General features: G+C 50.1%; 225 protein-coding genes, 18 tRNA genes, 1 rRNA gene, 1 other RNA gene and 3 pseudogenes. 180 read left to right on the top strand and 68 right to left on the bottom strand.

Annotation, left to right across the window (positions count from 1 at the left end; translation table 11 throughout):
* Both ACY430_RS03290 and efp read left to right on the top strand, forming a co-directional pair.
* Window positions 1–1,047: DNA mismatch repair MutL family protein (locus ACY430_RS03290; RefSeq protein WP_462137461.1), on the top strand; the 1,047-nt coding region annotated here is incomplete at its 5' end.
* A gap of 23 nt (window positions 1,048–1,070) precedes the next feature.
* Window positions 1,071–1,637, top strand: coding sequence for an elongation factor P (gene efp, locus ACY430_RS03285; protein ID WP_462137460.1), 567 nt, complete (start codon window positions 1,071–1,073; stop codon window positions 1,635–1,637).
* Between the two features lie 6 nt (window positions 1,638–1,643).
* Here efp and ACY430_RS03280 read toward each other — a convergent pair whose 3' ends face one another.
* Together ACY430_RS03280 and mqnC are read right to left on the bottom strand one after the other, a co-directional pair.
* A complete protein-coding gene (locus ACY430_RS03280; protein WP_462137459.1) occupies window positions 1,644–2,375 on the bottom strand; it encodes a pseudouridine synthase in 732 nt (243 codons plus the stop codon).
* Window positions 2,375–3,451: a cyclic dehypoxanthinyl futalosine synthase gene (mqnC, locus tag ACY430_RS03275; RefSeq protein ID WP_462137458.1), complete on the bottom strand. Its 1,077-nt coding sequence runs from the start codon at window positions 3,449–3,451 to the stop codon at window positions 2,375–2,377. The genes ACY430_RS03280 and mqnC overlap by 1 nt, the downstream gene beginning before the upstream one ends.
* Window positions 3,452–3,573: 122 nt before the next feature.
* On the opposite strand from mqnC, the gene ACY430_RS03270 reads away from it, so the two are divergent.
* The 3 genes from ACY430_RS03270 to hisC are packed head-to-tail and all read left to right on the top strand — an operon-like array spanning window position 3,574 to window position 6,260.
* Window positions 3,574–3,855 carry an HPr family phosphocarrier protein gene (locus ACY430_RS03270; RefSeq protein ID WP_462137457.1) on the top strand — a complete coding sequence of 94 codons (282 nt, stop codon included), beginning with the start codon at window positions 3,574–3,576 and terminating at the stop codon, window positions 3,853–3,855.
* Window positions 3,856–3,857: 2 nt separating this feature from the next.
* Entirely contained in the window at window positions 3,858–5,165 is a 1,308-nt protein-coding gene (hisD, locus tag ACY430_RS03265; protein ID WP_462137456.1) for a histidinol dehydrogenase, read from the top strand.
* A 12-nt stretch (window positions 5,166–5,177) separates the two neighbouring features.
* Window positions 5,178–6,260 carry a histidinol-phosphate transaminase gene (gene hisC, locus ACY430_RS03260; RefSeq protein ID WP_462137455.1) on the top strand — a complete coding sequence of 361 codons (1,083 nt, stop codon included), beginning with the start codon at window positions 5,178–5,180 and terminating at the stop codon, window positions 6,258–6,260.
* Here hisC and ACY430_RS03255 read toward each other — a convergent pair.
* Window positions 6,244–6,987 (bottom strand): prolipoprotein diacylglyceryl transferase, encoded by a 744-nt coding sequence (locus tag ACY430_RS03255; RefSeq protein ID WP_462137454.1) that lies wholly within the window; start codon window positions 6,985–6,987, stop codon window positions 6,244–6,246. The genes hisC and ACY430_RS03255 overlap by 17 nt on opposite strands.
* A 244-nt stretch (window positions 6,988–7,231) precedes the next feature.
* On the opposite strand from ACY430_RS03255, the gene ACY430_RS03250 reads away from it, so the two are divergent.
* Both ACY430_RS03250 and thpR read left to right on the top strand, forming a co-directional pair.
* On the top strand, window positions 7,232–7,840 hold the full coding sequence (locus ACY430_RS03250; RefSeq protein ID WP_462137453.1) for an HNH endonuclease: 609 nt from the start codon (window positions 7,232–7,234) through the stop codon (window positions 7,838–7,840).
* Complete coding sequence (thpR, locus tag ACY430_RS03245; RefSeq protein ID WP_462137452.1) at window positions 7,821–8,378, top strand: RNA 2',3'-cyclic phosphodiesterase; 558 nt, start codon at window positions 7,821–7,823, stop codon at window positions 8,376–8,378. The genes ACY430_RS03250 and thpR overlap by 20 nt, the downstream gene beginning before the upstream one ends.
* Before the next feature lie 5 nt (window positions 8,379–8,383).
* Here the strand turns inward: thpR and ACY430_RS03240 are convergent, their stop codons facing one another.
* From ACY430_RS03240 to ACY430_RS03225, 4 genes are all read right to left on the bottom strand, one after another.
* A complete protein-coding gene (locus ACY430_RS03240) occupies window positions 8,384–9,343 on the bottom strand; it encodes a restriction endonuclease (RefSeq protein ID WP_462137451.1) in 960 nt (319 codons plus the stop codon).
* Window positions 9,344–9,473: 130 nt separating this feature from the next.
* The gene (locus tag ACY430_RS03235; RefSeq protein WP_462137450.1) at window positions 9,474–9,857 is read right to left on the bottom strand and encodes a hypothetical protein; all 384 of its coding nucleotides are present in this window, start codon (window positions 9,855–9,857) and stop codon (window positions 9,474–9,476) included.
* Window positions 9,858–9,944: 87 nt separating this feature from the next.
* Window positions 9,945–11,351 (bottom strand): AAA family ATPase, encoded by a 1,407-nt coding sequence (locus ACY430_RS03230; RefSeq protein ID WP_462137449.1) that lies wholly within the window; start codon window positions 11,349–11,351, stop codon window positions 9,945–9,947.
* Complete coding sequence (locus ACY430_RS03225) at window positions 11,351–11,494, bottom strand: hypothetical protein (protein ID WP_462137448.1); 144 nt, start codon at window positions 11,492–11,494, stop codon at window positions 11,351–11,353. Before ACY430_RS03225 ends, ACY430_RS03230 begins: the two co-directional genes overlap by 1 nt.
* Window positions 11,495–11,557: 63 nt before the next feature.
* Between ACY430_RS03225 and rplU the strand changes: the two genes are divergently transcribed.
* The 3 genes from rplU to alaS all read left to right on the top strand — a co-directional run bounded on the left by rplU (window position 11,558) and on the right by alaS (window position 14,845).
* Window positions 11,558–11,872, top strand: coding sequence for a 50S ribosomal protein L21 (gene rplU, locus ACY430_RS03220; protein WP_462137447.1), 315 nt, complete (start codon window positions 11,558–11,560; stop codon window positions 11,870–11,872).
* Window positions 11,873–11,885: 13 nt separating this feature from the next.
* Window positions 11,886–12,140 (top strand): 50S ribosomal protein L27, encoded by a 255-nt coding sequence (gene rpmA / locus ACY430_RS03215; RefSeq protein WP_462137446.1) that lies wholly within the window; start codon window positions 11,886–11,888, stop codon window positions 12,138–12,140.
* Between the two features lie 77 nt (window positions 12,141–12,217).
* A complete protein-coding gene (gene alaS / locus ACY430_RS03210; protein ID WP_462137445.1) occupies window positions 12,218–14,845 on the top strand; it encodes an alanine--tRNA ligase in 2,628 nt (875 codons plus the stop codon).
* Window positions 14,846–14,858: 13 nt separating this feature from the next.
* Here alaS and ACY430_RS03205 read toward each other — a convergent pair whose 3' ends face one another.
* On the bottom strand, window positions 14,859–15,788 hold the full coding sequence (locus ACY430_RS03205) for a sigma-70 family RNA polymerase sigma factor (protein WP_462137444.1): 930 nt from the start codon (window positions 15,786–15,788) through the stop codon (window positions 14,859–14,861).
* Between the two features lie 30 nt (window positions 15,789–15,818).
* Between ACY430_RS03205 and ACY430_RS03200 the strand changes: the two genes are divergently transcribed.
* From ACY430_RS03200 to ACY430_RS03185, 4 genes are all read left to right on the top strand, one after another.
* Window positions 15,819–15,894 (top strand) — tRNA-Asn (locus ACY430_RS03200).
* Between the two features lie 50 nt (window positions 15,895–15,944).
* On the top strand, window positions 15,945–16,259 hold the full coding sequence (locus ACY430_RS03195) for an Rdx family protein (RefSeq protein WP_462137443.1): 315 nt from the start codon (window positions 15,945–15,947) through the stop codon (window positions 16,257–16,259).
* A gap of 9 nt (window positions 16,260–16,268) precedes the next feature.
* Entirely contained in the window at window positions 16,269–16,970 is a 702-nt protein-coding gene (locus ACY430_RS03190; protein ID WP_462137442.1) for a type 1 glutamine amidotransferase, read from the top strand.
* Between the two features lie 45 nt (window positions 16,971–17,015).
* Complete coding sequence (locus tag ACY430_RS03185; RefSeq protein WP_462137441.1) at window positions 17,016–17,480, top strand: adenylyltransferase/cytidyltransferase family protein; 465 nt, start codon at window positions 17,016–17,018, stop codon at window positions 17,478–17,480.
* A gap of 16 nt (window positions 17,481–17,496) precedes the next feature.
* On the opposite strand, the gene ACY430_RS03180 is transcribed toward ACY430_RS03185, so the two are convergent.
* Window positions 17,497–18,078: a type B 50S ribosomal protein L31 gene (locus ACY430_RS03180; protein WP_462137440.1), complete on the bottom strand. Its 582-nt coding sequence runs from the start codon at window positions 18,076–18,078 to the stop codon at window positions 17,497–17,499.
* 80 nt (window positions 18,079–18,158) lie between these two features.
* On the opposite strand from ACY430_RS03180, the gene ACY430_RS03175 reads away from it, so the two are divergent.
* The 3 genes from ACY430_RS03175 (at window position 18,159) to ACY430_RS03165 (ending at window position 20,672) form a co-directional block, all read left to right on the top strand.
* The gene (locus tag ACY430_RS03175) at window positions 18,159–19,106 is read left to right on the top strand and encodes a histone deacetylase family protein (RefSeq protein ID WP_462137439.1); all 948 of its coding nucleotides are present in this window, start codon (window positions 18,159–18,161) and stop codon (window positions 19,104–19,106) included.
* A gap of 86 nt (window positions 19,107–19,192) precedes the next feature.
* Complete coding sequence (locus tag ACY430_RS03170) at window positions 19,193–20,173, top strand: quinone oxidoreductase family protein (RefSeq protein ID WP_462137438.1); 981 nt, start codon at window positions 19,193–19,195, stop codon at window positions 20,171–20,173.
* Window positions 20,174–20,186: 13 nt separating this feature from the next.
* Entirely contained in the window at window positions 20,187–20,672 is a 486-nt protein-coding gene (locus ACY430_RS03165) for a DUF3565 domain-containing protein (RefSeq protein WP_462137437.1), read from the top strand.
* Here ACY430_RS03165 and hemB read toward each other — a convergent pair.
* Entirely contained in the window at window positions 20,630–21,652 is a 1,023-nt protein-coding gene (hemB, locus tag ACY430_RS03160; RefSeq protein ID WP_462137436.1) for a porphobilinogen synthase, read from the bottom strand. The genes ACY430_RS03165 and hemB overlap by 43 nt on opposite strands.
* 78 nt (window positions 21,653–21,730) lie before the next feature.
* Here hemB and ACY430_RS03155 point away from each other — a divergent pair, with 78 nt between their 5' ends.
* The 8 genes from ACY430_RS03155 to scpB are packed head-to-tail and all read left to right on the top strand — an operon-like array spanning window position 21,731 to window position 28,773.
* A complete protein-coding gene (locus ACY430_RS03155; protein WP_462137435.1) occupies window positions 21,731–22,585 on the top strand; it encodes a hypothetical protein in 855 nt (284 codons plus the stop codon).
* Complete coding sequence (locus ACY430_RS03150; protein WP_462137434.1) at window positions 22,582–23,247, top strand: glutathione S-transferase family protein; 666 nt, start codon at window positions 22,582–22,584, stop codon at window positions 23,245–23,247. The genes ACY430_RS03155 and ACY430_RS03150 overlap by 4 nt, the downstream gene beginning before the upstream one ends.
* A gap of 60 nt (window positions 23,248–23,307) precedes the next feature.
* Window positions 23,308–24,474 (top strand): methionine adenosyltransferase, encoded by a 1,167-nt coding sequence (gene metK, locus ACY430_RS03145; protein WP_462137433.1) that lies wholly within the window; start codon window positions 23,308–23,310, stop codon window positions 24,472–24,474.
* A 31-nt stretch (window positions 24,475–24,505) separates the two neighbouring features.
* Window positions 24,506–25,759 carry an adenosylhomocysteinase gene (locus ACY430_RS03140; protein WP_462137432.1) on the top strand — a complete coding sequence of 418 codons (1,254 nt, stop codon included), beginning with the start codon at window positions 24,506–24,508 and terminating at the stop codon, window positions 25,757–25,759.
* Window positions 25,741–26,682, top strand: coding sequence for a site-specific tyrosine recombinase/integron integrase (gene xerA / locus ACY430_RS03135; RefSeq protein ID WP_462137431.1), 942 nt, complete (start codon window positions 25,741–25,743; stop codon window positions 26,680–26,682). The genes ACY430_RS03140 and xerA overlap by 19 nt, the downstream gene beginning before the upstream one ends.
* On the top strand, window positions 26,682–27,329 hold the full coding sequence (locus ACY430_RS03130) for a site-2 protease family protein (protein ID WP_462137430.1): 648 nt from the start codon (window positions 26,682–26,684) through the stop codon (window positions 27,327–27,329). Before xerA ends, ACY430_RS03130 begins: the two co-directional genes overlap by 1 nt.
* Window positions 27,330–27,338: 9 nt before the next feature.
* On the top strand, window positions 27,339–28,148 hold the full coding sequence (locus ACY430_RS03125) for a segregation and condensation protein A (protein WP_462137429.1): 810 nt from the start codon (window positions 27,339–27,341) through the stop codon (window positions 28,146–28,148).
* Complete coding sequence (scpB, locus tag ACY430_RS03120) at window positions 28,117–28,773, top strand: SMC-Scp complex subunit ScpB (protein WP_462137428.1); 657 nt, start codon at window positions 28,117–28,119, stop codon at window positions 28,771–28,773. Before ACY430_RS03125 ends, scpB begins: the two co-directional genes overlap by 32 nt.
* Here the strand turns inward: scpB and ybeY are convergent.
* Window positions 28,741–29,184: an rRNA maturation RNase YbeY gene (gene ybeY / locus ACY430_RS03115; protein WP_462137427.1), complete on the bottom strand. Its 444-nt coding sequence runs from the start codon at window positions 29,182–29,184 to the stop codon at window positions 28,741–28,743. The genes scpB and ybeY overlap by 33 nt on opposite strands.
* A gap of 29 nt (window positions 29,185–29,213) precedes the next feature.
* Between ybeY and der the strand changes: the two genes are divergently transcribed.
* Window positions 29,214–30,581, top strand: coding sequence for a ribosome biogenesis GTPase Der (der, locus tag ACY430_RS03110; RefSeq protein ID WP_462137426.1), 1,368 nt, complete (start codon window positions 29,214–29,216; stop codon window positions 30,579–30,581).
* Between the two features lie 2 nt (window positions 30,582–30,583).
* Here the strand turns inward: der and ACY430_RS03105 are convergent, their stop codons facing one another.
* The gene (locus ACY430_RS03105; RefSeq protein ID WP_462137425.1) at window positions 30,584–31,828 is read right to left on the bottom strand and encodes a glycosyltransferase family 4 protein; all 1,245 of its coding nucleotides are present in this window, start codon (window positions 31,826–31,828) and stop codon (window positions 30,584–30,586) included.
* Between the two features lie 157 nt (window positions 31,829–31,985).
* On the opposite strand from ACY430_RS03105, the gene ACY430_RS03100 reads away from it, so the two are divergent.
* Genes ACY430_RS03100 through ACY430_RS03090 form a run of 3 tightly spaced genes read left to right on the top strand, consistent with a single transcriptional unit; the run spans window position 31,986 to window position 33,742 of the window.
* Window positions 31,986–32,942 carry a branched-chain amino acid transaminase gene (locus ACY430_RS03100; protein ID WP_462137424.1) on the top strand — a complete coding sequence of 319 codons (957 nt, stop codon included), beginning with the start codon at window positions 31,986–31,988 and terminating at the stop codon, window positions 32,940–32,942.
* A gap of 29 nt (window positions 32,943–32,971) precedes the next feature.
* The gene (locus tag ACY430_RS03095; protein WP_462137423.1) at window positions 32,972–33,169 is read left to right on the top strand and encodes a CDGSH iron-sulfur domain-containing protein; all 198 of its coding nucleotides are present in this window, start codon (window positions 32,972–32,974) and stop codon (window positions 33,167–33,169) included.
* Between the two features lie 15 nt (window positions 33,170–33,184).
* The gene (locus tag ACY430_RS03090; protein WP_462137422.1) at window positions 33,185–33,742 is read left to right on the top strand and encodes a thioredoxin family protein; all 558 of its coding nucleotides are present in this window, start codon (window positions 33,185–33,187) and stop codon (window positions 33,740–33,742) included.
* Between the two features lie 9 nt (window positions 33,743–33,751).
* On the opposite strand, the gene ACY430_RS03085 is transcribed toward ACY430_RS03090, so the two are convergent.
* A complete protein-coding gene (locus ACY430_RS03085; RefSeq protein ID WP_462137421.1) occupies window positions 33,752–35,392 on the bottom strand; it encodes a glutamine--tRNA ligase/YqeY domain fusion protein in 1,641 nt (546 codons plus the stop codon).
* Window positions 35,393–35,398: 6 nt separating this feature from the next.
* On the opposite strand from ACY430_RS03085, the gene rpe reads away from it, so the two are divergent.
* The 3 genes from rpe to ACY430_RS03070 are packed head-to-tail and all read left to right on the top strand — an operon-like array spanning window position 35,399 to window position 37,473.
* A complete protein-coding gene (gene rpe, locus ACY430_RS03080; protein ID WP_462137420.1) occupies window positions 35,399–36,127 on the top strand; it encodes a ribulose-phosphate 3-epimerase in 729 nt (242 codons plus the stop codon).
* A complete protein-coding gene (locus tag ACY430_RS03075; protein ID WP_462137419.1) occupies window positions 36,120–36,749 on the top strand; it encodes a hypothetical protein in 630 nt (209 codons plus the stop codon). The genes rpe and ACY430_RS03075 overlap by 8 nt, the downstream gene beginning before the upstream one ends.
* Window position 36,750: 1 nt before the next feature.
* Entirely contained in the window at window positions 36,751–37,473 is a 723-nt protein-coding gene (locus tag ACY430_RS03070) for an ATP-binding protein (RefSeq protein WP_462137418.1), read from the top strand.
* 7 nt (window positions 37,474–37,480) lie between these two features.
* On the opposite strand, the gene ACY430_RS03065 is transcribed toward ACY430_RS03070, so the two are convergent.
* From ACY430_RS03065 to ACY430_RS03025, 9 genes are all read right to left on the bottom strand, one after another.
* Window positions 37,481–38,716, bottom strand: a complete 1,236-nt coding sequence (locus ACY430_RS03065) for a bifunctional folylpolyglutamate synthase/dihydrofolate synthase (protein WP_462137417.1) — start codon at window positions 38,714–38,716, stop codon at window positions 37,481–37,483.
* A gap of 2 nt (window positions 38,717–38,718) precedes the next feature.
* The gene (gene acpS, locus ACY430_RS03060) at window positions 38,719–39,096 is read right to left on the bottom strand and encodes a holo-ACP synthase (RefSeq protein WP_462137416.1); all 378 of its coding nucleotides are present in this window, start codon (window positions 39,094–39,096) and stop codon (window positions 38,719–38,721) included.
* Window positions 39,097–39,101: 5 nt separating this feature from the next.
* Window positions 39,102–39,815, bottom strand: coding sequence for a pyridoxine 5'-phosphate synthase (locus ACY430_RS03055; protein ID WP_462137415.1), 714 nt, complete (start codon window positions 39,813–39,815; stop codon window positions 39,102–39,104).
* Entirely contained in the window at window positions 39,812–41,158 is a 1,347-nt protein-coding gene (gene glmM, locus ACY430_RS03050; protein WP_462137414.1) for a phosphoglucosamine mutase, read from the bottom strand. The genes ACY430_RS03055 and glmM overlap by 4 nt, the downstream gene beginning before the upstream one ends.
* Before the next feature lies 1 nt (window position 41,159).
* Window positions 41,160–42,155 (bottom strand): CdaR family protein, encoded by a 996-nt coding sequence (locus ACY430_RS03045; protein WP_462137413.1) that lies wholly within the window; start codon window positions 42,153–42,155, stop codon window positions 41,160–41,162.
* Window positions 42,156–42,253: 98 nt separating this feature from the next.
* Window positions 42,254–43,045 (bottom strand): diadenylate cyclase CdaA, encoded by a 792-nt coding sequence (gene cdaA, locus ACY430_RS03040; RefSeq protein WP_462137412.1) that lies wholly within the window; start codon window positions 43,043–43,045, stop codon window positions 42,254–42,256.
* Entirely contained in the window at window positions 43,042–43,923 is an 882-nt protein-coding gene (folP, locus tag ACY430_RS03035; RefSeq protein ID WP_462137411.1) for a dihydropteroate synthase, read from the bottom strand. Before folP ends, cdaA begins: the two co-directional genes overlap by 4 nt.
* A complete protein-coding gene (gene ftsH, locus ACY430_RS03030; RefSeq protein WP_462137410.1) occupies window positions 43,923–45,860 on the bottom strand; it encodes an ATP-dependent zinc metalloprotease FtsH in 1,938 nt (645 codons plus the stop codon). The genes folP and ftsH overlap by 1 nt, the downstream gene beginning before the upstream one ends.
* Before the next feature lie 52 nt (window positions 45,861–45,912).
* Entirely contained in the window at window positions 45,913–46,794 is an 882-nt protein-coding gene (locus ACY430_RS03025) for a PLP-dependent cysteine synthase family protein (protein ID WP_462137409.1), read from the bottom strand.
* A 49-nt stretch (window positions 46,795–46,843) separates the two neighbouring features.
* Here ACY430_RS03025 and ACY430_RS03020 point away from each other — a divergent pair, with 49 nt between their 5' ends.
* From ACY430_RS03020 to ACY430_RS02995, 6 genes are all read left to right on the top strand, one after another.
* Window positions 46,844–47,734, top strand: a complete 891-nt coding sequence (locus ACY430_RS03020) for an MBL fold metallo-hydrolase (protein ID WP_462137408.1) — start codon at window positions 46,844–46,846, stop codon at window positions 47,732–47,734.
* A gap of 24 nt (window positions 47,735–47,758) precedes the next feature.
* Window positions 47,759–47,832: transfer RNA gene (locus tag ACY430_RS03015), tRNA-Pro, on the top strand.
* Window positions 47,833–47,859: 27 nt separating this feature from the next.
* Window positions 47,860–47,934: transfer RNA gene (locus tag ACY430_RS03010), tRNA-Arg, on the top strand.
* 10 nt (window positions 47,935–47,944) lie between these two features.
* Window positions 47,945–48,019: transfer RNA gene (locus tag ACY430_RS03005), tRNA-His, on the top strand.
* Between the two features lie 23 nt (window positions 48,020–48,042).
* The gene (gene ychF, locus ACY430_RS03000) at window positions 48,043–49,128 is read left to right on the top strand and encodes a redox-regulated ATPase YchF (RefSeq protein WP_462137407.1); all 1,086 of its coding nucleotides are present in this window, start codon (window positions 48,043–48,045) and stop codon (window positions 49,126–49,128) included.
* A gap of 10 nt (window positions 49,129–49,138) precedes the next feature.
* Window positions 49,139–50,227, top strand: a complete 1,089-nt coding sequence (locus ACY430_RS02995) for a quinone-dependent dihydroorotate dehydrogenase (protein WP_462137406.1) — start codon at window positions 49,139–49,141, stop codon at window positions 50,225–50,227.
* On the opposite strand, the gene argJ is transcribed toward ACY430_RS02995, so the two are convergent.
* From argJ to mgtE, 3 genes are read right to left on the bottom strand one after another with little or no spacing between them, the layout of a single operon-like run.
* A complete protein-coding gene (gene argJ / locus ACY430_RS02990; RefSeq protein WP_462137405.1) occupies window positions 50,224–51,429 on the bottom strand; it encodes a bifunctional glutamate N-acetyltransferase/amino-acid acetyltransferase ArgJ in 1,206 nt (401 codons plus the stop codon). The genes ACY430_RS02995 and argJ overlap by 4 nt on opposite strands.
* Window positions 51,426–52,136, bottom strand: coding sequence for a DNA repair protein RecO (gene recO, locus ACY430_RS02985; RefSeq protein WP_462137404.1), 711 nt, complete (start codon window positions 52,134–52,136; stop codon window positions 51,426–51,428). Before recO ends, argJ begins: the two co-directional genes overlap by 4 nt.
* Window positions 52,133–53,509: a magnesium transporter gene (gene mgtE / locus ACY430_RS02980; protein ID WP_462137403.1), complete on the bottom strand. Its 1,377-nt coding sequence runs from the start codon at window positions 53,507–53,509 to the stop codon at window positions 52,133–52,135. The genes recO and mgtE overlap by 4 nt, the downstream gene beginning before the upstream one ends.
* Window positions 53,510–53,571: 62 nt before the next feature.
* Here mgtE and ACY430_RS02975 point away from each other — a divergent pair, with 62 nt between their 5' ends.
* Window positions 53,572–53,919 (top strand): hypothetical protein, encoded by a 348-nt coding sequence (locus ACY430_RS02975; protein ID WP_462137402.1) that lies wholly within the window; start codon window positions 53,572–53,574, stop codon window positions 53,917–53,919.
* On the opposite strand, the gene ACY430_RS02970 is transcribed toward ACY430_RS02975, so the two are convergent.
* From ACY430_RS02970 to uvrA, 6 genes are read right to left on the bottom strand one after another with little or no spacing between them, the layout of a single operon-like run.
* A complete protein-coding gene (locus ACY430_RS02970; RefSeq protein WP_462137401.1) occupies window positions 53,920–55,005 on the bottom strand; it encodes an alpha-hydroxy acid oxidase in 1,086 nt (361 codons plus the stop codon).
* An 18-nt stretch (window positions 55,006–55,023) separates the two neighbouring features.
* Window positions 55,024–56,130: an aminofutalosine synthase MqnE gene (gene mqnE, locus ACY430_RS02965; protein ID WP_462137400.1), complete on the bottom strand. Its 1,107-nt coding sequence runs from the start codon at window positions 56,128–56,130 to the stop codon at window positions 55,024–55,026.
* Window positions 56,106–57,875 carry a menaquinone biosynthesis decarboxylase gene (locus tag ACY430_RS02960; RefSeq protein ID WP_462137399.1) on the bottom strand — a complete coding sequence of 590 codons (1,770 nt, stop codon included), beginning with the start codon at window positions 57,873–57,875 and terminating at the stop codon, window positions 56,106–56,108. The genes mqnE and ACY430_RS02960 overlap by 25 nt, the downstream gene beginning before the upstream one ends.
* Window positions 57,872–58,423, bottom strand: a complete 552-nt coding sequence (locus ACY430_RS02955; protein ID WP_462137398.1) for a UbiX family flavin prenyltransferase — start codon at window positions 58,421–58,423, stop codon at window positions 57,872–57,874. The genes ACY430_RS02960 and ACY430_RS02955 overlap by 4 nt, the downstream gene beginning before the upstream one ends.
* Window positions 58,424–58,435: 12 nt before the next feature.
* Entirely contained in the window at window positions 58,436–59,272 is an 837-nt protein-coding gene (locus ACY430_RS02950) for a 4-hydroxybenzoate octaprenyltransferase (protein WP_462137397.1), read from the bottom strand.
* Window positions 59,269–62,055, bottom strand: coding sequence for an excinuclease ABC subunit UvrA (gene uvrA / locus ACY430_RS02945; RefSeq protein ID WP_462137396.1), 2,787 nt, complete (start codon window positions 62,053–62,055; stop codon window positions 59,269–59,271). The genes ACY430_RS02950 and uvrA overlap by 4 nt, the downstream gene beginning before the upstream one ends.
* A gap of 83 nt (window positions 62,056–62,138) precedes the next feature.
* Between uvrA and ACY430_RS02940 the strand changes: the two genes are divergently transcribed.
* Window positions 62,139–62,405 carry a helix-turn-helix domain-containing protein gene (locus tag ACY430_RS02940; RefSeq protein ID WP_462137395.1) on the top strand — a complete coding sequence of 89 codons (267 nt, stop codon included), beginning with the start codon at window positions 62,139–62,141 and terminating at the stop codon, window positions 62,403–62,405.
* A 3-nt stretch (window positions 62,406–62,408) separates the two neighbouring features.
* Window positions 62,409–63,497 (top strand): hypothetical protein, encoded by a 1,089-nt coding sequence (locus ACY430_RS02935; RefSeq protein WP_462137394.1) that lies wholly within the window; start codon window positions 62,409–62,411, stop codon window positions 63,495–63,497.
* A gap of 5 nt (window positions 63,498–63,502) precedes the next feature.
* On the opposite strand, the gene ACY430_RS02930 is transcribed toward ACY430_RS02935, so the two are convergent.
* Complete coding sequence (locus ACY430_RS02930) at window positions 63,503–64,360, bottom strand: DNA-methyltransferase (RefSeq protein ID WP_462137393.1); 858 nt, start codon at window positions 64,358–64,360, stop codon at window positions 63,503–63,505.
* A gap of 110 nt (window positions 64,361–64,470) precedes the next feature.
* On the opposite strand from ACY430_RS02930, the gene ACY430_RS02925 reads away from it, so the two are divergent.
* The 4 genes from ACY430_RS02925 to pdxA are packed head-to-tail and all read left to right on the top strand — an operon-like array spanning window position 64,471 to window position 67,909.
* The gene (locus ACY430_RS02925; RefSeq protein ID WP_462137392.1) at window positions 64,471–65,718 is read left to right on the top strand and encodes a serine hydroxymethyltransferase; all 1,248 of its coding nucleotides are present in this window, start codon (window positions 64,471–64,473) and stop codon (window positions 65,716–65,718) included.
* The gene (gene nrdR, locus ACY430_RS02920) at window positions 65,715–66,191 is read left to right on the top strand and encodes a transcriptional regulator NrdR (RefSeq protein ID WP_462137391.1); all 477 of its coding nucleotides are present in this window, start codon (window positions 65,715–65,717) and stop codon (window positions 66,189–66,191) included. The genes ACY430_RS02925 and nrdR overlap by 4 nt, the downstream gene beginning before the upstream one ends.
* Window positions 66,184–66,957 (top strand): TatD family hydrolase, encoded by a 774-nt coding sequence (locus ACY430_RS02915; RefSeq protein ID WP_462137390.1) that lies wholly within the window; start codon window positions 66,184–66,186, stop codon window positions 66,955–66,957. The genes nrdR and ACY430_RS02915 overlap by 8 nt, the downstream gene beginning before the upstream one ends.
* Window positions 66,958–66,961: 4 nt before the next feature.
* Window positions 66,962–67,909, top strand: coding sequence for a 4-hydroxythreonine-4-phosphate dehydrogenase PdxA (gene pdxA / locus ACY430_RS02910; RefSeq protein ID WP_462137389.1), 948 nt, complete (start codon window positions 66,962–66,964; stop codon window positions 67,907–67,909).
* Here pdxA and ACY430_RS02905 read toward each other — a convergent pair.
* Window positions 67,902–68,609 (bottom strand): glycosyltransferase, encoded by a 708-nt coding sequence (locus ACY430_RS02905; RefSeq protein WP_462137388.1) that lies wholly within the window; start codon window positions 68,607–68,609, stop codon window positions 67,902–67,904. The two genes, pdxA and ACY430_RS02905, sit on opposite strands and share 8 nt — an antisense overlap.
* An 89-nt stretch (window positions 68,610–68,698) precedes the next feature.
* Between ACY430_RS02905 and ACY430_RS02900 the strand changes: the two genes are divergently transcribed.
* Genes ACY430_RS02900 through nuoD form a run of 4 tightly spaced genes read left to right on the top strand, consistent with a single transcriptional unit; the run spans window position 68,699 to window position 71,247 of the window.
* Window positions 68,699–69,055 carry an NADH-quinone oxidoreductase subunit A gene (locus tag ACY430_RS02900; RefSeq protein WP_462137387.1) on the top strand — a complete coding sequence of 119 codons (357 nt, stop codon included), beginning with the start codon at window positions 68,699–68,701 and terminating at the stop codon, window positions 69,053–69,055.
* Complete coding sequence (locus ACY430_RS02895; RefSeq protein ID WP_462137470.1) at window positions 69,052–69,531, top strand: NADH-quinone oxidoreductase subunit B; 480 nt, start codon at window positions 69,052–69,054, stop codon at window positions 69,529–69,531. The genes ACY430_RS02900 and ACY430_RS02895 overlap by 4 nt, the downstream gene beginning before the upstream one ends.
* On the top strand, window positions 69,528–70,037 hold the full coding sequence (locus ACY430_RS02890; RefSeq protein ID WP_462137386.1) for an NADH-quinone oxidoreductase subunit C: 510 nt from the start codon (window positions 69,528–69,530) through the stop codon (window positions 70,035–70,037). The genes ACY430_RS02895 and ACY430_RS02890 overlap by 4 nt, the downstream gene beginning before the upstream one ends.
* Window positions 70,038–70,086: 49 nt before the next feature.
* Window positions 70,087–71,247, top strand: coding sequence for an NADH dehydrogenase (quinone) subunit D (gene nuoD, locus ACY430_RS02885; protein ID WP_462137469.1), 1,161 nt, complete (start codon window positions 70,087–70,089; stop codon window positions 71,245–71,247).
* A gap of 60 nt (window positions 71,248–71,307) precedes the next feature.
* Here nuoD and ACY430_RS02880 read toward each other — a convergent pair whose 3' ends face one another.
* From ACY430_RS02880 to ACY430_RS02870, 3 genes are read right to left on the bottom strand one after another with little or no spacing between them, the layout of a single operon-like run.
* On the bottom strand, window positions 71,308–73,563 hold the full coding sequence (locus tag ACY430_RS02880; protein WP_462137385.1) for an FtsK/SpoIIIE family DNA translocase: 2,256 nt from the start codon (window positions 73,561–73,563) through the stop codon (window positions 71,308–71,310).
* The gene (locus ACY430_RS02875; RefSeq protein WP_462137384.1) at window positions 73,560–75,041 is read right to left on the bottom strand and encodes an NADH-quinone oxidoreductase subunit N; all 1,482 of its coding nucleotides are present in this window, start codon (window positions 75,039–75,041) and stop codon (window positions 73,560–73,562) included. The genes ACY430_RS02880 and ACY430_RS02875 overlap by 4 nt, the downstream gene beginning before the upstream one ends.
* A gap of 47 nt (window positions 75,042–75,088) precedes the next feature.
* Complete coding sequence (locus ACY430_RS02870; protein ID WP_462137383.1) at window positions 75,089–75,628, bottom strand: TlpA family protein disulfide reductase; 540 nt, start codon at window positions 75,626–75,628, stop codon at window positions 75,089–75,091.
* Between the two features lie 53 nt (window positions 75,629–75,681).
* Between ACY430_RS02870 and ACY430_RS02865 the strand changes: the two genes are divergently transcribed.
* Window positions 75,682–77,868, top strand: a complete 2,187-nt coding sequence (locus ACY430_RS02865) for a bifunctional alpha,alpha-trehalose-phosphate synthase (UDP-forming)/trehalose-phosphatase (protein ID WP_462137382.1) — start codon at window positions 75,682–75,684, stop codon at window positions 77,866–77,868.
* Window positions 77,865–78,350, top strand: coding sequence for a SixA phosphatase family protein (locus ACY430_RS02860; protein ID WP_462137381.1), 486 nt, complete (start codon window positions 77,865–77,867; stop codon window positions 78,348–78,350). Before ACY430_RS02865 ends, ACY430_RS02860 begins: the two co-directional genes overlap by 4 nt.
* Before the next feature lie 2 nt (window positions 78,351–78,352).
* On the opposite strand, the gene ACY430_RS02855 is transcribed toward ACY430_RS02860, so the two are convergent.
* From ACY430_RS02855 to ACY430_RS02820, 8 genes and pseudogenes are all read right to left on the bottom strand, one after another.
* Window positions 78,353–79,612, bottom strand: coding sequence for a DNA methyltransferase (locus ACY430_RS02855; protein ID WP_462137380.1), 1,260 nt, complete (start codon window positions 79,610–79,612; stop codon window positions 78,353–78,355).
* A gap of 176 nt (window positions 79,613–79,788) precedes the next feature.
* The gene (locus ACY430_RS02850) at window positions 79,789–80,436 is read right to left on the bottom strand and encodes an HAD family hydrolase (protein ID WP_462137379.1); all 648 of its coding nucleotides are present in this window, start codon (window positions 80,434–80,436) and stop codon (window positions 79,789–79,791) included.
* A 20-nt stretch (window positions 80,437–80,456) separates the two neighbouring features.
* A pseudogene (locus ACY430_RS02845) lies at window positions 80,457–81,722 on the bottom strand (malic enzyme-like NAD(P)-binding protein); the annotation flags it as partial.
* 23 nt (window positions 81,723–81,745) lie between these two features.
* Window positions 81,746–82,063, bottom strand: a complete 318-nt coding sequence (locus tag ACY430_RS02840) for an FmdB family zinc ribbon protein (protein ID WP_462137378.1) — start codon at window positions 82,061–82,063, stop codon at window positions 81,746–81,748.
* Between the two features lie 82 nt (window positions 82,064–82,145).
* Window positions 82,146–82,892, bottom strand: a complete 747-nt coding sequence (locus tag ACY430_RS02835; RefSeq protein ID WP_462137377.1) for a cytochrome c biogenesis CcdA family protein — start codon at window positions 82,890–82,892, stop codon at window positions 82,146–82,148.
* A complete protein-coding gene (locus tag ACY430_RS02830) occupies window positions 82,889–83,506 on the bottom strand; it encodes a TIGR04282 family arsenosugar biosynthesis glycosyltransferase (RefSeq protein ID WP_462137376.1) in 618 nt (205 codons plus the stop codon). Before ACY430_RS02830 ends, ACY430_RS02835 begins: the two co-directional genes overlap by 4 nt.
* A complete protein-coding gene (arsS, locus tag ACY430_RS02825; protein ID WP_462137375.1) occupies window positions 83,507–84,502 on the bottom strand; it encodes an arsenosugar biosynthesis radical SAM (seleno)protein ArsS in 996 nt (331 codons plus the stop codon). It lies immediately after the preceding gene.
* Window positions 84,503–84,517: 15 nt separating this feature from the next.
* On the bottom strand, window positions 84,518–84,853 hold the full coding sequence (locus ACY430_RS02820) for an arsenosugar biosynthesis-associated peroxidase-like protein (protein WP_462137374.1): 336 nt from the start codon (window positions 84,851–84,853) through the stop codon (window positions 84,518–84,520).
* A 53-nt stretch (window positions 84,854–84,906) separates the two neighbouring features.
* Here ACY430_RS02820 and ACY430_RS02815 point away from each other — a divergent pair, with 53 nt between their 5' ends.
* From ACY430_RS02815 to pdxH, 52 genes are all read left to right on the top strand, one after another.
* Entirely contained in the window at window positions 84,907–85,584 is a 678-nt protein-coding gene (locus tag ACY430_RS02815) for an HAD family hydrolase (RefSeq protein ID WP_462137373.1), read from the top strand.
* Between the two features lie 33 nt (window positions 85,585–85,617).
* On the top strand, window positions 85,618–86,217 hold the full coding sequence (gene gmk, locus ACY430_RS02810; RefSeq protein WP_462137372.1) for a guanylate kinase: 600 nt from the start codon (window positions 85,618–85,620) through the stop codon (window positions 86,215–86,217).
* Between the two features lie 29 nt (window positions 86,218–86,246).
* Window positions 86,247–88,403 (top strand): RelA/SpoT family protein, encoded by a 2,157-nt coding sequence (locus ACY430_RS02805; protein WP_462137371.1) that lies wholly within the window; start codon window positions 86,247–86,249, stop codon window positions 88,401–88,403.
* Window positions 88,404–88,450: 47 nt separating this feature from the next.
* Window positions 88,451–89,164, top strand: a complete 714-nt coding sequence (lepB, locus tag ACY430_RS02800) for a signal peptidase I (protein ID WP_462137370.1) — start codon at window positions 88,451–88,453, stop codon at window positions 89,162–89,164.
* On the top strand, window positions 89,161–89,736 hold the full coding sequence (gene pyrR, locus ACY430_RS02795) for a bifunctional pyr operon transcriptional regulator/uracil phosphoribosyltransferase PyrR (RefSeq protein ID WP_462137369.1): 576 nt from the start codon (window positions 89,161–89,163) through the stop codon (window positions 89,734–89,736). The genes lepB and pyrR overlap by 4 nt, the downstream gene beginning before the upstream one ends.
* 3 nt (window positions 89,737–89,739) lie before the next feature.
* Window positions 89,740–90,681, top strand: a complete 942-nt coding sequence (locus ACY430_RS02790; protein ID WP_462137368.1) for an aspartate carbamoyltransferase catalytic subunit — start codon at window positions 89,740–89,742, stop codon at window positions 90,679–90,681.
* Window positions 90,678–91,955: a dihydroorotase gene (locus ACY430_RS02785; RefSeq protein ID WP_462137367.1), complete on the top strand. Its 1,278-nt coding sequence runs from the start codon at window positions 90,678–90,680 to the stop codon at window positions 91,953–91,955. The genes ACY430_RS02790 and ACY430_RS02785 overlap by 4 nt, the downstream gene beginning before the upstream one ends.
* Before the next feature lie 4 nt (window positions 91,956–91,959).
* Window positions 91,960–93,153 (top strand): MFS transporter, encoded by a 1,194-nt coding sequence (locus tag ACY430_RS02780; RefSeq protein WP_462137366.1) that lies wholly within the window; start codon window positions 91,960–91,962, stop codon window positions 93,151–93,153.
* A gap of 40 nt (window positions 93,154–93,193) precedes the next feature.
* A complete protein-coding gene (gene lysS, locus ACY430_RS02775) occupies window positions 93,194–94,681 on the top strand; it encodes a lysine--tRNA ligase (protein WP_462137365.1) in 1,488 nt (495 codons plus the stop codon).
* Between the two features lie 2 nt (window positions 94,682–94,683).
* Window positions 94,684–95,913, top strand: coding sequence for an ABC transporter permease (locus ACY430_RS02770; protein ID WP_462137364.1), 1,230 nt, complete (start codon window positions 94,684–94,686; stop codon window positions 95,911–95,913).
* Window positions 95,913–96,587 (top strand): ABC transporter ATP-binding protein, encoded by a 675-nt coding sequence (locus ACY430_RS02765; RefSeq protein ID WP_462137468.1) that lies wholly within the window; start codon window positions 95,913–95,915, stop codon window positions 96,585–96,587. Before ACY430_RS02770 ends, ACY430_RS02765 begins: the two co-directional genes overlap by 1 nt.
* The gene (bamA, locus tag ACY430_RS02760) at window positions 96,580–98,877 is read left to right on the top strand and encodes an outer membrane protein assembly factor BamA (protein ID WP_462137363.1); all 2,298 of its coding nucleotides are present in this window, start codon (window positions 96,580–96,582) and stop codon (window positions 98,875–98,877) included. Before ACY430_RS02765 ends, bamA begins: the two co-directional genes overlap by 8 nt.
* A gap of 28 nt (window positions 98,878–98,905) precedes the next feature.
* Window positions 98,906–99,463 carry an OmpH/Skp family outer membrane protein gene (locus ACY430_RS02755; protein ID WP_462137362.1) on the top strand — a complete coding sequence of 186 codons (558 nt, stop codon included), beginning with the start codon at window positions 98,906–98,908 and terminating at the stop codon, window positions 99,461–99,463.
* A 3-nt stretch (window positions 99,464–99,466) separates the two neighbouring features.
* A complete protein-coding gene (gene fabZ / locus ACY430_RS02750) occupies window positions 99,467–99,910 on the top strand; it encodes a 3-hydroxyacyl-ACP dehydratase FabZ (protein ID WP_462137361.1) in 444 nt (147 codons plus the stop codon).
* A gap of 63 nt (window positions 99,911–99,973) precedes the next feature.
* Window positions 99,974–100,046: transfer RNA gene (locus ACY430_RS02745), tRNA-Thr, on the top strand.
* 53 nt (window positions 100,047–100,099) lie between these two features.
* Window positions 100,100–100,182 (top strand) — tRNA-Tyr (locus tag ACY430_RS02740).
* A 16-nt stretch (window positions 100,183–100,198) separates the two neighbouring features.
* Window positions 100,199–100,272: transfer RNA gene (locus ACY430_RS02735), tRNA-Gly, on the top strand.
* 13 nt (window positions 100,273–100,285) lie between these two features.
* Window positions 100,286–100,358, top strand: a tRNA-Thr gene (locus ACY430_RS02730).
* 56 nt (window positions 100,359–100,414) lie between these two features.
* Window positions 100,415–101,590, top strand: coding sequence for an elongation factor Tu (tuf, locus tag ACY430_RS02725; RefSeq protein WP_462137360.1), 1,176 nt, complete (start codon window positions 100,415–100,417; stop codon window positions 101,588–101,590).
* Between the two features lie 2 nt (window positions 101,591–101,592).
* On the top strand, window positions 101,593–101,910 hold the full coding sequence (rpsJ, locus tag ACY430_RS02720) for a 30S ribosomal protein S10 (RefSeq protein ID WP_462137359.1): 318 nt from the start codon (window positions 101,593–101,595) through the stop codon (window positions 101,908–101,910).
* A 17-nt stretch (window positions 101,911–101,927) separates the two neighbouring features.
* A complete protein-coding gene (gene rplC, locus ACY430_RS02715) occupies window positions 101,928–102,566 on the top strand; it encodes a 50S ribosomal protein L3 (RefSeq protein ID WP_462137467.1) in 639 nt (212 codons plus the stop codon).
* On the top strand, window positions 102,553–103,182 hold the full coding sequence (gene rplD / locus ACY430_RS02710) for a 50S ribosomal protein L4 (protein WP_462137358.1): 630 nt from the start codon (window positions 102,553–102,555) through the stop codon (window positions 103,180–103,182). The genes rplC and rplD overlap by 14 nt, the downstream gene beginning before the upstream one ends.
* The gene (gene rplW / locus ACY430_RS02705; RefSeq protein WP_462137357.1) at window positions 103,179–103,466 is read left to right on the top strand and encodes a 50S ribosomal protein L23; all 288 of its coding nucleotides are present in this window, start codon (window positions 103,179–103,181) and stop codon (window positions 103,464–103,466) included. The genes rplD and rplW overlap by 4 nt, the downstream gene beginning before the upstream one ends.
* Window positions 103,466–104,308, top strand: coding sequence for a 50S ribosomal protein L2 (gene rplB, locus ACY430_RS02700; RefSeq protein ID WP_462137356.1), 843 nt, complete (start codon window positions 103,466–103,468; stop codon window positions 104,306–104,308). Before rplW ends, rplB begins: the two co-directional genes overlap by 1 nt.
* A gap of 4 nt (window positions 104,309–104,312) precedes the next feature.
* Entirely contained in the window at window positions 104,313–104,600 is a 288-nt protein-coding gene (gene rpsS / locus ACY430_RS02695) for a 30S ribosomal protein S19 (RefSeq protein WP_462137355.1), read from the top strand.
* 15 nt (window positions 104,601–104,615) lie between these two features.
* A complete protein-coding gene (gene rplV / locus ACY430_RS02690) occupies window positions 104,616–104,954 on the top strand; it encodes a 50S ribosomal protein L22 (RefSeq protein ID WP_462137354.1) in 339 nt (112 codons plus the stop codon).
* Window position 104,955: 1 nt separating this feature from the next.
* Window positions 104,956–105,630 carry a 30S ribosomal protein S3 gene (gene rpsC / locus ACY430_RS02685; protein WP_462137353.1) on the top strand — a complete coding sequence of 225 codons (675 nt, stop codon included), beginning with the start codon at window positions 104,956–104,958 and terminating at the stop codon, window positions 105,628–105,630.
* Window positions 105,617–106,036 carry a 50S ribosomal protein L16 gene (gene rplP, locus ACY430_RS02680; protein ID WP_462137352.1) on the top strand — a complete coding sequence of 140 codons (420 nt, stop codon included), beginning with the start codon at window positions 105,617–105,619 and terminating at the stop codon, window positions 106,034–106,036. The genes rpsC and rplP overlap by 14 nt, the downstream gene beginning before the upstream one ends.
* Window positions 106,036–106,266 carry a 50S ribosomal protein L29 gene (rpmC, locus tag ACY430_RS02675; protein WP_462137351.1) on the top strand — a complete coding sequence of 77 codons (231 nt, stop codon included), beginning with the start codon at window positions 106,036–106,038 and terminating at the stop codon, window positions 106,264–106,266. Before rplP ends, rpmC begins: the two co-directional genes overlap by 1 nt.
* Window positions 106,259–106,558: a 30S ribosomal protein S17 gene (rpsQ, locus tag ACY430_RS02670; RefSeq protein WP_462137350.1), complete on the top strand. Its 300-nt coding sequence runs from the start codon at window positions 106,259–106,261 to the stop codon at window positions 106,556–106,558. Before rpmC ends, rpsQ begins: the two co-directional genes overlap by 8 nt.
* Window positions 106,555–106,923, top strand: a complete 369-nt coding sequence (rplN, locus tag ACY430_RS02665) for a 50S ribosomal protein L14 (protein ID WP_462137349.1) — start codon at window positions 106,555–106,557, stop codon at window positions 106,921–106,923. Before rpsQ ends, rplN begins: the two co-directional genes overlap by 4 nt.
* 2 nt (window positions 106,924–106,925) lie before the next feature.
* On the top strand, window positions 106,926–107,249 hold the full coding sequence (gene rplX / locus ACY430_RS02660) for a 50S ribosomal protein L24 (RefSeq protein ID WP_462137348.1): 324 nt from the start codon (window positions 106,926–106,928) through the stop codon (window positions 107,247–107,249).
* Window positions 107,250–107,269: 20 nt separating this feature from the next.
* A complete protein-coding gene (gene rplE / locus ACY430_RS02655) occupies window positions 107,270–107,818 on the top strand; it encodes a 50S ribosomal protein L5 (protein WP_462137466.1) in 549 nt (182 codons plus the stop codon).
* Window positions 107,818–108,003 (top strand): type Z 30S ribosomal protein S14, encoded by a 186-nt coding sequence (locus ACY430_RS02650; RefSeq protein WP_462137347.1) that lies wholly within the window; start codon window positions 107,818–107,820, stop codon window positions 108,001–108,003. Before rplE ends, ACY430_RS02650 begins: the two co-directional genes overlap by 1 nt.
* 17 nt (window positions 108,004–108,020) lie before the next feature.
* Window positions 108,021–108,413: a 30S ribosomal protein S8 gene (gene rpsH, locus ACY430_RS02645; protein WP_462137346.1), complete on the top strand. Its 393-nt coding sequence runs from the start codon at window positions 108,021–108,023 to the stop codon at window positions 108,411–108,413.
* 7 nt (window positions 108,414–108,420) lie between these two features.
* On the top strand, window positions 108,421–108,966 hold the full coding sequence (rplF, locus tag ACY430_RS02640; RefSeq protein ID WP_462137345.1) for a 50S ribosomal protein L6: 546 nt from the start codon (window positions 108,421–108,423) through the stop codon (window positions 108,964–108,966).
* Entirely contained in the window at window positions 108,963–109,328 is a 366-nt protein-coding gene (gene rplR / locus ACY430_RS02635) for a 50S ribosomal protein L18 (protein ID WP_462137344.1), read from the top strand. Before rplF ends, rplR begins: the two co-directional genes overlap by 4 nt.
* On the top strand, window positions 109,318–109,863 hold the full coding sequence (gene rpsE / locus ACY430_RS02630) for a 30S ribosomal protein S5 (protein ID WP_462137343.1): 546 nt from the start codon (window positions 109,318–109,320) through the stop codon (window positions 109,861–109,863). Before rplR ends, rpsE begins: the two co-directional genes overlap by 11 nt.
* A 14-nt stretch (window positions 109,864–109,877) precedes the next feature.
* The gene (gene rplO, locus ACY430_RS02625) at window positions 109,878–110,309 is read left to right on the top strand and encodes a 50S ribosomal protein L15 (protein WP_462137342.1); all 432 of its coding nucleotides are present in this window, start codon (window positions 109,878–109,880) and stop codon (window positions 110,307–110,309) included.
* Window positions 110,306–111,628, top strand: a complete 1,323-nt coding sequence (gene secY / locus ACY430_RS02620; protein ID WP_462137341.1) for a preprotein translocase subunit SecY — start codon at window positions 110,306–110,308, stop codon at window positions 111,626–111,628. Before rplO ends, secY begins: the two co-directional genes overlap by 4 nt.
* A 13-nt stretch (window positions 111,629–111,641) precedes the next feature.
* A complete protein-coding gene (locus tag ACY430_RS02615) occupies window positions 111,642–112,208 on the top strand; it encodes an adenylate kinase (RefSeq protein WP_462137340.1) in 567 nt (188 codons plus the stop codon).
* A gap of 3 nt (window positions 112,209–112,211) precedes the next feature.
* Complete coding sequence (gene map / locus ACY430_RS02610; protein WP_462137339.1) at window positions 112,212–112,973, top strand: type I methionyl aminopeptidase; 762 nt, start codon at window positions 112,212–112,214, stop codon at window positions 112,971–112,973.
* Window positions 112,974–112,997: 24 nt separating this feature from the next.
* Window positions 112,998–113,240, top strand: coding sequence for a translation initiation factor IF-1 (gene infA / locus ACY430_RS02605; RefSeq protein WP_462137338.1), 243 nt, complete (start codon window positions 112,998–113,000; stop codon window positions 113,238–113,240).
* Entirely contained in the window at window positions 113,237–113,350 is a 114-nt protein-coding gene (gene rpmJ / locus ACY430_RS02600; RefSeq protein ID WP_462137337.1) for a 50S ribosomal protein L36, read from the top strand. The genes infA and rpmJ overlap by 4 nt, the downstream gene beginning before the upstream one ends.
* 4 nt (window positions 113,351–113,354) lie before the next feature.
* Window positions 113,355–113,738: a 30S ribosomal protein S13 gene (gene rpsM / locus ACY430_RS02595; RefSeq protein ID WP_462137336.1), complete on the top strand. Its 384-nt coding sequence runs from the start codon at window positions 113,355–113,357 to the stop codon at window positions 113,736–113,738.
* Window positions 113,739–113,751: 13 nt separating this feature from the next.
* A complete protein-coding gene (gene rpsK, locus ACY430_RS02590; protein WP_462137465.1) occupies window positions 113,752–114,138 on the top strand; it encodes a 30S ribosomal protein S11 in 387 nt (128 codons plus the stop codon).
* Window positions 114,139–114,152: 14 nt separating this feature from the next.
* Window positions 114,153–114,785 (top strand): 30S ribosomal protein S4, encoded by a 633-nt coding sequence (gene rpsD, locus ACY430_RS02585; RefSeq protein ID WP_462137335.1) that lies wholly within the window; start codon window positions 114,153–114,155, stop codon window positions 114,783–114,785.
* A gap of 48 nt (window positions 114,786–114,833) precedes the next feature.
* A complete protein-coding gene (locus ACY430_RS02580) occupies window positions 114,834–115,859 on the top strand; it encodes a DNA-directed RNA polymerase subunit alpha (protein WP_462137334.1) in 1,026 nt (341 codons plus the stop codon).
* Window positions 115,860–115,890: 31 nt separating this feature from the next.
* Entirely contained in the window at window positions 115,891–116,568 is a 678-nt protein-coding gene (rplQ, locus tag ACY430_RS02575) for a 50S ribosomal protein L17 (RefSeq protein WP_462137333.1), read from the top strand.
* 11 nt (window positions 116,569–116,579) lie between these two features.
* Entirely contained in the window at window positions 116,580–117,605 is a 1,026-nt protein-coding gene (locus ACY430_RS02570; RefSeq protein WP_462137332.1) for an LLM class flavin-dependent oxidoreductase, read from the top strand.
* 63 nt (window positions 117,606–117,668) lie between these two features.
* Window positions 117,669–118,577 carry a TIGR01777 family oxidoreductase gene (locus ACY430_RS02565; RefSeq protein ID WP_462137331.1) on the top strand — a complete coding sequence of 303 codons (909 nt, stop codon included), beginning with the start codon at window positions 117,669–117,671 and terminating at the stop codon, window positions 118,575–118,577.
* Entirely contained in the window at window positions 118,574–119,206 is a 633-nt protein-coding gene (gene pdxH, locus ACY430_RS02560; protein WP_462137330.1) for a pyridoxamine 5'-phosphate oxidase, read from the top strand. The genes ACY430_RS02565 and pdxH overlap by 4 nt, the downstream gene beginning before the upstream one ends.
* A gap of 7 nt (window positions 119,207–119,213) precedes the next feature.
* Here pdxH and metF read toward each other — a convergent pair whose 3' ends face one another.
* Both metF and ACY430_RS02550 read right to left on the bottom strand, forming a co-directional pair.
* A complete protein-coding gene (gene metF, locus ACY430_RS02555) occupies window positions 119,214–120,098 on the bottom strand; it encodes a methylenetetrahydrofolate reductase [NAD(P)H] (protein ID WP_462137329.1) in 885 nt (294 codons plus the stop codon).
* Window positions 120,099–120,115: 17 nt separating this feature from the next.
* The gene (locus tag ACY430_RS02550; RefSeq protein ID WP_462137328.1) at window positions 120,116–121,273 is read right to left on the bottom strand and encodes an MFS transporter; all 1,158 of its coding nucleotides are present in this window, start codon (window positions 121,271–121,273) and stop codon (window positions 120,116–120,118) included.
* Between the two features lie 84 nt (window positions 121,274–121,357).
* Between ACY430_RS02550 and alr the strand changes: the two genes are divergently transcribed.
* The 12 genes from alr to ACY430_RS02490 all read left to right on the top strand — a co-directional run bounded on the left by alr (window position 121,358) and on the right by ACY430_RS02490 (window position 134,257).
* Window positions 121,358–122,476, top strand: coding sequence for an alanine racemase (gene alr / locus ACY430_RS02545; protein ID WP_462137327.1), 1,119 nt, complete (start codon window positions 121,358–121,360; stop codon window positions 122,474–122,476).
* Complete coding sequence (locus tag ACY430_RS02540; protein WP_462137326.1) at window positions 122,473–123,873, top strand: hypothetical protein; 1,401 nt, start codon at window positions 122,473–122,475, stop codon at window positions 123,871–123,873. Before alr ends, ACY430_RS02540 begins: the two co-directional genes overlap by 4 nt.
* Window positions 123,870–124,643 carry an MlaE family ABC transporter permease gene (locus ACY430_RS02535; RefSeq protein WP_462137325.1) on the top strand — a complete coding sequence of 258 codons (774 nt, stop codon included), beginning with the start codon at window positions 123,870–123,872 and terminating at the stop codon, window positions 124,641–124,643. Before ACY430_RS02540 ends, ACY430_RS02535 begins: the two co-directional genes overlap by 4 nt.
* Window positions 124,644–124,662: 19 nt before the next feature.
* Window positions 124,663–125,448 (top strand): ABC transporter ATP-binding protein, encoded by a 786-nt coding sequence (locus tag ACY430_RS02530; RefSeq protein ID WP_462137324.1) that lies wholly within the window; start codon window positions 124,663–124,665, stop codon window positions 125,446–125,448.
* The gene (locus ACY430_RS02525) at window positions 125,445–126,098 is read left to right on the top strand and encodes an MlaD family protein (protein ID WP_462137323.1); all 654 of its coding nucleotides are present in this window, start codon (window positions 125,445–125,447) and stop codon (window positions 126,096–126,098) included. Before ACY430_RS02530 ends, ACY430_RS02525 begins: the two co-directional genes overlap by 4 nt.
* 89 nt (window positions 126,099–126,187) lie before the next feature.
* Window positions 126,188–126,643, top strand: coding sequence for an SsrA-binding protein SmpB (gene smpB / locus ACY430_RS02520; RefSeq protein WP_462137322.1), 456 nt, complete (start codon window positions 126,188–126,190; stop codon window positions 126,641–126,643).
* Complete coding sequence (locus ACY430_RS02515; protein WP_462137321.1) at window positions 126,640–127,323, top strand: tetratricopeptide repeat protein; 684 nt, start codon at window positions 126,640–126,642, stop codon at window positions 127,321–127,323. Before smpB ends, ACY430_RS02515 begins: the two co-directional genes overlap by 4 nt.
* 101 nt (window positions 127,324–127,424) lie before the next feature.
* Window positions 127,425–129,572, top strand: coding sequence for a tetratricopeptide repeat protein (locus ACY430_RS02510; RefSeq protein WP_462137320.1), 2,148 nt, complete (start codon window positions 127,425–127,427; stop codon window positions 129,570–129,572).
* A gap of 70 nt (window positions 129,573–129,642) precedes the next feature.
* Window positions 129,643–129,995, top strand: a transfer-messenger RNA (tmRNA) gene (gene ssrA / locus ACY430_RS02505).
* A 20-nt stretch (window positions 129,996–130,015) separates the two neighbouring features.
* The gene (gene rdgB / locus ACY430_RS02500) at window positions 130,016–130,630 is read left to right on the top strand and encodes an RdgB/HAM1 family non-canonical purine NTP pyrophosphatase (protein ID WP_462137319.1); all 615 of its coding nucleotides are present in this window, start codon (window positions 130,016–130,018) and stop codon (window positions 130,628–130,630) included.
* Window positions 130,627–132,267 carry a CTP synthase gene (locus ACY430_RS02495; protein WP_462137318.1) on the top strand — a complete coding sequence of 547 codons (1,641 nt, stop codon included), beginning with the start codon at window positions 130,627–130,629 and terminating at the stop codon, window positions 132,265–132,267. Before rdgB ends, ACY430_RS02495 begins: the two co-directional genes overlap by 4 nt.
* Window position 132,268: 1 nt before the next feature.
* Window positions 132,269–134,257, top strand: coding sequence for a ribonuclease catalytic domain-containing protein (locus tag ACY430_RS02490; RefSeq protein WP_462137317.1), 1,989 nt, complete (start codon window positions 132,269–132,271; stop codon window positions 134,255–134,257).
* Window positions 134,258–134,273: 16 nt separating this feature from the next.
* Here the strand turns inward: ACY430_RS02490 and ACY430_RS02485 are convergent, their stop codons facing one another.
* Window positions 134,274–135,659, bottom strand: coding sequence for an FAD-dependent oxidoreductase (locus ACY430_RS02485; RefSeq protein ID WP_462137316.1), 1,386 nt, complete (start codon window positions 135,657–135,659; stop codon window positions 134,274–134,276).
* A gap of 51 nt (window positions 135,660–135,710) precedes the next feature.
* Between ACY430_RS02485 and ptsP the strand changes: the two genes are divergently transcribed.
* The 21 genes from ptsP to ACY430_RS02380 all read left to right on the top strand — a co-directional run bounded on the left by ptsP (window position 135,711) and on the right by ACY430_RS02380 (window position 156,001).
* The gene (gene ptsP / locus ACY430_RS02480) at window positions 135,711–138,014 is read left to right on the top strand and encodes a phosphoenolpyruvate--protein phosphotransferase (RefSeq protein ID WP_462137315.1); all 2,304 of its coding nucleotides are present in this window, start codon (window positions 135,711–135,713) and stop codon (window positions 138,012–138,014) included.
* 122 nt (window positions 138,015–138,136) lie between these two features.
* Window positions 138,137–139,429, top strand: coding sequence for a citrate synthase (locus tag ACY430_RS02475; RefSeq protein WP_462137314.1), 1,293 nt, complete (start codon window positions 138,137–138,139; stop codon window positions 139,427–139,429).
* Between the two features lie 99 nt (window positions 139,430–139,528).
* Window positions 139,529–140,155 (top strand): phosphoribosylanthranilate isomerase, encoded by a 627-nt coding sequence (locus tag ACY430_RS02470; RefSeq protein ID WP_462137313.1) that lies wholly within the window; start codon window positions 139,529–139,531, stop codon window positions 140,153–140,155.
* Entirely contained in the window at window positions 140,148–141,323 is a 1,176-nt protein-coding gene (gene trpB, locus ACY430_RS02465) for a tryptophan synthase subunit beta (protein ID WP_462137312.1), read from the top strand. The genes ACY430_RS02470 and trpB overlap by 8 nt, the downstream gene beginning before the upstream one ends.
* Window positions 141,324–141,329: 6 nt before the next feature.
* Window positions 141,330–141,830 carry a GtrA family protein gene (locus ACY430_RS02460; protein WP_462137311.1) on the top strand — a complete coding sequence of 167 codons (501 nt, stop codon included), beginning with the start codon at window positions 141,330–141,332 and terminating at the stop codon, window positions 141,828–141,830.
* 128 nt (window positions 141,831–141,958) lie between these two features.
* Window positions 141,959–142,774 (top strand): tryptophan synthase subunit alpha, encoded by an 816-nt coding sequence (trpA, locus tag ACY430_RS02455; protein WP_462137464.1) that lies wholly within the window; start codon window positions 141,959–141,961, stop codon window positions 142,772–142,774.
* Window positions 142,771–143,814, top strand: coding sequence for a DHH family phosphoesterase (locus ACY430_RS02450; RefSeq protein ID WP_462137310.1), 1,044 nt, complete (start codon window positions 142,771–142,773; stop codon window positions 143,812–143,814). Before trpA ends, ACY430_RS02450 begins: the two co-directional genes overlap by 4 nt.
* 5 nt (window positions 143,815–143,819) lie before the next feature.
* Complete coding sequence (locus tag ACY430_RS02445; RefSeq protein WP_462137309.1) at window positions 143,820–144,515, top strand: endonuclease III domain-containing protein; 696 nt, start codon at window positions 143,820–143,822, stop codon at window positions 144,513–144,515.
* A gap of 67 nt (window positions 144,516–144,582) precedes the next feature.
* The gene (locus ACY430_RS02440; RefSeq protein WP_462137308.1) at window positions 144,583–145,080 is read left to right on the top strand and encodes an NADH-quinone oxidoreductase subunit J; all 498 of its coding nucleotides are present in this window, start codon (window positions 144,583–144,585) and stop codon (window positions 145,078–145,080) included.
* Entirely contained in the window at window positions 145,077–145,376 is a 300-nt protein-coding gene (gene nuoK / locus ACY430_RS02435) for an NADH-quinone oxidoreductase subunit NuoK (RefSeq protein ID WP_462137307.1), read from the top strand. The genes ACY430_RS02440 and nuoK overlap by 4 nt, the downstream gene beginning before the upstream one ends.
* The gene (gene nuoL, locus ACY430_RS02430; protein WP_462137306.1) at window positions 145,373–147,304 is read left to right on the top strand and encodes an NADH-quinone oxidoreductase subunit L; all 1,932 of its coding nucleotides are present in this window, start codon (window positions 145,373–145,375) and stop codon (window positions 147,302–147,304) included. Before nuoK ends, nuoL begins: the two co-directional genes overlap by 4 nt.
* A gap of 166 nt (window positions 147,305–147,470) precedes the next feature.
* The gene (gene ilvB / locus ACY430_RS02425) at window positions 147,471–149,186 is read left to right on the top strand and encodes a biosynthetic-type acetolactate synthase large subunit (protein WP_462137305.1); all 1,716 of its coding nucleotides are present in this window, start codon (window positions 147,471–147,473) and stop codon (window positions 149,184–149,186) included.
* A gap of 33 nt (window positions 149,187–149,219) precedes the next feature.
* Window positions 149,220–149,741: an acetolactate synthase small subunit gene (gene ilvN, locus ACY430_RS02420; RefSeq protein WP_462137304.1), complete on the top strand. Its 522-nt coding sequence runs from the start codon at window positions 149,220–149,222 to the stop codon at window positions 149,739–149,741.
* Window positions 149,741–150,757, top strand: coding sequence for a ketol-acid reductoisomerase (gene ilvC / locus ACY430_RS02415; RefSeq protein WP_462137303.1), 1,017 nt, complete (start codon window positions 149,741–149,743; stop codon window positions 150,755–150,757). The genes ilvN and ilvC overlap by 1 nt, the downstream gene beginning before the upstream one ends.
* A 36-nt stretch (window positions 150,758–150,793) precedes the next feature.
* Window positions 150,794–151,459: a phosphatidylserine decarboxylase family protein gene (locus ACY430_RS02410; protein ID WP_462137302.1), complete on the top strand. Its 666-nt coding sequence runs from the start codon at window positions 150,794–150,796 to the stop codon at window positions 151,457–151,459.
* Window positions 151,456–152,301 carry a CDP-alcohol phosphatidyltransferase family protein gene (locus ACY430_RS02405; protein WP_462137301.1) on the top strand — a complete coding sequence of 282 codons (846 nt, stop codon included), beginning with the start codon at window positions 151,456–151,458 and terminating at the stop codon, window positions 152,299–152,301. Before ACY430_RS02410 ends, ACY430_RS02405 begins: the two co-directional genes overlap by 4 nt.
* A 59-nt stretch (window positions 152,302–152,360) precedes the next feature.
* On the top strand, window positions 152,361–153,422 hold the full coding sequence (locus ACY430_RS02400) for a M16 family metallopeptidase (RefSeq protein ID WP_462137300.1): 1,062 nt from the start codon (window positions 152,361–152,363) through the stop codon (window positions 153,420–153,422).
* Window positions 153,419–154,963 (top strand): M16 family metallopeptidase, encoded by a 1,545-nt coding sequence (locus tag ACY430_RS02395; protein ID WP_462137299.1) that lies wholly within the window; start codon window positions 153,419–153,421, stop codon window positions 154,961–154,963. Before ACY430_RS02400 ends, ACY430_RS02395 begins: the two co-directional genes overlap by 4 nt.
* Before the next feature lie 37 nt (window positions 154,964–155,000).
* Window positions 155,001–155,076, top strand: a tRNA-Lys gene (locus tag ACY430_RS02390).
* A 3-nt stretch (window positions 155,077–155,079) separates the two neighbouring features.
* Window positions 155,080–155,163 (top strand) — tRNA-Leu (locus ACY430_RS02385).
* Window positions 155,164–155,188: 25 nt separating this feature from the next.
* A complete protein-coding gene (locus tag ACY430_RS02380) occupies window positions 155,189–156,001 on the top strand; it encodes a hypothetical protein (RefSeq protein WP_462137298.1) in 813 nt (270 codons plus the stop codon).
* A 15-nt stretch (window positions 156,002–156,016) separates the two neighbouring features.
* Here ACY430_RS02380 and ACY430_RS02375 read toward each other — a convergent pair.
* Window positions 156,017–156,124: pseudogene (locus tag ACY430_RS02375) on the bottom strand (type II toxin-antitoxin system HicB family antitoxin); the annotation flags it as partial.
* A gap of 83 nt (window positions 156,125–156,207) precedes the next feature.
* Between ACY430_RS02375 and tig the strand changes: the two are divergent.
* From tig to ACY430_RS02320, 11 genes are all read left to right on the top strand, one after another.
* Window positions 156,208–157,515, top strand: a complete 1,308-nt coding sequence (tig, locus tag ACY430_RS02370; RefSeq protein WP_462137297.1) for a trigger factor — start codon at window positions 156,208–156,210, stop codon at window positions 157,513–157,515.
* A 52-nt stretch (window positions 157,516–157,567) separates the two neighbouring features.
* On the top strand, window positions 157,568–158,185 hold the full coding sequence (gene clpP, locus ACY430_RS02365) for an ATP-dependent Clp endopeptidase proteolytic subunit ClpP (protein WP_462137296.1): 618 nt from the start codon (window positions 157,568–157,570) through the stop codon (window positions 158,183–158,185).
* Window positions 158,182–159,495: an ATP-dependent Clp protease ATP-binding subunit ClpX gene (gene clpX / locus ACY430_RS02360; RefSeq protein WP_462137295.1), complete on the top strand. Its 1,314-nt coding sequence runs from the start codon at window positions 158,182–158,184 to the stop codon at window positions 159,493–159,495. Before clpP ends, clpX begins: the two co-directional genes overlap by 4 nt.
* Before the next feature lie 62 nt (window positions 159,496–159,557).
* Window positions 159,558–159,632, top strand: a tRNA-Val gene (locus tag ACY430_RS02355).
* A 28-nt stretch (window positions 159,633–159,660) separates the two neighbouring features.
* Window positions 159,661–159,739, top strand: a tRNA-Asp gene (locus ACY430_RS02350).
* 5 nt (window positions 159,740–159,744) lie between these two features.
* A complete protein-coding gene (locus ACY430_RS02345) occupies window positions 159,745–161,013 on the top strand; it encodes a DUF4301 family protein (protein ID WP_462137294.1) in 1,269 nt (422 codons plus the stop codon).
* A complete protein-coding gene (locus tag ACY430_RS02340; protein ID WP_462137293.1) occupies window positions 161,000–162,388 on the top strand; it encodes a mannose-1-phosphate guanylyltransferase in 1,389 nt (462 codons plus the stop codon). The genes ACY430_RS02345 and ACY430_RS02340 overlap by 14 nt, the downstream gene beginning before the upstream one ends.
* A 25-nt stretch (window positions 162,389–162,413) precedes the next feature.
* Window positions 162,414–162,504, top strand: a tRNA-Ser gene (locus tag ACY430_RS02335).
* 11 nt (window positions 162,505–162,515) lie between these two features.
* Complete coding sequence (locus tag ACY430_RS02330; RefSeq protein ID WP_462137292.1) at window positions 162,516–163,370, top strand: 3'-5' exonuclease; 855 nt, start codon at window positions 162,516–162,518, stop codon at window positions 163,368–163,370.
* Window positions 163,371–163,372: 2 nt separating this feature from the next.
* Window positions 163,373–164,290 (top strand): 3'-5' exonuclease, encoded by a 918-nt coding sequence (locus tag ACY430_RS02325; RefSeq protein ID WP_462137291.1) that lies wholly within the window; start codon window positions 163,373–163,375, stop codon window positions 164,288–164,290.
* A gap of 61 nt (window positions 164,291–164,351) precedes the next feature.
* A complete protein-coding gene (locus ACY430_RS02320; RefSeq protein ID WP_462137290.1) occupies window positions 164,352–166,220 on the top strand; it encodes a 3'-5' exonuclease in 1,869 nt (622 codons plus the stop codon).
* A gap of 36 nt (window positions 166,221–166,256) precedes the next feature.
* Here the strand turns inward: ACY430_RS02320 and cimA are convergent, their stop codons facing one another.
* Entirely contained in the window at window positions 166,257–167,837 is a 1,581-nt protein-coding gene (cimA, locus tag ACY430_RS02315) for a citramalate synthase (RefSeq protein ID WP_462137289.1), read from the bottom strand.
* On the bottom strand, window positions 167,821–169,077 hold the full coding sequence (locus ACY430_RS02310) for an aspartate kinase (protein WP_462137288.1): 1,257 nt from the start codon (window positions 169,075–169,077) through the stop codon (window positions 167,821–167,823). Before ACY430_RS02310 ends, cimA begins: the two co-directional genes overlap by 17 nt.
* A 164-nt stretch (window positions 169,078–169,241) precedes the next feature.
* Here ACY430_RS02310 and ACY430_RS02305 point away from each other — a divergent pair, with 164 nt between their 5' ends.
* Window positions 169,242–170,000: a hypothetical protein gene (locus ACY430_RS02305; RefSeq protein WP_462137287.1), complete on the top strand. Its 759-nt coding sequence runs from the start codon at window positions 169,242–169,244 to the stop codon at window positions 169,998–170,000.
* A 23-nt stretch (window positions 170,001–170,023) separates the two neighbouring features.
* Window positions 170,024–170,482 (top strand): hypothetical protein, encoded by a 459-nt coding sequence (locus ACY430_RS02300; protein ID WP_462137286.1) that lies wholly within the window; start codon window positions 170,024–170,026, stop codon window positions 170,480–170,482.
* 4 nt (window positions 170,483–170,486) lie between these two features.
* Here ACY430_RS02300 and tsaE read toward each other — a convergent pair whose 3' ends face one another.
* Both tsaE and ACY430_RS02290 read right to left on the bottom strand, forming a co-directional pair.
* On the bottom strand, window positions 170,487–170,927 hold the full coding sequence (tsaE, locus tag ACY430_RS02295) for a tRNA (adenosine(37)-N6)-threonylcarbamoyltransferase complex ATPase subunit type 1 TsaE (protein ID WP_462137285.1): 441 nt from the start codon (window positions 170,925–170,927) through the stop codon (window positions 170,487–170,489).
* 13 nt (window positions 170,928–170,940) lie between these two features.
* On the bottom strand, window positions 170,941–172,500 hold the full coding sequence (locus tag ACY430_RS02290; protein WP_462137284.1) for an NAD(P)H-hydrate dehydratase: 1,560 nt from the start codon (window positions 172,498–172,500) through the stop codon (window positions 170,941–170,943).
* An 83-nt stretch (window positions 172,501–172,583) separates the two neighbouring features.
* On the opposite strand from ACY430_RS02290, the gene ACY430_RS02285 reads away from it, so the two are divergent.
* On the top strand, window positions 172,584–173,552 hold the full coding sequence (locus ACY430_RS02285) for a radical SAM protein (RefSeq protein WP_462137283.1): 969 nt from the start codon (window positions 172,584–172,586) through the stop codon (window positions 173,550–173,552).
* 57 nt (window positions 173,553–173,609) lie between these two features.
* Here the strand turns inward: ACY430_RS02285 and cysS are convergent, their stop codons facing one another.
* On the bottom strand, window positions 173,610–175,037 hold the full coding sequence (cysS, locus tag ACY430_RS02280; RefSeq protein ID WP_462137282.1) for a cysteine--tRNA ligase: 1,428 nt from the start codon (window positions 175,035–175,037) through the stop codon (window positions 173,610–173,612).
* 94 nt (window positions 175,038–175,131) lie between these two features.
* Window positions 175,132–175,926, bottom strand: a complete 795-nt coding sequence (locus ACY430_RS02275) for an enoyl-ACP reductase FabI (protein ID WP_462137281.1) — start codon at window positions 175,924–175,926, stop codon at window positions 175,132–175,134.
* Window positions 175,927–176,096: 170 nt separating this feature from the next.
* On the opposite strand from ACY430_RS02275, the gene ACY430_RS02270 reads away from it, so the two are divergent.
* The 8 genes from ACY430_RS02270 to ACY430_RS02235 all read left to right on the top strand — a co-directional run bounded on the left by ACY430_RS02270 (window position 176,097) and on the right by ACY430_RS02235 (window position 182,891).
* The gene (locus ACY430_RS02270; protein ID WP_462137280.1) at window positions 176,097–176,717 is read left to right on the top strand and encodes a hypothetical protein; all 621 of its coding nucleotides are present in this window, start codon (window positions 176,097–176,099) and stop codon (window positions 176,715–176,717) included.
* A 194-nt stretch (window positions 176,718–176,911) separates the two neighbouring features.
* Window positions 176,912–178,470 (top strand): 16S ribosomal RNA (locus ACY430_RS02265).
* A gap of 192 nt (window positions 178,471–178,662) precedes the next feature.
* The gene (locus ACY430_RS02260; RefSeq protein ID WP_462137279.1) at window positions 178,663–181,533 is read left to right on the top strand and encodes a hypothetical protein; all 2,871 of its coding nucleotides are present in this window, start codon (window positions 178,663–178,665) and stop codon (window positions 181,531–181,533) included.
* Complete coding sequence (locus tag ACY430_RS02255; RefSeq protein WP_462137278.1) at window positions 181,530–182,048, top strand: 3'-5' exonuclease; 519 nt, start codon at window positions 181,530–181,532, stop codon at window positions 182,046–182,048. Before ACY430_RS02260 ends, ACY430_RS02255 begins: the two co-directional genes overlap by 4 nt.
* Window positions 182,049–182,115: 67 nt before the next feature.
* Window positions 182,116–182,463, top strand: a complete 348-nt coding sequence (locus ACY430_RS02250; RefSeq protein WP_462137277.1) for a hypothetical protein — start codon at window positions 182,116–182,118, stop codon at window positions 182,461–182,463.
* Window positions 182,464–182,523: 60 nt separating this feature from the next.
* Window positions 182,524–182,598, top strand: a tRNA-Ile gene (locus ACY430_RS02245).
* A gap of 26 nt (window positions 182,599–182,624) precedes the next feature.
* Window positions 182,625–182,697: transfer RNA gene (locus tag ACY430_RS02240), tRNA-Ala, on the top strand.
* A gap of 118 nt (window positions 182,698–182,815) precedes the next feature.
* A tRNA-Ala gene (locus ACY430_RS02235) sits at window positions 182,816–182,891 on the top strand.
* Between the two features lie 73 nt (window positions 182,892–182,964).
* Here the strand turns inward: ACY430_RS02235 and ACY430_RS02230 are convergent.
* From ACY430_RS02230 to rsmD, 4 genes and pseudogenes are all read right to left on the bottom strand, one after another.
* A pseudogene (locus tag ACY430_RS02230) lies at window positions 182,965–183,921 on the bottom strand (ABC transporter substrate-binding protein); the annotation flags it as partial.
* Between the two features lie 2 nt (window positions 183,922–183,923).
* Complete coding sequence (locus ACY430_RS02225) at window positions 183,924–185,120, bottom strand: pyridoxal phosphate-dependent aminotransferase (protein WP_462137276.1); 1,197 nt, start codon at window positions 185,118–185,120, stop codon at window positions 183,924–183,926.
* Between the two features lie 27 nt (window positions 185,121–185,147).
* Window positions 185,148–185,633, bottom strand: a complete 486-nt coding sequence (coaD, locus tag ACY430_RS02220) for a pantetheine-phosphate adenylyltransferase (protein ID WP_462137275.1) — start codon at window positions 185,631–185,633, stop codon at window positions 185,148–185,150.
* Window positions 185,634–185,646: 13 nt separating this feature from the next.
* The gene (gene rsmD / locus ACY430_RS02215) at window positions 185,647–186,198 is read right to left on the bottom strand and encodes a 16S rRNA (guanine(966)-N(2))-methyltransferase RsmD (RefSeq protein WP_462137274.1); all 552 of its coding nucleotides are present in this window, start codon (window positions 186,196–186,198) and stop codon (window positions 185,647–185,649) included.
* Between the two features lie 112 nt (window positions 186,199–186,310).
* Between rsmD and gyrA the strand changes: the two genes are divergently transcribed.
* The 5 genes from gyrA to ACY430_RS02190 all read left to right on the top strand — a co-directional run bounded on the left by gyrA (window position 186,311) and on the right by ACY430_RS02190 (window position 191,651).
* Window positions 186,311–188,890: a DNA gyrase subunit A gene (gene gyrA / locus ACY430_RS02210; RefSeq protein ID WP_462137273.1), complete on the top strand. Its 2,580-nt coding sequence runs from the start codon at window positions 186,311–186,313 to the stop codon at window positions 188,888–188,890.
* 4 nt (window positions 188,891–188,894) lie between these two features.
* Window positions 188,895–189,389 (top strand): PaaI family thioesterase, encoded by a 495-nt coding sequence (locus tag ACY430_RS02205; protein ID WP_462137272.1) that lies wholly within the window; start codon window positions 188,895–188,897, stop codon window positions 189,387–189,389.
* A 96-nt stretch (window positions 189,390–189,485) separates the two neighbouring features.
* A complete protein-coding gene (locus ACY430_RS02200) occupies window positions 189,486–190,322 on the top strand; it encodes a DNA-methyltransferase (RefSeq protein ID WP_462137271.1) in 837 nt (278 codons plus the stop codon).
* A complete protein-coding gene (locus ACY430_RS02195) occupies window positions 190,303–191,055 on the top strand; it encodes a hypothetical protein (RefSeq protein ID WP_462137270.1) in 753 nt (250 codons plus the stop codon). The genes ACY430_RS02200 and ACY430_RS02195 overlap by 20 nt, the downstream gene beginning before the upstream one ends.
* A complete protein-coding gene (locus ACY430_RS02190; RefSeq protein WP_462137269.1) occupies window positions 191,052–191,651 on the top strand; it encodes a glutathione S-transferase family protein in 600 nt (199 codons plus the stop codon). Before ACY430_RS02195 ends, ACY430_RS02190 begins: the two co-directional genes overlap by 4 nt.
* 1 nt (window position 191,652) lies before the next feature.
* Here the strand turns inward: ACY430_RS02190 and ACY430_RS02185 are convergent.
* Both ACY430_RS02185 and ACY430_RS02180 read right to left on the bottom strand, forming a co-directional pair.
* A tRNA-Gly gene (locus ACY430_RS02185) sits at window positions 191,653–191,729 on the bottom strand.
* A 55-nt stretch (window positions 191,730–191,784) separates the two neighbouring features.
* A tRNA-Gly gene (locus tag ACY430_RS02180) sits at window positions 191,785–191,858 on the bottom strand.
* Between the two features lie 93 nt (window positions 191,859–191,951).
* On the opposite strand from ACY430_RS02180, the gene proB reads away from it, so the two are divergent.
* Window positions 191,952–193,085, top strand: a complete 1,134-nt coding sequence (gene proB / locus ACY430_RS02175; RefSeq protein WP_462137268.1) for a glutamate 5-kinase — start codon at window positions 191,952–191,954, stop codon at window positions 193,083–193,085.
* A 3-nt stretch (window positions 193,086–193,088) separates the two neighbouring features.
* Here the strand turns inward: proB and ACY430_RS02170 are convergent, their stop codons facing one another.
* A complete protein-coding gene (locus ACY430_RS02170; RefSeq protein ID WP_462137267.1) occupies window positions 193,089–194,219 on the bottom strand; it encodes a vWA domain-containing protein in 1,131 nt (376 codons plus the stop codon).
* A 170-nt stretch (window positions 194,220–194,389) separates the two neighbouring features.
* Window positions 194,390–195,340, bottom strand: coding sequence for an AAA family ATPase (locus ACY430_RS02165; RefSeq protein WP_462137266.1), 951 nt, complete (start codon window positions 195,338–195,340; stop codon window positions 194,390–194,392).
* Between the two features lie 149 nt (window positions 195,341–195,489).
* On the opposite strand from ACY430_RS02165, the gene ACY430_RS02160 reads away from it, so the two are divergent.
* From ACY430_RS02160 to guaA, 3 genes are read left to right on the top strand one after another with little or no spacing between them, the layout of a single operon-like run.
* Window positions 195,490–195,969, top strand: a complete 480-nt coding sequence (locus ACY430_RS02160) for a hypothetical protein (RefSeq protein WP_462137265.1) — start codon at window positions 195,490–195,492, stop codon at window positions 195,967–195,969.
* A gap of 30 nt (window positions 195,970–195,999) precedes the next feature.
* Window positions 196,000–197,475, top strand: coding sequence for an IMP dehydrogenase (guaB, locus tag ACY430_RS02155; RefSeq protein ID WP_462137264.1), 1,476 nt, complete (start codon window positions 196,000–196,002; stop codon window positions 197,473–197,475).
* A 2-nt stretch (window positions 197,476–197,477) separates the two neighbouring features.
* On the top strand, window positions 197,478–199,013 hold the full coding sequence (gene guaA, locus ACY430_RS02150) for a glutamine-hydrolyzing GMP synthase (RefSeq protein WP_462137263.1): 1,536 nt from the start codon (window positions 197,478–197,480) through the stop codon (window positions 199,011–199,013).
* A 238-nt stretch (window positions 199,014–199,251) separates the two neighbouring features.
* Here the strand turns inward: guaA and ACY430_RS02145 are convergent, their stop codons facing one another.
* From ACY430_RS02145 to ACY430_RS02135, 3 genes are read right to left on the bottom strand one after another with little or no spacing between them, the layout of a single operon-like run.
* Window positions 199,252–199,725, bottom strand: coding sequence for a hypothetical protein (locus ACY430_RS02145; RefSeq protein ID WP_462137262.1), 474 nt, complete (start codon window positions 199,723–199,725; stop codon window positions 199,252–199,254).
* Window positions 199,725–200,336, bottom strand: a complete 612-nt coding sequence (locus tag ACY430_RS02140; RefSeq protein ID WP_462137261.1) for a hypothetical protein — start codon at window positions 200,334–200,336, stop codon at window positions 199,725–199,727. Before ACY430_RS02140 ends, ACY430_RS02145 begins: the two co-directional genes overlap by 1 nt.
* Window positions 200,333–201,505 carry a S8 family serine peptidase gene (locus tag ACY430_RS02135; RefSeq protein WP_462137260.1) on the bottom strand — a complete coding sequence of 391 codons (1,173 nt, stop codon included), beginning with the start codon at window positions 201,503–201,505 and terminating at the stop codon, window positions 200,333–200,335. Before ACY430_RS02135 ends, ACY430_RS02140 begins: the two co-directional genes overlap by 4 nt.
* 112 nt (window positions 201,506–201,617) lie before the next feature.
* Between ACY430_RS02135 and ACY430_RS02130 the strand changes: the two genes are divergently transcribed.
* Window positions 201,618–201,872, top strand: a complete 255-nt coding sequence (locus ACY430_RS02130) for a hypothetical protein (RefSeq protein WP_462137259.1) — start codon at window positions 201,618–201,620, stop codon at window positions 201,870–201,872.
* A 24-nt stretch (window positions 201,873–201,896) separates the two neighbouring features.
* Here ACY430_RS02130 and ACY430_RS02125 read toward each other — a convergent pair whose 3' ends face one another.
* A complete protein-coding gene (locus ACY430_RS02125) occupies window positions 201,897–202,106 on the bottom strand; it encodes a hypothetical protein (protein ID WP_462137258.1) in 210 nt (69 codons plus the stop codon).
* Window positions 202,103–202,285: a hypothetical protein gene (locus tag ACY430_RS02120; protein ID WP_462137257.1), complete on the bottom strand. Its 183-nt coding sequence runs from the start codon at window positions 202,283–202,285 to the stop codon at window positions 202,103–202,105. Before ACY430_RS02120 ends, ACY430_RS02125 begins: the two co-directional genes overlap by 4 nt.
* An 83-nt stretch (window positions 202,286–202,368) precedes the next feature.
* On the opposite strand from ACY430_RS02120, the gene ACY430_RS02115 reads away from it, so the two are divergent.
* The 4 genes from ACY430_RS02115 to ggt are packed head-to-tail and all read left to right on the top strand — an operon-like array spanning window position 202,369 to window position 205,497.
* Window positions 202,369–203,157: a type III pantothenate kinase gene (locus tag ACY430_RS02115; protein WP_462137256.1), complete on the top strand. Its 789-nt coding sequence runs from the start codon at window positions 202,369–202,371 to the stop codon at window positions 203,155–203,157.
* Window positions 203,144–203,539 (top strand): hypothetical protein, encoded by a 396-nt coding sequence (locus tag ACY430_RS02110; RefSeq protein WP_462137255.1) that lies wholly within the window; start codon window positions 203,144–203,146, stop codon window positions 203,537–203,539. Before ACY430_RS02115 ends, ACY430_RS02110 begins: the two co-directional genes overlap by 14 nt.
* Entirely contained in the window at window positions 203,532–203,816 is a 285-nt protein-coding gene (locus tag ACY430_RS02105) for a Dabb family protein (protein WP_462137254.1), read from the top strand. The genes ACY430_RS02110 and ACY430_RS02105 overlap by 8 nt, the downstream gene beginning before the upstream one ends.
* Window positions 203,806–205,497 carry a gamma-glutamyltransferase gene (ggt, locus tag ACY430_RS02100; RefSeq protein WP_462137253.1) on the top strand — a complete coding sequence of 564 codons (1,692 nt, stop codon included), beginning with the start codon at window positions 203,806–203,808 and terminating at the stop codon, window positions 205,495–205,497. Before ACY430_RS02105 ends, ggt begins: the two co-directional genes overlap by 11 nt.
* Here the strand turns inward: ggt and tsaD are convergent.
* A complete protein-coding gene (gene tsaD / locus ACY430_RS02095) occupies window positions 205,494–206,525 on the bottom strand; it encodes a tRNA (adenosine(37)-N6)-threonylcarbamoyltransferase complex transferase subunit TsaD (protein WP_462137252.1) in 1,032 nt (343 codons plus the stop codon). The two genes, ggt and tsaD, sit on opposite strands and share 4 nt — an antisense overlap.
* Before the next feature lie 95 nt (window positions 206,526–206,620).
* Here tsaD and thiC point away from each other — a divergent pair, with 95 nt between their 5' ends.
* The 8 genes from thiC to ACY430_RS02055 all read left to right on the top strand — a co-directional run.
* Window positions 206,621–208,384 carry a phosphomethylpyrimidine synthase ThiC gene (thiC, locus tag ACY430_RS02090; RefSeq protein ID WP_462137251.1) on the top strand — a complete coding sequence of 588 codons (1,764 nt, stop codon included), beginning with the start codon at window positions 206,621–206,623 and terminating at the stop codon, window positions 208,382–208,384.
* A 14-nt stretch (window positions 208,385–208,398) separates the two neighbouring features.
* Window positions 208,399–209,460, top strand: coding sequence for a methyltransferase domain-containing protein (locus tag ACY430_RS02085; protein ID WP_462137250.1), 1,062 nt, complete (start codon window positions 208,399–208,401; stop codon window positions 209,458–209,460).
* Window positions 209,461–209,757: 297 nt separating this feature from the next.
* Window positions 209,758–212,955, top strand: a complete 3,198-nt coding sequence (gene carB / locus ACY430_RS02080; protein WP_462137249.1) for a carbamoyl-phosphate synthase large subunit — start codon at window positions 209,758–209,760, stop codon at window positions 212,953–212,955.
* A 90-nt stretch (window positions 212,956–213,045) separates the two neighbouring features.
* The gene (gene greA, locus ACY430_RS02075; RefSeq protein ID WP_462137248.1) at window positions 213,046–213,519 is read left to right on the top strand and encodes a transcription elongation factor GreA; all 474 of its coding nucleotides are present in this window, start codon (window positions 213,046–213,048) and stop codon (window positions 213,517–213,519) included.
* The gene (msrB, locus tag ACY430_RS02070) at window positions 213,516–214,043 is read left to right on the top strand and encodes a peptide-methionine (R)-S-oxide reductase MsrB (protein ID WP_462137247.1); all 528 of its coding nucleotides are present in this window, start codon (window positions 213,516–213,518) and stop codon (window positions 214,041–214,043) included. Before greA ends, msrB begins: the two co-directional genes overlap by 4 nt.
* Window positions 214,043–214,534 (top strand): signal peptidase II, encoded by a 492-nt coding sequence (gene lspA, locus ACY430_RS02065; RefSeq protein ID WP_462137463.1) that lies wholly within the window; start codon window positions 214,043–214,045, stop codon window positions 214,532–214,534. Before msrB ends, lspA begins: the two co-directional genes overlap by 1 nt.
* The gene (locus tag ACY430_RS02060; protein WP_462137246.1) at window positions 214,515–215,120 is read left to right on the top strand and encodes a riboflavin synthase; all 606 of its coding nucleotides are present in this window, start codon (window positions 214,515–214,517) and stop codon (window positions 215,118–215,120) included. The genes lspA and ACY430_RS02060 overlap by 20 nt, the downstream gene beginning before the upstream one ends.
* The coding region (locus ACY430_RS02055) for a shikimate kinase (protein ID WP_462137462.1) at window positions 215,104–215,403 on the top strand (300 nt) is incomplete at its 3' end. The genes ACY430_RS02060 and ACY430_RS02055, both read left to right, overlap by 17 nt.

Genomic DNA, 215,403 nt, shown 5'->3' with positions numbered 1-215,403 from the left:
CGCCTTTACTGCTATGTCAACGGCAGGTATCTGCGCGACAGGTTCATAAACAGGGTTGTTATGGAATGTTTCGGGCGCGTGTTTGAGGCGAGGCGCTATCCTCAAGGAGCTTTGTTCATTGAGATGTCGCCCGAAGATATTGATGTGAATGTTCACCCGACAAAACATGAGGTTCGTTTTTTATCTCCGGGAGCGGTTGCGGCGGCAATTCGCTCCGCCGTGCAGAGCTTGCTTTCATCGGCTCCGTGGATGACCGGGCAAAACGGCGGTGCGCCGGCCGGCGCGAATTTCTTTCAGGAAAAACCGGACGACTACGGCAAGCAGACCTCCGGAGCGGACGCGGCGGCGAGCCGTTCGCGGGGTTTTAATTTTCCGCCTTCGCAGTCCCCGCCGCGAGCAGACGATTTGCCGGCAACCGCAAGGAGTTTCCCCACCGCCGGAGAAGGAGAGAGATTTTTCTCTTCTCTCAAGGTTCTGGGACAGGCGGGAGACCTTTACATAGTTTGCGAGAGCGAAAAAGGGCTTGTTTTGATTGACCAGCACGCGGCGCATGAGCGTGTCAATTTTGAACGGTTCAAAAACAGTTATAAAACTGACGGAGCCCTGCTTGCGCAGAAACTTCTAATTCCTGAGATTGTTGAAATACGCCCCGAAGAGGCGGCTTTATTTGGCAGGTTTGGGGGGCAGATGAAAAAACTCGGGCTCAACGCCGAACTCTTCGGCTCGGGCGCGGTGAGGATTGAATCGGTTCCCGCAATTATCTCCGGAGCGAATACAAAAAGGCTGTTTGTTGATGTTTTAAGCGGGCTGAACGAAACGGGGCTTACCGAACTTCCGGACGAAATTGACAGAAAAACCGAAGACGTGCTCGCGACAATGGCGTGCCACAGGTCCATACGCGCCGGATATGTAATGGAGAACTCGGAGATAAAGTCGCTTCTTTCAGCGATGGACAAATGCGAGACTCCGCATTTCTGTCCTCACGGACGTCCGGTTGCGGTGGATATGGCGTATGGCTCACTTGAGAAGATGTTCAAGAGGAAGTAGTCTCTCGCCGGACGGAGGATTAAATGGTTGTAGAAACAAGCGGTTTTCACAGAGGGCTGAAGATAGAATTGGACGGCGAGGTGTGGGAGATAATTGAGTATCAGCAACAGAAAATGGCTCAGAGAAGCCCCGTTGTAACCGTGAAAGCGCGCAACATTGTTACCGGAGCGGTGCAGGAAAAGAAGTTCCGTTCGGGCGACAAGTTTGAAACCCCCGACATCAAAAAGAGAGTTATGCAGTTTCTGTATTCGGACGGAAACGCCTATCATTTTATGGATACCGAAACTTACGACCAGCAGGAGTTTTCCACCGGTCAAGTGGGCGGCGCGGCGGATTTTTTGAGTGAGCGCCAGGAGGTTCAAGTCAATTTTATCAACGGCAGTCCTTACGGAATTGAGTTTCTCAAACCCGTTGTTGAGTTGAAAGTGACCGAAGCCGACCCGGGCATCAAAGGCGACACGGCAACAAGCGCGACCAAGCCTGCGACCCTTGAAACCGGAGCGAAGGTTCAGGTTCCGCTATTTGTCAATCCCGGAGATATGATAAAGGTTGACACCAGAGACGGCAGTTACATTGAAAGGGTGAGATGACGCGCGCTAATCCGCGGTTTCACGCAGTTTGCGGATCTGTTTTTCGCTCAGGAAAATGCTTGCGCCCGCAGGCAGATTTTTCGGCAACCGCACGGTTCCAAAGCGAATTCTCATCAACCGGCTGACCGAACAGCCGCAGGATTCCCACATCCGCCTTACAAAACGGTTTCTTCCCTCTTTGACCACAATCTTGAACCATTTGTTGCTTTTTTCCTTTGAGGGGACCGGCAAAACCTTTTCAAAACGCCCTTTTTTGCCGTCAAGCAAAACGCCGGAGAGAAGTTTTTCAACCATTGCCCGCCCGGTGTTGCCGCGCACGCGCGCCATGTATTCCCGCTCAATTCCGCTTGAAGGGTGCGAGAGTTTATGGGCGAGCGAGCCGTCTGAACAGAAAAGCAGCAGTCCCGTGGTGTTGACGTCCAGCCGTCCGACTGAAACCCATCGGGATTTTTCAAGCGGCGGCAAATCCTCAAAAACGGTGGGGCGGTTTTGCGGGTCTTTCGCGCTCACAATTTTGCCAATCGGTTTGTTATAGGCGATTATGCGCACGGGCAAGCCGCCCGCATCGCAGTCAATCCTTTCCCCCTCAACTGTGATTTTGTCTTGCGGCTCAGCTTTGTCGCCCAGTTTGCAGACCTTGCCGTTGACCGTGACCGAGCCGGATTTTATCAACTCCTCCACGTGTCGCCGCGAGCCGAATCCGGCGGAAGCGAGTAGTTTTTGCAGTCTTTCCGCCATTAGAACCTGCGTATGATTTCGTAAAGAGTGTTTCTCTGAGCGGGCTCAAATCCGGCGCTTTTTATCATGCTGACAATTTCCTCCGCGCTCGCTTTGGTCTTGTTCTCCGCGCACCGCAGAACATTTTCCTCATAAAGAGTGCCTCCGAGGTCGTCCGCGCCGAATTCCATTGACGCAGAGCCGATTTTGAACCCTTGTGTGAACCATGACCCCTGAATGAACCTGAAATTGTCCAGAAAAATCCGGCACACCGCGAGCACCCGGAGGTATTGCCCGCCGCCTGCTTCGTACGGAACCTTGCGCTCAAGAAAAGTATTTGTCGGCTTGAAAATCCACGGAATAAAAGCGAGAAATCCGCCCGTTTCGTCTTGCAAAGACCTGATTCTTTCAAGATGCTCAACGATGTCTTCATTCTCCTCAACGTGTCCGAACATCATGGTTGCGGTGGTTTTAAACCCGATTTCGTGCGACTCGCGAACAATTTCTATCCACCGGTCTGCGTCTATTTTGAGCGGGCTGATTTTTTTTCTGACCCTGCCGGAAAGAATTTCCGCCCCGCCGCCGGGCATTGTGCGCAGTCCCGCGTCCCAGAGTTTTTGCAGAACTTCCCGCGAATTCAACCCTTCGTATTTCGCGATTGCCGCCACTTCAGGCGCCGAAAAGGCGTGAAGATGGAGTTCGGGAACTTCTTCGCGCGCGCGCCTCACAATTTCAATGTAGTAGTCCAGACTGATTTCGGGGTTGTGTCCGCCTTGAAGCAGAACAGTTGTCGCCCCGTTGTGATATGAGGTTTTCATCATTTCAAGCAGTTTGTCCGTCTCAAGCGTGTAGGCGTCAGTCGCGCCGGGGGGTCTCCAGAACGCGCAGAACAGGCACTCGGTGTCGCACACATTTGTGTAGTTTGGGTTTGTGTCGCGCACAAAAGTTACGGTTTTTCCGGGGTTGTTTTTCTGCCTGCAAAAAGACGCAAGCCCGCCCAGTTGCGGAAGGGTTGCTTTTTCAAGCAGGGCAAGCGCATCCGTGCGGTCAATCCTTTCGCCGCTCATCACTTTGTCGCATATTTCCCGCGCAATCATGGCAGACAGTCTAACTTGCGCCGCCGCCGCGTTCCAGAGCCCGACCGTGTTTTTGCCTCTGCTTTATGCGGATTGTGTTATGATTTCTTGTCCGCGCCGCGCGCGCGTGAGGAAGCCGATTTTTGAGCCGCGTAAGAAAAACTTTAAAGATAGTCAACACGCTGGGTCTGCACGCCAGAGCCGCGGCGGGTTTTGTAAAACTTTCAAACCGTTTTTCGTCGGACGTGAAAATAATTAAAAACGGCTACGAAGTGAACGGTAAAAGCATCCTCGGAATCCTTTCCCTGGCCGCCGCCAGAGGCACGGACATTGACATTGAAGTGTCCGGAAATGACGCACGGGACGCGGCGGAGGAAATCGCCAGATTTGTTGAAAACGGATTCGGAGAGGGGGCGCACACATAAAATTGCAGATAACGAACGTAAACTCTTCCAACATAAAAAAACAGACTGACGCGGCGCGCAGGAATGCATACGGATTTGATTCCAAAACGGTTGCAAAGGTTTCGGCGATTGTTGAACGTGTGCGCAAGGGCGGCGATTCCGCTCTTTTTTCTCTCACAAAAAAGTTTGACGGCGCAACTGTTTCGGCTAAAACGGTTGAAGTTTCGCGCTCTGAAGCGGCAGCCGCTGTGAAAAAGGTAAGCAAGCCGGTCGTCAGGGATTTGAAACTCGCCCGCTCCCGCATTGAGCGTTACCAGAAACAGAAGTTGCCGCGCCCGGGCGCGATGAAAGACGCGCACGGAAACCGGCTGGGCTGGATTGTGCGCCCGCTTGAAAGGGTCGGCATCTACATTCCCGGAGGCAAAGCCGCTTATCCCTCAACCGTTTTGATGACGGCGGTTCCGGCGAAGGTCGCCCGTGTCGGTGAAATCGTGATGGCAACGCCATGCCCCGGAGGCGAACTCAACCCCGAAGTAATCGCCGCGGCTCAAATTGCGGGCGTTGACCGGATTTTCAAAATCGGCGGCGCGCAGGCAATCACCGCGCTCGCGTTCGGAACGCGCTCGGTTCCGCGCGTGGACAAAATCGCCGGTCCCGGAAACATCTATGTGACAATCGCCAAAAAACTGGTTTACGGCGAAGTTGACATAGACATGATGGCGGGCCCGAGTGAGGTTTTTATAATCGCAGACGGCTCATGCCCGCCCGAATGGGTCGCATCCGATTTGCTCGCTCAGTCCGAGCACGATGAAATGGCGGTTCCCGTTCTCGCCGCCACCTCGCGCGCATACGCCGTAAAGGTTAAAAATGCGCTTCTTGAAATGGCGCAGGGGATTGAAAGAAAAAAAATCGCGCTTGCCTCAATCCGAAACAACGGAAAAATCTTTGCGGTCTCAACGTTGCGGCAGGCGGTCGCGCTCGCCAATGCGATGGGACCTGAGCATCTGCAACTTTGCGTGAAAAATCCGCGCGCGTTACTGCCGTTGATACGGCACGCCGGGGCAATTTTTCTCGGAAGTCTTTCCACCGAAGCGTTTGGAGATTACATCTGCGGCTCAAGCCATGTCCTGCCGACCGGAGGCGCGAGGTTTTCGTCCCCGCTGTCCGCGGCGGATTTTGTCAAAACCCCGAGCGTTGCTGAAATGTCCGCGCGCGGGTTTGAAAAACTTTCCGGTGCGGTCGTCAATCTTGCGCGCGCCGAAGGGCTCACCGCTCACGCTCTTTCCGTAACGACACGAACCTCAACGACCCGGAAAGGGACTAAAAAGTAAAAGGGGGCTCCGGTGGCGGATATTGAAAAGCTTCTGCGCAGGGTTTCCCCTTCGGTTCGCGCTTTATCCGCTTACGACTCCCGCCGTCCGCAGTGCAAAATCAAACTTGACGGCAACGAAAGTCCGTTTTCTCTTCCCGGCGAATTGCGCTCGGAAATTGCGCGCATCGCGGAAAATATTCCCCTCAACCGCTATCCCGACCCGAACTGCGAGTGGCTCAGGAAAGCCGTGTCCGGGCGGACGGGAACCGATGCGCGCGGCATAGTGTTTGGCAACGGCTCGGACGAATTGATACAAATCCTCATAGCGGCTTTTTGCGGCGAATCGGAAACCGTGCTTGTTCCCGCGCCCACTTTTTCAATGTATGCGCTCACGGCGGAAGCGCTTGGCAAAAAGGTTGTGAAGGAAAATCTCGCGCCGGATTTTGACATTAATCCCGAAGTGATGCTGGCTGCGGCGGGCGCTCATAATCCCGATATTGTTTTTCTCGCCTCGCCCAACAGCCCCACGGGCAATTTGCTGTCGCCCGAAAAGGTTGAAGCCGTTATTGCGGGAGCGCCGGGAATTGTGGTCGTGGACGAAGCGTATTTCAGTTTTTGCGGCAAAACGCACATTGCGCTTATGAAAAAGTATGAAAATCTCGCCGTTATGCGGACTTTTTCAAAAATCGGTTTCGCCGCGCTCCGTCTGGGGGCGCTCTTTATGAGCCCCGAACTCGCCGCGCAAGCGGAGAAAGCGCGCCTTCCGTATAATGTCAATTCGTTTACGCAAGCCGCCGCGCGCGTCTTTTTTGAAAATACGGGCGTTTTTGAGGAAAACTTGAACATCATCAAGTCCGAGCGCGAAAAGATGTTGAAGTCGCTCACTTCCGTTGGCGGAATAAAAGTATTTCCAAGCGATGCGAATTTTTTCCTGATTAAATTTCCGGACGCTCAAACTGCGGGCGAAGTCCACCGCGCGCTCATTGAAAAAGAAATTCTTACACGCGATTTTTCGGATCCGGATTTGGCGGACTGCCTCAGGGTTACAATCGGTCTTCCGGAAGAAAATCGCGAGTTTGAAGAGTGTTTGCGCGAAATTATTTCCGCGCTTTAATCAGTTTTGCCGTTCCGAAAGCGATAAGCACAAGCGCGATGATTTGCGCAACCGACAGTCCCGGCACGGGGCTCGGAGTGGTTGTCCGTATAAACTCAACCGCGAACCGTTCCAAACCCGCAAGCGTGAGGTAAAGCGCAAACACAGAGCCGTCCGCCGTGATTTTTAGCCGCAGTTTCCACAATGCGGCGAACACCGCCGTCATTGCGATTGTTTCATAGATTTGAGTGGGGTGAACCGTGAAATCAACCGGCGGCGAGCCGTTGGGGAACGACATCGCCCACGGCAATGCGGACGCGGTTCCATAATCGTCTCCAACCAGCAGACAGCCGATTCGCCCAATCGCGTAAGCGAGCGCAAGACCGGGCGCGGCGGCGTCAAGGATTTTCCAAACGCTGATTTTGTTCGCGCGCGCGACTGCAATTCCCGCCGCGAGACCACCGAAGAAACCGCCGTAAAAGGTAAATCCATCCCGCGTAAGAATAAGCGCGGAGAAGTTCGCGGTAATCTCGGAAGGGGAGAAGTTTTGCGCTATGAAAAACAGTTTAGCTCCGCCGAGCGAACACACGACAATCCACAAAAACATGTCCTGCGCGACACTTCGGGCGATGTTTTTGCGCTTCAATTCGCGTTCTGTGAGCAGATGAGCGATGAGAAACGCGAGCGCGACCATAATGCCAAACGAGCCCACCGACACACCGCCGACAGTGAACAGTTCGGGATACATCAGCCGTTATCCGAGGGGGTGTTTTCGCCGACGGCTTTTTCCGCCGCCGAGTTGCTTTTCGCTACCAGAAACAGGAGTACAAAAAAACAGACGCAACCTGCGATGCTAAGATAGAAAATCTGGAAAAGCGTCATTTGCCCGTAAACCTATACCCTTCTCCGCCGGTTTCAACAGCCCTTTGGCGCCGGTTTTTGTGCCGCAGAGGTTTTGCAACAGTCCGCGCCTGAATGTAAACTCTTTGCCTATGTTGAGTTCACCGGTTCTTGTGCTGAACAAAAACTATCTGCCCGTTTCAGTTACAAGTTTGAGGCGGGCATTCATAATGCTTTACTGCGGCGAGGCGAAAGCCGTATCCGAAACCTATGAGACTTTTGATTTTGAGAGTTGGGCGCAAGTTTCCGCCGCCTCGGAAAACGGTTTGGACGGTGAATACATCAGAACCGTTACGAAAATCATCAAAGCGCCCAGAGTTATAATTCTTCTCCGCTACGGCGGATTTCACAGAAAACGCCACAAATTCAACCGCCTGAACATATTCCGCAGAGACGGCGGAAAATGCCAATACTGCGGGCGCGAGTTTCCGAAAAGGGAGTTGACGATAGACCACGTGATTCCGCGTTCACACGGCGGCACAAGCAGGTGGAACAACGTTGTGTGCTCATGCGGCACGTGCAACCGCAAGAAAGGCGGCAGAACACCCGCGCAGGCAAGAATGAAACTGCTGACAACGCCCGCCGAACCGCAGTGGGGACCTTTTACCGACATTTACGCGCGCGCCGTGCGCTACAAGGAATGGGAGCCGTTTGTGAGCTTCGTTGACGCATCGTATTGGAATGTTGAACTTGAGGGCTGACGGCAATACCGTCCGGCTTTTTATCTCCCTTGCCGCTCCCGAAAAAATCCGAAAGACCGTAAAATCGCGCACTTCGGCGATTCGCTCACTGCGCGGCGTCAAGTGGGAGTCTGAGGAAAAGTTTCACATCACATTGCGGTTTCTGGGCGAGACGCGCGTGGATACAATTCCCGAAATCCGTTCCGCGCTTAAAGGTTGTTGCGGGAGTTTTTCCCCGATTGTAATAAAAACAGACGGCGTTTCCGCCATCACGCGCCGCCGCTATCCCGAAACGCTCGCGGTTATGGCGCAAAGTGATGACACACTTTACGATTTGAAAGACGCAATTGATTCCGAACTTGAAACGCTCGGTTTTGAACCGGAAAAACGGGATTTTCTGCCGCACATTACAATAGGATGGGTAAAGAAAAAGATGAAACTGCCGGAACTCCCGCAGTTTGAGTTGGATTTTGTGGCGGAGCGGGTTTGTCTTATGGAAAGTGAATTACGCAGGGAAGGGGCGAGGCATATGGAGTTGGAAGGGTTTAGGTTGGGGTAACCACTTTATTCGTCTTCATCAGGACGAATAAAATAGACCGGAACCAGAGGTAAAAGGTTTTTTCCTTTGCTAGACAGTTTGTCATAGTTTTTTTCTAATATTGTTAACAAATTATTTAGATCTAGAAGGGTGATATGAGGAGATTTCTTTTTTGCGCTATCGACAGCATCTCGAGTAAATCCACTACTACATACAAGCATGCCTGCTGATATAGTCTGGTCAATACTTCCCCGTATTTCGGCAACATGTTTCGAAGTGGCTTTCTGTTGAGATATAGCATAGTGTTTGACTTGTACACAAAGGCGTGGTTGTTGAATACCCAGTTCGTCTGTAGTAGCAATAATATCTATTCCTCCATCGGGACCTTTCTTCGCTACTTCTTGTATTGTCCATCCGGTTGATTCGATAATTGAGGCAACCAAATCTTGAAATTCATAGGGGTTGAGACTGTTTAATTTCTCCTTTATTGAGTTGAGGGCAATTCCTTGTGCATCTTCCAATGTGGTAGCAATGTTTGTTGAATCGTGTGCGATTTCTTGCTCATTTCCGTTTTTTTGTAAGGTGTTTTCATCTATTGAGGTTGACGGGTTATCTTTTGCCCATTTTTTATATGCTTTTTTCGCATCGCTAAATACATCATCAGGGCTGGGGTCATTTTTGAGCGCTTGGATTCCTTCATCTGTAATCCACCATTGTCCACGTTTTCGAGAGACATAGTTCGATTTTGAGAGATTTATGAAGTAGAACTGCAGGTTGTTTTCCCACCTTACATAACCAGAGTTGTTCTTTGTATAGTCAATCTCGTGAAGCCTGTTGTCTTTTTTTAATCTTTCTTCAACCAAGTTCAGAGCCTTTTGTTTGGGCAAAGGATTGTTTTTGTTTGCATCATTCTCTTTCAACACATGCATAAGGGCGTGCATTGAATATTTCACGGGGCAGTACTTGCTTTTTGTGTTTTTAGACATTCGCTAATCCGATGGGTCGGAGACAACCAAACAGTTTACTATATCCACAATAAAGATTGCTTTCTATGATTGAAGGTGTGGAGTAGGGGGAGTTGATTATTAGGGATGAGGGTTGTTCGGGCATTCAAACTCAAGGTGCTTTTTTTATTTTTTTCCAACTCAATAAATTATTACATCTGACGTGCGTAATTCTTTTTTTGCCTTGGTTACCACAATCTATTTGAATTTTCCTGAGTTTTTTTCTTTCCTGGCCTCTAAGACTTTTAGAAACAAGCACTGGGTAACATATAAATTGCTTTAGATGTTCTTTGAAGGATTGTATTCCACCTTCTAACTGTTCCTTTATTTTTATAAAATTCAGGTTAGTACGCTTAAACTCTACAGGCAAGAAGAATGTGTTTTCTCCTTCGTCAACAATAATTATATAATCACACCTTCTCCCCAGCTGATTTGGCTCTAGGGCCGAGTCAACATCAATGATGCTTCTTTCGCCGGGAAAACCGTCTAACTTCATTTCACACGTCCCCACTTTGCACTGTGAACACAAATCTTGAGAAAACTTTGCCCCAATTGATTTGGAATAAAGATAAGATGTCATTTTTCATTCAGTAGTTTTGTCAAGAATCTCTGCAGTTTCGTTATATAAATCTGAAGAAACTTTATCATGATCTTCTGGAGACAGTCCGTTTTCTTGGTCAAAAGCCAGCCTTTTAACAATAGTTCCTTTTTCATTGTTCTTGTCAAAACCATAAGCGGCAATTTCTTTTTCAAACAACGCCGGTTTTGTGCGTTTGTCCTCATTAATTTTTTCCAATCGAACATGATTGGAGATTTGTTCAAGAAAATAATCACTATGAGTTGTTACCATTACCCTTACACCGCTTCTTATTAATTGAACAATAGTTTCTGCAATTTGTCTCTGGGCTTCCGGATGAAGATGAGCTTCCGGTTCCTCAATTATTAATAAATTTCCCTTGTCTATTCTGTGTCTAATAAAGAGGACAATCGGGGCAAGTTCGGAAACCATTGATGAGGAACGTAGCAAAGGCACTTCAAGTCCATTTTGTTTGTAGAAGAACTGTGGATATTGATTTGCTCCAGGTTTTTTTGTCTTGATGGAACCGTGCAGTATTTTTTCCTCCATTTCCTCTGCTACTTTCGCTACCTGCTTATCAAGCAGATCGCTTGTGTCCATAAAGATGATTTCCTGTAAAAAATCAGAGACTATGCCACTAAGGGCAGGAACGGAGACCGGTTCCACTCCTGCCAAAGTAGCACGTCTTACCAACGCTCCCACTATTGCTTGATGGCTTTGCATAATTCCTGTTCTTGCAGCAGGCAAATAACAAGGTTCTATTTCATTAGAGTGGTCGTCAATCAATTCATGAATACTATAGATAAAATGTCTCGCTATTATTTCATTGGGAATTTGCTCATCTGTAATTTTAGAAAAACGCCTGTCTAAAATTAGATTTTCTTGTTGGGCAACTTGCCCACTAATTTCTATGTTGGAGTTTTTGCTTAAAGCCCCCACCTTAAAGGTCTTTTTCGCATCTTGGTAGCACAAACTAAAATCTTTGCTGATTAATGGGTCTTTTCCGGTAGATGTCCCAACACAACGAGAAATCTCGTCATGGAAAGATTGGGCAAGTTGTTGTGACGCTTCTGTTTTTATCCATTCTTGCAAATTTTCAGGCAGACCCAAAAAAGTTAATTCTCTCATGTCTTCCTCTGATAAAGTCTTAAGAAATGTAGCCAACTGATTTACGGGTTCGTTGTTGACAATGTCAAAGAGGTTTATTTTTCTTCTGACTATTCTATTAGAGAAAAATGGGACTACATTTCCGAGATGTGAGGATTGAAGCAAGGCGTAAATAAGAATAGCGAGGTATGACTTTCCTGTGTTGCTAGGACCAACAAAAATCGTCAACGGGCAAAGTTCAATATTCTTTGCTTCCGCAATGGGACCATAGTTCTCAACTGAAATCGTTATATTTTCTCTAGCCATTATTTTACCTCTACCACTTTCAAACTCTCAATTCCTCTATCGTTTACAATTTTAACCGCAATTCTGCTGTTTTTGCCAAGTTCAAACGGCAGGGGAGTGTTCTTCCAAACCTCTATCGTATCCTTTCCTGTTTCAGTTTCCAAACCTCCGTTTGACACTTCCCCCTCCCTTATGTCATAATTCCCCCTTCGCACGGAGCAATCACAATGCAGGCGGTAATAAGAACAGGGAACAGGCAATACCTCGTTAAGTCGGGCGATGTTGTGGAGATTGAGAAAATCGCGGGAAGCCCCGGCGATTTGATCGGTTTTGACGATGTTTTGATGGTGTCTGACGGTGAGGGCGAGGCGAAAGTCGGCGCGCCGATTGTTGAGGGTGCGGAAGTGAAGGGCGAGATTGTCGGTCAGGTAAAAGGGAAGAAAATCATCGTTTTTAAATTCAAAAGACGCAAAAAATACAGACGCAAAGCCGGGCATCGGCAGAAATACACCTCGGTTCGCATAACCGATATTAAAATGTAGGCGGTAGCAGAGTATGTCCACAAAAAAAGGCGGCGGAAGTTCAAAAAACGGAAGAGATTCGGCGGGCAGGCGGCTCGGCGTTAAGAAATTCGGCGGAGAGGTCGTTAAAGCCGGAAACATTCTTATCAGGCAAAGGGGAACTTTGTTCCATGCGGGCGACAATGTCGGCACAGGGCGCGACTGGACGCTTTTTGCGCTCGCAGACGGAGTTGTGAAGTTCCGCAAAGGCAAAAGGAAAACCATTTCGGTTGTTCCCTCCGCTCAGTAATTCCCGTTTTCCCTGCTGACCGAACCCGTCCCGTCTGTTAGACTACCCCTCATCCGCATTCAAGCGGGACAACCTCTATGACCGGAAACGAAATCAGGGAAACTTTCCTTTCATACTTTGAAGACGAAGGGCACAAGCGCGCGCGCAGTTCGCCGCTTATTCCCGCTCAAGATCCCACGCTTCTTTTCACAAACGCCGGAATGGTGCAGTTCAAAAACGTTTTTCTCGGTCTTGAAAAACACCCCTCCCCGCGGGCGGTTTCATCGCAAAAATGCATGCGCGCGGGCGGCAAGCACAACGATTTGGACAACGTTGGATACACGGCGCGCCACCACACATTTTTTGAAATGCTCGGCAATTTTTCCTTCGGCGACTACTTCAAACCCGATGCGGTGCGCTTCGCGTGGGACTTGATGACGGAAGTTTTCAAACTCCCCAAAGACAAACTCTGGGTTACCGTTTACAAGGACGATGACGAAGCGGCGGATATCTGGAGCAGGGAGGCGGGGCTGAACGGGTCGCGAATACTGCGCATGGGAGAGGAAAGCAACTTCTGGTCAATGGGAGATGTGGGGCCGTGCGGGCCGTGCTCGGAAATTCTCATAGACCAGGGTGCGCAAGCCGGATGCGGAAAGAAAACCTGCGCTCCGGGCTGCGATTGCGACCGCTATCTTGAACTGTGGAACCTTGTTTTTATGCAGTATGAAAAAGACGAAAGCGGCAAAATGGCTCCGCTTCCGCGCCCCAGCATAGACACCGGAATGGGGCTTGAGCGCATGGCGGCAGTCATACAGGGCGCGCCGAGTAATTACGAAACCGACCTGCTTCTGCCCGTGATTTCAAGCGTTGAAGAGTTGTCAAAAATAAAATACGAAAACGGCGAAGGCACATCCGACAGCGGAATGAGGGTTGTCGCCGACCATGCGCGCGCGGCGTGTTTTCTTATTTGTGACGGCGTGTTTCCGTCAAATGAGGGAAGGGGCTATGTGCTCAGAAGGATTATCAGAAGAGCGGTGCGGCACGGCAAAAATCTCGGAATGAACGAGGCGTTTCTGTTCAAAACCCTTGGCGCGGTTTCAGAGGCGATGAGCGATGCGTATCCCGAACTTTCCGAAAAAGCCGACCACACGGCGCAAGTTGTGCGGAGCGAGGAGGAGAGGTTTTTTGAAACTGTTGACAGAGGGCTTGAAATCCTTGAGAGCGAAGTAAAGAAACTCAAAAAAGGCGGCAAACTTTCGGGCGAGTCGGCTTTCAGACTTTATGACACATACGGATTTCCGCTTGATTTAACGCAGGATGTTTTGCGCGAGCGCGGAATAGGCGTTGACGAAAAAGGTTTTGAAAAGGAAATGGGCAAACAGAAAGAGCAGTCGCGCAAGTCATGGAAAGGCGATGCGGATAAAAATTCATCCGCCGTGGCGGACTGTTCCGCGCTTGCGTCTGAAGGATTTTCCACCGATTTTACGGGCTACGGAGCGACAGAGGGCGAAGGAAAGATTGTTTTCATCAGCGAGCCCGATGAAAGGGGTGAAGTGGAAATCGTTACGGATTCAACGCCTTTTTACGCCGGTTCCGGCGGACAGACCGGGGACACCGGCACAATGGCCGGAAGCAGTTTTTCAGCAAAGGTTGTTGACACCACAAAACCTGTGGGCGGCGTTGTATGCCACCGCGCCGTGATTGAAAACGGCGGTGCGACCGCGGGCGACCGCGTAACCCTTTTGGTTGACAAAGACCTGCGGCTCGGCGCCTGCGCCCACCACACCGCCACGCACATTTTGCACTCGGTTTTGCGCGCCACGCTCGGCACGCATGTTTCCCAAGCCGGCTCTCTTGTGGTTCCCGACCGGCTGCGCTTTGATTTTACGCACCATTCGCGCATAAGCGCGGACGAACTTGACGAGATTGAATCCGCTGTCAACCGGCGCATAGGGTGCGCCGATGAAGTTGTTACGCAAACCGACATTCCGTATGACGAAGCGCTTAAAAGCGGGGCGATGGCGATTTTTGAGGAGAAATACGGCGACAAGGTCAGGGTGGTTTCAATCGGCGATTACAGCGTTGAACTTTGTGGCGGAACGCACCTTGAAAACTCCGCCGCGGCGGGAATGTTCAAAATTATTTCACAGTCCGCTTCAAGTGCGGGAGTGCGGAGAATAGAAGCGGTTTGCGCGCGCGCCGCGCTCAAAAGAGCCGTTGAAAACGAAAAAACAATCGCGCGGACGGCGAAGATTCTGGGGTCGGGCGCGGAGGAAATTGCCGAAAGGGTTGAGAAACTTCTCAAAAATAACGAGGATCTTCAAAAGCAGGTTGGAGAGGCAAGAAAGAGCGCTTTTTCGGGCGGCATGGACGAAGCGCTTTCCGTTGCGGAAGACATTAACGGCGTGCGTTTCGTATCTCTTGAAGTTCCGGACGCGGGCGCGCCTGAGTTAAGGGAAATATGGGATAAAATCCGCGCAAAAATTAAAAGCGGAGCCGCCGCTCTTTGCGGAGAGCGGGACGGAAAGGCGTTTGTTCTTGTCGGCGTTACGAAAGACCTCGCGGGCAAAATTCACGCGGGCAACATAGTGAAGGAAATCGCGCCTCTAATTGGCGGAAAAGGCGGCGGCAAGCCCGAACTCGCGCAAGCGGGCGGGGATTGCCCCGAAGGCGCGGGCAAAGCGATTGAAAAGTGCGCGGAAATTATCAAATCTCAAAGCGGCTGAGAAGGTGCGCCGCCTAATCTTCAAAGTTTTCAATTCCATGTTTTTCAAAAATTTTTCTGATTTTTTTCAACGCGGTTTTTTCTATCTGCCGCACTCTTTCGCGTGAAATGTTGAACTTGCTTCCGATTGTATCAAGCGTTTTGGGGTTTTCGCTGAGCAATCGGTTTTTGATTATGTATCTCTCTTTTTCTCCGAGTTTGCACAGCGCTTCGCTCATGCGGACCTGAATAATGTGTTTCATCTGCGCGCGGTCAAATTCCTCATCCGGGCTTTCCGAACTGTCTTTTAGAAAATCCAGGCGCGGGGTGTCGGAATCGTCCTGAACGGGCAAGTGAAGAGAGAAATCACGCGAGCCCATGACAGTTTTCATTTCCGCGACGCTTTTTTCAGACACTCCAAATTCGGACGCGAGTTCGGTATTTGTCGCCTCGTCCCCCGCGCCCGACATTTTCCCGCTTGCCGAGCGGATCTTGTAAAAAAGTTTTCTCTGTTCTCTGCCCGTGCCGATTCTGACAAGGCTCCAGGTGTCCATTATGTGTTTCTGGATATACGCTTTTATCCACCAGACAGCGTAGGAGATGAGGCGGTAGCCCTTTGTGGGGTCAAACCGTTTTACCGCCTGCATAAGTCCCAGGTTGCCCTCCTGAATTATGTCCATTACGTTGACCCCGTAGTTCTTGTATTCTCCCGACACTTTTACGACAAATTTCAGGTTTGAAGCAACGAGTTTGCGCGCGGCTTCTATGTCGCCCGTTTCGTGATAACGGGCTGCGAGTTTGCGCTCTTCCTCTCCCGTCAGAACGGGGTGGGATGCTATTTCCGCTATGTAGCGTTGAAGGGGGGAAGCGGGGGCAAGGGTTGATGCGGGGCGGCGCGCGGGCGTTTTATCGCCTTTTTTCCGCTTTTTCGGGACGCTTTGGGGTGTTTCTTGACTGTTTTTCATTGGCGGTATAATTTAACACATCTTTCCAGTTCCGGTGTAGCTCAGTTGGCAGAGCGGGTGACTGTTAATCACTAGGTCGGGGGTTCAAATCCCTCCGCCGGAGCCAATAAATCCGCCCGCATTTCCGTTAGAGTCTTTTCCCTTCCGCAACGAAAAATGACAGACTTCCGCGATGCGGTTAATTTAATTTCCGTGCGGGGGAAGATAAAAATAGAGTATTGCGTCCAATGCGGCTGGCTTTTGCGCGCGGGCTGGATGGCTCAGGAGTTGCTTTCCACCTTTGGCGACAAGATAGAAGAACTTGCGCTCGTGCCTTCTTCGGGCGGGGTTTTCAGGGTTTTTGTCGGAGACAGCATTATATGGTCAAGGGAGAACAACGGCGGATTTCCGTCCGCCGCCGAACTTAAACGGCTCATCAGAGACCGGGTTGCGCCGGATATGCCGCTCGGACATGTTGACGAAAAAAACTGAGAGATTTTGATGAAAGCGCTTGTTTTTCAGCATGTGGGGTATGAAGCCCCCGGTCGGCTCGGAGAGTTGATGCGGGAGAACGGTTTTGACATTCAGTCCGTGAACTTCGGCGCGGGAGAAGGTGTCCCTGAAAAAACAAACGACTTTGCCGCCCTTATCGTTATGGGCGGACCGATGAATGTTTATGAGAGCGGTAAATATCCGTATCTTGAATCCGAAACGCAGTTTGTGGGCGATTTCATAAAAAGCGGCAGAGCCGTGATGGGAATATGCCTTGGCGCGCAGTTAATGGCGGTTGCTCTTGGCGCGCGCGTCTATGCGGGAGACAAAAAAGAGATAGGGTGGTATGACATCACAGTCACGGACGAAGCGGCGGGCGATCCCGTGTTTAGCGCGTTTTCGCGCACCGAAAAGGTTTTTCAGTGGCACGGAGACACTTTTGATATACCCGGGGGCGCGGCGCGCCTCGCGTTTTCGGACTGTTTCCCAAATCAGGCATTCAGGTACGGTGAAAAAGCCTACGCATTGCAATTCCATATTGAGACGAACGGGTCAATGGTGCGCGACTGGCTCGGCAAAGAGGGAAACAAACACGAACTTGATCTGGGCGGTTTTAACGCGGAGAAAATTGAGCGCGGCATCGGCGTTTACGGGGGCGATATGGGCAAACTCGCGGATTCTGTTTTCAGCGCTTTTTTGAAACTTGTCTGAATATCCGTAGAATTGGGGCTTCTTAAAAACGCAAAGGAGAAAAAAATGTCCGATTGGAAATTTACAAATCACGGCCATCCGGAAATTGAGCCCGCAAAGACAAAGCGCGCGATTTTTATCGGAAGGTATCAGCCCTACCACCAGGGGCATATAAGTCTTGTGTGCCAGAAACTGGACAAGGGCGTTCCGTGCCTGATTATGGTCAGAGACATTCCGCCCGACCCCAAAAATCCGTTCACAACGGAGCAGACGATTAACATGATACGCAAATATCATGAGAGCAAAGGTGATGACGTTGAAGTGATAAAGATCTCCGATATTGAGTCCGTCAACTGGGGCAGGGGAGTCGGTTATGAGATGAACGAGTTTTTCCCGCCCGAAAATATCGGTTGGATATCCGCCACAAAAATCAGGGATTCAATCAAGAGCGACGAAAGTGAATGGCGCAAAATGGTTGACGAGTCAATTCAGGAAGACGTCGTTAAATATCTGAAAGATTCCAATCTGTGAGGCGGTCGCCTCGCTGTCAAGCGGGCTGTTCAGGTTCCGGAGTTTTTTTCGTCTCGGCGGTCTCATCGGGTTTAGCGGATTTACTCTCCGGCTTTTTAGACTTCTTAGGCTCCGCTTTTTTCTTCTTTTTTGGTTTGGACTGTTTGGGTTCGGGCTTTTCCGACTGCTCTGCGGGTTCGGCCGCTTGCTCATCGGCAGGTTTAGTCTGCTCAGTTTCAGGCTGTTCCGGCTTTGATTCTTCCGCGCGCGGGGTTTTCGCTTTTTTCTTCTTCTTCGGTTCCGCTTCCGCTTTCTTTTCCGGTTTCGGCTCAGGCTCTACGGGCTCGGAAGTCTTTTCCGGTTCCGGCGGCTCCTGAGCTGCGCCATACTTTTTGCGGAATTTTTCCACGCGGCTTTCCTTGGCAAACTGCTGTTCTCTGCCGGTGAAGAAAGGGTGCGAACCGCTTGATATTTCAACCGTAACAAGCGTGTATTCGTTGCCGTCTTCCCACTTGATTGTTTCGTTCGAGGTTCTTGTTGAGCGCGTGAGTATCGCGAAATCGGACGAAGGGTCTTTGAAGACGACCGGATGATATTCGGGGTGAATGTCTTTTTTCATTTTGTTTCTCACAACTCTGTCGGGAGCGGGGTAATATAACAAAGAGAGGCTTTTTGTAAAGGCGGAGGTTTAATCAGACAATGGGAAAAACTGCAGTTTTTATAGACGCCGATGTTTGCAAGGAGCACGAAAATGGTCCAATGCATCCCGAGTGCCCCGACAGAATAACCGCCATAGAATCTCTTTTGAGCGCCGAGAGCGTATCCCCTTTTGTTGAGCGCATGGCGGTAAAAGACGCAACCCCGGAACAACTGACACGCGTTCACAGCGAAGACTATGTGAGAGCCATTCAGCAGACCGATGGCAAACCTTTATCTCAACTTGACCAGGACACGGGAGTGGGAGGAGGTTCGTGGCGCGCCGCCATTCGTTCGGCGGGGGCCGCTGTTTGCGCCTGCGACGAGGCGCTCAACGGCGGAAACAGTTTTTCATTCTGCCGCCCGCCCGGGCACCATGCCGAGCGGGACCGGGCGATGGGGTTTTGTCTTTTCAACAATGTTGCGGTCGCGGCGGAGTTTGCCCTGGCAGAGCGTTCCGCCGGGCGCGTTATGATAATTGACTGGGATGTTCATCACGGCAACGGAACGCAGAACAGTTTTTACGAAAGGGGCGATGTTTTCTATTTTTCCATTCACCAGCATCCGGCTTTTCCCGGCACCGGAAGCGCGGAGGAAACGGGAAGCGGCGGCGGGGCCGGAACCACTTTGAACATCCCGCTTGCCGCCGGGCAGACCGATGACACTTACATCAATATATTTCAAAACCGGCTTGCTGAAGCCGCGCATTCATACAAGCCCGACATTATTCTTGTGTCAGCGGGCTTTGACGCCCATAAAGCAGACCCGCTTGCGGGAATGAGCCTTTCAAGCGAATGTTTCGGAGTTCTTGCGGCGGAAATTCAGACGCTTGCCGGAGAGATATGCGGCGGGGCGGCGGCGTTTTTTCTTGAAGGCGGCTACGATTTGTGGAGTTTACAGACATCGGTTGCCGAAGTATTATGGGCGCTCGGAGGCGGAAAAAAGGGCTGACCATTTACGGTCTTTCGCGTTTAGAGGACTTGTGGCCTGGGTGTGTTTCCGTATCTTATGGAAAAATTTAAAAAAAGGAGAATCAAATGAAAGCGGGAATCTATCACGAATTCGGGGAAGCGGATGTAATTAAATACGAGGACGTTGAAACGCCTTCGCCCGGCGGGGATGAGGTTTTGATAAAGGTTAAATCGTGCGCGATGAACTCTCTGGACACGCGCCTGAGGTCGGGCAAATCGCCGCGCCCCGTTGACCTTCCGCATGTCGGTGGAATAGACATATCGGGAGTTGTTGAGGATGCCGGAAGCGGCGCTTCGGTCAGTGCGGGAGACAGGGTTGTAGTCAATCCGGCGGTCAAAACGGAAAAGGGTTTGAGCGTTATAGGGGCGAACAGGCACGGGGGGTTCGCCGAGTATGTGAAAGTTCCCGCGGCAAATGTATGCAGAATCCCCGACGGGCTTTCCCACGATGATGCGGCGGCTCTGCCCATCTGCTACGTTACGGCGCTTTACGGGCTCGTTAACAGAGGTGGGCTCAAAAAGGGCGAAACGGTTGTCGTTCACGCGGCGGGCAGCGGAACCGGAACGGCGACAATCCAGATAGCCAAAAATTTAGGCGCAAAAGTTATTGCGACTGCCGGAAGCGATGAAAAACTTGAAAAAGCGCGCTCCATCGGCGCGGACGAAGTTGTAAATTACAAAAAAGAAGACTTTTCCAAGGTCATCAAGGGCGGCGTGGACATGATTTTCGATTCCGTCGGCGCGTCATACTGGGAAAAGAATATGAAGATTCTCAAACCCGGCGGGCGGCTTCTTCTTATCGGTGTTGTCGGCGGCGGCGTTGTGGAGCAGGTCGCCATCGGGCCCGTTATTATGAGGGATATTTCCATTATCGGCGTAACGGTTTTCAACTCTCCGCAGAGCATTCTTGAGGAAACTGTCAAAATGGCGGCGGATGGAACTTTCAAGCCCGTCATAGACAAAGCCGTTCCGCTTGCCGAACTCCCCGAAGCGCATAGGGCGCTTGAGAGCGCGAGCCAGTTCGGCAAAGTCGTGGTCAATCCCTGAACCGGAAGCCATAATGGAACGACCCGTTACCGCATTCAATCTTGATGACAAAGGAGACTGGGTCGCCTCTCTCAGTTGCGGTCACTCTCTGCATGTGCGTCACAATCCACCGTTTCAAAATCGGCGCTGGGTGGAAACACAAAAAGGGCGTGAGGAAAAAATCGGCGCGATGCTGGACTGTGTTCGCTGTGACAGGTTTGAAATTCCCAAAGATTTTGTTCCGTATTTCAAGTCTCCCGTTTTTACGCATGACACCGTTCCCGACGGGCTGAAAAAGGGGCATTCAACAAAAGCCGGCGTCTGGGCGAAAATTGTAGTCAAAACCGGCAGGCTCAAATATCACATACCGGTGGCGGGTGCGGAGGTGGAACTGTCGGAAAAATCTCCGGGCGTTGTCGCGCCGGAAGTTATCCACCATGTGGAGCTGCTTGGAACCGTGAGTTTCTTTGTGGAATTTTACCGGTTTGATAAAAAGTCCGCCGCTTCGGGGGCAAAGTAGGTCGCTATCATATCGGCTCCCGCGCGTTTGATTGAAAGCAGGCTTTCCATAATCGCGTCCCGCTCGTCAAGCCAGCCCTTTGCGGCGGCGGATTTTATCATAAGGTATTCACCGCTCACCTGATACGCGGCAACCGGAAGGTCTGTTGATTCCCTGAACGCGCTCACAACATCAAGATAGTGGCTTGCGGGTTTTACCATCACAATGTCAGCGCCCTCGGCTTCGTCAAGAGCGAGTTCCCGAAGCGCCTCCCGCACATTGGCGGGGTCCATCTGATAGGTTTTTTTGTCGCCCGATTTTGGCGCGGAATCAAGCGCCCCGCGAAACGGACCGTAAAAACATGAGGCGTATTTCGCTGTGTATGAAAGTATGGATGTGTTCGCGTGCCCGCTTTCGTCAAGCGTTTCCCTTATGGCTCCGACCCGCCCGTCCATCATATCGCTTGGCGCCACTATGTCCGCTCCGGCATCGGCATGAACAAGCGCCTGACGGCAGAGAATTTCAACCGTTGTGTCGTTCAGGATTTCCCCCGAAGCGGACACAACCCCGTCATGTCCGTCGCTTGAATACGGGTCAAGCGCGACATCGGTTATCACAATCGCTTCGGGAAAATGTTTTTTTAGTTTGCGCGCGGTTTGCGGAACAAGCCCGTGCGGGTTTTCCGCCTCTTTTGCGGTTGCGGATTTCAAATTACTTTCAATTGAGGGGAACAGCATAAAAGACACGATTCCGTTTTTGAGGCAGTTTTCCGCCTCCTTTAGAATGCCGTCTTCCCCAAGTCGTTTTCTCCCCGGCATGGAGTCTATGTTTTCGTCATCTTTTCCGTCCCGTATGAAAACCGGATAGACCAGATCGCTTGCGGACAGGACGGACTCTCTCACGGCCGAGCGTATGGCTTTGCTCTTTCTGTTTCTGCGCGGACGCGCAACAATATCAAGCGAAATGGTGTCTTTAGCCGTTGTTTGCCGATTTTTGCCCATAGGGCGAAACCTACACGGGTTAACCCTTTTTTCAAATTATCTTTCACCCTTCGCATCTTCTTGTTAAACTAACCCTTAATGAAGATTTTGAACCTGTTTCTCTTTTTGTCCACTGCCGCGCTTGTGTTCGGCGCCAGTGTGTGTTCGGCGCAGGTGAACATTGTCAAGGTTGAGAGGTCTCAGCCTTTTCCTGATGCCCGCGTGAGGGTTGCCTCGCCGCTAAACGGCGAATCCATTCTCTCTCTTTCCCCCGAAGTCAGACTGGAAGTCTCCGGTTTTGAACCCGGTATTCAGACCAAAACTCAAAAAAAATCCTTGGATCAAAGAAACCCCCTGGTTCAAAGAGAATCCCTGATAGCAAACTCTTTGAAAGGGCAGCATGTTCACTTGATTGTTGACAACAAGGCATACAGGGCAATTTACGACGTCTCAAAGCCGATTGTTCTGAACAATGTGAGCGTGGGAGCCCATACTCTTGTTGTGTTTCCTTCGCGCTCCTATCATGAAAGCATCAAATCAGAGGATGCGGCGCATGTTGTGAATTTTAATGTTGTCGGCTCTTTGACGGGCCCGCCGCTTGACCTTTCCGCTCCCGCGCTGATTTACAGCCGCCCGAAAGGGGTTTACAAAGATGGGAACGCTGAAAGAGTAATGGTTGATTTTTACCTGCAAAACACAACGCTTGGCGCGGACGGATACAGGGTGAAACTGTTTATATTTGAGGGCGAGTACGTTTCACGCTCTTCGCTTGTGGCTTTGGAGGTTTTTGACACCTGGCAGCCGGCTTTTGTGACCGGGCTCAAAAGCGGGGAATACACCTTTCTGCTTGAACTTATTGATTCCGGCGGCAACAAGGTTCCCGGAATATTCGGTTCCGTGCAAAGACTGATAAAAGTGGTTCGCCGGACTCCCGTCGCCGGGAATCCTGAATGATACATCTCTACACAGCTCCGACTCCAAACGGAAGAAAAATCTCAATCATGCTTGAAGAGACGGGCATGGAATACACCGTTCACACTTTGCGTCTTGATAAGAATGAGCAGAAAACGCCCGAATTTCTCGCCATAAACCCCAACGGGCGGATACCTGCGATTGTTGATGAAGACGCGGGCGGCTTTGAGGTTTTTGAGTCCGGCGCCATTCTTTTCTATCTCGCCGAAAAAAGCGGAAAATTCCTGCCCGGCGACCCGGAGCGCAAATCCGTGGTGATGCAGTGGGTTATGTTTCAAATTGCGGGCGTGGGCCCCATGCAGGGACAGGTGAATGTTTTTCGCAACTACGCGCCCGAAAAAATCCCCTACGCGATTAACAGATACACAAAGGAAACAAAACGCCTTTACACGGTGGTGGATTCGCGGCTTTCCCGCGCCGCCTACCTCGCGGGCGATGAATACACAATTGCGGACATATCTCTGTGGCCCTGGGTGAAGGAAGCGGGCGCCTCCGATATTGACATTTCGGGCTTTCCGCATTTGCGCGACTGGTTTGAGCGGGTTGCCGGGCGTCCGGCGGTTCAGAGGGGAAACGCCATTCCACCGTCTTTGAATGAGAGCAGGAAGGATAGAAACGAAAGGATTTCAAAGATTCTTGTTTGAAATTCAGGGCGGGGCGGTTATCTTTTCCACCTTCTTTAGAGATTTGCCTTTTAATTGATTATGTCCAACAGCGGAAGTTTTATTTTTACATCGGAGTCCGTAACCGAAGGGCATCCGGACAAAATTGCGGACCAGGTTTCAGACGCCATTTTGGATTCAATGCTTGAAGGGGATCCTTCAAGCCGCGTAGCCTGCGAAACGCTTGTTACAACGGGACTTGTTGTTGTGTCGGGCGAGATAACGACTTCCAGTTCGGTCAACATTCCCGCGACTGTCAGAAAGACCGTGGAGAGCATAGGCTACACGGACAGTTCAATGGGTTTTGATGCCGCCACCTGCTCGGTTATTGTGGCAACCGACGTGCAGTCCGAGGACATCGCCGCAGGCGTTGATTCAGGTCCCGACAAGGAGCAGGGAGCCGGAGACCAGGGGCTTATGTTCGGCTACGCCAATGACGACACGCCGCAGCTGCTGCCTTTTCCGATAATGTGCGCTCACCAGCTTTCAAAAAGGCTTACGGACGCGCGAAAAGAAGGCGTTCTGCCTTTTCTGCGCCCCGACGGGAAGTCGCAGGTTACGGTCAGATATGAAAACAAAAAACCCGTTGAGATTGACACCGTTGTGGTTTCTTCACAGCACTCCGCCGACACGGACAGCAAGACCATCTACGAGGGCATCGTGGAAGAGGTGGTTAAGCAGGTGATAGACGACTCTCTTTTTACGAAAAACACAAAGGTACTTATAAACCCGACCGGCAGGTTCGTCATCGGCGGTCCGATGGGAGACGTGGGGCTTACGGGCAGGAAAATCATCATAGATACCTACGGCGGATGGGCGCGGCACGGCGGCGGCGCTTTTTCCGGCAAAGACCCTTCAAAGGTTGACCGTAGCGCCGCTTACATGGCGCGTTACATCGCAAAAAACATTGTGGCGAGCGGAATCGCGAAGGAATGCGAGGTTCAACTCGCTTATGCAATAGGGGTTGCCGAGCCGGTGTCAGTGATGGTCAACACTTTCGGAACATCGCTTGAGCCGGAAGACAAAATAGTTTCCGCCATCAGGGAGAATTTTGATTTGAGACCCGCCGGAATTATAGAAACTCTAAAACTTCTCAGACCCATATATTTGCCGACCGCCGCTTACGGGCATTTTGGGCGCGAAGATTGCGGAGATATTTTTACCTGGGAAAAAACCGACAAGGCTGAAGGGTTGAAAAAAGCGCTCTGAAAATAGCGCCTGGAAATACAAAGGAGAAAAAATGAAAAGCGATATTAAAGACATAAAACTTGCGACTCAGGGAAAACTCAGAGCGGAATGGGCCGCCCAGCAGATGCCTGTTCTTGCGTCAATAGAGAAGGATTTTTTGCGCACAAAGCCGCTCAAAGGCATACGGGTTGCGGCTTGTCTTCATGTTACAACAGAAACCGGAAACCTTATGACGACCCTCAAAGCGGGCGGAGCGCAAGTAACTCTCTGTGCGTCAAACCCTTTGAGCACTCAGGACGATGTTGCGGCGTATCTGGTGAAAAAAGGCATCCCGACTTTTGCCGTAAAAGGCGAAAGCACCGCGACTTTTCACAAGCACGTCAAAGCCGTTTTGGCTATGAAGCCGCACGTTACAATGGATGACGGCGCGGACATTACGGCGGAAATTCACAAAAATAAAAGCAGTAATTACGGCAACATAATCGGTGGAACCGAGGAGACGACTACGGGCGTCATAAGGCTTAAAAGCCTCGCCGCACAGAACAAACTGAAATATCCGATTTTCGCCGTGAATGACGCGAAAACCAAACACTTTTTTGACAACCGTTACGGAACGGGACAAAGCACTCTGGACGGAATAATCCGCGCGACAAACCGGCTTATATCGGGAACCAATTTTGTGGTTGCGGGCTACGGCTGGTGCGGGAAAGGACTTACGATGAGGGCGAGGGGAATGGGCGCGAACATAATCGTTACCGAGATTGACCCCGTGAAGGCGCTTGAAGCCAAAATGGACGGATTCAACGTTATGCCGATGAGTGAAGCCGCGCCGAGGGGAGACTTTTTCTGTACTGTTACGGGAAACCTCAACGTCATCAGAAAAGAGCATTTCGTGAAGATGAAAACCGGCGCAATTGTCTGTAACTCCGGACATTTTGACGCGGAGATAGACCTTAAAAAACTCGCTTCAATCACAAAATCCAAACGCGTGATAAGGGAGTATATTGAGGAATACACCATTAAAAACGGGCGAAAAATCAACATTCTCGGTCAGGGGCGGCTCGTCAATCTGGCGGCGGCGGAGGGGCATCCCTCAAGTGTGATGGACATGAGTTTCGCCAATCAGGCTCTTTGCTGTGAGTATCTTGTGAAAAACGGTCGCAATCTCAAGCCCGATGTTTACGGTGTCCCCGAAAAACTGGACTCTCAAATCGCATCCATAAAATTGAAAGCGCTCGGAATAAATATAGACAAACTAACCTCGGAACAGAGAAAATACCTTAACTCATGGGAAGTGGGAACCTAAAACTTGTTGAAAACTCCCCGTTTGAATTAAGGGAGGTGTTTGAAGGGCATCTGATTGTTGTTCAGGGGCTTTCCGTAAACACAGCCAAAGCGTATTGTTCGGACATTGAAAAGTTTGTTTCGTTTGTGAAAACAAACTCCCCCAAAGCCGATTTATCAGATATCGGCCGCGGAGCCGTGAACGATTTTCTCGCTTCCCTCAGAGACAGGGGTTTGAGTGCACGTTCAGTTAACCGTTACCTTTCGTCCATCAGAAAGTTTTACAAGTTTCTGCAAAGCGAAAAAATTGTCGGCGCAGACCCGACCGAAAATGTGCTGGCGCGCAGAACGGACAAAAATCTGCCGAAAGTGCTTTCTGAGGAAAACGTGGGAAAAATCCTTGACGCTCCGGAGCGCGAAGCCGGTGGAAAGCCCGAAACTTTGAGAAATTCAGCCATTCTTGAACTGTTCTACGCGACTGGAATGCGCGTTTCCGAACTGTCATTACTTGAACTTAACTGGCTTCATGGAGACGGCGCACAGGCATACCTTATGGTTCGCGGCAAGGGAGACAAGGAACGTCTCATACCGATTGGCAGAAAGGCGCTTGAAAAGATTGATCTGTATATGGGCGGCGCGAGGGATTCTTTGCTCAAAGGCAGGCGGTCCCCGTATCTGTTCGTTTCGCGCAGGGGAACGTGTTTATCCAGACAGCAGTTGTGGAAAATGATAAAGTTTTACGCCGTAGTTGCGGGGATAAAGCAGAACATCAGTCCGCACACAATGAGGCACTCATTTGCCACGCACTTGCTCAGCAGGGGAGCTGACCTCAGAACAATACAGATGCTTCTCGGACACTCTGACATATCGGTTACTCAAATTTACACTTCGGTTGAAAGCGGCGAGGTAAAAAGGCTCCATGAGAAATTCCATCCGAGGGCTTAATGTTTTCCCTTGATCCTTTTCAGATTGCGGTAACGGCGGTTGTCATACTTTTTGTGCTGACCGTGCATGAGTTCAGCCACGCGCTTGTGGCTGACGCTCTTGGAGACAAAACCGCGCGGAGAATGGGGCGTCTTACGCTCAATCCGCTCGCTCATCTTGACCTTCTGGGCACTGTGCTGATGTTCATAGCCGGATTCGGGTGGGCAAAGCCCGTGCCGGTTGATTTGCGAAATCTTAAAAATCCCAAAACGGAGATGATATACATTGCCGCCGCAGGTCCGTTGTCAAACATACTGACGGCGGTTGTCGTCGGAGCGGCTTTCCAATTTCTCGCGGGCGGAGGCGCGGAAGGGGTTCTACCATCAAACATCCTGGGTTTTATAGCCAATTTCCTGCTTTTGATTATTGTTTACAGTGTTGCGCTTGCGGTTTTCAACCTCATCCCCATTCCCCCGCTTGACGGCTCAAGGATTCTCTACGGCGTTCTTCCGCACGCGGCGGCGAATTTTTACGCGCGTTTTGAAAAATTCGGCATGCTTTTGCTATTCGGGATTTTTATTTTCGCCGGAGAGAGCGTAATGCGCGTGCTGTGGACTCCGGTGAAGCAGTTGGTCATTCTTTTTACAGGAGAAAGCGGGATTTTCTAAAAGCGTCCAATGACTGAGCAAAAAACAGTTTCAGGTTCCGAACCCCGGCACGACAGTTTCTACACGGTTGACATTGAACAGTTTGAGGGTCCTTTGGATCTTCTGCTTTCTCTCGTCAAGAAAAACGAAATTAACATCTATGACATTCCAATCGCGGAAGTCTCCGAGCAATACAACAAACAGTTGGAAATTATGCGCCGCGGCGATTTTGATTCAGTCGCGCAGTATCTTCCGCTTCTCGCGGAACTGGGGCTTTTAAAGTCCAGAATGCTTTTGCCCAAAACCGAAGAAGATGAGCAGGAAGACGGAATCGACCCGCGCCTGGAGCTCGCGCGGCGGCTGGTTGTGTATGAGCGGTTCAGAGATGCGGCGGCGAGAATGGGTGAGATGAGTTTGCTCGGCAGAGATGTGTTCGCAAAGGGGCTCGGATATTCTGAAGAGTTCGGCGAGCCCGAAATTGAAACCGAAGTTGCGGCGAGCGGTGTGTGGCCCCTCATAGTTGCGCTTTGCGAAATGAGAGCCAGAATCAACGAAGGAGACGCCGAAGAGATATATTTCACCATAGACCCCGTGTCGGTTGAGCAGAGAATCTCCGAGATACACGAGAAGATACGGGAGAAGGGTGTCATTGAGGATTTCAACATGCTTTTTGACGAAAAGCCGTCAAGAAGCCATATCGCCATTTCTTTTATTGCCGTTCTTGAACTTGCGAGAAAAGAGGTTGTTGAACTGTTTCAGAAAAAACCGTTTTCCGCGATAAAACTTTTATACTCGGAGGGAGAAAAAGATGGAAAAGAGTCGGATAAAGAAAATAATTGAATCGGTGATTTTCGCGTCCGAATCGCCCGTAAGCCCGGCATCGCTTAAAAGCGGCTTGCCGGAACTTTCACCTGAGGATATTGCCGCCGCGTTCAATGAGGTCGCAGATGAGTGGAACGGCATGGACAGGGGCTTTGAGTTGGTGAAGGTCGCGGGCGGTTATCAGTTCCGCACGAAAAAAGAGTTCGCGGAAGATATCACGGACTTTAACAGGAAGATCAAAAAACTGCGCTTGAGCAAAGCGGCGCTTGAAGTGCTTGCCATCTCCGCGTATCAGCAACCGCTCACAAAAGCCGACATTGAGGAAATACGCGGCGTGGACTCCTCGGCGGTGGTCAACCTCCTGATGGAAAGGGGAATGCTTGAAATATGCGGAAGAAAAGATGTTCCCGGCAGGCCGTTTCTCTATCAAACCACCGAAGAGTTTCTTCAAACCTTCGGCATGGAAAAACTTTCAGACCTTCCCACGCTCAAAGAGATTGAGGAGATTGAAAAAGACCTCGGCGCGGAGCCGACTTTGCTCAGACCCGAACCGGAAACTCCCGAATCTCACCCCGAAGGTGATGCCACTTCCGCCCCACAGCCGGACAACTCACAGCCCGGCGACGGCGCGGAGAACTCTTGACTCTTCGGCGCGCATTTTTTCGCGCTCTTTTTTCTTTTTATGCGTGTGCCCGGCAAGATGGGCGATGCCATGAATGACGAGCCGTTTGATTTCCTCCTCAAACGTTATACCGTAGAGGCCGGCGCGTCTGCGGGCTGTTTGAATCGAAATTGCGACATCGCCCGCGAGCTCTTTGGTGTTTTGCTCAAACGAGAGAACATCCGTTGTTTTTAAGATTTTTCTGTAGATTCTGTTGAGTTCTCTCATCTCGGCGTCATCAACAACGGCGATGCTGACCTCGCCTCCCAGCGAAAACAGGGCTGCGGTTTTGCGGGCGCAAAGGGCTATCAGTTTTAAGTGTTTTTTTTTCGCGAACCCGCTCCGGTCGGTAACGGAGACGGAAACATTTCCCGCGTCGTGCTCTTTGGACATAACCGAATAATATATAATTCCCAACCGCCATGCCCGTCCGCAACAAAAACCGCTCAGTCCCTCTCGTGGCAATCGTGGGGAGACCCAACGTTGGTAAATCAACCCTGTTCAACAGAATCACCGGAACCGACAAAGCCATTGTGGAATCCGAGCCCGGGGTTACGAGAGACAGAATTTACTCCGATATGAGTTGGAACGGCAGAGATTTCTCCGTCGTGGACATGGCTGGGCTTGAGCCGCTCGGGAGCGACGCCGCTCCGCCGGGCGCGAAGGAGCAAGCGGAAATTGCCATTGAGGAAGCGGATTTGATAGTGATGCTCCTCAACGGAATGGAAAATCCCGTTCCCGAAGACACCGAAATTATGCGGATGCTCAGAAAAAGCGGAAAAGAGGTTTTCTGCTTTGTGAACAAGATTGACCACGAAAAGCATGAGAAGTCTGTTGATGATTTTCACTTTCTCGGAGAGGTGAAAATGAGGGGAATTTCCGCCCTTCACGGGCGCAACACATACGAACTTCTTGATGACATTGTCGCCGCGCTTCCACCGGGAAAAGCGGAAAAGAACGGCGATGCGGACCCACCCATACGGATTGCCGTTTTAGGAAAGCCCAATGTCGGCAAGTCCACGCTTGTGAACACAATCCTCAAAAAAGAGAGGATGATAACCAGCCCTGTTCCCGGAACTACGCGTGATTCCGTTGATGTTCCATTTGAATACGGAGGGGGGGAATATGTCATTACCGACACGGCGGGCGTGCGGAGAAGGGCGAGAATAGAAGGTTCGGTTGAGCGGCTCGGAACGCTCAAAGCGATAAGAAGCATAGCGGCGTGCGATGTGGCGGTGCTTATGATAGACGCGTCCGAGGGTCCGTCCCGTCAGGACATTCGCCTCGCGGGCCTCATAGAAGACAGGGGTAAATCCGCCGTAATAGCGCTCAATAAATGGGATCTCGCGCCCGAGGCCGTGCGGGAGATTAAAGACATCGGCAAAAAAACCGTGCAACGTCTCGGCGGTGCGCTCTATTTTTCCAGAACGGTCAAAATCTCCGCCATTGAGGGTAAAAAAATCAACCGGCTTTTTGACTGTGTGACCAAAGCGCACAAATGGCACGGGGAAAAAGTTTCCACCAGAAAATTGAATGACTTTCTCAAGAGAGCCGTAAAAGTGGGTCCTTCCATTTTTCGCGGGCGCGAGTTCAAGGCGTATTACATGAGCCAGGTTCGCGTTGAGCCGCCGGGTTTTGTTATTTTTACAAACGCCACATCTGCGGCGGTGCCGGCTAATTATTCAAAATATATTGAGCACGGAATACGGAAAGAGTTTGGTTTTGAGGGGACGCCGATTCGGCTGTTTTTCCGCAAAAGGGAAAATAAGGGCGCCGCCAAACGAGGCTGATTTTAATTCTCAACAAGCACGGATTGAACCTCCGCCGTTTTGTCTTTTGCCGAATATAAACTCGCCGCACGCCGCCGTCCCGCCTGTCCCATTGATTTTCTCAAATCTTTATTGTCAATAAGTTTGCGGACGCTTTCGGTCATGTGCGAAGTGTCTCCCGGAGGGCTTAAAATCCCCGTAACGCCGTCCTCAACCGACTCCTCTATACCTCCCACTCTAAAACCCGTAACCGGTATTGCGAAAGACATTGCCTCTATGACCGAACGCGGAAAAGGGTCGGGATAGTTGGATGGCATTAGGAAAATGTCAAAATCGATAAGACAGCCGGACACATCTTTTCTAAACCCCGTGAAAATAAAACTGTCCGCAATTCCCATGTGCTTAACGCGCGCTTTTATTTCAGACAGATGATTTTTCGCGAAAAAACCGGGCGTGTCACCGACAATCACGAACTTGACCCTGTTTCTCAAATCCCCGTTTTTCAAAAGAGCAGCCGCCACTTCAATCATATGCCCGTATCCTTTGCGCGGAACCACTCTTCCCGCGTTGCCGATTACGATTGAGTCTTCGTGGATGGAAAACTCCTTTCTCAAAACCCCACTTGAGGTTTGGCGTTCAAGATCTTCCGGATCAATGCCGTTGTATATCACGCGCACTTTGGGGTTGCCGCCGAATTGCAGGGCGGTTGCCTGCGAAACGCAGATTATTTTTTTCACCGCACTCAAAGAGGCGAGGCGGGTTATCACAAATTTGAGAAAACGGGTTTGCTGTATGTTTCTCACATGCCAGACCACGGGGCGCCGGTGAATTAAGCCGATAAAAGCGCCGGTGATTTTCGCTATTGTGCCGTTGCAGTGGATTAAATCTATGCGCCGCTCGCGCAACAATCCGCCGCAAGTGAAAGTAAGCGCGGCTATCTTTCCAATATTCACGGCCGCATAGGCGGTTTTTAGAAAAACTGTGAGAACGGGGGTAAAAAAGCCCGCCACACCCGGCTTCACGGAAAACCTTTCGGAAACGGGGCGGAAAAGCCCGTCGGGAAAACGGGAATCAACAATCACATCGCGGTATATGCCTTCTTCTTTAAGCCGTTCGGAAAAGATGTCATCGCGCGGGATGAGAACAAAAGGGCGGATGATTTTTCTGTCAATGTGTTTGAGGATGTAGAAAAGACTTCGCCCGGGTCCGCCGTCTCGAACGGAATGATTGATAAACAAAACTTTTTTTTCGCCGTTTTCGGAATTCATTTGAGGGCTCTTTGGAACGACTTAATTTAACACAAAGGGCGGCAAAGGGTGCATGCGCCCGTGCTTCTTGAATATCAACGCTTTACAATATAGGATTTGCCCTACACAGATTGATTGTTCGCCTTGAAACCCGATAAAAGCGGACGGATTTTTTCTAATGCCAACTTCATCAAAGAAAAGCGGGAGCGCTAAAACCGGCACGCCGAAACTTATATGGTTCAACGGCTCGTTTGTTCCGTGGAATGACGCCAATATTCACATTCTGACCCACACTCTTCACTATGGAATGGGGGTTTTTGAAGGTATCAGGGCTTACAGAAGCGTCAAAGACGGGCACACCGCCGTTTTGAAACTTAGCGCCCATATTGACAGGTTTTTTATGTCCGCCCACATCGCCGGAATGAAGATTCCGCACACAAAAAAAACGATAAGACGCGCGATTTTCGGACTGCTTGAAAAAAACCGCCTTAAAGAGGCGTATATCCGCCCAATCTCTTTTATCGGTTCGGGCGCGATGGGTATTCTGCCTGCGAAAAATCCGGTCGGCACGGCAATCGCCGCGTGGAATTGGGGTGCGTATCTCGGAAGCGACGGACTAAACAACGGCATCAGAACAAAAATTTCCTCTTACACGCGCATGCATGTCAATTCGTTTATGACGAAGGCGAAAATCTGCGGTAACTATGTCAATTCGGTTCTCGCCAAGCAGGAGGCGGTGTCCGCCGGTTTTGACGAAGCCATTCTTCTGGACGCTGAGGGGTTTGTCGCTGAAGGCAGCGGCGAGAACATTTTTATTGTCCGCAACGGCGTGATAAAAACGCCTCCGCTGTCTTCCGTGCTTGAAGGGATAACGCGCGAATGTGTAATACGCCTCGCGACTGATGAGGGAATTGAACTGCGCGAGCAAAGGTTCACAAGAGACGAACTTTACAGCGCGGACGAGATTTTTCTGACCGGCACCGCGGCGGAGATAACTCCTGTGCGCGAAGTGGACAACAGAAAAATCAAGACCGGAAAACCGGGTGCGATTACGAAAAAACTTCAAAACGCGTTTTTTGAAATCACGCGGGCGGAAAACGGAAAATATGGCGAGTGGCTTGAAACTAATCCGTAAGCGCGGCGTGTGTGCCGGAATTTAACGAAATGTCGAAACCCTCAATTCAAATTCTCAAAGACGGTCCCATTATCGTATCGGGCGATTTTGAGGTTCTGGACTCAAACGGCAACAAGATTGAGTGCGGAGACAAGTCCGCCCTGTGCAGATGCGGCGAGTCTTCAAGCAAGCCGTTTTGTGACGGAACCCACAAGAAAAACGGTTTTAGAGATGAGCAAAACGGCTGACCGCGAGGAGTAAAAATGGTTTTAACCCCATCAAACATGATGCCGCTCGGAATGAAAGCGCCGGATTTCAACCTTCCTGACGTTGTGAGTGGAGAAAATAAAATCCTCGCCGATTTCAAGTCCAATGTTGCGGTTGTTATTATGTTCATTTGCAACCACTGTCCGTATGTAAAGCACATTCAGCCCGGACTTGTCCGTCTCGCGGACGATTACATCGCCAAAGGCGTGTCCTTCGTTGCGATAAACTCAAACGATGTGGAAAACTATCCCGATGATTCCCCCGACAAGATGCTGGAAGACGCGAAACATTTGGGTTATCCGTTTCCCTATCTTTTCGACGAAAACCAGGAGATTGCCAAAGCATATGACGCCGCATGCACTCCCGATTTTTTTGTTTTTGACGGGGATTTTTCCTGCGTGTATCGCGGGCAGATGGACGATTCCCGTCCTGAAAACGGCAAGCCCGTAACCGGAGCGGATTTAAGAGCCGCGCTTGACTCCGTAATTGCCGGAGAGAAACCTTCGGAAAGTCAGATTCCGAGCATGGGTTGCAACATCAAATGGAAGAAGTGAACTGCGCCGTCAAAATTTTACGCCTCTGATTCCGACCGTTTCGTTAAAAATCTTTTTTTCTTCGTTTGCACAATCCTCATCAACCGCGAAATACCCCTTTCTTTCAAATTGAAAAACATCCCCCGTTTTCGCGTCTTCCAATGACGGTTCAATCAAAATGCCGTCCAGAACCCGAAGCGAATCCGGATTGACCGGATCGTCCACGCCCGGGGTTTCTCCGGTAAAAAGTTTGTTGTAAAGCCGCGCTTCAGCTTTTTTACAATGCTTCGCGCTGACCCAGTGTATTGTCGCCTTGACCTTTCTGCCGTCCGGCGCCTGCCCTCCCTTTGTTTCAGGGTCGTATTCGCAACGCAACTCCGTGACTTCGCCATTTGAGTTTTTTACGATTTCAACGCAGGTGACAAAATACGCATATCTCAACCGGACCTCCGTGCCCGGAGAGAGGCGGTGAAACTTTTTGGGCGGATTTTCCATAAAATCTTCGCGCTCAATATACAGTTCGCGCGAAAATGGCACCCGCCTTTTCCCTGCGTCGGGGTCTTCGGGATTATTTACGGCGGGCAGAAATTCCTCCTCATCTTGCGGAAAGTTCGTTATCACAAGTTTGAGAGGCTCAAGAACCGCCATGCGCCTTGGCGCGGTTTTGTTCAGAGTTTCCCGAACCGTGTGCTCAAGCAAATCCGCTTTAATGACGCTTTTCTGTTTCGTAACTCCAATTCTGTCGCAAAAAATCCTTATGGCTTCGGGTGAGTATCCGCGCCGCCTCATTCCCGATATTGTCGGCATTCGCGGGTCGTCCCATCCGCTCACAACACCTTTCTCAACAATCTCGGACAGTTTTCTTTTGCTCATAATTGTATGGCTCAGTTCAAGCCGCGCGAACTCAATTTGGCGCGGACTGCCGCCCGTCTGAGCGGCAAGGCGTTCAACAAACCAGTCGTAAAGCGGGCGGTGGTCTTCAAACTCCAACGTGCAAAGAGAGTGCGTTATTCCCTCAATCGCGTCCGAAAGCGGATGTGCGAAATCGTATGTTGGATATATGCTCCATTTTTCTCCGGTTCTGTGGTGAGGGGTTTTAATTATGCGGTAAATTACAGGGTCGCGCATATTGATGTTGCCTGAAGTCATGTCAATTTTCGCCCGCAGAACTTTTTCGCCCTCGGAAAACTTTCCCTCTTTCATTTTCTTGAAAAGCGTCAGGTTTTCGTCCGCCGTTCTATCTCTGAAAGGGCTGTTTTTGCCCGGTTCGGTCAACGTGCCGCGATATTGGCGTATCTCTTCCGCGCTCAGGTCGTCAATATAGGCGGAGCCGTTTTCTATTAAATTAACGGCAAATTCATACAGCTTTTCAAAGTAGTCCGAAGCGAAAAAGAGGCGGTCTTTCCAGTCAAAACCGAGCCATTTAATGTCGTTCTTAATCGCTTCAATAAACTCTTTGCTCTCTTTTTGCGGGTTCGTGTCGTCAAATCTCAGGTTGCAGGTTCCCGAATTTTCCTCCGCAACTGAAAAGTTGAGGCATATTGATTTCGCGTGTCCAATATGTAGAACCCCGTTGGGTTCGGGAGGAAAGCGTGTTGCGATTTTTTTCCCACCGTGAGAGTCGTGCGCGACGACTTCCCTTATGAAGTCTTTTTTGCCGGAGTCCGTCATTGAATTTTGGATTATAACACTCTGCTTTTGCAGTTCACACCTCAAATTTTCAACTATGGTATAATCCCCAAAGTGATAGTTGCCCCCTCAATATTAGCAGCGGATTTCACAAAACTCGGCGAACAGGTTCTTGCAGTCGCCGAAGCCGGAGCGGACTGGATTCACGTTGACGTTATGGACGGCTGTTTTGTTCCAAACATAAGCATAGGTGTTCCTGTTGTGCGGTCTCTTTCAACGATTTCGTGTCCGCCGATGGATGTTCATTTAATGATTAACAACCCTGAAAAAATTGTTGAGTCTTTCGCGAGCGCGGGAGGAGACAAAATCAACAACATAACGGTCCAGATTGAAGCCACAAAAGACATCTCTTCGGCAGTTGAAAAAATACGTGCTCTTGGCGTCAAGGCCGGGGTTGCCATCAATCCGTCCACCCCTGTTTCCGTGCTTGAACCGGTCTTGTCACATGCTGATATTGTGCTCGTGATGTCCGTTGAACCGGGGTTTTCGGGGCAGAGTTTTCTTGAGCCCTCACTGCAAAAAATAGAGGACTTGCGCGAAATGCTTGGCGCTCCGGGTGAGGGCGTCCCGATTCTGGAGGTTGACGGAGGTATAGATATTGAAAAAGCCAGAGCGGTTTTCAAGTCCGGCGCGGATGCCGTTGTGAGCGGTTCAGGCATTTTCGGGCGTCCGGACATCGTTGAAGCGGTCAGGGAGATGAAAGTGATAGATGTCTGACGCTGCCTCATATATCAGGGAAATAACCGCTTATTTCTGCTCGTTGACCGGTAAAGCGGGCATAATTTCATCGGAAGACAAGCACACCCTTATGGAGTTGCGAAGCGAGGGGGTTTCCAAAGAAGATGTTTTTCTGGGGATAAAAGAAGCACTTAGAACCACCGCGCGCGAGCCGAAAAGACTTACAATCACACAATGCGTGCGCTTCATTCGTTCACGTGGCGGAGCGGAGGAACTGAGCCAGCCCGCACTGACTCAAACCCATTCCACCATAGTGCAAGTCTCCCGGAAAATCGCCGCCGCTATTGAGCAAACGGATAGTGAAAACGTCAAAGCATGCCTTCAAAACGCGCAGAAAAAACTCTCAGTCTCCGCCTCTCGTCAGGAAGGGGTTGCGGAGTTTCTTGAAATCCTACGCGAGCAGGTTTGTGCCGAACTTATAACGGGTTTTGATTCTGCGCTGGCGGAAAGCATAAAAAACCGCGCCAGCGAAACCATCGCTTCATCAGGCAGAAATTTCATAAATGAAAACGAAAAAAATAAAGCCCTCTCGGCTTTCATAAACGATTTGGTAATAAAAGAGACGGGGATGGAAAAACTGTTTTTTTTAGAGGATATGTGAAGTGGCTGATTGCAAAAAATGCGGTGGACTGGGGTGCCGGGTAACCAGGGGCAAACAGTTTGCCCGCGCCGAAGTGTGCGAGTGCAAAAGGGATTGTAAAGAATGCGGCGGCGGCGGACTGGTTGTTGAAAACAAAGAAGGTTACAGATACGCCTCTCCCTGTCCGGTTTGTGCCCCTGCGCTGAACAACGTGAAAAAATACAACAACGCGAAAATTCCCGTTGCGATGATTTCCGCCAGCTTGAAATCAGGCGGTGGAAGCGGCTCAATTGCGAACGCGGTTGGCTACATGCAAAAATTCATCAGTAAGTATCCGCACGAAAAAGGTTTTGTTCTTTCCGGCTCCGCCGGACGCGGAAAAACCAGTTTTGCCACCGCGGTGCTTGCAGACTTAACTTTGAAAAACGGAATAGAGGGGCTGTTTTTTGATTTTAATGACCTGATACTTCAACTGAAAGGCAGGGAAGAAGGGGTTTCTGAAATTGCCGTGCTTGCTCCGTGTTTTGAAACAGAGGTTCTTGTTCTTGACAGTGTTGGCATGGACTCACGCCCGTTAACGGAATGGGAAAAAACCGTTCTTGAAAACATAATTTCCAAGAGATACAGGGCAAATAAAAAGATAATTTTGACGACCAAACACGGCAAAAGCGACCTGGAAACGGAAATAGGGAGTCAGGCATTTTCCAAAATCAATACGATGTGCGAATTTGCCGGGCTTGATTGAGCCATTCTCATAAAATTAACTCCCTTACCTCGCCCGCGAAAAAAAGCGAGCCTGTAACACATAGGGGAAGGGAGGTTTTTTCGGCTTTTTCAAGCGCTTTTTCAGGACTGTCCGCCGTCTCAACTTCAATTCCTTCCGATACAAATTTCAAAAGTTTTTCCGCGTCCACGCTTCTGCCGCTTTGTGAGCGCGTTAAAATCAGGCGTGAACAGACCGTCTCTATTTCCCTTAAAAATTCCGCGTGATTTTTGTCATCAGACATTGCCACGATAAAAACGAACCGCTCGTGCGGATGATTTTTCGCGATGGCTTCGGCAAGTCGCCGCGCTGATTCGGTGTTGTGCGCTCCGTCTATAATAAAGGGCGGATTTTCTCTGACATACTCCATTCTCGCACCCACCCGGACTTTTTCAATCGCCTCCTTTGCCTTTTTAAGCGGAATATCAAACCCCTGAGACGCGATTATTTCCGCACAGGCAAGGGCAATTGCGGCGTTGGAGATTTGAAAAGGTCCCTTCATCGCGGGGGTTATATTTTCAATTTTCCAAATTCTTCCCGAATATGAAAAACCGCCGTTGTTTTCCGCGCATTCAAAATCTTCTCCGTTTTTCAAAACCGGAGACTTTTTTTCGGCGCATGTTTTTTCTATCACGGCAAGAGCCCCGCCGCGGGCTCCTGTAATCAGGGGGACACCATGTTTTGCTATTCCCGCTTTTTCCCCGGCTATTTTTTCCTCGGTATTTCCAAGGTATTGCGCGTGATCCATCGAAATGTTTGTAATCGCGCAAACGAGCGGGCTCGCGATATTTACGGCGTCCCATCTTCCGCCCATGCCGGTCTCCAGCACCGCAAAATCAACCCCTTGTTCCTTGAAAAATATAAACGCGGCTACGGTAAGGACTTCAAAATAGCTTGCGCGGACATTCTCGTTTTCACAAATACTGTGAACCCTTTCAATCAGTTCGCTCAATTTGCCGTCTTCCATGTCGTTCCCGTTTGTTTTTATCCTCTCTCCGACCCGCACGAGGTGAGGAGATGTGTAAAGTCCGGTTGAAAAACCTGCCCGGAAAAGAATTTCCGCGAGCATTGAAGAAGTGGAAGTTTTGCCGTTTGTTCCCGCAACGACGGCGGTTTTTATTTCAAGGTGCGGGTCTCCGAGGGTGCGAAGAATTTTAGTAACCCTTTCAAGTCCCGGCTTTACCGAATGCTGGTTAAGCGAGCGAAGATATTCCAGTCCGTTCATTTTCAAGACTCAAGGATAACAACTGCAACACTGTGGGATTTTTCATGCGATATGGAAAGGTGTATGTGTTTTGCGCCCATTTTGCGCGCGAAATCACCCGCTTTGCCGGAAAGTTTTACAAGTGGTTTGCCACGCCGGTCTCTGACAATTTCAATGTCGGAAAACGCTATGCCGTATCTGAAGCCCGTTCCCAACGATTTGACAAGCGCCTCTTTCGCCGCGAAGGAAGCGCCAATTATCCGCTCGTCGCCGTTAAATTTATTGAACCGTTTTCTTTCCGTTTCGGAAAAAAGCCGCTTCAGAAACTTGTCTTTGTGTAGCGAAATTACACGCGCGATTCTGGCGTTTTCAACAATGTCTGTTCCAATTCCGATTATCATCGTTTTTAAGTGGTGTTAATTTTTTTAATCATACTGCTCACGGCTTTCTCAATTCCGTCAAAAACAGCTCGCGAGATTATTGCGTATCCTATGTTTAATTCCTCAACACCCGCAATTTTCGCGATTAAACTCACATTTTCATAATCAAGCCCGTGTCCCGCGGAAACCCTTAAATCCAACTCCCGTGCCAGAAAAACGGCTTTCTCTATCGCCCGGAGTTCGTTTTCTTTTTGAATTCCGTCCGCGCACGCCCATCCACCCGTGTGAATTTCCACCATGTTCGCGCCAATATCCGCCGCCGCTTTTATCTGATCAAAATCCGGCTCAATGAACAAACTTACCATTATTTTTTCTTTGGACAGCTCGGAGATAACTCCCTTAATCCGCGACTGGTTTCCCAAAACGTCAAGCCCTCCCTCGGTTGTCAATTCTTCGCGCTTTTCGGGAACAATCGTTGCCATGTCTGGAAGCACGGAGAGGGCGATTTTTACCATTTCATCGGTCGCCGCCATTTCCATGTTCAGTTTTGTTCTTACTGACTTTCTGAGTTCGTAAATGTCGGCATCCTGAATGTGCCTCCTGTCTTCGCGCAAATGTGCGACAATTCCGGCGGCACCGGCTTTTTCAGCCGCGAGCGCGGCCTTGACGGGGCTTGGTTCACTCTCTCCTCTCGCCTGTCTCAATGTGGCGACATGGTCTATGTTGACGTTCAGACTCATCCGATTCTCCGCTCAATAATTCCGGCAAGTTCACTCGCGGCTTGCTCAATTGCATCAGAATTTTCCCCCTCAATGAGAATTCTGGCAAGTGGCTCCGTTCCCGAATAGCGTGTAAGAATTCTGCCGCTTTTACCGAGTTGTTTTTCAAGTTTTGCCACGGTTTGAGGTAGTTCGGGCATTGTGTCAAAAGGCTCTCTGCGCGAAATTTTCACATTTTTCAAAATTTGCGGAAAAAGTTCAAATTTGGGCAGGAGCCGCGAAAGTGGTTTGTTATTTTTCTTTACGATGTCCGCCGCGAGCAGGGCGGCGAGCAGTCCGTCTCCATTTGTGCTGTGGTCTGAAAAAATCAGATGCCCGGATTGTTCGCCGCCGAAATTCACCCCGGAACTTCGCATCATATCCGCCACATTTCTGTCCCCAACATTGGTTCTGAGAAGTTTTATTCCAATTTCTTCAAGGAAAATCTCAAGCCCTTTGTTGCTCATAACGGTTGCGACAATTTGCGGCTTTTTAAGCATTCCATTTTTAAACATTTCCCGCGCGAAAAGGGCGAGAATGATGTCGCCGTCCACTTCGTTGCCGTTCTCATCGCAGAAAGCGACTCTGTCTCCGTCTCCGTCAAGAGCTGCTCCAAAAAGCGCTCCGCTTTGCCTTATCTCATGGCCGAGAAGTGCGGTTTCAAGGCTTCCGCAGCCCTTGTTTATGTTTTTGCCGTCCGGTTCCCTGCCGATTACCGATAATTTCGCACCGGTTTTTTCAAAAACTTCAGGGGCTATTTCAGACATCGCGCCGTTCGCGCAGTCAAGCGCAATTTTAATTTCAAAAAAATCGCGCACGCCTTTCGCAGAGCTTTCAAGGGAGCGTGAATACGCTTCACGCCATTTTGGTTCTTCGTTTGAATTTACGGGCTTTTCCGGTTCGGGTGGCGGCTCGCTCAACTTTTCAAAGCGCTCTTCAATCTCTCTTTCAATCTCGTCCGGGATTTTGAAACCTTCGGCGTTGAAGATTTTGAAGCCGTTATATTCCGGCGGATTATGTGAGGCGGAGATCATAATTCCTGCGTCCGCACGGTTTTGAAAAATCAGGGAAACAACCGCCGGAGTTGGGCAGACTCCCGCGCAAACGGTTGTGGCTCCGCCGCTTATGAGCCCTTTGCAAAGGGCTTCCTGAAGTTTGTCGCCGTTTTTTCTTGTGTCGCGTCCGATAACGACTTGCGGTGCGTCCACCTGCTTCGCAAGGGTTTGCGCTATTACAAAGCCAATTTTACGGGAGCCGATTTTGTCTATCGGAAAATTGCCGGAATGTCCCCTTATTCCGTCAGTGCCAAACAGTTTCAGCGGCACTCTATCTTTTCGACTCCAAAGTGAGTTTGACGGTTTTTGGCACTATTTCCACCACACTTATTTTGTCTTTATGCGGATAATCGTAAATTAATTTCGCTTTTATTGACGAGCCAATGGAAAGTTTTTCCATGGACTTCTCATTGATGTAGATTTTTATATCGTCTCCGTAAAGTTTGTTTATCAGAGAATGGGGTCCTTGAAACTTTATGTCCGCAGTCTCCGGTTTTATTGAGATTTTTCTGTCTTCGGGAATTTTGCGCGTTTTCACTTCCAGCCCTTTGAATGTTTTTTCGATGAAAGTCTCAACTATTTTGACGCTTATTTTTACAGTTTGAATTTCCGGAAATTCAATGCGGGAGTCAGGGAATATAAGCTCCGCATCCACCGAGAAAGCCGATGTTTCCTTTTCAATGGAGACCGGAACGGTTTTCACCTCTTTTATGCCGCGGATGACTTTGCCGGGACCTTTGATTCTGACCGTAGAGGGCCTGATTTCCGCTTCGCCCTCAATTTGATAGCCAAGCGACGGGTCGCCAATTTCCGCTTTTACCGACACGAACTTTTCGACAATTGTGTCTATGTCAAGATTGATTTCGCGCGGACTTATGCTGACAATTTGCACATTTCGCGGAAGATTTACCGATTCGGGGCTGATACGGTGCGTGTAAATCCCTCTGGTTTTACCGCTCAAATCCACATTTATTGAGGTATTGGTTTTTAAGACCGATGAAACCTGACTGCGTGTCCCCTTGATTCTGAGTTTTACATTGCCCGGCAGATACGGTTTGTTACTGAGAATAAAACTTGAAGGAAGGTTGAGGTAATTAATCGGTATTTCAACATTTTTTTCCAAATCCGATTCGTAGTTTGCTGTGAACCACATGGCGCCCGCGAGAAAAAACGCAAGCACGAGCCGCCCGAAACTGATGGTCGTAAACCTTTCCCGCAAGCCCCTGATTGTGCCACCTATCCATCTGCCGAGACCCGCCAGTGTCATTTTATTTTTGAAGCCCCCGGCCGCTTTCTTTGTTTGCTGTGAGGCGGGCGCGAAAATTTCTTTGTTTTTATTTTGCGGAGATGTCATAGTTTTTCTCTTCAGTTTTCCGCCCCTTGAAGCAGAGTTCCAAGCACCTTTCTGAGCGTGTTTGTCTCTATTGCGGGGGTAATCTTGCCCTGAGTGACAAGCGAAATTTCTCCTCTTTCCTCAGACACAACAACAACCGTTGCGTCTGTTTCATTTGACAGTCCGAATGCGGCGCGGTGGCGTGTTCCCAGGTGATTGGGAATATCCGGATTTGTGTCTATCGGGAAAAAGCAACCCGCCGAAGTTATTTTGTTTGTCTGAACCAGCACTCCCCCGTCGTGCAGGGGTGAACCGGGGTTGAATATGCTTATCAGAATTTCCGCAGACACCTCCGTATTGACCACGATTCCGCTCTCTGCGTAATCCAGAAGGCTGTTGCTTCTCTCTATTGCTATTATCGCACCTATCTTGCGGTTTGCCAGATAATTTACCGCCTTGACAATCTCGTCAACTGTTTTTTCTTTGTAGTCGGAATGTTTGAAAAATTGCTGAAAGGGCGAGCCACGCCCGATGCTCGTGAGCGCTTTTCTTATGTCGCTCTGGAACAGAATGACAATAATTATGATTATCGCGCTCAGGAACTCTCCGAGAAACCAGTTAATCGTGAACAGCCCGATTTTCTCCGACAAAAGATAGAAGACGAAAAGAAAAAACAGACCGGCCATCATTTGTATCGCGCGTTTGCCTTTAAGCAGGGAAATCAGTTTGTAAATGACAAAAGTTACAACAAGCAAATCGAAGGCGTCCTTGAAACCAAAGCCGCCCGAAAAGTCCAGCGAGAGAATTTCAATGATTTCGCTCATGCCGCACCGCTCTTTATAGCGTCCGACATTTTAGCCACACGTGCCATTTCTTTCACATCGTGAACGCGCACGATTGAAGCACCTTTTATAACCGCTATCGCCACGGTTGCGGCGGTTCCCTCAAGCCTTTCCTCCGGTGGAAGCCCGCCGAGCGCTCTGCCTATGAACGATTTGCGTGAAGTTCCGACCAGCACGGGCGCGGCAATTTCTGAAAACTCTTCAAGTCGGTTCAGGATTTCAAGGTTCTGCTCTCCGGTTTTTCCGAAACCGATTCCCGGGTCAACGATTATAGATTCCGCGCTCACTCCCGCTTCGGTCGCCCTGCAAACCGATTTGTTGAGCGCTTCCTTGACCTCTGTTACAACGCATTCATAGTCTGCACATCTCTGCATTTCGCATGGGCGCGCGGGCGTGTGCGACAGGACAATCGCCGCACCCGCTTCGGAGACCTTGCTCGCGATGGAGTCTTCAAAGGTCAATCCGCTTATGTCATTTATCATTGCCGCGCCGTTTTCAAGAGCCCGTTCGGCGACCGAGGTTTTGGTTGTGTCCACGGAAAAAATCATGTCGGGAAACTCTTTCGCACACCTTTCAAGAACAGGCATCAGGCGGTTTGTTTCTTCCTCTTCTGAAACCGGAAGCGAGCCCGGGCGTGTGGATTCCGCCCCCATGTCCACGATGTCCGCGCCTTCGGAGAGCATTTGCTCAATTCTGAAAAGAGACTCGTCAACCGTTCCGCAACATCTGCTTTTTTTGTAAAAAGAATCGGGAGTCAGGTTCAAAGCGCCCATTACGAGCGTCTTTGTTATGTCAAAGGTTTTGTTTTTTATTCTCAAAGGGCGCATTTGCTGCGTGTTTTTTTTCGCGCCGTTTTTCATTATGTGGGACTGGGGGTCATTTTGGGATTTGGTTCCGCGCGCGTTTCGTTTTTGAAGTGTTTCGCGAAAAGATCCGACGCGCCCATTATTTCGTCAATTTCAGACCCGTTTATGCTTTCCTTTTTGAGAAGCCGTTTGGCGACTGATTTGAGAATGCCGATGTTGTCAAGCAGGGTTTGTTTGCTTTTTTCGTAGTTGTTTTCCACAATCGCTTTAATTTCCCTGTCTATTTCTTCGGCGGTGCTCTGGCTGTGGTCAACAGTTCTGGCGAACTCTTTGCCGAGGAAAATCTGCTCTTCCGTTTTGGAGAGCGATATGGGGCCTATTTTTTCGCTCATGCCCCAATTACAGACCATTTTTCTGGCGATTTCCGTCACTCTTTCCAAATCATTGCTGGCTCCGCTTGTGCGCTCGCCAAAAATAATCTCCTCCGCCGCGCGCCCGCCGAGCAGAACCATAATCAACGCGTTCAGATAAGAGCGCGACTGCGTGTATTTGTCCTCTTCGGGAATTTGCTGAGTGAGCCCCAGAGCCATTCCACGCGGAATAATTGTTACCTTGTGCACGGGGTCTGTGCCCGGAGTGAGTTTCGCGACAACGGCGTGCCCGGCTTCGTGGTAGGCGGTTATTTCGCGCTCTTTTTCACTTATAACCAGACTTTTCCTCTCCGTTCCCATCATCACCTTGTCTTTGGCAAATTCAAAGTCTTCCATTGAGATCATTTTGTTTTCCGTCCGCGCCGCATGAAGAGCGGCTTCGTTAACGAGATTTTCCAGATCCGCGCCTGAAAAACCCGGTGTTGAGCGGGCGATTACGGCGAGGTCAACATTTTGATGAAGCGGGGTTTCCTCCGAATGAACCTTCAAAATGGCTTCGCGCCCTCTGAGGTCAGGCTTTGGAACGACTATCTGTCTGTCAAACCGTCCGGGGCGCAAGAGGGCGGGGTCAAGAACATCCGGGCGGTTTGTCGCCGCGATAACTATTGTTCCCTCGTTGTTTTCAAAACCATCCATCTCCACAAGAAGTTGATTGAGTGTTTGCTCCCTTTCGTCGTGTCCTCCCCCGAGCCCGGCTCCCCTGTGTCTGCCGACTGCGTCAAGCTCGTCAACGAAAACTATGCAGGGCGAATTCTTCTTCGCCTGAGTGAAAAGGTCTCTGACCCTTGACGCTCCCACGCCGACAAACATCTCCACAAAGTCGCTTCCGCTTATAAGAAAGAAAGGTACGTCCGCTTCCCCCGCGATGGCGCGGGCGAGAAGCGTTTTTCCGGTTCCGGGGGGACCCACAAGCAGAACCCCTTTGGGAATCCTGCCTCCGATGGAAGTGAATTTCATCGGATTTTTCAAAAATTCCACGATTTCGCCGACTTCTTCCTTGGCTTCTTCAATTCCCGCCACATCCTTGAAAGTAACTTTGTTGTTGTCCTTATTTAGCATTTTTGCCTTGTTCTTTCCGAAAGACATTGCCCGCGAACCGCCCGCCTGAGCCTGACGCAGGAACAAAACCATAAGCAGTATCAGGAACAAAAACGGTCCCCAACTGATGAGAAGTTTTCCGAAAGTTCTGCCGGAATCTTTTTCGTAACTGAAAGTCGCGCCACTGTTTATTAGCTCTTTAAGCAAGTGATCTTCGCTCACGGGCCCGAATGTTTTGAACTGAACCGGAGAGCGCGCCTCATTGCTTTTGCGCGCGGCGGCAACGTCAGCGGGTGCGGTTTTGGACGGAAAAAACCCTTCGGTGAATGAGCCCTCAACGAGGCTGTTTTCAAGAGTAACTTTGACCTCGTCGACTTTTTTGTCTTCAAGGTGTGAAAGGAATTGGCTGTATGATATTTCCAGCGGTTTGCTGACTGCCGGGCTCTTGAACTGATAAAATGCCACCAGACCGACAAAAATCACCAACCAGAGAAATATGTTCCTGAATATACTGCTTTTCATTGAATTTCTGCTCCGTGAAAATATCACACGCGGCGGTGTGTTTCAATCCGTTCTATTTTACCGGAAGATAGCGGTCTCCTGAGTCGCAGATAATCGTAACCGCGCGTTTCCCCGCGCCAAGTTCCAGAGCCACTTTCATTGCCGCCGTGTAGTTTGCTCCCGATGACATTCCGGCGAACAGCCCATTGTTTCGCGCGAGTTCGGCAACTCCGCTCCGCGCTTCATCTTCCGTAACGGTGATTACGCGGTCATAGGAGTTAGTGTCCAGAACATCCGGCACAAAACCGACCCCTATGCCGGGGATTGAGTGCTTTCCGGCCTTGCCGCCGGACAAAACTGCCGATAAAGCGGGCTCAACGGCGACAATTTCCGTGTCCGGGAAATTTTTTTTAATCTCTGTTCCCACACCCGTAATTGTTCCCCCGGTGCCGACTCCCATGATAAAGGCGTCTATTTCGGGCGCGTCAGTTTTTTTCATCTGCGTGATGATTTCCCGCGCGGTTTCCCGCCGGTGGGTTTCCGGATTGAGTGGATTTGAGAACTGGTCCGTGAAAAAGTGTGTGTCCGGGTTTTCTTCCGCGAACGCCCGCGCTCTTTTTACGGCTCCGTTCATTAACTCATTCGCGGGGGTCTCAAAGATCCGCGCTCCGTAAACTCTGGCAGGGGATTTTCTTTCGGGTGCGACACTTTCAGGCATGAAAAGAACCGTTTCATACCCTTTTGACGCGCACAGAAGAGAAAGCGAAACGCCCGTGTTCCCGCTTGTTGCCTCAACAACAGTTTTGCCCGCGCAGAGAATTCCGCGTTTTTCCGCATCCGCGATTATCGCCGAACAGATTCTTTCCTTGGAATTGCCCGCGCCGATAAGGTTTTCAAGTTTCGCCCATATTTCCGCGCAACCTTCGGGGGTTTTAAGTTTAAGAAGCGGGGTCATTAGTTTCTCTGTCTTGTGAACAAACTGTTTCGGTAGTAAATTTTAATTTATGAAAGCAAAGATAATAGACCACAATTTTATTTCTCCAAATGTTATAGCATCATATCTGCTTGACAGTTCAGACGGTGCGATTTTGATAGAGAGCGGTCCCTCAACCACTTTTACCAGCGTTGAAAAGGGGCTCGCGGAGCACGGAGTTCGCCTCAAAGACATACGGCATGTCTTTGTTACACACATTCATCTTGACCATAGTGGAGGGGCGTGGAGGTATGCTCAAAACGGTGCAAAGGTGTATGTGCATCCGAAAGGCGCCGGGCATTTAACCGCGCCTGAGCGCCTTGTGGCGTCCGCGGCGCGGGTTTTTGGAGACAAGATGGAAACGCTTTGGGGCGATGTGCAACCCATTGCGGAGGACAAGGTTATGATTGTTGAAGACGGCAAGACGCTTTCGATAGGTGATTTAAAAATAAGGGTTTTTGACACGCCCGGACACGCCGGGCACCACCACTGCTATCTGGCGGACGGAACACTTTTCGCCGGAGATGCGGCGGGAGTGAGGATAAAATCCGGCGCCGTAATTCCGCCCACGCCGCCACCTGAAATCAACATAGAGTTGTGGCAGGGAACGGTGAAAAAAATCCGCGAAATCTCGCCGGATTCTCTGTGTCCAACCCACTTCGGCGAGCATACCGATGTTTCAGCCCATCTTGATAATCTGTCTGAAACGCTTGAGGAGTTTTCATCATGGGTCGGCGCGAGGGTTGAAAAGGGGGATGACGAGAGTGAAATCGCGCGCGATTTTCAAAAAAAGATTGAAGACCGTGTTACATCTGTCCGGGACGAGCCGGCATTGCTTGATGCGTATAGAAATACCGACACGGTCGGAATGAACACCGGCGGACTTGTGCGGTATTGGAAGAAGTTCCGAATGGCGGAGTGAGTGATGTATAATAAACCCGCACTTCGGGGCGTGGCGCAGTTTGGTAGCGCACGGCGTTTGGGACGCCGGGGTCGGAGGTTCGAGTCCTCTCGCCCCGAACGCTACAGAGTAGTTTGTGCGTAATTGCGCCCGTAGCTCAGCCCGGATAGAGCAACGGACTTCTAATCCGTAGGTCAGAGGTTCAAATCCTCTCGGGCGCGAAAAATTATGGTGGGTGTAGCTCAGTCTGGTTAGAGCGCCGAGTTGTGGCCTCGGAGGTCGCCGGTTCAAATCCGGTCATTCACCCCGCTTTTTACAGGGGGCAATTTATGGGACTCAAATGTGGCATTGTCGGGCTTCCAAATGTCGGCAAGTCAACGCTTTTCAATTCACTTACAAGCGCCGAAGCCGAAGCGGCGAATTTCCCTTTTTGCACAATAGAGCCAAACGTGGGCGTAGCAATCGTTCCCGATGAGCGTCTGGAAAAAATAGAGTCGCTTGTGAAACCGGAAAAAACAGTCCCCGCTTTTATTGAGTTTGTTGACATCGCCGGGCTGGTCAAGGGCGCGTCCGAGGGCAAGGGCAGAGGGAACGCTTTTCTCTCGCACATACGCGAAGTGGATTTGATTGTTCACGTTGTGAGGTGCTTTGAAGATGGTGATGTAACCCATGTTGACGGCGGCGTTGACCCCGCGCGTGATATCGCGACAATTGAAAACGAACTTGTTTTGAAAGATCTTGAAACACTTGAAAAAAGGGAGGAAAAACTCATTTCACAGGCGAAAAGCGGCGACAAAGAGGTCAAAAAACATCTGGAAATCGTTACGAAGTTGCGCGAGTTTGTTGAGGAAGGCAATTCGGTTCGCGCCAATCCCGATTTTGTGGAAATTGACAAAGAACTGCAATCTTTTCTTCTTACCGCGAAGCCGCTTCTCTATGTCTGCAACGTTGATGACGTCGCGGTGGATTCTGAGTTTTCCAAATCCGTTGAGCGCCGCGCGGGCGAAACTTCAAGCCCCGTTGTGAATGTGTGCGCGAAAATTGAAGAGGAAATATCAAAACTGGCGCCCGATGAAAGGGCGGAATTTTTCAACGAAATGGGCATTGAGAGAACGGGGCTTGAAAAACTTGTGCGCGCGGCTTATGGCGGGCTTGGGCTGATAACGTATTTCACCGCCGGTCCGAAAGAGGCAAGGGCGTGGACAATAAAATGCGGCACGAAAGCGCCTCAGGCGGCGGGCGCCATACACACGGATTTTGAGAAAGGTTTTATCAGGGCTGAAACCATTAAATACGAGGATTTCATTGAAGCGGGTTCCGAGGCGGCGGCGAAGGAAGCCGGAAAAATGAGGTCTGAGGGAAAAGACTACGAAGTTTGCGACGGCGATATTATGCTTTTCCGTTTCAACGTGTAGCCGGGTTTTGATGTCAATTTATAAAAATTTTGTGAACCCGATTCTTGACCGGTTTGATTCCGAAACCCTTCACTCTGCGGTGATTGAAAGCCTGCATCTCGCCGCAAAAACCCCGTTGACTCTCTCGCTCGCGGAATTTGCCACTAACGGCGGCAGAAGATTCTCGGATAAGCGTCTTGAAACCGAAATTGACGGCTTGCGTCTTGAAAATCCTTTGATTGTCGGCGCAGGGTGGGACAAAAAAGGCAGAGCCGTGGCCGGATTGCGGGCGATGGGGTTTTCGTGCGCGGAAATCGGTTCGGTAACTCTGCATCCGCAACCCGGCAACCCAAAGCCCCGCCTTTTTTCACTGGCTCCGGGCGTGTTTCTGAACCGTCTCGGTTTTAACAGCCCCGGCGCGGACGGAGTCGCTCGAAACCTGAGCAATGTGTCTCCGCTTCCGATGCCGATAGGAATAAGCATCGGTCTGAACAAAGACTCTTCCGGGGATAACGCTCCCGCTGAATACGCCGAAGTCGCACGGAAACTTCTTCCGTTCGCTTCTTATTTCGCGGTTAATGTCAGCTCGCCCAACACTCCGGGGTTGAGAGGTTTGCAACAAAAAGACGCTCTGCGGGAAATACTGAAAAGCGTTGTTGTTGCGAGGGGGGAAAAGAAAATTCCCGTTTACGCGAAAATATCCCCTGAAACTTCGTTTGCTGAAATAGATGATGTGATAGAGGTGGTTCTGTCTTCCGGCGCGGCGGGAATTATCGCGACAAACACGACCGATTCGCCGCAGATTAAAGCCAAATACGGCTTGCGGTGGGAGAATGAAAACGGCGGAATAAGCGGGGACGATGCGGATTACAGAAAACTGTCAACCGAGAGAATCGCGTATATCCGCTCGCAGACGCAAGGAAAAATCACCATAATCGGCTCGGGCGGAATAAAAGACACCGAAACCGCGCTTGAAAAACTCAAAGCCGGCGCAAATGCGCTACAAGTGTTCACCGCGATAAGAGGTGAGGGCGCGTGGGTCGCGGGAAACATAAACAGAGGGCTCGTAAAATTTATGGAAAGGGAAGGGCTTTCGTCTCTTTCTGAAATCGCACGCTAACTTCTGTATTTCGAATTCAGGCGCACATAATCAAGCGATAAATCAGACGCGAGAACAAACGCTTTCGCTTTGCCTTCGGAGAGGCGGATTTTAATTGTAAATTCGCTTTTTTTCATTAACTTTGCGGCTTTCTTTTCGGCGCCGGGCATCTCCGTTCCACGGCTAACCACTTTCAGTTTGTCAATCCAAATGTCCAATTTCGCCGGATTGAATTTTGCTCCGGAAGCCCCGACTGCGGAAGCTGCCCTGCCGAAATTCGGGTCTTCTCCGAACAGCGCGCACTTTACGAGAAGCGAACCGCCGACAGCGCGCGCCGCTTTTTCGGCGTCCGCCCCGTTCTTCGCGCCTTCAACTTCAATTTTTGCCACTTTGGTTGCGCCTTCGCCATCCCGAACGATCATTTTGGCGATGTCAAAACAGACCTCCGATACGGCTTTGGCAAATCGCCGTCCATCAGGGCTCACGGCGGAAAGGGTTTTGTTTTCCGCCACCCCGCTTGAAAGCAGAAACACCGAATCGTTCGTTGACATTTCGCCGTCCACAATTATGCGGTTGAAAGAAGTTCCCGCCGCTTCGCGCAAGGTTTTCGCGGCAAACGGTTTTGAAATCTTGACGTCCGTCAAAATAAAACACAACATGGTCGCCATATTGGGATTTATCATTCCCGCGCCCTTTCCAATCGCGCAAACGGTTGCGGTTTTCCCGCCGATTTTTATTTTTCGTGAGGCGATTTTTATAAATTTATCGGTCGTCATTATCGCGCCCGCCGCTTTTTTCGCCCCATCGGGCGACAGTGTGGAAACAAGGCGCGGAAGCGCTTTTGTGATTTTCTCCGCCGGAAATTTTCCGCCAATCAGCCCCGTTGACGACGGAATTACGAGGGAATGGGGGATTTTTAAGTTTCGCGCGAGAGCAAGCGTTGTTGTTTTAGCGGCTTTTTCCCCTTCGCCACCGGTCATCGCGTTGGCGTGCCCGCTGTTTATCAAAAGCGCCTGACAGACGCCTTTTTTAATTCTGTCCATTCCCAGAAGCACGGGAGCGGCTTTGAGCCTGTTTGTTGTGAAAATTGCCGCCGCTGTGGCGGGTTTTTCAGCGTAAATCAGGGCGAGGTCGTCTTTGCGGTTTTTAATTCCGCATGACATGGAACCGAACAAAAATCCGGACACGGAATAGTTCGTTCCGTTTTTCATTTTCTTACTCATTCACCCAGCATATTCTCCAGAACTTTCGCGGATTTCAATACCGCGCCCGTTTGATACTGAAAGAAAGCGTTGAGGCAGTTGATGTCCTGAAGAGCCGCGCCGCCCTTTGCCACCCCCGCGCGGCTGATTTTCCTGACAGGTTTTTCTTCCGATTCACAGGCGCAGGTTTCGCACAGAAAAACACCGGTCGGGAAAACTAAATGCCCGCTCTCAAAGGTTTCGCCTCCGCACTCTCCACAGCGAGAAAGGTCAACCGAGTATCCCAGACTTTCAAGCACGGCGGTCTGAAATCCGAACATTGCGCCAACCCCGATTCCCGTGCTCATGGCGGAAAGGGCTTTTACGGCTTCGTTGAAAACGGTTTCGTTCGGGGTTTGTTCTTCGGGAAAAGCGGCGTCTATAAAATCAATAAGGCAGTTCGCTTTGAGAAAAACACTCATGTTTTCCGCCACGCGCCCGAAACTTTCCAGAACGACTGAGTCTTGAAGAATTCTTCGGCCCGAACGGGTCGTACTTATTTCAATTTTCAGAACGGCGAACAATTCCAACCCGCCGCCGAAACGTTTTCTGCTTGAAGCGGCGCCTTTGGCGACCGCCTTTATTTTGCCGAAATCCCTTGTGAACAGTGTTGCCAGAACATCGGACTCTCCAATTGGAATTTTTTTAATGAGAAGAGCCTTGCAGGTTTTTATCTCGAGCCCTTTCAAAATAGCAGTATTGTTCCCACAAACAGATAGAAAATAGAGCCGAGAATGTCATTAAACATCATAAGAAACGGACCTGATGAAGCGGCGGGGTCTATGTTGAATTTTTTAAGCGCCATCGGAAGCACGACGCCGATAGAGGAGGTCGCCAGTGTCGCGGAAATCATTGCTATGAACACCGCATAGCCGACCATCACGTTGTTCGGCTGCCCGGCGTTTATAAACTCCACCGCGAACGCCCCCATTATTCCGCAAAGCAGACCGAGAATTAACCCCACTTTCATTTCCGCGAAAAGTATGGACATGACTTGTCCGCCGCGGATAGTTCCCATGCCGAGAGACCTGATAACCACGGTGTTTGTTTGAACCCCGACGTTTCCGCCCGCCGCCATAATTGCGGGCATAAAAGCGGCGAGTATGGCGAACTGCTCAAGCGTAACCTGAAAGTTATGCAGAACCACAAACGCTATGAGAAGCTCTCCCAGAAGCGTGAGAACTATCCACGGTATTCTCACTTTGATCTTTTCAAAAGTGGGAGTGTGTATGGGATGCAGATGATCCCCTCCCACTCCCGCCGCTTTCAAAAGGTCTTCTTCGGACTCTTCGGCGATGACGTCCATTATGTCATCACCGGTGATTCTGCCGAGAAGTTTCCCCTCTTCATCCACAACCGGCGCGGACATCAGGTCGTATTTTCTAAACATAAGCGCGACTTCCTCCTGGTCCGTCATCGGGGAAAGAGTCGTCTCAGGCGAGACCGATTCCATAATGCTCCACAGCGGAGTGGTTTTATTGGAAATCACAAGTTTTCCAAGCGAAACCGTGCCTACGAGTTTGTTGTTTTTATCAACGACATAAATCCTGTGGTATTCCTCAATCTGATTTGATTGAGACAGCTCCCTTATTTTTTCAATGGTTTCTCCCGCAGGCGACTCCGGCGACCCCTCCAGGACTTCGGTTTGCATAATGCCGCCCGCAGAGTCATCGGGATATTTGAGTAGCGGCTCAACTTCCATGCGCTCTTCGGGATCTATTTTCGCAAGAACATCTTCGGCTTTTTCTTCGGGCAGTTCGTGAATCAGGTCGGCGGCATCATCAGAATCCATCTCTTCGGCAATGTCTGCTATCTGTTCTTCGTCAAAGATGGAAAGCAGTTCCTCACGCAAACTTTCGTGCAGTTCGGGAAGCACTTCGGACGTCCTATGACTGCCCAGAGATGAAAGCACAAACGCCTGCGCGTCCCGATCCATCTGGTCAATGATTTCAGCTATTTTTGAGGGGTGAACCCCCGCCAGTACGTTTGAAATTTCGGCGCGGGAGCCTTGTTCAATGTGTTTTTCAATCTGTTCGGCGAGCTGTTGCAGGGTTTCTTCCATTTCCGGCTAATTGTATAGTTCAGTTATATTAAATCCAAGCCAAACACGGGAGGTGGCATGAAATGCTCAGAGACAGAAGGATTGACTTCGGCGACCCGCCGCAAAAGGAGTGGGATATTCTCAAAGAGAAAGTTGGAGACGGCATCGAGTATATGTTGCCGGACTCCCAGAGATGGTTTCTCGCAAGAGTTGAAGGAGACGGCATAAGAATCAGCGCCGCCGAAAGAAACGTTCGTCCGCTTTCGGATCCGTCCGAGCCGCTTATTGATTTAAAGGAGTTCAGCGTCGTTGCCGGTGCTTACAACGGAACCCTTTTCGGGGGGATAAGCAACCTGCAACCCAAACTTAACGCGCAGAAACAAAGCCCTAATATGCGCTACATCTTTATGCTGATTTACAATTTGTTGTGATTAGAAAAGAATTTCTTTTCCTTTCTTTTTAATCTCGTCAACTGAGCAAAAACCGCAGAGCATCATCGCTTTGTCAAACTCCGTACGGAGGATTTCAAGAATTTGGCGGACGCCTTCCCCGCCGTCCGCGGCCAGGCCCCACAGAACAGGCCTTCCGACTAAAACCGCATCCGCTCCGAGCGCGAGCGCTTTGAAAACATCGGTTCCCCGCCGCACTCCGCCGTCCACAAGCAGGGTTCCCTTTCCGTCCATCGCTTCGGCAATGTCGGGCAGAGCGTCTATTGTTGCCGGGCTCGTGTCCAACTGCCTGCCTCCGTGATTGGAGACCACAACGCCCGCCGCGCCGTTTTCAAGCGCGAGTTTCGCGTCTTCGGGATGGACGACTCCCTTAACCAGAACGGGCAGTTTTGTTATGCCGCCGAGCCACGCTATGTCTTTCCACGAAAGGGAAGGGTCTATTGAGGATGCGAAATAGTTTCCAAGCCCCGAGCCGGTTTCCCCGCTCATTTTTTCTATATGCGCGGCGCTCATGTTTTTTATGGTAAGTCCTTCGGGCAGTTGAAAGTCGTTGCGCACATCGCGTTCGCGTGTTCCCAGAATCGGCGCGTCAACCGTAACTACAATGGCTTTGTAGTCCGCCGCCTCGGCTCTTCGCACAAGTTCCTCGGTTGCGGCGCGGTCTCTGTAAACATAGAGCTGGAAGAAAAGCGGCGCGGCCGTCTCTTTTTTCACGTCCTCAAGCGTGGTGTTTGAAAGCGTGCTCAAAATCATCAGCGTTTCCGCTTTGTCCGTTGCTCTCGCAGTCGCGCATTCCGCTTCTGGAGAAGCAAGCCCGTGAAAAGCGGTCGGCGCAACCAAAATCGGCATTGACGCCTTGCTCCCCAGAATATCAACGGACATATCCCGCTCCGAAACATCCACCATAACCCTGTAACGCAGTTTTATGCGGTTATACGCCTCCCGGTTGTCCGCGAGCGTGATTTCATCATGAGCCCCCGAAGCGTAATAGTCATAAAACATTTGCGGAAGTTTTTCTTTCGCTTTGCGGTGGAAGTCATTGATATTAATGAGTTTTTCAGATGTCATTTTTCAAGCCATTCACATTCAGTTATACACTCTCAACTCATTGTAGAGCGCGTCTCTTTCCACCGGAACATATCCGGCATTTTTAATCATATTAACCATAAAATTTCTGCTGTGTCCCAGTTCGGACGGCGCTCCGGCGTCGTGAATGATTTTTTCGCGCATAATCGTTCCATCCGCATCGCTCGCGCCGTAATGAAGCGCGACTTGCGCGGCTTTTTCGCCGAGCGTTATCCAATAAGCTTTGATGTGCGGAATGTTGTCCAGAAACAGACGTGCGGCGGCGTGAATTTTCATATCGTATGAAGCGGGGAAGGGCCGTATGTTGTCCAACCTCGTGTTTTCGGGCTGAAACAGAACCGGAATAAATGCGAAAAATCCCGGCGCTTCGTCCTCAATATTTCTGAGTCGCTCAAAATGGTCTATGACGTGAAACGGCTTTTCCAGATGGCCGTAAAGAATTGTGGCATTTGTTGGAATGTTCATACCGTGAGCGAGTTTGTGAATTTCTTCCCATCTGGTCGCCACGGTTTTTGGCGCGCAGATTTTTTTTCTGATTTCGGGATGCAGAATTTCCGCGCCGCCCCCCGTGAGCGCGTTCACTCCGGCATCTGTCAAATCCTCAAGCACGCGTTCAAGCGACTTGCCGCTTATTTCAGAAAACCAGTCAATTTCAACCGCTGTGAACGCTTTAATATGGCACCCGGGTTGCGCCTCCTTAATCGCCCGCACAATATCGAGATAGTGGTCAAACTCCCAATCGGGGTGAAGCCCGCCGACTATGTGGACTTCCCTCAAATCCTCGTGCAACATACCGACAATCTGCGGTATGGACATCTCATAAGAGTCCGCCGCTTTTTTTGTTTTTCCAAAAGCGCAGAACTTGCACGAAATGGCGCAGATGTTTGAAGGATTGATGTGCCGGTTGACGACAAAATAGACCTTGTTGCCGCTTCTTCTGCGTTTTATAAAATCCGCCATTATTCCGACCGTGTGCATGTCATCGGTTTCAAGCAGGCGGATGCCGTCATCAAACGAAATACGCTCTCCGGCTTCCACTTTTTTGAAAATGGGAAGCAGGGATTTGTCAACGCACAGCTTTTCTATAAGTTCCGGTAACTGTTCCACTTTTCAGACACTTTCGTTTTGATTTCAGGCGTCATTTCAGTAACCTCAGGATACCACTCCTTTTTTGTGGCGTCTATTCCCATGCGGCCCTCGCGTTTCATATCGGACCCGAAGCGGTTCATCTCTTCAAACTCCACATCAAGGCGCGGGTCAAAGCGCGTAAAAATTCCCCATATAAGTTCGGTGTCATCGTGTATGTCAATATCCGTGCTCACAAGAACCGCGATTCTGATTTTTTCAAAACCCGGAGTTTCAAAAATGCGCCTTATCAGCCCTTTGGGATTGCCTTTCACTTGAGCCACAAAAAATCCGCCCGCGAGTAAGCGCCAGTTTGTTATTTCCGGATGTTTTTCGCGCGGGTCGGGAACGGAAGAGCAGTATTCAAGGGGCGGTTTGCCGGGTTTTTTAACCGCGTTTATTCCCATTTTGCTTCCAACATTGAAACTTCCGCTTGTGAAGTCAAGCGTGTCAAGCGGCGCGGTGGGAATAAGCAGAAAATCATCGCAAGGGTCAAAGTTCTTTCCGACTTCTTCAAGTATCGCGGAAAAATCGCGCAGGTTGACATCTCCCGAAACCGTTATCATGCATTTTGTCAGTACGAGTTGCCCCGTGCCCCACAGCGCGAGCATGGATTTAACGGCGTTTTTTGGATATCTCTCGTCCACCTTGACAAAAAGAAGGTTGTGAAATCCCGCTTCGGGACACGCCCACATATCCTTTATTTCGGGATGGATAATTCTTATGAGCGGCGAGAACATTTCGCCCGCCGCGATTCCCAGATACATATCCTCTTGCGGCGGTTTGCCGACAACCGTGGCGGGAAAAACCGCGCCGTCCGCGAAAGTCATTCGGGATGCCTGAAAAACCGGAAAATCCGCCTGCATTGAATAGTGGCCGAAATGATCGCCGAACGGTCCTTCGGTGCGTCTGATATTTTTCGGGACGATTCCCTCAATTATCATTTCCGCTTCGGAGGGAATTTTTATTGACACGCTTTTGCCTTTCGTCATCGCCACCGCTCTGCGCCGCAGATAGCCCGAAAACGCGACTTCATCAATACCTTCGGGCAACGGGGCGATGGCGCTGAATATCAAAGCCGGGTCGCCGCCGAGCACAATTGCCGCTTCAAGGCCGCGCCCGAGTTTTTCCGCCTCGTCATAGTGCGCCGCGCCTCCTTTGTGCGCGTGCCAGTGCATTCCGGTGGTTTTCGAATCGTATATTTGAAGACGGTAAAGCCCCATGTTTCTCCTGCCTGAAACCGGGCTGTGAGTTATCACAAGCCCGAGGGTGATGAACCTTCCGCCGTCTTGGGGCCAGCATTTTATCGCCGGAAGTTTTTCAAGGTCGGGTGCGATTTCATTTTTTTGAACACGTGCGCCGCCCCACGAATTTGTTGTTCTCATTGACAGCGCGCGCGTCATTTTCGGTAGTGCGGAGAAAATTCCCCGCGCGGAAGGCGGGTTTATTTTTTCAAAAATTTCCACAATCTCCTCGCCGACATCACGCGGATTGCCGCCCAGAGCGGTTTCAATTCTTTCCCTGGAAGCAAAAAGGTTGATGGCGAGCGGAAACGGCGAGCCGTTCACATTTTCAAACAAAAGCGCGGGGCCGCCCTTTTTCATTTCGCGCGCGGCGATTTCAGTGATTTCAAGCTCGGGGTCAACTGCGGTTTTGATTCGCCTCAAATCCCCTTTTTTTTCAAGATGCGATATGTATTCGCGCAAGTTGCGGAAGGTGCTGCTCACTCAAGATCTCCATTGCGCCAGCCGTTCGGGTACTCGCCGGAAACAACGGAGAGAAGTTTTTCCACAAAGCCGCCCACCAGTTCCCCGGCGGTTTTTGCGCCTGAATAGTGCGGCGGGCTTATGGGCATTATGATTGCTCCGTATCCCGACAACCGGGCGGCGTTTTCAAGGGCAACGGTGCTGAGCGGAGTTTCTCTGAGGGCTATTATGAGTTTTCTTTTTTCTTTAAGCGCCACCTGAGCGGTTCTTGTTATAAGAGTGTCCGATATGCCGTTTGCTATTTTCGCGAGAGTGGAAACCGAACACGGCACGATTACCATTGAGTCAAAGTGATTGCTTCCCGAAGAAAAAGGGGATGCGAGGTCGGAATCGCTGAAGGTTTTTTTTACCCATTGCCCGAGTTCTTCAACCTTGACGTTAAGTTCCTCGTTCAAAACCGCTTTGCCCCATTTACTCGCGATCAGGTATTTGTCGCCTTCGCATTTGCGCAGAAAATCAACGGCGTAAACCGCGCCCGAAGCGCCTGTTATTCCCACTATTGTTCTCAAAATCCGCTAACCTCACGCAAAGTATATCCCGCAAACAGTAAAAACTAAAACAATTGCGCCCGCGCCTGCGTTGAGTTTGAAAAACGCAATATCCGTGTCTGACGCTTTTATGCGTTGAAGGGCAAAAACGGCGCAAAGCGCTCCAAGCGCCGCGAGTGAAAACGGGTTCATTCCGAATTCGCGCACTTGCAGGGCGATTAAGGGGAAAACTGAAAGAACATGAAGTGCGGTTGAAACCGACAGCGCTTTTTCCCTTCCGAGCGACAAAACGATTGAGCGCAGTCCGTTTTGTTTGTCAAAATCCTCGTCCGCCATTGAATAAATAATGTCAAAACCCGTAACCCAGAAAAGGGTGAAAACACCGAGCATTAAGGGGACAAAAATGTCGTCAAAAGAGCAGTGAACCGCCACCCATCCGCCTGCCGGAGCCAGCGCGAGCGCGGCGCCGACTCCGAAATGGCACAGGGGCGTTACCCGTTTCAAATAAGGGTAGGCAACGAACATGGCTACGGGTATGGGCGAAAGAAAAAAAACAAGCGGGCATATCATGTAAGCGGACGCGAAATAGACCGCGAGCCCGCCGCCGGCAACCGCATATGCTTCGGTTTTACTTATTCTTCCGGCCGGAATCGCCCTGTTTTTTGTCCGCGGATTTTTTGCATCAATTTGAGCGTCAACGATTCTGTTAATTGCCATTGCGGCGGTTCTTGCCCCCGCAGCCGCGCATAGGATAAGCAAAACCGTTTGTGTGTCCGGAATGGAGCGAGCGGCAAAAAGCGCGCCCGCGAGCACCATCGGCAGGGAAAAAAGCGTGTGCTCAAATTTTACAAACGAAAAATATTTTTTCATTTCAGTTTTTCAAGAAGGGGCTTCAAAAATTTGCCGGTTTCGGATTTTTTATTTTTCGCCACCTGTTCGGGAGTTCCCTCAGCCACTATTTCCCCGCCGTTTTCCCCGCCTTCGGGACCGAGGTCTATTATGTGTGAGGCGGTTTTTATTATTTCCGGATTGTGTTCAATCACCACGACTGAATTTCCGGCGGAAATCAGTTTTTCAAGCACGGAGAGCAGCTTTCTCACATCTTCCATATGCAGCCCTATGGACGGCTCGTCAAGAATGTAAAGAATGTTTTCCCCGTCTTTTCTTGAAAGTTCGCGGACTATTTTTATTCTTTGCGCCTCTCCGCCTGAAAGAGTTGTCGCGGGCTGTCCGAGACGCAAATAACCCAGTCCCACATCAAGCAGTCCGTTAAGTTTTTTCACAATCGGGGGCGAATCCGAAAAGAATTGCGCCGCTTCGCTCACGGTCATATTCAAAACGTCATCTATATTTTTACCCCGGAATTTTGTTTCCAGAACCGCTGTTTTAAATCTTTTCCCCTCGCATTCGGGGCATATAACCGAAACATCGGCGAGAAAAAGCATCTCTATCTTCTGAACCCCTTCGCCTTCGCACGCCTCGCATCTGCCGCCCGGGATATTGAAGGAAAAATCTGATTGCGTAAGACCGTTTTCCTTCGCACCCGCGCTTGAAGACATCAGTTTGCGTATTGCGTCATATGCTTTTATGTATGTAACGGGGTTTGAACGGGAATTTTTTCCAACGGGCGACTGGTCAAGCATTACAACATCACGGACGGTTTCGGAGCCGATGATTTTTTCGCATTTGCCGGCGGCAAAGTTTTCTCCGTAGAGCGCGTTTGCCAGATTGTTGTGAAGAACGTCTTTTATAAGAGAACTTTTGCCTGACCCCGAAACTCCGGTTACGCAGACCAGTGTTCCCAGGGGTATGGAAACGTCTATATTTTTCAGGTTGTTTTCAGCGGCGCCGATGACGGTTATTTTTCCCGTGCGTTTTTTTTCGTTTCTCAGTGGAACGCTGATGGATTTTTCGCCTGAAAGATAAAGCCCCGTGTATGAGTGCCGCGCGCGCGAAATAAGTTTTCCCGCCGCGCCCTGATAGACAATCTCTCCCCCGTTTTCCCCCGTTTCTCTGCCAAGTTCAATTATGTAATCGGACTCTTTTATTATGTCCGGGTCGTGCTCAACGACTATGAGCGTGTTTCCCTTTTCTTTTATCCGTTTAATTATTGAAACCATATTGCGCGTGTCGCGCGGGTGCAGCCCAACGGACGGCTCATCAAGAATATAAAGAGTTTCAGTGAGCCCCGAACTAATCTGGCATGCGAGTGTGGCTCTCTGGGATTCCCCTCCGGAAAGTGTGCGAGTGAGGCGCGAAAGGGTTAGATATTCCAGCCCCACATCGTTCAAAAAACGGCAGCGATCTTGAATTTCTTTCAGTGCATCCGCCGCGAGTTTTATTTCATTTTTTGACAGAATTTTTGAAAGCGATTTTTCCGAGAAAAACTCAACAAGTTTCCCTATCGGCATCTCGCACAACTCGCTTATTCCGCGTCCGCCGATTTTTACCGCCGCCGCGAAGGGGCGGATTCTGTTTCCGCCGCATTCGCCGCAAACCCTTGCCGAGCGGTAGCGTGAAAGAAAAACACGGTTCTGCACCTTGTAGATTTTTTGTGCGATTTTTTTAAAAAATCCCCCGATTCCGCCGCGCGCGACTCCGACCGAGCCGTTTCCGTGAAAAATTAAATCCTTTTCCTCCGGTTTAAGTTTTGAAAAAGGAGAGTCGGGGTCAATTCCATTTTTTTCCGCGAGTTCAACAAGTTTTCTGCGCGCGAATCCAAAAGAAGGCCGGGCGAACGGCTCAACCGCGCCGCCCTTCAAACTTTTTGAATCGTCCGGAATTACAAGCGAGCGGTCAATTTCCAGCGTGTTTCCAAAACCGTTGCAATTTCCGCACGCGCCCTGAGGGCTGTTGAATGAAAAGATCGCCGGATACGGCTTTGAAAAAACCTGCCCGCACTTCGCGCACGAAAGCTCCCGCGTGAAAGAAAGAGGGGGTTTGTCTCCGGTGCGGATACAAACGGTTTCGCTTTCCCTGAAAGCGGTTTCCAGAGACTCAATCATTCGCGCCTGCGATTTTTTTGTGATTTTTATTCTGTCAACAACAACACCGCAACCGGGTGGAAGTTCGGTGTTTTCATCAATTTTGAAAACGCCTTCTTTTTCCGTGAACAGCCTCAAAAATCCCTTTTTAAGAAGCCTCTGCGCGGTTTCGCCTGCGGAAGGCGCGAAAAATATCAGCGCGCTCTCACCGCCGCCGGAATTTTCGCGGGACGGCAAAACCGCCTCCGCTATTGATTCGGGCGAATGTTTATTCGCTTCTTCGCCACAGTCAGGGCAGAACACTTTCCCCACACTCGCGAACAGCAGGCGCAGGTAGTCGTAAATTTCCGTTGTTGTGCCGAGCGTGGAGCGGTTGTTTTGAACCCGGTTTCTGTTCTCTATGGATATTGACGGCGGAAGGTTTTCAATCGCGTCAACATCCGGGCGGGCGGCGCGGTCAAGAAACTGCCGCGTGTAAGTTGAAAGGCATTGGATGTATTTCCTCATACTTTCGGAATGAATTGTGTTCACTGCGAGTGATGATTTGCCCGAACCGCTGAGTCCGGTCACAACGGTAAAACTGCCCGCAGGAATCTCAACATTGATGTTTTTGAGGTTGTTTTCCCGCGCGCCTTTCACAAGCAAAGGCGGTTTTGTGGTTTTTGCCACCCGTTTAACACTCCTTTGAATTTGTTAACTATAGGTTTTAATTGCGTTTCTTTCAAAGAGTCGATTGGTGATACGCAGGATTTATGCCAATTTGGAATATGCCACAAGGGAATAATACACTTTGCTTTGTGAAGTCAATTTACTCACGAGAACATCGTTATGCAGTTGAACAGTTGAAGAAAATTCGGCGGCAAAAGGGCTATACGCAAGGTCAAGTAGCGAAACTTCTCGGTACAACTCAGTCCTACATATCAAAGCTGGAGTCAGGTCAATTTCGTATAGATGTTGTTCTTTTGAAGTCATTTTCTCGAATCTACAAAAAAGATGTTTCTTTTTTTATTAAAAGGTAAGAAATGAACGATACTTCGAAATACAGCAAAGATGAAAAAGGTCCCACAAGTCTTTTTGAAGAGAATGTTCTTGAAGACTTCATGGACTATGCAGAGATAATCAAAACACATCAATGGATTGTTTCTGATAATCACGATTGCATTATCAGCCCAGACTGTGACGGTTTCTTGTGCGGTTTGTTGCTAACCACCCTGCTCAATTGGAGAATTGTCGGGGTCTATGATGGCAAGGCGTTGGCTATTAAGGATGGGATTGATTACCACGATTGCATTTTTATGGATTGCGAAGTTAACCGAGCAGGAGTCAAAAGTATTGGAAACCATCTTTTGGAATACAATCGTAGAATTCAACTCAGCAATCACAATTTTGGATGCTGTATTAACCCCAATCTTTTGAGGGGATTTGATGGAAAAGAATCATTTCAAAGAAAATATCCTTTTGGAACTATCCACTTGTTACTTTCTCTGTTGCAAGGTGGTGGAAAATTAGCGTCTGGGGACATTTGCCCACAAGCAATTGCACCACTTTTGTTTGCTGATGGAGTTTGCAATAACCTTTTTGGATATCCTGAAAACTGTTTGGACTGGATACATTATCTAGGCGCAAGCAACAAATCCCATATTCTCAATATTCTTCTGTGCAATAGTAACTTCACTTTCTATACAGCAATGAATGAATTGGAAAATTTTTTCAAGGTTCGTGACCAATACAATGCTTGTGGTTTTTTTGACGGAAACTTATTTGTTGAAGGGGGGCGAAACAAAAGGAGTGGTCACCAACTCAAAATAACGAATACTAAAGGTCAAATTATCAACATTGTTAATAGAAATGGTCTTTATGAAATACATATAAATGAAGCTGAAAGGATTAAAGGTTTCATCAATGAGCTTTCTTCTTTGACTGGGTGGAGTTATCAATCAAGTAAATGGAATTGCTGGGATGAGTTGCAAGTTACAGCGTTTAGCAAGGATATGCTTTCAAACAACGGAACGAGGTTGAACAATAAAACCTACGAGGATCTTTTTCTCAAAAATCCTTTCTCCCTTGCTATGACAGCAGGAGACAGAATTGAATATTCAATAGAAGTGTAAAGTTACTATCCCGCCATTTGAAGAGGTTTCTGGGTTTCTCTAATTCTTTGCTCTGCCAAGTTGCAATATTCTTTTTCAATATCAATGATAATAAAGTCTCTGCCCAACTGTTTGGCTGCAACAGCGGTAGAACCGCACCCTCCAAAGGGGTCGAGTACAATCCCATTTGGTGGACAGAAACACTGAATGAAATCATATGGAATTTGGTCGGGAAAGACCGCAGGGTGCTTCCTTTTAAGCGGGTTCTTATCTCCCGCCATCAAGTAGTTCCATATAGACCCCCTACATTTCGTTTTGTTTATTAATCTTGTTACGGTTTTTTGAGTGATTCCGTTTGTTTTCCTGCTCCCACTTCCAGTCATAACTTTTCCTCCATGTTTTGAAGGAATTTTCAGGGGGTTTTTATTGAAGTATTGAGGTTTCCTACCCTTAAGAAAGATTGGCATATACTCGTGGTCAATTCTGAATCTGTTCTTCCACCAAGCACCTTCCGAGCCGTGTTTTCTGTATATGACTGTCTCAAACAATTTTAGACCGATGTTGTCAACCCAATCAACTATAGTTCTAAATGATGTTAATGTTTTCCCAAAATCTTTGGTTTGGTCTTGAATAACCACAACAGCAATGCCACCATCCTTCAGTATGCGATTGATTTCCAGCCCTGTAGCATGAAGGTCAAACCTGCAGTTATGCTTATAGTCTCTTAATTGATCGTACGGTGGCGAAGTAACTATCAAATCAATTGAGTTGTCAGGAAGTTTTTGCAACTCTTGAACGGCATCTCCACACAAAACCTGATTAGTAGGTAGAAGACTCACGAACTTTCTCCCAAAAGTAAGATGAACATCTTGTTTGTCTTTCATTATAACCCATAGCACAAAGATAACTCAAACTACAAAACAAATGACTCGCATTTGCGAAAAGCGCGCAATTTTGTTAGCGTTGTAAAAAATTCATTTGGAGACACGGAACTTTGTCAATTCTTGAAAAAACAGACCCCGAAACCGCGGATGCCATCAGGCGCGAGTTAAAGCGCCAGGAAATCAAAATTGAGCTTATCGCATCTGAAAACTATGTCAGCCTCGCCGTGCTTGAAGCGCTCGGCAGTGTCCTGACAAACAAATATGCCGAGGGGCTTCCGGGCAAGAGATATTACGGCGGATGCGAGTTTGTTGACATCGCCGAAGACCTTGCGCGCGACAGAGTGAAAAAGATTTTCGGCGCGGACTGCGCCAACGTTCAGCCGCATTCAGGCGCACAGGCAAACATGGCGGTTTTCTTTTCGTGCATGAGCCCCGGAGACACATTTCTCGGAATGGATTTGGCGCACGGCGGCCATCTTACGCACGGCAGTAAAGTCAATTTTTCAGGGCGGTATTACAACGCGGTTTCCTATGGCGTGAGCCCCGGGACTTTTCTCATAGACTATGACGAGATCAGAGACCTCGCCCTTAAACACAACCCGAAACTGATTGTTGCCGGTTTCAGCGCGTATCCTCGGCAGCTTGATTTTAAGAAATTCCGCGAGATAGCGGACGAGGCGGGCTCGATGCTTATGGCGGACATCGCCCATCCCGCAGGGCTTGTGGCGGCGGGCATATATCCCGACCCCGTTCCGCATTGCGATTTTGTTACCACCACCACCCACAAAACCCTCAGAGGACCCAGAGGCGGTGTGATTATGATGAAAAGCGAGCATGAAAAAATTTTGAACGGCAGGGTTTTTCCCGGAGTGCAGGGCGGGCCGCTTATGCATGTTATTGCCGCCAAGGCGGTGGCTTTCGCCGAGGCTTTGAAACCTGATTTCAAGGAGTATCAGAAGCAGACACTCGCGAACTCGCGCGCGATGGCGGAGGGTCTTCAGGCGCGCGGTTTCAATCTGCTTTCGGGCGGAACGGACAACCATCTTATTCTCGTTGACCTTACGAACAAAAACATCACCGGCAAGGACGCCGAAGACTCTCTTGAGAAGGCGGGGCTTACGGTCAACAAAAACGCGATTCCGTTTGACGAACGGCCGCCTGCGGTTACAAGCGGCATTAGAATCGGCTCTCCGGCGGTTACGACACGCGGAATGAAAGAGGCGGAGATGGAAACAATCGCCGACTTGATTGACAGAGCTTTGCAAAACTCCGGGGATGACAAAAAACTTGCGGGCATAGCGGCGGAGTCGGCGGAGTTGTGCGGTAAATTTCCCATTTACGAGGGGATGAAGATTTGAAGTGCGTTTTCTGCATGGAAGACAACACAAGCGTTGTGGATTCGCGCAGTAATGAAGAAACGGCGGCCATACGGCGCAGAAGAGAGTGCGGGTCGTGCGGCAAAAGATTTACCACTTACGAGCGTCCGGAAGTGCGGATTTCAGTTGTCAAAAAAGGCGGGCGCAAAGAGGTTTTCCGCAGGGGAAAGATTTTTGACGGCGTAAAAAAGGCGTGCGTGAATCGCGGCATCACATCTGAAGAAATAGAAAACTTTGTGCTGAAAATAGAGGGGGAACTCGCGAGCAAGGGCGAGCGCGAAATTCTCGCTCATGACATTGGCGAGCAGATTATGAAAAACCTGCGCTCTCTGGACAAGGTTGCGTATTTGCGTTTCGCCTCGGTTTATAAATCTTTTGACGACGTGAACCAGTTTCTTGACGAGGTCAAAGAGCTTGCCGGCGGCACGGGCAAAAAAACCGGCGGAGATGGCTGATTTGCTGATAGACACGCATGCTCATTTGGAAATGCTGGGAGCGGGCGCGGCGCAGGCCGTTGAGCGCGCGGAAGCTGCGGGTGTGGGCAAAATTGTTTCCGTTTCAACAAAATACGAGACTGCGTTGCGAACGGTTGAAATCGCGCAACAGTTTGATTCAGTTTACGCGGGCGTGGGAATTCATCCCCATTCGGCTTCAACTTTTCAGGCGGACACGATAAAGACTTTCTCCGAAATGGCTTCAAGCGAAAAGGTTGTCGCCATAGGGGAAACGGGGCTTGATTATCACTATATGAAGTCGCCGCGTGAAATTCAGATTGAATCATTTGAAGCGCATGTTGAGATGGCGGGGCAGTTAAAATTGCCGTTTGTTGTTCACGTGCGGGATTCCGAAGACGATGTTGCCGGGATTTTGAAAAATGCGGACTGTGGAGATAAACCGGGTGTTATACACTGCTTTTCGGGAACCTACGAAACCGCGAGAAGGTTTCTTGATATGGATTTTTTTATCTCTTTTTCGGGGATTTTGACTTTCAAAAACGCCCCCGAAGTGCGCGAAGCGGCAAAAAGAATCCCGTCCGACAGGATTCTTATTGAGACCGATTCGCCTTATCTCGCACCCGTTCCGATGAGAGGAAAGGACAACGAACCCGCTTTTGTGCGGCACGTGTTTGAGACACTCGCGGAAGTCAGGGAGACTCCGCACGAAGAGATGCGGGAATTGCTTTTTCGCAACACTCTGGAACTTTTTCCGCGCCTGAACTAATCCCATGTCCGGCAAACCTAAAATAGCGGTAACTCTTGGAGACCCGTGCGGAATTGGTCCCGAAATTGTCGCAAAGGTTGTTTCCTCTGAAGAGACAAGGCGGATATGCGAGCCGATTATTTTTGGCGGCGAAGATATTTTTTCAAAGGCGTGCGAACTTGTTTCCGCAAGTAAAAATGGAATTGAAGTTGTGGACTGTGAAGGTCCCAGTTTTGACGATTTGCGCCCCGGTGAAATTGATCCCAGGGCGGGGTTGCAGTCGCTCTCGGCGATAGAGAAAGCGGTTGAATACGCGAATTCCGGGCATGTGGACGCAGTGGTTACGGCTCCAATTAACAAAAAAGCCATTCAGCTTGCCGGTTCCCCGTATCCGGGGCACACGGAGATGCTCAAAGATCTGACGGGCTCGGAAAATGCGGTAATGATGTTTGAAAGCGGGGATTTCAGGGTTGCGCTTGTTACGGTTCATTGCGCGCTTAAAGACGTGCCCTCACTCGTGACGGAAGACTCCGTTTTTAACACTATAAGCGTCTGCGCCGCCGAACTTGAAGACAGGTTCGGCATAGAATCCCCGAAGTTTGTGGTTTGCGGACTCAACCCTCACGCCGGGGAAAACGGCGAGTTCGGCTCGGAAGAAATTGAGCATATTGCGCCTGCGGTGCTAAGGGCATCAGCCGCAGGGGTGGACATTTCCGGGCCGCTTCCGGCGGATTCGGTTTTTTACGGAGCGGTTGAGGGCAAGTGGGACGTTGTCATCGCGATGTATCACGACCAGGGGCTTGCCCCGTTCAAGATGCTGTCTTTTTACAGGGGCGTGAATATAACGCTCGGGCTTCCGATTGTCAGAACTTCTCCCGACCACGGAACTGCATTTGACATAGCGTGGAGGGGAGTGGCGGACCCGCGCAGTATGCAGGAAGCGGTCAAAACCGCCGTTGGCCTCGTTAAATAATTCCCAATCGCAGTTTCAGAATGGTTTTTGCGAGCGAATAGCCGTAGATAATTCTGCGCGTGGAGGAGCCGTGAAGGCGTTTTGAAAATGACATCGGAATTTCCGAGAATGTGAAATCTGGGTGGTTTCTGTGGAGTTTGCACATAATTTCCTGATGAATGTCAAAGTGTTCACAGGTCAGGGAAAGGGATTTGATTTGAGCGCTTTTATAGAGTTTGAAGCTTGTTGACCAGTCTTTGCAGTCAATTTTCAGTATCGCCGAACACGCAATGTTGAGCCCGCGCGACATAATACGGTTGATTGTGGAGTCGTCCGAATGTCCGCCTTCCGTGTAGCGCGAGGCGATTACCATGTCGTTGGTTTCGCGCAAATCAAGCATGGCGGGAATTACTTCGGGTGGGTGGGAAAGGTCTCCGTCCATCAGTATTCCGTATTGAGAGTTCAGGTTGTTTATTCCGGTGCGCACGGCTCTGCCGTATCCGTCCACTCCGCCCCCGGTCGGCACGTAAACGGCGTTTTCAAACTCACGGCATAAATCCGGAGTTCCGTCCGTTGGGACGACCGTGTCCACAATAAGTATTTTGTGTGTGATTCCGTATTCTTCCAGAATTTTAGTAAGGTGCGGGAGAAGGATTTTAAGGTTCTCTTCCTCGCGCATACAGGTTATAAAAACGTTGAGTTCTGTTTGGGGGGAAGCCATTAGTTTTCGCGTCGCGCGCCTGCAAAACATTATACCGTTTCACTTTGCTTCTTGACAATCTTTGCGCGTAACTTAACATTTTCGCCGCAATGGAACACGGCTATGCTTCGATAGTTATCGCCTGGGCGCTGATAATAGGGCTCTCAGCCGCATTGCTTTTTTTCTCCGTCTTTCTCGGCAAGAAAAAGCCGGGGAAGGAAAAATCCTCGCCGTATGAATCCGGAATAACCCCGGTTGGCGAAGCTAGCGCAAAGTTCCCCGTACAGTACTATGTTATAGGCGCGCTTTTTATTCTTTTTGACATAGAAGCGGTTTTTCTTATTGCGTGGGCGGTTGTTGCGCGTGATCTCGGAGTTGTCGCGGCAATTGAGGCGGCAGTGTTTCTGCTTGTTATAGTTGCGGGATATTTTTATGTTTTGTTTAAAGGGGCTCTAAATTGGCGATGAACAGCGGCGGACTCCTGGGTGGAGACGGATTTATTTCAACAAAAGTCTCCGCTCTGGTGGATTGGTCAAGAAAAAACAGCTTGTGGCCCATGCCTTTGGGCACGGCTTGTTGCGCGATTGAAATGATGGGCGCTTTTGCCTCGCGCTATGACGTTTCGCGCTTCGGCGCGGAAGTTGCCAGATTTTCTCCGCGTCAGGCGGACCTTATGATAGTTTCGGGAACAATCACCTACAAAATGGCTTCGGTTTGCAGAAAAATATATGATCAAATGCCGGAGCCGAAATGGGTGATAGCGATGGGCTCATGCACTTGCGGCGGAGGCCCTTTTGACAGTTATGCGGTTGTCCAGGGGATAGATGAGTTTCTTCCGGTTGATGTTTACGTGGGCGGATGCCCGCCCCGCCCCGAAGCCCTGATAGACGCGATTATCAAGATACAGGAAAAAATTGAAAATGAAGGCGCGCCCCTTAAATGAGCATCGCCGATTCGGTTGAAAAAGCGCTTTCAGATATTTCCCTGTCGTCGGGCGAAATGAGGGGAGGGGAGCCGTTTTTTCTCGTCCGTTCCGATTCAATAAAAGAGGCGTGTCTAAAACTCAAAAACGAGTTGGACTTTGTCTATCTGTCCGATATAACCGCCGTGGACTGGCTCGGAGAAAGGGCGGGAGCGCGCTTTGAGGTGATTTACAACACCGTCCGATTTGACTCCGAATACAATGAGGAAGCGCGGATTTTCCTCAAAGCCGCCCTTGATGACCCGCCCGTCATCGCGTCCGTAACGCCTGTATGGAAAGCGGCGGACTGGCTTGAAAGAGAGATTTTTGACATGTTCGGAATAAGGTTCGGGGGGCATCCCAACCTGCGAAGGATTCTTCTCCCTGAAGATTTTGAGGGGTTTCCTTTGCGTAAGGATTTTGATGTGAGAAACAGAGAGCCGGCGAAACGGTCTTTTGAAAAAGCGCTTAAGGAAGGCAATTTCTGAAATGGAACGTGTTCAATTTGTTTCGGATGACCATCCGGACGGCAAAGAGATGATTTTGAACATGGGGCCCCAGCACCCCGCCACGCACGGGGTTCTGCGTATTGTTCTGAGCCTTGACGGCGAAGTCATCAAAAAAGCGACTCCTCACATCGGGTATTTGCACAGGGGGATAGAAAAACTTTGCGAAAACATTACCTATCAGCAGTGCATTCCCTATACCGACAGAATGGACTACATTGCGGCAATTTGCAGCAATATAGGGTTTGTTCTCGCGGTGGAAAAACTACTCGGTATTGAGGACGAGATCCCCGAAAGGGCGAAAACTGCCGAGGTCATTATGTTTGAACTTGGCAGAATAGAGTCTCACATGATAGGCATCGGCACGGGCGCGCTGGATTTGGGCGCGTTTACTGTTTTTATGTATTGCTTCAAAGAGCGGGAGAGGATTTACGACATTCTTGAAATGGTTTGCGGCGCGAGACTGACAACTTCGTATCCGAGGGTCGGCGGGCTTCCGAAGGATTTGCCGGACGGTTTTGAAAAAGCCGTGAACAATTTCACCGCCGAATTTCCGAAAACCCTGGACGATGTTGACAAACTCCTGACGAAAAACGCCATTTGGCTGAAGAGAACAAAGGGCATCGGTTTCATAAGCGCCGAAGACGCGATTGACCTGGGGCTTTCGGGACCGACTTTGAGAGGCAGCGGAGTCGCGTTTGATTTACGCAAATCAAAACCGTATCTCGGCTATGAAAACTACGATTTTGACATTCCAATCGGTGAAGACGGGGATTCGTATTCCCGTTATCTGTGCAGAATGGAGGAGTGCCGCCAGAGCGTAAGAATTATCCAACAGGCGATAGACAACCTGCCGGACGGCCGTTACATAGCCGATTTGCCGGAAATTGTTCTTCCCGAAAAAGAGGATGTTTACACAAAAATGGAATCGCTAATCCGCCATTTTGTTCTCGTGTATGACGGCTTTTCCCCGCCGGAAGGCGAGGCGTATCATGCGGTTGAAAATCCCAAAGGAGAGCTTGGATACCACCTTGTGAGCGACGGCACGAAACAGCCGTACCGCATGCGCGTTCGTCCCCCTTCATTTGTGAATCTCCAGGCGCTGGGACCGATGCTTGAAGGCGCGATGCTTGGCGATGTGGTTTCCGCGCTCGGAAGTATTGATATTGTGCTCGGAGAGGTGGACAGGTGAAAAAAAACCGAAGTTTAGAGAAAACCGGAACAGAACGGGGCGTGGCGATTGCCGGGGTTTTTACTGTTCCTCACTTGGCAGATTGACATCTCTCGCTTTTCCCGCTCCCTGATGCTCGCCGACAATCCCCTCTCTTTCCATCTGTTCAACAATTGTTGCGGCGCGGTTGTAGCCGATTTTCAGGCGGCGCTGAAGCATTGAGATTGAAACCTGCCCTTCCGCTCTGACCACTTCAAGCGCCTGTTCATACATATCGTCCCGCTCTCCGTCTCCGCCGCCGTTTTCCGATTGTTCGGGTTTGTTGATGACTTCGGCGATTTTTTCATCAAACACGGGACCGCCTTGCGATTTCAGAAACTTAACGATTTTTTCCCTTTCGTCGTCTGTTATAAGCGCACCCTGAATTCTTTCAAGCGAAACGGCTCCGGGTTTGAGGAAAAGCATGTCTCCTTTGCCGAGCAAACTTTCCGCTCCGGGCGCGTCAAGCACTATGTTTGAGTTGATTCTTGAGGAGACGAGGAAGGATATTCTCGCCGGTATGTTCGCTTTTAAAAGCCCCGAAACCACATCGGCGGACGGGCGCTGAGTTGCGACCACAAGGTGAATACCCGCCGCGCGCGCCTTTTGGGCAATCCTGATTATTGCCCCCTGCGTGTCGTTCGTGCCGGACATTACCAAATCGCCGAGTTCGTCTATCACAATGACAATGTAGGGCAAAATTTTCGCCGAGTCCGCGCCTTCTTCGCCCTCTATTTTCGCATTGTAGGAATCTATGCTTCTCACGCCTTTCCCGGACAGAAGCGAGTATCTGTTTTCCATCTCTCCAACCGCCCATTTGAGCGCGGCGGACGCTTTTCGCGGCTCGGTTACAATCGGGTGAAGCAGGTGCGGTATGCCTTCGTATATGGAAAATTCAAGCATTTTAGGGTCTATCATAAGAAGACGCAGGCGGTCGGGGCCGGCTTTGTAGAACATGCTTGCGAGCAGGGAGTTCATAAGCACGCTTTTTCCCGAACCGGTTGTTCCCGCTATCATCAAGTGCGGCGCGGTGGCAAGGTCAGTGTAATAGGGCGTGCCCGATATGTCTTTTCCAACCGCAATTGTCAGCGGGCCGCTTTTGGCAAACTTCTGATTTTCAATCAACTCCCTGAGGCAGACCGTTTCCCTCACCTGATTCGGAACCTCAATGCCGACCACATCCCTGCCCGGAATAGGCGATATAATTCTCACTTTTAGAGCGCTCAAACTCATGGCCAAATCGTTGCTGAGAGATGCGATTTTACCGACCCTGACATTGGGCGCGGGTTTGTATTCAAACATGGTGATTACCGGTCCCGGCTTGATTTCCGTCACCTTGCCCTCAATGCCGAACCCTTGAAGTTTTTCCTCAATCAGGCGCGCGTTTGCATACGCGGCTTCCTGGTCAATGTTGGCTTGAACACCTGCGGGTTTGTCAAGAAGATCAATCGGAGGCAGATTGAAACTCCTTTGCGGTTTTTGCTCTTCCGCGCTTTTGTCAGGCACGATTTTCAACGGCGGTTTTTCCGGTTCCTTTTCCGTTACAACAATTTTCGGCGGAGTTTCATCCTTCTTTTCCCCGCACGGCGGCGATTCAGGCGGAGCGGGAGAGGGCCCGGTCTTTACGGGCGGTTTTTCGCGCGCGGAAGGTTTTGCTTTCTCCCCGCGTTTTTTCACGGTTTTAACGATGAAGGAAAACAGGGCTTTTGACGCGGCGCGCGCGCTCATAAACAGCGGAACGCAGAACTTCAAAACCGCAACCGCTCCGGCGCCGAGCAGTTTTACCACTTTGAAAAACGCGGTCGCGACCGCGACCAGATTTGTTTCCAAAAGAAAAATCAGGCATCCCGCCATAACCGTAACCGCGACTATGTATGAGCCAAAAGAGCCGATGCTGTCATCGGTGAAATTCAGAATCAGCGCACCCAGATTTCCTCCCGCGCCGACAATGGTCAGGTGGTTCAAAAAGACTCCTTCAAGAGCAAGCGCGGCAAACAGAGCGGACGAAACAAGCAGTCCGGCAAAAGCGCCCGTTCGCTGCGCACCGTTCGCAAGGTCCATTTTGGACAGCATGAAACGCGCACTGAAATAGAAGAAACCCGCCGGAATAAGATATGAACTGATTCCGAAAACGGTTCCGAGAATTTTTGATATGAACTTTCCAATCCATCCGACCGCTCCACCGCCGAGTGGAGACAGCGAGCCGCCCATCACGAGGCTCACGGCGATAATCGCGCCGAAGAGAAAAAGCGCGATTGCCGCCACCTGATTTCCAAATCCGCCGTTATTTTTTGTCATTTTCCAATCAGCGCCTGTGCCGCGGAATCAATAAAACCAGCGTTCGGATAGATAGGGAAAACTCCCAGCAGCACCACCGCCGCGCAGAGAACCGCAATGGCAAAAACCGATTCAGGTTCAAGCCTCCATTCTCCCGTCTGCTGTTTGGATATGGGTCTCATAAAAGCAAATACCAGCACTTTCAAATAGTAATAAGCGGAAACAACGCTGTTTACCAGCGCGATTATAACAAGCCAGTGAAGTCCCTCGAGCGCGGCGGGGGCAAAAACCTTGTATTTGGCGAAAAATCCGATTGTGGGCGGTATTCCCGCGAGGGAAAACATAAAGACCGCGAGCGCAACCGCGAGCGCGGGGTTTGTTTTCCAAAGCCCCGAAATATCGCTGAAAGTCTGCCGTTCATCGCCGTCTCTGCCGAGCAGTGAAATAATGCCAAACGCGCCCAGCGTCATTATTGCGTAGGCGTACATATAGTAGAAAATGCCCGATAATCCGTCCACATTTTCGCCTGAAACCCAGGCGGCGATTCCGACAAGCGCGTAGCCCGCGTGCGCGATGCTTGAATAGGCAAGCATTCTTTTTATGTTTTTCTGCGCGATTGCCGCCACATTACCGACAACCATTGTTAGAACCGCGACAACGGTGATTATTCCCTCAAATCCCCATGCCCCGGAGTTTCCTATTTCAACGGCGAAGCGGGAAAAAACGGCAAACGCCGCAACCTTCACGCCCACGGACATAAAAGTGGTCGCCGGCATCGGCGCGCCGTGATACACATCGGGAACCCACTGATGAAACGGCGCGGCTCCGATTTTGAAAATAAATCCCGCAAGAACAAGCGCGGCTCCGGTTATGAGCATCGGGTTTGAAGGCGCGTTTGAAAATGCGGCTCCGATTTCCGCGAGGGAAAGTGTTCCCGTCGCTCCGTAGAGAAGCGCTATGCCGAGCAGCAAAACCGCCGAGGCAAACCCTCCGGTTATGAGGTATTTGAATCCCGCTTCGGCGGATGAAACAATGTTTCGCGAAAACCCCGAAAGTGCGTAAACGCAAATTGACATCGTCTCAAACGCAACGAAAAACGCCACAAACTCAACTGATTCAACCATAAACATCATTCCCGCCGTGCAGAAAACCACGAGCGCCAGAAACTCGCGCAATTTTTCGTGGTCGCGTATATACGGTTTGGCGAAAAAGGTTGCCGCTATGGCGTTGAATAGAAGGACACCGTTGAAATAGCCCGCGAACGGGTCAAGCGTGAGTGAGCCGGAAAATACGCTCGCGGTGGAGTCAAATCTTTCAAGGTTGAAGTAGAAAGCAACAACGCATGCCAACCGGACAAGGTTTCCGGGTATTGAGTGGAGGTGTTTTCCGGCAGTCTTTTTGAGTATGGGACCCGAAACAATCAGCACAAGCCCGACAAAACAAAGGATAAGTTCGGGAATTGTCAGCGATGCGCTCTGAAGCAGTTGATTGAAAGTCATTTTAAGGGAAGGGGACGGGAGGATTTTTTACGGAAAAACTTGCCATGTCAATTTTGCTTCATCGTAACGGACGCGAGGATTTTTGATATTTCCGTGTAAGTGGCCGGTCCCGTGATTTTATCCCATATTTTTCCGTCCGGGCTGATAAAGAAAGTTTCCGGCACGCCCGCCACTCCATAGTCAATATGTACGGTTTTTTCAGGATCGTAGGCGTTTTGATAGGCGATGTTGTGCTTCGCCGCGAACTCTATCGCGTCTTCAAAGTCATCCATCACGTTAATTCCTATGAAAACAACCCCGCCGCCGTATTTTTTTTCGGCTCTGTTCAAGTCCGCCGCTTCGTCCGCGCACGGAAGACACCACGAAGCCCAGAAATTGAGCACCATGGGCTTGCCGGCAAAATCGCTCAATTCAAGCGTCTTTCCGTTAAATGTTGTGAGTGAAAAAGCGGGTGCGGCACGCCCGACAAGCGGCGATTCAGGCCAGTTTCCGCGCTCCTGCGAAAAGCGCTTGTTGAAAGACCATACAATCAAAACAGCAACAATCGCGATAACAGCCGCAGCGAGCATTCTCTTTATTATTCTCATGGCGGTTGCGAAGGTGTATTATACTCAAAAACAACTTCTCCCGTTTCCGTTTGATGACCGCAAAGATAATAACAGTTTCAAACCGTCTTCCGGTTTCCGTCAGTCCGGCGGAGAGGGGAGGATTTTCACTTAAACGCAATGTCGGCGGTGTTGCCACGGGGCTTGGCGGCGCGGGTTCCGGAAAACAAGGGGTTTGGGTCGGCTGGCCCGGCGATTCATCATTTTTGAACACAAAAGACAAGCGCGGGTTGGAGCGCTCTCTCGCGGAAAAAAATCTGTCGCCGATTTTTTTGACTAACGGCGAAACGGACGGCTACTACAACGGCTTCTGCAATTCCACAATCTGGCCCCTTTTTCACTATTTTCCGCAGTTCGCCGAATACGGCGGGCGCGACTACGAAACCTACCGCAAAGTAAATGAAAAATTTGCCCGCGCAGTCGTTTCAGTCGCGGGCGCGCGCGACACAATCTGGGTTCACGACTACCATTTGATGCTTCTTCCGCTTCTGCTCAGGAAGCGCCTTCCGGATGCGGAAATAGGTTTTTTTCTGCACACGCCTTTTCCGGCATCCGATGTTTTCCGCCTTATTCCGGGCTGTTCCGAGATTCTTGACGGCTTGCTTGGCGCAGATTTAATCGGTTTTCACACTTTTGACTATGTGCGCAATTTTACCGAAACCGTGAGAAGGGTGAAAAGGATTGACAACTCCCTCGGTGTTTTTTCGGTCGGCGACCGTCTTGTAAAAGCGGACATGTTTCCAATGGGTGTGGATGTGCGCAGGTTTTCCGCCGCGTGCCGCACTGCAGCGGTCAAAAACAACGTAAAGAGAAAAAAGAATCTTTTCCCCGGCAACTGCCGCATAATTCTTTCAATAGACCGGCTGGACTACACAAAAGGCATAGAGAAACGGCTTGAAGCGTACGATCTTTTTTTGAAGAAAAACCCTTCGTGGCGGGGCAGGGCGGTGCTTTTACTGATTGCCGTTCCTTCGCGCACCGAAGTGGAACTCTACGAAAAACTGCGCTCGAAAATTGAGCGTATGGTCAGCGAAATAAACGGCAAATGGGGAACTCTCAAATGGGAGCCGGTGAAATATCTTTACCGTTCATTCAATTTTCAGGGAATGGTTTCGCTCTATTCTCTTGCCGATGTTCTTTTCATAACGCCCGCGCGGGATGGAATGAACCTTATCGCGAAAGAGTATGTTGCATCGCGTCCGGACGGGCGCGGAGCGCTTATCTTGAGCGAAATGGCCGGAACTTCGCGTGAACTCGGCGAGGCATTTATCGTCAATCCAAACAACCTTTCAACGGTGTCGGACGCTTTGCTGTCCGCGCTTGAAATGCCCGCCGCGGAGCGCAAACGCAACATGGACGCGATGAGGAAGCGGCTCACGCGCTATGACCTCGCGCGCTGGAAAACCGATTTTCTTGACCGCCTGCGGGAGCAAAAGCGGCGGCAGTCCGCGATGTCATCAAGGATTCTTTCAAAAAACGCGTCTAACGAGATTGTCAAAAAATTTCGCACGAGCCGCAAGTGCATAGTTCTTACCGATTATGACGGCACACTTGTTCCGTTTACGGAAAACCCCGAAGACGCCAAACCGGATGCGGAAATCAAGAAACATCTGCGGGCAATCGCTTCAAACCCGCTTGCCAAGCTTGTGATTGTGAGCGGCAGAGATAGAAAAACCCTTTCAAAATGGCTTGGAAACTGCGCGGATGCGATTGTTGCCGAGCATGGCGCGTGGATAAAAGACGGTGGTAAATGGGAGCGCGGGGTGTTTGTTAAAACCGAGTGGAAAAAAGAGGTTTCGCTGATTCTTGAAATTTTCACGGACAGAACTCCCGGCTCATTCGTGGAGGAGAAAGACTACTCTCTGGCGTGGCATTACAGAAAGGCCGACCCTTCTCTCGCGGCGGTCAGAACGGGTGAGCTCAACGAGGCGCTTGCGAACGCCGTACAAAATCTTGATGTTCAAGTTATGCAAGGCAACAAAGTTATAGAGGTCAGGCATTTCGCCATAAACAAAGGCGCGTCAATCCGCCGCTGGTTCGCGGGTAAGTGGGACTGCATTGTTGCGATGGGAGACGATGTGACAGATGAAGATATGTTTTCAGAACTTCCGGCGGATGCGTATTCAATTAAAATCGGCTCCGGTCCGAGCAAGGCAAAGTTTTATGCTCCGTCTGTTGAGCACGCGAGGAAATTAATTGAAAAACTTGCGCGAATTAAATGAAAACGCTTTTTCTAATCAGGCACGCAAAGTCAGACCGCAGACAGAAAGTCGCGGATTTTGAGCGTCCGCTCAATGAGCGCGGACTGTCAGACGCTTCGAAAATGGGTGAGCGTTTGAAAGGGAAAGATGCGCATTTTGACGCCGTTTATTCAAGCCCGGCGAGAAGGGCGTTTGACACGGCGAAACTTGTAACGCAGTCCGCCGGCTTTCAGTCCGAAAAGATTATTACGGACGAAAGGTTTTACACTTTTAATTCCGCCTATCTTTTGAAAGCGATTGAATCGGTGATAGACGAGAGGTTTCAGGCGGTTGCGGTTTTCTGCCACAATTTCGCGATAACCGATTTGGCAAACATTCTGACCGGCGAGGCGATTGATAATGTTCCCGCCTGCGGAATTGCCCATATTGAAACGGACGCGGATTTGTGGGCGAACATCGCAAACGGCAATGGAAAGTTGATTGATTTTTATTTTCCGGAGTAGGGTTAGGGGTGTTTTGCGTATTCCGCATTTATTTCTTTGAGACGCGCTTTTGCCTGTGCCATTGTGCGATTTCCGCCTTTAACGCTGTTGCAGTGTCCGCATAGAAGTTGTTTGTTGTAGTCCTTGTTCGCTCCACCCTGAATTGTCGGAGTTATGTGGTCAATGGTTAGATTGACATACGGGAAATGCGTTACGCACAAATTACAAACTCCTCTTTGCTTTCCGTAAAGAATTGTTTTTATGTCCTTGCTGTCGGTCGCTTCGTTTGAATGCCGGGGAATATCCGTACGATGTATGAAATTGCTAAACAGGCCCTCTCTTTTCATTCTGATATTGATTAGTTCAACTGCTTTCTCGGACAAATCTATGCCTATCCATTTGCGGGCAATTCGCATTGCGGCAATCGGGGTTGTTGCACAACCGCAAAACGGGTCAAGTACGATGTCTCCTTCATTACTTGACGCGAGGATTATCCGTTCCAAAAGAGCGAGTGGTTTTTGTGTCGGGTAGCCAGTGCGTTCTTTTGCTTGGGAATTAAGAATCGGTATGTCCCATACTGAACCTATTTTGACTTGATTTTTTGTGCTATCTACAATTTTGTATCCTTCTATTCGCAAACTATCAGATGTAGCATTAAATTTTTCCCAGTTATAAACCAGAACTTTTTTTCTGTCATGTCTTACATCGTAAGGTTTGTCTCTACGCCTTTCTATGTACTGTTCATTGAAACAATTTTTCTTTGTGCTTGAGGAGTAAAACAAAATTACATCGTGCATTTTGGCAAACTGTCTTTTTGAAACACGAGAAAATCGATGGTAAGACCATATGATTTCATTGCGAAAATTCTGTTCTCCAAAGATTGCGTCCATAACAAGTTTTAAGCTATGGCTCATTGTAGTGTCGCAGTGTAGATAAATACTCCCCGTAAGTTTCAGTATCCGATGCATTTCAAGCAAGCGGATAGCCATAACGGTCAAATACGCTTTGTCTCTGTCTCCGTTAACGGCTCCAATTCCTTCTATCAGATTTGATAACGCCTGATTTTGCTTTGCGATTTCCCCGATTTCTTCCTCTTTGATGTCGTCAAGAGTCCACCAGTCTTTGAAAGCGGCTCCGGCGGCTTCACTTCCAATAGGGGCTTTGAAATCTTTGTTTTTGTTAAACGGCGGGTCTAAATAAATCAGGTCAACGGACTCATCGTCCATTCCCCGCATAATCGGCAGGTTATCGCCGGTGAACAGTGTGTAAGGTTCAACGCCCATTTGACACACAGCCCGATTGTCTGAACAAGGTGCCGGGCCTTGTTCACCTTCTTCACCAGAGGTTTGAAAGTTCTGTTTATTTCCCGCGAGGGTCTTGTATTCACAGAGACCCGACTTTGCGGGTTTCTAATGAAAAAGGTGAACAGCGGAGAGTGTATTGAGGCGTGGGGGTTATGTCAACGCGCGAGAATCACCGCTTCGGTTTCGCCTATGTTTTCGCAAATCGCATCGCAAATTTCAAACTCTTTGGCGTTGAGGCGTTTGTCGGGAATGGCGATACAGAACATTCCGGCGGAGACGGCGGACTGTGCGCCTTTCGGGGAGTCTTCAACCGCCGCGCATTCGGACGGACCAACGCCCATTTCCGCCGCCGCGAGCAGATAGATGTCCGGCGCGGGCTTGCCGTTTTTTATGCAGTCTCCCGACACAACGGCGTCAAAAAGTCCGCGAATTGAAAACTTTTCAAGCACAAAGGAAATTGCTTTCATCGGAGAACTTGATGCGAGCGCGGTTTTAATTCCCCGCTCTCTCAAACCGTTAATAAGCGGTTTCACGCCGTCAAACATCGTCAGTTTCTGTGAATAAATCTCAAGCAAAAGATTTATTCGCTTTTCCATCAACTCTTCGGGCGAGCAGTCCAGACCGAACTCGGCGATAATCAGTTTTGATGAGTCAACCTGACTCAAACCCACAACGTTGTCTCTGAAATCGGGGTCGTATTCCGCGCCCATTGATTTGAGAAGTTTGGTTTCCGTTTCTTCCCAAAGGGGTTCGCTGTCTATCAGCACCCCGTCCATGTCAAAGATGACGGCGCGAAAACTCAAAGTTGGTCTTGGACTTTATCTTCAAGCGACTGCTTGTATTTTTTGACGTCTATTTTAATCCGTGCCACGCCGGTTTTGATTGCGGCTTCGGCAACTGCGGCGGATTCCCACGGCAACACGCGGGGGTCAAAGGGCTTTGGCACAATGTAATCGGGTGAAAACTCAATCGGGTCTCCGCCGTATGCCTTGATAACGCTTTTCGGAACCGGCTCTTTTGCGAGAGCGGCGAGAGCTTCCACGGCGGCAATTTTCATTTCTTCATTTATTGACTTCGCCCTCACATCAAGCGCGCCGCGGAAAATGAACGGAAATCCCAGAACGTTATTGACCTGATTGGGGTAGTCCGATCTCCCCGTTGCCATAATCACATCGTCTTTTCTCGCGCTTGTGGCGTCTTCGTAGGAAATTTCGGGGTCGGGGTTTGCCATCGCGAAAATTATGGGGTTGCTGTCCATGCTTCTAACCATGTCCTGACTGACCGCGCCTCCGTTTGAAAGACCCACAAAGCACTGCGCTCCCTTCATCGCGTCTTCAACGGTTCTGTGTTTGGTGTCTGCGGCGAACATCTCTTTTTGCGGATTCATTCCCTCGCCGCGCCCTTTGTATATGACGCCCCGGCTGTCGCACATTATAATGTTTCCCCTTTTCGCGCCCAGAGAGATGAACAGTTCCGCACACGCAATTGCGGACGCTCCCGCGCCGTTGAAAACCATCGTCAAATCTTCAAGTTTTTTGCCTGAAAGTTCACACGCATTCAAAAGACCCGCGCCCGAAATAATCGCCGTTCCGTGCTGGTCATCGTGAAAAACCGGAATGTTCATCCGCTTTTTGAGTTCGGTTTCAATTTTGAAACACTCCGGCGCCTTGATGTCTTCAAGATTGATTCCACCGAAGGTCGGCTCAAGACTTTCCACAATATCAATGAATTGGTCGGCGTCGGAGCAGTTGATGTTAATGTCGTAGGCGTCAATGTCTGCGAATCTTTTGAAAAGAACGCCTTTGCCTTCCATAACCGGCTTGCCCGCGAGCGCGCCGATATTTCCGAGCCCCAGAACGGCGGTTCCGTTTGAAATTACGCCGACGAGATTCCCTTTGTTTGTATATTCGTAAGCGGTGTCAGGGTCTTTTTCGATTTCTCTGCACGGCTCCGCCACACCGGGCGAGTAGGCAAGAGACAAATCCCACTGAGTCGCGCACGGCTTTGACGGAACAACTTCAAGTTTCCCTTTTCTTCCCCGTTTGTGGTATTCAAGCGCGGATTTTTTTAAATCTTTTTCTTTTGCCATTTTAATCTCTTAAATAAAAGTTTTCAGCCACAACCGCAAGCGCCCGAAGAGCAACCGCATCCGCCGCCCGAAGCCGTTTCGTTTCCGCCTTCAGAACCGGTTGCTTCAGAACCGGTTGCTTCAGAGCCGGTTGCTTCAGAGCCGACTGTTTCAGAGCGGGTGGGGTCGGTGGGAGATGCCGGGGAAGTTCCAAAACCTTTGAATCCGAAACCGAATGAGGAAAGAAGGCGTTTGACCTTTTTTGTTCCACATCTTTCGCACTTTACGACATCGTTATTGTCGAGATGGAGAAACTCAAAAGTGTCGCCGCATTTTGAGCATTCGTATTCATAACAAGGCATAAAACCAACCTCCCGGGTGCGGAGAACCTTTCCAATATTATGGCAAGACAAGGCCTTAGTCAAATAAGCACAGGTGCGCGGTTCAAATTTTTGTCCAGAAGTCAATACCCAGAAAATCAAACAGTTTCCGCCCGTACACATTCACATAGAACAAAAAGTCAGCCGCAATAAGAAAACCCATACCGACCATGAGCGTACCCACGACATATTTGTAAACGGGATAGTATTTTTTCCCAATGGATGACACGGCGCGCCACCGTGAAAAAATCAACCCGGCGGCAACAAACGGCATTCCAAGTCCGCCTGAATAGGCAAGCAGAAGCGCGAACCCCCGCACGGGATCCTGATACGAAGCCGCATAGGACAAAATCGCCGCAAGCATGGGCCCTATGCACGGCACCCACCCAAACGCAAAAGCGCAACCGAGCAGAAATACGTAAACGGGTCCGCCTCTTTGAGTTTGGAAGCGCAGGGTTTTTTCACTCCGGAGCGCCGGAATTTTTACAATGTCCATTGTAATCAGTCCCAGAACCATAATCAGCGCGCCTGACACGGTCGCGAGAATCGCTCTGTTTTCGGACAGGAACGAGCCAAGAAATGACGCCGATGTTCCCATAAGCGAAAAAACGAACGCGAAACCGGCGACAAAAAGAACGGTCGGGACAAGCAGCGAAAATTTTCCGGACGGCATTTCAGTTTTGCCGTTTCTCATGGTCAGCGCGGACAGATATCCGGGAACAAGTGGGAAAATGCACGGAGACAGAAATGACGCGACTCCCGACAAAAACGCGAGCGCAAAAGCGGGTTCAAGCGGAGATGCTCCGGTCATTCAGCCGTCCGCCCGTTCAATTTTTCCATAACTTGCGGATTGAGGTCGTCCGCGCAATCTATGTCGCGCAAGGTTTTCAGAACGCTCACATTGAGGCGCAGTTTTCGCGCTTTTTCAAGTGTTTGAGCCATAACCCTGTCCGTGCTCCAATCTATGCCGCTGAAAAGTTCGGCGCGGTTTGTTTTGAGCCCTATGAGGTAGTAGCCGCCGTCTTCGCAGGGCCCGATGACCGCGTCCGCGGTGTCCAGCCGCTCAAATGAGTCCGTGATTGTTTCCGCCGTTATGTCAACACAATCGGTTCCAATGACGACCACTTTGAGGTTTCCCGCCGACACGCGGTCATCAATCGCGTTTGATATTTTTTCGCCAAGCGTTTCTCCCTTTTGTGCGACAAAATCCGTTGCCCGCCCGCTGAGCCAACGGACGATTTCATTTTTCATTTCCGGCGGGTCGTAAAACACGCAAAACGAATGTTTTTCTCCGATGTTTTTCATAACCGTTTCCGCCATAGACGCATAAATTTCCGCGGCGCGCCCGTTTCCGATGTCTTTTGCCATTCGGGTTTTTACTTTTCCCGGCGTGGGGTGTTTAAGAAAGACCGCAACGGTGTTCATTCAAGCGGTTTCCCCTCCACAACTGCTTCCCGTTCCGGCGGTGCACCCGAAGCAGTGGCTTCCGAAGATTATGCCGCGACCCGCTATCTCTTTCAGCGATGAGTTGAAAACGGTCGCCTTATCTCCGTTTTCGCGCGTAACAGACATACTCAGCATCTGGTTGAAGTCACAGTCGTAAAGAGCTCCTTCGTGGTCAACGCTTATCATGTTTCTGCACATAACCCCTTCAGCGGCGGCGGGGTTGAATGCGGAGATGAGTTTGTCCATATAGTCCGCGTATTTCTTTTCCCTGATTAAATACTGGCGAAACCTGTTAATCGGCATATTCGTTATGCAGTAGAGGTTATTGAACTCTATGCCGTGTTTCGCCCGCAGTTTTTCTTTGAAGGTTTTTTCCAGATCGTTCTGGTCAGCCGGAAGGTAGTCGCCGGGCGGATTGTAGGCAAAATCAAGAATAAGCCCGCTCTTGTCTTTTCCGTATCCCCGCTTATTGAGCATCAGTGCGGCTTTAACGCTTTTTTCAAACACGCCTTTGCCTCTCTGCTTGTCCGTAAAATACTCTTCGTAGTGCGGAAGGGACGATGCCACATCCACCCCGTGCCGCGCAAAAAAATCGGGCAGATACTCTTTGCTCTCGCCCGTAACCGGATTTCCGTCAATCGTAACCGTTAGGTTGTGGCGCACAATCACGCGTTTTTTCATTTCCGCCGCGCGCTCAACAATATAGTCAAAATGCGGATTAAGTTCGGGCGCTCCGCCCGTGATGTCAAGCGTTTCCACCGTGTCTTCGGCGAGAATTTCAAGACAGCGATTGGCGGTTTTTAAATCCATCTGCTCGGTTCGCTTCGGCGAAGCGTCAACATGGCAGTGAACGCACGTCTGATTGCACAGTTTTGTTATGTTGATTTGCAGGGTTTTCAGCGAAAGCGGGGAGAGGTCAATATCCCTTTCTCTGATGAAATCACCGAAGTTTTTTTCTACCGTGTTTTTGCGCATTTCCGGGGTTTTTCTTCAAAGAGCGCCGTTTTTCTTCATCGTGCTTCGCATCTGAACGGCGTGAATTAAATCAATTCCCGCATCCATTGAAGCCGCCACATGAACCGCTTCGGTCATTTCTTCGGGACCCGCGCCGGTTTCAATGCACCTGTTCGTGTAGGCGTCTATGCAGTATGGGCACTGTTTTGAGTGTGCCACGGCGAGCGCGATGAGCGCTTTTTCGCGTTTGGTCAGAGAGCCGTCTTCTTGCGTGGCGGCGTTGTAATAGTCAAAAAATTTATCCATCAAATCTTTCGCAAAACCTCCGACTTCGGCGAATTTTTTTAAGTCTTCGGGTTTGTAATAACTCATAGAAAACCTCTCGGTTGAAATATCCTTTATAGTATCACAGCAAGAGGCGCGCAATGGCAAGGGCTGTGATATTTGATTTTGACGGCGTTATCGCCGACACCGAAAAAGTCCATCTGGATGCTTTCAGAAAACTCCTCGCGCCCGAAGGGATTGAGATTCCGGAAGACGATTATTTTGAAAAGTATCTCGCCCTTGATGACAAAAACTTTTTCGCGACACTGCTTCGGGAAAATGGCAAAAACGCAAGTGCGGAGAAGGTGTCGGATTTTGTGAAAAAAAAATCGCTCATCGCCTCTACAATGCTTGAAAAATGCGCTTTTTTTGAAGGCGCTCTTGACCTTGTAAAATCGCTCACGGCGGCGGAATTTCCTCTCGCCATAGCGTCCGGCGCTTTGAGAGAGGAGATTGAGGCGGTTCTCGTTCGCGGCGGTGTTACCGACTGTTTTTCTTTTATCGCGAGCGCGGAGGATTGTGAAAAATGCAAGCCCGACCCCGAAATTTTCATTCGCGCTCTTGGAGGTTTGAACGCATCGGGCGTGCTTTCCCCGGCCGCCGCCGCGCGGGAGTGTGTTGCCATAGAGGATTCTCCGCACGGAGTCACGGCGGCAAAAGCGGCGGGAATGAAATGCGTGGCGGTTACCAATTCGCACCGCGCCGAAGCGCTTTTGAGTGCGGATTTTATCGTGCGCTCTCTGCGTGAAATTGACGCGGACAAAATCGCCTCTTTTTAAGTTTTACGCCGTTTAAGATATAATTCCCGCGCGATGATATTTGTAATTTCAGGACCGTCTGCAAGCGGCAAAACGACTCTGGTAAAACATGTGAGAGACGTTATGCCGGAGATTGATTTTTCAATTTCCTGCACAACGCGTCCGCGCCGCCCCGAAGACGCGGGCGATGCGCGGGACTACGATTTTGTTGACAACAACACATTTGACCAGCGCATAAACGACGGCTATTTCGCCGAATGGGAAGAGGTTCACGGCAACCGTTACGGAACGCCGTGGAACCAAATCAAAAAAGCGTCCGACACGGCGGGCGGGGAAACGGATGTGGTTCTTGATGTGGATGTCAAAGGTGCGCGCAATATCAAGGAAAGATTTTCCGAAGCGGTTCTGTTTTTTGTTGTTCCGCCGAGCATTGAAGTGCTCAGAGAGCGCCTTGAAAAAAGAAATACCGAAACCGACACAAGCATAAACAAACGGCTTGTTTCCCTCAAAGATGAGCTTTCGCTCATCCATCAATACGACTATGTGATTGTGAACAGCAAACTTGGCGAGGCGCGGAAAGAAATTGAAACCGCAATAGAGATATTCAGAACACGAAAAGACAGAATAGACCGCATCAAAGCCGCCTATTTGTAGTAGGGAATGTGTTTTAAAGGGAGCGCGGTATGATAAGACTTAATGACATTCTTGACGAAGCCGGCGCGTCCGGTTCGCTTTCTGAATCGGACATCGGCCTTATAAAAAAGGCGTATGTGTATTCCGCGAAAGTTCACGCGGGGCAAAAAAGGGTTTCGGGCGAACCGTATTTGAGCCATCCGCTTGAGGTTTCCCTCATTCTCGCAAAGCTGGGGCTTGACGCAAACACAATCGCGACAGGGCTTCTGCATGACACCGTTGAAGACACGCTCGCGACCCCTAAAGACATAAACCGTATGTTCGGCGATAAAATCTCCGGCCTCGTGGACGGCGCAACAAAGGTTAGCAAACTTTCCTATTCAAGTGATCAGGAGAGGCAGGTGGAGAATTTCAGAAAACTCATTCTCGCGACCGCAAAAGATGTGCGCGTGGTTTTAATAAAACTCGCCGACCGACTTCACAACATGAGGACGCTTGAGTTTCTTCCTCCCGAAAGACGAAGAAAAATCGCCAAAGAAACACTTGAGATATACGCTCCGCTCGCCCGGCGGCTTGGAATAGGGTGGCTCGCTTCGGAGATTGAAGACCTTTCATTCAAGTTTCTCAATCCGCGTGAATACGCCAAGATTGAGCAAAAACTCAAAAAAGGCGGCAAACGCCGCGCGCGCAAAATCAAGGAAACAACCGTAAAACTTGAAAAACGCCTGCACGAAGAGGGAATGAAATGCGAAGTGTCGGGCAGGGTGAAAAACTTTTACAGCATTTACGGCAAAATGAAGTGGCAGAATATGGAGTTGGACGAGCTTCATGACATCATCGCCTTCAGAGTTGTAACGGAATCCAAAAGCGACTGCTATGTTGTTCTCGGTGAGATTCACAGCTTGTGGAATCCCGTTCCCGGAAGAATGAAGGACTACATCGCGCTTCCGAAAAGCAACGGCTATCAGTCAATTCACACAACGGTGATTTCGTCAGACGGAGACCAGATGGAGATTCAGATACGAACGCGGCTCATGCACGAATTCGCGGAAAAGGGAATCGCCGCTCACTGGATTTACAAGAAAAATGAAGTCGCCGGAGCGGCGACTGAAATCCCGCGTCAGTTTTCAAGAATCGGCGACCTTGCCGAAGACAGCAACGACGCGCGTCCGGCGGAATTTCTGAATTCGCTCAAAGCCGAACTTGAGTCGAGCGTGATTTACGTTTACACGCCCAAAGCCGAACTCATTGAGCTTCCGGTCGGCTCAACCCCGATAGATTTTGCCTACCGCATCCATACAAACATCGGAAACAAGTGCGACAAGGCGGTTATTAACAGGAAATCAGTTCCTTTGGACACGCCTCTCAAAACCGGAGATGTTGTTGAAATAAAGGTTTCAACAAAGGTGAGTCCGTCCGAAGAGTGGCTTTCCATTGTGATTACGCCACAGGCTAAAAACAGAATACGAAAGCATCTGTCTGCGGTGCGCAGGGATAAGTCTCTGGATATTGGCAGGGCGATATGCGAAAGGCGTCTCGCGGCGGCGGGCAAAAATTTGAACTCAATGATAAAGCTGGGCGAGATTTTAAAACCGCTTAAAAAACTTGGCTTTTCAAACCCCGATGATTTTTTCCGAATGGTCGGTTTCGGGCGCGTTTCGGCTACTGATTTGCAGAAACTTATTGACCCCGGCTCGGAAATCGCGCCGGAAAAAATGGGGCGCATAGAGAGGATTCTTGACAAAGTTGCCGATCCCGAAAGCAGAAAGATGATTCTGGTCGGTAAAGAAAAAGTGATGACGCGTTTTTCAATCTGCTGCCTTCCTGTTCCCGGCGAGCCAATTATCGGACATATAACGCGCGGCAGCGGTGTGGTTGTTCATTCGTCCGTCTGCGGCATGTGCGAAGACGGCACCGGCGAGACGGATGTGGAGGTGGAGTGGCGCAAAGATTTCAGAGGAAAGGCGACCACGGGGATTTCCGTAACCTGCCGGGACAAAGATGAAGTCCTTTCCTCCGTTGACAAAACCATAGACGATTTGGGCGTCAAAACAGTGATGAAGCAGACGGGAAGATTCAAAGAGGGCAAAAAATACAGTTTTCTTCTGAAGGTGAAAAACATAAAGCATCTTGAGGAAATTGTTGATTCCCTTTCAATGCTTGAAGGGGTTGTTTCCGTGGAAAGGTGCGGCAGGTCATTTGAATAGTTTTCGCACCGCGTCTATAATATGAGCCAATTTTCAAGCGGTTATATATGTTCGGCTTTTTCGGCAACGGCTCCGGGACTCCCAAGTCAGTTTTAAGACAGAACCTTGAATCAATTTTTCTTGCCATTCTTCTCGCGCTTTGCGTTAGGGCGTTTATCGTTCAGCCTTTCAAAATCCCGTCATCTTCAATGGAGCCCACTCTTCTGGTCGGCGACTACATCATAGTGAAAAAGTTCGCTTACGGAACGCGGATTCCGTTTACGGACAATGCCATTTTCAAAGGCGGCGAAATCAAAAGAGGCGACATTGTGGTTTTCAAAAAACCGCAGGGTCCCGGTAAAACAAAAAAGACTTATTTCATCAAAAGGGTTGTCGCCATGGGCAACGATGTTGTCCGCATACAGGGCAGAAACATTTACGTTAACCGGTCGGGGATTCCGCAGTCATATGTGGGGCCGTATGACGCCGTACCGATGGAAAAATATATTCAGAAGTTCGGAGACAAGGACGTTACCGTTATCTACGAAAAAGGGCGCTATTCCACACACAAGGGCGACATCATTTATCCGTTCACCGTGCCCGCCGGGCATGTTTTTCTTATGGGAGACAATCGCGACAACAGCCGCGACAGCCGTTTCTGGGGAGCGATTGCCGAAAAAGATGTTGTTGGCAAAGCGGTAATAATTCACTGGTCGTGGAGATTTGAAAACTCACTCATTCCCGAAATCAGATGGGAGAGGATTTTTTCGGGGATTGAATGATGATACGGCACGGCGGCAAAATTCTGGAAACTGTTATGGACTCACAAGCGCTTAACGGTGCCGTGGAGGAAACCGCGCGGCGAATTGCGAAAGACTCCGCGCGCGGCGGGTTTTGCGTTGTCGGTATAAAGACTATGGGCGAGGTGGTCGCGCGGCAAATGGCGCGGTTTTTATCCGCACTAACCGGCAAACCCGCGCCTCTGGGCGTTCTTGATATAACTCTTTACCGCGATGACATTGGGAGGGGCAATCTGCCTCAGGCGTGCGCCAACGAGATGCCTTTCAGCGTTGACGCGATGGATGTGGTTATTGTTGATGACGTAATTTCCACCGGCAGAACCGCGCGCGCGGCGATAGAGTCCGTAATGGATTACGGAAGACCCTCGCGCATACGGCTCGCGGTTATCGCGGACAGAGGGAACAGGGAGTTTCCCATTCAGCCGGACTACTGCTCGGTTAAGGTCAATCCCGGAAAGAAGCACAGGGTGACCGTTATGATTGGCGGCAAAAAACCGGATGAGGACGGCGTTTTTATCTGTGAAAACAAAGAGGCGCGGAAGAGGGCGAAGTAAGCGATGAAAAAGTTTGAAAGAAAGGATTTGACGGGAATTGCGGACCTCACGGCGGCGGAAATCAATCTGATTCTGGACACCGCCTTTTCAATGAAAGAAGCCACCGGGAGAAAAATCAAAAAAGTTCCGGTTTTGAAAGGGATCACAATCGCCAACTTGTTTTTTGAGCCCAGCACGCGTACCAGGGCGTCTTTTGAAATCGCTGAAAAACGGCTCAGCGCCGATGTTCTGAACTTTACCGTGTCGCAGAGCAGCGTTGCGAAGGGCGAAAACCTTTTGGACACGGTGAAAAATCTTGAAGCCATGGGAGCGGAAGTGATAATAATCAGGCACCCGATGTCCGGTGCGCCGCAGATTCTGGCTCAGCAGACGGGCATATCAATTGTTAACGCCGGAGACGGTTCAAATGAGCATCCCAGCCAGGCTCTTCTTGATCTTATGACCATTAAACAGGCGAGGGGGCGCATAAAAGGCGTCAGGGTTTTAATCGTCGGAGATGTTCTCAACAGCAGGGTCGCACGGTCAAACATACACGCGCTTTTGAAACTCGGCGCCAAGGTCGCGGTCGCGGGCCCGTGTTCAATGATTCCCGTGCATTTTGCCGAAATGGGAGTTGAGATTTTCCATTCCATTGAAGATGCCCTGCCCGGCGCGGACGTTGTCATAATGCTCAGAGTGCAGACGGAAAGGGACAGCAACCGTTACTTTCCGTCCATAAGGGAATATTTCAAATTTTTCGGACTCACAAAAGAGCGCGTCAAACTTGCGCCTCCGGGGTTGACCGTTATGCACCCGGGTCCCCTCAACAGAGGGGTCGAGATAACATCTGAAGTTGCCTACGGGGACGGCTCAGTGGTTCTGGATCAGGTGGCGAACGGCATATCGGTCAGAATGTCTATACTGTATTTGCTGTGCTCAAGAAAAGTGGCGGAGGCTCCGGCATGAAGATACTTATCAAAGGCGGAAGGATAATTGACCCCTCATCGGGGAAGAACTCAACGGGTGATCTGTTTATTGAAAGCGGCGTAATATCAAAACTTCCCGCCCGCGCGAAAAAACCTTCCGGTGTAAAGGAGATAGACGCGCGCGGAATGGTTGTGGCTCCGGGGCTTGTTGATATGCATGTTCATCTGCGCGAGCCCGGTTTTGAGCACAAGGAAACCATTAAGACCGGCACGGAAAGCGCAGTTGCCGGAGGATTTACCGCAGTCGCGTGCATGCCCAACACGAACCCCGTCAATGACAACGCCACCGTTACCGAATACATACTTATGAAAGCCCGAACGGAGGGCGCGGCGCGTGTTTTCCCCATCGGGGCTATTACCAGAAATGAAGAAGGGAAAATAATCGCAAACATCGGGGAGATGAGTGAATCCGGTTGCGTGGCAATTTCAGATGACGGAATGCCGGTTGTGGATTCCGCCATTATGAGGCGTGCAATGGAATATACCCGCCCGTTCGGAATACCGGTTATTTCACACTCCGAAGACCTTTCCCTTTCGGACGGCGGCGTTATGAACGAAGGGTATGTCTCAAACATTATGGGGCTGAGGGGAATCCCTCCGGAATCCGAAGAGATAGGCATGGCCAGAGATATAATTCTGTGCCGCCTTACGGGCACGCCGCTTCACATAGCGCATGTTTCAACCGCAGGCGCGGTCGCGGTCATAAAGGCGGCGAAGAAAAACGGCATCAAAGTAACCGCCGAAGCCACACCACACCATTTTACTCTTTCGGATAAAGCGGTTGAGGGCTATGACACGAACGCGAAAATGAATCCGCCCCTGCGCTCGGAAAAAGACGTTAAAGCCGTCAGAAAAGGGCTCGCGGACGGAACCATAGACGCCATCGCGACTGACCACGCCCCTCACTCCGAGGATGAAAAAAATGTTGAGTTTGACAAGGCTCCATTCGGCATCGTGGGGCTTGAAACCGCGCTTCCGCTTTCGTTGCGCCTTGTTGAGGAGGGCGTTTTGACAATTGATGAGATGATAGCAAAAATGTCAACCGTTCCCGCATCCATACTGAAAACCGGCGGCGGAACCCTTAAAATGGGAGCGCCGGCGGATGTTGTCATCTTTGACCCGAACAAGCGGTTCGCTCTGGACACAAACGCTTTTCGCTCAAAAAGTAAAAACTCGCCGTTCGGAGGGTGGAAGATGAAAGGTGTTGTAAGGCACACCATTGTTGGCGGGCGGATAAAGTTTTTACAACGGTAAGACCATGAGCGCCCAGGATAGTGCGCGGTCATTTTTTCTGACCTCTGATTTTGTTGTTCCGACTTTTGCCGCCGCGCTTTTCTTCTTTGTTTTTCACTCTTTTCTGCTTCTTCCGTTGAGAGTGGAAGAGCTCGGAGGCAACCCGTCCGACATCGGTTTTATAATGGGTGTTTCGGGCGTTACGATGCTTTTGTTCACCCCGTTGTCGGGTATTCTCGCAGACAAATACGGGAAAAAACTGTTTATCGTTCTCGGGTTTTTCGCTCTTTTTCTCGCCTGCACGGGTTTTCTGTTTCTCCAAAACCTCGGCTGGGGAATCTATGCGCTCAGAATGTTGCAGGGCGCGGCGTTTTCTCTCTTTTTCACGGCAACGGGCGCGTTAATAATGGAAATAACGCCTGAAAATAAAAGAGTACAGGGAATAGGGCTGTACGGAATGTTCACAATTCTCAGTTATGCGGTTGCGCCGTATTTCGGCAAAATTATTATTGATTTCAGTGGTTTCACAGCATTATTTATAGTGGTTTCTATAGTATGTTTTTCAGGTGTGGCGCTGTCATTTTTTGTCAAAGACGCAACAATGGCCCCCGGAGCCGGCAAAAACGGGAACGGCTCGCGCTTTCTGCCGCCGTTTTCGCATCCCCTCGCGCTCGCTGCCGGGACTTTTTTTGTTTCGGGCTGGGTTTTCATGTCTCAATTTTCGTTTGTTTCGCTCTCTTCCCGCTCCATCGGCATTGAGGATTTTTATCTGTTTTTTGTCTTTTTCACGGCGGCGGTTTTGTTTGTCCGCATATTTCTCGGTTGGGCGCCGGACCGCTACGGAATCCGCCGTATCTGCCCGCCGTTTCTGTTTCTCGCGTTTGTGTCCATTGCGGTTCTGGCATTTTCCCAAACCGCTTTTTCCGTCTCCGTGTCGGGCGCTCTTTTCGGAATAGCGCACGGATTTACCTATCCGTCCCTTTATCTGCTTGCCATGGAAGAGTCAGGAAACCGTTCAAGGGCAAAGGTGTTCGCGCTGTGCAACGCATCTTTCACAAGCGGCGGAATGCTCGGAACTTTTATTTCGGGCATTGTCGCCAACGAATTTGACTACCTCACAATGTATATTCTCCTCGCGGGTATGGCTCTCGCGGGTTTTTTCGCGTTTGTGATTACTTTGAAAATTACGGGCAAAGCGGACGCAGCGGCAATCAGGTAAAATAAAAATTTATGGCTCTCCATAGAGCCGGAGACGACAAATGGGCGAAAAACCGCCGGAAACAGAAAGGAACGAAAACGACGAATACACCCTGAGGAAAGAAAAAACTTCGCAGTTGCGCGGCGATGGGCTGAATCCGTATTCAAACACCTTTAAGCCGTCCTCTTCAATTGCGGAGATTTTATCGCAAGCCGAAGGGAAGTCCGATGACGAACTTGGCGTGGTGGCGCGTTTTTCAATCGCGGGCAGGGTTGTTTCAAAGCGGAGTTTTGGAAGGGCTGTGTTTTTTGATGTCGCGGATTCTTCGGCAAAAATTCAGTGCTACGCAAACAAAAAAGAGACTTCCGCCGAAGGCTTTGGAGTTGTCGGCAAGTATCTGGATTCGGGAGATTTCGCCGGGGTTGAGGGTGTTCTTTTTATAACAAAAACGGGCGAGTTGACGGTCAGAGCTGAAAACGTTGTGATGCTCACGAAAACGTTGCGCCCGCTTCCGGAAAAATGGCACGGGCTTCAGCAAGTTGAAACGAGGTTCAGAAAACGCTATCTGGATTTGATTGTAAATCCTTCGGTAAAAGAAATTTTCCGCCTGCGCTCGGAGTGCATAAGCTTTATCAGGCGTTTTCTTGACGAACGGGGGTTCTTTGAGGTTGAAACTCCGGTGCTTCACCCCATCGCGGGCGGCGCGGCGGCGCGTCCGTTTGTTACCCACCACAACGCGCTTGATATGGATCTTTTTCTGAGGGTCGCGCCTGAACTCTATCTGAAACGGCTTGTCATCGGCGGGCTGGACAGTGTTTACGAAATAGGCAGAGTGTTCAGAAATGAAGGCGTTTCCACACGCCACAATCCCGAGTTTACGATGATTGAGTTTTACAAGGCATATGCCGATTACGGCGATATGATGGACCTGATTGAGGAGATGCTGTCTTCTTTCGCGCAGCAAGCCGCGGGAGGGGAAAAAGTGGAGTTTGACGGGAGCAAGTTGGATTTTTCGCGCCCGTGGAAAAGAATAGGTATTTACGATTCTTTGCGGGAGAAATACGGCGGGAAGATTTTCTCCGATGACTCTTTTCTGTTTAATGAAGCGGACGGGCTCGGAGTCGGGCACGACGGAATCAGGGGGAAAGCACTGACCGGAATTTTTGAAGAAACAGTCGCTTCAAAACTGAAAAATCCCACCTTTGTTTTCGGTTTTCCGCTTGATGTTTCGCCGCTCGCCCGTGCGTCCGACACAAATCCCGAAATTGCGGACAGATTTGAGTTGTATATCAACGGCTGGGAAATCGCGAATGCTTTTTCCGAATTGAACGACCCCGAAGAGCAGAGAAAAAGGTTTTCCGTTCAGGCGGAAATGAAAAAGAAGGGAGATGAAGAATCGCACGAAATTGACGCGGATTTTCTGGTGGCTCTTGAGCACGGTATGCCTCCCACCGCCGGCGCCGGCATAGGCATAGACCGCCTCATTATGCTTCTTTCGGACTCGGCGTCCATACGGGAAGTGCTGTTTTTTCCGCATATGAGACCTTGAAAATGTTTGAGCTTCTTGTCGCGTCAAGATTTTTACACTTGCAAAAAAAAGTCCGCGCCATATTTTCAACGGTGCTGATTTCGGTTCTTGGAATAAGCATCGGGGTTTTTTCTCTCAACATTGTCCTCGCGGTGATGTTGGGCTTTCAGACCGAATTGAGCAAAACCATTATCGGAGCGTCTCCGCACATTCTTGTTTCAAGCTATGACGGCTCCATCGCCGGGCATACTCTCGCGGCGGAAAAAATTGGCAAAGTCGCGGGAGTAACGGGAGTTTCGCCCGTTGTTTACGGAACCGGGCTGCTTGTGTCCGTGAGCGGCTCTTCCGGCACGACCTCAACCGGCATAGACCCCGTGCGGCACCGGAGCGCTTTCCCGTCTCTTTTTTCGCAATCCCGCAGCGGGGTTTCCGCTCTGGAGAAATTTTATTCGCAGTCACCCCCGATAGTTCTCGGCTACGGGCTCGCGGGCTCGCTCGGTGTTGAGGAGGGCGACATCCTGACCTTTGTATCTTCTCCTGACAAAAAAGGCGCTCTGAAAAAAACGCCGAAAATGAAAACCTTTGAAGTGGCGGGAGTTTTCAAATACGGAATGGGCCACTACGATTCAACCGTTTCATACATAAAACTGGCGGACGCGGTTAAATTTTTCGGAAAATCGGGTCCCGTGTCTTTTGAAGTTGCGGTTGCCGACCCGATGCGCTCCGAGCATGTGGCGCGTGAGATTGAAGACACGTTGGGATTCCCGTTTGTCGCGCAAAGCTGGCAGGAAGCCAATAGTAAACTTTTCTCCGCTCTTCGTTTGGAAAAACTCGGGCTTACGGTTTTTCTGGGGTTTATGGTTCTCGTCGCTTCGCTCAGTGTCGTGAGCGTTTTGCTTATGATTATGATTGAAAAAAGCAGAGACATCGCTATTCTGCGCGCCGCCGGAGCGTCTCGAAAACAGGTCGGAAATATTTTTCTGATTATAGGGGCGGCTTTGGGTTTTGCCGGAACTTTTTTCGGGACCGCCGCCGCTCTTGTCATCTGCCAACTGCTCTCAAACAACGCGACTGTCGCGGGACTTATTCCGTTTGACCCCGATGTTTATGGAATATCAAAATTCCCTGTTATTATAGAACCCTTGTATTTCTTTGTTATCGGCGTGTCAAGCCAGTTGTTGTGTATTTTAGTCTCTTTGTATCCGGCTTATTGCGTCCGTTCAGGAAACCTCGCGGCAAAGTTGAAAGTTTGATGAATCCATTGATTGAAGCCAGAGAACTGCAGAAAGAATACATTCAGGACAGCCAGGTGGTCAGGGCAATTGACGGTATTAATTTGTCGGTCAATCGGGCTGAAACTGTTTCAATCAGCGGCAAATCCGGTTCCGGAAAAACAACCCTGCTTAATATGCTTGGAGCTCTGGAAGTGCCGAGCGGCGGAGAGGTTTTTTTCAAAGGTGAAAAACTTCACGCCGAACGGGATGTGGTCGGTTCCGATGTCCGGCGCGGAATGGGATTTGTTTTTCAATCTCATAATTTACTCGGCGGGTTCACCGCGCTTGAAAACGCAAGTTTTCCCTGTTTGATTTGTGGAATGAAAAAATCTGAGTCGTACGAGAAGGCTAAAAACCTTCTGGGGCAAGTTGGGCTTGGAGACAAATTCGGTTGTTTTCCCGATGAATTGTCCGCGGGGGAGCAACAGAGGGTTGCCATAGCGCGCGCGCTTGTTATGGAGCCCGAAGTCCTTTTCGCGGACGAGCCGACCGGCAATCTTGACCCGAAAACTTCAGATCTGGTTGCGGACACGATTTTTTCCGCCAGAGACAGATTTAACACCGCGCTTGTCATCGCCACTCACAGCCGCGAGTTTGCGGCGATGTTTGACAGGTCTGTTGTGATCTCCGAAGGGAGGCTCGCTGATGCGTAGTCCGAGTCTGCCGGGAAAACTGGTTTTTGTTTTTCTCTTCCTTTTTATCACGGGAAGTATCGCGTCAGTTGCGCAGGCGTTGGCGGTGTCTGAAATTGTGATTGAGGGCACAAACAGGATTGGCAAAGATTCGGTGGAAATTCTGATCTCCCAGAGGGTTGGCCGGGAGTATAACGAATCGGAAATAGCCGAAGACGTGAGAAAACTTCATTCAACCGGCAATTTTTATGATGTGAAGGTTGAGAAGGAAGTGTCGGCACAAGGGGTGAAACTGACATACAAACTTCAGGAAAATCCGGTGCTTGTTGACCTGTCTTTCAAGGGCAATAAAAACCTTGATGATGACAAAATTGAAGCGGTGTTGAATATCGAAAAAGGGACAATAGTGGGCACGGCTAACATACACGCGCAAACGCTTGAGGTTACAGACCTTTACGCCAAAGAGGGCTACAGCAATGCCCGCGTTTCATACAGTATTGACCCCAAAGCGGACGGTGGAATCAGCGTTTTATATAGAATCAAAGAAGGCCCGAAAGAGACCATCTCATCGGTGAAAATTTCCGGAAATAAAAACATCAAAACCAGAAGTCTGCGCAAAAACATTTTCAGTTCTCCGCGCCGTTTTTACAGCTTGGGCCAGAAGGGGCTTTTCGTCAGGGATGAGGTTGAGAGAGACACCGAGCGCATAAGGTTCGCTTACATAAACGAGGGGTATCTTGAGGCGCAGATTTCCCAGCCGCAACTTCAACACGACAAACAGAAAAATTCCTATAAAGTTGTTTTTGAGATAGAAGAAGGCGACAGATATTTTGTGTCGGATATCTTTTTTGAGGGAATAGAGGAACCGCCCGAGTTCAACGAAGACAAGTTTCTTTACAACCTGCAACTCAAAAAGGGCGAGCCGTTCGGAAGAACAAAACTTACCTCGGACATCAATTTTCTTACGGCATTTTACACAAACAACGGTTATGCCGATGTGAACGTCAGCCCGTCCGTGGAAAAGCATGAGCTCATTGACGGGGAGCCGTCAGTCCGCGTGGGTTTCTCTGTTGAAAAAGGACAGATTTTTCATATAAACAGAATCACCGTAATCGGCAATGACAAGACCCTTGACAGGGTTGTAAGAAGGCAGATTCCCATCGTTGAAGGGGATTTGTATAAATCTGCCGACCTTGCTCTGATAAGGCCGTTTGTGGGGCGCACGGGATTTTTCAGCGCTGAGGAGATTGAGGTCTCAACCCAGCCTGCTCAAACCGGTGCCGCGAACGAGTTGGATATTACGGTAAGAGTAAAGGAAAGTTCAACCGCTCAGTTCAATCTGGGCGCAGGCGTGAGCTCTGTTGAGGATTTTATCTTTTTCGGCTCAATCAAAGAGTCAAACCTTTTCGGTTATGGAAAAACTTTGGAAGCGAACGCGAACTTCGGAAGCATCACGGACACATACACATTCCGTTACTCCGACAGGCATTTTCTTGACACAGACTGGAGCTTCAACGCCTCGCTTTTCCGCGTGGAGCGCGATTTCGTTGACTATGACAAAAACGCCACAGGCTTTACCATCGGGGTTGGAAGGTCTTTATATAGACAACTATGGGGAAACACTTATTACAGATGGGAAGACCTTGAAATAAGAAATCCGTCGCAAGCGGCTTTAAATGCGGGCATTACGAGTTCAAGCGGAATACTCAGCGCCGTTGGAGCGGACCTCACCTGGGACAGCCGGGATAACTTCCAGTTTCCAAGAAGCGGACACAAGGCAACGGTTTTGTATGAATATTCCGGCCCCTTCGGCGGAGACACGGATTTGAGCAAACTGGTTGTTGAGAGCAATACCTGGGTTCCGGTCATGCGGGGCTCATTTCTTTCACTTAAAGTCGCTTATGACAGAGTCTTTCTGCGCGGAGGTTCCAACTCTCACGCCGTTGACGAACGGCTTTTCCTCGGCGGCTCGGCAAACCTTAGAGGTTTTGATTACAGGGAAATTGCGGCCGGCGGAAACACCGCACTCGGCGGAACGGAGCGGATATACATGAAGGCCGATTACGTTATCCCGCTTTTTGAGCCTCTTGGTTTGTACGGGGTTCTGTTTTACGATATAGGAAATGTTTTTGATTCCAACAGAGGATTTCAGTTTTCGATCAACTACAAAGATATGCGAAAAGATTATGGCTACGGATTTTGGTGGCGTTCGCCTTTAGGTTTTGTTAAAATAGAATTCGGGTATCCGATTGACAGACTTCCTGACGAAGAGAAAAAACAACTTAATTTCTCAATAGGTACTTCATTCTGACCCATACTTCCAAGGAGGAAGATATACAATGATTAAGAAAGTTTTTTGTTTGCGTTTTTCAATTTTGGCGTTGTTCGCCGTTTTGCTGATTCTTCCGGCAATTCCCTTCCACAAGGCGGGCGCTCAGAGCGGGGAAACTGATTTTCGCGTGGCGACCATTGACGTTCAACGCGTAATTCTTCACTCAAAAGCGGGGAAAAGGGCTCGCGATTCATTTGAAAAAGAGTTCAGAGCGAAGCAGAAAATCCTGGATGAGAAGAGCGGCCAGTACGAAAACATGGAGAAAGATATTACTAAAAATATCGCCGTTATGAACGAAGAAACACTGAGTCGCAAGACAACGGAGATTGAGCAGAGAAAGAAAGATCTTTTGCGCGCGCGCGAAGATTTTTCAGATGAACTGCGGAGAAAGCAGGGAGAGATGAAAAGGAAAATTTTGACCGAGATACAGGAAGTTGTTAACGAATTCGGCAAGTCCGGAAGATACTCCATGATTCTCGCGGACGGCAACGCGGGAGTTCTTTTCAAAATGGACAACATTGACGTTACCGAGGAAATTATAGACCTTTACGACAGAAAATACTGACCCGTGGTTTTTGATAAAGAGCAGATAAAAGAGTTCATTCCTCACAGAGAGCCGTTTCTTTTCCTTGACTGTGTGACGAAGATTGAAAAAGGGGCTTCCATTGACGCCTTGAAAACTTTTGGAGCGGATGAATTTTTCTTCCGGGGACATTTTCCCGGAAATCCCATTGTTCCGGGCGTTGTGATTACCGAGGCGCTTGCGCAGGCCGGAGGGGTTCTCATAGGGGCTTCTTTTGCGGACGAAATCAAAGAGCAGGGGTTTTCCAACGCCTATCTTGTGGGGCTTGAAAAGTGCCGTTTCAGAATGCCTGTGGGCCCCGGGCAGGAATTAACACTTTCCGTCAGTCTTGCGAAAAAACGTGGCAGAATTATGGTCTTTGAAGGGCTTGCCACTCTTGCGGGCGATGAAAAAGCCGCGGAAGCCTCCATAACGGCTTCTTTTGTTTGACATTTTTTGTTTTCCGTATAGACTCGGCTTCCTTGGTCAGTATTGCGTGAATTATGTTTTACCGCTGGCGTAGCTCAGTTGGCAGAGCAGCTGATTTGTAATCAGCAGGTCGGGGGTTCGATTCCCTTCGCCAGCTGTCAAAGAGCCTACGGTTGAAGTTTTGTTATGTCTGTTGTTTTGAAAAAAGGGGGGGAGGTGGCTGAGTGGTCAAAAGCAGCAGACTGTAAATCTGCCGGCGTAAGCCTACGTGGGTTCGAATCCTACCCTCCCCATGTGCCTTGGCTATCTGCGGGAGTAGCTCAGTTGGCTAGAGCATCAGCCTTCCAAGCTGAGGGTCGCGGGTTCGAATCCCGTCTCCCGCTGGGAAACGACCCTGCCCACGTAGCTCAGACGGTAGAGCACATTCTTGGTAAGAATGAGGTCAGCGGTTCAAGTCCGCTCGTGGGCTGTGGAAATTGAGCTTTTTTATAAATTTATCAGGGCATTTTGAGGAGGTAAGAAGAGATGTCGAAAGAGAAGTTTGAGAGAGGCAAGCCACATTTAAATATAGGGACGATAGGTCATGTTGACCATGGCAAGACGACTCTTACGGCTGCGATAACGAAGGTATTGGAGAAGGCCGAGTTTGTAGAGTTCGGGGACATAGACAAGTCTCCCGAGGAGAAGGAGAGGGGTATAACAATCAACATATCGCACGTTGAGTACGAGACCGATAGCCGCCACTACGCGCATGTTGACTGTCCGGGTCACGCGGATTACGTAAAGAACATGATAACGGGAGCGGCGCAGATGGACGGTGCGATACTGGTAGTGAGCGCCCCGGACGGTCCGATGCCGCAGACGCGGGAGCACATACTGCTTGCCCGTCAGGTGGGAGTTCCGTCGATAGTGGTTGCGTTGAACAAGATTGACATGCTGGACGATCTTGAGCTTCTGGATCTGGTTGAGCTTGAGATACGGGAGTTGCTGACCGAGTACAAGTTTCCCGGGGAAGAGATACCGATTGTGAAGGTGAGCGCGCTCAAGGCTCTTGAGGGAGATGAGGGAGCCGCGGGTCAGATTAAGGAGTTAATGGATGCGGTGGACAGTTATGTTCCCGAGCCGGTGAGGGAGATTGACAAGCCGTTCATTATGGCTGTTGAGGATGTTTTCACGATATCGGGAAGGGGGACGGTTGTTACGGGGAGAGTTGAGAAGGGGAAGATAAACGCCGGGGACGAGGTGGAGATTGTGGGATTCAAGGAGACTGTTAAGACGGTGGCAACGAGTCTTGAGATGTTTCGCAAGATACTTGATGATGCTGTTGCGGGAGACAACGTTGGTGTGTTGCTGCGAGGTGTGGACAAGGATGATGTTGAGAGGGGGCAGGTGTTGTCCGCAGTGGGTAGTATTACGCCGCACAAGAAGTTTTCCGCCGAGGTGTATGTGTTGAAGAAGGAGGAGGGGGGAAGGCATACTCCGTTTTTCCCTGGATATCGTCCTCAGTTTTATTTACGGACAACGGATGTTACGGGTTCCGTGAAGTTGCCCGATGGTGTTGAGATGGTGATGCCGGGAGACAGCGTGAACGTGGAAGTTGAGTTGATAGCGCCAGTGGCAATGGAAGAGCAGTTGCGTTTCGCCATAAGGGAAGGAGGCAAAACTGTCGGTGCCGGTGTCGTTACCGGAATTATTGAGTAGCCATGAGTCTTGCTTCAAAAATAAGAATAAAACTCAAGTCGTTTGATCACCGGCTTATTGACAAATCGGCTTTTGAGATAGCGGACACGGCGAAGCGGACGGGCGCGAAAATTTCGGGGCCTTTCCCTCTGCCCACGCTTATTCGCAGGATTTGCGTTCTCAGGTCTCCACATGTAAACAAAAACTCAAGGGAGCATTTTGAGATAAGAACTCACAAAAGGGTCGTTTACATACTTGAGCCGACCCATCAGACGGTTGACGAACTTATGAAGCTGGATTTGGCTTCCGGCGTTGATGTTGATGACATTAAGCTCACATGACGGGATAGACAACAATGATAGGCGGACTTATAGGTAAAAAAGTGGCGATGACGCAGATGTTTCAGGACGGTTCAATACTTGTTCCCGTTACTGTGCTTGAAGTGGGTCCCTGCTATGTGATTCAGAAAAAGACCAAAGAGAACGAGGGCTATTGCTCGGTTCAAATTGGATTTGAAGAGGATTTTTCCGCGAATAAGGCGGCAACCGGTCATTGTTCTCCCGCGGGACTTCCGGCGATGAAGAAGATAGTTGAAGTCAGTTGCGATGACGGAGAAGTGAAGCCCGGAGATATCTTTACCGCCGGAATTTTTAAAGAGGGAGACAAGGTTGACGTGATTGGTTCGTCAAAGGGCAAAGGTTTTACGGGCGTGATGAAAAGGCACGGATTTGCCGGTCAGCCCGCTTCGCACGGCGGCACGGCGCATCGCAGGCCCGGCTCAATCGGTCAGGCGTCTTATCCCGCGCGTGTGTGGAAAGGGATGAAAATGGCCGGAAGGTCAGGCGGGGAAGGAGTTACTTCTCAGGGGCTGAAAGTTGTTTCTGTGGATATGGAAAAAAACCTCATTGCCGTAAAAGGTTCGGTTCCGGGTCACCGGGGTTCAGGGATTTTTATAAGGCATTCAGTAAAGGGAGGCGGTCAGGTTGCCGACAGTTGAAGTTTATGACATGAACAAAAAGCGGGTTGACACCCTTGATTTGAGAGACGAGGTGTTTGAGTCTCCAATAAGGGAAGACCTTATGCAGTTTGTTGTAAAGTGGCAGCGCGCTTCGGCGAGAAGTGGTACCGCATCAACAAAAACGCGCGGAGAAGTCCGTGGCGGCGGCATCAAGCCGTGGAAGCAGAAACACACCGGGCGGGCGCGGCACGGCTCAATAAGGTCGCCCATATGGAGAAAAGGCGGAGTGACCTTCGGTCCGAAGCCCAAAGACTGGTCATTCAAGGTTCCCCGCAAGGTCAGAAAGCAGGCGCTCAAGTCGGCGCTTTCGGCAAAATTTCGCGACGGGGCTATTACGGTCGTGCAAGATTTGGCACTGCCGGAGATTAAGACAAAACAGGTTACTCAAATGATGAGTGTTTTCGGCGTTTCAAATGCGCTTTTTATTGATGTTCCGAACAGCGGCTGGGAAAACTTCGCAAAGTCTGCGAACAACATTCCGGGCGTCAAAATGCTGGCGGACAAAGGCGTCAATGTTTATGACACTTTGGGGTTTGAGAGTTTGATTATGACCGTTGAAGCGGTCAAGTCCGTGCAGGAGGCGCTTTCTCATTGAGTAGTCCGCACAAAATTATTCAGTCTCCCGTTATTACGGAGAAGAGTTTTTCTCTGCGCGAAAAAGGCTGGTATGTTTTTTCGGTTGATGCAAAATCCAAAAAACACCAGATAAAAGATTCGGTTGAGAAGGCTTTCGGGGTGAAAGTCGGGGGCGTGAGAACCGCCTTGATGCCCGGCAAAACCGTTAAAAAGGGTGGACGCGTCTCGGGCAGAAGATCCGGCTACAAAAAGGCGTATGTGAAGGTTATTGAAGGAACCATAGATATATTTGAGGGCACATAATGGGAATAAGAAAGTTTAATCCGACATCTCCGGGCACACGTTTCAGAACCGGCGAAGATTTCACCGAAGTCACCGCGTCCGTTCCGCACAAGCCTCTTGTTTCTTCAATTCCGAACAAGGCGGGAAGAGGGAGCGGAGGAAGAATCTCAGTCTTCACTCGCGGCGGCGGACATAAGAGGCGCTACAGAGTTGTGGATTTCAAGCGCAGCAAAGCCGGGGTTCCTGCAAAGGTCGCCTCAATAGAGTACGATCCTTACAGGTCTGCGAGAATAGCACTTTTGAACTATGCGGACGGAGAGAAGAAATACATCATAGCGTGCGACGGAATTTCTGTCGGAGACACGGTTTTTTCGGGTGGAGAGCCTGAGGTTTCGGTCGGTAATTCGTTGAAACTCAAAGACATTCCGACCGGCGTTTTTGTTCACAACGTTGAGATTCGCCCCGGCGGTGGCGGAAAAATCGCCCGCTCGGCGGGGAGTTCCGTTCAGATTACCGCGAAAGAGGGAAACCGCGCACTTTTGAAACTCCCGTCCGGCGAGATAAGAATGATTAACCTTGAATGCATGGCAACAGTTGGAAAAGTGGGCAACTCCGAGCATGAGCTTGTGTCGATAGGGAAAGCCGGAAGAAACCGGCACAGACGCCGCAGACCGACAGTCAGAGGCGTGGCGATGAACCCCGTTGACCACCCGCACGGCGGGGGAGAGGGGAAAGCCACGAAGGGAAATCCGCATCCTGTTTCTCCGTGGGGCTGGATAACAATCGGATACAAAACGCGGAAAAACAAGCGGACGGACAAATATATCGTCAAGCCCAGAAGGGTCGGATACGGAATGGATTAAAACAATGGCACAGAAATCACAAAAACAGCCCTATATTCACGAGAAACTTCTCAAAAAAGTTATGGCGGCGAAGAATCAGACGCAAGACGATGTTTTCATCAAAACATGGTCGCGGTCATCAATGGTAATACCCGACATGATAGGGCTTACAATCGCCGTTCACAATGGGAAAAGGTTTATTCCCGTTTCTGTTAATGAGCACATGATAGGGCACAAACTCGGTGAATTTTCGCCGACAAGGAATTTCAACAGCCACTCCGGCGGCGACAAAAAATCAAAGGTGGGCAAATAGCGGAGAGTTTTTCAAATGGTTTCAAGATCCGTTCTTAAATACTACAGAATGTCGCCCGATAAGGTTCGCCTTATTCTTTCCCTTATAAGGGGCAAGAATGTGGAAGAGGCGTTTTCGGTGTTGCACCTCACGCGCAAGAGAGCGGCTCCCATTCTTGCCGACCTGCTCAAATCCGCGGTCGCCAACGCATCCGAGAAAGGGTATTCAGAGCCCGAAGAGTTATACATCAAAGAGACTTTTGCGGACGAGGGTCCCGTTCTTAAAAGGTTCAAAGCCAGAGCCATGGGGCGTGCGTTTCAGAGAAAAAGAAAAACAAGCCACGTAACAATAGTGCTTGAAAGGAAGGGAATGTAGCATGGGACAAAAAGTAAACCCCATAGGTTTAAGAATAGGCATAACAAAGACCTGGGACTCCAAGTGGTATGCGGAGAAGGGATCCTTCACTGACATGCTCAACGAGGACATCAGGATAAGAAGGTTTCTGAAAAAGGACTTCTACCAGGCGGGCATTTCCAGAATTGAGATAGAGCGTGTTGTTCAGAAAAAGGTCAAGGTCGTCATACACGCCCTCAGGCCCGGAATTATCATAGGGCGCAGCGGGCAGGAAATAGAGAGGATTAGAAGGGAGTTGCAGGAGCGCACCGGCAAGGAAATGGTTGTGGACATCAAAGAGGTGCGCAGGTCGGAGATGGACGCTCAAATGGTCGCGGAAAACGTTGCTTTGCAGATAGAGCGCAGGGTCGCTTACAAAAGGGCGATGAAGCAGGCGATTTCGTCGGCGATGAGGACGGGCGCACTTGGAATAAAAATCATGGTTTCGGGGCGACTTGCAGGCGCGGAGATAGCGAGAAGAGAGTGGTATAAGGAAGGCAGCGTTCCGCTCGCAAAACTCAGAGCCGACATTGACTACGGTTTTGCCAAGGCGAAAACCAAATATGGAATTATCGGAATAAAAACCTGGATTTTCAAAGGGGACATCATAGAGAAGAAATCCTCTTCCGGACAGAGCAACGAAGATGTTACAGCCTAAAAAAACAAAATACCGCAAGATGCGCAAAGGGCGCATACGCGGAGCGGCGACCAGGGGAACCGACATAGACTTCGGTCAATTCGGGCTTCAGACTCTTGAGAACGGGCGCCTTACTTCGCGACAGATAGAGGCCGCCAGAATCGCTATAACACGTTATGTCAAAAGGGGTGCGAAGTTGTGGATACGGATTTTCCCCGACAAGCCGCTGACCAAAAAGCCCGCCGAAACAAGAATGGGAAAAGGAAAGGGCGATGTTTCCGAATACGTGGCTCCAATTCGGCGCGGGCAGATGCTTTATGAACTCAGCGGTGTTCCCGTTGCGCTTGCGAAGGAGGCGTTCAGATTGGCGTCTCACAAACTTCCGGTAAAAACGCGCACGGTTGAGCGAAGCGAAGAGGTTGTATAATGGCTGAAAAACCCGGTAAAATCAGAGAGCTAACAGTCAGCGAACTCGATAAAAAAGAGCGTGAGCTGATATCTTCTCTTTTCAATCTCCGCATGCAGGTTGTGACGAAGCGGAACAACGCTTTCGCGCAAATTAAACTGCTAAGAAGGGACATAGCAAGGGTGAAAACGATCAGATCTGAGATTGAGAGAAAGGGCAAACAGGAGAGCGTGAAGGAAGAAAATGGCTGAAAAAGATAAAAAAAGAGGGCGTCTCACTTCGCTTACGGGAACCGTTGTGCGGACAAATGGCGACAAAACCGCTGTTGTGGACGTGGTAACCATCAAAAAGCACCTTGTTTACAACAGGTCAATCAAAAAGAGGGTGCGCTACGTTGTTCACGATGGCAAAAACCAGTGCAAAGTCGGCGACAAGGCCTTGATATACGAGTCCAAACCCATCAGTAAGACCAAGAGATGGCGGGTTGGAAAGATAGTTGAAAAATCGCATCCGGTTGGCGCAGAGGACAGTGCCGGGCAATGATTCAGTCAAGTTCATACCTTGAATCGGCGGACAACACCGGCGCGAAGAAACTTTACTGCATAAAAGTTCTCAAGGGTTCCAGAAGAAGATACGCGCGCCTCGGAGATGAAATAGTCGTGTCCGTGAAAGAGGCGATGCCGAATTCGAAAGTTTCCAAGGGCGAGATCTGCAAGGCGGTTGTTGTGCGCGTCAAGAAAGAAAGTAGAAGACCGGACGGCACCTATGTCCGTTTTGATAACAACGCCGCAGTGATTATTGACAAAGACGGCGGGCCCATAGGAACCAGGGTTTTCGGACCCATCGCCAGAGAGTTGAGATTCAAGGGCTTTATGAAGATAATTTCGCTCGCTCCGGAGGTCGTTTAACAGTGAATGCGGTGAAATTTCACATTAAAAAAGGCGATGAAGTCATCGTGCTTGCCGGAAAAGAGAAAGGCAAGCAGGGCACTGTGTCAAAGATACTTGTTGACAGGAGCAGGGCCATTGTGGAGAAACTCAACATGGTGAAACGCAATGTGCGCCCAAACCAGAAAAACCCGTCAGGCGGGATTATTGACAAAGAGGCCAGCCTCCACATATCAAACCTGATGCTTTATGACTCCAAAGAATCGTCTCCGGTCAAAACGGGTTATAAGACCGATGACAAAGGCAAAAAAATCCGCGTGAACCGCAAAACGGGAAAACAGATATGATGAGCTCTCCACAGCCGAGAATGAAGAAGATTTTCAATGAGCAGGTAATTCCCCGGATGATGGAAAGGAATTCTTACTCAAACTCAATGATGGTTCCGCGCCTTGAGCGCATTGTTTTGAATATGGGTCTCGGCCGCTTGAGTGAGGCGGGGCGCAACAAGAACGTGGTTGATGAAGCCGTGCAGGAACTTGCCCTTATTGCCGGTCAACAGCCGGTGATTACAAAGTCTAAGAAATCCATAGCGGGCTTCAAACTCCGCGAAGGTTTGCCGATTGGTTGTGCGGTTACACTCAGAGGGAAAATGATGTATGAGTTTTTTGACCGTTTTGTGAACCTCGCGCTGCCGAGAGTAAGGGATTTCAGAGGGGTAAGTTTGACCTCCTTTGACGGCGGAGGTAACTACACGCTGGGCATAAGGGAGCACATCATCTTCCCCGAAATTGATTACAGCAAAGTTTCAAAGGTGAAGGGGCTCAATATAACCTTCGTAACGACTTCAAACAGCAACGAAGAAGCAAAAGTGCTTCTTGAAGAAATGGGCATACCCTTTGCCAGGGAGATGGAATAATGGCAAGAAAAGCGCTTTGGGAAAAATCTCTGAGGAAACCGAAATACAAGGTTCGTAAGGTCAACCGTTGTTCTTTGTGCGGGAGGCCGAGGGCTTTCATAAGACAGTTCGGCATGTGCCGTCTGTGCTTCAGGGAACTTGCGAGCCGGGGTGAAATCGTAGGAGTGAGAAAAGCAAGTTTTTAACTTGCGGGAAGGTAAAAATGACGGACCCCATAGCGGACATGCTTGCAAGAATAAAAAACGCTCTTATGGTGCGGCGCGCCGAGGTCTTGGTTCCGCACTCCGGCATCAAGGTTGAGATAGGAAGAGTGTTGAAGGAAGAAGGGTATATCGCCGATTTGAACATCTCGGGCGAAGGTGTGAGGAAAGAAATTGTGATCAAACTTAAATACTCCGCGCAGGGCGCTCCGGGAATAAAAAACTTCAAAAGAGTGAGCAAACCCAGCGGAAGGATTTACATAGGAAAAGACAGAATTCCCCGTGTTGTTACGGGCATGGGTACCGCGATACTTTCAACTTCAAAGGGTATAATGACGGGTCGCAACGCCAGAGACATGGGCATAGGCGGAGAGGTTATCTGCACCGTGGTGTGAGTTTAATATGTCAAGAATAGGAAGAAAACCAGTGCCGTTGCCGGAAAAGGTTGACATCAGCCAGTCCGGCGGTCTGCTCAGCATAAAGGGTCCCAAAGGCGAGTTGCCGGTCAGGGTTCCTGAAGGTCTGAGTGTTGAAATCGCGGACGGGTTTGTAAATGTGAAAATGGACGAAACAAAGAAAATGAAATCCCACCATGGTCTCGTCAGAATGCTCATAGCGAATTCGGTCCAAGGCGTTTCCGAAGGATTTACGAGAATACTTGAGATAGTCGGCACGGGATATAAAGCCGAGATGGCGGGCAATGACTCACTCAAGATGTCACTTGGTTATTCCCACCCCATCACTTTTTCGCTACCTCAAGGGGTAACGGCGAAAGTGGAAGGACGGGGAACGCGGCTGACCCTTGAGGGAATTGACAAACAGGTTGTTGGTGAGGCGGCGGCGAAAATAAGAAAGTTGCGCAAGCCGGACGCTTATAAAGGAAAAGGTGTGAGATTTGCCAACGAAGTTATAAGATTGAAACCCGGAAAATCAGGTGTGAAGAAATGATTAGGGACAGAAAAACTCTGAGAAACAGAAGGCACAAAAGGATAAGGAAGAAAGTGTCCGGCACAACCGACATTCCGAGACTGTGCGTTTTTAAATCCGCCAGATACATCTACGCCCAGATAGTTGACGATGTTGTTGGAAGGACTATGTTTGCCGCATCTTCGCTTACGCCCGAAGTCAGAAAAAACATTGGTGAAAAAGATTCAAAAGTGGAACAAGCAAAAGCGGTCGGCGAATATCTCGGAGAGGTTTCAGTCGCGGGCGGAGTAAAAAAAGTCGTCTTTGACAGGGGCGGATATCCGTTTCACGGAAGAGTGAAGTCGCTCGCCGCAGGTTTAAGGGAGAAAGGTCTTGAGTTCTAATAACGGTATTAAGAGTTCCGGTTTTGTTGACCCTGCGGGGCTTGAACTGGAAGAGAAAGTTGTTGACATTAGGCGTGTAGCCAAAGTCACAAAGGGCGGAAAACGTTTCCATTTCACCGCGATGACGGTTGTCGGCAACGGCAACGGTATAGTGGGTTACGGGCTGGGCAAGTCAAAAGAAGTCCCGAACGCGATTAAGAAAGGAACGGACAAGGCGCGCAAAAACCTTATAAAAGTTTCCCTGCACGGCTCAACCATACCGCACGAGGTTTCGTGTGAAAGTTCATCAAGCCGCGTTGTGCTTCTACCGGCGGCTCCCGGAACGGGAGTTATTTCCGGAGGTCCTGTTCGCGCGGTCGCGGACCTCGCGGGTATCAGCGACATTCTTTCCAAGGTTGTGGGCTCAAGAAATCCCATTAACGTTGTGGCGGCGACCATAAAAGCTCTTTCCCAACTCATGCTTCCGGAGCAGGTTGCGCTTGAGCGCGAAAAGAAAGTTTCCGATCTTGACCTTCCTTCGTATTATAAGTTTTAGAGGTTTAAACTGAGATGCTTGACAGATTGCCAAAACCCGCCGGTTCAGCCAAATCCCGCCAGAGAGTTGGAAGGGGAGCCGGTTCAAAAGGAAAAACCGCCGGACGCGGGCAGAATGGCCAGGGGTCGCGCGCCGGAAAAGGCGTGTCGCGCTGGTTTGAGGGTGGGCAAACCCCCCTGAAAATGAGGATTCCGAAAAGAGGTTTCAAGAACAGATTCAAAGTCTCCTACGACACCGTCAATGTGAGTGAGCTTGAGCGTTTTGAAGACGGCGCCACAGTGGACGCCGAGGCGCTTGTTCAAAAACGCCTTGTAAGCGGAAAGCGTCCCGTCAAACTTCTCGGGAATGGAAACATTGAAAAGAAACTGACTCTCAAGGTTGACGCCGCAAGCGGCTCTTCGATGGAAAAAATAGAGCGTTCCGGTGGCAAGGTAGAGATTGTATGAGCGCGTCTGCTTCTGGAATTCCCCGCATTTCGGAACTGAACAGAAGACTGCTTATTACGCTGTTTATTCTCATTGTTTACAGGCTCGGAGTTTTTATTCCGGTTCCGGGCATATCTTCGGCGCAGATTACCCGGCTTTTTGAAAGAACAAGCGGAACGGCGTTTGACCTTTTCAATGTGTTTTCGGGTGGCGCACTTGAACAGGCGTCGATTTTTGCCCTCGGGGTAATCCCCTACATTACGGCTTCAATTCTTATGTCGCTTATGGTCAAGGCGATTCCCTATCTTGAAACCCTTCAGAAAGAAGAGGGGCAGGAGGGAAGGAGAAAAATCAACCAGTATTCACGCTACGGCACGGTGCCGATAGCAATTATTCAGGCAACCGTTCTTACTCTCGCTCTTGAAACCGGAGCCACCGAGGCGCCGGGGCTCGGCTTTCGCCTGAGCACCATTTTAACGCTCACCTCCGGCTCAATGCTTGTTATGTGGCTCGGAGAGCAGATATCTGAAAAGGGTATAGGAAACGGCGTTTCTCTGATAATCACAATGTCAATTCTTGCCGGGACTCCGGGCGCACTGTGGAACATGCTGCGGCTTGTGCGTGTGGGAGACATAACCGTGCTCGGCATGCTTTTAATATTTATTTTTCTGGTTCTTGTGATGGGAATAATTGTTTTTGTTGAAACCGCTTCAAGGAAGATTCCCATTCAGCATCCCAGAAAGGTTATGGGAAGAAAGATGATGGAAGGCGGCACAACGCACCTTCCTCTTAAAATCAATCCTTCGGGGGTTATTCCGCCCATATTTGCGTCTTCACTGCTTATATTTCCGGCGACCATCGTTGCCATTACGGATACGCCTTTTATGAGAACAATTTCGGAGGAAGTGATACAAAACCCCTTTGTTTACAACATTGTCTTTGCGATTCTTATTGTTTTCTTTTCATTTTTCTACACGGGAATTGTGTATGACCCGAATGACCTTTCGGATAACATTAAAAACAGTGGGGCGAATGTGCCGGGGATAAGGCCCGGGGTGAAAACTTCGGAATATATCGGCTCAATTCTGAACAAAATAACCCTTGTCGGCTCAATCTATCTTGTAGCCGTTTGTGTGTTGCCGAGTTTTCTCCAGAGAGATCCTTTCAACCTGCCGTTTTATTTCGGCGGCACATCGCTTCTGATTATAATAGGCGTAACGCTTGATTTTATGCAGCGCGTTCAGTCTTTTGTGATAACTCGCAATTATGATTCATTCGCGACTGCGGGCGGCGGGCGCCGTCCACGGGGGCAGGGCGGCCGCCGCAAAAAACGTTTTTGAAAACCCGGGTGGAATGATGAATTTGATAATATTCGGACCGCCCGGAGCGGGAAAAGGGACGCAAGCCAGTTTCATCACGAGCGCCTACGATGCGGAGCACATATCCACGGGTGATTTGCTCAGAGACGCTGTGAAGAGGCGGACTGAGACGGGAGTGATGGCGAAAAGCTACATGGACAAGGGCGAATTGGTGCCGGACGAAGTTGTCATAGAGATTACCAGGGAGAAAATAAGCGGTTTGAACGGAGCCGGATTTCTGTTTGACGGCTTTCCGAGAACGATTGAGCAGGCGCGCTCGCTTGACGATATGCTTGAGAGCCAAAATTTGGCTATTGAAGCGGTTTTGTATCTCAAAGTGGACGAGGACGAAGTTGTTAAAAGGCTTCTGAAGAGGGCGGAACTGGAGGGGCGCGAAGATGACAACGAAAGCGTTGTGCGGAACCGCCTTGACGTTTATCGCCGGCAGACCCTTCCGCTTGCCGACTATTACAGGTCAAAAGGGGTTTTTCATGACATAGAGGGAACGGGAGCCGTTGACGATGTCAGGGAAAGAATCAATTCGGTGGTTTCGGGGCTGTAACGCATGACCGCGAGCGAAATAAAACGGAAATTTGACGGAATGAAGGCCGCGGCTTCGGTTGTGTCCGAGGTTCTTGAAAAACTCAGCGAAACCGCGCGCGAGGGCGTTTCCACATGGGAACTCAACCGCATCGCCGAGGAGATTGCCGGGAAACGCTCTGCCAAACCTGCTTTCAAAGGGTATATGAATTTTCCGTGTTCAATTTGCGCCTCGGTAAACGACGAAGTTGTTCACGGCATACCTTCAAAAGACAGAATATTTAAGGAAGGCGACATTGTGGGAATAGACTTTGGCGCATTTGTGGGCGGTTTTTACGGCGATTCCGCCATAACGGTTCCAATCGGCAGAATGATGCCCCGGACGGAGAAGCTTCTTAAAACCGCCAAAGAGTCTCTTGACAGGGGCATAGAAAAGGCGTTCCCCTCAAAACGGCTCTACGATATATCCGAAACCATACAGAAACACGCCGAAAGCAGAGGTTTTTCGGTAGTAAGGGCGTTTGTGGGGCACGGCATAGGTGAGAATCTTCACGAAGAGCCGCAAGTGCCGAATTTTATCCCCCCCGGAGGGGCGGGAGTGGGTCCAATACTGCGTCCCGGCATGGCTTTGGCGATAGAACCAATGGTTAACGAAGGGGATGCGGACATAAAAACTTTGCCTGATAATTGGACTGTTGTTACAAGTGATGGTAGAATGTCCGCTCATTTTGAGCACACTGTTGCCATAACGGAAAATGGTCCGGAAGTGCTCACGAGTTTTAATTAAGAGCGGCTGAGGACAAATATTTTAATGTCAAAAGGAGACGCAGTTGAATTGGAGGGAACAGTTGTTGAGGCGCTGCCTAACGCTATGTTCAGAGTGGAGATGGGTAACGGTAAAAAGGTTTTAGCATATGTTTCAGGTAAGATGAGAAGAGCCAGGTCAAGGTTTGTGAGAATTGTTCCGGGCGACAAGGTGAAGATTGAAATTTCCCCGTATGATTTGTCGCGTGGCAGGATTACATACAGAATGAGAACGGAAAGGGTAAATTGAAGGTAAGGTCATCGGTAAAAAAAATCTGCAACAAGTGCAGGATTATCAAGCGCAGAGGAGTGGTGAGAGTTATCTGCGTTAACAAACGCTGTAAGCAGAGACAGGGGTAAAGATATGCCAAGAATAGCGGGAATAGACATTCCTTCGGAAAAGAGGGTTCAGTTTGCTTTGACCTACATATACGGGATAGGCAACGCCACGGCCGGAGACATAGTTGCTTCTTTGAAAATCGATCCGGTGAAGCGGGCGAAAGACCTGAACGACAAAGAGTTGGCGGATATCAGGAATTTCATTGAGGGGAAATGCGTTGTTGAGGGTGATTTGCGCAAAGATGTGCAGATGAACATCAAGCGTCTGGTGGAGATTGGATGTTACAGGGGAATAAGGCATCGCATGGGGCTTCCGGTGCGCGGGCAGAAAACAAAGGCGAACGCGAGAACAAGAAAGGGGCCCAGAGGCACCGCGATAGCGAAGAAAAACAAGGTTAGCAAAAAATAGCAGAGGATAGACCATAGTGGCGAAAAAAGGAACAAAGAAAAAGGTAAAAAGGTCTGTTGAAGAGGGCGTGGTGAATATACACGCCACTTTTGGCAACACGATTATTACCGTGTCAGATCCTCAGGGAGATGTGATTGCGTGGTCAAGCGGGGGAACAAGAGGGTTCAAAGGCACAAGAAAAGGAACCCCGTTCGCGGCTCAGGTTGCCGCTGAAGATGCGGCAAAAAGGGCTCTGGGTTCCGGAATGAAATCCGTGCGCGTTTATGTTAAGGGGCCCGGACCCGGAAGGGAATCGGCAATAAGGTCAATTCAGGCGGCGGGTTTACGGGTCGCGTCAATCAGAGACGTTACACCCATTCCTCACAACGGATGCAGGCCTCCGGGGAAGAGAAGGGTTTAAGGGGAGAGTTGTAGATGGCAAGATATACGGGACCCGTGTGCAAACTGTGCAGAAGAGAAGGGGAACAGCTGTTTCTCAAAGGCGAGAGGTGTTTGACAAGCAAGTGCGCCATAGAGAGAAAGCCGTATCCTCCCGGTTTGCAGGGTAAGAGAATACGCAGAAGAATTACCGAATACGGATTGAGGCTCAGGGAAAAACAGAAAGCCAAAAGGATTTACGGAATGACCGAGCGTCAGTTCAAAATTTATTTCAGAGAGGCGGCAAGAACAAAAGGCGTTACGGGGTCGTTGCTTCTCTCAATTATTGAAACACGGCTTGACAATGTCGTATTCCGGCTCGGCTTTGCCGCGTCCCGCAATCAGGCGCGCCAACTTGTGAACCTCGGGCACATTAGTGTTGACGGCAAGCGTGTGGATGTGGCGTCTTACAGAGTAAGTCCTTCAAGTGTTGTTGAAGTGAGGGAGCAGAGCAGAAAGATGCCGAGCATCAACAAGTCGCTGGGGCTGTCGGAGAAAAAAGGAACTCCCGGTTGGCTGAGTCTTGACAGGGAAAAGTACAAGGGAATCATGAACAAGACGCCCGAAAGGGAGGACATGCAGATTCCGGTCAGTGAGAATTTGATTGTTGAGTTTTACTCAAGAGTATGATTTTGGTGATATTGGAGCATTTTGCTTTTTTAGTGGAGGACGGAAATATTGAAAGATTTTCAGAATAATTGGACAACGCTTGTAGTACCGAAGAAGGTCAACAGAGATGAGAAGACCGCGACGCCTTTCTATGGAAAGTTCAGTTTCGAGCCGCTTGAAAGGGGTTACGGTGTTACGATAGGTAACGCGCTCAGGCGCGTTCTTCTTTCTTCGTTGCAAGGCCCCGCCATCACGGCGGTCAAAATAGAGGGAGTTCTTCACGAGTTTTCCTCTATCCCCGGAGTTGTTGAGGACGTTGTGGAAGTTCTTATCAACCTCAAAGGCGTAAATTTCAATACGACAGCCGCCGAGTCGCAAATTGTAGAGATGGTTTTTCAGGGTCCCGGAGAGGTTACGGCTTCGGACATCAAATCAACGAACAAAGCTGAAATTCTCAACGGCGATCATTTCATAGCGACCGTTTCAGACAAAACAAAACTTGAGATGAGCCTGATGGTTGAAACCGGCAGAGGCTATCAGCCCGTGGAGGAAAGGGAGAACGCACGCTCGATGGGAGAAGAGTATCTCCCCATTGACGCTTTTTTCTCTCCGGTCACCAAGGTGAATTACACAATCAAAAACGCTCGTGTTGGCAGAAAAACCGACTACGAAAACCTTGAAATTGAGATATGGACAAAGGGCTCAGTGCTTCCTGAAAACGCGCTTGCCTACGCAGCAAAGATAATCACTCATCAGCTCGGCAGATTTATCAATTTCAACGAACAGGAATTGGACCAGGAAGAGAGCGACGAGGAGACTCTCGTAATTAAAGGTGATGAAGATGTTTTGTTCACGCCGCTTGATGAAGTGGATTTTTCTGTCAGATCGCTGAATTGCATGACCAGTGCGGGCATAGAGTATGTAGGGGATTTGGTTCAAAAGAGTGAGAGAGAACTGCTGAATCTTCCGAGTTTCGGCAAAAGCTCGCTTGATGATGTGTGCAACAAACTCAAAGATCTTTCGCCGCCGCTCACTCTTGACATGAAAATCAATCGGGAGATTTACGAAAAGGTAAAAGAAAGCCGCGCCAAGTAACAGGGTTTTTGCGCTTTGGGAAATTTGTGTAATGAGAAACAGAAGGTTAGGAAGAAAACTTGGCGTTACGACCAAGCACAGAAAGGCGATGTTGCGCAATCTGGCGACTGAACTTTTCAGACACGAAAAAATCCGCACAACGGACGCCAAAGCGAAAGAGTTGAAGCGGGTCGCCGATAAAATCATCACGCTTGCCAAGAACGGTGCGGAAAAAGAAACTCCAAACGGAGGGCTTTCTTACAAAAGACGGATTTTTGGCTACATAACAGACAAAGAAGTCGCGCGTAAGGTGTTCACCGAGATTGCGGAAAGATACAAACAGCGTCCCGGCGGTTACTCAAGAATTATCAGTCTGAATTACAGAAAAGGAGACCAGACGCCAATTTCGCAGATAGAGCTTGTAACCGAGGAATACCAGCCGTCCACCCGCACGAAAACGCCTCGCAAATCAAGCCTGCCATCTCCGCCGCCTCCGAAAAAAGAGGAGGAGAAGTCCTCTGAATCCGCCGAAGCGGAAGGGGCCGTAAAGGAAACGGAGAAAGAGAAAAAGGAAAAACCCGAAGCCGCGCAACCTCAGAGTGAACAGCCTCGGAATGAGGAGAAACAGCCCGAAGCGGCGGCCGAACCCTCTGAAGAGAATCCGCCTGCGCAGGGCGAACAACCACCCGATGCCGAAACCGGAAAAAATGGCGATGAAAAAGAGGGGTAGTTTCTTCCAAAATGAAGAAAACTCCTTTCGGACTGATAGTTGACTCGCACTCTCTCAAAAAGATAGTGGAAATTTCTAAATACGCCGAAAGCGCGGGATTTCATTCCGTCTGGGCGACTGAGCTTTACAGAACCGCTTTCCAGCAGCTTGCCGCAATCGCTCAGCATACCTCCAAAATTAAACTTGGCAGCTCGGTTGCGCTTGCTTTTGTCAGAAGCCCGCTGATTACGGCGACAAGCGCGATGGACATAGACGAGGCTTCGGACGGAAGGCTGATTCTCGGACTCGGTTCCGGAGCCAGGCGCACAAACGAAATGTGGCACGGCCAACCGCATGGCAAACCGGTTACAAGAATAAAAGAGTGTGTTGACATCGTCCGGCGCGTTATTTTGGGTTCGCATACCGGCAACGATGTTACTTACGGCGGCGAATATTACGACATCAACATCAAAGGGTTTAAGAGGCCCTTCAAGCCCGTGCGCACCGATGTGCCGATTTTTCTTGCGGCGGTCGGTAGCGGAATGGCACGTGCGGCCGCTTTGTGCGCGGACGGTTACATGGGGCACATAGTCTGTTCAAAAAAATATATTGAGGAAACCGTTGCTCCCGTTTTGCGTGAAGGGCTTGAGTCCGCCGGGCGCGAGCGTTCGGATTTTTGCGTTTCTTCAATTTTTATCTGTGCGGTTTGCGGAAAAAATGATCTGGAAGAAGCGCGCAGAGCCGCCAAAGCCACGGTTGCTTTTTACGCCACCGTGAAGACTTATTGGAAGCCGTTTACGCTTCACGGTTTTATCGGGCAGGCGGAAAAGATCCGCGATGCCTATTTCAAAGGCGATGTGCATGCGATGATTGAAAATGTGACCGATGACATGCTTGACACTTTTGCCATTGTTGGAACGGCCGATGAGTGTAGAAAGAAACTTGACGGCTGTTCGGACTATCTGGATTTGCCGATTTTGAGCGCCCCCCATTACTATCTTGAGCCCGAACAGGTTGAGATGTATCAGAAAAGAATTATTGAAACTTTCGGCGGTTAAAAGCGCGCGCGCGTGTCCCGCCGATTGCTTTTTTGCGTTTTATTAAAGACTATTGCGAAAACTGTGAAGGTTTTAGTATCCGGTTCGGGCGGTTTTATCGGAAAAAGCCTCGTCTCTTCCCTCAAAACCGGGGGGCATGAGGTCATACGCATCGTCAGAGATCGCCGCAGAGCGCGCCCGCAAGAGAGGGCGGTTCTGTGTGATCCGGTCGGGCGCGAGTTCAACCCGCGCGATTTTGAAGGAGCGGACGCCGTCATTCACCTTGCCGGACGGAACATAATGCGCAGATGGACCGATTCTGCAAAAGCCGAAATTGAGTGTAGCAGAGTGGCGGGCACGGAGTTTCTTGCTTCCGCGCTGGCGGGGCTTGAAAATCCGCCGAAGGTTTTTCTTTGCGCGTCCGCAACCGGTTTTTACGGGGACAGGGATGATGAAATTCTTTCCGAGCGTAGCGGTGCCGGAGAAGGCTTTCTCGCGCGGGTCGCGGAAAAATGGGAAAACGCGGCAAAAGCCGCCGGTTCCGCGACAAGGGTTGTGAACTTGCGGTTTGGAATGGTACTCGCGCGCGATGGCGCCGCTCTGAAAATGATGAGAATTCCGTTTCTGCTGGGTCTCGGGACCCGTATAGGGGACGGAAGCGGCTATATGAGTTGGATATCAAAACGGGACGCCGTCAGGGCCATGGAGTTCATTCTCGCAAACGATTCCGTTTCGGGACCGGTGAACATAGTGTCGCCCGTGCCGATGCCAAACGCCGATTTTACCCGCTGTCTCGCGCGGGTTTTAGGGCGTCCGGTTTTTTTGTCATTGAGCGCGCGGATTATAAAATTTGTTTTCGGAGAGATGGGAGAGGAGGTTATTATGAGTAGTGTGCGGGTTGTTCCCGAAAAACTCATAAGCGCCGGATTCCGGTTTGAAGACGGAAATTTGGAGGCGTTTCTCCGCGCCGAACTCAAGGGAACAGGGTTGTGAAGAAAAACGACAGGCAGTATTTGCTTATGGGCCTTGATGAGTCCGATATTGACCGTGACCCGTTTAAGCAGTTTTTCGTCTGGTATAAAGATGCCTGCGACTCCGGCATTGATTTGCCGAACGCGTTCACACTTTCGACCGCATCCAAAGATGGCGTGCCTTCGTCAAGGGTGCTGCTCCTGAAAAATTTCGATGAAAACAGCTTTGTTTTCTACACAAATTCGTTCAGCAGAAAGGCTTCGGAAATGGATTCCAATCCGCGCGCGGCAATCTGTTTTTTCTGGAACATTCTTGAGAGGCAGGTAAGAATTGAGGGTGAAATTGAGGCTGTGGAAGACTCCGAAGCGGATGACTATTTCGCGCAAAGACCCCGTGAGAGCCGCATAGGGGCGTGGGCTTCGGTTCAAGGGCGGGTAATAAGCGGCAGGGACGAACTTGATAAAGAGTTCGCGCACCGCGAGGCGGAATTTGACAATTCCGAAACAATCCCGCGCCCGCCGTTCTGGAAAGGATACCGGGTGGTTCCTTCGGTTTTTGAATTCTGGCAGGGCAGGGCAAACCGCCTGCACGACAGAATAAGATATGGCAAAAACGAATCGGGCTGGGTCATGGAACGGCTCGCGCCCTGACTCGCGCTCACAAACCGAGCCGTTTCAGCACGGATTTGACATACGAAGCCCTGTTCAGAACATAAAAATGTATTCCCGGCACGCCTTCGCTCAGCAGGTTTTCCGCTTGCTCAGCGCAGATGTCTGCCGCGACCCGTTCCATGTCGCCGTTTTTTCTTTCGCACTCTTCAAGGCGTTTCATTATCGACCGGGGAATTGTGGTTCCGCACATTGATGTTATTTTCACAACCTGCCGCGTTGAGAGAATTGGCATGAGCCCCGGTATTATGGGATTTTCAATTCCGGCGCTCCGGACTTTTTTTACATAGTCAAAATAGAACCGGTTGTCATAAAACAGTTGCGTGATTATCGTGTCCGCGCCGGCGCGAATTTTCTTCGCAAGGTTTTCTATGTCTTCCTCAAACGACGGGGCTTCAATGTGTTTTTCCGGATATCCCGCCACCGCCACGCCGAAACGCCCGTTGCGGTTTTCGCTTTCAAAACCCCGTATATGCTCCACCAATTCGTTCGCGTGTGAATATCCGCCGGGAACAGTGGTGAAACTCTCCCGATTGTCGGGCGGGTCTCCCCGCAACGCCACGATGTTTTCTATGCCGCGCTCGCGCAGGTTTTTCAAAATTAAATTCATTTCCGCGCTTGAAGATCCCACGCAGGTCAGGTGGCTCGCAGTCTCAATCTTCAAGTTGTCTTTTATGTGGGATGCAATCTCAAAACTGTTTCCGCGGGTTGACCCCATCGCGCCGTATGTAACCGAGATAAATCCCGGAGAGAGTTTGGCGAGGTCTTCCAGAGAGCGCAGCAGATTTTCCTTTCCCTCCGGCGTTTTAGGGGGAAATATCTCAAACGATATGACCGGCTTGGACGGTTTTCTGTAAAGTTCGGGAAAAGTCATCGTATGTTATGCGCTTCTTAAACCGCTCCGTTGTTTGGAGGTTTGGGAATTCCCACGAGCGGCCAAGCCGCTATGAGCACAAAACACAGAGCCAAAGCCACGCCGAATCCCGCGGGAAACAGCAATCCCGCGAACATGCTTCCCGCAAATGCTCCGAGAAAACTCGCGAGGTTGAGCAATCCCGCCACATTTCCACGCGACCCGCTTGACACTATTTGAGTAAGAAAAGCGGGAAGAATTGGCTGGAAGATTGAGTGCCCGAGAAAGAAAACCGCTCCTGCGACAATCAACCCTGTTTTGTCCGGAATTAGAACCGCGATTGCCGTTCCTGTGGCGAGAAGAGCAATCGCCACAGGCGGAGGAATGTTCATTTTCTTCCTTCTCTCCATGATTTTCAGGAAAGGATAAGCGAAAAGCGCCGCAGGGAGAAGCATAATAAAATACGCTTCCCAAATATGGGAAATTTTTTCTCCGGCCGTACTTTCCCAACTGAGCGGATATACAAACAGGAAGATGTTGAGAATGGAAGACAGTATGAAGGAGCTTACGAGTATTTCCTTTATTTTTGAGTTTCCCCGGAGCGTGGGCGCCGGGTCTTCCGGCTCATGTCTGACATATGTTTTTTCATCGGGGAAAAACGCGAGAGTTATTGTAATTGAGGCGGCTCCAAGAGCGGCAAGAATGTAAAAAAGCGTTTCAAACCCCAGCCACGACGCCATAACCGGACCCGCGAGAAGCGAAACCATAAAACTTGCGCCGATGATTAAGCCCGTTATCGCGAAAGACTGCCCCCGCACTTCGGGCCTTGTGAAATCGCCGAGAGCCGCTATGGCTACCGCGCCAACCGCGCCGCTGCCCTGAACCGCTCTCGCTATTATGAGTTGCCAGATGTTTTCCGCCAGCCCGCAACCGATGCTGCCCACGCAAAAAATCATAAGTCCGCCCACAATTACGGGCTTTCTTCCGAATCTGTCGCTCGCCCGTCCGAATGGAATCTGAAAAAGAGCCTGCGTGAGCGCGTATATGCCGAAAGCCAGTCCCGCAAGAAAATGTGAAGAGCCCGGATACTGCAAAGCGTAGGAACTGAAGACGGGGAGTATAAGGAAAATTCCGAGAAGTCTTGTCGCAAGTATGGATCCTATGATTTTTGTTGCTTTTGACTCGGTCGGGTTCATTGCAGTAAGGGCACTATGTTGCTTTCCAAGCGATGGTATCTTATCATAACAAAAGGTTTTATTTTCTCACAAACCTCATATTTGATGAACCGTGTATGGACCGAAATTGATTTAAATGCATTGAGAAGCAATGTGGAATTATCTGCGCGGACGGTCGGAAGCGGCATTGGAATAACGGCTGTTGTCAAGGCGGACGCATACGGACACGGCGCTGTTGAAATCAGCAAAGAACTCGCGAAATTTCCCCCGGTTGTGATGCTTGGAGTTTCCTCCGTTGAGGAGGGGCTGGAGATAAGGGAATCCGGTGTTTCGGCGCCCGTTCTTGTTATGGGCGTGGCTCCGGACTGCCTGGTTACGGATGCTGTCAAGGCCGGGCTCACGCTTTCGGTTTTTACGGAAAACTGTCTTGATTCTCTTTCCAAAGCCGCAAAAAAATCCGGCAAAAAGGTGGAATACCACCTGAAAATAGACACCGGAATGGCACGCCTCGGCGCCGCAAAGGAAGATGTTTTTGATTTAATGGAAAAAGCGCGCGGCTTGCCGGGCTTGAATCTCGCGGGTGTGTTCACTCATTTTGCCCATTCTTCGGCTTCCGCCCCCGAACCGACTTTTGAGCAGATTGCCGAATTCAATCTGGTTGTTTCGGAGATTGAAAATTCAGGCGCGCGTCCACGCTTCAAGCATATGGCGAACAGCGCGGCGATTCAGAGATTTTCAGAATCGTTCGGCAACATGGTGAGACCCGGAATTATGCTTTACGGTTCGTCTTTTGAAAAAACCGGGCTCACTCCGGTTATGAGCGCTAAAACTTCGGTTGTAAGGGTCAGAAAAATCGGCGCAGGCAAGCCGATTGGTTACGGCGGGACTTTTACAACAAAAAAATCTTCACTGCTCGCGACCATTCCGGTCGGATACAAGGACGGGTATTGCAGAAGTCTTTCCAACCGCGCCCGTGTTTCGGTGAACGGCGTTTCCGTTCCGGTCGTGGGTGAAGTGTGCATGGATTTTACAACTCTGGACGTTACCGGTGTTCCGCAGGTCAAAATCGGGGATGAAGTGATTTTATTCGGGGGCGGGGGAATTTCCGTTGAAGATGTGGCGCAGTGGGCGGACACCATACCTTACGAAATAATGACGCTCATCGGGGGCAAAGTTCACAGAAGAATTTTTAATGATTCAGCGGAGCCGCATCAGGAAAATTGAATTACAAGATAACATCGCGCGTGATTTTTTCGCTGGTTGTTTTTTTTGTGATTGTGGTTCAAACACACCCGGCGGACGCGCTTTTTATCAGACCCGACCCATTCGGGTTTCCCCGCAAAGACAGTTTTGTGTCCGCGTATTCACTTGGGCCGTTCCTCAGAGTGAAAGGCGAAGAAAGCGACGAGTTTGCGTTCAGGCCCCTGTTTTATGTTAAAAAAGAGAAATCGCTTGATTCCCTGACCCTGGATTTTCTGTATCCGTTTTTTCACTATCGGAGAACTCCAAAAGGATACAGAATGGGGTTTTTCTTTAATTCGCTTTCGTTCTCAAAAAAAGCCGGCTTGCCGGACCCCCGCGAAAAAAGTTTCAGAATCTACCCCCTGATTTTTCACCGCTCATCTCCGAATCCGGAAAGAAGGTCTTTTGCATTTGTGCCGTTTTACGGAAATTTCGGCGGAAAAACAAAATTTGTTCTTTTCCCTTTTTATCTTCGTACCATCAATTCAGAAGGCGCAATTTCCCGCAATTTTTTGTGGCCTTTCTTCGCGTCTTATTCGGGTGAGAGCAGGGGCTTTCGCTTCTGGCCCCTGTTCGGGAATTTTGAAGGAAAAAATTCCCATTCCAAATTTTTGCTGTGGCCTTTTTATTTCGATATAAAAAAAGGAAGCAATGAAACATACAGACGCTACAAAGCATTTTTCCCTTTTTATTACAGAGTTGATTACGGAACCGAATCTCACACAATGTATATGTGGCCGTTTTTTCAGAAAAGCGTTGATCCAAAACGTAATCTGCGCTCTTTTCATTTACCGTGGCCCATTATAAATTTCAAAAAAAGCGACACGGAAAGAAGAATGAGATTTTTTCCTTTTTTTGAAACATCCGAGACGTTTGGAGTGAAAAAAACAAAGTTTCTCCTGTGGCCCCTTTATGCGTCTTCCAGACTGCAACTCAAATATCACGAATATAAGAAAGACACTTTTCTGGTTGCTCTGAAAGTTGTGCGCGAAGCCCCCTTTGACAAAACCCGGAAGCGCTCGCTCAGAGTTGATTTGTGGCCCGTGTTTTCATACAAACGCGATGAAAAAAGGGGGCATTCTTATTTTCACTTGCTCGCGCCTTTTGAGCCGTTTATAGGGTCAAGCGCCAAGTTTTACAGAAACTACTCTTTTTTATGGAGAATTTTTGAAGTCCGCAGAAAACACGGAGAGGGAACGGCGGTTTCCGTTTTGTTTGGAACTTTGAATTTCAGAAAATCATGCGATGAGAGTTTTTTCCATATCGCCGGGAAGGCTTTTGGCTACGCGTCAGACCTGCAAGGGCGCAGAATACGATTCTTGTTTTTGCCGCTTAAGGTTGGAAGTCCCGTAAAAAGCGTGGAGAATTGCCGCAGATGAAAGAGGGGATTATAAACCGTTTTGCGTTTTTCACGGGCGGCGCGCTTCGTTTATTTTTTCTCTCCGCTTACTGGTGCAAAGACATCAGGGCGAACGCGGACAAGGTATTTTTTCAAATAGTTGTAATCGGCGCGGACACGCTTCTTGTCGCTTCGGTCATCGGGCTTTCGGGCGGCGCGGTTCTCGCTCTCCAGACGGGTCCGCTTCTCGCCGATTTTGGAATTCAGGAAACCCTCGGCGGGCTCATAGGCGTGGCGGTTTCAAGGGAAATAGGTCCCGTTATGTGCTCAATTCTGGTTGCCGGGCGTTTGGGGTCGTCAATAACCGCGGAACTTGCGTCAATGAGTGTTTACGATGAGATTGACGCGCTCAAAACAATGAAAATAGACCCCGTGAAATTTCTTGTGATGCCGCGCCTCGTGGCTTTCGCGGTCTCAATGCCGATTCTTGTGCTTTTAATGGTTGTTACGGGCTGGCTCGGCGGCGCTCTCGTTGGAGCGACAAATCCGGAAATTTCTCTTCCGGCGGTTACCTATTTCAATAATCTGGGTGATTTCGTTGATTTGAAAACGGTTCTGAACGGCGTTATAAAGGCGCTGGTTTTCGGTTTTGTTATTTTGGTGATATGTTGCAAAATCGGGCTTGAAACAACCGGCGGACCCCGCCAAATAGGGGTTTCGGTCACGCGCGCGGTTGTCTCATCAATAGTGATGATTCTCGTATGCGACTATTTCATATCAAAAATTCTGTTCCTCGCGGGGATAGTTTAAGGGTGGAGCGCGAACTCTGATGAGCGGCAACAATCTTGATACACTCCTGTCATTCCTGAACGGAAAGCCGGTTTCGGTTGAAGTTAGGGGGTTGAGAAAATCGTTTGGCGGGCAGGAGGTTCTCAAAGGGGTTGACTTCAAAGTTTCCGCCGGCGAGATGGTGGTTCTTCTCGGCAGAAGCGGTTCGGGAAAGACAGTGCTCATGCGGCATATTTCAGGGCTTGAAACTCCGGACGCGGGAGAAGTGCTGATAGGTTCGGAGCCCATTGAGCGGGCGAGTACAACCGTTTCTCTTGTTTTTCAGTCCTCGGCACTTTTCAATTCAATGAGCGCCTCGGAAAATGTGGAACTGTTTATCAGAGAGCACGCGGTTATTAATTGCGAAAGCGCCATAAAAGAACTCTCCACTGCGGTTCTTTCGCTTGTCGGGCTCGCGGGCAGGGAGTCCGCCATGCCTTCGGAGTTGAGCGGTGGAATGCGCAGGCGTGTTGCCATAGCCCGCGCGCTTTTGACCAATCCCGATGTGATCCTGTTTGACGAGCCCACAACCGGGCTTGACCCTGCGACAAAAAAATCCGTCAAGGATTTATTACTTGTTATCAGACGCGAAATTGGAATAACCCAAATCGTGGTAACGCACGATGTAGAACTTGCTTTTGCTCTCGCTGAACGGTTATCTATAATGCATAGTGGGCGAATTATTGAGACCGGCACGTTTGAGGAAATCTCCGCCAGCGAAAATCCGCTTGTGCGCGGTTTTTTCTCCGGTTCCAATACTGAAGAGAGTTTAGAGGAGCAAAGTTGAGGGGACTAAAAAAAAGAGATTTGCAAATCGGCGGGTTTTTTCTTGCCGGGATTCTGGCGATAGTTGTTGTGCTTGAGTTCGCGGGTTCGTCTTCTTTTCTTTCCGGTCATAAAAATCTGGACGTATATTTTGACTCCGTTTCAGGGCTTGAAGAGGGCTCGCTTGTAAAGATGGAGGGAGTCAGGGTGGGCAATGTGAGAAGCATAGGTTTTTCTTCAGACGGCGGCAGAATAAAAGTGGGCGTGAGAGTGCGCAAAGATATTCCCCTGAACACAAACACAGTCGCCACCGTGCGGCTCAGCAGCCTTCTGGGAACAAGTTACATAAACCTTTCAATAGGTGCGCAAGGACGCGCGCTTGCGTCCGGAGATTTTCTGGACGGTGAAACCCCGCACGATTTTGACAAAATCATTCAGGACGCCGGAGAGTTTCTTGACGAAGCCGCCCAAGCCGCGGCGCGGCTCAATTCCATACTCACGAAAGTTGATAAAGGCGAGGGCTCCGTCGGCAAAATCATCAACGAGGAAGACCTCTATGTCGCCGCGCAGGAAATGATTTTGAAAGCCAACACAAGTCTGGACACGATAGAGGACCTGGCCCCGGTAAGTTTTATAGCGACAGTTCTTGGAGTGGCGGGAACTTTCTACTAATTTTCATATTCTGTTTTCTCGGAGTTATTTTTATTATAAAAGATGCGGTTTGTCCGGCAATGTTGCGGGAGCCGCACGGGTGATTTCCGATGAAGCGTGTATGCAAACATCCAACCGTTAACAGGGACTATCACATAGAGGAAAAGTTTGAAGCCGGTCTTGTGCTGACGGGCTCCGAAGTCAAGTCCCTGCGAAACGGCAAAGCGAGCATAAAAGAGAGTTACGCAATCGCGCAGGGCGGCGAGGTCCATCTTGTGGGCAGTTACATCGCGCCGTATGAGGCGGCGGGCGCGCTTGATTATGAGCCCACCCGTTCGCGAAAATTGCTCTTGAAAAAGCGCGAAATAGACAAACTTATCGGTAAAACTCAAATGAAGGGCTACACGCTTGTGCCAACCTCAATCTATTTTCGCGGCGGTTTTGCGAAGGTGGAAGTTGCGCTCGCAAAAGGAAAAAAACTTTACGACAAACGCTCCGATGTCAAAAAACGCGAAGCCGACAGAGAGATGGAAAGAGCGCTGAAAAGGGAGATGAAAAGGAGATGACGCGCTGTTTGGCGTTGCTTGCGGTTTTTTCCATTTTGTTTGCCACGACTTCCAAGTCAGCGCCTTTTAGCGATTCCGACCCCCGGCAGTCCTGTGTTATTCAGGCGGAAAAAGGTTTTTACGATAAAGCCGAAAAATTCTGTCGCAAGGTTTTGCGCTCAAACCCCGATGACTCCGAAATCTGGGACGTTATGGGTTTTATCTATGAAGAGCGCGGCTTGAGTGCGAAGGCGGCGGAGTTTTATGAAAAATCTCTCAAAATAAATCCCGGCAGCGCTGAAACTCTGCACTTGGCAGGTGTGGCTTATGAGGCGCAGGGGCTTTACCCCAAAGCGATTGAGTTTTATGAAAAAGCGGTTCAGGCAAATCCCGATTTTGCCGAGGCGTGGAACGATCTTGGTTTTCTTTACGCAATGCGCGGACGGCACGCAAAGGCGATAGAGTGTTTCAGCGAGGCGTTGAGGGTGGACCCCGAATACACCGAAGCGTGGGAAAATATGGCGCGTGCCTATGCCTCAAAGCCGCGCCCCGCCCAAGCTGAAAACCCGCGGGCAAAGGTTAAACACAAAAGAGAAAATCAAAACTACAACCGTGAGCAATACGACAAACATCAGGAAGCCGCCACTTTCTTCCGCCTGTTCAGCAGCCCCGTTGATGTAAACCCCTATCCGTGGCGTTAGAGAAGGAAGTCAAACTTGAAATAAACCTTTCAATTCATTATTAAAGGAAAGAACTTTACGATAAACCCGAAGCCGACAGAGAGGTGGAACAAGTAATGAAAATGAGATTAAAAACAGTTTTCCTATTGCCGATTGCGTTTTTCGCTTTTGCGTCTCCCGCGTTCGCGCAAGACGCTTCAAAGGTTTTTAAGAAAGCGTCCCGTTCTGTTGTGGTTGTTTGGGTTGCCGAGCAAGGTGATGAAGAGCCGGAGATAAAAGGACAGGGTAGCGGCGTTATTATCGCCAAAGGCGAAGTTGTTACAAACTGCCATGTTATTGAAAACGCTGATTACATAGCAATTCAACAAGGGGAAGATGATGACGACCCGAAAACTGCCACACTTTTTCGCGCCGATTGGGAAAAAGATGTTTGTTTGCTGAAAGTTCCGGGGCTGAAAGGCAAAAAGGCGAAAGTTCGTCCGGCAAATTCGCTCAAAGTTGGAGAAACCGTTTACGCAATCGGTGCTCCCAAAGGAATGAATTACAGTTTAAGCGCGGGGCTGGTTTCTCAGTTGCGTAGGGATAAAAAAGACGCGCCTCCGATTATTCAAACTGATGCTTCGGTTTCGTCCGGTTCTTCGGGCGGAGGGCTTTTTGATAAGAAAGGAAATCTTATTGGCATTGTGTCTTATGTTTTGGAGGAAGCGCAAAACATCGCTTTTGCATCTCCTGTTGAATGGATAGAGGAAGCCCGTGTGAGCGGGGTCGAGACGGATTCAACAAGCTCCGAAACACTAATTGCCGGTTTTCGTTTGCTGAACCTCACACTGGCAAATTCATTGGTTGAGAATAAGGATTGGGCTGAGTTAGAAAAACACTCCCTACAATGGGTTGAACTTTTTCCTTCAGATTCCTGGGGTTTGTTTTACTTGGGAGTTGCCTATGGCGGACAAGGCAGATACGACGAAGCGATAGAGTTATTTCGTAAGGCGTTGCGAATAAACCCTGAGTTAGCGGAAGCGTGGTCTAACTTGGGAACTGTCTATAGAAAGCAAGGCAGATACGACAAAGCGATAGAGTCATATCGTAAGGCATTGCGAATAAATCCTGAGTTAGTGGAAGCGTGGCATAACTTGGGAACTTCTTATAGCAAACAAGGCAGAAACAACGAAGCGATAGAGTCATATAGCAAGGCGTTGCGAATAAATTCTGAAGATGTGGATGTGTGGTATAACTTGGGAGTTGTTTATGGCGAACAAGGCAGATACGACAAAGCGATAGAGTCATATAGCAAGGCGTTGCGAATAAATTCTGAGTATGCGAAAGCGTGGTATAACTTGGGAATTGCTTATGGCAACCAAGGCAGACACAACGAAGCGATAGAGTCGTTTCGTAAGGCGTTGGGAATAAATCCTGAGTATGCGAAAGCGTGGTATAACCTGGGAGTTGTTTATTACAAACAAGGCAGATACGACAAAGCGATAGAGTCATATAGCAAGGCGTTGCGAATAAATCCTGAGTTAGCGGAAGCGTGGAATAATCTGGGAATTGCTTATGGCGAACAAGGCAGATACGACAAAGCGATAGAGTCATATAGCAAGGCGTTGCGAATAAATCCTGAGTTAGCGGAAGCGTGGTATAACTTGGGAATTGCTTATGGCAAACAAGGCAGACACAACGAAGCGATAGAGTCGTTTCGTAAGGCGTTGCGAATAAATCCTGAGTATGCGAAAGCGTGGTATAACCTGGGAGTTGTTTATTACAAACAAGGCAGATACGACGAAGCGATAGAGTCATATAGCAAGGCGTTGGGAATAAATCCTGAGTTAGCGGAAGCGTGGGATGGCTTGGCGGTTGTTTATTACAACCAAGGCAGACACAATGAAGCGATAGAGTCGTTTCGTAAGGCGTTGGGAATAAATCCTGAGTATGCGGAAGCGTGGTATAACCTGGGAGTTGTTTATTACAAACAAGGCAGATACGACAAGGCGATAGAGTCATATAGCAAGGCGTTGCGAATAAATCCTGAGTTAGCGGAAGCGTGGTATAACCTGGGAATTACTTATGACGAACAAGGCAGATACGACAAAGCAATAGAGTCATATAGCAAGGCGTTGGGAATAAATCCTGAGTTAGCGGAAGCGTGGTATAACTTGGCGCTTATTTACAAAATAAACCGTCAAAGCCGTCCGGCAAAAGAAGCGTGGCGGCAGTTGGAAAAGTTAAACCCTGTTTTTGCTCAAAAGATTAGAAGTTTTATTTTTGATTAAACTTACACTTGCTATCAAAAACCCCTTCTTGAAATAACCCCTTCAATTCATTACTATTCCTATCCCGACAGGGGGCGAACTGGCTTCGACGTATCTGAAGACAGCTCATGCCGCATGCCGAGCTTGGCTAACTCGTTAAACTGACCTCTCGCTTATTAAACGGCGAACCAATTAATGCTCTCGCGGCCTAATTAACGCTGCGACGTTTCACACGGCAACGCCTGCGGGCTTTGTGAGGCGGCATTCAGCAGGCTGGCTTGTTCGTGGCGCCCGGTGCGCGAACAGGTGAGAAAACTCAGCGGGACAACGGAAAAAGCGCCCGCCCGCCGGCAACTTTTTTCGTCAAATCACGGCGGGATAAGCATGTAGAAGCTGAGTGATTCTCTTTTGCGGACGCGGGTTCAATTCCCGCCGCCTCCACCAGTGTTTAATGGAATAGTTCTGTGAACCTTGATGAAATCATCATTGCGACCGGCAATGAGGGCAAAGCGCGTGAATTCGGCTGCCTGATGGGCGGGGTTTTCAACAAGGTTTTTTCCCTCAAAGATTTCCCTTCGGTTGTTATGCCGGAGGAAACCGGCGAAACCTTTGCGGAAAATTCGCTTCTTAAAGCCCAAACGGTTTTTGAAACCGTCCGTTCCGAACACTCCGTTCCACCCGCCGTGCTCGCGGACGATTCGGGAATTGAGATTTCCGCGCTCGGCGGAATGCCCGGCGTACGCAGCGCGCGTTACGCGGGCGAAAACTCCACCGATGAGGAAAACTTGGATAAGTTAATGTCCGAACTCAAAGGTGTTAAAGACAGAGGCGCGCGTTATGTGTGCGTTCTGACTCTGATTTTGCCGGACGGAGAGAAAATTATCGTAAACGGAGTGTGTGAAGGAGTGATAGCGGAGACAAAAAAAGGCGGCGGCGGATTTGGCTACGACCCGGTTTTCTTTCTCCCGTTTCTTGGAAAAACAATGGCTGAAATTTCCGCTGAAGAAAAAAACCGCATAAGCCACAGAGGCAAGGCGTCAAGAGAAATCGCGTTGCGCGTGCGGGAGATATCTCAATGAACAAAAGACTGTCCGCGCAAAAAAAAGTCCGCCCCGTCAAATATGTGTTCGTTACGGGCGGCGTGATGTCGTCTCTCGGCAAAGGCATCGCCTCCGCATCGTTGGGGCTTCTGCTTGAAAGCAGAGGGCTTACAATCGGCGTTCAGAAACTTGACCCCTACATCAACGTTGACCCCGGAACGATGAACCCCTATGAGCACGGAGAGGTTTTTGTTACCGATGACGGAGCCGAAACCGATCTTGACCTCGGTCACTACCAGCGTTTCACAAAAGCCGAACTCACCCGCGCATGCAATTTTACTTCGGGAACGGTCTATCATTCGGTCATAACAAAGGAGAGAAAGGGCGAGTTTCTCGGCAAAACCGTTCAGGTTATTCCTCACATCACCGATGAGATTAAATCCAGAATAAAATCGCTGGGCAACAGCGGCGAAAAAGATGTTGTAATTGTTGAGATAGGCGGCACCGTGGGAGACATTGAAAGTTTGCCGTTCCTTGAAGCCGTGCGCCAGTTGCGGTCTGAACTTGGAAGGGAGAACACCATTTTTATACATCTGACATACGTTCCCTATGTTGCCGCTTCGGGGGAATTTAAAACAAAACCCACACAGCACAGCGTGAAGGAGTTGCTGAAAATCGGAATTCAACCCGATGTTCTTCTGTGCCGCACCGAAGAGCAAATTCCCGATGAAATCAAACGGAAAATTGCGCTTTTCTGCAACGTTGATTTCAATTCGGTTGTGTCCGGCAAGGATGTGAACTCGGTCTATGAAGTGCCGCTTGTGCTGCACGGTGAGGGGCTTGATGAAACGGTCGCCACACATCTGAACATCTGGACGAGAAACCCCAGACTGACGGGTTGGCGCAAGATGTTTGAAAGCATCAGCGACATGTCAAAGACCGTTACGATAGCGGTTGTGGGCAAATATGTGGGGCAGAGCGACACATATAAAAGTCTTCACGAAGCCCTTGTTCACGGCGGAATGGCAAACGGTTGCGAAGTGAACATCAAATACATAGATTCTGCGGAAATCAAAAATGAGAGCTCGCCGCTTCTCAAAGGCGCGGACGGCATTCTGGTTCCCGGCGGTTTTGGAGAGAGGGGGTATGAGGGCAAGATAAAGGCGATAGCGCGCGCGAGAAAAAATAACATTCCGTTTTTCGGAATCTGCCTCGGAATGCAAATGGCGGTTGTGGAATTCGCGCGAGGTGTCTGCGGAATGAAAAAAGCCCATTCAAGTGAGATGAACGCCCACTCGCCATATCCGGTGATTAACTTTATGAGCGGGCAGAAAGACATTGAAAAGAAAGGAGGAACTATGAGGCTCGGCGCGTTTCCGTGCGTGTTGCGAAACGGCACGCGCGCGCACAAGGCATATGGGAAAAAACGCATATCAGAGCGGCACAGGCACCGGCTTGAGTTCAATAACGATTTCCTTTCCGAACTCAAAGCGGGCGGGCTCGTGGCAAGCGGTGAGTCGCCAGATTCTTCGCTTGTGGAGATTGTTGAACTCAAAAAACACCCGTGGTTTGTAGGCTGTCAGTTTCACCCCGAATTTCTTTCAACTCCGCTGTGTCCGCACCCTCTTTTCAGGGATTTTATCGGCGCGGCGCTCAATTTCCGGAAATCCAAATGAGATGAAACCGGGCGAAGTTGTAATTTTCAGAAAGAGAAAGGAGCCCTGTTGCGGAATTTTTATTTCCTCTCAGGACGGCGTTGTAACGGTTTTTTCCGAGGAAGGGAAAAACATGCGGGTTTCAGATGACAAAGTCGCGTTCAGCACGGGCATAACGCCTGACATCGGGACGGATGCCGAGCGGAGAATGAAGATGCGGCGTCTCAGAAAAGATCTTGAAGCCGCCAAAGGCGGTTTTGATTTGAAACCCCTTTGGGAACATTTTGCCGGCGCGGAGCAGGCGGTTTCCTTCGGCGAAATTTTGTCGGTTTATTCGTCCGGCTCCAAGCCGGGCGCGGACGAAATCCTCAAACTGTTCTGGGCGGTTGACAAAGACACGGTCTATTTCAAACGGGACAAGAGCGGCTATTTCCCGCTTGCTGAAAGATGCGTTGAAAAAGTGCTTGCCCGCGCCAAAAAACGCCACATGGACAAAATACAGGAAGATTTGTCGGAGCGGTGGATACGGTCGGTTCTTTCAGGCGCGGCGTCCGAGCCCGGGGGTTTTGACAGGGAGGGGTGTGTGAAAGCCGTGATGGCTTACATTGAAAATGCCGGGGAGAATCCCGCTTTCAAAGCCGCGCGCGCGATTTTGTCAAAAACCGGAATAAAAGACCCCGAAGAGGCAACCGAACTGCTGATTAAATCAGGCGACCTGCCCAAAGGTTCCGACTCCGTGATGATAGCCGCCCGAATCAAGAATGGTTTTTCGCCCGAAGCGCTTGAAGAGGCGGCGCGCTTGATTTCCGAAAAAACAGACGCCGGTTTTCTTGAGGATTTGACCGCGCTTGAAACTTTTTCAATTGACGATGAGACGACAGAGGATATTGATGACGCAATTTCCCTTGAAACTTCTCAAAACTGCTCGCGCGTCGGGGTGCACATCGCCAATGTCGCTCTGCTCATCCGCCCGGACGGCGCGCTTGACCGCGAGGCGCAGCAAGCAGCCGAAACCATGTATCTCCCCGAGCGCAGGGTGGACATTTTCCCTTCCGAACTGATAAAGGGGCGGCTCAGTCTGATTGAGAGCACCGAGCGCGTTGCGCTTTCGGTTTTTATGGATTTTGACCCGCAGACTTTTGAGATGAGCGATTTCCGTTTCGCCGCGACAAAAATTTCCGTTAAACGCAACATGACTTACGGCGAAGCGGAGCGGTTGATTGAGACCGGGGGCGATTGGAAAAAACTCGCGGAGATATGCGCGGCGTTGAAGCGCAAAAGAATTGAGCGGGGCGCGTTGATAGTGAATATTCCGGAGTTGAAAATCCGCGTGGACGCGGACGGAAACATTGAAACCGGCTCTGCGCAGCCCAAAGGCGCGGCACACCTTGTTGTTTCCGAACTTATGATAACCGCAAACCATCTTTCCGCCGTCTTTCTCAAACAAAACTCCGCGCCCGCGATTTTTCGTTCCCAGACCGAGCCCATTTCTCCCGCCGCGCGCGACATTGATGAAAACGACCCGCTTTTCCCGGTTCGGGTCGGCAGATTTATGAAACCGTCCAAAATCGGCATTTATCCGGACTGGCATCGCTCGCTCGGGATTGAGTGTTATGCGCAGGCGACCTCGCCCATAAGGAGATACCGCGACCTGATTGTGCAGAGGCAGATCATGTCCGAAATTCGCTGCGAAGCGGGGCTTGATGAAAAATCGGTTTTACAAATCATCGCCGACACTGAACAGGTAATTCACGACAGGCGCATCGCCCAGAGAAGCAGGGCACGGTTTTGGCTTTTTGAGCATTTCAGAATGATGGACCCGCAAGCGCGGCTTGAGGGAATTGTTTCGCGTGTTGCGGACGGGAGGGTGTTCGCGTATTTCCCCCGGTACTGCTCGGAGTTTCCGCTTCACGGCGAAAATAAGGACGCCTTGAGGGAAGGTGAGCAAGTCAGAGCGAAGATACGCAAAGTTGACCCGATAAGGCGCAGGTTGAAACTTACGGCTGTTTAGCGCACCGGACGCGGGATTATTTTTTCAGCGCTTTGAAAATGTCCTCAATGCTTGTGTATTTAACCCTCGGGCGTCCCGCTTTTTCTCCTTTTGCCGTTTCCTTGCGGTCTATGTAAGACCACTTTCGGTAACTTACGTAGTCCGGTTTTGTTTTCTGAAGCAGTTTGTCAACCGCGTCCGGAGGCGCGGAGGGTATCAGGGTTTTTTCCACGGCAAAATCCTCAATCATCGAATCAACGGTTTCGGCGGAATCTATTTTGTTTGTCCCGATGACTCCGGTCGCGCCTCTTTTAATCCAGCCGGTCGTATAGAGCCCTTCAAGCGGCTTTCCGCCCGGTTTGTCCAGAACTCTGCCCGTATCGTTAGGAATAACTCCCTCTTTTTTGTCAAAAGGAACATCTTTCAGGGGGACCCCCGTATAACCGATTGAGCGGAAAACAATCGCCGCTTCCATCGTTTCGGTTTCTCCGGTGGCATTCGCGGCAAGGGTTCCGTCATCTGTTTTTACAAGCCGGTTTTTCGCGAAAGTTACACTCTGCGCGCCACCGTCCGTGCCGGGGTTGATGCTTAACGGGGAAAGCAGGAATCTGAAATGCAGGGTTTTCTTTTTTCCTGAGCGCTGTTCTGAAAATCCGCGAAGAATTTCAAGTTTCTTTTCAGTCGCCGCGTCAGGATTTTTTTCAAGAAATTCGCTCGTTACGGTGTCAAGCCGCACATCTTCAGGGCGTGCCCGCACATTCACTTCTTCAAGGTTGCCAAGCTCTCTTAGTTCGGGGTTTGTGAAAGCCGCCTGCGCGGGACCTCTGCGCCCGATTATGAATACTTCTCTGATGCCGCTTGATAAAAGTTTTTCAAGCGCGTAGTCGGCGATGTCGGTTTTGAGTATATCCGCCGGACTGAGGCACAAAACCCTCGCCACATCAATTGCGACATTTCCCACCCCGATTATAACGGCGCGTTTGCCCGACAAGTCAAAATCAAGATCCGAAAAGTGCGGATGGCCGTTATACCACGCGACAAACTCGGTCGCCGTGTGGTTTCCGGCCAGGTCTTCACCGGGGATTTTAATTCTTTTGTCCGTCTGTGCCCCGGTGGCGAAAACGACTTGATGATAACTTTTTTTTATGTCGCTGAGAGTTATGTCTTTTCCGAACTCCACGAATCCAAAAAAACGGAAACCGGGATCTGCGGCGATTTTGTCGAACACCTTTGACACACTCTTGATTTTCTGGTGGTCGGGCGCAACACCCTGCCGCACGAGCCCGTGAGGGGTCGGCAGCAAATCAAACATGTCAATCTGCACCGGAACGGGGCTTTTTTTGAAAATTCTGTCCGCTGCGTAAAAACCTGCCGGACCGGCGCCTATAATCGCGACAAGCAGTTTTTCATTTTCTTTTTTCATTTCAGTCCCGCCCGGCCGTTCGCTCTCTTTTTGTCGGTATAATTAGGCGATATGTCGCGAACAACCGTGGACAGAGAGCATCTCCATCTGAAAATAGTTCAGGAAATAAGTGATTTTGTGAATAAATCCACAGGCCTGAACACTATTCTTAAAGGAGTTGTCAGTAAAATAAGCGAGTCTCTTCATTTCGAAGTCGTTTCAGTATACATAATTGACGGTGACAACAGCACCTTGCGCCTGAGGGCTAACACCGGATTTGACAGCGAAGAGGGCGCCGAAATAACAATTTCAAGCGGCGAGGGAATAGCGGGAATGATATTCAAAACCATGCGTCCTTTTGTAACCATGAATGTTTCCGGCCACCCGAAATACAAACCGATTGACAACACCGGAGAGGAAAAATACGAATGTTATCTCGGCGTTCCAATTGTCCTTAAAAACCATTGCGTTGGCGTTTTGGTGGGGCAAACAAGCCAGCGGCGCCACATCACCCCCGCCGAGCAGACACTTTTTGAGATTATCGCTTCGCGCCTGGCCGGACTCCTTGAAGTTGCGGACACCCTTGACCGACTCCATACGCCCGCCATCGTTGAGCACAAAACCAGAACCTATCAGGGCAAGGGCGCGTCTTCCGGAATCGCGGTCGGAAACGCTTTTCTGATAAGGGGGCTTTTCGGAAGCGCGGGCATGTTCTCTCCGCCTCCGCAGTCCGCGGACAAAGAGAAAAAACGCCTTCTTGAAGCGTTCTCGCGCGTTGAAAAAGATATGAAAGACCTCATAGGGGTTTTACGAAAAGACGATGTTCTTTCCGCGAGCGAGATTGAGATTTTTGAAGCCCATCTGATGCTTCTTTCAAGCGAAAGCTCGGACTCGGTTCGGGGTGTGGTTATTTTGCGCGTTGAAGAGGGCGATGTTTCCGCCGAAACGGCGGTTGTTCAGGGCATTGAGTCCATTGCCGGGCGGTTTGAGCACCACTCGGACAGGTATGTGAGGGAAAAAGCGCAGGATTTCAGAGACATAGGCGAAAAACTGCTTCACGAACTTGTGGGGCTCAAGGAAAACGGAGAAGAGCCGTCTGCGGGCTCCGGCAGCTCCACGATACTGGTCGCACGGGAGATAGGTCCCTCGTTTGTTTCAATGCTCGGCAAAAACAAAATAGCGGGCGTCATAACCGAAAGAGGCGGGGAGACTTCGCATGCTGTCATAATTGCCAAATCGCTCGGCATACCCGTTGTTATAGGAATAGAAAATATTTGCGGCCTCATCAGCTCCGGCGACAAGGTAATCGTTGACGGCAGAACGGGTTTTGTTTTCATTAATCCCGATGAAATGCTCGTAAAAGAGTATGAAAACAGCGGCAGGAGAATTGAGGAGATCCGCCATCTTGTTGAGTCCGATGAGAAGGTTTCGGATGTGGCGCGGGAAATGACTCTCACGGCAAACATAGGTTTTCCGGACGATATTGAAACCGCCGTGCGACACGGAGTTTCCGATGTGGGGCTGTTCAGAACGGAGTTCGCGTTCGCGCGCTTTGAAAAACCGCCCGGTGTTGATGAGCAGACGAAAATCTACGGCGACATATCGCGCAAATTTGGCGGACGCATAACAGTCAGAACGCTTGACATCGGCGCGGACAAGGTGCTTCCGTATTTCAATATTCCCGAAGAGGAAAATCCTCTTCTCGGTTTGAGGGCGATTCGGTTTTCAATGGAATATCTTGACCTGTTCAGGGAGCAGATAAAGTCCATAATGCTTGCCGCCGTGGGCGGCGCGCGCCTGAGGATTCTGCTTCCGATGGTTTCAAACATCTGGGAGGTTGAGACCGCGAAGCAGATTATGGACGACACTGCGTCCGAAGCGGGGCTCGCGCCGGACAAGGTTCCGCCGCTCGGCGTTATGCTTGAGGTGCCCGCGCTTGTGCCGCTTATTAATGAATATGCTGAAATTGTTGATTTTATTTCAGTTGGCACGAACGACCTTGTGCAGTATTTGCTTGCCGTTGACAGGAACTCAAACGTGGTCGGGCATCTTTACTCCTCTTTTCATCCGGCGGTTTTGCGTGTGCTTGACACGATACGAAAGAGCTCGGACAGAAACAGTCTGGAGGTCTCAATTTGCGGTGAGATGGCGGGCTCTCCGAAGGGCGCGCTTCTGATTTTCGCGCTCGGATACAAAAATTTGAGCGTTTCGCCATACAGGATTCCAGTTGTCAAATTTATTGCCAACCACACGGACGCCGAATTTCTCGCGGGTTTCAGGAGAAAACTTATGCGTGCGAAAAACGAAGCGGACATCAAAAGACTGCTCGCGAACAGTCTTGAAAATATGGACTCCGCCCTCCTGGAGTTTGATTAGACCGCCCGGTGTTTGATAAAGGGCACTGTTGCGTGTAAACTGCGAAAAACGGTTTTAATCGGTTTCCGGTTGGTATTTTAGTCCGGTTGTTGCAGTTGGAGAAGCAGGAGGGATAAACAAAAATGTCTAAGAACAGTCTTACAATCACGGATAACAGAACGGGGAGCAAGTATGAAATTCCCGTTGAAAACAGCACCATAAAAGCCGCCGACTTAAGGCAGATCAAGGTCAAAAAGAGCGATTTCGGAATGATGAGTTACGACCCCGCTTTCACGAACACAGCATCTTGCCGGAGTGCGGTAACCTTCATAGACGGCGAAAAAGGGATTCTCAGATACAGGGGGTATCCCATTGAGCAGCTTGCGAAAAAGAGCAGTTTTCTTGAGGTCGCCTATTTACTGCTTTATGGCGAGTTGCCCGCCAAAAAACAGTGTGACGAATGGGTTTACAACGTTACTCATCACACTTTTTTACACGAAAACATCAAGAAATTCATGGACGGCTACCGCTATGATTCCCACCCGATGGGGATGATGATGAGCACCGTGGGTGCGCTTTCAACCTTTTATCCCGAAGCCAAGAATGTGGAAGACCGCGAAAACCGCATAATTCAAATTCACCGTCTTATCGCGAAAATGCCGACAATCGCGGCGTTTTCATACCGGCACGCGATGGGGCTTCCGTATATCTATCCCGACAACGACCTGAGTTACACGGGGAATTTCCTGAATATGATGTTCAGAATGGGCACGAGAAAATACAAGCCGGACCCCGTTGTTGAAAAAGCGATGGATGTGCTTTTCATACTTCACGCCGACCACGAGCAGAACTGCAGCACAAGCGTTATGAGAGATGCGGGAAGCAGTTTGCCCGACCCTTATTCCGCAACCGCCGCCGCAGTGAGCGCGCTTTACGGACCTCTGCACGGAGGGGCAAACGAAGCGGTGCTGAAAATGCTTGAAGAAATAGGTGATAAGAAGCATGTACCCGCCTACATCAAGAGGGCTAAAAACGGCGAATTCCGCCTTATGGGATTCGGGCACAGAGTTTACAAAGCGTATGACCCGCGCGCCGCGATAATCAAGGACATAGCACACAAGGTTTTCACCAAAGTCGGCAAAAATCCGCTTCTTGAAATCGCGCTTGAGCTTGAGAGAATCGCTCTTGAAGACGACTACTTCATAAACAGGCAGCTCTACCCCAATGTGGATTTCTACTCCGGCCTCATATACCAGAGTCTCGGACTTCCGGTGAGCATGTTCACCGTTCTTTTCGCCATCGCGCGAACCGCCGGGTGGCTGGCTCAGTGGGAGGAGATGATAACGAATCCGGAGACTAAAATAGCGCGTCCGCGTCAGGTGTATACGGGAAAGAACAAAAGGAACTTTGTTCCGATGTCCGCCAGAAAAAAATAACGACCCGCCGCCTGTTTCAGCGCCCCGCTTTTCCGTGCGTCCATAGCGCCTAAACGGTAATTACAAAACCAGTTTGCGCCTGTTATAGTGGTTCCTCCGATGACAAAAGTTAAGGTTTGCGGAATAACGAATGCCGATGACGCCATTATGGCGGCGGATATGGGTGCGGCGGTGGTGGGTTTCATCTTTTATCCGGGGAGCAGAAGGCATGTTGAGCCCGAACCGGCGGCGCTCATAGCGTCTCTTCTGCCGTCAAATGTTGTGAAGGCGGGGGTTTTTGTAAATCAGGAAGTTGATTTTATCGGCGGCGTTATGGAATCGGTCGGGCTTGATCTGGCTCAAATCCATGGCGATGAAACTCCGCAGTTCTGCAGCCAAATCCCCGGCGTTTATATGAAAGCGATTAGAGTCAAAAACAGAGACAGTTTGAAAGAGATAGACGACTACGACTCAAACTTTGTCCTGCTTGACACTTTTGCCGACAGGCAGTTTGGCGGAACCGGCAGAACCTTTGACTGGGATTTATTGCGCGGGATTGACTTGAAGGGCAAAAAACTGTTTCTTTCGGGCGGGCTTAATTCCGGCAATGTCGCCGAGTCCATTGGCGCGGCAAAGCCCTATGCGGTTGATGTCTGTTCGGGAGTTGAAAAGAAACCGGGCGTGAAAGATTCAGGCAAATTGAAACAGTTTATGGAAGAAGTGAAGATTGCCGACAACAATGAATAAGGAAGGTTTTTTCGGAGATTTTGGAGGGCGTTTTGTTTCGGAAACCCTGATGCCCCCGCTTATTGAGCTGGAAGAGGCGTATAACAAAGCCAAATCCGACCCCGATTTCACAAACGTGGTCAGCAAGTGTCTTGCGGATTTCGCGGGCAGACCCACGCCTCTTTATTTCGCTGAAAGAATGACAAAAAAACTCGGCGGCGCGCGAATATATCTTAAACGCGAAGACCTCGCGCACACCGGAGCGCACAAGATAAACAACACAATCGGGCAGATTACGCTTGCCGACAGAATGGGCAAAAACCGCATTATCGCGGAAACCGGAGCGGGGCAGCACGGAGTTGCCACCGCCACGGTTGCCGCTCTTTTCGGGAAAAAGTGCGAAGTTTATATGGGGCGGAAAGACACCGAACGGCAGAAAATGAACCTTTTGCGGATGCGCACGCTCGGCGCGGAAATTCATCCCGTTGATACCGGCAGCGCGACCCTCAAAGACGCTCTGAACGAAGCGATGAGAGACTGGATAACAAATGTTGAAGACACTTTTTATGTTATCGGCAGCGTCGCGGGACCGCATCCCTATCCCACAATGGTCAGGGATTTTCAATCCGTTATCGGCGCTGAAGTGAAAGAGCAACTCGCATACGCCGGAGTTGGAAAACCGAACCTGCTTGTTGCGTGCGTTGGCGGCGGCTCAAATGCGGCGGGGTTGTTTCATCCGTTTATTGAAGATTCGGAAGTGGCAAAAGTCGGCGTTGAGGCGGGCGGCGAAGGGCTTGAGCCGGGCAACAATTCGGCGACAATCACGCAGGGCTCTCAAGGGGTTTTGCACGGCAGCAGAACCTTTGTTCTTCAGGACGATGACGGGCAGATAAACAAGGCACACTCAATTGCCGCCGGTCTTGACTATCCGGGTGTGGGTCCCGAGCACTCGTTTTTCCACGATACGGGTCTTGCTGAATACACTTCAGTGTCAGACGACGAGGCGCTTGAAGCGTTCTATTTTCTCTCCAAAACCGAAGGTATAATTCCCGCTCTTGAAAGCGCTCATGCGGTTTCCTATGTGATGAAGGTTGCTACGGACATGCCCGCAAGCGCGGCTGTTGTGGTCTGCCTTTCGGGCAGGGGAGACAAAGATCTGGACATAGTCGCTCAGAGGACAGACGGATAGGAAACGGTGGAAGAAGTTACAAAAAATGAGGAGCGGTTGCCTCAGTGGGTGCGCCATTTTCTGAAATATGCGGTTGTGGGCGCGATTTCGGCAGTAATTGATTTGACGGTTTTTGAGATTGTCAGACAGATTCTCGTGTTTGGCTCCGTTGCCGTTTCCCTTCCGGGCGGAGCGCAGTTTGTGGTGACGGAATGGTTTGTGGCGAAAACCGTTTCTTTCTCAGTTGGGACAATTATTAATTTTTTTATTTGCGTGGGTTTTGTTTTCAAAATCAGAGGGCGCTCGCTTGCCGTGGCTTCATGGCGCAAATTTTTGTCGGGCGCAGCCGCGCTTGTTGTGAGTTTGCTTATTCTATGGGTTCTGGTTGACGGTTTTCATTTCGGCGAAATAGAGCGGCTGCCGTTCCTTCCCTTTGACGGTATATTTCTTGCGAACGGCTTTTCAATTTGCATAGGTTTTTTCCTGAATTTTGTTCTTACCAAATACTACGCCTTCGGGGATTATTAGACCGCCCGGACGCCGCCGGCAAATTCTCCGTTTCATTGACCGCCCCCTTTTTGCTGTTATAATTCCCACTTCTAAAATGAGGCGGGCGGGTGTCTTTTTCTTCAAAGACGCAGATTCCTTTTTTCACAATGCATACGGCAATAGAACAAAAGTTTTCCGAACTGAAAAAGCGCGGCGGAGCGGCTCTTGTGTGCTATCTCACTGCGGGAGACCCGTCTCTTCAAATGACGGAAGAAATCGCCGTGCGAATGGCTTCAAGCGGCGCGGACATGCTTGAGATAGGCATTCCGTTTTCAGATCCCATGGCGGACGGGCCTGTTATTCAAAGGGCTTGTGAAAGGGCGCTTGAATCAGGCGCGACTCTTGAAAAAATTTTGAAAACCGTGCGGAAAATCAGAGACCGCTCGGATATTCCCATTATTCTTTTCGGCTATTACAACCCGTTTTACCGTTACGGAATCGCGCGTCTTGCCGCAGACGCCAAAGCCGCCGGAGCGGACGGCATTCTCACCGTTGACCTGCCGCCCGAAGAGGCGGTGGAGTTCAACGCCACCTTGAAAGAGAAAGGGCTGGACGAGATTTTTCTGCTGTCTCCCAACACAACCGACGAGCGCATAGAGGCGGTCGCGCAGCTTGCCGGCGGGTTCATATATCTTGTCTCAATCACGGGCGTTACGGGAGAGCGTCCGGAAATGGATTACGGGAGAGTGAAAGGGCTTGTTGAAAAAATAAGAAGCAAGGCGGGTCTTCCCGTCGGCGTGGGGTTCGGAATTTCAACCCCGGAGCAGGCGGGCAGAGTTGCGTCTTTTGCGGACGCGGTAGTCGTGGGAAGCTCTATAATGCGTATGGTGGAAGAGTCATCGGCGGACGCCGCGGCGCTCGATAAAATTGCGGATTTTGTTTCCAGTCTTTCAAAAGCGTGCGGGAGCGGTTCGGGGTCATGAGCAAATCCAATGTTGCGAAATTGAAGAAAGTGCACGAAGGCGCGGATAGAATCCTGATCCTCCTTCACGACCATCCCGACCCTGATGCGATGGCAAGCGCGCTTGCCCTGAGAACGCTGCTGGGAAGGAACCGGCAGACGGCGACAATCGGGCATTTTGGCACAACCGTTTCGCGCCCGGAAAATGTTGCGATGATGGATATGCTTGAAATTGATGTCGTTCCCATCACCCTGCGGCAGGTGAAAAAATTTGACTCGGTAGCCATGGTTGATGTTCAGCCGTCTTTTTTTGGCGATATTCTTCCGAAGGTGGATTCCGTTATTGACCACCATCCCGAAGTGGAAAATTACAAAGCCAATTTTGTGAAGATAAGCGCCGATGAGGGCGCTACCTCAACAATAATGACGGGATTGCTGCGCGCTTCGGAGATGGAAATTTCCGAACGGCTCGCGACCGCTCTGCTCTACGGGATAAAGACCGACACTTTTTCTCTCGCCCGCGATGCCGGTGATGACGACATTGAAGCGTTTACCTTTCTCTATCAAAAAGCCAACCTCGGACTTTTGAAGAAAATAGAAAAAGCGGAAATCCCCTCCGACCAACTGAAAGTGTTCGGTAAATCGCTTGCGCGGCACAGGGTTGAAGACGGCGTGCTTTTCGTTAATCTGGGCAGGGTGAATCATGAATACATGATTCCAAAAATGGCTGATTTCTGCATGCAGGTGGAGGACACCGAATGGGTTGCCTCATTCGGGATTCTGCGGGATTCCTACTTTTTACTTTCGCTGCGCAACGTTGGTTATGTTAAGAGCGCGGGCAGGGTGGCGCGGCATCTTTTCCATATGTTCGGGTCCAAAGGCGGCAAAAACGGTAAAGTTCTTCGCGAACAAATGGAGCAGGGCGGCGGCGGCGGACACAGGTCTGCGGCAAAAGTGGTTGTTCCCATGAAAGAGTTCAAAAAACTGCTCGGTGGCGTCTCTCAAAAAGCCATAGAAAAGTGGGTGGTGGACACCGTCATAGAAGCCATAGACGAGGTTTGAGACCGTTGCCGGAAACCCGCGCAGCAGGTTTTGATAAAAGGGCGTTTGCGGACGCCGATATTTCAAAAGTTATCTCGATTTTGAGGAGTGAGTCCCGAAGGTGGAATCCGCCCGTTATGAACCTTGAGCAGACGCACGGCGGCGACCCGTTCAGGATTTTAATTTCCACAATCTTGAGTTCGCGCACAAGGGACGAAACAACCGCGGCGGCTTCAAGAAGATTATTTGCCGAAGCTAAAACGCCGCGCACAATTATCTCTCTGGGAGAGAAAACAGTGCAAAAACTAATCTATCCGGTCGGTTTTTACAGAACAAAAGCGGCGAACATAATCAAACTTTGCAAGCGGCTTGAAAATGAGCGCGGCGGGAAAATGCCCAACGAGATTGACGAATTTCTGGATTTTGACGGAGTGGGAAGAAAAACCGCCAATCTTGTCGTAACACTCGGTTATGGCAAGCCCGGAATCTGCGTTGATATACACGTTCACAGAATTTCAAACCGGCTGGGTTATGTGCGCACAAAAACGCCGGAAAAAACCGAGTTTGCGCTACGCGAAAAACTGCCGAAAAAATACTGGATTGAATACAACGGTTTGCTTGTCGCGTTCGGGCAGACAATCTGCAAACCCGTTTCACCAATGTGCGATGTTTGTCCGGTGAGGGAGCGGTGTATGAGGGTCGGGGTGAAGGAGGGGAAATAGAGGGTTCTGTTGCCGTTGTTGCTTCTTCCTTTCCACTTCTCACTATTTCCTGTAAAGTTCAACCTAAATGCCCGCCGAGTCGCTTTTCTTTTACATATTTTCCGCGCTCGCCGTTGTGTCCGCGATTGCGGTTGTTTTGCTTCCGAACACGGCTCTGTGCGCGATCTCCCTTGTTGTAACACTCATTTCATCCGCCGTCCTGTTCGGTATTCTTGACGCTCATTTTTTGGCGGCGGTTCAGGTTCTGGTTTACGCGGGCGCGATTGTCGTTCTTTTTCTTTTCACGATTGTTTTTCTCAATGTGCGCAAAAGCGGCGAGGAGTTCGGCCCCTCGGAAATTCCGAAAAAACTGTCATTTCTTTTGCCCGCAGTTGTTGCGGCCGTGTATTTCGGGCTGAAAATCGCCCCGTTTGCCGCGCCCGCCCGCGCGGGAGATTTTGACGGAACGGTTTCCGCAACGGCGTGGCTTCTGCTTACGGACTATCTGTTTGCTTTTGAAGTAACTTCAATTCTCATCGTGGCGGCGATTGTCGGAACGGTGGCGATTTCAAGGGGTCTGCGTTGACGCCGGACGGATACATCGCGCTTGCGTTTGCTCTTTTTGTCATCGGGGCTTTCGGTGTGCTCACAAGGAAAAACATTCTTGTCGTTCTGATGTCGGTTGAGATTATGCTCAATGCGGCAAATCTCTGCCTCATAGCGTTCTCACGGCTTTTTGAAGACGGAGCGGGCAATATACTGGTTCTGGTTTCCATAACGGTGGCGGCTGCCGAGGTCGCCGTTGGGCTTGCGCTGGTTATTGTTCTTTATTCCGGGCTGAAAAGTCTGAACATAGATTTGATAAGAAACTTTCGCGGATGATGTTGCCTTTAATACTTTTAACCCCTCTTGCCGGAGCATTCATAAACGGCATTTTGATTTCAACCGGACTTCTCCGGCGTTTGCGCGCGGTATCGCCCGATTTTGAGGCGAAGGCATCCGCGTTTATCGGTTCTGCGGCGGTTCTGATTCCCGCGCTTTGCGCTTCGGTTCTCGCATACGGCGTTTATTCCGGCTCGCCCGTGGAGTTCAGATTTTTTGAGTGGTTTTCCTCCGGTTCACTCGCAGTATCTTTTGGTTTTGTGTTTGACCGGCTGTCCGCCGTAATGACGCTTGTCATAACGTGGGTGGGATTTTTGATTCACGTGTATTCCGCCGGATACATGAGCGGAGACGGAGCGGTTCCGCGCTATTTTGCGCTTCTGAATCTGTTTGTGTTTTTTATGCTTCTGCTTGTCCTCGGCTCGGGGTTTGTAGTGATGTTTGCCGGTTGGGAGGGCGTGGGGTTTGTTTCCTACCTGCTCATCGGTTTTTGGTTCAATGACACGGCAAAAGCTGACGCCGGCAGAAAAGCATTTGTCGTGAACCGCATAGGGGATTTCGGTTTTCTACTGGGGATTTTTCTAGTGTTTGCGGTTTTCGGTTCTCTTGAATTTTCTGAAATTATTTCCGCCGCGCCCGGTGTTCCACAGCAGGCGCTTACCGCCGTGTGTTTGCTTCTTTTCATAGGAGCGATTGGCAAAAGCGCACAGTTTCCGCTCTACGTCTGGCTTCCGGACGCGATGGCGGGGCCCACTCCCGTGAGCGCTCTCATACATGCGGCGACCATGGTTACCGCCGGGGTCTATATGCTCGCACGGCTCGCCGTTTTGTATTCCGCCGCGCCGGACGCGCAGTTTGTCATTCTCACGGTTGCGGTTTTTACGGCTCTTGTGGCGGCTTACATCGCGGTTTCCCAGACCGACATAAAAAAGGTTCTCGCGTATTCAACCGTGAGCCAACTCGGTTTTATGTTTATGGCGGCGGGCGCGGGCGCATTCGGCGTGGCGATTTTTCATCTCGTAACGCACGCTTTTTTCAAAGCGTTGCTTTTTCTCGGAGCGGGTAGCGTTATTCACGCTCTGGGCGGCGAACAGGATATGAAGTTTATGGGCGGTTTGAGAAAAAAAATCCCCGTTACCGCGCTTACTTTTCTCATTGGAACTCTGGCGATTTCGGGCGTGCCGTTTTTTGCGGGATTTTTCAGCAAGGATTCCATTCTTGCCGCCGTTTATGACGGCGGTTTCGTTTTGTATTGGGGCGCGGCTGTTGTCGGCGCGGTGCTGACGGCGTTTTATATGACACGGCTTTATCTGCGCATTTTTGAGGGCGAAAATAATACTCCGCCCGAAGCGGCGGAAAAAATCCACGAATCTCCGCCCGTTATGACGATTCCGCTCGTGTGCCTTGCGGCGCTCGCAATTTTTGGCGGCTTTCTTTCCATTCCGCATTTTCTCTCAAACATTCTCCCGTTCGGCGAAGAGTTTCTCACGCATTTTCTCGCACCCGTTACGGGCGCGTTTGCCCCTTCCGCTCACGGCGGGCTCAGCCATTCCGCTCTCGCACTTGTTTCGGTGGTCGCCGCGTTTGGCGGAATAGCCGCCGCGCTTGCTTTATACAAAACCGCTCCGGGCATAAGGGAAAAACTTGTGAAAATCACACCCATCGGCGCGGCGAGAAGTTTTTCGCGCTCTCAAATCCTGCTCAATGAGTTTTACGAAAAGGCGTTTCTGGCTCCGTTCAGGCATTTTTCAAAATCTTTCGCGGAGTTTGATTCGTTGGTTGTGGACGGCGCGGTAAACGGCGTTGCGGACATGGCGAAAAAACTCGCGCGGTTTTTCAGCATTCTCCAAAGCGGTTTTTTGAGGGCTTACACCGCCGCGATGGTGGCGTTCATAATCCTGCTTGTGTTTGTGTCCGTGAAGATTTAGACGGCGGCTGATTTTCACGGACTTGACCGGAAACTCCTTGAAAAAAAATCCTATACGCATATAATCTGCGTGCTTCCGTAGCAAACGGGAGCAAATTTCGGTTCTGCCGGAGCGCGGCGAAAGCATCGTTGCTGTTTCGGAGCCGAGTGTTCACAAGGAGGTTCCGATGGCAAAACAAATGCTCGGAGCGCAGATGTTTTTTGAGACCCTCATTCACGAGGGAGTTGAAATTGTTTTCGGTCTGCCCGGGGGCTATGTCCTCAAGGTTTACGATGTTATGACCGAATACGAGAAGGACGGAAAATTCCGTCATGTTATGGCGCGCCACGAACAGGGGGCCACCCACATGGCGGACGGCTATGCCAGAGCGTCCGGCAAACCCGGAGTTGTGCTTTGCACTTCCGGACCCGCCGCGACAAACACCGTAACCGGCATAGCGACCGCTCAGATGGATTCTGCGCCGGTCGTCATATTCACCGGACAGGTTCCTACTCAGTATCTCGGAAGCGATGCGTTTCAGGAAGCCGACCACATCGGTATAACAAGGCCCTGCACGAAGCACAATACGCTTGTGAGGAAAACCGAAGACCTTCCCAGGGCGATTAAAGAGGCGCTTCACATAGCGTCAACGGGAAGACCCAGCCCGGTTCTGGTTGATATGCCCAAGGATGTGCTTATCGGCGAGGGCGAACTTTTGATTCCCGAAGATATCAACATCAGGGGTTATAAACCGAAACTGAAAGGGAACCCCGCTCAAATTAAAAGAGCGGTTTCCCTCATAGAGAAAGCGAAGAAGCCCATAATTTTTTCAGGCGGCGGAGTTATTTTGTCAAACGCCACCGAGCAGCTCAAAGAGTTCGCCCACCGGTTGCGCATACCCGTTACCTCAACCCTTATGGGGCTCGGCGGATTCCCCGCGAGCGACCCGCTGTTTGTCAGTATGCTTGGAATGCACGGCTCATACGCCGCCAATCTTGCCGTTCACGAGTCCGACCTTGTCATCTCAATTGGCGCGAGGTTTGACGACAGGGCGACCGGGGGCAATTTTGATAAGTTTGCCCCGAACGCAAAGATAATCCATATAGATATTGACCCCTCAACGATAGATAAAAACATCAACGTTGACTGTCCAATCGTCGGGGACGCGAAGCAGGTTCTGGAACAGATAATGGACACCCTTCCGGCTGACATTGATCTGTCCGAAAGGGACGCGTGGAGAGAGCAGATAAGCGCGTGGGACAAACAGCATCCTCTCAAGCACAAAGAGCATGCGGACAAAATCCAGACGACCCACGCCATTGACATGCTGTACACAATGACGAACGGCGAAGCCACAATTGTGTCGGACGTTGGACAGCATCAGATGTGGGTGGCTCAATTTTACAAATTCAACCGCCCGCGCAGCCACATAACGTCCGGCGGGCTCGGAACGATGGGCTTCGGGTTTCCGGCCGCGATGGGTGCTAAATTCGCAAAGCCCGATGAGCTTGTCATAAGCGTTGCCGGAGACGGAAGTTTCCAGATGAATATGCAGGAACTTGCGTCCGCCGTTGAATACGGGCTTGACCTCAAAATCGTGGTCTTCAACAACGAACACCACGGAATGGTGCGGCAGTGGCAGACGATGTTTTTTGACGGAAACTATTCACACTCCAAATTCAACGTCCTTCCGGATTTTGTCAAACTTGCCGAAGCCTTCGGAGCGACCGGTTTCAAAGCCGACAAAACCGAAGACCTTGAAGGGGTTTTCAAACAGGGGCTTGAAGCCAAAGGGGTTGTTTTGATGGAAATCAAAGTTGACCCCGAAGAGATGGTCTATCCGATGATTGCGCCCGGCGAGGCGATGAATAAGATGATATTTGACCCGGTTGATGTCGCGTAAGCCCTTCACACGCAAGACGGCGGAGATTAAACGATGAGCAAAGACAAAAACGCACAGAGGCACACAATTACCCTTCTTGTTGACAATGAGTCGGGTGTTTTGTCGCGCATAGCGGGGCTTTTCAGCGCGCGCGGTTTCAACATTACCAGTTTGAATGTCGCGGAAACGCTTGAGCTCGGAACTTCCAGAATAACTCTTGTTACAACCGGGGACGCTTTCATTGTTGAGCAGATAATCAAGCGGTTCAACAATATGGTGAACGTTTTGAAGGTTACGAACCTTACGGACGCCGAAAGTGTTGAGAGGGAGATGGTGTTGGTCAGGGTTTCGGCTTCGGGTGATGAGCGCCCGGAAATTCTGCGCATAACGGACATTTTCAGGGCGAAGGTTGTTGATGTTGGAACAAAAACCTACTCTCTTGAGATGACGGGAGACAATCAGAAAATAGGAGCTTTTATTGAACTTCTGATACCTTTCGGCATAAAAGAGATAGCGCGCACGGGGGTTGTGGCGATGGTGCGCGGGCAGAAAACTGCGGGCAAAGGAGGCTCCTGATGAAAGTTTATTACGATTCCGATATTTCCATTGATGCGGTAAAGGGCAAAAAAGTCGCCGTTGTTGGCTACGGCAGTCAGGGGCATGCGCATTCGCAAAATCTCAGAGACAGCGGTGTTGAAGTAACCGTGGGGCTCAGAGAAGGCGGCAACGGATGGAAAAAATCTGAGCAGGCCGGGTTTGCGACCGCTTCGGTGGCGGATGCCGCGAAGTGGGCGGACATCGTTATGATTCTCGCTCCGGACACAAGTCAGAAGAAAATATATGAGGATTCCATAGCACAGGGACTTGAGGCGGGCAACGCTCTGGCGTTCGCGCACGGGTTCAACATCCATTACAAGCGCATCATTCCCCCGGCCGGGGTGGACGTTTTTATGGTTGCTCCAAAAGCGCCGGGGCACACCGTTAGAAATCAATACTCTCTGGGCTCCGGAGTGCCGGGGCTTGTTGCCATCCATCAGGACAACACGGGCTCGGCAAAGGAAACCGCGCTTGCCTACGCCGGAGCAATTGGCTGTGGCAGAGCGGGAATTATTGAGACAACTTTTAAAGACGAAACTGAAACCGACCTTTTCGGTGAACAGGCCGTTCTGTGCGGAGGGCTTTCGGCTCTCATTCTCGCCGGCTTTGAAACCCTTGTTGAGGCGGGCTATCCGCCTGAAATGGCGTATTTCGAATGCTGCCACGAGGTCAAACTAATCGTTGACCTCATCTATCAGGACGGAATTTCCAACATGAGATACTCCGTCAGTGACACGGCAAAATACGGAGACATCACGCGGGGTCCCAGAGTCGTTGACCAAAAAGTCAAAGGCGAGATGAAAAAAATAATCGCCGAGATTCAGTCCGGGCAGTTTGCCAAAGAATGGATTGAAGAGGACGAAGCGGGGCGCCCGAACTACACGCGGTTGCTCAAAGCGGGCGAAGACCACCCGATAGAGAAAATCGGAGGGCAGTTGCGCGGCATGATGAGCACACTTTTCAAAGACAAACTTGTTGACAAGTCCAAAAACTGAAAAATCGTGAGAGCAGATTTATAGGTTGAAGCTAAAATGAACACGCCGTTTTTCAGAATTGCGCCCGAGGGGTTGCCGATTATTTGCACCGTTGCGGCGCTGGGCTGCCTGTTCGCAATTTTCGGCTTCGCACTTTTGTCATTCTTTTTTCTGATAGCGTTCGGCTTTACGCTGTTTTTTTTCAGAGACCCTTCGCGAACGGACACCTCTGAAGACGGGTCGGTGATTTCGCCTTCGGATGGCAGGGTGATAGAGGTTTCAAGCGAACGCGAAGACCGGTTTCTTCACCGCGATGTTACGAGGGTGAGCGTGTTCCTTTCCATATTTGACTGCCATGTGAACTGGTTTCCCGTTTCGGGCGAGGTCTCAGCGAGCGAGTACAGGGCGGGGAGGTTTTCTTTCGGGTTTGACAAAAACGCTTCAAAACATAATGAACAGCTTGCCACTCTTGTTAAACCGGACGGTGGCGCGCCCGAAATCCTTATGGCGCAGGTGGCGGGTTTTATCGCAAGAAGGATAGTTTCCCACGCCCCGCAGGGCGCGCGCTTGAAGCGCGGGGACAGATTCGGCATCATAAAGTTCGGTTCAAGGATTGATCTGTTCATTCCTCCCGAATACGAAGTAAGTGTTCGGGAGGGAGACAGGGTTGTCGGAGCCAAAACAGTTATCGCCCGTCTTGTAACGGGCACGGGAGCCGGATGATGAAAAGAGAGAGAATCCGTAACAGAGTAAAAAATGGCGGCATAACGCCTTTTCTGCCCAGCATTGTAACGACTGCGGGGTTGTGCTTCGGTCTTTTGTCCATCGGCTCTTCGGTTGAGATAGCAGCTTCGGGCGGTTACTCCGTGAGCGGCAACCTCATTTGGAGCGCCGCCACTTTCATCGCCATAGCAATGGTTCTTGACATGCTTGACGGCAAGGTCGCCCGCGCTTTTGGTATAGATGATAGCCGCTTCGGCGTTGTGTATGACTCCCTTTCCGACACCGTTTGCTTCGGAATCGCTCCCGCTCTGCTTGTTTACGCACTTTTTGGAAACACGGGCGGAGCCGTTCTCAAAACGGGGCTTCTCATATACTCGGTTTGCGTGGCCCTGCGGCTCGCGAGGTTCAATATGCAGTCCGCCTCCATTGAGAAAAGAGCCTTTATGGGGCTTCCGAGCCCGATGGCGGCCGGAGTTATGATTTCGCCGATTTTAATCGTGAGTGAACTTGGCGGCGCTCCGCCCGCGGTCATGGGAATTGTTTATGCGGTCGCGGCTCCGGTTACGGGTTTTCTGATGGTAAGCGGCATCCGGTATCGTAAAATAGGATTTTTCAATCTCGGCAGATTCAGCGGCGGCAAAAAGTTTGATATTCTTGTAACCTCGTCAATTCTCATAGCGGTTGTGGCGATAAGCCCCGGTATGTCGGTTGCGGTTGTTTCGCTTTCCTATCTTGCGTCCGGTCCCCTGTTTTCAATTCTGAAGTATTTCAAAAAACGGGGTGCGAGAGATGAAAACGAAGCGCGGAATTTCAATCCCCCCGATGCGGACGGTGGAAGCTGACCGGATTTTGTTTGCGGGTTTTGGCCTTGAGGCACGGTTTTCTTTTTATTCTTGCTCTTTTGAGCGTAGTTTTTTGCGCGGAGGTTGATGTTTTGGCGGCGAAAGAAATTTCATCGGTTACCAGAGTAAAACTCAAAAACGGGCTTACGGTCATACTTGAGCCAAACCATTCCTCGCCGGTGGCGGCGATAAACGTCTGGGTGAAGGTTGGCAGTGCGTGCGAAGGCGCGGGCGAGGGTGGAATCGCGCATTTTCGCGAGCACATGTTTTTCAAGGGCACAAGTACGCTTGCTTCGGGCGAACTCGCGCTTGAGGTTGAGTCTTCAGGCGGGCGCATAAACGCCCATACCTCTTTTGACCAAACGGTTTATCACATCACGGGGGCGAGCAGGTCGCTTGACCGAAGCATCGATTTGCTTGCGGACAGTGTTACAAATCCGGTTTTTGACCCCGGCGAGATAAAGAAAGAGATTGAGGTTGTATTAGAGGAAATCCGGCGCGACAAAGATTTTCCCGAAAGTGTAATGAGCAAGCGGCTTTTTGCCTCGGCTTACGAAAAACACCCATACGGGCTTCCCATTCTCGGCACTGCAAAAAGCGTGTCGTCTTTCACGCGCGGCAAAGTTCTGGGTTTTAACCGCAAGTGGTATTCGCCGAGCAACATGGTCGTTGTGGTTACGGGGGATTTTGAAAAAAGCGAAGTTCTTGCAAGAGTGAAGAAGAGATTTGGCACGCTCAAAGAACGCAAAGCCGCTTCGTGTTCGGTGCGTGAGACCGCCGGGCGAAAATCCCCTTCGGTTTCAGTTTTGAAAAAAGAAGTAAACGAGGGCTATTTCGGGCTCGCGTTCAGGATTCCCGGTTTGAAAGGGGAAGACGTCGCCGCGCTTGATGTTGTTTCCGAAGCGATGGGAGAGGGCGAAAGTTCGCGGCTGTTCAGGGTTGTGAGAGAGGAAAAGGGGCTTGTGAACAACATCTATTCATACGCCTACGCGCCGCGCATGGGCGGAATTTTTGTTGTGAGCGGAACAGTCAAGCCGGAAAATGCCGTTGCCGCTTATGAAGAAATACTGCGGATGTTTTTACGGGCTCGCGGACTCGGGGCTCAAAAATTCGGAGATTGAAAAGGCGAAAACTCAACATTGAGAGCACAAGTGTGCGCTCAAAAGAAACGATGCAGGGCAGGGCGTCCGCGCTGGGTTTTTACGAGGCGATTGCCGGGGATTATAAGTTTGAAAAAACATATATGGACAAAGTCCGCTCGGTTACCCCGGACGACATACGCAGGGTTGCCGCAAAGTATTTTACTCCGTCCAATCTTTCGGCGGTCGCCGTTGTTCCCGTGTCTTCCCCGCTTGACGGCAAGCGTTTGAAGCAAAGGATTTTGAGCGTTAAGCCCTTTTTTTCCGCTCCGGGCAAGGATTACAAAACCGGCATCCGCAAACTCAAAAACGGAATCAAGGTCATAATCAAAGAGGACAGATCCGTTCCGCTTTTTGCGGCGCGGTTGCTTTTTCCGGGCGGTTTGAGATTTGAAAACGAAAACTCAAACGGCATCTCAAACTTCACCGCGAATATGCTGACGCGCGGAACGGCAACCCGCTCCGCCGGGCAGATAGCGACCGAAATGGAGTCCATCGCGGGATACATAGAGGGTTTTTCCGGCAGAGACAGCGCGGGGATTTCCATGGATGCGCTCAGCTCGGGATTTGATTCCGCGATGGATGTTTTTTCAGATGTGGCGCTCAGGTCTTCTTTCCCCGAAGACGAGGTGAGCAGGGCTAAAAGGGAAATCCTCGCCGACATTAACAGAAAAAATGACAATCCCGCTTCAGTCTGTCTGGACGGATTTTTCGCCTCGCTGTTCAAAGGGGGCGCTTATTCGCAGCCGGTTGAGGGAACGCCCGGGCGCGTTAAAAAGTTTTCGCGCAAAGACGCGGCGGATTTTTACGCAAGAGCGCTGAACCCCGAAGATATGGTTATCGTTGTGGTCGGTGATGTTGACGCGCGGAAAGTTATGGCGCGTCTTGAAAAGGATTTTTCTTTGCTTCGCAAAGTGCGCAAACCCCTTGCCTCTCGCGCTGCGGGCGGCAATTCTTCGGGCGGGAAGGCCGTTACCGTGAAAAAAATGCCCGGAAAACAGCAGACTCACATAGCGGTTGGTTTTTCGGCTCCAAAAATCGGCGGCGCGGATTACTATCCGTTGCAGGTTCTCAATGCAATTCTTTCCGGTCAGGGAGGGCGGCTTTTTCTCCGTCTGAGAGATGAGATGAGCCTTGCTTATTCACTTTCATCTTTTTACGGCGCGCGCGTGGAGTCAGGTTATTTTGGCGTTTACATCGGCACCACTCCGCAGAAGGAAACAACCGCCATCGATGAAATTCTGGCTCAATTTGACGCGCTTTTGAAAGACGGCGTAACCAAAGACGAAGTGGAGAGGGCACGGAAGAAAATGGTCGGTGATTTTGAAATCGGATTACAACGTAACTCGGCGCAGGCGTCCGTTATGGGTTTTGATGAACTTTACGGCGTCGGTTGGGACGAACACAAAGATTTCGCGCGCAAGGTTTTAGCCGTTACGACAAAAGATGTTCTGCGCGTGGCGCGGAAATACATAAAACTTGATTCGCGTGTTGTTTCGGTTGTGCGCGGCGAAGGCGGGTGAACTTTCCCGCGTGTTTTGGTAGATTTTTAAACACGGGGGGCCGCTAGCTCAGTTGGTAGAGCAGTTGACTCTTAATCAAATGGTCGGGGGTTCGAATCCCTCGCGGCCCACCACCCGCGAGAGTGGCGGAATTGGCAGACGCGCCAGATTTAGGATCTGGTGGGATTTTTCCCGTGGGGGTTCAAGTCCCTCCTCTCGCATTTGAAATTCTTGGAGGAAAAATAAATGAAAAGATTAAATAAAACCCTTCTGGGACTCTGTTTGTGCCTGTTACTAATTAGTGGTTGTGCCGGACGCATAGCAGAACCGACACAAACAAAAATTGTTGAGCCGGATGCAGGAAAAAAATCTCTTTCTTTGTATCATTTTTACAGGAAAGAAACTTTTGGTCTGTCAGGATGGCAGGTAACAGGAAAGATTTTGGCGGCTGGGGCAATAGGTGCTGTTGCAGGAACAACATCTGCTGTATGGGGCGATGCAGGAGTTCAGCACAATCAACTACTGGCTTCTACGATTACCAGCACATGGATAGCAGGAGATATAGCACAGCAACAAAAGTTTCAAAGGATAGTGGAACAGGCAGTAGATAAAGTAGAAATGAACCCTTCCAGTTTTAGATTGAAATATACTCAAAAAGGGATGATTTGGTCTAAAGCATCTAGGGAAATTTCCCCCATCATAACAGTACAAAATGAGCAAATTGATACTTACGGAGAGTGTTTTGTGAATACTGCTACTTGGTATTGTGCGGCTGAAGTGGGTTGTGGTCATTTGTTTGGACCACAAAGAAGAAAAGCTAGACGGTGGATAAAAGATACGCAGGAGTTTGGAAAATGTGTTTCGGATGCGTTATATGCCCATATTGGACAAATGCAAAAATGTAGGCTGCTAACTGCTCCACAACAACAGGATTATTTGACGGCATTTATTAAACGAGCAGAAAAAATGAAAGAAATAGTTGATGAATCCGGAGAGAATTACGTTTTGGAGTATTACAATTATGACTCGCAGAAAGATAATGATGAAGTTTCAGAATAAGTTAAGGTGAGGGTCAATCGCCTCATCGCGGGTGTCGCCTTCACTTATACAACCCGAAAGTGATGGGGCGGCAACGGTAAATCCGCCTTCTTCGAAAGGTTCAAGAACAATTTTCAGTTTCATATATGCAGAATTCGCCCGCCAAGTTTGAACTTTCCCGCCCTGCGTATATGATTTACCTCTGTTTTCACAGGTGAGGTTTATTTATGAAAGTCAGTGTTGAGGACCATAGTTCCACAGAGAAAAAGATTGATGTGGTAATTTCCGCTGAAACGGTGCGTCTTGAGCGTGAGGGGATTGTCAGAAAACTCTCGCGTAACGCCAAGGTGGACGGTTTCAGACAAGGAAAAGTCCCCGAAGCGGAAATAGAGAAACTTTTCGCGGGCGAAATTAAAGAGGAACTTGTTTCAAATCTCATCACAAACAGTTTTCAGGGCGCTTTGAAAGAGGTTTCCGCCTCTCCGGTCAGCAGACCCGCCATTACTCCCGGCGATCTTGAACAGGAAAAAGAGTTTTCGTATTCCGCCGTGTTTGATGTTCTGCCGGATTTTGAGATTCCGGTTTACAAAGGGCTTGAACTCAAGCAGGCGCCCATTTCCGTTTCCGCGCAGGATGTTGAACAGGCGTTGGAGCAAATAATTGAGAGCTCGGCGACCGTGGAGCCCGTAAAAGAAAAAAGACCCGCCGCCACCGAAGATGTTGTTGAGGTGGACTACCGCGGAACCCTGGACGGCAAGACCGTTGAGGGGCTTGAAAAGAGCGGCGTGAAATTTCTTCTTGGAAAGGGGCGGCTAATAGAGGATTTTGAGAAAAATATACTCGGCCTTTCGGACGGCGACGAAAAGGAATTTGAGATCGCATACCCTGAGGATTTTCAAATTAAAGAGGCGGCGGGCAAGTCCGTTAAATTCAATTTGAAAGTGAAGCAGGTTTTTGACAGAGCCGTTCCATCCGCAGATGACGAGTTTGCCAAAAAGTTGGGAAGCGACACCGTTGCCGGGCTGAAAAGCAACATAGAAAAAGATTTGACGGCGCGCCTTGAAGCGATGAGAGACGCGAGCCTTGATGAGCAGATATGCGCCAGGCTTGGCGAGAATGTGAAGTTTGAAGTTCCCGCGCGTCTTGTCGCGGATGAAAGAGAGAGGCTTGAAGCCGAAATGAAAAGGGATTTTGAGGGGCGTAACATACCGCTTCCGCCGATTGATGAAAAAGCGTCCGAAAGTCTGAACAAAAGAGCGGGCGAAAATGTGAAACTGTCTCTTGTGATAAGCAGAATTGCCGAATCCGAATCCATTGAAGCGAAGGAAAGCGACCTCACCGACCATTTCTCCGCCGTTGCCGCGCAGTCGGGAGTTTCCAACGAACAGGTCAGGGAATACTACGAAAAAAACAGTCTTCTCAACGGGCTGAATTCACAGATTGTGAGCGCCAAAGCTATGAAATTCATGCGCGAAAACGCTGAAATCAAAACCGAAATTCCTCCGAAGACGCCTGAGTCAAATTCTGAAAGTTAGAATTGACATTAGTCTTCAAAAAATCATACAATAAAAATCCGAGTGGCTAAAAATGTCTAACTATGTTCCATTTGTGGTGGAGCAGACAGGAAGAGGCGAACGTTCCTATGACATTTTCTCCCGTCTGTTGAGGGACAGGATTATTTTCATAGGTTCGGTCATTGACGATGTAATCGCCAATCTTGTTATTGCTCAACTTGTGTTTCTTGAGTCGGAAGATCCGGACAAGCCCGTGAATCTGTATATCAATTCTCCGGGCGGCAACGTTACGGCGGGTCTCGCGATTTACGACACGATGCAGTATGTGAAAAACGAAGTTTCAACCCTGTGCATTGGGCAGGCGGCGAGCATGGCGGCGGTTCTGCTTGCCGGTGGTTCTCCGGGGCTCAGACACGCGCTTCCGCACTCGCGCATTATGATTCATCAGGTGCTCGGAGGAATTCAGGGACAGGCGAGCGACATTGAGATACACGCGAATGAGATTTTGAGAGTGCGGCAGGAACTTAACGGTATTCTGAAAACGCACACCGGGCAAACCCTTGAAAACATTGAAAAAGACACCGACAGGGATTTCTTTATGACGGCGAAAGAGGCGATGGGTTACGGAGTGGTGGACTCAATAATGGACAACAGGAAACATCTTAAAGAGGTCGGGGAGGCGGCAAAATGAGGCGGGGAGGAAGGGAAGATACACAACTCTGTTCGTTTTGCAGCAAGAGTAAAAACGATGTTTCAAAACTCATCGCGGGCCCCAATGACGTCTATATCTGCAATGAGTGCATAGACCTCTGCAACGATATTATCAAAGAGGAGGAAGAGAAAGAGCGCACCAAAGTCGGCTACTCAAAGCGTAAAGAGTCCCCGGCAACTCTGATGACGCCATCCGAGATTAAGAGTTTTCTTGATGAGTATGTAATAGGTCAGGATCACGCGAAGAAGGTTCTTTCGGTCGCGGTTCACAACCATTACAGGCGCATAGAGACAATTGAAGCGGGTAGCCGTCTCAAAGCCAAAAGCACAGGAGACGACTCGGATGTTGAAATACAGAAGAGCAACGTGATGCTCATCGGTCCCACGGGTTCCGGAAAAACCCTGATTGCCCAGACCCTTGCCAGAATGCTCAAGGTTCCCTTCGCAATCGTTGACGCAACCTGCTACACCGAAGCGGGCTATGTCGGCGAGGATGTGGAGAACATGATAGTCAGCCTCCTTCAGGACGCCGACTACGACATTGAGCGGGCGACAAAGGGAATTATCTACATTGATGAAATAGACAAACTGGCACGCAAAAGCGGCGACAGCCCTTCAATCACGCGCGATGTGTCGGGTGAGGGCGTGCAGCAGTCACTTCTGAAAATCATGGAGGGCGCGAAAACAAATGTGCCTCCCAAAGGCGGAAGAAAGCATCCACAGCAGGATTTTGTCCAAGTGGATACGACTAACATTCTGTTCATTTGCGGCGGAGCATTCTTTGGGCTTGAAGACATAATCAGAAGGAGAAAGGGCAAAAACGCAATCGGCTTTAATGCTGAAATCACCGAAGGGGCCGGCTTGGAAGATGCGTCGTCCATAATCAGGGACGTGCAGATGGAAGACCAGATTGAATACGGCTTGATACCCGAATTTGTCGGAAGGGTTCCCGTTATCGCCACACTTGACGAGTTGGACATGGACTCTCTTGTTTCCATTCTCACAAAGCCGCGCAACGCTCTTGTGAAGCAGTACACAAAACTCATGGGGCTTGAAGGTGTTGAGTTGGAATTTACGGATTCGGCGCTCGGTCTTATCGCCAAAGAGTCAATAAAAAGGAAAACCGGCGCACGGGGTTTGCGCTCAATTCTTGAATCAATAATGCTGGATATTCTCTACGATGTTCCGTCCGACAAAGATTTGAACCGTTGCGTTATTACCGAAGAAGTGGTCAGGGGAGAGGGAAAACCGCTTTTTCACTACAACCTTCGCAAGAAAGTGGGGTCGTAGCAGTTATTCCTTTTCCACATACTGTTTTTTTCGGTTAGATTAACAGCCCGTTCATTATGCGGGGGCGGTTAGCTCAGTGGGAGAGCGTCTGCCTTACAAGCAGAGGGTCACTGGTTCAAATCCGGTACCGCCCACCATTTAGTTCCCGCAGAATGTGTATAATTTGGCGCCGTAGCTCAGCCTGGTTTAGAGCGCTGCCCTGTCAAGGCAGAGGCCGCGGGTTCGAGTCCCGTCGGCGCCGCCACCGCCATGAAAAAACCCTCAGTTCGCTCTCAAATAGAAATTCTCAAAAGTCCGCCGTCTTTTGTTCGTCTCGTCAAACCCTGCACGGTGGGAGACGGAATTGTTTCACTGTCCGAAGAACAGAAGAAACTCCATCGGCAAGTGTATGACAAAAAACGTTCGTACTATCGCGCCTGCGTCTTTGTTCCCGCTTCGGGAGCGGCGAGCAGAATGTTCTCGGACTTAACCGTGCGAGACCCCGGTGCGCTTGAAAAATTCGCGCAAAATATCAAAAAATTCGCTTTCTATGAAGACCTTCAAAACGCTTGCGCGCGCTTGAACCGGAGCGATCTAACCGCGCTTGCTCCCGACGAAATTGCGGAGATTACCCTCTCCGCGCAAGGGCTTGGATACGCGGGATTTCCAAAAGGGCTTGTGAAGTTTCACAGATACGGCGGCGTCTCCAAAACGGCGTTTGATGACTACTCGGAACTCGCGCGCGCCTATGCGGACGAAATTCATTTTACCGTTCCCGCCGGTTTTTCCGATGAGGAAAAACCCCGCCTCACGCGAGCCGGAGACGGATTCACCGTGTCATTTTCCATGCAAGATTCGCAAACCGATACGGTCGCCCTTGATTTGGACGGCAATCTTCTTACGGATGAAAACGGCGAAACCATTCTGCGCCCCGCCGGGCACGGCGCTTTGCTTGAAAATCTCGGGTTTGTTGAAGCGGACATTGTTTTTATTTCAAACATAGACAACATCGCCCACGCCTCGCGCGCGAAAAATCCCGGGAACGAGAGAAAAGTGCTTGCGGGTATTTTGATTGAAGAGATGGAGAAAACCTCTCCGGACAAGCCGTTTCGTGTTTGCGGAGTGGTCAAAAACATGGGCGAGCCGGGCGGCGCGCCGTTCTGGGTTCGGGACTCTTCGGGCGGCGTCAGCAAAAGGATTGTTGAGTCCCTTGAGGTTGATTATTCGGACTCCACACAGGAAAAAATCTGGCGCTCCGCGACTCATTTTAATCCGGTTGATATGGTCTGCCGTGCCCGCGGCACGGACGGGCGGAAGTTCAATCTTCAAAACTATACGGACAACACTTTCATGGTCGCCGACAAAACATTTCAGGGACGCCCGATCAAAGCCCTTGAAATGCCCGGTTTGTGGAACGGCGCGATGGCGGGCTGGGAAACTGTTTTCGTGGAAGTTCCCGCTGAAAGTTTTAATCCGGTAAAAAATGTTTTTGACTTGTTACGCGATTGTCATCAGGATTTAAAAAGTGAACAAAACTGAACAATCCGACAATTCGCGTGTTCTTTGTCTGCTTCTGGCGGGTGGAGACGGCAAGCGGCTCTGGCCCTCTTCGCGGCGGTCTTATCCCAAACCTCTTTTTAGTCCGCAAGGGCGCGACTCTCTTCTCCGCAAGGCCGTCAGTCTTTTTTCATCGTTTGATTTTTTGTCTGAAGTCACCGTGCTTGCGGGCGCGCCGCATGCAAAGGCTCTTCGTTCTCATCTTGGTCCGGTTAAAGCGCATTTCTCAACCGAGCCGCTTTCAAGAAATACCGCTCCGGCAATCACTTTGGGCATTATGAGCGTGTTGCGCGAATTTGAAGAAGAAGACGAGGACGCAATTTTTGTGGTTTCCCCGTCCGACCATTTAATCGCCGACAAAAAACAGTTTTCCCACGCTTTGAAAACCGCAATTGCCGCAGCGGAAAAAGGGCTGATAATCACAATCGGCGCCACGCCAACCCGCCCCGAAACGGGATACGGCTACATTGAAAAGGGCGAGGACACGGACGGCGGTTCGGGAAAGGTTTTCAAGATAAAGCGGTTTGTTGAAAAGCCCAACTTGCAGACCGCTCGCAGGTATGTGAAGGATTCTTTTTTGTGGAACTGCGGAATCTTTGTTTTCAAAGGGCGGGTTATGGTGGATGAGATAAAAAAACACGCTCCGAAGGTTTTTTCATCGGTGCGCAAAGCGCTTTCAAAGGAGGACTCTTTCGGTGTCGCGGACGCGGAGAGTTACGCGCGGTCGCCCGACATATCAATAGACTGCGCCGTCATGGAAAAAACTGATTTGGGAGCGGTTGTTCCGGCGAATTTCGGGTGGGATGACGTTGGCTCATGGGAGTCCGTTTACAACCTTTCGGAAAAGGACTCAAGCGGCAACGCTTTGAGCGGAGACGTAGTGATTCAGAAGTCGAAAAACTGTCTTGTTCGCGGCGGCGACCAACGGCTGATTGTCGTCTGCGGGCTGAAAGATGTCGCGATTGTCTCCGAGCGGGACGCTTTGTTTGTTTCCGACATGAAAAGCAGCGGGAAAATCAAATCCGTTGTTGATGCACTAATCCGCGAAAAAAGACCCGAAGCCCTGAGTCCTTTGGGTTCCAAACACGGTTGGGGTTCTGAAGAAACGGTTGAAAAGGGGTGCGGTTTTTTGGTTAAGAGCATCAGCATTGCGGAAAGAATGGAGTATGAACCGAAAACTCCGGCGGGGCGTCTGGTTGTTCTTGAAGGCGAGGCGACAGCCACGCTTGCGCACAAGAGCATAACCCTGTCGGAAGGGGATTTGCTTGAAATTCCCGATGATGTTCCTTTGCGTGTCAAAAACGGCGGAAAATCCGCGCTTCGCCTGCTTGAAATCTCTTTTGGAACGAGTGAGTAGCTTCTGTTAGAATAGTCTTCCAACCGGAGAGGTGGCCGAGCGGTTGAAGGCGCTCGCCTGCTAAGCGAGTATACCTCACAAGGGTATCGAGGGTTCGAATCCCTCCCTCTCCGCCAGTTTTTGCAAGATGTTTAAATCCGTTCATAACAAGGTGTGGGCTTTTGATGTTGAGTGGGTTCCCGACCCGCTCGCCGGACGGCTTGTCTATGATTTGCCCGGGGATATGTCCGATGCCGATGTTATCGGCGAGATGTGGAAAAGGGGAGGGGCGACCGATGAAAACCCCAGGCCTTTTTTGAAAACCATTCTGTGCAGAGTCGTTTCGCTCTCAATGGTTTCAAGAACCGAAAAAAAAGGGGGCGTTACAGTCCGTCTCCATTCGCTTCCGCAAATCGGCGAGACTTCGGAAGACAAAAAAAGCGAACCCCGCATAATCAGCGAGTTTCTTGAATCGGTAGGCGAAAACAAACCTCAGGTAGTCGGCTACAACTCAGTGCGCGCAGATTTGCGAATTCTTGTGCAAAGAGCCGTTACAAACGGGCTTTCCATTCCGCTTTTTGCGAAAAGACCCGACAAACCGTGGGAAGGCGCGGACTATTTCTCCGGTTTCAGCGACTGGAATGTGGATCTGATGAACATAGTGGGAGGCAACAGATCAACGCCTTCGCTCAACGAGCTCGCGCGGCTTTCGGGCATTCCGGGGAAAATGGGCGTTGACGGCAACGAAGTCGCTCCGATGTGGCTTGAAGGAAGGATTGACGACATAGTTAGATACAACGAGTTTGACGCCCTGACGACCTACCTTTTGTGGTTGCGTTTCGCGCACTTCGGCGGATTTTTTGACGCCGCCCAATACGCGCGCGAGCAGGAACTTATTATGGAGATGATTGAAACCAAAGCCGCTTCGGGATGCGATCATCTGAACGATTACATCAAAGAGTGGAAGCGTCTTAAAGAACTCAACAGAGAGAATTTTCGATGACAGTGCCTGATTATGTTCTCGCTTTTGATATTGAAACAATTCCCGATGTTGAGGGATTGCGAAATCTATATGATTTCCCTTCTGATTTGTCAGACGGGGAAGTTGTTACAAACACGCACAAGTTGAGAAAGGATGAGACTGGGAAGAGTAGTGAATTTCTGCCACCCTTTCTGCAAAAAGTAGTAACAATTTCATATGTGTTACGCAATTTTTCCGGAAGGGATAACGGTAAAAAACTGGAAATAAGTTCTTTTTGTGGACAACAAAAGGATGAATCTCAACTCATTGCCGATTTCTTTAAGATTATAGATTCTCATACTCCACAACTTGTTTCATGGAATGGCTCTGGCTTTGATCTTCCGGTTCTAAACCATAGGGCTATGATTAATGGTATTACCGCCAGAACATTTTGGGAGACGGAAGATGATTTCAAATGGAACAACTATAGCAACCGCTACCATGAAAGACATCTGGATTTAATGGATGCGCTATCCATGTATCAATACTCCAACAGATCTAAACTCTCTGATTTTGCCAAAATGTGCGGGTTTTCGGTAAAAACAGGCATTGCTGGCAATGAAATTTGGAATGCATGGCAAGACGGACGATTACAGGAAATCAAAGAACATTGCGAGACGGATGTACTTTTGACCTATTTTTTATACGTAAAATTTCAACAACTTCGCGGGATTTTAGACTTTGGCGATGAAATCTCTTTTGTCAAAGAACATCTGCAAAAAATGGAAGGCGACCATTGGAAGGAGGTTCTAGATAGTATGCAGGAAATTGACGGAGGGAAATCCGAAAAATCGGTTGAGACAATTCCAGACAGAACAGAAAAACTTTCACATAAAAAAGTGAGAAGAAGAAAAGACGGTAACCCCATATCAGAAAAAACTACGGATGAAGGTGTTGAATGACTGACAAGTTCCCCTTTCAATGTGTAAAACCGTTTTACAAAGGGCTTTTTGGTTTTGAATCATGATTGAGTTGCCTTTTCCAGTTACAAGAGAATTCCATGATGCTGTGAGTATCGATTCTCCGCTCCATAAAAAATGTTTGGAAGATGCGGACGAATTTTGGAATTTATGTAAGAAGCACAATACGAATTTTAGAGAAGAGAAAAGAGATTTGCTTCCAGGAGGTTTTAATATTGAGAAACTTAAAAGTGGAAAACAATCGAACTTATGGTCTATAAGAGTTGCCAAAAACCCTCGCATCATAATTGCAGAAGATGGTAATTGTTGGATTTTTGCCAATGCGGGAAAGCATGATGAGATGTATGACTGGGCGGCAAAGAAAAAATATTATGTAGGTCGTAAAGAAATTTACAGGAATATTCCGAAAACGGTTTTAAACTCAGATTTGAAAAAAGCCCTGAAGAGTAAATTTGAGGAGTGGATGCTCTGGCTCCATCCGGAACAGAACAAGTATGTAGAAATGTTATGTCGGGGAGCATTGCGAATCAGAGGGGCCGCTGGAACAGGTAAGAGTGTGATAGGGCTTCACCGTGCCGCATATTTGGCAGAAAAATATAAAAATGACAATCCGAACAGAATTCTTGTTACTGCTTTTCATAAGTCCGCAGTTAAAAATCTTAAAGAACTTTACTTCAAAATGCCTAATTGTCTGAAAAACGTAGATTTTAAAACGATAAATCAAATTGCTCAAGACGAATTTGACGGCGTATCTGTAGACCAAAGATCCGAGATTCTATTTGATAAGTCTTGGGAAAAACTTGCAAAAGGAAGTAACATTGAAAACTACGGGAAAGACTATATCAAAGAGGAAATTGAGCGCGTTATACATGGGCGTGAATTTACAAATGAATATTTAGACACAGACCGTTTTGAAAGGGTGGGGCGTAAAATTCCTCTAAAAAGAAAAGAGCGGGAAATTGTGTGGCAACTTTATGAAGATTGGGAAGAACGGATGAACGAGGAAGGTGTCTTTTCTTTTGCAAAAGTGCTTCGCCATGTAATGCAAAAGAGAGAAGGGAGTCCCGTACTTCCTCGATACCGCGCTGTAATTGTAGATGAGGCACAGGACATGACATATGTTGCGATGAGGTTTGCAAGGACTTTGGTTGCAGGAAGAAGGGAAAATCCGATACCCGAAAATGGGCTGTTTTTATTGGAAGATTTGGCTCAACAGATTTACGCTGGTGGTTTTCGATACAGTTGGCCGGAACTAGGACTTGATAGTAACAATTTGGAAACAACAATTCCATTGCCGGGCAATTACAGAAACAGTTCTTCTATTTTCAATGCGGCTAAAGAAGTGAGAGGTAAATCTCTGCTTGTTACGGAAAAAAGTCATAATAGTGAAGACGAAAAAGCGTCTTTTCCTGAGTGTGTAAGGGAAGAAGGAGAAAAGCCGCATTTTTGTATAGTGGAAAAAGACGGGGAGTGTCCGGAGATATTAAAGAGGGTTAAGGAATTAAAAAAGAAAGAATTAAAAGAAGAGGAAATTGGGATACTTTGTCGTGTAAATAGTGATGCACGAGAAGTGCAAGAATATCTCGAGGAAATGGGTGTGAAGTGTCAAGATTTGCGAAAAGAGGAGGGAAAACAGGAAGGGGGTTGTGTAGGAATAACAACTTTTGATAGCGCGAAAGGTTTGGAGTTCCGTGCTGTAATAATTCCTCGGATTGGGAAATCCAATTTTCCGCTTTTGAACAAAGGTGAAGAAATAGAGAAAGAGGAATTGCTGTTGGAACGTGATCGTCTTTATGTTGCTATGACGCGCCCAACCGAGCGTCTTTATCTAATCGCCGATGAAGAACCTTGGGAGGAGATAATGAAAGCACAAGACAAATTTGACGGAAATTTATGGCAACCACCAGTTTAGGATTTAAAGGGATTATGGATGGCGGGATTTGCAATATTATTCGGTTCCGTCTTTGAGCAGTTTGTAATCAATGCTGTCTATGAGCGCTTTCCAACTTGCTTCAACCACATTTTCCGAGACGCCCACCGTATTCCAGACAGTCTTGCCGTCTCCCGATTCAACAAGAACCCGTACCACCGAGCTTGTGCCCTTGATGGACGACACCACGCGCACTTTGTAGTCTTTGAGCATCATTTCCTGAATCGTGGGGAAAAACCTTTCAAGCGCCTCCCGCAACGCTTTGTCGAGCGCGTTCACGGGTCCGTTTCCGAGCGCTTTTGCTTTTTTAACTTTTCCGCCAACCTTGACTGACACTTCTGCGGACGACACGGGCTTGCCGTCTCTGCCCTTGCGCTCAACGGCGGTTTTGATGTTTTCCACGAAGAAAAGTTTTTCATACAAGCCCAGATGTTTTCTCACAAGAAGCTCAAATGACGCTCCGGCTCTTTCAAACTCGTATCCCTTGTTTTCCAACTCTTTGAGATTTTGCAGAATTTCCACAACCCGTTTATCGTCCGAATCTATCTCCACTCCGAACTCCGCCGCTTTTGAAATGATGTTTGCTTTGCCCGAAAGGTCTGAAACCAGCACCCTTCTACGGTTTCCCACAATGGCGGGATCTATGTGTTCGTATGTTTTGGGGCTTTTGCGAACCGCACTCGCGTGAAGCCCGCCTTTGTGCGCGAAAGCGCTCTCGCCGACAAATGCTTTTTTCTTGAGCGGATTGAGGTTGGCAAGTTCGTTGATGAAATGAGCGGTCTCATAAAGTTTCTCCAACTTGCCGTCCGTGATGCAGTCCATCGCGAGCTTGAGGCGGATGTTCGGTATGATTGAACAGAGGTTGGCGTTTCCGCATCTCTCTCCGTAGCCGTTCATTGTTCCCTGCACATGGCGTATTCCGGCTCTGACGGCATACAGAGTGTTCGCGACTCCGTGTTCGGTGTCGTTGTGGACGTGGATTCCCAGATGAGGGTCGCCGCCGAGGAGTTTTCTTGTTTCCAACACGATTTGCTCAACTTCCCACGGCATTGAGCCGCCGTTTGTGTCGCACATCACAACGGCATCGGCGCCGGAGTCAAGAGCCGCGCGCGCAGAGGTAATCGCGTAGTCCGGGTTTGCCTTGAAACCGTCAAAAAAATGCTCCGCGTCAAAAAACACGGTTTCCATTCTCTCTTTAAGATATTTCACGGTGTCGCTTATCATCGCGAGGTTTTCGTCTTCCGTGGTTTCAAGAACCGTTTTCACCTGAAAATCCCAACTTTTGCCAACAATTGCCGCAACTGAAACGCCGGTTTGAAGAAGTGACTGAATGTTGGCGTCCCCGTCGCATGAAACTCCGGCCCGGCGCGTGCTTGAAAAAGCGCTTACTTTCGCGTTTGCCGTGTTCAGTTTGAGGGCGTGCTCAAAATACTTCCTGTCGCGGTTGTTTGAGCCGGGCCAGCCGCCTTCTATGTAATTGACGCCAAGGTCGGCGAGTTTCTCCGTGATTTGGAGTTTTTCCTCAACTGAAAACGATATGTCTTCGCCCTGAGTGCCGTCCCTCAGTGTTACATCATATATTTCAACGCTTTCGCTCATTTTTTCTTTCCGTTTTCTTTTTTCCGTCGAAAAACTCGTCATGAAGCGCACGCACGGCGCGTTCGGTTTCGCCCTCTTGCACTATGCACGATATTTTTATTTCCGAAGTGCTTATCATCATTATGTTGATTTTCTTATGCGCGAGCGTTTGAAACATTCTGGAAGCCACTCCCGAATGAGACCTCATTCCGATGCCGATGAGTGAGATTTTCGCTATGCGGTCTTCGGATTCCACCTGCCTCGCGCCGATTTCCTTTGACAGTTTGCGAGTCGCCTTTGCGGCTTTTTTGAACTCCACGCGCGGAACCGTGAAGGTAACGTCATTGACTCCGCCATGACTGATATTTTGAACTATCATGTCCACCGATATATTTTCGCTCGCGAGAACCGAGAAGATTTTTGCGGCTATACCCGGCTGGTCGGGAACGCCCGCGATTGTGAGTTTTGCCTGATTTTTATCCGAACTCACGCCCGAGATTATCGCCTCTTCCATTGATTCCATAGCGCTTTCCTCCATAACCAGCGTCCCCTCTTTTTCCGGCGCGTTCATGGGACGCACATGAAGGGGAATTGAGAATTTGCTCGCGTGCTCAACCGCTCTTGCCTGAAGAACTCTTGAACCGGCGCTTGCCATTTCAAGCATTTCTTCGTAGCAGATTCTATCCAGCTTTCGCGCGTCTTTGCACACCAGGGGGTCGGCGGAGAAGATTCCGTCAACATCCTTGTAGAGTTCGCAGGAATCCGCGCCGAGAACGGACGCGACCGCGACTGCGGTCAAATCCGAGCCTCCTCTGCCCAGAGTTGTAACGTTTCCATGATCGTCAACGCCCTGAAATCCGGCGATTACGGCAACCACTCCGGAATCAAGCGCCTCCCTGATTTTGCTGTCGTCAATGGTTTTGATTTTCGCGCCGCTGAATGCGTTATCAGTCGTAACGCGAACCTGATGCCCCTGAAAAGAAACCGCTTCCTGCCCGAGTGATTTTATTTTCATGCACAAAAGCCCCGAAGAAACCTGTTCTCCGCTTGAGATGATGACGTCAAGTTCGCGCCGGTCGGGCGGGTCCATAATTTCGCGCGCAAGGTTTGTGAGCCGGTCGGTCTCGCCCGCCATCGCGGACACAACGGCGACTATTTTGTCTCCCGCGCCCGCGCGCCTGATTATATTTTCCGCGACCCTGCCTATGGAGCCGATGTCGGAAACACTTGCTCCGCCGTATTTTTGAACCACGAGACTCATTGTTTTTTCCACCGTTTTATTAAGGCGTCTATTATAACAGCGTCAGATGGCAAGAGGGCGTATACGTTCCGTGAAAACTTTTTTTGATAACCTGAAATTGATTCTTGACTAAATAGGTTGACAATGTCAGGATTAGCCGCAATTCCCGGATGATGGAGGTTGGAGTGAGAAGAAGGCCATTCAAAAAAGCAATATTTTTCGCCGCAGTTTTTTCTCTCGCGGTTTTTTACGGCGCTAATTCCGCCGTAGCCGTGGAAAGGGATTCCTCATTTATGGATTTGAAAGACATCGGGATTGAATTTTACGGCGGATGGGAGTCAAAGGATGCGTCGGAAGGCAGGAACGGCCTTTCCAAAGGCGGCGTCTATGTGCTCGGCGCCTCAGTGGACTACAAGGGGTTCTCGGTCGCCTTTGACCACACAGGCGGCGACAAAGAGAATTTCAGCGAGATCAATCTCGGAGTGGGTTACGGATTTGAGTTTGCGGATTTTGAGTTTGGCGCATCCTACACACGTCTTGAGTTCACTCATGATGACACAAAAGATAACGAGTGGGCCGCGGAGGCTTCATATGGCGGGCTGCCATTTGTTTCCGTGTCAGTCGCATATGTTTACGCAACCGAGGCGGAGGGCTCTTTCGTGGAGATTGCGGCTTCAAGCGACATTCCCGTGTTCGGGCGCGTAACCGTGTCGCCATATGTGCTTCAGGCATTTGATTTCGGTTACATAACGAAGGAAAACGACGGGGCAAACAACTTTCAGATTGGTGTTGAAGCCGGGTTTGAAGTTAAAGAGGGAATTTCCATTCTTGGACACCTGAACCGCAGTTTCAAGCAAAAAGATATCAAAGAGGAGTTAAAGGCGGATAGCGATGTCAGAGAGGCCGGAACCTGGGGCGGAGTGTCAATCGCTTTCAAAAAATAAATTTGCCGTAAGGAGGCGGAATAATGAAATTTGTATTTTTATTGCTGGCAGTTGTTTTATCTTTTTCCACGGTTACTTCCGTTCGGGCGGATGAAGGCGGAAGCGGGCACGGGGGCGAAGACCTTATCGGCAGAATGACGGCGCTTCAGTATTTTCTGCACAAAGCCGGGCTTGCTCTGAACGAGAGCAATTTTCAACTCGCCGATTTTTATCTTCATGAAATTGAGGAGACTCTGGAAGAAGTGGAAAAAGTGAAATCCTATGACGGACATCCGGTCGGCAAAATGTCGGCGGCAATGCTGGGCGAAGTTTTCCGCAGTCTCGAAGAAGCAGTGGAAAAAGAAGACAGGCGCGTTGCCAAAAAAGCGTATGGAAAGATGGTTGAAGCGTGCAATTCGTGTCATTTGGCGACTGAACACGGTTTCATCAAGATAAGAGACAAGAGCCGGCGCAACCCTTATATGCAGAAATTTGGAGAATAACGGGTTAGCGCGCGGTGATTTTAATTTTGCGTCCGTTTATGTTTTCGCCTGAAAGTGCAATTTCAATTTTGACCGCATTCCGCGCAAGCCCGGGCGGCAGGTTTTCCGCCCATTCAACCACGGCTATGCCTTCTCCGGCGAATATGTCCGCAAAGCCGAGCCCGGCAAACTCTTCGGGCGCGGGATTTCTGTAAAGGTCAAAATGGAAAAGCGGCGTGTTCGGGAGGCGCGTTTCATAGCGGTTCATAATCACAAAAGTCGGGCTTGCAACAATTTCCTCCACGCCAAGCCCTCTCGCTATTCCTCTCGCGACAACGGTTTTTCCCGCTCCGAGACAGCCGTAGAGCAGAACCGTGTCTCCCGCCTTCAAATCCGCCGCAATTTTGCGCGCGAGATTTTCAGTTTCCTCCTCGCTTGATGTGGCAACTTTTGTTTCCGCTTTCAAAACCGCAAAAACCTCAAATGACCGTGAAAAACCGTCCGTCCGCTTTTGCGCCGTCCGCTTTTGCGATTGCGGCGAAAGCTGCGGGCAAACCTCCGGAAACCGCGCCCGCTCTGACCGCCATTCCGCCGGACTGCCCCGCCGTAGTGTCTCCGGCGAGCCCATGCGCGAAAACTCCAAGAATACAAGCGTCCCGCGCGCAATACCCTTGAGCGAGCAGTCCGCCAATAACCCCCGCGAGAACATCACCCATTCCACCCGAAGCCATTGCGGGATTGCCCGTCGGGTTGATGAAAACAGCCCCTTGCGGGCAAGCAATTACGGTTCGCGCCCCCTTTAGAACCACAAAGCAACCGGTTTGCGCCGCCAGTTCACGTGCGGAGCCGATTCTGTCCGCCTGAATGTCTGCGGTGGTTTTTCCGCAAAGCCGCGCCATCTCAGCGGGGTGGGGCGTCAACACGGTTTCGCTCCGGATTTTGTCAAATATGCCGGGATTTTCAGCCGCTATGTTCAAGCCGTCCGCGTCTATGACGATTGGGCAGGAAGCCGCCGCCACAATTTCGGATAGAAAAAACGCAGTCTGCTCCGATGTTGAGATGCCCGGACCGGTTACAAGCGCGCTTTTGCCCGAAAGTATTTCCGTTGCTTTTCCCACGGACGGCTTTCCAAAACATCCGTTCACTTCCTCAATCGACTCGCTCATTGCCTCAACAACTTTCTGTTCCGCGGATGCGTGGACGCTTTTCGGAACGCCGAGAGTTACGAGCCCGGAGCCCGCGTTAACCGCCGCTTCGGTCGCGAGAACCGCCGCGCCGGATTTCCCCACACCTCCCGCGAGAACAAGCGTATGCCCGTATGTGCCCTTGTGAGAGTCGTCCGCTCGCGGACGCAGCAGTCCGGCACAGGTTTGGTAAGTGGCGATTTCGCAGGCGATTTTCTCTTCCAAATGGGGAGGGGTTGTAATTCCCGCGACAAAAATCTCGCCTGCGTGCTCAATTCCCGGATGAACGGATATGCCCACTTTTGGAACCACGAAGGTTACGGTCGCGTCAGCCTTGATGGCTTTGCCGAGAACGGCTCCGGTGTTTGAGTCTATGCCGGACGGAACATCCACCGAAAGACACGGGCATTTTGAAGCGTTAATGAAATTTATCAATTCGGCGTCCGCAGCGCGAACTTCGGATTCAAGTCCCGTGCCGAGCAGAGCGTCAATTATGAGGTCGCATCCGGCAATTTTTGAGGTTTCTTTTCCGATTTCAACGATTGGAATTCCGCTTTTTTCCGCAGATTTCAGATTTTCAAGGGGTTGTTTGGAATATTCGGCCATTTTTTTTGAAGTGTAAACAGTAACTTCCTTTCCCTTAGCCGCCAGATGCCGCGCGGCGACAAAGCCGTCTCCGCCGTTGTTGCCGCCTCCGCAGACGATGGCTATTTTCCGGGCTTCGGGGAATTTCCTCTCCGCCGCCGAGCAAACGGCGCGCCCGGCATTTTCCATAAGCACGTTTACAGAAATCCCGTGTTCATCAACGGACGCTCTGTCTATCTCGCGTATTTCCTCTCTCGTTGCGGCTTTCATTTGCCTGATTTTAACAGGCGCGTGAGATTACACGCAAGGAGATATTGATTGAAACGGTTCCGCCCGTGTGATATTCTGCACCAATGCTTTCGATTAGAGAAGGTGCGACGGGTATAGCAAAATATGCTTATTCCAGAGTTGCCGGAAGACCCATACTCGCGAATCTTGAAGTTACAAAACTCTGTAACGCGACCTGCGATTTCTGTGATTATTGGCAGACGCGCCACGAAGTCCGGCTTGACGACTACGGCCCCGTGATACGGAAAATCAACCCGCTTGTTACGGTCGTAACCGGCGGCGAGCCGATGCTCAGGAAAGACCTTCCCGACATTTTCCGCCAAATCAAAGAGGCTTCCATTTACATCTTCACCTCAATGGTTACCAAAGGCGACCTGCTGGATATAGACAAAGCGCGCGAACTTTTTGACGCCGGAATGGATCAGATAGCCATTTCACTTGATTTTCCGGGTGAGAAGCACGACCAATACAGGGGAATCAAAGGGCTTTGGAAGCAGATTTCCGAACTTATGCCTCAAATGGCGGAAGAGTTTCCGGACAAAAGCATCATAGTGAACACGGTAATAATGGACGACAATCTGGACGAGGTTTTGAACATTGCGGACAAGGCGAGAGAGTGGGGCATCGGCATATCTTTCAGTTCGTATTCTGTGATGAAAACAAACAACGAGTCGCATTTGATTGACTCCAAACACACGGGGCGCGTTAGAGAGCTTGTTGACGAAATTATTGAAAGAAGGCGCAAATGGAAGGGGACTATTCTTTCAAGCGAATATTACTTGAATCAAATCCCGTCATATTTTGAGCGCGGCGGCGTGCCGGACTGCACGGCGGGAATTGAGCATCTGCAAATCACCCCGAGCGGACACATCAAACGGTGCAGTGAAATGCCCGTTGTAGCGCACTGGTCTGAATACGAACCGGGAATGTTTCAGCCCACAAAATGTGAAGCGTGCTGGTTTAGCTGCCGTGGCGAAACTCAAGCGCCGCAGACGATGAAACGCGCCCTTGAGTATATGGGCGTTTGGATTTAGGGTCTTCGTTTTTTTCCGTCTATCAATAAAACGGGGCTTTGCAACCTTTTTTCACGGCTATTTCTTAAAACTCCAAACCGTTCCTTCGGCTCCGTCTTCAAGAACAACGCCCTTGTCTGCGAGAAGCGTGCGGATTTCGTCCGCTCTGCTCCAGTTTTTTTCTTTTCTCGCGGCTTCTCTTTCCGCTATCAGTCCGGTGATTTCATCTTCGGATATTTCCGCGCCCGCCGTGCCTTTCATATAATCATCGGGGTTACCCGCGAGAATTCCCACGATACCCGCGAAATCCTCTATCGCGACGAGCGCAGAGGCAATCGCGCCCGAACCGGCGGGGTTTGAATCAAGTGAGCGGTTGATTTCCCTTATGAGGTCAAACAGATGACCTGTTGCTTCGGCGGAGTTAAAATCGTCAAGCATCGCGCCGAAACTTTTTTCTTTGAAGTTTTTCACCGCTTCGGAAAGTTCGGAGTCTTCGGTTTCCCCCGTTTCCGCGCCTTTTGCGCGCCCGACAGTTTTGTAGAGACGCTCAAGCGAAGACTCCGCCTCGTCCAGAGATTTCTCGGAAAAGTCCGCCGGATTGCGGTAGTGGTGAAGCAGAAAGAAAAGGCGAATTGCTTCGGGAGACCATCTTTCAAGCGCCTGTTTGACCGTGAGAAAGTTGTCCAGCGATTTGCTCATTTTTTCGCGGTTTATTTGTATCAGCCCGTTGTGCATCCAGTATTTTGCGAACCCGCCGCCCGCGGCTTCGGCCTGCGCAATTTCGTTTTCGTGATGCGGAAAAATCAAATCCTTCCCGCCGCCATGTATGTCAAAATCCATTCCGAGATATTCCATGCTCATTGCGCTGCACTCTATGTGCCAGCCGGGTCGTCCCTTTCCCCACGGGCTGTCCCAACTTGGCTCTCCGGGTTTTGCCGCTTTCCAGAGCGCGAAATCAAGCGCGTCATCTTTTTTCTCATTAAGGTCTATGCGCACTGCTTCAAGCATTGAGTCAAGAGTTCTACGAGACAGTTTTCCGTATTCGTTGGACTTCCTCACCGAGAAGAACACATCGCCTTCCGACTCGTATCCAAGACCGCTCGCGATGATTTTTTCAACAAGCGAAATTATCTGCGTCATGTGCGTTGTAACCCTCGGTTCAACATCAGGCGTGCGGACGCCGAGCGCCTCCATGTCTTCGCTGTAGTCCTTGATGTAGGTTTCGGCAATTTGCTCTGATGTCTGTCCGGCTTCGTTCGCGCGGTTGATGATTTTGTCATCAACATCGGTGTAGTTTCTCACGAAGTTGACCTCGTATCCGGCGTGAATGAAGAACCGCCGTATGACATCAAAAGACACCGCACTGCGGGCGTGTCCGAGGTGGGCGGAATCGTAAACCGTGGGCCCGCAGACATATATTCCGACCTTGCCGGGCGTCTTCGGCTCAAAAGTTTCTTTTTTCCGCGTGAGGGTGTTGTAGATTTTGATTTCGGGAAGGTTGCTCATTTCTGCACATCTGTGATTTTGAAGTTTAGACCCGCCTGTCCGTTCATAAGATACGGTGCGTAGTTCGCGAGAGGCGCAAGTATTAACGTATTTCTCATATCAAATCTTCGCCGCCGTCGACGCCGATTACGTTGCCCGTTACCCAGTCCGCTCCGCTTTGAGCGAGAAGGGCGATTGTTTTGGCAACATCTTCCGTTGTGGTCAGCCGCCCGGACGGGTTGACCCGCATGGCGTTTTCAACAAGCGCCTCGTTTCCGGGAATTTTTCTGAGCGCGGGCGTGTCCGTTACTCCCGCTCTTATTGAATTTGCGGTGATTTTTTTCGGCGCGAGTTCAACGGCAAGTTGGCGAATGTGGTGTTCAAGCGCCGCTTTTGCCGCCGAAACGGCTCCGTATGTGGGCCAGACCCTGTGGCTTCCCGAACTTGTCATCGCGAAAATTCTGCCGCCTTCGCCCATGAGTTTTCGCGTTACAACATCCTGCGACCAGTAAACAAGGCTGTGCGCCATCACATCAAGTGTCATATCCATGTTTTTGTTTGTGAGCATTTCTTCCGGCTTTTCTGAAACGTAGTGTTTGAGGGTTCCGAACGCGAGCGAGTGCATAAGAACCTTTACCGCCCCCTCCGCGCCGCGCTGCCCGGCAATAGAGTCCAGAACCTCCGCGCGCTTTTCCGCATCCGCTGCGTTAACATTGAAAAACAGCGCTTTGACCCCTTCAGATTCAATACTGCTTTTAATCTTTTCCACGTTTTCCAACCCGGCTTTCCTATCCAAATGGACTCCGCAGATGTTCATTCCGTTTTTCGCGAGCTCAACCGCCGCCGCCTGCCCGAAACCGCTTGAAGCGCCTAAAATGAGAGCCCATTTCCCTTGAGTGTCTTTTGTCATGTGAACCGCCTTAAATGAAATTTGAGAGCCGCGTAAGCACGCCGCTTTTTCTCAATATATATTCACAGTAATGAAGGGGAAATTCAAATTGCGCGGTTTTGAAACTTTATTGACAAAACTCCGCGCTTGTCTGTAAAATGAAGGGAGTTCCACAGGAGGGAGGATTGTAAATGAAAAAGTCTTTATTTTTCGCGCTTGTTATAGCGCTTGTTCTGTCTTTTAGCCCGAGTGTCAAAGCGGGGGCTATGGACGAAGATGGCACAATGATGTCCACGTATATGTCGGATGGCAACAAAGAATTTGTTCTTAAAAGCGGCTACTACTACCAGAAGGCGCAGATGACTGGGCCTGATGCGACTGAGCATGGGTTGTCCATTGGTTTTGAATTGTCGCGTTTTATTGGCGATGCCAACAACCTTTTCGGTTTGAATTTTCTCTCAAGCTTAAGGTTTGAGCCGGATTTCATGATTGGTTTTGTTGATGTGGCGGATCACACTCTCAACCATTTCTCTGCGCCGGTTTTTGTGCAGTTTGATTTCCCCATGGAGACAACCCCGATGGAATTTTCGGCGGGAGTGGGAACGGGTCTGTTGGTTTACGACCTCGGAGATCAGATTTCCAGAGAAGGATTTCTGCCGGTGATTGGCAAACTTTCCCTTGACTATGTCAAACGCGGCGGTTTGAAAATGGGTATGGCGGTAAAAGGGCATTACGTTATTAACCGTTCTGAAGGCCCCGTTAGCAGATTGTGGGGACTGTCTGGCGTTGCTAGAATTTCCTTTGTGTTCTGATAAACACGCCAATTTTTCATATTGAAAAAGCGCCGGATTTTTTGTCCGGCGCTTTTTTTTGTTGCAGTATTGACAAGCCAACGGGGCTTCGTTACTTTAACAATCCCGCGACATTTTGTGTCGCAAGTTCTTTGAAAACTGAATAGCACGCAGACAGCGGACAAACGCAGAGTCGTTTCCAGACGATTACAATTTTTAGGAAGAGTTTGATTCTGGCTCAGAGCGAACGCTGGCGGCACGCTTTACACATGCAAGTCGAGCGAGAAAGCGACTTCGGTCGCAAGTACAGCGGCGGACGGGTGCGTACAACGTGGATAACCTGCCTTAAGGTCCGGAACAACCTTGGGAAACCAAGGCTAATGCCGGATATGACCACGATGTCTGAGGACAACGGGGTAAAAGATGGCCTTTTTGGTTGTCACCTTTTGAGGGGTCCACGTCCTATCAGGTTGTTGGTGGGGTAAAAGCCTACCAAGCCAAAGACGGGTAGCCGGCCTTAGCGGGTGATCGGCCACACGGGGACTGAGACACGGCCCCGACTCCTACGGGAGGCAGCAGTGGGGAATATTGGGCAATGGGCGAAAGCCTGACCCAGCGATGCCGCGTGAGGGAAGAAGGCCTTCGGGTTGTAAACCTATGTCAAGAGGGAAGAAGGGTCTGTAAATTAACCTTACAGGCTTGACTGTACCTCCAGAGGAAGCCCCGGCTAACTCCGTGCCAGCAGCCGCGGTAATACGGAGGGGGCAAGCGTTGCTCGGAATTACTGGGCGTAAAGAGTTCGTAGGTGGTCTTGCAAGTTGGATGTGAAAGCCCGGGGCTTAACCCCGGAATTGCATCCAAAACTGCTTGACTTGAGTCCAAGAGAGGTTGGCGGAATTCCCGGTGTAGCGGTGAAATGCGTAGATATCGGGAGGAACACCAGTGAGCGAAGGCAGCCAACTGGCTTGGTACTGACACTGAGGAACGAAAGCGTGGGGAGCAAACCGGATTAGATACCCGGGTAGTCCACGCCCTAAACGATGGATGCTAGATGAAGGGGATTTTCCTCTTTGTCGTAGTTAACGCGTTAAGCATCCCGCCTGGGGAGTACGGTCGCAAGGCTGAAACTCAAAGAAATTGGCGGGGGTCCGCACAAGCGGTGGAGCATGTGGTTTAATTCGATGATAAGCGAAGAACCTTACCAAGGCTTGACATGCTATCTTAGGCTGGTGTGAAAGCATCAGTTACGTCGGGCTTGCCTGGCGGATTTAGCACAGGTGCTGCATGGCTGTCGTCAGCTCGTGCCGTGAGGTGTCCGGTTAAGTCCGGTAACGAGCGCAACCCCTATCTTTAGTTGCCAGCGCTTCGGGCGGGGACTCTAAAGAGACTGTCGGTGACAAATCGGAGGAAGGCGGGGATGACGTCAAGTCAGCATGGCCCTTACGCTTTGGGCTACACACATGCTACAATGGCCGATACAACAGGTTGCTAACCCGTGAGGGGGAGCCAATCCTCTAAAGTCGGTCTCAGTTCGGATTGCAGGTTGAAACTCACCTGCATGAAGTTGGAATCGCTAGTAATCGCGGATCAGCAATGCCGCGGTGAATACGTTCCCGGACCTTGCACACACCGCCCGTCACACCACGAAAGTTGGTTCTACCCGAAGTAGCTGTGCTTAACCTTCGGGAGGCAGGCTCCTAAGGTAGGGCCAGTAATTGGGGTGAAGTCGTAACAAGGTAGCCGTAGGGGAACCTGCGGCTGGATCACCTCCTTACTCACGGAGTAAATTTTTACTCACAAAGAGTAAACAACAAGAAAACGAAACTAAATCGTTTGAACGAAACGGTTTTGTAGTCTGTCTGTCGGCGTGCTTTTCAGTTTTACAAAGGGCTTTTGTGTTTGGTTTTTTGTGTTCTGTTTGTTGATTTTCAACAAAATTCTGCGGTTGGTCAGAAAGGAGTAACGGATGCCAAAAAACGAAATAAAGAAAATTGATTTTCAATTTCTACCAGACCATCAAGTAAGTTCGGCTTCTAGAGAGTTCTGGAAACCGAAATATGAAATCTATCTTTCCACAGAAATTTCCAGCTGCCTCTTAGGAGAGAACAAGTCAGAAGGGAAGGGGTCTGATTTTCACGGAAAGATATGGATGAGGTTAGGAAACCTTATGTCTCATGGAAATACTCTTTCCAATATCAAAGGTATAAAGGGAGAAAATAAGGGATGGCTACGCATTCCGCTAGGTGGTAGCGGAGGTAATCAGTATTATCTCTGGTTTGCAAAGCAAGGTGCTCCATGTGTGGAATCCACCGGACTTCCTAAAGATGCCATTTTAATACAGTCAATACGGCACCATGCTGAGAATGATAAGTTGCTTGTTCCTGACCCATTAGAAGATTGTTTGCCAATAAAGCAGGAATACATTAAAGGTTGTTTTGACCATTGGACAGAACAACAAAAAAAATTCTTCAGCCTTTCTGGAACGGAGAGTCCTATTCGGTTTCTCAACGGAAATCCTGGTTCTGGCAAAACTGCTACTTTGCATGAATGTGTCGAGCGTGGAATTGCCCCACATGGTGGTCGTGTGCTCTATCTTACTTGGTCTTCAGGCTTGGTGTCTCATGCGGAAAAGCAATTCGAAACATTTGCCCCAAAGAATGTTGAAGTTATATGTAAAAGTTTTCGGGAGTTTCTTGGTGATGTAACTGGCAAAGATCTTGAGGGGGATAAAAGACAGGGAAGAATAGAGTTTGACAGACAATTTGACAGGCGAATACAGACCATCAAAGAGAAATACAGAGATTTATTTTTCTCTCAAATTCATTCTGTTCTTGTGGGAGAGGCATTTCCTGGAGATGAAAAAACATGTCTCGAAAGTGGCAAGATTGCTCATATCAAATATGAAGAATACAAATCAAACGAAATTTTAAAAAAAAGCACCGTGAGAAAGGAGTTTCTTGATGTTTTTGATAGTTGGAAGAATGAGGACGGATTGCTTGAAAAAATGTTTCCCGAATCTGCTTTGGCAACGGAAGCGGTAATAAGCCTCCAAAAGAAAGGAATTCCAAAGGGATATGATGATTTTGACCGTGTTGTTATAGATGAGGTGCAGGATTTAACTTTGCTTGATATGGCAGTTGTTGTGGAATTCTGCAAGGCTTTAGATACAAAAAGAGATTATATTCCCTCCATCATTGTTGCTGGAGATGAAAGTCAGACTGTTTGGCATTCCGGTTTTGATTGGGACAAGTTGAGCAATCTTTTCTCTTCTCACCTGAAACATGACCCGGAAAAGGTCAATCTTCAGCACAATCTTCGTTCCCCAAAAAAGATAGTTGACCTCATAGAGGGAGTTGCTGGACTATATAAAGACTTGGATAAAAAATTGCGTCCGGGGGACAGACAACACAATATGAAGGGTGAGTCTGTTAACGGAAAGATTTTCTACCTTCAGGTAGAAGACGAAGAACCAAAAAAATTATTGAACCAACTTCAAGAGAGGGACGGGATTAAGATTGTATCAGCACAGGATGAGGTTCCTGAGTGGTGTTCGGAAAATACAATTCTGACTCCGTCCGAAGCCAAAGGTTTGGAATACCAGACTGTGTGCGTTCTCAATCCCGGCCAATCCTTACATGAATTGAAAAAGTTGAGGGAAAGTAAAAGTAAAGACCCTGCGGATTATTTAAGGGCGCGAATACTAATGGATAATCTTCGTGTTGCGCTCAGCAGATCAACAGAGTCCATAATCTTTATGGATGTTGAAAGCACTAACGAAGAGAGGGATGAAAGTATTGCAATTCTTTCGCAGACTGCTGGGTTTTCAATTGTTTTCTCTACCACGGAAGAACTATTGGAAGAGTTTTCGGAAGAAGATAAAACAGTAGAAGAGAAGGTCAGGGAATTAATGGCAGAGGCTAACAATCTATACCAACAAAATAACGAGAAATCGCTGGAAAAAGCAGGCAAAGCATTTGCCCTTTTAGGGAATCAAGACCTGCCTGAAGGGGTTTCCGATAGTGACTTACGCAAGAACGTGAGTATAGAACTTCTTCGTGGAATGACTACAGGGCTTGTCTCGGAAGAAGGAAAGCGTGAAGGTTTTTATTTAAGAGGAAAAGAAGTTTTGAAAGAACTTGGCTTGCCAAAATATGAGAAGTTTTTTGAAAGTTTTTATCAGTGGTCTGAAAAACAGTCGGAAAAATTGTTACCTGATTTTCTCGAATCGGCAGTTTCCATTAAGGAAGATTGGCTGAAGGATTCTCTGAGCGCAGTGCAACAAGATTTAAGAAAATCCATAGATAACTGTTCAAAACAAAAAGAAATGGCGTGGCAGTTTTCTGGAAATGTTGATCAATGGCTTGAACTTACAGGTTTTATAGGGGACAGCAAAAAGGAATCAATGGAGTTGAAAAGAACAGCTGTTGATACTCTTCTGGATTCAGGAGATTTGGAAAATGCGGATAGAGTTCTATCAGTGATTGAACCAACGGATTATTGGAGAACAGGCAAAATCAGAGAAGAACAAAAGCGTTGGGAAGAAGCGGCGGAAGCATTTGAAAGTGCAGGGACAGATTATAATAAAGATGCTTTTCGGAACTGGAGAACAGCAGGGAAATGGAAAGATGCGGCACGTTTGGCGGAAGGAGAAGATAAAGACGATATGAAATGGTTTGTTCAATTGGAGCAAGTTGCCAATCAGAGGGTTGAAATTTTTGGCAGGATGACTCCAAAGGACAGGGAGTATGTTGCTAAAATGGTGAGAATAAACCAGCCCAACTTGCACACAGCAAAGAGCAAAACCAAGAAGAATAAAAAATCACATAAAAACAAATGAGCGATTTCGTTGCCATAGACGTTGAAACCGCCAACCGTAGCCGTGGCAGTATCTGCCAAATCGGCATTGTTGAGGTTCGCAACGGCATTTTTGCGGACGAGTGGTCAACGCTTGTAAACCCCGAAGAGCATTTTGAAGAAGGCAATATAAGAATTCACGGCATTTACCCTGAAGATGTGGCAAACGCGCCGACCTTTGCGGACATTTCCGAAACTCTCCGTTCTAAACTTCAAAACCGCATTGTAATAAGCCACACATTTTTTGACCTTGAGGCAGTCAGACAAGCAAAAAGCAGATACGGAATTTCGGGTATAGGTGCCAAAAAGTGGCTGGACAGCAGGCGTTTCGCATACAGAGCGTTTAACTTACAAAACGGCGCGGCGCTCAAAACTCTCTGCAACGAACTCGACATTTCTTTCAACCACCACGAAGCGCTTTCAGACGCGAAGGCGTGCGCGCAAGTTGTTCTCAAAGCGTGCGAACGCGGCGGCTTTGCCGTTGCCGATTTTGCGTAATTTCTTTTCCGGTACCAAAAAATCTTATTCGTTCAGGGCGGTGTTTTTTATAGAATAGTTCTCTGTAATGATTCAAAAAAGCAAAACCTGTTTCCGTTCGGATGGTGAGCCGCTTACTGAATACGGTTCACGAAGCGAGGCGCAAGAGGGCGCGGATTACGCGAAATCCAATTTTGGCAATGAGGACTTGGTTCCGTATTCCTGCGAAACCTGCGGTTATTTTCATATTGGTCCAAAAGACCGCGCGCCGAACAGGACTTGCGAGGCATGCACAAGTTCAGAAGGCGTAACCAAGGATATCTACGAAACCGAGCGGGATGCCGGACGTATGGTCAAAATGAAGAGTAAAAGAGGGGTGATATTGAAAACATATGAGTGTCCGGTGGGCAACGGATGGCATTTGACCAAAAAATAGGCTCAAACGCCGTTATTTTGACACTCTCACGGATTGTTTATACACTTTCCGCTTTGCTGAGGGCCCATAGCTCAGCCTGGTTAGAGCGCACCCCTGATAAGGGTGAGGTCGATGGTTCAAATCCATCTGGGCCCATGAAAAATTGGAAGTTTCGTAAGTAAGGGGCCGTAGCTCAGTTGGGAGAGCGCCGGCTTTGCAAGCCGGAGGTCGGCGGTTCGAACCCGCTCGGCTCCACGCACTAATTAGATAGTGAATTGTACTGTGCGGGGTGGTTTTATGCCGCGCCCGAACGGGAACTCAAAGTAAATATGTTTGCTTTTCGTTCCACGCCTTAGATAGATTTCGTGAGCAAGGGGCCGTAGCTCAGCTGGGAGAGCGCATCAATGGCATTGATGAGGTCGGCGGTTCGAACCCGCTCGGCTCCACCACAACCCTTTTTCTGTCTTTCCATTTTGTAATGACCATTTTGTGCCCGGACTGTTTGCCGTCCGCATCCATTTTGAACCTTCCGTAGAAGGTCGTAAAGTCCAGTTTTCGCGCAGTTTCGCGCAAGATTTTGTCGTCCGCGCTTTTGCTTTCAAGAGCGCATTTCTGAAAAACCAGACCGATGTTGAACGCCTGCGCCGCCGGATAGTCAGGCCTGCGCCCGTATTCTTTTTCAAACATCTCCGCGAACTCAAGAGATGACGGACCAAAGTCCGGTTCCGGCGCGAACGGGTTGTTTTCCTCCCACTGGCTTACGGAAAAAACTTCTTCGCTTTTTACCCCGAACCGCTCAAAAAAATCGTCCACGCCTGCGGCGACAAAACACAAAAACTCCGGTCTGCCGCGCTCGTCCAAAATCCTTTCCGCGAGCGCAAAATCGTCATCCATTCCGCCCGCCGAAAGAACGGGCGCTCCACACGCAATCAGTTCCCGCGCGATTTTGCCGAAATCCACCGACCCCGAAACATATTCAAATCTGCGAACGGCGAGTTTAAGTTTCCGCGCACGCGCTTCCGCTCCGTCCGCGACCGCTTTTGAAAAACCGCTGCCGGTTGGATTCGCTATCGCAACGGCTTTTACTCCGCCGCCCGCGAGCATATCAACGATCGGAACAAAGTACCGGCTTGCGGGCGTTATCGCGCTCACTGTGTTTTCATAATCGCTGATTTCATCCGTTGCGCCGCCGTGATTCCACAGGGTTTTTCCTTTTTCCGCCGCTCTCTGCGCGGCGGAAAGCGCAAGACTGCTTGAATACGGACCGAAGACCGCGTGGACGGTTTTGTCTGAACAGAATTTTTCCGTTATGGCGGATGTTTTTTCTTCGGAACTTTCGTCATCTTCAATGACAAGTTCCACATGTTCGCCGGCCGATTCCATGTATCGCGCCCAAAGGGTTATGCCGTTACGGGCTTTTTTTCCAAGCGGCGCGAATTTTCCGGTCAAACTCAAAGGCGTGGCGATTTTGAGAGACACTTTTAAGAGAGAAGGGAAAGGGTGTTTTCCACTCTGTTCATTCCCTCTTCAATGTTTTCCATTGATGTTGCGTAGGAGATTCTGATGTGGTTTTCCATTCCGAACTCTATGCCGGGAACAACCGCCACTTTCGCTTGGTTCAGCAGAAAATCTGTAAAATCCATACTGTTTTCCATTTCCCTGTCGCCGAATTTCACGCCGATGAATTTTTCAATGGAAGGGAAAATATAGAATGCCCCCTGAGGGTCAAGGCACTCAAAACCTATCTCCCTAACCCTTGAGACGATGAAGTCTTTTCTGCGCTCAAATTCTTCGGCACGCCGTTCCACGACTTCTTGTCCGCCCGAAAGCGCTTCAACCGCCGCCATTTGCGCCATTGACGGAGGGTTTGAAGTGCACTGCCCCTGTATGCGTGACATCGCCGAGATAATGTTTTTGCCGCCCGCCGCGTATCCGATTCGCCACCCCGTCATGGAGTAGGTTTTGGACACGCCATTTACCAGAATGGAGTTCTCTCTGACTTCCTCTCCCAGAGACGCAACCGGTGTGTGGGTTATTCCGCCGTAAAGAATTTTGTCATAAATCTCGTCTGAAATGATGAAAATTCCGTCTTCCATCGCTGTGTCCGCAAGCGCTTTAAGTTCATTTTCGTCATAAGTGGAGCCCGTGGGATTTGACGGATAGTTCAAAATCAGCGCACGGGTTTTGCGCGAGATTCTCTTTTTCAGCATGGCGGGTGTGAGTTTGAAGCCATCTTTGAGGGTTGTTTCCGCGATAACGGCTTGCGCCCCCGCAAGCGCGATTTGCGCCGGATATGAAACCCAGTAGGGAGAGGGGACAATCACCTCGTCTCCGGGGTTGAGAACCGCCTGCGCTATGTTGTAAAGCGTGTGCTTCGCGCCACACGAGACCATAACTTCGTCCTGCGCGTATTCAATTCCATAATCTTCTTTTATTCTCGCAGTTATTGCGTTTTTGAGTTCCGGTATTCCGCCGACCGGCGTGTATTTTGTGAACCCGTTTTGTATGGACTCAATGCCCGCTTCCTTTATGTCCGAGGGTGTGTCAAAGTCCGGCTCTCCCGCGCCGAACCCGATGACGTCCACCCCTTCGGCTCTGAGCTCTTTGACCTTCGCCGTAATTGCCAGAGTCGCGGACTGTTTTATATTCGTTGCTCTTTTGGAAATTTCCATGCTCATTTTCTTCTCCCGCTCCTCTAAAAGTGTCTATTTCCCAAGCAGTTTTTCGCGCAAGCATTTTTCCACAAAATCCGGAACCAGCCCCGCCGCCGAGCCGCCCAGAGTTACAATCTCTTTTATCAGCGATGAACTGATGTGGGAATGCTTCGCGTCCGTAACCATGAAAACAGTTTCAATTCCGGGGTTTAGCGCTTTATTCGCGGTTGCCATTCGGAGTTCGTATTCAAAATCCGAAACGCTTCTCATTCCCCGCAGAATTGTTTTCACTCCCTTTTGCGTGGCGTAGTCCATGAGCAGACCGTCAAAACCTTCCACTTTGACGTTCTTTTTGCCCTTGACCGCTTTGGTAACCATCTCCACTCGCTCTTTCGCGGAAAAAGCCGCGCTTTTTGAGATTGTTCCCGCCACCGCGACTGTCAGTTCGTCAAAAACCTCCGCGCCGCGCTCAATGATGTTTATGTGCCCCAGAGTGAGAGGGTCAAAAGATCCGGGATATATTGCCATTCTTTTCATTTCAGTTTTCCGTTCACGAGCCGGCGCGGGAAAGTATGCTGACGGTTGTTCCGCCATACTTTTTCGTCAGGCGGTTTTCCGCGCCGTTTTCGTTCTCCGCTGCCGTTCCGGTCTCATACTCTATTACAATTCTGCCGTTTTCCGATATTAACGGAGAAAAACAGTCGGTCAAATTCCTGTCGGAAACCTTTTGGAAAAGCGCATACGGCGGTGCGATGAATATGAGGTCAAACCTTTTTTCCCCCGAAAGCAGCCGTTGTGCCGCTTTGCGGTAGTCCAGGCGAATCACTTCGCACCGGTTTTCAAAACCGCACTGTTTTATGTTTTCGCAGACTATGTCCGCCACATGAGTGCTCTTTTCAACAAAAACCGCGCTGTCCGCGCCTCTGCTCAACGCTTCTATTCCCAGCGCGCCCGAGCCCGCGAAGACGTCCAGGACTCTCGCGCCTCCGATGTCGCCCAGCCGGTCAAACACCGATTTTTTAACGCGCGCTGTCATCGGGCGTACGCCTTTAGAGGCGGTTTTTATTTTCCTGCCCTTCACCGAGCCGGTTATCACTCTCATAACGGCACAAAGGATACCGAAACGGCGGCGAAGTTTGAAGGGAGGGCAATTGATTGTGCACGGCGTTTGTAATATAATGTAGGCAACTAAAACCTTTTCCGGTTTTCAAACAATGGCAGAAGACAGTTCGCGTTTCCTTCCAAGAAGCATCGAAGATGAGATGAAGGAGTCTTATCTCTCATACTCAATGAGTGTGATTGTGGGCAGGGCGTTGCCCGATGCCAGAGACGGAATGAAGCCCGTTCACCGCCGCATTCTCTACGGAATGCACGAAGCCGGAAACGCCTGGAACAGACCTTATAAAAAGTCCGCGCGAATTGTCGGCGATGTGATGGGTAAGTTTCATCCGCACGGCGATTCGGCGATTTACGATACGCTTGTGCGAATGGCGCAGGATTTTTCAATGCGCTATCCCCTTGTTGATGGTCAGGGCAATTTCGGCTCAATGGACGGCGACCCGCCTGCGGCGATGCGCTACACCGAAGTCCGGCTGGACAAAATCGCCGGCGAACTGCTGGACAATCTTGACAAAAACACCGTTGATTTCATTCCGAACTATGACGGAGGTGAGCATGAGCCGGTTGTTCTGCCTGCGCGGCTGCCCAACCTTCTGCTCAATGGTTCCGCCGGGATCGCGGTCGGAATGTCAACAAACATCCCGCCTCATAACCTTGGAGAGCTTATTGACGCGATTGTCGCCCAGATTAAAAATCCCGACATAACGATCGCGCAACTTATGGGGCATGTTTCCGGTCCGGATTTTCCGACCGGCGGGTTTATTCACGGCAGCGCGCCCATCAAACAGATATACGAAACCGGAAGAGGAATAATCAAAATCAGGGCGAAAGCCACAATAGAGAAACAGAAAAAAGGCGACAAAAACCTTGTGGTAATCAGCGAAATGCCGTATCAGGTCAACAAGGTCAAACTCATAGAGCGCATGGCGGAGCTTGTCAAAGATGAAAAAATTAAGGGCATAAGCGATATTCGCGATGAGTCCGACAGGGACGGAATCCGCCTTGTCGTGGAACTCAAAAGAGGCGAAAACGCTGAAGTCGTTCTCAATCAACTTTACAAAAACACGCAAATGGACACGTCTTTCGGCGTAATTATGCTTGCGCTGGTAGGCAATCAGCCCGAAGTCTTGAACCTGAAACAGGCGCTTGCGCAGTTCATAGACCACCGCAGGGAAGTGGTCATAAGAAGAACCCTGTTTGACCTTGAGAAAGCCGAAGCGCGCCTGCACATTCTTGAGGGGTTGAAAATTGCGTTGGACAGTATTGACGCAGTCATCAAACTCATACGCGGTTCCAAAAGCCCGAACGAAGCCAAAGACGGGCTTATTGCAAATCTTTCGCTGTCCGACATTCAGTCGCAGGCGATTCTGGACATGAGGTTGCAGAGGCTTACCGCGCTTGAAAGGGACAAAATCTTTGAGGAACGCGAAGAGCTTTTGAAAACGGTCGCGGAACTCAAAAAAATCCTCGCCAGCGAAGAGCTGATTTTCAAAATCGTCAGCGATGAACTGGTTGAACTGAAGAAAAAATACGCTGACAAAAGAAGAACGAAAATTCTTGAAAACGTTGAAGAAATTTCAATTGAAGACCTTATCTCGGACGAGGATATGGTCGTAACAATTTCGCATGAGGGTTACATAAAAACCACGCCTTTGAGCATTTACCGCAGCCAGCGGCGCGGCGGCAAGGGCAAAAAAGGAATGACCACCCGCGAGAGCGATTTCGTTGAAGACCTGTTTACGGCTTCAAGGCACAACTATGTTCTGTTTTTCACCAATCACGGCAGGTGTCACTGGCTCAAAGTTTATGAAATTCCCGAAGCGGGGCGGATCGCGCGGGGCAGGGCGATGGTGAATTTGCTCAACCTCGGCGAGGGTGAGAATGTTGCCGCGGTGCTTCCCGTGAAAAAGTTTGAGGAAGACAAATTTATTCTCATGGCGACCCGGCGCGGCGTTGTGAAGAAAACAAGTCTGATGGCGTATTCGCGTCCGCGTTCGGGCGGAATTATCGCGCTGAACATCAAAGACGGAGACGAGCTTGTCGCCGCGCGCATAACAAACGGCAACAGCGAGATTTTCCTCTCTTCCCACGACGGCAAAGCGATTCGTTTTGAAGAGGCAAAAGTCAGACCGATGGGAAGAACGGCGGCGGGAGTAAAGGGCTTCAAACTTGACCCGAAAGACCGTCTTGTCAGTCTTGAAGCGGTTGAAGACCCCGAAGCGCAGATTCTTACGGTTACGGAAAAAGGTTTCGGCAAAAGAACACGTGTTTCAAGTTACAGGCAGACAAATCGGGGCGGCAAGGGTGTAAAAACTGTTGATATAACCGAGAAAAACGGCAAAGTGGTCGGCACTTTTCAAGTAACGGATGCCACTCAACTTATTCTCATCACAACCCCCGCCGGCAAGGTCATCAGGGTCAATGTGAGTGAAATCAGAAGCACCGGACGCGTTGCGCAGGGCGTGCGGGTGGTGCGTCTTGGAGCCGGTGAAATCATCGCGGCGGCGGCAAAGGTTGTTGAAAGAGAAGATTCCGGCGAGGATTCAGACGCGCCCGAACCCGAACAGCAGGCAAACGGTTCCGTGCCTCACGAAGAGGCTGAGATTGAAGCCGTAAACGAGCAAGAGCCTGATACCGAAGACACGGACACTGAAGACTCAGACGCCGAAGAATAGCGGAATGTCCCGCGAGATAGAAAATGTTTTCATAGACCTTCCGGGCAACAACTGCTTTGTCTGCCATCCGCAAAACGAGTTCGGGTTGCGGCTCAAATTCTACGCTGATGACGACACGGACGAAGTGTTCACGACTCTGACTCCCGAAAGGCATTTCAACGGTTTCCCTGGAATTGTTCACGGCGGAATTCAGTGCGCCGTTATTGACGAACTTTCCTTCTGGGCAATGTTTGACAAGGTTGGCAAAATCGGCGTTACAACGCGCATTGACCTGCGCTATCTCGCGCCGGTCGGTTTTGACTCTCCGCTTGAAGCGCGCGCAAAAGTGATTGAGCGGGACGGCAAAACCGTGCGCGTTTCGGCATCAATCAAGGGCGCGGACGGCAGGGATTCGGTGCGAGCCGTTGTTACCTACGCTCTTCCCGACAGAAAAACTCTGAACGCGATTCTCGGAGAAGATACGCTTAAAGGAAAATTTGAGAGGTATATTAAGGAGTAGAATTCTTTGTTATAATTTATTGACCCTACTATGAACCTTTGTGCTGAAAACGTAGAACAATACGGGAGTGCGTGCGATATACGCAATGAGGATTGTTTGAAGGGGCTGGACTCTTTGTCCTCCGAGTCTATCCATTTTGTTGCTACAGACCCTCCGTATTTTCTTGATGGAATGGGTGATGATTGGAACAAGGAAAAACTGAAAAAAAGAGTGAAGCCCGGAATAATAGGAGGGCTTCCTGCCGGAATGAAGTTTGACCGGAAACAAGCCAAACGGCTGAAATCCTTTATGCTTAAGGTTTCAGGAAAAATTTACAGAGTGTTAAAGCCCGGTGGTTTTGTTGCGGTATTCAGCCAAGCGCGTCTGTCTTACGCTATGGGTTCTGCTCTTGATGAAGCGGGTTTTGAAATCAGAGATATGCTTGCGTGGAAGTATGAAGGGCAAGCGAAAGCTTTTTCACAAGAACATTTTGTTCGTAAAATGAAAATCAGCAATAAGAGAAAACAAGAAATCCTTAAGGAGATTGCTGGCAAAAAGACACCTCAATTAAAACCTCAGTTTGAACCGATAATTTTGGCGCAAAAGCCCAGAAAAGGGACTTTTGTTGAAAATTGGATTTCCTATCAAACAGGTCTTATGTGTCCCGACCAGTCTTTTATGGGTAACGGTTTTCCGGGAACCATTCTCGAAGCTCCCAAGCCAAAGAAGGGAACGGAAGTTGGTCATATGACCGTAAAACCGGTTCCTGTAATGAGGCAGTTAATAAGATTGTTCACAATTGAGGGGCAGACGGTTTTGGATCCGTTTGTTGGTAGCGGAACAACAGCAGTTGCCGCTTTGCAGGACAACCGTAGGTTTATGGGTTTTGAAATAGACTCTGACTACACTCAAATTGCGCTAAAAAGGGTAAAAAGTGAGCAAGGTCTATTTTGAAAGAATTTCCCGCAAAAAAGCTCTTTCTGTTAAAAAACAAGAGCTGAACTCTGCTTTTCGAAACATTAAGACAGATTGGGAAGCGAACCTCAAAGCCCATGGTATTAAACTTCCCAAAAAGGGAACAGCCAAGTGGTATCAGTTGGCTGTTTTGAAGCATTTTCAAATGGAGGCAGTTCATAAGGACGATGTTGCCAACTTAATAAACAAATTGACCGGCAAAGCTGCAACCGACCAGCAAATAAGACATCTGAAGACACAAGGTGGCTGGCACATTTTAAATAAGGGTGATTCTTTCAAGTTTGGAAGAAAGGAGCGTTTTACTCCGCAGGGATGCCATGTTTTGATTACGACAAAAAAACCTATTCCTAATTCCACTCCAGGGAGGAGAAAGGTGGTCAGGAAAGGTGATTGGAAAAGTATCTTGAAAGAATATAAATACGCTTGTGCGTCTTGCGGAACGAAGATTGGAGAGCGTCACAGATTTGATTCAAGTTTAAAAGTCGAATCTCTTGAAAAGGGACATATGAATCCCAATAAATCGCTTGAACCCGGCAATATCATTCCACAGTGTCACTGGTGTAACAAAACTGCTCTAGGAGACTTTACTTTTGATGAGCAAGGGAGACCTCGAACAATTGCAAGTGTTAGGCCTGTAAGTAGAGCAGATGAAGAAGTAATAAACAAAGTGGAAGAGTGGATGCTAAATAGGAAAGGTCAAAAATCTAAATGAAACTCTACACCCACCCGCTTTCGGGCAACGCATATAAATCCGAACTGCTGCTTTCGTATCTCGGCGCGGAGTTTGAGAAAATCGTCATTGATATATTCAAAGGCGAACATCAGACCGATGAGTTCAAAAAACTTAATCCAAACTGCAAAATTCCGGTTCTTGTGGACGGCGATTTTGTGATGTGGGAGTCAAACGCGCTTCTGTTTTACATTGCCCGAAAGTTCGCGCCAAACCCCTATTTGCCGGAAGACCCCGAAGGGTTCGGCAAAGTTGCCCAGTGGGTTGTTTTCGGGAAAACAACTCTGGACACTCCGCTCGCGCTCGCGCGTTTCTGGACTAAATATCTGTCGCCCGACAAGGTTGACGCGGACGCGCTTGAGCAAAAACGTGCCGAAGGGCGCGCGGCGCTTGAGGTTTTCAACGGTTGCCTCGCCGGGCGTGAGTTTCTCGCGGGCTCATATACAATAGCGGACATTGCCTGTTATCCGTATGTCGCGCTCGCGAATGAGGGCGAGATTGATATTTCGCAATACCCCGAAGTCGCTAAATGGGTAAAAAGGGTTGAGTCTCAACCCGGTTTTGTCTCAATGGGTTGAATGGAGCGGGAGACGGGATTCGAACCCGCGACCTTTTCCTTGGCAAGGAAACGCTCTAGCCAGCTGAGCTACTCCCGCGAAAAGAAATAATGAGGATATTACTCACACTTTTCGTTGTCAACAGGGAAATTTGAGCGGGAGACGGGATTCGAACCCGCGACCCTTTGCTTGGGAAGCAAATGCTCTGGCCAACTGAGCTACTCCCGCGGTTTTTATTTACTTTTCACCGCAAAAGTGGAAAATATCACCAGTCCGGGGCGCTGTCAATCAGCGTCCGGAGTTCTCCGCGAGAGTATTAAAATGTCAGTAAAAAACAGGATCTTTGTGAAGAACGCGAAAACCGCCGTTATTAAAATCGGCAGCAGCGTTCTGCTTTCCGGCTCGTCCCTTGATGAAACCGTTTTCGGGCGAATCGCCCGGCAGGTTGCTTGCTTGCGCGAAGCGGGGATAAGGGTCGTAATAGTGTCTTCGGGCGCAATCGCGGCGGGAATGAAACAACTCGGGCTCCGCACGCGCCCCGACACAATACGCAAAAAGCAGGCGGTCGCCGCGTGCGGGCAGAGCAATCTTATCCGCAACTACGAAACGGCTTTTTTCAAAAACGGTTTTTCTGTGGCGCAGGTACTGCTCACCCAGGACGGACTTTCGGACAGGCGCTGTTTTTTGAACGCACGCGGCGCCCTCAGCGAGTTGTTGCAAATGGGCGTCATTCCGGTTGTGAACGAAAATGACACTGTCGCGGTTGAAGAGATAATGTTTGGCGACAACGACAATCTTGCGGCGATTGTCGCCGCTTTTGTTGAGGCGGATTTGCTGCTTATGCTAACCAACACGGACGGCGTTTATGACTCCAATCCCGAAAACGATTCAAACGCCCGGCTTCTGCCCGTCATAAAAAACATAGACGCAGTGATTGAAAAAAGCGCGGGCGGCACTTCAGGAGCAACCACCACCGGCGGCATGAAAACAAAGCTGCAGGCGGCGGCGAAAGCGTCCGCATTCGGGATTCCCACCATCATAGCGGACGGCAGGGATTTTGAGAACATAGGGAAGATTTTCAGAGGCGATGAAGTGGGAACGCTTGTTGTTCCGACCGGCGAAAAACTCGCCGCGCGCAAACACTGGATCGCGCACACGCTCAAACCCAGAGGGGAAATAACCCTTGATGAAGGCGCGTCCAAAGCGGTGGGCGGGGAGGGCAAAAGTTTGCTGCCTTCGGGAGTTACAAAAGTCAGCGGAGAGTTTGGCAGGGGTGATCCCGTTTTGTGCCTTGACCCGCAGGGCGCGGAAGTCGCGCGCGGGCTGGTGTCGTATTCATCTGATGAGGTTGAAAGAATTCGCGGCGCAAAAGCTGCGGAGATTGAGGCGATACTTGGCTATAAATACGGCAACGAAATCATACACCGTGACAATCTTGTCGTATTGGTGAAATAAGATTTACAGTTTTCCCGTTACCGTGTGAATTTTGTGCGAGAAAGCCGCTTTGATGGGGTCAAAACTTTCGTTTTTTTCGGCTTTTCTGGCGTAGTTGCTTATGAATTTGTCTTTGCGCTCAACCTGCATTACGTTTTCTCCGTCTCTGAACGCGACAAACTGCGTTCCGAAAGTTTCCTCTGAGATTTTCTGCAAAATCGGCGGATAGTTTTTTGAGCCGATGAAGATTGAATGGATACGGATGCCGAGTTGCTGAGTTTTTTTCACGATTTCGCGCAAAGGGCGCGGCTCTTGCGTGGCGCGGTTCGGCGCTCCGGCGTTAAGATAGTCCGTCAAATCCTCTTTTTTATTCAGCCGGGGTGTGCGCCGCCGCGCTTCTTTGTCGTCATCTTCAAGCCGGATGTCACCGGAAGTGGGAATTCCGTCCGTTATGAAAAGTATGTGTTTGTTTCTGCGACCGCGCCCTTTGAATTCCGAAATAGTTGTTTTCAGCGCTTCTTCGTAGTTTGTATTGCCCGAGCAGTCGGTTGATTCCGCCATGTCCATAAGCCACGGATACTCTCTTGAGAAGATGCTGCGTTTGCCTTTCTGTCGCTCATAGGGGTCCGCCTTGTGATTGAACTCAAGGTAGCCGCATCTCATGTTTTTTGTTCTCGCGAGCTCTATGACGCCCCCCACCACCGATGATGCCCACTCGCTGTGTGTTCCCATCATCGAGGTGCTGACATCCCGTAGAATGGCGATTTCGCCCCCCGTTGACTCTCTTTCCCTGAACTGAACGCGCGGCAGGATCGGCGAAGTTGTGTCTGACCAGAGAAAAAACTCAAGCGGGTCTGCGTCCTCAAGGTCAAAAGAGTTCATCCTCCGCCACCGCCTCGGCATTCCGCCGGGGTGGCTGGTTTTTGTCGCCATGTTTCTCTGAAAATTGCCTTCAAGAACCTTCATTATCATTTTGATGTTTTGCGCCGTTTCGTAGTTTTTCTTCTGCTGGTTCACATCTTCATCAATGTTCCCGGCGCGGAAGGATTTACTTGAAGTGGTTTTGTCGGACAGCTCTTTGTCTTCTTCGCCGGCGGACTGTTCGGGCTGTCCTTTGGGGTCGGACGGAATGTCCATTCCCTCAGGCGGTGTCATTTTCTGTTCCTGAAGGTCTTGCATAACCTGAAAAAAAGTCTGGCGGGCGTCGTCATGCTCCTCTTCGGCCTCTTTTTCAGCGTTTTCGTCGGGATGCTCTTCTTTCTGATTCTCAGGGAGGTTTTTGTCAAACTCCGAAAGAGGCTCAGTATCTTGTTCCGGCTGCCGGGTCAGGCGTTCTTGCGGACTTTTTTTTTAGTCATTAAGCGCTCAAGGATTGCGTCCAGTTGCTCATAAACATCGGGTGGAATACGAAAGACGGTCATGTATTTCATCACTTCAAGGTCTTTCATCACGCACGATTTTCTTCCGTTCAGAACTGCGTTAGCCCTGATGATTTTGAGCGCCTTGACGAAAAAAGTTCTGTCCGAAATAAGCGAGTTGGTTTCATCAAGTCCAAAATCTTCAACAAGTATGCGTACAAACTCTCCGAGCCCCTCCTGAACCTCTTTGGGTATGGGGACTGCTTTGACCCGGGCATGCAGTTTGTCCAGCTGTTTTCTGTCCAGCAGTTTGGGAATGGCAACCTTTTCGTCCCGCCCGGAATAGAGAGAAATAATCTGCTGTGCGGATTTCCAGTCGCGCATGTGAGAGGTGCCGACCGATTTAATTTGCAGCACAAACCTGTCCAGATTGGCGGGGTCAAGCGGCTCATTGTAGTATTCGTCCGCGGTGGGGTTGCTTGTGGCGATTGCCGTCATAAGGGGCAAAGAGTCTTCAAAGAATTTTCTTTCGTTCAGTATCCGCAGAAGCACATTCAACGATTCTCCGGGAGCTCTTGAGATGTCATCAAGCAGACAGATTTCCGCCGTCAGAATTCCGCCTTTGATGATTTTCTGCCGGATGATTTCTTCCTCATCGGTTGCCTCTTTTGATATGACCATATCTCCCACAAGTTCAGAAAGCCGCGTGTCTCTGTGGAGTTGGTAAAAGAAAAATTTGAGTTGGGCGCTCGCCGCTATAATCTCCGACAGCATTGTTTTTGCCGTTCCGGGAGGCCCCTCAATGTATATGTGTTCTCTGGAAAGAATGCCGAGCAACAGGGAGGTCTTAACTTCCCTGTGACCTATTATGTGCCTATCAAGCTCCTTCCTGAGTTTTTGAAACAGTGCTTTACTCATTTCTTAAAGGTCACTAATTATTCCATAACGTTATACGCAACATTGTCTGTCCGCAAACAGCCCGGACGGAAAAATCTTGCGTTCTGTTTTGCGCGCCCGCCCGTTCCTTGATTTATAGTTCCTTGTTGTGTAAAATGCTCCCTTTCCAAATGAAGCCCACTCGAATAAAGATGAGCATAAGCCAGGACGGGCTTTTGCCGCAGGAGAGCATCGAACTTGGCGAAACGCTTCTGCAAAACTTCCCGAAAAAACTGATGAGCGCGCTCGACTTTGAAAGAGTTGATAGCTCAGGAAAGAAAACAACCTTCATCGGCATAATGCCGGTTTTTGTTGTGATTGGCGAAAAGACGCAGGAGATTGAAATAGAGTTGACGGTGGCCCATCCTGAATTGCGCGACAAAGTGGTTGAGATTTTCACTTCGAAGCCTTCTGAGGTTCCGGCGGTCGCTCACAAAAAGGGAAAACCCAAACCGGCGCCAAAAGCAAAACCCCTTTCAAAGTCCGCACCGAAAGCCAAGCCCGTGCTTTCAAAACCCGCGAAGAAAAGTCCGGCAAAACCCGCTCCCAAAGCAAAGGCGAAACCATCTGTGAAAAAGAAGAAAATTTCAAAAGGGAGAACAAAGAAGTAGAAACCTCGTATCTTGCGGAGTTTGAAGAAGATGCCGGACAACAAATTAGAACAAGCCCTTACCTTTGACGACATACTGCTTGTTCCGTCTTTTTCCGAAGTCCTTCCGGGCGATGTTGATGTTTCCACTTCGCTCACAAAATCCATACGGCTTAGCATTCCCCTCATAAGCGCGGCAATGGACACTGTTACCGAATCCAAAACCGCGATAGCGATGGCGCAGGAGGGGGGAATAGGGGTCATACACAGAAATCTTGACACTAACGCGCAAGCCGCCGAGGTGGAAAAGGTAAAAAAATACGAGAGCGGAATGATTGTAAGCCCGCTTACCGTCCGTCCGTCTCACACGGCGAAAGAGGCGCTGGACATAATGACCTCAAACAGCATAACGGGGCTTCCCGTTACGGAAGAAAACGGCGCACTTGTCGGCATCATAACAAACCGGGATTTGAGATTTGAAAAACGGCTCTCCCGCTCGGTCAGGGAGATAATGACCCCGAAAGAGAGGCTTGTTACGGTCAAAGAGGGCAAAGTTACAACGGACAAAGCCACGGGGCTTCTGCACAAATTCAGAGTGGAAAAACTTCCCGTCGTGGATTCCCGTTTCCGCCTCAAGGGAATGATAACAATGAAGGATATTGAAAAAATCCGGAAATTCCCACACGCCTCAAAAGACAGCTACGGACGGCTCAGGTGCGCGGCGGCCATCGGAGTGGGTCCCGACAGGGACGAAAGGGTTGAGAAAGTAAAAGCGGCGGGATGTGATGTTATTTTTGTGGATACGGCTCACGCTCACTCAGAACGGGTGATTAAAAGCGTGCGCGAAATCAAATCCGCTTTTAGCGGGCTTGAAGTGGTGGCGGGCAACATAGCGACCGCCGAAGCCGCCAAAGCCCTTATAGATGCCGGTGCGGACGCGCTCAAAGTCGGGGTGGGCCCCGGTTCAATTTGCACTACAAGGGTTGTCGCGGGAGTCGGAATGCCGCAAATCGCCGCCATTTCAAAGGTGTATCCGGTCGCGCGCAAGCGGGGGATCCCCGTCATCGCAGACGGAGGAATCAAGTTTTCCGGCGATGTCGTAAAGGCAATCGCGTTCGGCGCGTCTTCGGTGATGATGGGCAATATGTTCGCCGGCACGGACGAGGCGCCCGGGGAAGTGGTTTTATTTCAGGGCAGAACATACAAGGTTTACAGGGGCATGGGTTCAATTGAGTCAATGCGCGAGGGTAAAAGCCGCGACAGATACGCTCAGGAAAACATCGCCGAAACCGGCAAACTTGTTCCCGAAGGTATTGAGGGCAGAGTTCCGTACAGGGGCAGTCTCGGCTCGATTGTTTATCAGATAGTTGGCGGTCTCAGGGCGGGCATGGGCTATGTCGGTTGCTCCGATATAGAGAAACTCAAGCGGTATTCAAAATTTGTTCAAATCACAAACGCGGGGCATAGAGAGGGGCACGTCCACGATGTCATCATCACCCGCGAGGCGCCGAACTACAGGATAGAGTAGTTTTGAAGAAACAGACTGTTCTTGTAATTGATTTCGGGTCTCAATACACTCGCATTATAGCCCGTCGCATACGCGAGAAGGGTGTTTTTTCCGAAATCAAACAGCACACAATCACAGCGAGCGAAGTGAGCGAAATATCGCCGAGCGCAATAGTGCTGTCGGGCGGACCCTCAAGCGTCCGGGACGACGGTGCGCCCGGTCTTGACGGCGAAATTTTTGAGATGGGAATTCCGATTCTCGGCATCTGTTACGGAATGCAGTTGCTTGTCCGTATGCTCGGAGGAGAGGTTGAGGAGTCTTCCAAAAGGGAGTTCGGACCTGCAACCATTGAGATTTCAGACCCGAACGGGCTGTTTGCGGGGTTTTCCGGGTCCGCAGACGTATGGATGTCCCACGGAGATAAAGTCGTAAAACTGCCGGACGGGTTTGAGATAACCGCCCGAACCTCAAATGCTCCCGCGGCGGCGATAAAACACAGCCGGAAAAAAATCTTCGGCACGCAGTTTCACCCTGAAGTGGCCCACACTCCCAAAGGCGGGAAAATGCTTGCCAATTTTCTGTTTGAGACCGCCGGATGCGAAAAGACATGGACGCCGGAAGTTTTTACCGAAAGGGCGGTCGCATCCATCCGCGAACGGGTCGGCAAATCGCGCGTTATCTGCGCGCTGTCCGGCGGAGTTGATTCATCGGTAACCGCGGCGCTTCTGCGCGAGGCGGTCGGCAAGTCTCTCGTATGCATTTTCGTTGACACGGGGCTTCTGCGGCTGGGCGAGGGCGATGAGGTTGTGGAGATGTTTTCCAACTCCGGCATTGAGGTTAAGCGCGTCAACGAAGGCGGGCGTTTTCTGAAACAACTCAAAGGCGTTTCCGCTCCCGAAGAAAAACGGAAGATTATCGGACGCGAATTCATCAAAGTTTTTGAGCGCGAAGCGAAGACGATAGAAGGCGCGGATTTTCTCGCGCAGGGCACGTTGTATCCCGATGTGATAGAGAGCGCGACCGCGCACGGTTCCGCCGCCACAATTAAAACTCACCACAACGTGGGCGGTCTGCCCGAAACAATGAACCTGAAACTCGTTGAGCCTCTTTGCGAACTTTTCAAAGACGAAGTGAGAAAGGTGGGGCTGCATCTGGGACTACCCGCAACAATGATTAACCGCCATCCGTTTCCCGGTCCGGGGCTCGCAATCAGGATTCTCGGAGAAATTAAGCCCGAGTCCGTTGATATGCTCCGCCGCGCCGATGCCATATACATTGACGAGATACGAAAAGCGGGGATTTACGACGAGATATGGCAGGCGTTCGCGGTCTTTCTTCCCGTGCGCGCGGTCGGTGTTATGGGAGACAAACGAACCTATGACAACGTTATCGCGCTCAGGGCTGTAACCAGCACGGACGGAATGACCGCCGACTGGGCGAAAATTCCGCCCGAAGTTCTGGAAAAAATATCAACGCGAATAATAAACGAGATTGAAGGCGTGGGACGAGTCGTTTACGACATCTCCACAAAACCGCCCGGAACGATTGAATGGGAGTGAGGAATGTATAACAAAATAAATGATTTCTTAAAGAGTCCGATTGGTAAAACAATTCTGGCTTTGGTCATAGTTGTATCCCTTTATTATATTATGTCCCCTTATCAAAATTGTATGAGGGAAGCATCTGGTTTGAAGAGGATAGCTAATTACTGCATAGCCAAAACTAGTTGGTGAAAGACAGTGAAGGGACTCTGCGTTTGCCGAGCGCTTTTTCCGGCTTTGTCTTTTCCTTATTAAATCAGTCAAAGTTTTTGACTGTGAAATCGTGCCGCCCCGGATAGCCCCAAAAGGTGTACACCAAGCGATAGCGACTGCCAGCGGTGTATCGCCGGGGGTCGAGCGCCAGCACATAGGATTGCTCAAGTTGCCGCGCGGGTCCCAGCCTGTCAAAGGCGACGGTTTGGATGCACGACCTGTTCGGCATGGATTGAACCACATCCCCGGCGGCGACCACCCGCCACCGAAAAACCGCGCAAGGCGTGCCGGCGCTCAACTCAAGCGTCTGCCGGCGATGATTGCGCAAGCGCACGGTAACCGGCAGTTCCATGACCGCGCCCGCGGCTTGATTCTCCGCCGGCAAGCGGATTGCCTTTGACGCAATGATGTCAACCGATGCCGGAGCGTCAGCGAGCGGCCGGGCTTGGCAACCAACAACGCCCGCCAGCGCGACCATCAGCAAGGCGTTTCGCGTAAAACAAAAAAATGGGCGCATCAAAAAGAATGCGAGACCATCAGTTGGAAATGTTGTTGCAGACGCCGGCGCGATTGGCGATGATCGCTCCAGGCGGTCAGCGTCGGGCAATAATACGCGCGGTTATACTCATCGCGGCAGGGGTTTTCCGACACCTTGCCGCCGACCCAGCCGCCCGCGCCGACCGCGACCAGGGTTTGCTTCGCTACTTGAAAGGTGCGGGTATAGCCGACAAACAACGCCGGATTGACCCTGATTTTCTCGGCGGAAAAACCGGTGTCGAAGCCTACGGAAAAAATCTCGCCGGCAGTGCGGCCGGCGTAATGCAGCACCATTTTCGCCTGCATGCCATTGGGGCGGTAAAAACGCGACACATCGTATTCCACGGTTTCGCTGTACGAATGGACAACGCCCGGGCGCTTCATCAGCCGCCTGCCGTCCGCCAGGTAAATATCGTCAGCGCTGGAGTCGGCGATGCGCATGCTGCCAATCCACGGCGTCGCCGGCACCGCGTTTTGTTGTTTCGCCGCCACGGCGATGCGTACCAGGTCCATGCCGCCATTCACCGCCGCCGCGGTGTATGGCACGCACCAAATCAGTGCCCATAAGGCGATTTTACAGGCGTGCATCATCTCAGTTTCCCGATTGGCGACAAGGCATCGCCAATGCTTACCCTCCCTTGCCCGTAGGTTTCCACGTTGCAACTTGGGTGGCAGAAGATCCCCTCCGTGGTGGCGGTGTCGAGCAGTATTTTCGCGGTTTGCGCGCCGGTCAGGCCGGGGAACTTGTGCCTGACCAATGCGGCATGCCCGGCCACTCGCGGGGCGGAGAAGGAAGTGCCGACCCCCTCCGAGAATTCGTCATACACGAACCGCGGGTTATCGCATGTTGCAGGGGTGTCGTCGTTAGCGCAAAGATACGCGCTGTCGCTGTAGGGCGTGCCGCCGTATTCCACTAAAAACCGATTCTGCATATTGGTTCGCGAGCCGGCCACCGCGCTATATGAAGCAATGCTTGCATTGGGGGAAACATTTCCCTCACCGGGGGGAGGGGGAGGGGCGAGGTGCGTGGTGATTTTCTCGCCTGCGCGGTTGCGGGTTTTTGCCGCATTTAGATTTGTCGTTGCCGCCGGGCGCGCGTAGTTATCCAACGCCCCCACAATCAAGGCGCGCGGTCCGGTATGGGGGTCAAGAATCAAGGCGACATTATCAACATACCGACTCGCGTCTACACCGCCCTCATTGCCGGCGGCTTTGGTAATCACCGCATCACCGGTATTGGTTAAAAACGCCGTGCCCCCACTCAACCCGGCGGTTAAATCGGCATACAAGTCGGGCCGCATTCCGGTTATTTTGTAGCGTTCCACCTGGTCGTCGCTTGCGTGGTCACCTATCGGATCAAGCCCAAAACTCATGTTGATAACATCAATGCGCGTAGCCGGGGATCTTCCGCTGCCGGATTCCGGTGGAATATAGGTATCCCGATAATTTCGACCAGTGCCTCCTCCCGAAATAGATGTTCCTGATTCCAGGCTTAAAAATGATGCGCCCGGCGCAATCTCGCGGGCCGACAGACCCACGGTATAGCCGTGTGTGCCGCGGGTGTCATGGCTGTGAGTTGGAGCATACGGCGGCCCGCCAAAGGAATCAATGATGAGGACATTAACGCCTGCCCCCGTCCAACCCGCCCGCCACGCATCGCGCACATCCTGCGGTGGATTAGGCACGGATAAACGTGGGCCGGATTGTTGATCCTGTATGCGGAGATACCCCGGCGGCGCGGTTAGTCCATCAACATACACTCTGGTATCAACAGACCGGATATCAACTAAAGCGCCACCCGCCGCACCGGTATAGCATCCGTCCCCTTGCGGGTTGCCCGGGCGGCAACTCGCCATATAGTAAGGGTCTTGTGTGCCGGCGCCAGCCGCCGGAATTAACGAATTTAGTATGCCGCCCGATGTCGGCGGCGGTGGCGGCGGTGGCGGCGGTGTAACTGTTGTAGTTGGTGGTGTTGTGGTCGGTGGCGTTGTGGCTGCCGTACCGCCGCCGCCAGCGCATCCCGCCACCAGCAACACTCCCATAGTCAACAGGGCTCCTTTGAGTACGCATCCGCTCACCTTCAGTCGCATTTTTGAAACCAAACCCCGGCACGGCGGACGGAACTGAGAAATCAGCCGCCGTCTTTTTTCTCTACTTCTCTTTCTTAAAAAGCGCGAAATCACGGTATGAAGCGACAAGTTCCCAGCCGTCTGTGCCGAGTTTGCCGAGCGCTTTTTCCATCTCTTTAGCGCCTTTTCCGGCTTTGTCTTTTCCTTTCTCAACCGAAACATTTATGTCGTGATCCGAAGAGTCCCCGAACATATTCCGCCACGGAACGACTTTATACTGCCACTTTTTCATTCGGTTTCTTTCTCGGGAGAGTCGTTTTCGTCCTCATCTTTGCCGATTGTTTCAAACTCCCCATTTTCGCTTGAGTCTTTGAGTTCTTTCATGTGTTTGTCAAAGTCGCTTTTTGAAATTCGTCCTTCGGCTATGTTTCTTTCCGCAGTCCGCAAGTCAAAAAGATTTTTTTTGTCCATTATTGAAAACTCCCCTGTTTTTGAGAATAGGCACCCGCTCTTGCCAATGCCGCAATGGTGTTACAATCTATACGGTTTTGCAAGTGGATAAAAGCAGCGTAAATAATTTGCTGGCGGTTGATGTCGGCAACACAAGTGCGGACGCGGCGATGTTCGGCAACTGCGATGCGCCGTTGGATAAATGGCGCGTTGAGGGGCATGTTGAGGTCCCGCTTGAGCGCTCGGATACGCTCGCGGGCGTTCTGGCTGACAGTTTCGGCGCGGTTCCGCAAGCCGCGGTTGTCGGTTCGGTCGCGGAAAGCCGTTTTTCACTCTCGGCGGCAAAGGCGGTTGAAAGCGCTTTCGGTTTAAAACCGCTCATGGCGGATTGCGAGATGGAAACGGGCCTTGAAATCGTCTATGAAAACCCGGGTGAACTTGGAATTGACCGTCTTGCCAACGCCGCGGCTCTGTTCTCTTTGACCTGCGGCGCATGCATAGCCGTTGACCTCGGAACTGCCACAACTTTTGATTGCGTTTCTTCCGAAGGGGGCTATCTGGGCGGCGCAATCGCGGCGGGATTTGAGTCATTCCGTAAAGCGCTTCCGCTTGATGCGCCCGCGCTTCCGGTTGTTCCCGCCGAGTTTCCGCATTCGGTTATGGGCTCAAACACTCAAGACTGTATCAAGTCCGGAACAATGTTCGGTTATGCCCTGATGGTTGACGCGATGGTGAGGTCCCTCTCATCCAAGATGGATGCCGCGCCGCGGGTTTTTGCCACCGGCGGATTTTCCGGGCTTTTTTCAGACCGATGCGAAACTTTTTCCGCCACAGACCCTTTGCTTACCCTGAAAGGGCTTGTGATAATTTTGATTAAAAATGCCTCCTTATAAAAAAACGGAAGGGTTTTTTCTTTATAAAAAAGATGCGGAAAAGCCGCATTTTGTTCTCATCATCGGTTCAAGGGGGTGGATTGTGCCTTTTCTTGATCCCTTTGAAGCGGCGAAAAAACGGCTTGCAGTGGAGGTTAAGCCCGATGAGGCGGGGATTACGCGACCGTTTGATTCCGCAGCGGATTTGGTTGAGAAGGGACGGGTTGTTATGAATAAGGGCGGCGATGGGAAAATTGATTTTACCGTCCGCGAAACTTCCGGCGTGGTTATGAGCGGCGATTTTGTTTTTATTCTGCCCTCATGGGGCAGGAGGACGAAACGGCGTTTGTGGTTGCTGGTAAAATCGGGAAAATCAAAATACAAAGGAGACGAAAATGCTTAAACATGTAGTTATGTGGCGGCTCAAAGACGCGGAAAAAAACGCTTCCGCACTCAAAAATATGCTTGAGGGACTCGCGGAGAAAATACCGCAAATCGTGAAGATTGAAGCCGGGTTAAATTTCAACACTTCGGAAAACGCCTCGGACATCGTTCTGTATTCGGAGTTTGAGGACTCCGCCGCGCTTGCCGCCTACCAGAAGCATCCGGACCATGTCAAAGTGGCTGAGTTTTTGAAAGGAACGGCAACCGACAGGCGGGTCGTTGATTATGAGGACTGACATACTCCGTGTATTTGCGACAACTTGCTTTGTTTTAACGGTTTTTTTCTTTCAAACGCCTTCCGCAGTTTCGGCGGCGGGAATTGTGAGCGCGGCAAACCCTTACGCCGCCCGTGCGGCGGTGGAAATTCTTCGCAAAGGCGGCTCCGCCGTTGACGCGGCCATATCCGCGCAGATGGTTTTGAACCTTGTTGAGCCTCAGTCTTCAGGTATTGGAGGGGGCGGTTTTATGCTTCACTGGGACGGCATCGCGGGGAAACTCACAACTTTTGACGGAAGGGAAACCGCTCCGTTCGCCATTTCGGGCGGGTTGTTTGTCCGGGAAGGCAAACCGGTGGCATGGGACGAAGCCGCCGCAAGCGGAAAATCGGTCGGCGCTCCCGGACTGATTGCGATGCTTGAAAAGGCGCACCGAAAACACGGCAATCTGAAATGGGCGGCTCTTTTTGAGCAGGCAATCAATCTTTCAAAAAACGGTTTTGCAGTCTCTCCGCGGCTTAGCGCCATGATTGAAAAAAACCGGCGAAGCGGTCTCGCCAAATATTCTGCGGCGCGTTCATATTTCTTCCGGCCTTCGGGGAAATCCGTTGCTTCGGGTTCGGTTTTGAAAAATCCCAATCTGGCGGAAAGTTTTGAGGCCGTGGCGAAAAAAGGCGCGCGCACTTTCCATCGCGGGCGTTTGGCGCATGAAATTGCGGAAAAAGTCCGCGATGCCGGCGGTTTTCTTTCTGTTTCAGACCTTCGTCGATACAAAGCCGTTTCCAGAAATCCTGTTTGCGGTTCATACCGCTCATACCTTGTTTGCGGAATGGGTCCGCCGACTTCAGGTGGGCTGACCGTTATTCAAATCTTGAAAATGCTTGAACGGTTTAATATGGGGTCTTTGCATCCGATGTCGGCGCGGGCGGCGCACCTTTTTACTCAGGCATCGCGGCTCGCTTACGCTGACAGGGACGTTCACATTGCCGACCCCGATTTTCACCCGGTTCCCGTGGAAAAATTGACGGATTCTAAATACCTCAAACGGCGTTCGCTGCTGATAGATGAGCGGGCGGAAAAAGGCAAAATGTTTTCCGGAATCGCGGGATGCCGGGCGCGCCCGGAGGGCGGCGCGTCCGAACTTCCTTCAACAACCCATATCTCCGTTGTTGACGAATGGGGCAACGCGGTTTCAATGACTTCAAGCATAGAGAGGGCTTTTGGCTCCGGAGTGATGGCGGGCGGATTTTTGCTTAACAATCAACTTACCGATTTTTCATTCTCCGAATTCGGCCAAAACGGGTGCCCGATTGCCAACCGCGTGGAGCCCGGCAAAAGACCCCGCAGTTCAATGTCTCCGATGATGGTTTTTGACCGTAACGGGGAACTTGTTCTTATAATCGGCTCTCCGGGCGGAAGCCGTATAATAAGCTACGTAACCCAAACCATTGTGGCGGTTCTGGATTGGGGGTTGGATATTCAAAAAGCCGTTTCCCTCGGGCACTATGTTAACCGCAACGGGGAAACGGAGATTGAAACGGGCACCGAAGCGGAGAGTCTCGCGCCCGCTCTTGAGAAACTCGGACACAAGGTAAGAATCACCGAACTTGAAAGCGGACTTCACGGTATTGAATTTACGCCGGACGGCGTTCGGGGCGGGGCCGATCCAAGGCGCGAAGGGGTTGTTTTGCGGACGGATTAAAACTTCGTTTTTCCACGCCGTATTTTAACCCGTGAAGTGGAAAACGCGGCGACATCAAGACTCGCGGTTTGCCCTTTTTTCAGTTTGTAAAAACCCAGTGCGGCAATCATCGCCGCGTTGTCCGTGCATAGGGACGGAGACGGAATGGCGAGTTTGATTTTCCGCTCTTTGAAAATCTCCGAGGATTTTTCCCTGAGTCGCGAATTGCAGGCAACCCCGCCCGTTATTACGAAGTTTTTAATTCCGGTTTTTTCCGAGGCGAGGAGGGATTTTTCAATTAGCGTGTCAACAATCGCTTCCTGATAACCGGCGCAGACGTCCGGCAAATCCGCTTCGGAGGGCGCGCCGTTTTTCTCAACCGAACGAACAAGCGAGGTTTTGAGCCCGCTGAAACTGAACCATAGCGTGTCCTGCCCGGAAAGCGGGCGGGGGAATCTTATTTTGCTCCGGTCGCCGCTTTTTGCCACGCGGTCTATTTCCGCTCCGCCCGGATACCCCAGCCCCAGCACTTTCGCCGCTTTGTCAAACGCCTCTCCCGCCGCGTCATCGCGGGTTGCGCCGAGAATTTCAAACTCCACGGCATTTCTGACAAGGTAAAGAGATGTATGCCCGCCCGACACCACAAGGGCTATAAACGGAAACTCCACATCCCGCTCTATTGCAGCCGCAGCCGCATGCGCTTGCAAATGATCAACCGCGACAAGAGGAAGCCCGAGCGCCGCGCACAACGATTTTGCCGCAGTCAGCCCTATCATAAGACAGCCCAGCAACCCGGGACCCTGAGTAGCCGCAATGGCGTCAATTTCATCAAGCGCCACGCCTGCGGAATCAAGCGCGTCTTCCAGAACCGGAATGATCGCTTCAAGGTGCCGGCGCGAAGCGATTTCGGGAACAACGCCGCCGAACGGTTTATGAGTTGAAATTTGAGACCAAACAATGTTTGAAAGAACATCTTTGCCGTCCCTTACCACCGCCGCCGAAGTTTCATCGCACGACGACTCTATTCCAAGCACGGTTGTTCGGTTCATCGCGGGTGGAATTCTACACTGCTTTTCTCAAAAACCCCGCGTTTGTGTTATACTGCTCTTTCACAATGACTGCTCCTTCACAAGGCGCTTTTTGAATGCCCGGCAACCAACAAAACGGCGGAACTGTTGACCACCGTCCCTTTCCCGCTTCAAAGAAGATTTATATTGAAGGAGAATTGCACAATGGCGTCCGTGTCGCGATGAGGCGCGTTGAACTTGAAGAGACCGGCGGCGTTCCCAATCCTCCCGTTGTTATTTATGACACAAGCGGCCCCTACACCGACCCCGATGAAAAAATAGATGTGCGTGCGGGGCTCAAGCCCGTGAGGACTGAATGGATAAAAGACAGGGGTGATGTTGAGATTCTCGCCGCTTTCAGTTCGTCCTGCTCATGCGGCCCCGAAGATGCCGCGCCAAAAGAGGTTTTAGGTTCTGCAAAAAAACCCTTGAGGGCGAAACCGGGCTCCTGCGTAACCCAGATGAGTTACGCGCGGCGCGGAATCATCACCTCTGAAATGGAATACGCCGCGATAAGGGAGGGCAAGCCGCCCGAATTTGTGCGCGATGAGATTGCGCGCGGAAGGGCGATAATTCCGAGCAACATCAACCATCCCGAATCCGAGCCAATGGTCATCGGGCGCAAATTCCTTGTAAAGGTGAATGCCAATATCGGCAATTCCGCGGTTACTTCGAGCATAGAAGAGGAGGTTGAAAAGGCGGTGTGGTCTTGCAGATGGGGCGCGGACACAATAATGGATCTTTCCACGGGCGACAGGATTCATCAGACAAGGGAATGGATAATAAGAAACTCGCCGGTTCCCGTGGGCACGGTTCCCGTATATCAGGCGCTTGAAAAGGTTTCGGGCAAACCCGAAGAGCTGACATGGGACGTTTTCAAAGACACTTTGATTGAGCAGGCGGAGCAGGGCGTTGACTATTTCACAATTCACGCCGGAGTTCTGCTCCGGTACATTCCGCTGACCGCAGGGCGCCTTACGGGCATTGTTTCGCGCGGCGGCTCAATAATGGCGAAATGGTGCCTCGCGCACCACAGGGAAAACTTTCTTTACGAGCGGTTTGAGGAAATATGCGAAATAATGAGGGTTTACGATGTTGCTTTCTCCCTCGGAGACGGGCTCAGACCGGGTTCAATTGCGGATGCCAATGACAAAGCGCAATTCGCCGAACTTGAAACCCTTGGCGAGCTCACAAAAACGGCGTGGGAAAACGATGTGCAGGTGATGATAGAGGGTCCCGGACATGTTCCGATGCATTTGATAAAAGAGAACGTTGACAAGGAGATTGAGATTTGCTCTGACGCTCCGTTCTATACGCTCGGCCCCCTCACGACCGATATTGCTCCCGCCTACGACCACATAACTTCGGCAATCGGCGCGGCGGAAATCGGGCGCCACGGCGCGGCGATGCTTTGCTATGTTACGCCCAAAGAGCATTTGGGGCTTCCAAACAAACAGGATGTTAAGGAAGGCGTAATCGCCTATAAAATCGCCGCTCATGCCGCCGACCTTGCCAAGGGGCACCCACGCGCGCAGGAAAGAGATGACGCGCTTAGCAAGGCGCGTTTTGATTTTCGCTGGAATGACCAGTTCAACCTGTCGCTTGACCCCGATACGGCGCGCAAATACCACGATGAGACACTGCCGTCCGATAACGCGAAAAGCGCGCATTTCTGCTCAATGTGCGGGCCCAAGTTCTGCTCAATGGAAATTACCCGGCAAATCCGCGACTATGCCGAAAAAGAGGGCGTTACGGAGAGCGAAGCGGTCAAAAGGGGATTGAAGGAAAAAGCCGAAGAGTTCAAAGAGCGCGGTGGTGAGATTTACAGCGAAGAGGCATAGGGGAGAATATGTCAATGGAAGCGAATGAAGTGCAAAAAACACTTGAGATGGTTAAACGGTATTACGGCAAAGTTCTCAAATCGTCCACTGATTTGAAGACAAACGCTTGTTGTTGTGCCGAGCCGGACCCCGAAATTGCCGGAGTTGCTTCACAGATTCATGAAGAGGTCGTCTCAAGATCCTACGGTTGCGGCTCGGTTATTCCGCCCGTGCTTGAAGGAATGAGGGTTCTTGACCTCGGCTCCGGTTCCGGGCGTGACGCTTTTATTCTTTCAAAACTTGTGGGAGAGAGCGGCTCGGTTGTCGGCATTGACATGACCGATGAGCAGTTGGAAGTTGCGAACCGTCATATTGACTACCAAACCGAAGTTTTTGGCTATGAAAAACCGAATGTGGTTTTCAAAAAAGGATACATGGAACTGCTCGAAGATGCCGGAATAGGGAAGGGAGAGTTTGATATCGCCGTTTCCAACTGCGTGGTGAACCTCTCTCCCGACAAAAACGCCGTTTTGAGGCAGATTTACCGCGCTCTGAAGCCGGGCGGGGAGTTTTATTTCAGCGATGTTTACGCAGACAGACGCATTGACCCCGAAATTGCCCGAGACCCGGTTCTCTATGGCGAATGTCTCGGTGGAGCTCTCTACACGGGTGATTTTCGCCGCATAGCCGCATCCGCAGGATTTCCCGATTGCAGGATTGCCGCGTCAAATTCCATAGAAACTACTGATGAAAAGGTGTTATCGCTCGTAGGCGATGTAAATTTTACTTCCGTAACTCACAGGCTTTTCAAGGTTGACGGTCTTGAAGACGCCTGTGAAGACTACGGACAGGCGGTACGCTATAAAGGCGGAATTGACGGTTACCCGTCCCACTTTGACCTGGACAACGGGCACAGATTTGAGAAGGGCAGGGTTTTTCCAGTCTGCGCGAACACTTTTCTGATGCTGGAACAGACCCGCTTCAGAAAATATTTTGACTTTTTCGGAGACATGAGCCGCCACCTCGGACTGTTCGCGGATTGCGGAAATCCGGCTCCCGATTCAACCTCTCAAACCGGCAAATCTTCGTGCTGTTAAAAAAACCTTGAAAGAGGTTTTACGCGCTGTATTTTGTGCTGATTTTGACACAAACAATAGCCTTTTTTACCTCTTTTACGGAGAATTGTAATTCCCTTGAGATATTAAATTCTACAACAATATGAATATATTAGCATATATTGCTAACGTCATATCTAATTGTGGTTTTGTTAACTCGTTTGGTTAACCGTGTAATGTGTTTCTTCATGCGTCAGGTGGTATGTTTTTCATCTTCCGGTGGTTTGTGAGCGGTTGCGGCGGTGTGGTTTGTTCGGTATAAATTGAGACTGAATTTCCATGCCTAAACGAACAGATATTGAAAGCATTTTGCTGATTGGGTCGGGCCCCATAATTATCGGGCAGGCGTGTGAGTTTGACTACTCCGGTACCCAGGCGTGCAAAGAGCTCAAAAAAGAGGGATACAAGACAATTCTTGTCAACAGCAACCCCGCGACCATTATGACGGACCCCGCAGTTGCGGACAGAACCTACATAGAGCCGATTGAGCCCGAAACGGTTGCAAAAATCATTGAAAAAGAACGTCCGGACGCTCTTTTGCCAACACTCGGAGGGCAAACGGCACTAAATACCGCCGTGAGCCTTGCCGAAAACGGAACGCTTGAAAAATTCGGCGTCCGCCTCATCGGAGCTAATCCTGAAGCGATAAAAAAAGCCGAAAGCAGGGAACAGTTTAAGGAGGCGATGCTGAAAATAGGGCTCCGCCTGCCTGAAAGCGGGCCTGCGCGAACCGTTGAAGAGGCGTGGAAAGTTGTTGGCAAAATCGGATTTCCCGCGATTATCCGCTCTTCTTTCACGCTTGGCGGCAGCGGTGGCGGCATCGCGTATAACAAAGAGGAATTTCCGCTTTACGTTGAGGCGGGGCTGGATTCCAGCCCGATAGGGGAGATTTTGATTGAGCAGTCGGTTCTCGGATGGAAAGAGTTTGAGCTTGAAGTCATGCGGGACATGAGAGATAACGTGGTGATTATATGCTCAATTGAAAATCTTGACCCGATGGGCGTTCACACGGGGGACAGCATAACGGTCGCGCCTGCGCAAACCCTGACGGACAAAGAGTATCAACGCCTCAGGGACGCGTCCGTCGCGATTATAAGGGAGATAGGTGTTGAGACGGGCGGCTCAAACATACAGTTTGCCGTTAACCCCGAAAACGGTGAATTTGTTGTAATTGAGATGAATCCGCGAGTTTCGCGCAGTTCCGCGCTCGCTTCAAAAGCAACCGGTTTCCCGATAGCGAAAATCGCGGCAAAACTTGCCGTGGGTTACACGCTTGATGAAATCTCAAACGACATAACGCGCTACACGCCCGCCTCGTTTGAGCCCACAATAGACTATGTTGTCGTCAAAATTCCGCGCTTCGCATTTGAGAAATTTCCCGAAACCCCGTCTCTGCTGACAACTCAGATGAAATCGGTCGGCGAAGCGATGGCGATTGGAAGAACTTTCAAGGAGTCTTTCAACAAAGCCATCAGGTCTCTTGAAACAGACCGCTCTTTTCTTGAACAGATTTCGGACGACCCCGAATTTGTCAGGCAGAAACTGAGCATTCCGGGCCCCGACAGAGTTTGGTTCGTTGCGGACGCTTTCAGGCTTGGCTTTGACGAAGACGAGATTCACCGGCTTACCACGATAGACCCCTGGTTTCTGCGCAACATATCTCAGATAGTTGAGCAGGAGAAAATTATCAAAAGCCACGGCGCGGATATGCCGCCCGAAGTTCTCAGGCGCTCAAAAGAAATGGGTTTTTCAGACTTTGCCATCGCCTCACTCACGGCTTCCGATGAAGACGAAATACGCATGCGGCGGCACGAAGCGGGAATCGTTCCCTCATACAAGATGGTTGACACCTGCGCGGCGGAGTTTGAGTCCTACACGCCATATCTGTATTCATCATACGACCCGCATAGTGAAGCGCCCGTTACGGACAATAGGAAAATTATGATTCTCGGCAGCGGGCCCAACAGAATAGGGCAGGGCATAGAGTTTGATTACTGCTGTGTTCATGCGGCGTTTGCCGCCAAAGAGCGCGGGTATGAGACAATTATGGTCAACTGCAATCCCGAAACCGTCAGTACGGATTACGACACTTCCGACCTCCTTTACTTTGAGCCGCTGACCCTTGAAGACGTGCTTGCGATAGTGGACAGGGAGAAACCCGAAGGCGTAATCGTCAATTTCGGCGGGCAGACGCCCCTCAATCTTGCCATTCCGCTTGAAGAGCGCGGCGTTAAAATTCTCGGCACTTCGCCCGACAGTATAGACCTTGCCGAAGACAGGGAAAGGTTCAACAAACTTGTGTCCGAATTGGGGTTGAAGCAACCCGGAGGAGCCATAGCAAGAAGCGCGGAAGAGGCGGTTATCAGCGCGAACTCAATCGGTTATCCCGTTGTCGTGCGCCCGTCATACGTTCTGGGCGGCAGGGCGATGGAGATTGTTTACAAAGAGGGCGACCTTGTGCGCTACATCAACGAAGCCGTCAGGGTCTCGCCCAACCGTCCAATACTCATAGATGAGTTTATGAAGAATTCGGGCGAGGTTGATGTTGACGCCGTTTGCGACGGCAAAACCGTTGTGGTCGGGGCGGTGATGGAGCACATAGAGGAGGCGGGAGTTCATTCAGGTGACAGCGCGATGATAACGCCTCCGGTTTCAATGGAGAAAAAGACGGTTGATAAAATCATCGCACAGACAAAGGCGCTTGCGCTCGCGCTTGATGTTCGCGGTCTTTTGAATGTGCAGTTTGCCGTTCGTGACGGAGAGGTTTTCATAATTGAGGTGAACCCCAGAGCGAGCAGAACCGTGCCTTTCATCAGCAAAGCCATAGGCGTGCCGCTTGCCAAGGTGGCAACCCACATCATGACCGGAATGACACTTGAAGAGATAGGTTTCACAAAAGAGGTTGAGCCGCGGGTGTTTTGCGTGAAAGAGTCGGTTTTTCCGTTCCTGCGCTTTGCCGGAGTGGATACGATTCTCGGTCCCGAAATGAAATCAACGGGCGAGGTTATGGGAATGGACGCCAATATGAATATGGCTTTTGCCAAATCGCAGATTGCCGCGGGCAATCCGCTTCCGGTTTCAGGAACGGCTTTTATAAGCGTGAGAGACGAAGACAAAACGGACACCACGGTTGACATGGCGCGCAGGCTCGCCACGGCGGATTTTGAGGTCGTTGCCACCGCGGGGACAGCGCGGTTTTTGTCCGGCGCGGGAGTTGAGTGCAAAACGGTCAAAAAGGTCAAAGAGGGAAGACCCAACATCGTTGACCTTCTGAAAAACAAGAATGTTCATCTGGTAATTAACACCACAACGGACAAAGAACAGGTTCTTCAATCGTTTTCCATCAGGCGCACTTCGCTTGTGCACGGGGTTCCGTATTTCACAACCATTGAGGGCGCGTGCGCGGCGGTCGGAGCCATAGAGGAGATGTCAGACAAAAGCTTCACCGTGAGCGCGTTGCAGGATTTTGAGAATTGACGAAATCGCAAATCTTCTCCATCCGGCATAACACTGACTCTTTTTTTCATTTATAATTCTTTTAATTTACTACTCTGTGGATTTAGAAATATGAGTGACAGAATTCCAATAACGCCGGGCGGTTATGAGAGGCTCAAAGAAGAGCTTGTTCACCTCAAGAATGTTGAACGGCCGGAAGTGATAAAGCAGCTTGAATACGCGCGCAGTCTGGGCGATTTGTCTGAGAACGCCGAGTATGAGGCGGCAAAAGACAAGCAGTCAATGATTGAGGGCAGAATAAAGGACGTTGAATCGAAAATCGGGCTCGCCGAGATCATTGACCCCGTTCAGATTAAGAACAAAGACAAGGTTGTTTTCGGCCTCACCGTTACCGTTGAAGACATTGAAACCGGAGAGGCGAAAAAATATCAGCTCGTCGGTCCCGACGAGACCGATCCTGACAGCGGACTTATTTCCATAACCTCGCCCATAGGCAAAGCCCTTGTAGGCAGGGAACTTGACGACGAAGTCAAAGTAATGGCTCCGGGGGGAATGCGGGAATTAGTGATAACCGCCATAGATTGAGCAGGCGCGCTTCGGTGTTGGCGCGGGGTTTTGCGGCTTGCGCGCTTGTGTTTGCTTTCATCGTTTGCGACGCCGACGCGAGCGAGGAGTATCCCTCCCATCTTGACGGCATTAACGCAGACCGTTTTGACTGGAAATCCACAACTGAAGATTACTGGCGCTCGGTTCTTTCGCCAAAACGGTTCAAGGTATGCAGGAAGGGCGGGACGGAATTTCCATATACGGGCAAATACAACAGTTTCTACAAAAAAGGAATTTACAAATGCTCAAGTTGCGGCCTCACGCTGTTTTCATCCGAACATAAATACGATTCCCACACGGGGTGGCCCAGTTTCTGGCGCTCGATTTCACCCGATGCGGTGGATTACAGGGAAGACCGTTTGTACGGGATGACGAGAATCGAAATTGTCTGCGGCAGATGCGGAGCGCATCTCGGACATGTTTTCAACGACGGACCCGAACCGACCGGAAAACGTTATTGCGTTAATTCCGTGTGCCTTTTTCATGAAAGGCGGGACTTTTGATGCTACGGAAAAGATGGCAGTTTTTCGCAGTTGTTTTTCTTGTTGTTCTCTGCGACAGGGTTTCAAAAGCGGTTGTTTCCGAAACTCTGATTCCGGGCTCGTCCGTTGCGGCGGCGTCATTTCTTGACATCGTTCATTATAGGAATTCCGGCATAGCGTTCGGAATGCTGAGAGACCTTGAGGGCGCGTCCCGCGCCGCGCTTTACGGCGGAGCGCTTGTTGCCGCATTTGTTTTCGCGTTTCTGTTTTTAAGGCACGGCGACAGAAGGGGAATCTTCATCGGTTTTATTCTCGGCGGGGCGATTGGAAACTCCATTGACAGGTTTGCGTTGGGGTATGTGACTGATTTTTTGGAATTTCACTGGTTCGGAAGCGAAACGCTACGCTGGCCCGCGTTCAACGCCGCGGACATGTTCATAACTGTCGGCACGGCGGCGCTTATGGTAAATTTGTTTGTGAAGAGACGGCACGGTGTTCACGGGAATAGTTGAAGATACGGGAGAGGTCAGTCTTGTTCGTCCGCAGGGCGAAACCTTAATTGGCATAACTCCCTCAAAATTTGACACGGGCTCCATGCAAATCGGTGAAAGTCTCGCCGTAAACGGTGTCTGTTTGACAGTTGTTTCGGTTGAAAACGGGGCTTTTTTTGTTCAGGCGTCCAATGAAACTTTGTCAAAAACCACACTTGGCGAAGTGGCGCAGGGGGCGGTTGTAAATCTTGAAAAGTCTGTTTCTCCGGACGGGTTGATGGGCGGGCATATCGTAACCGGGCACATAGACGGCGTCGGGGAAATTGAGTCAACCGCAGAGCGCGGAGAGTCGGTGGAGTTTATTGTTTCACTGCCGCCGGGTTTTATGAAATATGTCGCTCCCAAGGGCTGTATCGCGCTCAACGGTGTGAGCCTGACGGTCAACGATGTGGACGGCAACAGGTTTTCGGTCAACATAATCCCGCACACTCTTTTTCACACGACTTTTTCGTCTTTGTCGGCGGAAAGCAAAGTGAATTTTGAGTGTGATATTGTAGCAAAATACGTTGAGAGGCTGATTGGTTTTGGCGGTGAAAAAACCTCCTGAAAAAATCTTTCTTACCGGCTTTATGGGTGCGGGAAAAACAACCGTTGGCTCCATTTTAGCCGGGAAAATCGGTGCGCAATTTTGCGATTTGGACGCTTTCATAAGTGCTCGCGAGTCCGCAAGCGTGGACGACATAATTTCCTTGCGTGGAGAGGCGGAGTTCAGAAAACTGGAGTCCGAAGCGCTTGTCGCAATGTGTGAAAAACCCGGTTTCGGGGTTATCGCAACCGGTGGCGGAATTGTGCTTTCCGAAAGCAACCGCGCCGCTATGAAACAAGCGGGC

The organism is Candidatus Mycalebacterium sp. (genome assembly GCF_977828045.1).
The sequence above is the reverse complement of the archived record's forward strand: the minus strand, read 5'-3'. Positions and strand labels throughout refer to the sequence as shown.

Excerpts from the sequence above, each read along its gene's own strand:
- efp (WP_462137460.1), top strand. The coding sequence starts at position 1,071 with ATGGTTGTAGAAACAAGCGGTTTTCACAGAGGGCTGAAGATAGAATTG.
- ACY430_RS03280 (WP_462137459.1), bottom strand. The coding sequence starts at position 2,375 with ATGGCGGAAAGACTGCAAAAACTACTCGCTTCCGCCGGATTCGGCTCG.
- mqnC (WP_462137458.1), bottom strand. The coding sequence starts at position 3,451 with ATGATTGCGCGGGAAATATGCGACAAAGTGATGAGCGGCGAAAGGATT.
- ACY430_RS03255 (WP_462137454.1), bottom strand. The coding sequence starts at position 6,987 with ATGTATCCCGAACTGTTCACTGTCGGCGGTGTGTCGGTGGGCTCGTTT.
- ACY430_RS03250 (WP_462137453.1), top strand. The coding sequence starts at position 7,232 with ATGTTGAGTTCACCGGTTCTTGTGCTGAACAAAAACTATCTGCCCGTT.
- thpR (WP_462137452.1), top strand. The coding sequence starts at position 7,821 with ATGTTGAACTTGAGGGCTGACGGCAATACCGTCCGGCTTTTTATCTCC.
- ACY430_RS03240 (WP_462137451.1), bottom strand. The coding sequence starts at position 9,343 with ATGTCTAAAAACACAAAAAGCAAGTACTGCCCCGTGAAATATTCAATG.
- ACY430_RS03235 (WP_462137450.1), bottom strand. The coding sequence starts at position 9,857 with ATGAAGTTAGACGGTTTTCCCGGCGAAAGAAGCATCATTGATGTTGAC.
- ACY430_RS03230 (WP_462137449.1), bottom strand. The coding sequence starts at position 11,351 with ATGGCTAGAGAAAATATAACGATTTCAGTTGAGAACTATGGTCCCATT.
- rplU (WP_462137447.1), top strand. The coding sequence starts at position 11,558 with ATGCAGGCGGTAATAAGAACAGGGAACAGGCAATACCTCGTTAAGTCG.
- rpmA (WP_462137446.1), top strand. The coding sequence starts at position 11,886 with ATGTCCACAAAAAAAGGCGGCGGAAGTTCAAAAAACGGAAGAGATTCG.
- alaS (WP_462137445.1), top strand. The coding sequence starts at position 12,218 with ATGACCGGAAACGAAATCAGGGAAACTTTCCTTTCATACTTTGAAGAC.
- ACY430_RS03205 (WP_462137444.1), bottom strand. The coding sequence starts at position 15,788 with ATGAAAAACAGTCAAGAAACACCCCAAAGCGTCCCGAAAAAGCGGAAA.
- ACY430_RS03195 (WP_462137443.1), top strand. The coding sequence starts at position 15,945 with ATGACAGACTTCCGCGATGCGGTTAATTTAATTTCCGTGCGGGGGAAG.
- ACY430_RS03190 (WP_462137442.1), top strand. The coding sequence starts at position 16,269 with ATGAAAGCGCTTGTTTTTCAGCATGTGGGGTATGAAGCCCCCGGTCGG.
- ACY430_RS03185 (WP_462137441.1), top strand. The coding sequence starts at position 17,016 with ATGTCCGATTGGAAATTTACAAATCACGGCCATCCGGAAATTGAGCCC.
- ACY430_RS03180 (WP_462137440.1), bottom strand. The coding sequence starts at position 18,078 with ATGAAAAAAGACATTCACCCCGAATATCATCCGGTCGTCTTCAAAGAC.
- ACY430_RS03175 (WP_462137439.1), top strand. The coding sequence starts at position 18,159 with ATGGGAAAAACTGCAGTTTTTATAGACGCCGATGTTTGCAAGGAGCAC.
- ACY430_RS03170 (WP_462137438.1), top strand. The coding sequence starts at position 19,193 with ATGAAAGCGGGAATCTATCACGAATTCGGGGAAGCGGATGTAATTAAA.
- ACY430_RS03165 (WP_462137437.1), top strand. The coding sequence starts at position 20,187 with ATGGAACGACCCGTTACCGCATTCAATCTTGATGACAAAGGAGACTGG.
- hemB (WP_462137436.1), bottom strand. The coding sequence starts at position 21,652 with ATGGGCAAAAATCGGCAAACAACGGCTAAAGACACCATTTCGCTTGAT.
- ACY430_RS03155 (WP_462137435.1), top strand. The coding sequence starts at position 21,731 with ATGAAGATTTTGAACCTGTTTCTCTTTTTGTCCACTGCCGCGCTTGTG.
- ACY430_RS03150 (WP_462137434.1), top strand. The coding sequence starts at position 22,582 with ATGATACATCTCTACACAGCTCCGACTCCAAACGGAAGAAAAATCTCA.
- metK (WP_462137433.1), top strand. The coding sequence starts at position 23,308 with ATGTCCAACAGCGGAAGTTTTATTTTTACATCGGAGTCCGTAACCGAA.
- ACY430_RS03140 (WP_462137432.1), top strand. The coding sequence starts at position 24,506 with ATGAAAAGCGATATTAAAGACATAAAACTTGCGACTCAGGGAAAACTC.
- xerA (WP_462137431.1), top strand. The coding sequence starts at position 25,741 with ATGGGAAGTGGGAACCTAAAACTTGTTGAAAACTCCCCGTTTGAATTA.
- ACY430_RS03130 (WP_462137430.1), top strand. The coding sequence starts at position 26,682 with ATGTTTTCCCTTGATCCTTTTCAGATTGCGGTAACGGCGGTTGTCATA.
- ACY430_RS03125 (WP_462137429.1), top strand. The coding sequence starts at position 27,339 with ATGACTGAGCAAAAAACAGTTTCAGGTTCCGAACCCCGGCACGACAGT.
- scpB (WP_462137428.1), top strand. The coding sequence starts at position 28,117 with ATGGAAAAGAGTCGGATAAAGAAAATAATTGAATCGGTGATTTTCGCG.
- ybeY (WP_462137427.1), bottom strand. The coding sequence starts at position 29,184 with ATGTCCAAAGAGCACGACGCGGGAAATGTTTCCGTCTCCGTTACCGAC.
- der (WP_462137426.1), top strand. The coding sequence starts at position 29,214 with ATGCCCGTCCGCAACAAAAACCGCTCAGTCCCTCTCGTGGCAATCGTG.
- ACY430_RS03105 (WP_462137425.1), bottom strand. The coding sequence starts at position 31,828 with ATGAATTCCGAAAACGGCGAAAAAAAAGTTTTGTTTATCAATCATTCC.
- ACY430_RS03100 (WP_462137424.1), top strand. The coding sequence starts at position 31,986 with ATGCCAACTTCATCAAAGAAAAGCGGGAGCGCTAAAACCGGCACGCCG.
- ACY430_RS03095 (WP_462137423.1), top strand. The coding sequence starts at position 32,972 with ATGTCGAAACCCTCAATTCAAATTCTCAAAGACGGTCCCATTATCGTA.
- ACY430_RS03090 (WP_462137422.1), top strand. The coding sequence starts at position 33,185 with ATGGTTTTAACCCCATCAAACATGATGCCGCTCGGAATGAAAGCGCCG.
- ACY430_RS03085 (WP_462137421.1), bottom strand. The coding sequence starts at position 35,392 with ATGACGGACTCCGGCAAAAAAGACTTCATAAGGGAAGTCGTCGCGCAC.
- ACY430_RS03075 (WP_462137419.1), top strand. The coding sequence starts at position 36,120 with ATGTCTGACGCTGCCTCATATATCAGGGAAATAACCGCTTATTTCTGC.
- ACY430_RS03065 (WP_462137417.1), bottom strand. The coding sequence starts at position 38,716 with ATGAACGGACTGGAATATCTTCGCTCGCTTAACCAGCATTCGGTAAAG.
- acpS (WP_462137416.1), bottom strand. The coding sequence starts at position 39,096 with ATGATAATCGGAATTGGAACAGACATTGTTGAAAACGCCAGAATCGCG.
- ACY430_RS03055 (WP_462137415.1), bottom strand. The coding sequence starts at position 39,815 with ATGAGTCTGAACGTCAACATAGACCATGTCGCCACATTGAGACAGGCG.
- ACY430_RS03045 (WP_462137413.1), bottom strand. The coding sequence starts at position 42,155 with ATGACACTGGCGGGTCTCGGCAGATGGATAGGTGGCACAATCAGGGGC.
- cdaA (WP_462137412.1), bottom strand. The coding sequence starts at position 43,045 with ATGAGCGAAATCATTGAAATTCTCTCGCTGGACTTTTCGGGCGGCTTT.
- folP (WP_462137411.1), bottom strand. The coding sequence starts at position 43,923 with ATGAAAAACGGCGCGAAAAAAAACACGCAGCAAATGCGCCCTTTGAGA.
- ftsH (WP_462137410.1), bottom strand. The coding sequence starts at position 45,860 with ATGAAAAGCAGTATATTCAGGAACATATTTCTCTGGTTGGTGATTTTT.
- ACY430_RS03025 (WP_462137409.1), bottom strand. The coding sequence starts at position 46,794 with ATGACCCCGCTTCTTAAACTTAAAACCCCCGAAGGTTGCGCGGAAATA.
- ACY430_RS03020 (WP_462137408.1), top strand. The coding sequence starts at position 46,844 with ATGAAAGCAAAGATAATAGACCACAATTTTATTTCTCCAAATGTTATA.
- ychF (WP_462137407.1), top strand. The coding sequence starts at position 48,043 with ATGGGACTCAAATGTGGCATTGTCGGGCTTCCAAATGTCGGCAAGTCA.
- ACY430_RS02995 (WP_462137406.1), top strand. The coding sequence starts at position 49,139 with ATGTCAATTTATAAAAATTTTGTGAACCCGATTCTTGACCGGTTTGAT.
- argJ (WP_462137405.1), bottom strand. The coding sequence starts at position 51,429 with ATGAGTAAGAAAATGAAAAACGGAACGAACTATTCCGTGTCCGGATTT.
- mgtE (WP_462137403.1), bottom strand. The coding sequence starts at position 53,509 with ATGGAAGAAACCCTGCAACAGCTCGCCGAACAGATTGAAAAACACATT.
- ACY430_RS02975 (WP_462137402.1), top strand. The coding sequence starts at position 53,572 with ATGCTCAGAGACAGAAGGATTGACTTCGGCGACCCGCCGCAAAAGGAG.
- ACY430_RS02970 (WP_462137401.1), bottom strand. The coding sequence starts at position 55,005 with ATGACATCTGAAAAACTCATTAATATCAATGACTTCCACCGCAAAGCG.
- ACY430_RS02950 (WP_462137397.1), bottom strand. The coding sequence starts at position 59,272 with ATGAAAAAATATTTTTCGTTTGTAAAATTTGAGCACACGCTTTTTTCC.
- ACY430_RS02940 (WP_462137395.1), top strand. The coding sequence starts at position 62,139 with ATGCCAATTTGGAATATGCCACAAGGGAATAATACACTTTGCTTTGTG.
- ACY430_RS02935 (WP_462137394.1), top strand. The coding sequence starts at position 62,409 with ATGAACGATACTTCGAAATACAGCAAAGATGAAAAAGGTCCCACAAGT.
- ACY430_RS02930 (WP_462137393.1), bottom strand. The coding sequence starts at position 64,360 with ATGAAAGACAAACAAGATGTTCATCTTACTTTTGGGAGAAAGTTCGTG.
- ACY430_RS02915 (WP_462137390.1), top strand. The coding sequence starts at position 66,184 with ATGGCTGATTTGCTGATAGACACGCATGCTCATTTGGAAATGCTGGGA.
- pdxA (WP_462137389.1), top strand. The coding sequence starts at position 66,962 with ATGTCCGGCAAACCTAAAATAGCGGTAACTCTTGGAGACCCGTGCGGA.
- ACY430_RS02905 (WP_462137388.1), bottom strand. The coding sequence starts at position 68,609 with ATGGCTTCCCCCCAAACAGAACTCAACGTTTTTATAACCTGTATGCGC.
- ACY430_RS02900 (WP_462137387.1), top strand. The coding sequence starts at position 68,699 with ATGGAACACGGCTATGCTTCGATAGTTATCGCCTGGGCGCTGATAATA.
- ACY430_RS02895 (WP_462137470.1), top strand. The coding sequence starts at position 69,052 with ATGAACAGCGGCGGACTCCTGGGTGGAGACGGATTTATTTCAACAAAA.
- ACY430_RS02890 (WP_462137386.1), top strand. The coding sequence starts at position 69,528 with ATGAGCATCGCCGATTCGGTTGAAAAAGCGCTTTCAGATATTTCCCTG.
- nuoD (WP_462137469.1), top strand. The coding sequence starts at position 70,087 with ATGATTTTGAACATGGGGCCCCAGCACCCCGCCACGCACGGGGTTCTG.
- ACY430_RS02880 (WP_462137385.1), bottom strand. The coding sequence starts at position 73,563 with ATGACAAAAAATAACGGCGGATTTGGAAATCAGGTGGCGGCAATCGCG.
- ACY430_RS02875 (WP_462137384.1), bottom strand. The coding sequence starts at position 75,041 with ATGACTTTCAATCAACTGCTTCAGAGCGCATCGCTGACAATTCCCGAA.
- ACY430_RS02870 (WP_462137383.1), bottom strand. The coding sequence starts at position 75,628 with ATGAGAATAATAAAGAGAATGCTCGCTGCGGCTGTTATCGCGATTGTT.
- ACY430_RS02865 (WP_462137382.1), top strand. The coding sequence starts at position 75,682 with ATGACCGCAAAGATAATAACAGTTTCAAACCGTCTTCCGGTTTCCGTC.
- ACY430_RS02860 (WP_462137381.1), top strand. The coding sequence starts at position 77,865 with ATGAAAACGCTTTTTCTAATCAGGCACGCAAAGTCAGACCGCAGACAG.
- ACY430_RS02855 (WP_462137380.1), bottom strand. The coding sequence starts at position 79,612 with ATGGGCGTTGAACCTTACACACTGTTCACCGGCGATAACCTGCCGATT.
- ACY430_RS02840 (WP_462137378.1), bottom strand. The coding sequence starts at position 82,063 with ATGCCTTGTTATGAATACGAATGCTCAAAATGCGGCGACACTTTTGAG.
- ACY430_RS02835 (WP_462137377.1), bottom strand. The coding sequence starts at position 82,892 with ATGACCGGAGCATCTCCGCTTGAACCCGCTTTTGCGCTCGCGTTTTTG.
- ACY430_RS02830 (WP_462137376.1), bottom strand. The coding sequence starts at position 83,506 with ATGAACACCGTTGCGGTCTTTCTTAAACACCCCACGCCGGGAAAAGTA.
- arsS (WP_462137375.1), bottom strand. The coding sequence starts at position 84,502 with ATGCGCAAAAACACGGTAGAAAAAAACTTCGGTGATTTCATCAGAGAA.
- ACY430_RS02820 (WP_462137374.1), bottom strand. The coding sequence starts at position 84,853 with ATGAGTTATTACAAACCCGAAGACTTAAAAAAATTCGCCGAAGTCGGA.
- ACY430_RS02815 (WP_462137373.1), top strand. The coding sequence starts at position 84,907 with ATGGCAAGGGCTGTGATATTTGATTTTGACGGCGTTATCGCCGACACC.
- gmk (WP_462137372.1), top strand. The coding sequence starts at position 85,618 with ATGATATTTGTAATTTCAGGACCGTCTGCAAGCGGCAAAACGACTCTG.
- ACY430_RS02805 (WP_462137371.1), top strand. The coding sequence starts at position 86,247 with ATGATAAGACTTAATGACATTCTTGACGAAGCCGGCGCGTCCGGTTCG.
- lepB (WP_462137370.1), top strand. The coding sequence starts at position 88,451 with ATGTTCGGCTTTTTCGGCAACGGCTCCGGGACTCCCAAGTCAGTTTTA.
- pyrR (WP_462137369.1), top strand. The coding sequence starts at position 89,161 with ATGATGATACGGCACGGCGGCAAAATTCTGGAAACTGTTATGGACTCA.
- ACY430_RS02790 (WP_462137368.1), top strand. The coding sequence starts at position 89,740 with ATGAAAAAGTTTGAAAGAAAGGATTTGACGGGAATTGCGGACCTCACG.
- ACY430_RS02785 (WP_462137367.1), top strand. The coding sequence starts at position 90,678 with ATGAAGATACTTATCAAAGGCGGAAGGATAATTGACCCCTCATCGGGG.
- ACY430_RS02780 (WP_462137366.1), top strand. The coding sequence starts at position 91,960 with ATGAGCGCCCAGGATAGTGCGCGGTCATTTTTTCTGACCTCTGATTTT.
- lysS (WP_462137365.1), top strand. The coding sequence starts at position 93,194 with ATGGGCGAAAAACCGCCGGAAACAGAAAGGAACGAAAACGACGAATAC.
- ACY430_RS02770 (WP_462137364.1), top strand. The coding sequence starts at position 94,684 with ATGTTTGAGCTTCTTGTCGCGTCAAGATTTTTACACTTGCAAAAAAAA.
- ACY430_RS02765 (WP_462137468.1), top strand. The coding sequence starts at position 95,913 with ATGAATCCATTGATTGAAGCCAGAGAACTGCAGAAAGAATACATTCAG.
- bamA (WP_462137363.1), top strand. The coding sequence starts at position 96,580 with ATGCGTAGTCCGAGTCTGCCGGGAAAACTGGTTTTTGTTTTTCTCTTC.
- ACY430_RS02755 (WP_462137362.1), top strand. The coding sequence starts at position 98,906 with ATGATTAAGAAAGTTTTTTGTTTGCGTTTTTCAATTTTGGCGTTGTTC.
- tuf (WP_462137360.1), top strand. The coding sequence starts at position 100,415 with ATGTCGAAAGAGAAGTTTGAGAGAGGCAAGCCACATTTAAATATAGGG.
- rpsJ (WP_462137359.1), top strand. The coding sequence starts at position 101,593 with ATGAGTCTTGCTTCAAAAATAAGAATAAAACTCAAGTCGTTTGATCAC.
- rplB (WP_462137356.1), top strand. The coding sequence starts at position 103,466 with ATGGGAATAAGAAAGTTTAATCCGACATCTCCGGGCACACGTTTCAGA.
- rpsS (WP_462137355.1), top strand. The coding sequence starts at position 104,313 with ATGGCACAGAAATCACAAAAACAGCCCTATATTCACGAGAAACTTCTC.
- rplV (WP_462137354.1), top strand. The coding sequence starts at position 104,616 with ATGGTTTCAAGATCCGTTCTTAAATACTACAGAATGTCGCCCGATAAG.
- rpsC (WP_462137353.1), top strand. The coding sequence starts at position 104,956 with ATGGGACAAAAAGTAAACCCCATAGGTTTAAGAATAGGCATAACAAAG.
- rplP (WP_462137352.1), top strand. The coding sequence starts at position 105,617 with ATGTTACAGCCTAAAAAAACAAAATACCGCAAGATGCGCAAAGGGCGC.
- rpmC (WP_462137351.1), top strand. The coding sequence starts at position 106,036 with ATGGCTGAAAAACCCGGTAAAATCAGAGAGCTAACAGTCAGCGAACTC.
- rpsQ (WP_462137350.1), top strand. The coding sequence starts at position 106,259 with ATGGCTGAAAAAGATAAAAAAAGAGGGCGTCTCACTTCGCTTACGGGA.
- rplN (WP_462137349.1), top strand. The coding sequence starts at position 106,555 with ATGATTCAGTCAAGTTCATACCTTGAATCGGCGGACAACACCGGCGCG.
- rplE (WP_462137466.1), top strand. The coding sequence starts at position 107,270 with ATGAAGAAGATTTTCAATGAGCAGGTAATTCCCCGGATGATGGAAAGG.
- ACY430_RS02650 (WP_462137347.1), top strand. The coding sequence starts at position 107,818 with ATGGCAAGAAAAGCGCTTTGGGAAAAATCTCTGAGGAAACCGAAATAC.
- rpsH (WP_462137346.1), top strand. The coding sequence starts at position 108,021 with ATGACGGACCCCATAGCGGACATGCTTGCAAGAATAAAAAACGCTCTT.
- rplF (WP_462137345.1), top strand. The coding sequence starts at position 108,421 with ATGTCAAGAATAGGAAGAAAACCAGTGCCGTTGCCGGAAAAGGTTGAC.
- rplR (WP_462137344.1), top strand. The coding sequence starts at position 108,963 with ATGATTAGGGACAGAAAAACTCTGAGAAACAGAAGGCACAAAAGGATA.
- rplO (WP_462137342.1), top strand. The coding sequence starts at position 109,878 with ATGCTTGACAGATTGCCAAAACCCGCCGGTTCAGCCAAATCCCGCCAG.
- secY (WP_462137341.1), top strand. The coding sequence starts at position 110,306 with ATGAGCGCGTCTGCTTCTGGAATTCCCCGCATTTCGGAACTGAACAGA.
- ACY430_RS02615 (WP_462137340.1), top strand. The coding sequence starts at position 111,642 with ATGATGAATTTGATAATATTCGGACCGCCCGGAGCGGGAAAAGGGACG.
- map (WP_462137339.1), top strand. The coding sequence starts at position 112,212 with ATGACCGCGAGCGAAATAAAACGGAAATTTGACGGAATGAAGGCCGCG.
- infA (WP_462137338.1), top strand. The coding sequence starts at position 112,998 with ATGTCAAAAGGAGACGCAGTTGAATTGGAGGGAACAGTTGTTGAGGCG.
- rpsM (WP_462137336.1), top strand. The coding sequence starts at position 113,355 with ATGCCAAGAATAGCGGGAATAGACATTCCTTCGGAAAAGAGGGTTCAG.
- rpsD (WP_462137335.1), top strand. The coding sequence starts at position 114,153 with ATGGCAAGATATACGGGACCCGTGTGCAAACTGTGCAGAAGAGAAGGG.
- rplQ (WP_462137333.1), top strand. The coding sequence starts at position 115,891 with ATGAGAAACAGAAGGTTAGGAAGAAAACTTGGCGTTACGACCAAGCAC.
- ACY430_RS02570 (WP_462137332.1), top strand. The coding sequence starts at position 116,580 with ATGAAGAAAACTCCTTTCGGACTGATAGTTGACTCGCACTCTCTCAAA.
- metF (WP_462137329.1), bottom strand. The coding sequence starts at position 120,098 with ATGACTTTTCCCGAACTTTACAGAAAACCGTCCAAGCCGGTCATATCG.
- ACY430_RS02550 (WP_462137328.1), bottom strand. The coding sequence starts at position 121,273 with ATGAACCCGACCGAGTCAAAAGCAACAAAAATCATAGGATCCATACTT.
- alr (WP_462137327.1), top strand. The coding sequence starts at position 121,358 with ATGAACCGTGTATGGACCGAAATTGATTTAAATGCATTGAGAAGCAAT.
- ACY430_RS02535 (WP_462137325.1), top strand. The coding sequence starts at position 123,870 with ATGAAAGAGGGGATTATAAACCGTTTTGCGTTTTTCACGGGCGGCGCG.
- ACY430_RS02530 (WP_462137324.1), top strand. The coding sequence starts at position 124,663 with ATGAGCGGCAACAATCTTGATACACTCCTGTCATTCCTGAACGGAAAG.
- smpB (WP_462137322.1), top strand. The coding sequence starts at position 126,188 with ATGAAGCGTGTATGCAAACATCCAACCGTTAACAGGGACTATCACATA.
- ACY430_RS02515 (WP_462137321.1), top strand. The coding sequence starts at position 126,640 with ATGACGCGCTGTTTGGCGTTGCTTGCGGTTTTTTCCATTTTGTTTGCC.
- ACY430_RS02510 (WP_462137320.1), top strand. The coding sequence starts at position 127,425 with ATGAGATTAAAAACAGTTTTCCTATTGCCGATTGCGTTTTTCGCTTTT.
- ACY430_RS02495 (WP_462137318.1), top strand. The coding sequence starts at position 130,627 with ATGAACAAAAGACTGTCCGCGCAAAAAAAAGTCCGCCCCGTCAAATAT.
- ACY430_RS02490 (WP_462137317.1), top strand. The coding sequence starts at position 132,269 with ATGAAACCGGGCGAAGTTGTAATTTTCAGAAAGAGAAAGGAGCCCTGT.
- ACY430_RS02485 (WP_462137316.1), bottom strand. The coding sequence starts at position 135,659 with ATGAAAAAAGAAAATGAAAAACTGCTTGTCGCGATTATAGGCGCCGGT.
- ptsP (WP_462137315.1), top strand. The coding sequence starts at position 135,711 with ATGTCGCGAACAACCGTGGACAGAGAGCATCTCCATCTGAAAATAGTT.
- ACY430_RS02475 (WP_462137314.1), top strand. The coding sequence starts at position 138,137 with ATGTCTAAGAACAGTCTTACAATCACGGATAACAGAACGGGGAGCAAG.
- ACY430_RS02470 (WP_462137313.1), top strand. The coding sequence starts at position 139,529 with ATGACAAAAGTTAAGGTTTGCGGAATAACGAATGCCGATGACGCCATT.
- trpB (WP_462137312.1), top strand. The coding sequence starts at position 140,148 with ATGAATAAGGAAGGTTTTTTCGGAGATTTTGGAGGGCGTTTTGTTTCG.
- trpA (WP_462137464.1), top strand. The coding sequence starts at position 141,959 with ATGCATACGGCAATAGAACAAAAGTTTTCCGAACTGAAAAAGCGCGGC.
- ACY430_RS02450 (WP_462137310.1), top strand. The coding sequence starts at position 142,771 with ATGAGCAAATCCAATGTTGCGAAATTGAAGAAAGTGCACGAAGGCGCG.
- ACY430_RS02440 (WP_462137308.1), top strand. The coding sequence starts at position 144,583 with ATGCCCGCCGAGTCGCTTTTCTTTTACATATTTTCCGCGCTCGCCGTT.
- nuoL (WP_462137306.1), top strand. The coding sequence starts at position 145,373 with ATGATGTTGCCTTTAATACTTTTAACCCCTCTTGCCGGAGCATTCATA.
- ilvB (WP_462137305.1), top strand. The coding sequence starts at position 147,471 with ATGGCAAAACAAATGCTCGGAGCGCAGATGTTTTTTGAGACCCTCATT.
- ilvN (WP_462137304.1), top strand. The coding sequence starts at position 149,220 with ATGAGCAAAGACAAAAACGCACAGAGGCACACAATTACCCTTCTTGTT.
- ilvC (WP_462137303.1), top strand. The coding sequence starts at position 149,741 with ATGAAAGTTTATTACGATTCCGATATTTCCATTGATGCGGTAAAGGGC.
- ACY430_RS02410 (WP_462137302.1), top strand. The coding sequence starts at position 150,794 with ATGAACACGCCGTTTTTCAGAATTGCGCCCGAGGGGTTGCCGATTATT.
- ACY430_RS02405 (WP_462137301.1), top strand. The coding sequence starts at position 151,456 with ATGATGAAAAGAGAGAGAATCCGTAACAGAGTAAAAAATGGCGGCATA.
- ACY430_RS02380 (WP_462137298.1), top strand. The coding sequence starts at position 155,189 with ATGAAAAGATTAAATAAAACCCTTCTGGGACTCTGTTTGTGCCTGTTA.
- tig (WP_462137297.1), top strand. The coding sequence starts at position 156,208 with ATGAAAGTCAGTGTTGAGGACCATAGTTCCACAGAGAAAAAGATTGAT.
- clpP (WP_462137296.1), top strand. The coding sequence starts at position 157,568 with ATGTCTAACTATGTTCCATTTGTGGTGGAGCAGACAGGAAGAGGCGAA.
- clpX (WP_462137295.1), top strand. The coding sequence starts at position 158,182 with ATGAGGCGGGGAGGAAGGGAAGATACACAACTCTGTTCGTTTTGCAGC.
- ACY430_RS02345 (WP_462137294.1), top strand. The coding sequence starts at position 159,745 with ATGAAAAAACCCTCAGTTCGCTCTCAAATAGAAATTCTCAAAAGTCCG.
- ACY430_RS02330 (WP_462137292.1), top strand. The coding sequence starts at position 162,516 with ATGTTTAAATCCGTTCATAACAAGGTGTGGGCTTTTGATGTTGAGTGG.
- ACY430_RS02320 (WP_462137290.1), top strand. The coding sequence starts at position 164,352 with ATGATTGAGTTGCCTTTTCCAGTTACAAGAGAATTCCATGATGCTGTG.
- cimA (WP_462137289.1), bottom strand. The coding sequence starts at position 167,837 with ATGAGCGAAAGCGTTGAAATATATGATGTAACACTGAGGGACGGCACT.
- ACY430_RS02310 (WP_462137288.1), bottom strand. The coding sequence starts at position 169,077 with ATGAGTCTCGTGGTTCAAAAATACGGCGGAGCAAGTGTTTCCGACATC.
- ACY430_RS02300 (WP_462137286.1), top strand. The coding sequence starts at position 170,024 with ATGAAATTTGTATTTTTATTGCTGGCAGTTGTTTTATCTTTTTCCACG.
- ACY430_RS02290 (WP_462137284.1), bottom strand. The coding sequence starts at position 172,500 with ATGAAAGCCGCAACGAGAGAGGAAATACGCGAGATAGACAGAGCGTCC.
- ACY430_RS02285 (WP_462137283.1), top strand. The coding sequence starts at position 172,584 with ATGCTTTCGATTAGAGAAGGTGCGACGGGTATAGCAAAATATGCTTAT.
- cysS (WP_462137282.1), bottom strand. The coding sequence starts at position 175,037 with ATGAGCAACCTTCCCGAAATCAAAATCTACAACACCCTCACGCGGAAA.
- ACY430_RS02275 (WP_462137281.1), bottom strand. The coding sequence starts at position 175,926 with ATGACAAAAGACACTCAAGGGAAATGGGCTCTCATTTTAGGCGCTTCA.
- ACY430_RS02270 (WP_462137280.1), top strand. The coding sequence starts at position 176,097 with ATGAAAAAGTCTTTATTTTTCGCGCTTGTTATAGCGCTTGTTCTGTCT.
- ACY430_RS02260 (WP_462137279.1), top strand. The coding sequence starts at position 178,663 with ATGCCAAAAAACGAAATAAAGAAAATTGATTTTCAATTTCTACCAGAC.
- ACY430_RS02255 (WP_462137278.1), top strand. The coding sequence starts at position 181,530 with ATGAGCGATTTCGTTGCCATAGACGTTGAAACCGCCAACCGTAGCCGT.
- ACY430_RS02250 (WP_462137277.1), top strand. The coding sequence starts at position 182,116 with ATGATTCAAAAAAGCAAAACCTGTTTCCGTTCGGATGGTGAGCCGCTT.
- ACY430_RS02225 (WP_462137276.1), bottom strand. The coding sequence starts at position 185,120 with ATGAGCATGGAAATTTCCAAAAGAGCAACGAATATAAAACAGTCCGCG.
- coaD (WP_462137275.1), bottom strand. The coding sequence starts at position 185,633 with ATGAAAAGAATGGCAATATATCCCGGATCTTTTGACCCTCTCACTCTG.
- rsmD (WP_462137274.1), bottom strand. The coding sequence starts at position 186,198 with ATGAGAGTGATAACCGGCTCGGTGAAGGGCAGGAAAATAAAAACCGCC.
- gyrA (WP_462137273.1), top strand. The coding sequence starts at position 186,311 with ATGGCAGAAGACAGTTCGCGTTTCCTTCCAAGAAGCATCGAAGATGAG.
- ACY430_RS02205 (WP_462137272.1), top strand. The coding sequence starts at position 188,895 with ATGTCCCGCGAGATAGAAAATGTTTTCATAGACCTTCCGGGCAACAAC.
- ACY430_RS02190 (WP_462137269.1), top strand. The coding sequence starts at position 191,052 with ATGAAACTCTACACCCACCCGCTTTCGGGCAACGCATATAAATCCGAA.
- proB (WP_462137268.1), top strand. The coding sequence starts at position 191,952 with ATGTCAGTAAAAAACAGGATCTTTGTGAAGAACGCGAAAACCGCCGTT.
- ACY430_RS02170 (WP_462137267.1), bottom strand. The coding sequence starts at position 194,219 with ATGACACCGCCTGAGGGAATGGACATTCCGTCCGACCCCAAAGGACAG.
- ACY430_RS02165 (WP_462137266.1), bottom strand. The coding sequence starts at position 195,340 with ATGAGTAAAGCACTGTTTCAAAAACTCAGGAAGGAGCTTGATAGGCAC.
- ACY430_RS02160 (WP_462137265.1), top strand. The coding sequence starts at position 195,490 with ATGAAGCCCACTCGAATAAAGATGAGCATAAGCCAGGACGGGCTTTTG.
- guaB (WP_462137264.1), top strand. The coding sequence starts at position 196,000 with ATGCCGGACAACAAATTAGAACAAGCCCTTACCTTTGACGACATACTG.
- ACY430_RS02145 (WP_462137262.1), bottom strand. The coding sequence starts at position 199,725 with ATGCGCCCATTTTTTTGTTTTACGCGAAACGCCTTGCTGATGGTCGCG.
- ACY430_RS02140 (WP_462137261.1), bottom strand. The coding sequence starts at position 200,336 with ATGATGCACGCCTGTAAAATCGCCTTATGGGCACTGATTTGGTGCGTG.
- ACY430_RS02125 (WP_462137258.1), bottom strand. The coding sequence starts at position 202,106 with ATGAAAAAGTGGCAGTATAAAGTCGTTCCGTGGCGGAATATGTTCGGG.
- ACY430_RS02120 (WP_462137257.1), bottom strand. The coding sequence starts at position 202,285 with ATGGACAAAAAAAATCTTTTTGACTTGCGGACTGCGGAAAGAAACATA.
- ACY430_RS02110 (WP_462137255.1), top strand. The coding sequence starts at position 203,144 with ATGCCTCCTTATAAAAAAACGGAAGGGTTTTTTCTTTATAAAAAAGAT.
- ACY430_RS02105 (WP_462137254.1), top strand. The coding sequence starts at position 203,532 with ATGCTTAAACATGTAGTTATGTGGCGGCTCAAAGACGCGGAAAAAAAC.
- ggt (WP_462137253.1), top strand. The coding sequence starts at position 203,806 with ATGAGGACTGACATACTCCGTGTATTTGCGACAACTTGCTTTGTTTTA.
- tsaD (WP_462137252.1), bottom strand. The coding sequence starts at position 206,525 with ATGAACCGAACAACCGTGCTTGGAATAGAGTCGTCGTGCGATGAAACT.
- thiC (WP_462137251.1), top strand. The coding sequence starts at position 206,621 with ATGCCCGGCAACCAACAAAACGGCGGAACTGTTGACCACCGTCCCTTT.
- ACY430_RS02085 (WP_462137250.1), top strand. The coding sequence starts at position 208,399 with ATGGAAGCGAATGAAGTGCAAAAAACACTTGAGATGGTTAAACGGTAT.
- carB (WP_462137249.1), top strand. The coding sequence starts at position 209,758 with ATGCCTAAACGAACAGATATTGAAAGCATTTTGCTGATTGGGTCGGGC.
- greA (WP_462137248.1), top strand. The coding sequence starts at position 213,046 with ATGAGTGACAGAATTCCAATAACGCCGGGCGGTTATGAGAGGCTCAAA.
- lspA (WP_462137463.1), top strand. The coding sequence starts at position 214,043 with ATGCTACGGAAAAGATGGCAGTTTTTCGCAGTTGTTTTTCTTGTTGTT.